At 71.3% G+C, this 217,917-nt stretch carries 220 protein-coding genes and 6 tRNA genes (2 of these 226 running past the window's edge); 116 read left to right on the forward strand and 110 right to left on the reverse strand.

What is annotated here, in order from left to right; translation table 11 throughout:
- From AC3ANR_RS03020 to AC3ANR_RS03030, 3 genes are all read right to left on the reverse strand, one after another.
- A protein-coding gene (locus AC3ANR_RS03020; RefSeq protein ID WP_488290401.1) for a DUF2855 family protein crosses the window boundary here: on the reverse strand, positions 1-986 show its 5' portion. Its footprint begins 103 nt before the window's first position; only the first 986 of its 1,089 coding nucleotides appear in the window; the start codon lies at positions 984-986; its stop codon lies beyond the left edge, outside the window.
- Positions 987-1,169: 183 nt separating this feature from the next.
- Complete coding sequence (locus AC3ANR_RS03025; RefSeq protein ID WP_488290402.1) at positions 1,170-1,586, reverse strand: organic hydroperoxide resistance protein; 417 nt, start codon at positions 1,584-1,586, stop codon at positions 1,170-1,172.
- 43 nt (positions 1,587-1,629) lie between these two features.
- Positions 1,630-2,082 (reverse strand): MarR family winged helix-turn-helix transcriptional regulator, encoded by a 453-nt coding sequence (locus tag AC3ANR_RS03030; protein WP_488290403.1) that lies wholly within the window; start codon positions 2,080-2,082, stop codon positions 1,630-1,632.
- 244 nt (positions 2,083-2,326) lie between these two features.
- Between AC3ANR_RS03030 and AC3ANR_RS03035 the strand changes: the two genes are divergently transcribed.
- Positions 2,327-3,058 (forward strand): hemerythrin domain-containing protein, encoded by a 732-nt coding sequence (locus AC3ANR_RS03035; protein WP_488290404.1) that lies wholly within the window; start codon positions 2,327-2,329, stop codon positions 3,056-3,058.
- On the opposite strand, the gene AC3ANR_RS03040 is transcribed toward AC3ANR_RS03035, so the two are convergent.
- From AC3ANR_RS03040 to AC3ANR_RS03055, 4 genes are read right to left on the reverse strand one after another with little or no spacing between them, the layout of a single operon-like run.
- On the reverse strand, positions 3,055-4,383 hold the full coding sequence (locus AC3ANR_RS03040; protein WP_488290405.1) for a GAF domain-containing protein: 1,329 nt from the start codon (positions 4,381-4,383) through the stop codon (positions 3,055-3,057). The two genes, AC3ANR_RS03035 and AC3ANR_RS03040, sit on opposite strands and share 4 nt — an antisense overlap.
- Entirely contained in the window at positions 4,380-4,868 is a 489-nt protein-coding gene (locus AC3ANR_RS03045) for a hypothetical protein (protein ID WP_488290406.1), read from the reverse strand. The genes AC3ANR_RS03040 and AC3ANR_RS03045 overlap by 4 nt, the downstream gene beginning before the upstream one ends.
- A gap of 4 nt (positions 4,869-4,872) precedes the next feature.
- On the reverse strand, positions 4,873-5,670 hold the full coding sequence (locus AC3ANR_RS03050) for an ABC transporter permease (protein ID WP_488290407.1): 798 nt from the start codon (positions 5,668-5,670) through the stop codon (positions 4,873-4,875).
- The gene (locus AC3ANR_RS03055) at positions 5,670-6,599 is read right to left on the reverse strand and encodes an ATP-binding cassette domain-containing protein (RefSeq protein ID WP_488290408.1); all 930 of its coding nucleotides are present in this window, start codon (positions 6,597-6,599) and stop codon (positions 5,670-5,672) included. Before AC3ANR_RS03055 ends, AC3ANR_RS03050 begins: the two co-directional genes overlap by 1 nt.
- Before the next feature lie 144 nt (positions 6,600-6,743).
- Between AC3ANR_RS03055 and asd the strand changes: the two genes are divergently transcribed.
- Entirely contained in the window at positions 6,744-7,544 is an 801-nt protein-coding gene (asd, locus tag AC3ANR_RS03060) for an archaetidylserine decarboxylase (RefSeq protein WP_488291742.1), read from the forward strand.
- On the opposite strand, the gene AC3ANR_RS03065 is transcribed toward asd, so the two are convergent.
- Entirely contained in the window at positions 7,545-9,047 is a 1,503-nt protein-coding gene (locus AC3ANR_RS03065) for an AMP nucleosidase (RefSeq protein ID WP_488290409.1), read from the reverse strand.
- Between the two features lie 165 nt (positions 9,048-9,212).
- Between AC3ANR_RS03065 and AC3ANR_RS03070 the strand changes: the two genes are divergently transcribed.
- Positions 9,213-9,476, forward strand: coding sequence for a hypothetical protein (locus tag AC3ANR_RS03070; protein WP_488290410.1), 264 nt, complete (start codon positions 9,213-9,215; stop codon positions 9,474-9,476).
- Between the two features lie 71 nt (positions 9,477-9,547).
- On the opposite strand, the gene gorA is transcribed toward AC3ANR_RS03070, so the two are convergent.
- Positions 9,548-10,915 (reverse strand): glutathione-disulfide reductase, encoded by a 1,368-nt coding sequence (gorA, locus tag AC3ANR_RS03075; protein WP_488290411.1) that lies wholly within the window; start codon positions 10,913-10,915, stop codon positions 9,548-9,550.
- 141 nt (positions 10,916-11,056) lie between these two features.
- Between gorA and AC3ANR_RS03080 the strand changes: the two genes are divergently transcribed.
- Genes AC3ANR_RS03080 through AC3ANR_RS03090 form a run of 3 tightly spaced genes read left to right on the forward strand, consistent with a single transcriptional unit; the run spans position 11,057 to position 13,472 of the window.
- Positions 11,057-11,860: an MlaE family ABC transporter permease gene (locus AC3ANR_RS03080; protein ID WP_488290412.1), complete on the forward strand. Its 804-nt coding sequence runs from the start codon at positions 11,057-11,059 to the stop codon at positions 11,858-11,860.
- Positions 11,860-12,837, forward strand: a complete 978-nt coding sequence (locus AC3ANR_RS03085; RefSeq protein WP_488290413.1) for an MlaD family protein — start codon at positions 11,860-11,862, stop codon at positions 12,835-12,837. The genes AC3ANR_RS03080 and AC3ANR_RS03085 overlap by 1 nt, the downstream gene beginning before the upstream one ends.
- Positions 12,834-13,472, forward strand: coding sequence for a hypothetical protein (locus AC3ANR_RS03090; RefSeq protein ID WP_488290414.1), 639 nt, complete (start codon positions 12,834-12,836; stop codon positions 13,470-13,472). Before AC3ANR_RS03085 ends, AC3ANR_RS03090 begins: the two co-directional genes overlap by 4 nt.
- 3 nt (positions 13,473-13,475) lie before the next feature.
- On the opposite strand, the gene AC3ANR_RS03095 is transcribed toward AC3ANR_RS03090, so the two are convergent.
- The 9 genes from AC3ANR_RS03095 to AC3ANR_RS03135 form a co-directional block, all read right to left on the reverse strand.
- On the reverse strand, positions 13,476-14,075 hold the full coding sequence (locus AC3ANR_RS03095; protein WP_488290415.1) for an alpha-ketoglutarate-dependent dioxygenase AlkB: 600 nt from the start codon (positions 14,073-14,075) through the stop codon (positions 13,476-13,478).
- Between the two features lie 140 nt (positions 14,076-14,215).
- Positions 14,216-14,710, reverse strand: coding sequence for a histone H1-like DNA-binding protein (locus AC3ANR_RS03100; protein ID WP_488291743.1), 495 nt, complete (start codon positions 14,708-14,710; stop codon positions 14,216-14,218).
- A 195-nt stretch (positions 14,711-14,905) separates the two neighbouring features.
- Positions 14,906-16,126, reverse strand: a complete 1,221-nt coding sequence (locus AC3ANR_RS03105; protein ID WP_488290416.1) for a ribonucleotide-diphosphate reductase subunit beta — start codon at positions 16,124-16,126, stop codon at positions 14,906-14,908.
- 130 nt (positions 16,127-16,256) lie between these two features.
- Positions 16,257-19,160 carry a ribonucleoside-diphosphate reductase subunit alpha gene (locus AC3ANR_RS03110; RefSeq protein ID WP_488290417.1) on the reverse strand — a complete coding sequence of 968 codons (2,904 nt, stop codon included), beginning with the start codon at positions 19,158-19,160 and terminating at the stop codon, positions 16,257-16,259.
- 402 nt (positions 19,161-19,562) lie between these two features.
- Complete coding sequence (gene ampD / locus AC3ANR_RS03115) at positions 19,563-20,141, reverse strand: 1,6-anhydro-N-acetylmuramyl-L-alanine amidase AmpD (protein WP_488290418.1); 579 nt, start codon at positions 20,139-20,141, stop codon at positions 19,563-19,565.
- The gene (locus tag AC3ANR_RS03120; protein WP_488290419.1) at positions 20,122-21,591 is read right to left on the reverse strand and encodes a sigma-54-dependent transcriptional regulator; all 1,470 of its coding nucleotides are present in this window, start codon (positions 21,589-21,591) and stop codon (positions 20,122-20,124) included. Before AC3ANR_RS03120 ends, ampD begins: the two co-directional genes overlap by 20 nt.
- Positions 21,588-23,219, reverse strand: coding sequence for a sensor histidine kinase (locus AC3ANR_RS03125; RefSeq protein ID WP_488290420.1), 1,632 nt, complete (start codon positions 23,217-23,219; stop codon positions 21,588-21,590). The genes AC3ANR_RS03120 and AC3ANR_RS03125 overlap by 4 nt, the downstream gene beginning before the upstream one ends.
- 65 nt (positions 23,220-23,284) lie before the next feature.
- On the reverse strand, positions 23,285-23,518 hold the full coding sequence (locus tag AC3ANR_RS03130) for a PP0621 family protein (RefSeq protein WP_488290421.1): 234 nt from the start codon (positions 23,516-23,518) through the stop codon (positions 23,285-23,287).
- The gene (locus AC3ANR_RS03135) at positions 23,518-24,309 is read right to left on the reverse strand and encodes a cytochrome C assembly family protein (RefSeq protein ID WP_488290422.1); all 792 of its coding nucleotides are present in this window, start codon (positions 24,307-24,309) and stop codon (positions 23,518-23,520) included. The genes AC3ANR_RS03130 and AC3ANR_RS03135 overlap by 1 nt, the downstream gene beginning before the upstream one ends.
- 78 nt (positions 24,310-24,387) lie before the next feature.
- On the opposite strand from AC3ANR_RS03135, the gene ffh reads away from it, so the two are divergent.
- The 3 genes from ffh to AC3ANR_RS03150 all read left to right on the forward strand — a co-directional run bounded on the left by ffh (position 24,388) and on the right by AC3ANR_RS03150 (position 28,069).
- Positions 24,388-25,755, forward strand: coding sequence for a signal recognition particle protein (ffh, locus tag AC3ANR_RS03140; protein WP_488290423.1), 1,368 nt, complete (start codon positions 24,388-24,390; stop codon positions 25,753-25,755).
- 143 nt (positions 25,756-25,898) lie between these two features.
- Positions 25,899-27,092 carry a M20 aminoacylase family protein gene (locus tag AC3ANR_RS03145; RefSeq protein WP_488290424.1) on the forward strand — a complete coding sequence of 398 codons (1,194 nt, stop codon included), beginning with the start codon at positions 25,899-25,901 and terminating at the stop codon, positions 27,090-27,092.
- 8 nt (positions 27,093-27,100) lie between these two features.
- Entirely contained in the window at positions 27,101-28,069 is a 969-nt protein-coding gene (locus AC3ANR_RS03150) for a tripartite tricarboxylate transporter substrate binding protein (RefSeq protein ID WP_488290425.1), read from the forward strand.
- Between the two features lie 9 nt (positions 28,070-28,078).
- Here the strand turns inward: AC3ANR_RS03150 and mdoH are convergent, their stop codons facing one another.
- From mdoH to AC3ANR_RS03185, 7 genes are all read right to left on the reverse strand, one after another.
- Positions 28,079-30,118, reverse strand: coding sequence for a glucans biosynthesis glucosyltransferase MdoH (gene mdoH, locus AC3ANR_RS03155; RefSeq protein WP_488290426.1), 2,040 nt, complete (start codon positions 30,116-30,118; stop codon positions 28,079-28,081).
- Positions 30,082-31,644: a glucan biosynthesis protein G gene (locus AC3ANR_RS03160; RefSeq protein WP_488290427.1), complete on the reverse strand. Its 1,563-nt coding sequence runs from the start codon at positions 31,642-31,644 to the stop codon at positions 30,082-30,084. Before AC3ANR_RS03160 ends, mdoH begins: the two co-directional genes overlap by 37 nt.
- A 149-nt stretch (positions 31,645-31,793) precedes the next feature.
- On the reverse strand, positions 31,794-33,206 hold the full coding sequence (locus AC3ANR_RS03165) for a sigma 54-interacting transcriptional regulator (protein ID WP_488290428.1): 1,413 nt from the start codon (positions 33,204-33,206) through the stop codon (positions 31,794-31,796).
- A gap of 7 nt (positions 33,207-33,213) precedes the next feature.
- On the reverse strand, positions 33,214-33,795 hold the full coding sequence (locus AC3ANR_RS03170) for a hypothetical protein (RefSeq protein ID WP_488290429.1): 582 nt from the start codon (positions 33,793-33,795) through the stop codon (positions 33,214-33,216).
- Positions 33,785-35,218, reverse strand: a complete 1,434-nt coding sequence (locus AC3ANR_RS03175; protein WP_488290430.1) for a sensor histidine kinase — start codon at positions 35,216-35,218, stop codon at positions 33,785-33,787. The genes AC3ANR_RS03170 and AC3ANR_RS03175 overlap by 11 nt, the downstream gene beginning before the upstream one ends.
- Positions 35,219-35,222: 4 nt before the next feature.
- Positions 35,223-36,554, reverse strand: a complete 1,332-nt coding sequence (miaB, locus tag AC3ANR_RS03180; protein ID WP_488290431.1) for a tRNA (N6-isopentenyl adenosine(37)-C2)-methylthiotransferase MiaB — start codon at positions 36,552-36,554, stop codon at positions 35,223-35,225.
- A 4-nt stretch (positions 36,555-36,558) separates the two neighbouring features.
- Positions 36,559-36,957: a hypothetical protein gene (locus tag AC3ANR_RS03185; protein ID WP_488290432.1), complete on the reverse strand. Its 399-nt coding sequence runs from the start codon at positions 36,955-36,957 to the stop codon at positions 36,559-36,561.
- 84 nt (positions 36,958-37,041) lie between these two features.
- Between AC3ANR_RS03185 and AC3ANR_RS03190 the strand changes: the two genes are divergently transcribed.
- Entirely contained in the window at positions 37,042-38,214 is a 1,173-nt protein-coding gene (locus AC3ANR_RS03190; RefSeq protein WP_488290433.1) for a tetratricopeptide repeat protein, read from the forward strand.
- A gap of 42 nt (positions 38,215-38,256) precedes the next feature.
- Here AC3ANR_RS03190 and AC3ANR_RS03195 read toward each other — a convergent pair.
- Positions 38,257-38,333, reverse strand: a tRNA-Met gene (locus AC3ANR_RS03195).
- Positions 38,334-38,361: 28 nt separating this feature from the next.
- Complete coding sequence (locus AC3ANR_RS03200) at positions 38,362-39,141, reverse strand: enoyl-CoA hydratase (RefSeq protein ID WP_488290434.1); 780 nt, start codon at positions 39,139-39,141, stop codon at positions 38,362-38,364.
- 97 nt (positions 39,142-39,238) lie between these two features.
- Between AC3ANR_RS03200 and AC3ANR_RS03205 the strand changes: the two genes are divergently transcribed.
- Genes AC3ANR_RS03205 through paaK form a run of 3 tightly spaced genes read left to right on the forward strand, consistent with a single transcriptional unit; the run spans position 39,239 to position 41,768 of the window.
- A complete protein-coding gene (locus AC3ANR_RS03205; protein ID WP_488290435.1) occupies positions 39,239-40,042 on the forward strand; it encodes an enoyl-CoA hydratase-related protein in 804 nt (267 codons plus the stop codon).
- On the forward strand, positions 40,042-40,473 hold the full coding sequence (gene paaI, locus AC3ANR_RS03210) for a hydroxyphenylacetyl-CoA thioesterase PaaI (RefSeq protein WP_488290436.1): 432 nt from the start codon (positions 40,042-40,044) through the stop codon (positions 40,471-40,473). The genes AC3ANR_RS03205 and paaI overlap by 1 nt, the downstream gene beginning before the upstream one ends.
- Complete coding sequence (gene paaK / locus AC3ANR_RS03215; RefSeq protein WP_488290437.1) at positions 40,470-41,768, forward strand: phenylacetate--CoA ligase PaaK; 1,299 nt, start codon at positions 40,470-40,472, stop codon at positions 41,766-41,768. The genes paaI and paaK overlap by 4 nt, the downstream gene beginning before the upstream one ends.
- 67 nt (positions 41,769-41,835) lie before the next feature.
- Here the strand turns inward: paaK and AC3ANR_RS03220 are convergent, their stop codons facing one another.
- The 4 genes from AC3ANR_RS03220 to AC3ANR_RS03235 are packed head-to-tail and all read right to left on the reverse strand — an operon-like array spanning position 41,836 to position 46,571.
- Positions 41,836-42,978: a DUF3108 domain-containing protein gene (locus tag AC3ANR_RS03220; RefSeq protein WP_488290438.1), complete on the reverse strand. Its 1,143-nt coding sequence runs from the start codon at positions 42,976-42,978 to the stop codon at positions 41,836-41,838.
- Positions 42,957-44,720, reverse strand: coding sequence for a M61 family metallopeptidase (locus AC3ANR_RS03225; protein ID WP_488290439.1), 1,764 nt, complete (start codon positions 44,718-44,720; stop codon positions 42,957-42,959). Before AC3ANR_RS03225 ends, AC3ANR_RS03220 begins: the two co-directional genes overlap by 22 nt.
- A complete protein-coding gene (locus AC3ANR_RS03230; RefSeq protein WP_488290440.1) occupies positions 44,717-45,457 on the reverse strand; it encodes a DsbC family protein in 741 nt (246 codons plus the stop codon). The genes AC3ANR_RS03225 and AC3ANR_RS03230 overlap by 4 nt, the downstream gene beginning before the upstream one ends.
- A gap of 10 nt (positions 45,458-45,467) precedes the next feature.
- Positions 45,468-46,571: an FAD-dependent monooxygenase gene (locus tag AC3ANR_RS03235; RefSeq protein WP_488290441.1), complete on the reverse strand. Its 1,104-nt coding sequence runs from the start codon at positions 46,569-46,571 to the stop codon at positions 45,468-45,470.
- Between the two features lie 74 nt (positions 46,572-46,645).
- On the opposite strand from AC3ANR_RS03235, the gene AC3ANR_RS03240 reads away from it, so the two are divergent.
- On the forward strand, positions 46,646-47,500 hold the full coding sequence (locus AC3ANR_RS03240) for an MOSC domain-containing protein (RefSeq protein ID WP_488290442.1): 855 nt from the start codon (positions 46,646-46,648) through the stop codon (positions 47,498-47,500).
- A 12-nt stretch (positions 47,501-47,512) separates the two neighbouring features.
- Here the strand turns inward: AC3ANR_RS03240 and AC3ANR_RS03245 are convergent, their stop codons facing one another.
- Entirely contained in the window at positions 47,513-49,273 is a 1,761-nt protein-coding gene (locus AC3ANR_RS03245) for a sensor domain-containing diguanylate cyclase (protein WP_488290443.1), read from the reverse strand.
- Between the two features lie 79 nt (positions 49,274-49,352).
- On the opposite strand from AC3ANR_RS03245, the gene ychF reads away from it, so the two are divergent.
- Entirely contained in the window at positions 49,353-50,447 is a 1,095-nt protein-coding gene (ychF, locus tag AC3ANR_RS03250) for a redox-regulated ATPase YchF (protein ID WP_488290444.1), read from the forward strand.
- Positions 50,448-50,450: 3 nt separating this feature from the next.
- Here the strand turns inward: ychF and AC3ANR_RS03255 are convergent, their stop codons facing one another.
- On the reverse strand, positions 50,451-50,942 hold the full coding sequence (locus AC3ANR_RS03255) for a YqaA family protein (RefSeq protein ID WP_488290445.1): 492 nt from the start codon (positions 50,940-50,942) through the stop codon (positions 50,451-50,453).
- A gap of 129 nt (positions 50,943-51,071) precedes the next feature.
- Between AC3ANR_RS03255 and dusB the strand changes: the two genes are divergently transcribed.
- From dusB to purH, 3 genes are all read left to right on the forward strand, one after another.
- Positions 51,072-52,112: a tRNA dihydrouridine synthase DusB gene (gene dusB / locus AC3ANR_RS03260; RefSeq protein ID WP_488290446.1), complete on the forward strand. Its 1,041-nt coding sequence runs from the start codon at positions 51,072-51,074 to the stop codon at positions 52,110-52,112.
- Positions 52,109-52,348, forward strand: coding sequence for a Fis family transcriptional regulator (locus AC3ANR_RS03265; protein ID WP_488290447.1), 240 nt, complete (start codon positions 52,109-52,111; stop codon positions 52,346-52,348). The genes dusB and AC3ANR_RS03265 overlap by 4 nt, the downstream gene beginning before the upstream one ends.
- Positions 52,349-52,416: 68 nt before the next feature.
- Positions 52,417-54,012: a bifunctional phosphoribosylaminoimidazolecarboxamide formyltransferase/IMP cyclohydrolase gene (purH, locus tag AC3ANR_RS03270; protein WP_488290448.1), complete on the forward strand. Its 1,596-nt coding sequence runs from the start codon at positions 52,417-52,419 to the stop codon at positions 54,010-54,012.
- A gap of 78 nt (positions 54,013-54,090) precedes the next feature.
- Here purH and hemL read toward each other — a convergent pair whose 3' ends face one another.
- Positions 54,091-55,389: a glutamate-1-semialdehyde 2,1-aminomutase gene (gene hemL / locus AC3ANR_RS03275; protein WP_488290449.1), complete on the reverse strand. Its 1,299-nt coding sequence runs from the start codon at positions 55,387-55,389 to the stop codon at positions 54,091-54,093.
- A gap of 107 nt (positions 55,390-55,496) precedes the next feature.
- Positions 55,497-56,432 carry a bifunctional hydroxymethylpyrimidine kinase/phosphomethylpyrimidine kinase gene (gene thiD, locus AC3ANR_RS03280; protein ID WP_488290450.1) on the reverse strand — a complete coding sequence of 312 codons (936 nt, stop codon included), beginning with the start codon at positions 56,430-56,432 and terminating at the stop codon, positions 55,497-55,499.
- Between the two features lie 92 nt (positions 56,433-56,524).
- Here thiD and AC3ANR_RS03285 point away from each other — a divergent pair, with 92 nt between their 5' ends.
- Genes AC3ANR_RS03285 through AC3ANR_RS03310 form a run of 6 tightly spaced genes read left to right on the forward strand, consistent with a single transcriptional unit; the run spans position 56,525 to position 66,565 of the window.
- The gene (locus tag AC3ANR_RS03285) at positions 56,525-56,698 is read left to right on the forward strand and encodes a rubredoxin (RefSeq protein WP_488290451.1); all 174 of its coding nucleotides are present in this window, start codon (positions 56,525-56,527) and stop codon (positions 56,696-56,698) included.
- A 24-nt stretch (positions 56,699-56,722) separates the two neighbouring features.
- Entirely contained in the window at positions 56,723-57,151 is a 429-nt protein-coding gene (locus tag AC3ANR_RS03290; protein WP_488290452.1) for a response regulator, read from the forward strand.
- Between the two features lie 22 nt (positions 57,152-57,173).
- Positions 57,174-57,539 (forward strand): response regulator transcription factor, encoded by a 366-nt coding sequence (locus AC3ANR_RS03295; protein WP_488290453.1) that lies wholly within the window; start codon positions 57,174-57,176, stop codon positions 57,537-57,539.
- A 19-nt stretch (positions 57,540-57,558) separates the two neighbouring features.
- Positions 57,559-58,089 (forward strand): chemotaxis protein CheW, encoded by a 531-nt coding sequence (locus AC3ANR_RS03300; RefSeq protein WP_488290454.1) that lies wholly within the window; start codon positions 57,559-57,561, stop codon positions 58,087-58,089.
- Positions 58,090-58,114: 25 nt separating this feature from the next.
- Positions 58,115-60,394, forward strand: a complete 2,280-nt coding sequence (locus tag AC3ANR_RS03305; RefSeq protein ID WP_488290455.1) for a methyl-accepting chemotaxis protein — start codon at positions 58,115-58,117, stop codon at positions 60,392-60,394.
- A gap of 54 nt (positions 60,395-60,448) precedes the next feature.
- Positions 60,449-66,565 carry a hybrid sensor histidine kinase/response regulator gene (locus AC3ANR_RS03310; protein WP_488290456.1) on the forward strand — a complete coding sequence of 2,039 codons (6,117 nt, stop codon included), beginning with the start codon at positions 60,449-60,451 and terminating at the stop codon, positions 66,563-66,565.
- 7 nt (positions 66,566-66,572) lie between these two features.
- On the opposite strand, the gene AC3ANR_RS03315 is transcribed toward AC3ANR_RS03310, so the two are convergent.
- Positions 66,573-68,078: a cryptochrome/photolyase family protein gene (locus AC3ANR_RS03315; protein ID WP_488290457.1), complete on the reverse strand. Its 1,506-nt coding sequence runs from the start codon at positions 68,076-68,078 to the stop codon at positions 66,573-66,575.
- A 21-nt stretch (positions 68,079-68,099) separates the two neighbouring features.
- Between AC3ANR_RS03315 and AC3ANR_RS03320 the strand changes: the two genes are divergently transcribed.
- Genes AC3ANR_RS03320 through AC3ANR_RS03345 form a run of 6 tightly spaced genes read left to right on the forward strand, consistent with a single transcriptional unit; the run spans position 68,100 to position 72,662 of the window.
- Positions 68,100-68,699: a YqgE/AlgH family protein gene (locus tag AC3ANR_RS03320; RefSeq protein ID WP_488290458.1), complete on the forward strand. Its 600-nt coding sequence runs from the start codon at positions 68,100-68,102 to the stop codon at positions 68,697-68,699.
- Positions 68,700-68,754: 55 nt separating this feature from the next.
- Positions 68,755-69,174 (forward strand): Holliday junction resolvase RuvX, encoded by a 420-nt coding sequence (ruvX, locus tag AC3ANR_RS03325; protein WP_488290459.1) that lies wholly within the window; start codon positions 68,755-68,757, stop codon positions 69,172-69,174.
- The gene (pyrR, locus tag AC3ANR_RS03330; RefSeq protein ID WP_488290460.1) at positions 69,171-69,662 is read left to right on the forward strand and encodes a bifunctional pyr operon transcriptional regulator/uracil phosphoribosyltransferase PyrR; all 492 of its coding nucleotides are present in this window, start codon (positions 69,171-69,173) and stop codon (positions 69,660-69,662) included. Before ruvX ends, pyrR begins: the two co-directional genes overlap by 4 nt.
- Positions 69,663-69,667: 5 nt before the next feature.
- Positions 69,668-70,630 carry an aspartate carbamoyltransferase catalytic subunit gene (locus AC3ANR_RS03335; RefSeq protein ID WP_488290461.1) on the forward strand — a complete coding sequence of 321 codons (963 nt, stop codon included), beginning with the start codon at positions 69,668-69,670 and terminating at the stop codon, positions 70,628-70,630.
- A complete protein-coding gene (locus tag AC3ANR_RS03340; protein ID WP_488290462.1) occupies positions 70,627-71,931 on the forward strand; it encodes a dihydroorotase in 1,305 nt (434 codons plus the stop codon). Before AC3ANR_RS03335 ends, AC3ANR_RS03340 begins: the two co-directional genes overlap by 4 nt.
- Positions 71,928-72,662 carry a lysophospholipid acyltransferase family protein gene (locus tag AC3ANR_RS03345; protein WP_488290463.1) on the forward strand — a complete coding sequence of 245 codons (735 nt, stop codon included), beginning with the start codon at positions 71,928-71,930 and terminating at the stop codon, positions 72,660-72,662. Before AC3ANR_RS03340 ends, AC3ANR_RS03345 begins: the two co-directional genes overlap by 4 nt.
- Positions 72,663-72,671: 9 nt before the next feature.
- Here the strand turns inward: AC3ANR_RS03345 and AC3ANR_RS03350 are convergent, their stop codons facing one another.
- Positions 72,672-73,778 (reverse strand): ABC transporter ATP-binding protein, encoded by a 1,107-nt coding sequence (locus AC3ANR_RS03350; protein WP_488290464.1) that lies wholly within the window; start codon positions 73,776-73,778, stop codon positions 72,672-72,674.
- Between the two features lie 106 nt (positions 73,779-73,884).
- Here AC3ANR_RS03350 and AC3ANR_RS03355 point away from each other — a divergent pair, with 106 nt between their 5' ends.
- Positions 73,885-75,498, forward strand: coding sequence for an ABC transporter permease (locus AC3ANR_RS03355; protein ID WP_488290465.1), 1,614 nt, complete (start codon positions 73,885-73,887; stop codon positions 75,496-75,498).
- Between the two features lie 10 nt (positions 75,499-75,508).
- Here AC3ANR_RS03355 and AC3ANR_RS03360 read toward each other — a convergent pair whose 3' ends face one another.
- Complete coding sequence (locus AC3ANR_RS03360; RefSeq protein WP_488290466.1) at positions 75,509-75,691, reverse strand: hypothetical protein; 183 nt, start codon at positions 75,689-75,691, stop codon at positions 75,509-75,511.
- A 524-nt stretch (positions 75,692-76,215) separates the two neighbouring features.
- On the opposite strand from AC3ANR_RS03360, the gene AC3ANR_RS03365 reads away from it, so the two are divergent.
- Both AC3ANR_RS03365 and AC3ANR_RS03370 read left to right on the forward strand, forming a co-directional pair.
- Complete coding sequence (locus AC3ANR_RS03365; protein ID WP_488290467.1) at positions 76,216-76,608, forward strand: DUF2844 domain-containing protein; 393 nt, start codon at positions 76,216-76,218, stop codon at positions 76,606-76,608.
- Positions 76,605-77,888: a DUF3443 family protein gene (locus AC3ANR_RS03370; protein ID WP_488290468.1), complete on the forward strand. Its 1,284-nt coding sequence runs from the start codon at positions 76,605-76,607 to the stop codon at positions 77,886-77,888. Before AC3ANR_RS03365 ends, AC3ANR_RS03370 begins: the two co-directional genes overlap by 4 nt.
- A gap of 6 nt (positions 77,889-77,894) precedes the next feature.
- Here the strand turns inward: AC3ANR_RS03370 and AC3ANR_RS03375 are convergent.
- From AC3ANR_RS03375 to AC3ANR_RS03400, 6 genes are all read right to left on the reverse strand, one after another.
- Positions 77,895-77,969, reverse strand: a tRNA-Arg gene (locus AC3ANR_RS03375).
- A gap of 108 nt (positions 77,970-78,077) precedes the next feature.
- Positions 78,078-79,268, reverse strand: coding sequence for a vWA domain-containing protein (locus AC3ANR_RS03380; protein ID WP_488290469.1), 1,191 nt, complete (start codon positions 79,266-79,268; stop codon positions 78,078-78,080).
- A complete protein-coding gene (locus AC3ANR_RS03385; protein WP_488290470.1) occupies positions 79,262-80,212 on the reverse strand; it encodes a CPBP family intramembrane glutamic endopeptidase in 951 nt (316 codons plus the stop codon). Before AC3ANR_RS03385 ends, AC3ANR_RS03380 begins: the two co-directional genes overlap by 7 nt.
- On the reverse strand, positions 80,209-80,802 hold the full coding sequence (locus AC3ANR_RS03390; protein ID WP_488290471.1) for a GNAT family N-acetyltransferase: 594 nt from the start codon (positions 80,800-80,802) through the stop codon (positions 80,209-80,211). The genes AC3ANR_RS03385 and AC3ANR_RS03390 overlap by 4 nt, the downstream gene beginning before the upstream one ends.
- A gap of 5 nt (positions 80,803-80,807) precedes the next feature.
- Entirely contained in the window at positions 80,808-81,023 is a 216-nt protein-coding gene (locus tag AC3ANR_RS03395; RefSeq protein ID WP_488290472.1) for a hypothetical protein, read from the reverse strand.
- Between the two features lie 22 nt (positions 81,024-81,045).
- The gene (locus AC3ANR_RS03400) at positions 81,046-81,888 is read right to left on the reverse strand and encodes an AAA family ATPase (RefSeq protein ID WP_488290473.1); all 843 of its coding nucleotides are present in this window, start codon (positions 81,886-81,888) and stop codon (positions 81,046-81,048) included.
- A gap of 90 nt (positions 81,889-81,978) precedes the next feature.
- Here AC3ANR_RS03400 and AC3ANR_RS03405 point away from each other — a divergent pair, with 90 nt between their 5' ends.
- Positions 81,979-82,713 carry a c-type cytochrome gene (locus tag AC3ANR_RS03405; RefSeq protein WP_488290474.1) on the forward strand — a complete coding sequence of 245 codons (735 nt, stop codon included), beginning with the start codon at positions 81,979-81,981 and terminating at the stop codon, positions 82,711-82,713.
- Between the two features lie 82 nt (positions 82,714-82,795).
- Here AC3ANR_RS03405 and AC3ANR_RS03410 read toward each other — a convergent pair whose 3' ends face one another.
- Together AC3ANR_RS03410 and AC3ANR_RS03415 are read right to left on the reverse strand one after the other, a co-directional pair.
- The gene (locus AC3ANR_RS03410) at positions 82,796-83,230 is read right to left on the reverse strand and encodes a DUF1841 family protein (RefSeq protein ID WP_488290475.1); all 435 of its coding nucleotides are present in this window, start codon (positions 83,228-83,230) and stop codon (positions 82,796-82,798) included.
- Between the two features lie 95 nt (positions 83,231-83,325).
- Complete coding sequence (locus tag AC3ANR_RS03415; protein ID WP_488290476.1) at positions 83,326-85,068, reverse strand: IlvD/Edd family dehydratase; 1,743 nt, start codon at positions 85,066-85,068, stop codon at positions 83,326-83,328.
- A 150-nt stretch (positions 85,069-85,218) separates the two neighbouring features.
- Between AC3ANR_RS03415 and AC3ANR_RS03420 the strand changes: the two genes are divergently transcribed.
- From AC3ANR_RS03420 to AC3ANR_RS03495, 16 genes are all read left to right on the forward strand, one after another.
- Positions 85,219-86,175 carry a TAXI family TRAP transporter solute-binding subunit gene (locus AC3ANR_RS03420; protein ID WP_488290477.1) on the forward strand — a complete coding sequence of 319 codons (957 nt, stop codon included), beginning with the start codon at positions 85,219-85,221 and terminating at the stop codon, positions 86,173-86,175.
- Positions 86,176-86,182: 7 nt separating this feature from the next.
- Positions 86,183-88,216 (forward strand): TRAP transporter permease, encoded by a 2,034-nt coding sequence (locus AC3ANR_RS03425; RefSeq protein WP_488290478.1) that lies wholly within the window; start codon positions 86,183-86,185, stop codon positions 88,214-88,216.
- Positions 88,217-88,231: 15 nt separating this feature from the next.
- Positions 88,232-89,164: a dihydrodipicolinate synthase family protein gene (locus AC3ANR_RS03430; protein ID WP_488290479.1), complete on the forward strand. Its 933-nt coding sequence runs from the start codon at positions 88,232-88,234 to the stop codon at positions 89,162-89,164.
- A 22-nt stretch (positions 89,165-89,186) separates the two neighbouring features.
- A complete protein-coding gene (locus tag AC3ANR_RS03435; protein ID WP_488290480.1) occupies positions 89,187-89,921 on the forward strand; it encodes a ribonuclease activity regulator RraA in 735 nt (244 codons plus the stop codon).
- A 70-nt stretch (positions 89,922-89,991) separates the two neighbouring features.
- Positions 89,992-90,378 carry an OsmC family protein gene (locus tag AC3ANR_RS03440; protein WP_488290481.1) on the forward strand — a complete coding sequence of 129 codons (387 nt, stop codon included), beginning with the start codon at positions 89,992-89,994 and terminating at the stop codon, positions 90,376-90,378.
- A 30-nt stretch (positions 90,379-90,408) separates the two neighbouring features.
- Complete coding sequence (locus AC3ANR_RS03445) at positions 90,409-91,110, forward strand: 3-oxoacid CoA-transferase subunit A (RefSeq protein WP_488290482.1); 702 nt, start codon at positions 90,409-90,411, stop codon at positions 91,108-91,110.
- 2 nt (positions 91,111-91,112) lie between these two features.
- Positions 91,113-91,757: a 3-oxoacid CoA-transferase subunit B gene (locus AC3ANR_RS03450; protein ID WP_488290483.1), complete on the forward strand. Its 645-nt coding sequence runs from the start codon at positions 91,113-91,115 to the stop codon at positions 91,755-91,757.
- Positions 91,758-91,774: 17 nt separating this feature from the next.
- A complete protein-coding gene (gene pcaF, locus AC3ANR_RS03455) occupies positions 91,775-92,980 on the forward strand; it encodes a 3-oxoadipyl-CoA thiolase (RefSeq protein ID WP_488290484.1) in 1,206 nt (401 codons plus the stop codon).
- An 84-nt stretch (positions 92,981-93,064) separates the two neighbouring features.
- Positions 93,065-94,081: an ABC transporter substrate-binding protein gene (locus AC3ANR_RS03460; protein WP_488290485.1), complete on the forward strand. Its 1,017-nt coding sequence runs from the start codon at positions 93,065-93,067 to the stop codon at positions 94,079-94,081.
- Between the two features lie 34 nt (positions 94,082-94,115).
- Positions 94,116-95,039 (forward strand): NAD(P)-dependent oxidoreductase, encoded by a 924-nt coding sequence (locus tag AC3ANR_RS03465; protein ID WP_488290486.1) that lies wholly within the window; start codon positions 94,116-94,118, stop codon positions 95,037-95,039.
- A gap of 4 nt (positions 95,040-95,043) precedes the next feature.
- Positions 95,044-96,390, forward strand: a complete 1,347-nt coding sequence (locus AC3ANR_RS03470; RefSeq protein ID WP_488290487.1) for an amidohydrolase family protein — start codon at positions 95,044-95,046, stop codon at positions 96,388-96,390.
- Between the two features lie 26 nt (positions 96,391-96,416).
- Positions 96,417-97,373: a tripartite tricarboxylate transporter substrate binding protein gene (locus tag AC3ANR_RS03475; RefSeq protein WP_488290488.1), complete on the forward strand. Its 957-nt coding sequence runs from the start codon at positions 96,417-96,419 to the stop codon at positions 97,371-97,373.
- A 7-nt stretch (positions 97,374-97,380) separates the two neighbouring features.
- Complete coding sequence (locus AC3ANR_RS03480) at positions 97,381-98,253, forward strand: NAD(P)-dependent oxidoreductase (protein WP_488290489.1); 873 nt, start codon at positions 97,381-97,383, stop codon at positions 98,251-98,253.
- Positions 98,250-99,314, forward strand: a complete 1,065-nt coding sequence (locus AC3ANR_RS03485; RefSeq protein ID WP_488290490.1) for a maleylacetate reductase — start codon at positions 98,250-98,252, stop codon at positions 99,312-99,314. The genes AC3ANR_RS03480 and AC3ANR_RS03485 overlap by 4 nt, the downstream gene beginning before the upstream one ends.
- A 186-nt stretch (positions 99,315-99,500) precedes the next feature.
- Positions 99,501-99,974 (forward strand): GNAT family N-acetyltransferase, encoded by a 474-nt coding sequence (locus AC3ANR_RS03490; RefSeq protein ID WP_488290491.1) that lies wholly within the window; start codon positions 99,501-99,503, stop codon positions 99,972-99,974.
- Positions 99,971-100,213, forward strand: coding sequence for a DUF1653 domain-containing protein (locus AC3ANR_RS03495; protein ID WP_488290492.1), 243 nt, complete (start codon positions 99,971-99,973; stop codon positions 100,211-100,213). Before AC3ANR_RS03490 ends, AC3ANR_RS03495 begins: the two co-directional genes overlap by 4 nt.
- An 11-nt stretch (positions 100,214-100,224) precedes the next feature.
- Here AC3ANR_RS03495 and AC3ANR_RS03500 read toward each other — a convergent pair whose 3' ends face one another.
- Complete coding sequence (locus AC3ANR_RS03500; RefSeq protein ID WP_488290493.1) at positions 100,225-101,154, reverse strand: LysR family transcriptional regulator; 930 nt, start codon at positions 101,152-101,154, stop codon at positions 100,225-100,227.
- Between the two features lie 136 nt (positions 101,155-101,290).
- Between AC3ANR_RS03500 and AC3ANR_RS03505 the strand changes: the two genes are divergently transcribed.
- From AC3ANR_RS03505 to AC3ANR_RS03535, 7 genes are all read left to right on the forward strand, one after another.
- Positions 101,291-102,121, forward strand: a complete 831-nt coding sequence (locus AC3ANR_RS03505; RefSeq protein WP_488290494.1) for an intradiol ring-cleavage dioxygenase — start codon at positions 101,291-101,293, stop codon at positions 102,119-102,121.
- A 52-nt stretch (positions 102,122-102,173) separates the two neighbouring features.
- Entirely contained in the window at positions 102,174-102,503 is a 330-nt protein-coding gene (locus AC3ANR_RS03510) for a Dabb family protein (protein ID WP_488290495.1), read from the forward strand.
- Complete coding sequence (locus tag AC3ANR_RS03515; RefSeq protein WP_488290496.1) at positions 102,500-103,117, forward strand: nuclear transport factor 2 family protein; 618 nt, start codon at positions 102,500-102,502, stop codon at positions 103,115-103,117. Before AC3ANR_RS03510 ends, AC3ANR_RS03515 begins: the two co-directional genes overlap by 4 nt.
- Positions 103,118-103,177: 60 nt before the next feature.
- Positions 103,178-103,723, forward strand: a complete 546-nt coding sequence (locus tag AC3ANR_RS03520) for an NADPH-dependent FMN reductase (protein WP_488290497.1) — start codon at positions 103,178-103,180, stop codon at positions 103,721-103,723.
- A 19-nt stretch (positions 103,724-103,742) separates the two neighbouring features.
- Entirely contained in the window at positions 103,743-104,504 is a 762-nt protein-coding gene (locus AC3ANR_RS03525; protein ID WP_488290498.1) for a sulfite exporter TauE/SafE family protein, read from the forward strand.
- Between the two features lie 118 nt (positions 104,505-104,622).
- Positions 104,623-104,790, forward strand: coding sequence for a hypothetical protein (locus AC3ANR_RS03530; protein WP_488290499.1), 168 nt, complete (start codon positions 104,623-104,625; stop codon positions 104,788-104,790).
- A gap of 10 nt (positions 104,791-104,800) precedes the next feature.
- Entirely contained in the window at positions 104,801-105,082 is a 282-nt protein-coding gene (locus tag AC3ANR_RS03535) for a hypothetical protein (RefSeq protein ID WP_488290500.1), read from the forward strand.
- Positions 105,083-105,087: 5 nt separating this feature from the next.
- Here the strand turns inward: AC3ANR_RS03535 and kefC are convergent, their stop codons facing one another.
- Both kefC and kefF read right to left on the reverse strand, forming a co-directional pair.
- Entirely contained in the window at positions 105,088-106,947 is a 1,860-nt protein-coding gene (gene kefC, locus AC3ANR_RS03540; protein ID WP_488290501.1) for a glutathione-regulated potassium-efflux system protein KefC, read from the reverse strand.
- Positions 106,947-107,585 (reverse strand): glutathione-regulated potassium-efflux system oxidoreductase KefF, encoded by a 639-nt coding sequence (kefF, locus tag AC3ANR_RS03545; protein ID WP_488290502.1) that lies wholly within the window; start codon positions 107,583-107,585, stop codon positions 106,947-106,949. The genes kefC and kefF overlap by 1 nt, the downstream gene beginning before the upstream one ends.
- 57 nt (positions 107,586-107,642) lie before the next feature.
- Between kefF and AC3ANR_RS03550 the strand changes: the two genes are divergently transcribed.
- Both AC3ANR_RS03550 and AC3ANR_RS03555 read left to right on the forward strand, forming a co-directional pair.
- The gene (locus tag AC3ANR_RS03550) at positions 107,643-108,260 is read left to right on the forward strand and encodes a ParA family protein (RefSeq protein WP_488290503.1); all 618 of its coding nucleotides are present in this window, start codon (positions 107,643-107,645) and stop codon (positions 108,258-108,260) included.
- 28 nt (positions 108,261-108,288) lie between these two features.
- On the forward strand, positions 108,289-108,744 hold the full coding sequence (locus tag AC3ANR_RS03555) for a MaoC family dehydratase (RefSeq protein ID WP_488290504.1): 456 nt from the start codon (positions 108,289-108,291) through the stop codon (positions 108,742-108,744).
- 149 nt (positions 108,745-108,893) lie between these two features.
- On the opposite strand, the gene trmL is transcribed toward AC3ANR_RS03555, so the two are convergent.
- Both trmL and AC3ANR_RS03565 read right to left on the reverse strand, forming a co-directional pair.
- On the reverse strand, positions 108,894-109,355 hold the full coding sequence (trmL, locus tag AC3ANR_RS03560) for a tRNA (uridine(34)/cytosine(34)/5-carboxymethylaminomethyluridine(34)-2'-O)-methyltransferase TrmL (RefSeq protein WP_488290505.1): 462 nt from the start codon (positions 109,353-109,355) through the stop codon (positions 108,894-108,896).
- Between the two features lie 5 nt (positions 109,356-109,360).
- Positions 109,361-110,062: a ComF family protein gene (locus AC3ANR_RS03565; RefSeq protein WP_488290506.1), complete on the reverse strand. Its 702-nt coding sequence runs from the start codon at positions 110,060-110,062 to the stop codon at positions 109,361-109,363.
- 24 nt (positions 110,063-110,086) lie between these two features.
- Between AC3ANR_RS03565 and AC3ANR_RS03570 the strand changes: the two genes are divergently transcribed.
- The 8 genes from AC3ANR_RS03570 to AC3ANR_RS03605 are packed head-to-tail and all read left to right on the forward strand — an operon-like array spanning position 110,087 to position 116,297.
- The gene (locus tag AC3ANR_RS03570; RefSeq protein ID WP_488290507.1) at positions 110,087-110,995 is read left to right on the forward strand and encodes a biotin synthase; all 909 of its coding nucleotides are present in this window, start codon (positions 110,087-110,089) and stop codon (positions 110,993-110,995) included.
- 51 nt (positions 110,996-111,046) lie between these two features.
- On the forward strand, positions 111,047-111,529 hold the full coding sequence (locus AC3ANR_RS03575; protein WP_488290508.1) for a DUF2244 domain-containing protein: 483 nt from the start codon (positions 111,047-111,049) through the stop codon (positions 111,527-111,529).
- 42 nt (positions 111,530-111,571) lie between these two features.
- Positions 111,572-112,732 (forward strand): cytochrome c oxidase subunit II, encoded by a 1,161-nt coding sequence (coxB, locus tag AC3ANR_RS03580; RefSeq protein WP_488290509.1) that lies wholly within the window; start codon positions 111,572-111,574, stop codon positions 112,730-112,732.
- A 32-nt stretch (positions 112,733-112,764) separates the two neighbouring features.
- Positions 112,765-114,465 (forward strand): cytochrome c oxidase subunit I, encoded by a 1,701-nt coding sequence (gene ctaD / locus AC3ANR_RS03585; protein ID WP_488290510.1) that lies wholly within the window; start codon positions 112,765-112,767, stop codon positions 114,463-114,465.
- 23 nt (positions 114,466-114,488) lie between these two features.
- Positions 114,489-114,602 carry a cytochrome oxidase small assembly protein gene (locus tag AC3ANR_RS03590; RefSeq protein WP_488290511.1) on the forward strand — a complete coding sequence of 38 codons (114 nt, stop codon included), beginning with the start codon at positions 114,489-114,491 and terminating at the stop codon, positions 114,600-114,602.
- Positions 114,603-114,633: 31 nt separating this feature from the next.
- Positions 114,634-115,197: a cytochrome c oxidase assembly protein gene (locus tag AC3ANR_RS03595; protein ID WP_488291744.1), complete on the forward strand. Its 564-nt coding sequence runs from the start codon at positions 114,634-114,636 to the stop codon at positions 115,195-115,197.
- Positions 115,194-115,370, forward strand: a complete 177-nt coding sequence (locus AC3ANR_RS03600) for a DUF2970 domain-containing protein (protein ID WP_488290512.1) — start codon at positions 115,194-115,196, stop codon at positions 115,368-115,370. The genes AC3ANR_RS03595 and AC3ANR_RS03600 overlap by 4 nt, the downstream gene beginning before the upstream one ends.
- 45 nt (positions 115,371-115,415) lie before the next feature.
- Positions 115,416-116,297, forward strand: coding sequence for a cytochrome c oxidase subunit 3 (locus tag AC3ANR_RS03605; RefSeq protein WP_488290513.1), 882 nt, complete (start codon positions 115,416-115,418; stop codon positions 116,295-116,297).
- A gap of 103 nt (positions 116,298-116,400) precedes the next feature.
- Here the strand turns inward: AC3ANR_RS03605 and AC3ANR_RS03610 are convergent, their stop codons facing one another.
- On the reverse strand, positions 116,401-116,622 hold the full coding sequence (locus tag AC3ANR_RS03610) for a twin transmembrane helix small protein (RefSeq protein ID WP_488290514.1): 222 nt from the start codon (positions 116,620-116,622) through the stop codon (positions 116,401-116,403).
- A gap of 24 nt (positions 116,623-116,646) precedes the next feature.
- Between AC3ANR_RS03610 and AC3ANR_RS03615 the strand changes: the two genes are divergently transcribed.
- The 6 genes from AC3ANR_RS03615 to AC3ANR_RS03640 are packed head-to-tail and all read left to right on the forward strand — an operon-like array spanning position 116,647 to position 121,474.
- The gene (locus tag AC3ANR_RS03615; protein ID WP_488290515.1) at positions 116,647-117,366 is read left to right on the forward strand and encodes an SURF1 family protein; all 720 of its coding nucleotides are present in this window, start codon (positions 116,647-116,649) and stop codon (positions 117,364-117,366) included.
- Positions 117,317-118,030: an SCO family protein gene (locus AC3ANR_RS03620; protein ID WP_488290516.1), complete on the forward strand. Its 714-nt coding sequence runs from the start codon at positions 117,317-117,319 to the stop codon at positions 118,028-118,030. The genes AC3ANR_RS03615 and AC3ANR_RS03620 overlap by 50 nt, the downstream gene beginning before the upstream one ends.
- Positions 118,027-119,172, forward strand: a complete 1,146-nt coding sequence (locus AC3ANR_RS03625; RefSeq protein ID WP_488290517.1) for a COX15/CtaA family protein — start codon at positions 118,027-118,029, stop codon at positions 119,170-119,172. The genes AC3ANR_RS03620 and AC3ANR_RS03625 overlap by 4 nt, the downstream gene beginning before the upstream one ends.
- Positions 119,169-120,038, forward strand: a complete 870-nt coding sequence (cyoE, locus tag AC3ANR_RS03630) for a heme o synthase (protein WP_488290518.1) — start codon at positions 119,169-119,171, stop codon at positions 120,036-120,038. Before AC3ANR_RS03625 ends, cyoE begins: the two co-directional genes overlap by 4 nt.
- Before the next feature lie 10 nt (positions 120,039-120,048).
- Positions 120,049-120,642 (forward strand): SCO family protein, encoded by a 594-nt coding sequence (locus AC3ANR_RS03635; RefSeq protein WP_488290519.1) that lies wholly within the window; start codon positions 120,049-120,051, stop codon positions 120,640-120,642.
- A gap of 7 nt (positions 120,643-120,649) precedes the next feature.
- Positions 120,650-121,474 carry a DNA alkylation repair protein gene (locus AC3ANR_RS03640; protein ID WP_488290520.1) on the forward strand — a complete coding sequence of 275 codons (825 nt, stop codon included), beginning with the start codon at positions 120,650-120,652 and terminating at the stop codon, positions 121,472-121,474.
- A gap of 18 nt (positions 121,475-121,492) precedes the next feature.
- Here AC3ANR_RS03640 and AC3ANR_RS03645 read toward each other — a convergent pair whose 3' ends face one another.
- The 4 genes from AC3ANR_RS03645 to AC3ANR_RS03660 all read right to left on the reverse strand — a co-directional run bounded on the left by AC3ANR_RS03645 (position 121,493) and on the right by AC3ANR_RS03660 (position 125,954).
- A complete protein-coding gene (locus AC3ANR_RS03645; RefSeq protein WP_488290521.1) occupies positions 121,493-122,506 on the reverse strand; it encodes a Bug family tripartite tricarboxylate transporter substrate binding protein in 1,014 nt (337 codons plus the stop codon).
- A gap of 53 nt (positions 122,507-122,559) precedes the next feature.
- On the reverse strand, positions 122,560-124,281 hold the full coding sequence (locus AC3ANR_RS03650; RefSeq protein WP_488290522.1) for a sensor domain-containing diguanylate cyclase: 1,722 nt from the start codon (positions 124,279-124,281) through the stop codon (positions 122,560-122,562).
- A 92-nt stretch (positions 124,282-124,373) separates the two neighbouring features.
- The gene (gene rpoH, locus AC3ANR_RS03655) at positions 124,374-125,306 is read right to left on the reverse strand and encodes an RNA polymerase sigma factor RpoH (protein ID WP_488290523.1); all 933 of its coding nucleotides are present in this window, start codon (positions 125,304-125,306) and stop codon (positions 124,374-124,376) included.
- A gap of 186 nt (positions 125,307-125,492) precedes the next feature.
- Positions 125,493-125,954, reverse strand: coding sequence for an Mpo1 family 2-hydroxy fatty acid dioxygenase (locus AC3ANR_RS03660; RefSeq protein ID WP_488290524.1), 462 nt, complete (start codon positions 125,952-125,954; stop codon positions 125,493-125,495).
- Positions 125,955-126,008: 54 nt separating this feature from the next.
- On the opposite strand from AC3ANR_RS03660, the gene cutA reads away from it, so the two are divergent.
- A complete protein-coding gene (gene cutA / locus AC3ANR_RS03665; RefSeq protein WP_488290525.1) occupies positions 126,009-126,338 on the forward strand; it encodes a divalent-cation tolerance protein CutA in 330 nt (109 codons plus the stop codon).
- Here the strand turns inward: cutA and selD are convergent.
- Together selD and senB are read right to left on the reverse strand one after the other, a co-directional pair.
- On the reverse strand, positions 126,335-127,405 hold the full coding sequence (gene selD, locus AC3ANR_RS03670; RefSeq protein WP_488290526.1) for a selenide, water dikinase SelD: 1,071 nt from the start codon (positions 127,403-127,405) through the stop codon (positions 126,335-126,337). The two genes, cutA and selD, sit on opposite strands and share 4 nt — an antisense overlap.
- Positions 127,402-128,382: a selenoneine biosynthesis selenosugar synthase SenB gene (gene senB / locus AC3ANR_RS03675; protein WP_488290527.1), complete on the reverse strand. Its 981-nt coding sequence runs from the start codon at positions 128,380-128,382 to the stop codon at positions 127,402-127,404. Before senB ends, selD begins: the two co-directional genes overlap by 4 nt.
- 2 nt (positions 128,383-128,384) lie before the next feature.
- Here senB and senA point away from each other — a divergent pair, with 2 nt between their 5' ends.
- From senA to phnE, 5 genes are read left to right on the forward strand one after another with little or no spacing between them, the layout of a single operon-like run.
- Positions 128,385-129,572, forward strand: coding sequence for a selenoneine synthase SenA (gene senA / locus AC3ANR_RS03680; protein WP_488290528.1), 1,188 nt, complete (start codon positions 128,385-128,387; stop codon positions 129,570-129,572).
- Positions 129,573-129,596: 24 nt separating this feature from the next.
- The gene (locus tag AC3ANR_RS03685; protein WP_488290529.1) at positions 129,597-130,481 is read left to right on the forward strand and encodes a putative selenate ABC transporter substrate-binding protein; all 885 of its coding nucleotides are present in this window, start codon (positions 129,597-129,599) and stop codon (positions 130,479-130,481) included.
- Positions 130,482-130,491: 10 nt separating this feature from the next.
- Positions 130,492-131,322 (forward strand): phosphonate ABC transporter ATP-binding protein, encoded by an 831-nt coding sequence (locus AC3ANR_RS03690; RefSeq protein ID WP_488290530.1) that lies wholly within the window; start codon positions 130,492-130,494, stop codon positions 131,320-131,322.
- 5 nt (positions 131,323-131,327) lie between these two features.
- Positions 131,328-132,161, forward strand: coding sequence for a PhnE/PtxC family ABC transporter permease (locus tag AC3ANR_RS03695; protein ID WP_488290531.1), 834 nt, complete (start codon positions 131,328-131,330; stop codon positions 132,159-132,161).
- Complete coding sequence (gene phnE, locus AC3ANR_RS03700) at positions 132,158-132,967, forward strand: phosphonate ABC transporter, permease protein PhnE (protein WP_488290532.1); 810 nt, start codon at positions 132,158-132,160, stop codon at positions 132,965-132,967. Before AC3ANR_RS03695 ends, phnE begins: the two co-directional genes overlap by 4 nt.
- A 9-nt stretch (positions 132,968-132,976) precedes the next feature.
- Here phnE and ftsY read toward each other — a convergent pair whose 3' ends face one another.
- Positions 132,977-134,176 (reverse strand): signal recognition particle-docking protein FtsY, encoded by a 1,200-nt coding sequence (gene ftsY / locus AC3ANR_RS03705; RefSeq protein WP_488290533.1) that lies wholly within the window; start codon positions 134,174-134,176, stop codon positions 132,977-132,979.
- Positions 134,177-134,206: 30 nt separating this feature from the next.
- Between ftsY and AC3ANR_RS03710 the strand changes: the two genes are divergently transcribed.
- From AC3ANR_RS03710 to coaD, 4 genes are all read left to right on the forward strand, one after another.
- Positions 134,207-135,646, forward strand: coding sequence for a M16 family metallopeptidase (locus AC3ANR_RS03710; RefSeq protein WP_488290534.1), 1,440 nt, complete (start codon positions 134,207-134,209; stop codon positions 135,644-135,646).
- A gap of 32 nt (positions 135,647-135,678) precedes the next feature.
- Complete coding sequence (locus AC3ANR_RS03715; RefSeq protein WP_488290535.1) at positions 135,679-137,019, forward strand: M16 family metallopeptidase; 1,341 nt, start codon at positions 135,679-135,681, stop codon at positions 137,017-137,019.
- 172 nt (positions 137,020-137,191) lie between these two features.
- Positions 137,192-137,803, forward strand: coding sequence for a 16S rRNA (guanine(966)-N(2))-methyltransferase RsmD (gene rsmD, locus AC3ANR_RS03720; protein WP_488290536.1), 612 nt, complete (start codon positions 137,192-137,194; stop codon positions 137,801-137,803).
- Positions 137,804-137,834: 31 nt separating this feature from the next.
- The gene (gene coaD, locus AC3ANR_RS03725) at positions 137,835-138,338 is read left to right on the forward strand and encodes a pantetheine-phosphate adenylyltransferase (RefSeq protein ID WP_488290537.1); all 504 of its coding nucleotides are present in this window, start codon (positions 137,835-137,837) and stop codon (positions 138,336-138,338) included.
- Here coaD and AC3ANR_RS03730 read toward each other — a convergent pair.
- The 8 genes from AC3ANR_RS03730 to AC3ANR_RS03765 all read right to left on the reverse strand — a co-directional run bounded on the left by AC3ANR_RS03730 (position 138,335) and on the right by AC3ANR_RS03765 (position 147,030).
- A complete protein-coding gene (locus AC3ANR_RS03730; protein WP_488290538.1) occupies positions 138,335-139,036 on the reverse strand; it encodes an alpha/beta fold hydrolase in 702 nt (233 codons plus the stop codon). The two genes, coaD and AC3ANR_RS03730, sit on opposite strands and share 4 nt — an antisense overlap.
- Positions 139,033-140,367 (reverse strand): tetratricopeptide repeat protein, encoded by a 1,335-nt coding sequence (locus AC3ANR_RS03735; protein ID WP_488290539.1) that lies wholly within the window; start codon positions 140,365-140,367, stop codon positions 139,033-139,035. Before AC3ANR_RS03735 ends, AC3ANR_RS03730 begins: the two co-directional genes overlap by 4 nt.
- On the reverse strand, positions 140,357-141,796 hold the full coding sequence (locus AC3ANR_RS03740; RefSeq protein WP_488290540.1) for an amidase: 1,440 nt from the start codon (positions 141,794-141,796) through the stop codon (positions 140,357-140,359). The genes AC3ANR_RS03735 and AC3ANR_RS03740 overlap by 11 nt, the downstream gene beginning before the upstream one ends.
- 13 nt (positions 141,797-141,809) lie before the next feature.
- Positions 141,810-143,303, reverse strand: a complete 1,494-nt coding sequence (locus AC3ANR_RS03745; RefSeq protein WP_488290541.1) for an ABC transporter substrate-binding protein — start codon at positions 143,301-143,303, stop codon at positions 141,810-141,812.
- 105 nt (positions 143,304-143,408) lie between these two features.
- Complete coding sequence (locus AC3ANR_RS03750; RefSeq protein ID WP_488290542.1) at positions 143,409-144,215, reverse strand: ATP-binding cassette domain-containing protein; 807 nt, start codon at positions 144,213-144,215, stop codon at positions 143,409-143,411.
- Complete coding sequence (locus AC3ANR_RS03755) at positions 144,212-145,204, reverse strand: ABC transporter ATP-binding protein (protein WP_488290543.1); 993 nt, start codon at positions 145,202-145,204, stop codon at positions 144,212-144,214. The genes AC3ANR_RS03750 and AC3ANR_RS03755 overlap by 4 nt, the downstream gene beginning before the upstream one ends.
- A 6-nt stretch (positions 145,205-145,210) precedes the next feature.
- Positions 145,211-146,083: an ABC transporter permease gene (locus AC3ANR_RS03760; protein ID WP_488290544.1), complete on the reverse strand. Its 873-nt coding sequence runs from the start codon at positions 146,081-146,083 to the stop codon at positions 145,211-145,213.
- Positions 146,080-147,030 carry an ABC transporter permease gene (locus tag AC3ANR_RS03765; RefSeq protein ID WP_488290545.1) on the reverse strand — a complete coding sequence of 317 codons (951 nt, stop codon included), beginning with the start codon at positions 147,028-147,030 and terminating at the stop codon, positions 146,080-146,082. Before AC3ANR_RS03765 ends, AC3ANR_RS03760 begins: the two co-directional genes overlap by 4 nt.
- A 56-nt stretch (positions 147,031-147,086) precedes the next feature.
- Here AC3ANR_RS03765 and AC3ANR_RS03770 point away from each other — a divergent pair, with 56 nt between their 5' ends.
- Positions 147,087-147,386, forward strand: a complete 300-nt coding sequence (locus AC3ANR_RS03770) for a YfhL family 4Fe-4S dicluster ferredoxin (RefSeq protein WP_488290546.1) — start codon at positions 147,087-147,089, stop codon at positions 147,384-147,386.
- Here the strand turns inward: AC3ANR_RS03770 and AC3ANR_RS03775 are convergent.
- From AC3ANR_RS03775 to AC3ANR_RS03810, 8 genes are all read right to left on the reverse strand, one after another.
- Positions 147,383-147,919, reverse strand: a complete 537-nt coding sequence (locus AC3ANR_RS03775) for a DUF4124 domain-containing protein (protein ID WP_488290547.1) — start codon at positions 147,917-147,919, stop codon at positions 147,383-147,385. The genes AC3ANR_RS03770 and AC3ANR_RS03775 overlap by 4 nt on opposite strands.
- A 30-nt stretch (positions 147,920-147,949) precedes the next feature.
- Positions 147,950-148,558, reverse strand: coding sequence for an aminoacyl-tRNA hydrolase (pth, locus tag AC3ANR_RS03780; protein WP_488290548.1), 609 nt, complete (start codon positions 148,556-148,558; stop codon positions 147,950-147,952).
- Positions 148,559-148,642: 84 nt separating this feature from the next.
- Positions 148,643-149,323, reverse strand: coding sequence for a 50S ribosomal protein L25/general stress protein Ctc (locus AC3ANR_RS03785; protein WP_488290549.1), 681 nt, complete (start codon positions 149,321-149,323; stop codon positions 148,643-148,645).
- An 84-nt stretch (positions 149,324-149,407) separates the two neighbouring features.
- A complete protein-coding gene (locus AC3ANR_RS03790) occupies positions 149,408-150,385 on the reverse strand; it encodes a ribose-phosphate pyrophosphokinase (protein ID WP_488290550.1) in 978 nt (325 codons plus the stop codon).
- A gap of 107 nt (positions 150,386-150,492) precedes the next feature.
- Positions 150,493-150,569 (reverse strand) — tRNA-Gln (locus tag AC3ANR_RS03795).
- A 20-nt stretch (positions 150,570-150,589) separates the two neighbouring features.
- Positions 150,590-151,459 (reverse strand): 4-(cytidine 5'-diphospho)-2-C-methyl-D-erythritol kinase, encoded by an 870-nt coding sequence (locus AC3ANR_RS03800; protein ID WP_488290551.1) that lies wholly within the window; start codon positions 151,457-151,459, stop codon positions 150,590-150,592.
- 4 nt (positions 151,460-151,463) lie between these two features.
- The gene (locus AC3ANR_RS03805) at positions 151,464-151,958 is read right to left on the reverse strand and encodes an outer membrane lipoprotein LolB (protein ID WP_488290552.1); all 495 of its coding nucleotides are present in this window, start codon (positions 151,956-151,958) and stop codon (positions 151,464-151,466) included.
- Positions 151,955-153,694, reverse strand: coding sequence for a tetratricopeptide repeat protein (locus AC3ANR_RS03810; protein ID WP_488290553.1), 1,740 nt, complete (start codon positions 153,692-153,694; stop codon positions 151,955-151,957). Before AC3ANR_RS03810 ends, AC3ANR_RS03805 begins: the two co-directional genes overlap by 4 nt.
- Positions 153,695-153,733: 39 nt before the next feature.
- Between AC3ANR_RS03810 and mutM the strand changes: the two genes are divergently transcribed.
- The 3 genes from mutM to mutY are packed head-to-tail and all read left to right on the forward strand — an operon-like array spanning position 153,734 to position 157,594.
- A complete protein-coding gene (gene mutM / locus AC3ANR_RS03815) occupies positions 153,734-154,549 on the forward strand; it encodes a bifunctional DNA-formamidopyrimidine glycosylase/DNA-(apurinic or apyrimidinic site) lyase (RefSeq protein ID WP_488290554.1) in 816 nt (271 codons plus the stop codon).
- 49 nt (positions 154,550-154,598) lie between these two features.
- Positions 154,599-156,560, forward strand: a complete 1,962-nt coding sequence (locus tag AC3ANR_RS03820) for a dynamin family protein (RefSeq protein ID WP_488290555.1) — start codon at positions 154,599-154,601, stop codon at positions 156,558-156,560.
- The gene (gene mutY, locus AC3ANR_RS03825; RefSeq protein WP_488290556.1) at positions 156,557-157,594 is read left to right on the forward strand and encodes an A/G-specific adenine glycosylase; all 1,038 of its coding nucleotides are present in this window, start codon (positions 156,557-156,559) and stop codon (positions 157,592-157,594) included. Before AC3ANR_RS03820 ends, mutY begins: the two co-directional genes overlap by 4 nt.
- Here mutY and rapZ read toward each other — a convergent pair.
- From rapZ to AC3ANR_RS03840, 3 genes are read right to left on the reverse strand one after another with little or no spacing between them, the layout of a single operon-like run.
- On the reverse strand, positions 157,591-158,475 hold the full coding sequence (gene rapZ / locus AC3ANR_RS03830) for an RNase adapter RapZ (RefSeq protein ID WP_488290557.1): 885 nt from the start codon (positions 158,473-158,475) through the stop codon (positions 157,591-157,593). The two genes, mutY and rapZ, sit on opposite strands and share 4 nt — an antisense overlap.
- Positions 158,472-160,124 carry a DNA repair protein RecN gene (gene recN / locus AC3ANR_RS03835; protein ID WP_488290558.1) on the reverse strand — a complete coding sequence of 551 codons (1,653 nt, stop codon included), beginning with the start codon at positions 160,122-160,124 and terminating at the stop codon, positions 158,472-158,474. The genes rapZ and recN overlap by 4 nt, the downstream gene beginning before the upstream one ends.
- The gene (locus AC3ANR_RS03840) at positions 160,121-161,014 is read right to left on the reverse strand and encodes an NAD kinase (protein ID WP_488290559.1); all 894 of its coding nucleotides are present in this window, start codon (positions 161,012-161,014) and stop codon (positions 160,121-160,123) included. Before AC3ANR_RS03840 ends, recN begins: the two co-directional genes overlap by 4 nt.
- A 44-nt stretch (positions 161,015-161,058) precedes the next feature.
- Here AC3ANR_RS03840 and hrcA point away from each other — a divergent pair, with 44 nt between their 5' ends.
- Positions 161,059-162,066, forward strand: coding sequence for a heat-inducible transcriptional repressor HrcA (gene hrcA, locus AC3ANR_RS03845; RefSeq protein ID WP_488290560.1), 1,008 nt, complete (start codon positions 161,059-161,061; stop codon positions 162,064-162,066).
- Positions 162,067-162,114: 48 nt separating this feature from the next.
- Positions 162,115-162,191 (forward strand) — tRNA-Ile (locus AC3ANR_RS03850).
- 151 nt (positions 162,192-162,342) lie between these two features.
- On the opposite strand, the gene AC3ANR_RS03855 is transcribed toward AC3ANR_RS03850, so the two are convergent.
- The 3 genes from AC3ANR_RS03855 to AC3ANR_RS03865 all read right to left on the reverse strand — a co-directional run bounded on the left by AC3ANR_RS03855 (position 162,343) and on the right by AC3ANR_RS03865 (position 165,263).
- Positions 162,343-163,491 carry a DUF1501 domain-containing protein gene (locus AC3ANR_RS03855; protein WP_488290561.1) on the reverse strand — a complete coding sequence of 383 codons (1,149 nt, stop codon included), beginning with the start codon at positions 163,489-163,491 and terminating at the stop codon, positions 162,343-162,345.
- 2 nt (positions 163,492-163,493) lie between these two features.
- Positions 163,494-164,834, reverse strand: a complete 1,341-nt coding sequence (locus AC3ANR_RS03860; RefSeq protein WP_488290562.1) for a DUF1800 domain-containing protein — start codon at positions 164,832-164,834, stop codon at positions 163,494-163,496.
- A 165-nt stretch (positions 164,835-164,999) separates the two neighbouring features.
- On the reverse strand, positions 165,000-165,263 hold the full coding sequence (locus AC3ANR_RS03865) for a hypothetical protein (protein ID WP_488290563.1): 264 nt from the start codon (positions 165,261-165,263) through the stop codon (positions 165,000-165,002).
- Between the two features lie 224 nt (positions 165,264-165,487).
- On the opposite strand from AC3ANR_RS03865, the gene AC3ANR_RS03870 reads away from it, so the two are divergent.
- Together AC3ANR_RS03870 and AC3ANR_RS03875 are read left to right on the forward strand one after the other, a co-directional pair.
- A tRNA-Arg gene (locus tag AC3ANR_RS03870) sits at positions 165,488-165,564 on the forward strand.
- A 218-nt stretch (positions 165,565-165,782) separates the two neighbouring features.
- Positions 165,783-167,672: a putative bifunctional diguanylate cyclase/phosphodiesterase gene (locus AC3ANR_RS03875; RefSeq protein WP_488290564.1), complete on the forward strand. Its 1,890-nt coding sequence runs from the start codon at positions 165,783-165,785 to the stop codon at positions 167,670-167,672.
- A gap of 13 nt (positions 167,673-167,685) precedes the next feature.
- Here the strand turns inward: AC3ANR_RS03875 and AC3ANR_RS03880 are convergent, their stop codons facing one another.
- A complete protein-coding gene (locus AC3ANR_RS03880) occupies positions 167,686-168,099 on the reverse strand; it encodes a response regulator (RefSeq protein WP_488291745.1) in 414 nt (137 codons plus the stop codon).
- Positions 168,100-168,260: 161 nt separating this feature from the next.
- Here AC3ANR_RS03880 and AC3ANR_RS03885 point away from each other — a divergent pair, with 161 nt between their 5' ends.
- Entirely contained in the window at positions 168,261-170,699 is a 2,439-nt protein-coding gene (locus tag AC3ANR_RS03885; protein WP_488290565.1) for a sensor domain-containing protein, read from the forward strand.
- Positions 170,700-170,714: 15 nt separating this feature from the next.
- Here AC3ANR_RS03885 and AC3ANR_RS03890 read toward each other — a convergent pair whose 3' ends face one another.
- Together AC3ANR_RS03890 and AC3ANR_RS03895 are read right to left on the reverse strand one after the other, a co-directional pair.
- Positions 170,715-171,452 carry a hypothetical protein gene (locus AC3ANR_RS03890; protein WP_488290566.1) on the reverse strand — a complete coding sequence of 246 codons (738 nt, stop codon included), beginning with the start codon at positions 171,450-171,452 and terminating at the stop codon, positions 170,715-170,717.
- Positions 171,453-171,504: 52 nt separating this feature from the next.
- Entirely contained in the window at positions 171,505-171,678 is a 174-nt protein-coding gene (locus AC3ANR_RS03895) for a hypothetical protein (protein WP_488290567.1), read from the reverse strand.
- Positions 171,679-171,799: 121 nt separating this feature from the next.
- Between AC3ANR_RS03895 and greB the strand changes: the two genes are divergently transcribed.
- The gene (gene greB, locus AC3ANR_RS03900; RefSeq protein WP_488290568.1) at positions 171,800-172,363 is read left to right on the forward strand and encodes a transcription elongation factor GreB; all 564 of its coding nucleotides are present in this window, start codon (positions 171,800-171,802) and stop codon (positions 172,361-172,363) included.
- On the opposite strand, the gene AC3ANR_RS03905 is transcribed toward greB, so the two are convergent.
- The 4 genes from AC3ANR_RS03905 to AC3ANR_RS03920 all read right to left on the reverse strand — a co-directional run bounded on the left by AC3ANR_RS03905 (position 172,352) and on the right by AC3ANR_RS03920 (position 176,488).
- Positions 172,352-174,622, reverse strand: a complete 2,271-nt coding sequence (locus AC3ANR_RS03905; protein WP_488290569.1) for a RelA/SpoT family protein — start codon at positions 174,620-174,622, stop codon at positions 172,352-172,354. The two genes, greB and AC3ANR_RS03905, sit on opposite strands and share 12 nt — an antisense overlap.
- Positions 174,623-174,720: 98 nt before the next feature.
- Positions 174,721-174,924 carry a DNA-directed RNA polymerase subunit omega gene (gene rpoZ / locus AC3ANR_RS03910; protein WP_061496933.1) on the reverse strand — a complete coding sequence of 68 codons (204 nt, stop codon included), beginning with the start codon at positions 174,922-174,924 and terminating at the stop codon, positions 174,721-174,723.
- 14 nt (positions 174,925-174,938) lie between these two features.
- A complete protein-coding gene (gmk, locus tag AC3ANR_RS03915) occupies positions 174,939-175,559 on the reverse strand; it encodes a guanylate kinase (RefSeq protein WP_488291746.1) in 621 nt (206 codons plus the stop codon).
- An 11-nt stretch (positions 175,560-175,570) separates the two neighbouring features.
- The gene (locus AC3ANR_RS03920; protein ID WP_488290570.1) at positions 175,571-176,488 is read right to left on the reverse strand and encodes a YicC/YloC family endoribonuclease; all 918 of its coding nucleotides are present in this window, start codon (positions 176,486-176,488) and stop codon (positions 175,571-175,573) included.
- 61 nt (positions 176,489-176,549) lie between these two features.
- Between AC3ANR_RS03920 and AC3ANR_RS03925 the strand changes: the two genes are divergently transcribed.
- The 6 genes from AC3ANR_RS03925 (at position 176,550) to AC3ANR_RS03950 (ending at position 181,456) form a co-directional block, all read left to right on the forward strand.
- Positions 176,550-177,545 carry a serine/threonine protein kinase gene (locus AC3ANR_RS03925; RefSeq protein WP_488290571.1) on the forward strand — a complete coding sequence of 332 codons (996 nt, stop codon included), beginning with the start codon at positions 176,550-176,552 and terminating at the stop codon, positions 177,543-177,545.
- Positions 177,546-177,624: 79 nt separating this feature from the next.
- Positions 177,625-178,527, forward strand: a complete 903-nt coding sequence (locus AC3ANR_RS03930; protein ID WP_488290572.1) for a PP2C family protein-serine/threonine phosphatase — start codon at positions 177,625-177,627, stop codon at positions 178,525-178,527.
- A 46-nt stretch (positions 178,528-178,573) separates the two neighbouring features.
- Positions 178,574-179,302 carry a ribonuclease PH gene (rph, locus tag AC3ANR_RS03935; RefSeq protein WP_488290573.1) on the forward strand — a complete coding sequence of 243 codons (729 nt, stop codon included), beginning with the start codon at positions 178,574-178,576 and terminating at the stop codon, positions 179,300-179,302.
- 56 nt (positions 179,303-179,358) lie between these two features.
- On the forward strand, positions 179,359-179,964 hold the full coding sequence (locus tag AC3ANR_RS03940) for a non-canonical purine NTP pyrophosphatase (RefSeq protein WP_488290574.1): 606 nt from the start codon (positions 179,359-179,361) through the stop codon (positions 179,962-179,964).
- Positions 179,965-179,993: 29 nt separating this feature from the next.
- Positions 179,994-181,157: a radical SAM family heme chaperone HemW gene (gene hemW, locus AC3ANR_RS03945; RefSeq protein ID WP_488291747.1), complete on the forward strand. Its 1,164-nt coding sequence runs from the start codon at positions 179,994-179,996 to the stop codon at positions 181,155-181,157.
- 107 nt (positions 181,158-181,264) lie between these two features.
- Complete coding sequence (locus tag AC3ANR_RS03950; RefSeq protein ID WP_488290575.1) at positions 181,265-181,456, forward strand: DUF3606 domain-containing protein; 192 nt, start codon at positions 181,265-181,267, stop codon at positions 181,454-181,456.
- 15 nt (positions 181,457-181,471) lie between these two features.
- On the opposite strand, the gene AC3ANR_RS03955 is transcribed toward AC3ANR_RS03950, so the two are convergent.
- Positions 181,472-181,807: a hypothetical protein gene (locus AC3ANR_RS03955; protein ID WP_488290576.1), complete on the reverse strand. Its 336-nt coding sequence runs from the start codon at positions 181,805-181,807 to the stop codon at positions 181,472-181,474.
- Between the two features lie 230 nt (positions 181,808-182,037).
- Positions 182,038-182,125 (reverse strand) — tRNA-Ser (locus tag AC3ANR_RS03960).
- A gap of 126 nt (positions 182,126-182,251) precedes the next feature.
- Here AC3ANR_RS03960 and AC3ANR_RS03965 point away from each other — a divergent pair.
- Positions 182,252-183,319 (forward strand): hypothetical protein, encoded by a 1,068-nt coding sequence (locus AC3ANR_RS03965; protein ID WP_488290577.1) that lies wholly within the window; start codon positions 182,252-182,254, stop codon positions 183,317-183,319.
- A 1-nt stretch (position 183,320) separates the two neighbouring features.
- On the forward strand, positions 183,321-185,282 hold the full coding sequence (locus AC3ANR_RS03970) for a galactose oxidase-like domain-containing protein (RefSeq protein WP_488290578.1): 1,962 nt from the start codon (positions 183,321-183,323) through the stop codon (positions 185,280-185,282).
- A gap of 24 nt (positions 185,283-185,306) precedes the next feature.
- Here AC3ANR_RS03970 and ureG read toward each other — a convergent pair whose 3' ends face one another.
- Genes ureG through AC3ANR_RS04005 form a run of 7 tightly spaced genes read right to left on the reverse strand, consistent with a single transcriptional unit; the run spans position 185,307 to position 189,733 of the window.
- Entirely contained in the window at positions 185,307-185,957 is a 651-nt protein-coding gene (gene ureG, locus AC3ANR_RS03975; protein ID WP_488290579.1) for an urease accessory protein UreG, read from the reverse strand.
- Positions 185,954-186,676: an urease accessory protein UreF gene (locus AC3ANR_RS03980; protein WP_488290580.1), complete on the reverse strand. Its 723-nt coding sequence runs from the start codon at positions 186,674-186,676 to the stop codon at positions 185,954-185,956. The genes ureG and AC3ANR_RS03980 overlap by 4 nt, the downstream gene beginning before the upstream one ends.
- Positions 186,603-187,172, reverse strand: a complete 570-nt coding sequence (ureE, locus tag AC3ANR_RS03985) for an urease accessory protein UreE (protein WP_488290581.1) — start codon at positions 187,170-187,172, stop codon at positions 186,603-186,605. The genes AC3ANR_RS03980 and ureE overlap by 74 nt, the downstream gene beginning before the upstream one ends.
- A 9-nt stretch (positions 187,173-187,181) precedes the next feature.
- Positions 187,182-188,927 carry an urease subunit alpha gene (ureC, locus tag AC3ANR_RS03990; protein ID WP_488290582.1) on the reverse strand — a complete coding sequence of 582 codons (1,746 nt, stop codon included), beginning with the start codon at positions 188,925-188,927 and terminating at the stop codon, positions 187,182-187,184.
- Complete coding sequence (locus tag AC3ANR_RS03995) at positions 188,928-189,233, reverse strand: urease subunit beta (protein ID WP_488291748.1); 306 nt, start codon at positions 189,231-189,233, stop codon at positions 188,928-188,930. It lies immediately after the preceding gene.
- A gap of 5 nt (positions 189,234-189,238) precedes the next feature.
- The gene (locus AC3ANR_RS04000; RefSeq protein WP_488290583.1) at positions 189,239-189,412 is read right to left on the reverse strand and encodes a hypothetical protein; all 174 of its coding nucleotides are present in this window, start codon (positions 189,410-189,412) and stop codon (positions 189,239-189,241) included.
- 18 nt (positions 189,413-189,430) lie between these two features.
- Positions 189,431-189,733, reverse strand: a complete 303-nt coding sequence (locus tag AC3ANR_RS04005; RefSeq protein ID WP_488290584.1) for an urease subunit gamma — start codon at positions 189,731-189,733, stop codon at positions 189,431-189,433.
- A gap of 180 nt (positions 189,734-189,913) precedes the next feature.
- On the opposite strand from AC3ANR_RS04005, the gene AC3ANR_RS04010 reads away from it, so the two are divergent.
- Both AC3ANR_RS04010 and AC3ANR_RS04015 read left to right on the forward strand, forming a co-directional pair.
- Positions 189,914-193,264 (forward strand): hybrid sensor histidine kinase/response regulator, encoded by a 3,351-nt coding sequence (locus tag AC3ANR_RS04010; protein WP_488291749.1) that lies wholly within the window; start codon positions 189,914-189,916, stop codon positions 193,262-193,264.
- Positions 193,261-194,220 carry a response regulator gene (locus AC3ANR_RS04015; RefSeq protein WP_488290585.1) on the forward strand — a complete coding sequence of 320 codons (960 nt, stop codon included), beginning with the start codon at positions 193,261-193,263 and terminating at the stop codon, positions 194,218-194,220. The genes AC3ANR_RS04010 and AC3ANR_RS04015 overlap by 4 nt, the downstream gene beginning before the upstream one ends.
- A gap of 6 nt (positions 194,221-194,226) precedes the next feature.
- Here AC3ANR_RS04015 and AC3ANR_RS04020 read toward each other — a convergent pair whose 3' ends face one another.
- On the reverse strand, positions 194,227-194,844 hold the full coding sequence (locus AC3ANR_RS04020) for a hemerythrin domain-containing protein (protein ID WP_488290586.1): 618 nt from the start codon (positions 194,842-194,844) through the stop codon (positions 194,227-194,229).
- A 293-nt stretch (positions 194,845-195,137) separates the two neighbouring features.
- On the opposite strand from AC3ANR_RS04020, the gene urtA reads away from it, so the two are divergent.
- The 5 genes from urtA (at position 195,138) to urtE (ending at position 200,865) form a co-directional block, all read left to right on the forward strand.
- Positions 195,138-196,415, forward strand: a complete 1,278-nt coding sequence (urtA, locus tag AC3ANR_RS04025) for an urea ABC transporter substrate-binding protein (RefSeq protein WP_488290587.1) — start codon at positions 195,138-195,140, stop codon at positions 196,413-196,415.
- 191 nt (positions 196,416-196,606) lie between these two features.
- The gene (gene urtB, locus AC3ANR_RS04030; RefSeq protein ID WP_488290588.1) at positions 196,607-198,175 is read left to right on the forward strand and encodes an urea ABC transporter permease subunit UrtB; all 1,569 of its coding nucleotides are present in this window, start codon (positions 196,607-196,609) and stop codon (positions 198,173-198,175) included.
- A complete protein-coding gene (gene urtC / locus AC3ANR_RS04035) occupies positions 198,175-199,305 on the forward strand; it encodes an urea ABC transporter permease subunit UrtC (RefSeq protein ID WP_488290589.1) in 1,131 nt (376 codons plus the stop codon). The genes urtB and urtC overlap by 1 nt, the downstream gene beginning before the upstream one ends.
- Positions 199,302-200,171: an urea ABC transporter ATP-binding protein UrtD gene (gene urtD / locus AC3ANR_RS04040; protein ID WP_488290590.1), complete on the forward strand. Its 870-nt coding sequence runs from the start codon at positions 199,302-199,304 to the stop codon at positions 200,169-200,171. The genes urtC and urtD overlap by 4 nt, the downstream gene beginning before the upstream one ends.
- A 1-nt stretch (position 200,172) precedes the next feature.
- On the forward strand, positions 200,173-200,865 hold the full coding sequence (gene urtE, locus AC3ANR_RS04045; protein ID WP_488290591.1) for an urea ABC transporter ATP-binding subunit UrtE: 693 nt from the start codon (positions 200,173-200,175) through the stop codon (positions 200,863-200,865).
- A gap of 188 nt (positions 200,866-201,053) precedes the next feature.
- Here the strand turns inward: urtE and AC3ANR_RS04050 are convergent, their stop codons facing one another.
- From AC3ANR_RS04050 to AC3ANR_RS04075, 6 genes are all read right to left on the reverse strand, one after another.
- The gene (locus tag AC3ANR_RS04050; RefSeq protein ID WP_488290592.1) at positions 201,054-201,284 is read right to left on the reverse strand and encodes a hypothetical protein; all 231 of its coding nucleotides are present in this window, start codon (positions 201,282-201,284) and stop codon (positions 201,054-201,056) included.
- Positions 201,285-201,398: 114 nt separating this feature from the next.
- Entirely contained in the window at positions 201,399-201,941 is a 543-nt protein-coding gene (locus AC3ANR_RS04055; protein WP_488290593.1) for a hypothetical protein, read from the reverse strand.
- Between the two features lie 133 nt (positions 201,942-202,074).
- Positions 202,075-202,905 (reverse strand): urease accessory protein UreD, encoded by an 831-nt coding sequence (locus AC3ANR_RS04060; RefSeq protein WP_488290594.1) that lies wholly within the window; start codon positions 202,903-202,905, stop codon positions 202,075-202,077.
- A gap of 19 nt (positions 202,906-202,924) precedes the next feature.
- Positions 202,925-203,692 carry an ABC transporter permease gene (locus AC3ANR_RS04065; protein ID WP_488290595.1) on the reverse strand — a complete coding sequence of 256 codons (768 nt, stop codon included), beginning with the start codon at positions 203,690-203,692 and terminating at the stop codon, positions 202,925-202,927.
- Entirely contained in the window at positions 203,689-204,525 is an 837-nt protein-coding gene (locus AC3ANR_RS04070) for an ABC transporter ATP-binding protein (protein ID WP_488290596.1), read from the reverse strand. The genes AC3ANR_RS04065 and AC3ANR_RS04070 overlap by 4 nt, the downstream gene beginning before the upstream one ends.
- A gap of 62 nt (positions 204,526-204,587) precedes the next feature.
- Positions 204,588-205,622 carry an ABC transporter substrate-binding protein gene (locus AC3ANR_RS04075; protein ID WP_488290597.1) on the reverse strand — a complete coding sequence of 345 codons (1,035 nt, stop codon included), beginning with the start codon at positions 205,620-205,622 and terminating at the stop codon, positions 204,588-204,590.
- Positions 205,623-205,954: 332 nt separating this feature from the next.
- Here AC3ANR_RS04075 and AC3ANR_RS04080 point away from each other — a divergent pair, with 332 nt between their 5' ends.
- On the forward strand, positions 205,955-206,221 hold the full coding sequence (locus tag AC3ANR_RS04080; protein WP_488290598.1) for a GlsB/YeaQ/YmgE family stress response membrane protein: 267 nt from the start codon (positions 205,955-205,957) through the stop codon (positions 206,219-206,221).
- Between the two features lie 70 nt (positions 206,222-206,291).
- Here AC3ANR_RS04080 and AC3ANR_RS04085 read toward each other — a convergent pair whose 3' ends face one another.
- The 4 genes from AC3ANR_RS04085 to AC3ANR_RS04100 are packed head-to-tail and all read right to left on the reverse strand — an operon-like array spanning position 206,292 to position 211,021.
- The gene (locus AC3ANR_RS04085; RefSeq protein WP_488290599.1) at positions 206,292-207,551 is read right to left on the reverse strand and encodes a M20 family metallopeptidase; all 1,260 of its coding nucleotides are present in this window, start codon (positions 207,549-207,551) and stop codon (positions 206,292-206,294) included.
- Positions 207,548-209,332, reverse strand: a complete 1,785-nt coding sequence (gene uraD / locus AC3ANR_RS04090; RefSeq protein WP_488290600.1) for a 2-oxo-4-hydroxy-4-carboxy-5-ureidoimidazoline decarboxylase — start codon at positions 209,330-209,332, stop codon at positions 207,548-207,550. The genes AC3ANR_RS04085 and uraD overlap by 4 nt, the downstream gene beginning before the upstream one ends.
- 4 nt (positions 209,333-209,336) lie before the next feature.
- Positions 209,337-210,314, reverse strand: a complete 978-nt coding sequence (gene puuE, locus AC3ANR_RS04095; protein ID WP_488290601.1) for an allantoinase PuuE — start codon at positions 210,312-210,314, stop codon at positions 209,337-209,339.
- A gap of 35 nt (positions 210,315-210,349) precedes the next feature.
- Positions 210,350-211,021, reverse strand: coding sequence for a GntR family transcriptional regulator (locus AC3ANR_RS04100; RefSeq protein WP_488290602.1), 672 nt, complete (start codon positions 211,019-211,021; stop codon positions 210,350-210,352).
- A 68-nt stretch (positions 211,022-211,089) separates the two neighbouring features.
- Between AC3ANR_RS04100 and uraH the strand changes: the two genes are divergently transcribed.
- Positions 211,090-211,443 (forward strand): hydroxyisourate hydrolase, encoded by a 354-nt coding sequence (gene uraH, locus AC3ANR_RS04105; RefSeq protein ID WP_488290603.1) that lies wholly within the window; start codon positions 211,090-211,092, stop codon positions 211,441-211,443.
- A 29-nt stretch (positions 211,444-211,472) separates the two neighbouring features.
- Here uraH and AC3ANR_RS04110 read toward each other — a convergent pair whose 3' ends face one another.
- Positions 211,473-211,985: a hypothetical protein gene (locus AC3ANR_RS04110; protein ID WP_488290604.1), complete on the reverse strand. Its 513-nt coding sequence runs from the start codon at positions 211,983-211,985 to the stop codon at positions 211,473-211,475.
- Positions 211,986-212,116: 131 nt separating this feature from the next.
- Here AC3ANR_RS04110 and xdhC point away from each other — a divergent pair, with 131 nt between their 5' ends.
- The 6 genes from xdhC to AC3ANR_RS04140 all read left to right on the forward strand — a co-directional run bounded on the left by xdhC (position 212,117) and on the right by AC3ANR_RS04140 (position 216,961).
- Entirely contained in the window at positions 212,117-212,920 is an 804-nt protein-coding gene (xdhC, locus tag AC3ANR_RS04115; RefSeq protein WP_488290605.1) for a xanthine dehydrogenase accessory protein XdhC, read from the forward strand.
- Between the two features lie 8 nt (positions 212,921-212,928).
- Positions 212,929-214,128 carry a urate hydroxylase PuuD gene (locus tag AC3ANR_RS04120; RefSeq protein WP_488290606.1) on the forward strand — a complete coding sequence of 400 codons (1,200 nt, stop codon included), beginning with the start codon at positions 212,929-212,931 and terminating at the stop codon, positions 214,126-214,128.
- Positions 214,129-214,216: 88 nt separating this feature from the next.
- Positions 214,217-214,387: a hypothetical protein gene (locus tag AC3ANR_RS04125; RefSeq protein ID WP_488290607.1), complete on the forward strand. Its 171-nt coding sequence runs from the start codon at positions 214,217-214,219 to the stop codon at positions 214,385-214,387.
- A gap of 236 nt (positions 214,388-214,623) precedes the next feature.
- The gene (locus tag AC3ANR_RS04130) at positions 214,624-215,040 is read left to right on the forward strand and encodes a secondary thiamine-phosphate synthase enzyme YjbQ (RefSeq protein WP_488290608.1); all 417 of its coding nucleotides are present in this window, start codon (positions 214,624-214,626) and stop codon (positions 215,038-215,040) included.
- A 17-nt stretch (positions 215,041-215,057) separates the two neighbouring features.
- Positions 215,058-216,389 (forward strand): glycerate kinase type-2 family protein, encoded by a 1,332-nt coding sequence (locus tag AC3ANR_RS04135; RefSeq protein WP_488290609.1) that lies wholly within the window; start codon positions 215,058-215,060, stop codon positions 216,387-216,389.
- Between the two features lie 185 nt (positions 216,390-216,574).
- Entirely contained in the window at positions 216,575-216,961 is a 387-nt protein-coding gene (locus AC3ANR_RS04140) for a response regulator (protein WP_488290610.1), read from the forward strand.
- Positions 216,962-216,965: 4 nt separating this feature from the next.
- Here AC3ANR_RS04140 and AC3ANR_RS04145 read toward each other — a convergent pair whose 3' ends face one another.
- Positions 216,966-217,917 carry the 3' portion of a dicarboxylate/amino acid:cation symporter gene (locus AC3ANR_RS04145; RefSeq protein WP_488290611.1) on the reverse strand. It continues 407 nt past the right edge of the window, so the window shows 952 of its 1,359 coding nt (coding positions 408-1,359); its start codon lies off the right edge, out of view; its stop codon occupies positions 216,966-216,968.

A 217,917-nucleotide genomic window follows, 5' to 3' on the forward strand; every position in this document is an offset into this window, starting at 1 on the left:
TCCAGCCAGGGCGGCGTGCCGCGCGTCGCGGCGGCGAGGAACGCCTGCCAGGCCTGCAGCAGCCGCTGCTGCAACACGTCCGCCCCCCAGTCCGACTGCCGCTTCTTCGCCTGGGCCGGCGCGAAGAAGAGTGTCGGCCGCGGGCCCGGCAGGCCGCCGGCGCCGCCCAGGTGCTCCACGTGCGTGCCGCCCACCGCGCTGCTATAGCGAAGCGCATCGCCCAGGCGCTCGTGCACGGCGCGCCGCACGCGCGCATCGCCCGCGAAGTCCACGTACACGCAGGGTTCGGACTCCGGCACCTGGCCGATGCCGTCGTAGGCCAGCACGCGCGAGTAGCAACCCAGGCTCTCACAGAAGGCGATGTTGCCCGGCGAGGTCAGGCCGACGACCTCGATGCCCGGGCGCTGGGCCAGGAGGTGGGCGGTGCCGTAGGCCGTCTTGCTCGACGCGCTGGACAGCAGGATGCGGCGCGCGCCGAAGCAGGCGTTGTCGGCCAGGAAGTCGTCGATCAGCCAGGACGTGGTGAACAGCGGCCGCAGGAGCGCCTGTTCGCCCTCAGTGGCGGCCGTGTAGAACGGATCCGCGCTGCAGCGCAGGTAGTGGTTGTAGACCGCGTGCAGCTGAGCGCGGTGCGGCGTGCCGTCGCGAAAGCCCGCGGCCGACAGGCGATCCGGCTGCAGCACCGCGCCGCCGGACAGCGGCCAGTAGCCGTACAGGCGCTCGCCCACCGCCACGCCGGGGTGCAGCGACTGCACCACGCGGCCGAAGCCCCACGCCGGAACGATGCCCCAGCCGTCCTCGCCCGAGGGGAAGAAGCGCCAGTAGTCCATCTGCTCGCCGAACGCGGCGTAGGTGATGTTGTTCGCGGTCAGCGCCAGCAGGTCCAGCGCGACCCGGACCTGGCCGGCGCCCAGCGGCGCATCGTCCGCCTGCCGCAGGCGTGCGTCGGCGAGCCGGTCCTTGCGAATGAGCAGCGTGGTGGTCATCCGCACACCGTAGTGCAAAGCGCGGCGGCTCGCAACAACGTGCGCGACGGCGCTGTCGCCGCACCGGGCCAGCACGCGCGCCGAGCCCGCTGTCCGATGGTGGACCGCCGCCCAGCCGACGCTGGGCCGGATGCGACAAAGGCCGGATCGCTCCGGCCCTCGTGCATCGCGTCCAAGGCGCGCTCAGACCAGGTTGACCTGGACCTCGATGTTGCCGCGCGTCGCGTTCGAGTACGGGCAGACCTGGTGCGCCGTGTCGACCAGCTGGCGGGCCTGGTCGCGGTCCATGCCGGGCAGGCTGATGTTCAGGCGCGCCGCGATGCCGTACGCCTGGCCGACGGGGCCGAGGTCCACCTCGGCGTCGATGGCCAGGTCGGCGGGCAAGGCGATCTTCTGCTTGGCGGCCACGGCCTTGATCGCGCCGATGAAGCACGCCGAGTAGCCGGCCGCGAACAGTTGCTCCGGATTGGTGCCGGTGCCGGCGCCGCCGGGGGGGCTGAGCTGGATGTCGAGCCGGCCGTCGTCGGTGCGGGACTGGCCGTCGCGGCCCCCGGTCGTGTGGGCGTGGGCGGTGTAGAGCACCTTGTCGAGCTTGTTCATGGATGGCCTTTCGGTGTTGGTGGAGGAGGGGGAAGGAAGCGGGTCAGGCGGCGAGCCGGTCCCGCAGCGACTGGAGCTGGCGCGTGAGCTGCACCAGCTCGGGAAGGGGGCACTGCGCGGCGTCGAGCACGCAGCCGGGGATCTTCTCGGCGCGCGCGCGCAGGCGCCGGCCGGCGGTCGTCAGGCGCACATGCACGCGCCGCTCGTCTTCGGTGCCGCGCAGGCGCGTGACCAGGCCGGCGGCCTCCAGCCGCTTGAGCAGCGGCGTGAGGGTGCCGGAATCCAGGCGCAGGCGCTCGCCGAGCTGCGAGACGGACAGGCCGTCCTGCTCCCAGAGCGCGAGCATCGCGATGTACTGCGGATAGGTCAGGCCCAGCTCGTCGAGCCAGGGCTTGTACAGCTTGGTCATCGCCAGGGACGCCGAGTACAGGGCAAAGCAAAGCTGGTGGTCCAGCGCGAGCGCCTGCTCCGGCGGGATGGCCTTGGTCCTGTGCATGGCGACAATGATAGAACACAATTGAATTGTGTGCAATTGAATGGCGGGCGTCACGCCGTGCCGGACGGGACAGGGGCGGGCGGTGCCGGACCGCGGCAGTTCGCGTGACGCAGTTCACGTCCGCCACCGGTTAAGGTTTCCTTAGGGATTGCTTAAGCGATTCTTCAGAACGCGCCCCGGCGCAAGTTCCTAGAGTTCCCGGCGTGGCAGGCGAGGTGCCGGCCAACCTCCGAAGGAACGCACCATGAAGATCGACACCCAGGAACTCCAGAGCATCGCGGCGGCGCAGCCGCGCTTCGACATGTACGGCGGCATCCACAAGGCGCTGCGCGCCTTCATGGCCGACACGCTGCTGTCGCTCGGCCGCGTGGACGTGGAGGACGAACAGGCCCTCGGCCAGGCCACCGGCAAGGTCATGGACCTGATGGACTTCTGCCGCTCCCACCTCGAGCACGAGAACGAGTACGTGCATCGCGCCATCGAGGAGCGCGCCGCGGGCGCCAGCGCGGCCGTCGCCGGCGACCACGTGCACCACCAGCAGGAGATCGGGGACCTGCGGGCCGCCGCGGCCGCGCTGCGCGAGCTGCCGCTGCCGGCGCGCGGCGCTGCGGCCCATGCGCTGTACCGCCACCTGGCCGTGTTCGTGGCCGACAACTTGCGCCACATGGAGGTGGAGGAGTCGGCCCACAACGCCGTGCTGTGGGCGCGCTACACCGACGCCGAACTGGTCGCGCTGCACGACGCGCTGGTCGGCTCGATTCCGCCGCAGGAGATGATGACGGTCGCGCGCTGGATGCTGCCGCACATGACGCCGGTGGATCGCCTGGCCGCCCTGTCGGGCATGCGGGCCAACGCGCCGGCCCCCGCGTTTGCGGCCGTGCTGGACGTCATCCGCCCGCACTTGTCGGAGGGCGAGTGGACCAAGCTGGCGCGCGGCCTGGGCCAGGACGCGGTGCCCGGCCTGGTGGTGGGCTAGGCGGGCGCCAGCTGGAGCGGGCGGCCGACGGCGAGCCGGAACCGCCCGCGGCCCGTTTTCTCGATGCGCAGGTGCGGTCCGTGCTCCTGCAGCCTGCGCTGCAGCAGCAGCAGCCGGGCCTCGAGGTTGTCGCTCACGTCGGGCAGGCCGAGCGAGGGATCCAGCCGCAGCTCGCGGTTGGTGAACTCGGTGCGGCCGTGCTGCTGGTGGTCGCGCACCAGCTTCCACAGGATCGCCCCGGCCACGCCCTTGATCAGGTAGCGGTCGTCGATGAAGACACTGTCGTTGGCGCCGAAGTGGCGCAGCAGCATGGGGGCGCCCGGCGCCACCGCCGCCGAGGCAGGCGCCGCCGGCTCCGGCTCGGTGTCCGCGCCGGCCTGCAGCAGCTCGATGGTGGCGCCCAGGTGCCCGGCCATCGTGACCAGCACGTCCTCTTCCTCGTAGCCGAACCGCAGGTCCCGCGAGCTCTCGACGAACAACACGCCCAGCAGCTTGCCGAGCGAGACGATCGGCACCGCCAGTTGGCTGTGCGGCTCGGCGAGCCCGGGATAGGGGATGTCCGTGACGGGCTCGCCCGGCTCGGTGAGGCTGCTGCGGATGGCCTGGCTGTAGGCCGCCGCGCTGGTCAGGTGCGGGATGCGCACGGGCGTGCGCTCGCGCGCGGCCACGCCGATCACGCCTTCGCCGATCCCGATCTCCGAGCCCACGCCCGAGGTGGCATAGCCCGAGCTCGCCACCGTGTACAGCCGCCGGGCCTTGGCATCGTGCATCAGGACCATGGCATGCCGGATGTCCAGGCCGTCGTTCAGGGTGGCCAGCACGCCGCTCAGCGCCTCGTCCAGGGTGGTGCTGCGCGCCAGCCGCTCCGCGCAGGCGCGCAAGGCGGTGAGCCGGCCCTCGGTGGCCGCCGGGGCGGGCAGCGGCTCGCCGCGCACCTGCTCCAGCAACTCGACCTCGTAGATGTCCGAGCCGAGCAGCTTGAACACGCCTTCCATCCGCGTGTGCGAAGCGATCCCGGCCAGCTGCGCCTTCATCCGCTCGAACAGCGGGCCGTCGGCCTCGGTGCGCAGGTAGCGGATGTGCAGCCGGTACAGGGCGGCCGTGCGCGGGTGGATCAGCAGGGCCGTCGCGCGCGGGTTGGCCAGGATGTTGCGCCGCGTCTTGTTGAAGAACTGGAACGACAACGCCACGTGCCGGTCGTCAACATAGAACACCTGCGACAGGTACGCGACGTTGGGCGTGCCGTCGGCGTCGCACGTCGCCAGCACGGCGGGGATCGCCCCTTCCAGGCAGGCGCGGATGTCGCACAGCCGCAGCGCGCTCACTGGCCGCCTCCGAACGAGTTGCCCGCCCGCGGCCCCGGCGTCTGGTCGAACGCCTGCTCGGGCTCGAAGGTCACGGCCACCAGGTCCTCGATGCGGTGCGCGAGCATCGCGCGCGTGAGCGCCGGCGGGAAGCCGACGCGGGCGATCTCGCGCTCCATCGAGGCGACGTAGCGCGCCAGCACCGGCTCGTCGTCGTGCCGGGCCGGCCGCAGTGTCGCGCGCGTCGCCTTGATCTGCACGCTGCGGTGCGTGGCCGGCTCGCTGAACACCGCCGCGAGCTGGCCGGTGCTGGCGATGTCCTGCAGCAGCTGGGCCGACTGGCTGCGGGCCAGGAACACGGTGATGCGGCTGCCGTCGGGCGCGACGTCGCTGCCGACGGCGCGCATCAGGCTGGGCCGCAGGTTGGCGTCGCGCGAGGCGACGTTGACCGAGACGCCGCGCACCATCATGGCGAGCAGGTCGGCGGGCAGCGGGGCGAGGGCCATGGTGTCAGGCCGCGAAACGGCGGCGGGTGAGGGCCAGGGCGACCCAGAAGGCGCCGACGGCGTAGGCCGCCAGCACGGCCAGGCCGCGCCAGGGATCCGCGGGCCACTGGTCCATGAACAGCGGCCGCACCAGTTCCACCGCGTTGGTCAGCGGCAGCCAGTCGGACAGCGCGCGCAGCGGCGCCGGCAGCTGGCCGCGCGGGAAGAACACGCCGGACAGGAACATCATGGGCGTGAGGAACAGGGTGAAGTAGTAGGTGAAGAAATCGTAGCCCTTGGCCAGCGCATTGAAGATCAGGGCGATGCAGGAGAAGGTGATGCCCGCGCCCAGCAGGATGAGCCACGCGAGGGCCAGCTTCGGGCTGTGGCTGATGCCCAGGCCGAGCATCACGGCGAGGATCGCCGTGACGGTGAAGATGGCCTTGAAGGCGGCCCACAACATCTCGGCCAGCACCACGTTGTCCAGCGTGACGGGCGCATTCATGATGCCGTCCCAGGTCTTTTGCACGTGCATGCGCGAGAACGCCGAATACAGGGCCTCGAACGAGGCGGCGTTCATCGCGCTCATGCAGATCGACCCGCTGGCCAGGAACAGGATGTAGGGCACCTGCTGCCCCTGCAGCTGCACCTGGCCGACCAGCGCGCCCATGCCGTAGCCGAACGCGAGCAGCCAGATCAGCGGCTCGGCGATGTTGCCGATCAGGCTGGGGATGGCGAGCTTGCGCCAGACCAGCAGGTTGCGCCGGAACACCGGCCACCAGCGCAGCGACAGGTCGGGCACGCGCCAGATGCTGGGTGCCATCAGCCGTCCTCCCGGATCTGGCGGCCGGTGAGCTTGAGGAAGAGGTCCTCCAGGTTGGCGGGCCGGTGCAGGGTGCGCAGGCCGGGCCGCGCGGCCAGCGCGTCCAGCAGCGGCCTGGCATCCTGGGTGTAGAAGAAGACGGTCTCGCCGCTCACCTCCACCCGGCCGGCCAGCGCGCGCAGGCCGCTGCCGGCCAACGCGAGCGCGCCATTGCCGTAGGCCTCCACGACGTCGGGCTCCAGGTGCTGGGCGATCAGCTCGCGCGGCGCGCCCTCGGCGATGCGGCGGCCGTGGTCCAGCACCAGCAGCCGCGAGCACAGGCGTTCGGCCTCGTCCATGAAGTGCGTGGTGAGCAGGATCGACTTGCCTTGCTGCAGCAGCAGCTGTAGCCGCTCCCACATCAGGTGGCGCGCTTGCGGATCGAGTCCGGTGGTCGGCTCGTCCAGCATCAGCAGGCGCGGCTCGTTGACCAGGGCGCGCGCCAGCGACAGCCGCCGGCGCATGCCGCCGGACAGCTCCGCCGGCTTGGCGTGCGCCTTGTGCGACAGCGCCGCGAATTCCAGCAGGCGCGGGATGCGCTCGCGGATCTGCGCCTCCTTCAGGCCGAAGTAGCGGCCGTACACCAGCAGGTTCTCGGCGCAGGTGAAGTCCGGGTCGAGCGAGTCGAACTGGCTGACCACGCCGACCTGCGCCTTGATCGCCAGCGCCTCCCGCGGCATCGGCAGGCCGAACGCGGTGATGTCGCCCTCGTCGGGGACGGTCAGCCCCAGGCACATGCGGATGGTGGTGGTCTTGCCCGCGCCGTTGGGGCCGATCACGCCCAGGCACTCGCCGGCGGCGATGCGGAACGACAGGTCGTCCACCACGGCCGTGCTGCCGTAGCGCTTGCGCAGGTGGCGGGCCTCGAGGAGCGGTGCGGCGGGGCTCACCGGGCTATTTTGTCAGCAGCGGTCCCGCGCCGCCCCCGGCGCCGCTTAGAATTTTTTTCTTCCCCTTCCGCGAAAGCCCGCTTGTTCCCACCGCTCGCCATCCAGCAGCAGTACCTGCTGCCCAAGAAGCTGCTCACCATCCTGATGGGCAAGCTCGCCAGCCTGCGTGGCGGCGCGTTCACCCACTGGATCATCCGCCGCTTCATTGCCCACTACGGTGTGAACATGGCCGAAGCGGCCGACCCGCGGATCGACAGCTACGCCAGCTTCAACGAGTTCTTCACCCGGCCGCTGCGCGAGGGCGCGCGCCCGCTGGCCGACGCCAGCCTGGTGTGCCCGGTCGATGCGGCGATCAGCCAGTTCGGCCCCATCGAGCACGACCAGATCTTCCAGGCCAAGGGCCACAGCTACTCGACGACGGCCCTGCTCGGTGGCGACGCGGCGCTGGCGCGCCGGTTCGACCACGGCCATTTCGCGACCCTGTACCTGGCGCCCAAGGACTACCACCGCATCCACATGCCCTGCGACGGCCGGCTCGTGCGCATGGTCTATGTGCCCGGCGACCTGTTCTCGGTCAATCCGCTCACGGCGCGCCACGTGCCGGGCCTGTTCGCCCGCAACGAGCGGGTCGTCTGCGTGTTCGACACCGACTTCGGTCCGTTCGTGAACGTGCTGGTCGGCGCGACCATCGTGGGCAGCGTCGCCACCGTGTGGCACGGGGTCGTGAACCCGCCGCGCACGCCCGACATCCGCAGCTGGGACTATGCGGGCCAGGACATCGTGCTGCGCAAGGGCCAGGAGATGGGCCGCTTCCTGCTCGGCTCCACGGTGGTGATGCTGTTCCCCAAGGACATCGTCACCTTCGCCGCCGACTGGGCGCCCACCCGCGCCGTGCGGCTGGGCGAGGCCATGGGCCAGGTCGCGGGCGCGACCAGCCCGCTGTAGTCACTGGAAGGCGACTTCGTCGAAGCTGCGCAGCTTGCGGCTGTGCAGGCGCTGGCTGCCGCCGGCGCGCAGGATCTCGATGGCGCGCATCCCGATGCGCAGGTGCTGGTCGACGCGCTCGCGGTAGAACTGGTTGGCCATGCCCGGCAACTTGATCTCGCCGTGCAGCGGCTTGTCGCTCACGCACAGCAGCGTGCCGTAGGGCACGCGGAAGCGAAAGCCGTTGGCCGCGATCGTGGCGCTCTCCATGTCCAGCGCCACCGCGCGGCTCTGGCTGAAGCGCCGCTGCGGCTCGTTGCCGGGCAGCAGTTCCCAGTTGCGGTTGTCGGTGCTGGCCACCGTGCCGGTGCGCATGATGCGCTTGAGGTCGGCGCCCTGGCACTGCGTGACGTCGGCCACCGCCTTTTCCAGCGCGAGCTGGATCTCCGCCAGCGCCGGGATCGGCACCCAGATGGGCAGCTCCTCGTCCAGCACGTGGTCCTCGCGCACGTAGGCGTGCGCGAGGACGTAGTCACCCAGCTGCTGGCTGCTGCGTAGGCCCGCGCAGTGCCCGAGCATCAGCCAGGCGTGCGGGCGCAGCACCGCGATGTGATCCGTGATGGTCTTGGCGTTGGCCGGCCCGACGCCGATGTTGACCATGGTGATGCCGGCGTGGTTGCCCCGCATCAGGTGGTAGGCCGGCATCTGCGGCAGCCGCGGCGGCGCCGCGCCGCCCGGCTGCGGCACGCCGGCCGCGTCGGCCGCCAGGCCCGCGCGGCGCGTGACCACGTTGCCCGGCTCGACGAACGCGGTGTAGTCGCTCTCCGGGTCGGCCATCGCCTCGTGGCCGAGCCGCACGAATTCGTCGATGTAGAACTGGTAGTTGGTGAACAGGACGAAGTTCTGGAACCAGTCCGGCGCGGTGCCCGTGTAGTGGCGCAGCCGCTGCAGCGAGTAGTCGACGCGCGAGGCCGTGAACAGTGCCAGCGGGTGAGGCTCGGCGGGGTGGGCGCGCCAGGTGCCGTTGGCGATGCCGTCGTCCATCGCGTGCAGGTCGGGCAGGTCGAACAGGTCGCGCAGCATGGCGCGCCGCGCGGGACTGAGCGTGCCTTCGATGTGGTCGTTCTCCGCGAACGAGAAATGCACCGGGATCGGCTCGGTGCTCGTGCCCACCTCGAGCTCCACGCCGTGGCTTTGCCGCAGCAGGCGGAACTGCTCGAGGTAGTAGTTCGCGTACAGGTCGGGCCGCGTGAGCGTGGTCTCGAAGCGGCCGGCGCCGGAGACGAAGCCGTAGCTCAGGCCCAGGTTCTCCAGCACGTCCTGCGGGATCGCGGTCTCGGTCTGGATGCGCACGAAGGGGTAGCACGCGCGCACGTGGCCCGGCAGCGTGTCGCCCGCCACGAAGCGCTGCATGGCGCGGCGAAGGTGCTCGATCTGCTGCGTGTAGATGGTGCGGACCTGGGCGAGCGCGCCCTCCGGATCGCTGTGGCGCGTGGGCGCGATGAACGGCGGCATGAAGGGCATGGATGGCATTGTGCAGCGCGCTCGAGCCATCGCCGCGACGGGCCTCGGGGCCGTACGGAAGCGTCCTACAAGGTGTAACGAACTCACCTGACGTTACAAAGCTGGCCCAGCGGCGACAGTCTGCCCACCGACGAACACACCCAGAATTTCGATAGGAGTGAGAGCATGACGACAGCAGCATTCGCAGCCAATCCGTTCGCCCTGATGATGGATGCGGCGGCCGTGCGGGAGATGATCGACAAGTCCGAGCAGCTCTCCAAACTGAGCCAGCGCCAATGCCATCCGCTGGATCGGGCCGTGATTCGCAGCGCCAGTGCCGAACTCGCCGCCTACGACTCCAAGATCGATCGCACCACGATCTACCTGCCGCCCGAGGAAGACGCCAAGTCGGCGCCGCTCACCCGGGCCTACGGTCGCCCGTACAACTGACGGCACGAATCAGGGAGTGCAAGGACGCCGGGGCCCGCAAGGGCCGCCGGCGTTTTTCTTTGGCGCGCGCTTCAGCGCACCGGCTCGCGCATGGTGACGAACTCCTCGGCCAGCGTCGGGTGGATGCCCAGGGTGCCGTCGAACACCGCCTTGGTCGCCCCCGCGCGCATCGCCACCGCGAAGCCCTGCACGATCTCGCCCGCGTCGGGTCCGACCATGTGCAGGCCGACCACGCGATCGCTCGCCGCATCGACCACCAGCTTCATCAGGCAGCGCTCGCTGCTGCCCGAGAGCGTGTGCCGCAGCGGCTTGAACTCGCTGCGGAAGATCCGCACCGCTGCGAACCGCTCGCGCGCCTGCTGCTCGGTGAGTCCGGCCGTGCCGACGTTGGGGTGCGTGAACACCGCGGTGGGAACGACCTCGTAATCCACGTCGCGGCGCCCGTCGCCATAGAGGTGGTCGACCACCGCCATCGCCTCGGCCAGGGCCACGGGCGTGAGCTGCACGCGGGCCGTGACGTCACCCACCGCGTAGATCGAGGGCACCGACGTGCGGTAGTGGCGGTCGACCTCGATGGCGCCGTCGGCGGATTGCCGCACCCCCGCCGCGTCCAGTCCCAGGCCGCTCACGTTCGGCACCCGGCCGGTGGCGAACAGCACGGCGTCGGCGTGCAGCCGGTGGCCGTCCTGCAGCAGCACGTCGATGCCGTGCGCGGTGCGGGTGAGCGACTCGGCCTCGGTGCGCAGCCGCAGGTCGATGCCGTCGCGCGCCATCCCGTCGGCCACGTGCCGGCGGATCTCGTCGTCGAAGCCGCGCAGGATCTGCTCGCCGCGGTACAGGAGGTGCACCTTCGCCCCCAGCCCATGGAAGATGGAGGCGAACTCGCAGGCGATGTAGCCGCCTCCGACCACCACCAGCCGGTGCGGGAAAGGCTCCAGGTCGAACATCGCGTCCGAGCTCACGCCCAGCTGCGCGCCGGCCACGGCGGGCACGGTGGGCGTGCCGCCGGTGGCCACGAGGATGTGCCGCGCGGTGAACGTCTGTGCGCCGTGCGCGTTGCGGACCTGGATGGTGTGGGCATCGAGCAGGCTGGCCCAGCCGCGCACCATGTGCACGGCGGCGTCGTGCAGCAGCTTGTCGTAGACGCGGTTCAGGCGCCCGATCTCCTGCGCCCGGTTGGCCCGCAGCCGGTGCCAGTCGAACCGCGGCGCCGGCACGTCCCAGCCGAAGCCCGCGGAATCGCGGAAGTCCTGGCTGTAATGCGCCGCGTAGCTGTAGAGCTTCTTGGGGATGCAGCCGACGTTCACGCACGTGCCGCCCAGCGCGGCCGCCTCCGCCAGCGCCACCCGCGCGCCGCGCTGGGCGGCCATGCGCGCCGCGCGCACGCCCCCGCTGCCGCCGCCGATCACGAACAGGTCATAGGCATGCTTGCCGCTCATCGCTGGGGTCCTTCCGGTCGACACGGGCCGCGGCCGCCCGCTGCTGAAACTGCCGGGGCGGTGCGGGGCCGCCACGATTGTGGCCCGCCCAGCGCACCGGTGGCTGGGCGTTTGCGGCACCGCACCGCTATCATCCGCCGCATGACCACGGCCCCGCTCCGCAAGCCGCAGACGCTCGGCGGCCTCACGCTGCTGCAGTGGCTGGGCAACGCCTGGAGCCGGCTGAAGTTCGGCGCCATGGTCGCGGTGCTGGCGATGTCGCCTTCGAGCTACCGCACGGCGACCATGCGCGCGGCGCTGGCCCGCCACACCTGGCTCGACACCGCGCCGATCCTGCCGGGGTTCTGCGTGCTCGCGGCGCTGCTCACGCTGGTGATCACGCGCATCGTCGTGGTCACGGCGCGCAGCTACGGGCTGTCGCAGTACGCCCTGGAGATGGTCGTGCGCGTGCTGGTGCTCGAACTCATTCCGCTGACCGCGGCGCTGTTCGTCGCGCTGCGCTGCACCATCCCGAACGGCGCCGCCCTGGCCGAGATGCGGCTGCGCGGGCGCTTCGACGCGCTGCGCCGCCGCGGCCGCGACCCGGTCGTCGAGGAGGTGCTGCCCCGCGTGCTGGCCGGGGCCTTCTGCACGGTCACGCTGGCGGCCCTGAGCTGCGTGGTGGCCACGGTGCTGGCCTACCTGGCCGTCTACGGTTCCACGCCCGCCGGGCTGGCCGCGTACACGCGCATGTTCGGCCACGTGTTCACGCCCTCGGTGGCGCTGATATTCGTGATCAAGACCGTCTTCTTCAGCGCCGCGGTGGCCTTCATCCCGATGGTCTCGGGCGCCGCGCAGACGGGCCGCCGCGAATCGCGGGAACACGCGGCGCTGCAGGGCCTGGTGCGGATGTTCGCCGTGCTGCTGCTGCTCGAGGCGTTGTCGCTGGTGGGCAACTACTACTGATGGACGACGACACGCCCCTGCAGGATTCCGAGCCGGCTTCGGCCGCGCCGGTGCCGCACCTGGCCCTCAAGGCGCGGCTGCTGCTGATCTTCACCGTCCTGCTGATCGCGGGCTCGGCGCTGTACCTGCTGTACGCCCGGGGCGTGTTCGAGTCGACGCAGCGCCTGGTGCTGATCACCGAGAACTCCGAAGGCGTGTTCGTGGGCATGGACATGACCTTCTCGGGGTTTCCGATCGGGCGCGTGCGCCGGGTCGAACTCGCCCCCGCCGGCGACGTGCGCCTGCTGGTCGACGTGGCCCGCAAGGATGCCCACTGGCTGCGCACCAGCAGCGTGTTCACGCTCGAGCGCGGCCTGGTCGGCAGCCCGGCGCTGCGCGCGTTCTCCGGCATCCTGACCGATCCCGTGCTGCCCGACGGCGCCGAGCGGCCGGTGCTGCGCGGCGACGCCACGGCCGAACTGCCGCGCGTGATCTCCTCGGCGCGCGAGGTGCTCGAGAACCTCAGCGCCATCACCGCGCAGGATGCGGCGCTTCGCAGCAGCATCGCCAACGTGCAGGCGGTGACCGAGAAGCTCAGGGGCCCGCAAGGCGCGCTCGGCGTGCTGCTGGGCAACGAGAACGATGCCCGCAAGCTGGTGGCGACCCTGGATCGCACCAATGCGCTGCTGGCGCGCATCGACGCCATGGCCGGCCGGGCGGACGCCCAGGTGTTCGGGCCGGAGGGCCTGGTGCGCGAGGCGCGTTCCACGGTGGTGCAGCTGAACGGACTGCTGGCGGACACGCGCAGCAGCCTGAAGAAGGTCGACGCCGTGCTGGTCGAGGCGCAGGGCGTGGGCGCGAACGTGCGTGGCGCCACGCAGGACCTGGGCGCGCTGCGCGGCGAGGTCGAGGCGAACCTGCGCAAGATCGACTCTCTCATCAACGAGATCAACCGCAAGTGGCCGTTCGCCCGCGACACGGAGATCCGGCTGCCATGAGGCTCGCGCTGCTCGTGGTGGGTGCGGCATTGCTGGCCGGCTGCGGCAGCCGGCCGCAGGCGCCCGACTGGCAGGTCGGCGCGCACGGCTCGCTCGAGCGCTACGAGCAGGCGTTCCTGGCCGGCGAGACGCGCGCGGCCGACGCCGAGTTCGCGCGCGCGCGCCACTCGCTGTCCTCCACCGGGCAGGCCTCGCTGGTCGCGCGGGCGGAACTCACGCGCTGCGCGCTGCAGGTCGCCAGCCTGGCGTTCGAGCCGTGCACGGGGTTCGAGCCGCTGCGCGCCGACAGCGGCGCGGCCGAGCGCGCCTATGCCGCCTACCTGGCGGGCGAGGCCGTGCAGGCCGACCTGCTGCCGGCGCGCTACCGGGGCGTCGCCGGCCAGGCGAATGCGGCCGCCCTCGCGGCGGTGGCCGACCCGCTGTCGCGGCTCGTCGCCGCGGGGGTCGCGGTGCGCGCCGGCCGTGCCGGACCGGACGTGCTGCAGCTGGCGGTCGACACGGCCTCGGCGCAAGGCTGGCGGCGTCCGCTGCTCGCCTGGCTGGGGGCGCAGTTGCGGCTCGCGGAGCAGCGCGGCGCGAACGACGAGGCCGAGCGGCTGCGCCGGCGCATCGCGCTCGCCGGCGGCCAGCACTGACCCTCAGCGCCGCTGCGACGGCGTGCGCAAGGTGATCGAGTAGCGAAGCGCTTGGGTCGGCGCCACGCTGTGCTGCCAGGCCCAGCGCGCGGGCCCGCGCAGCAGGTAGACCGATCGCGGCGCCAAGGTGAGCTTGAGCACGCCGGTGCGTCTGGGCTCGCGCGGCGGGTAGGGCCGAAATCGCAGCGTCGCTCCGGACCGCAGCGACACACCGACCACGTCCTCGAAGTCGGGCACGTCGCGGTGCCAGCCGAGCGGCGTGCCAGGCCGGTATTCGGCCACCAGGGCCTGCGTGAACCGCTGCGGGTCGATGCCCAACCAGCGGGCGGCCTTCTCGCGCAGGGGCTGCAGCCAGTCGGGCAGGGGCTCGGCCGCCTCGAGGCGCTGGGCGCTGAAGTCGTACCTGCCGCCGTAGCTGGCCACGCGGCGCAGCGCGGTGAAGCCCTGGTATTGCATCGGCTCGAGCGGCACGCGCTCCATGCACTGCAGCAGCGCGGCTTCCTCGGCGGGCGTGAGGAACTCGGGCTCGTAACGCAGGCCCTCGGGCAGGTGGGGGGCCGGCGCAGGCGTGCCGAAGAGGTCGGGCTGGAGGTCCTGCGGCATGCGGCGAGTGTGGCGCCGCGTCGCGCCGGCGGGTGCAGGACGGCTTCGCGCGCGGCCATGAAAAAAGCCAGGCGGAGCCTGGCTTGGGGGTGGCTGAACAAGCACCCGGGGAACGCGCAGCGCTCCCCGGGCGATGTCCCTCAGGGCTTGGAAGCCGTCGGGAAGGGCCAGGCGGCCTGCGGGTTCAGCGTCGTCTGCGCGGCCGGGGCCGCGGCAGCGGGCGCTGCAGCGGGCTTGGCAGCAGGGGCTTTGGCGGCCTTTTTCGCAGCCGGCTTCTTCGCAGCCTTCTTCGCGGCCTTTTTCGCAGGCGCTTTCTTCGCCGCCTTTTTCGCGGTGGTCTTCTTCGCGGCTTTCTTGGCGGTGGTCTTCTTCGCCGCCGCCTTCTTCGCGGGGGCCTTCTTGGCCGCGGTCTTCTTCGCGGTCGCCTTCTTCGCCGGGGCCTTCTTGGCTGCGACCTTCTTGGCCGCGACCTTGCGCGCCGGAGCCTTCTTGGCGGCGGCCTTCTTCGCCGGCGCCTTCTTGGCTGCGGCCTTCTTGGCCGGGGCCTTCTTCGCCGTCATCTTCTTGGCCGGTGCCTTCTTGGCGGCGGCTTTCTTGGCCGGGGCTTTCTTCGCGGCTTTCTTTGCAGTTGCCATTTCCATTCTCCTGTTCAAGTTGACATCAACATCAACGAAAGAAGCACTCGGCGCCTTGTTGGTGGCGCCAAGCGATCCATGCGGTTGGGCCTCGGCCCAGCCACATGAACACCGTGGCCCGCACGGCGCCGGCTCTTGTCGGCCGGTCGACGGTGCGGGCGAATCTCACGAACCCAAACTACGTCGCAGTCGCCTTCAATCCCAGGAAAGCGCGCCACCCGACTGGTACTCGATCACGCGGGTTTCAAAGAAGTTGCGCTCTTTCTTCAGGTCAATCATCTCGCTCATCCACGGGAAGGGGTTCTCCTCGTTGGGGAACAGCGCTTCCAGGCCGATCTGCGTGGCACGCCGGTTGGCGATGTAGCGCAGGTAGCCCTTGAACATGGAGGCATTGAGGCCCAGCACGCCACGCGGCATGGTGTCCTCGGCATAGCGGTATTCGAGCTCGACGGCCTTCTGGAACAGGCCGCGGATCTCGGCCTTGAAATCGGCCGTCCACAGGTGCGGGTTCTCCAGCTTCAGCTGGTTGATCAGGTCGATGCCGAAGTTGCAGTGCATCGACTCGTCCCGCAGGATGTACTGGTACTGCTCGGCAGCACCGGTCATCTTGTTCTGCCGGCCCAGCGCCAGGATCTGGGTGAAGCCGACGTAGAAGAACAGGCCTTCCATCAGGCAGGCGAAGACGATCAGGCTCTTGAGCAGCTTCTGGTCGTTCTCGGGCGTGCCGGTGTGGAAGTTCGGGTCCATGATCGCCTCGATGAAGGGGATCAGGAACTGGTCCTTGTCGCGGATCGACTGGACCTCGTTGTAGGCGTTGAAGATCTCGCTCTCGTCCAGGCCCAGCGACTCCACGATGTACTGGTACGCGTGGGTGTGGATCGCCTCCTCGAACGCCTGGCGCAGCAGGAACTGGCGGCATTCGGGCGCCGTGATGTGGCGGTAGGTGCCCAGCACGATGTTGTTGGCGGCCAGCGAGTCGGCGGTGACGAAGAAGCCGAGGTTGCGCTTGATGATGCGGCGCTCGTCCTCGGTCAGGCCGTTGGGGTCCTTCCACAACGCGATGTCGCGCGTCATGTTCACTTCCTGCGGCATCCAGTGGTTGGCACAGGTGGCCAGGTACTTCTCCCAGGCCCACTTGTACTTGAACGGCACCAGCTGGTTGACGTCGGTCTGGCCGTTGATGATGCGCTTGTCGGCCGCGTTCACGCGGCGCTGGGTCGGCGCCACCGCGGCACCCGCGGACCGGGCAGGCGGCTGCACCGGCAGGGCGGCGCCGTCGCTGAGCGTGCGGATCGGGGTGACGGGCTGGAGGGCTGCCTGCGCCAGGGGTGAATGGGTCACCTCGCGGTTCCAGTTCGAACCGCTGCTTGCGGGCGTCGGCGATGTGGGCTTGACTTCGTCGTCCCAGGTCAGCATGTGTTTTCCAGTGCTCGGATTATCAGAGCAGTGATGTGTATTGAAAAGTGTCCGTTCACATCACGGCGCGATTGTGTTGCTCGTTTGCATCGGCGTCCTGTCGGAGAACGCCGATACCTCCTTCATCGACTTATTGGCAAGCCTCGCACGTCGGGTCGTCGATCGCGCAGAACTTGATGTCGGTCGCCGGCGTGGCGTCCATCTGTGCCTGCGCGGCCGCGGCCGCCGCATCGAGCGCGGACATGCCGCCGTTGGCGCCGCCCGAGGCCACCGCATTGAGGCGGCCCGACTGCACGGTGGACTTCTCCGCGTGCGTGGCGCTGATGGTGCGCAGGTAGTAGGTGGTCTTCAGGCCGCGCAGCCAGGCGAGCTTGTAGGTGTCGTCCAGCTTCTTGCCCGAGGCGCCGGCCATGTAGATGTTCAGCGACTGGGCCTGGTCGATCCACTTCTGGCGGCGCGCGGCGGCTTCGACCAGCCACACCGGCTCGACCTCGAAGGCGGTGGCGTACAGGGCCTTGACCTCCTGCGGCACGCGGTCGATCGGGCGCAGCGAGCCGTCGAAGTGCTTCAGGTCCATGACCATCACGTCGTCCCACAGGCCCAGGCGCTTCAGGTCGCGCACTAGGTAGTGGTTGATCACCGTGAATTCGCCGGACAGGTTGGACTTGACCGACAGGTTGCCGAAGCACGGCTCGATCGAGGCGTCCACGCCGATGATGTTGGAGATCGTGGCGGTCGGGGCGATGGCGACGCAGTTGGAGTTGCGCATGCCGTCGGCGGCGATCTTGCGGCGCAGGGCGTCCCAGTCCAGGGAGGCCGAGCGGTCGACCTCGACGTAGCCGCCGCGGGCCTGGGCCAGCAGCTCCAGCGTGTCCAGCGGCAGGATGCCCTTGTCCCAGAGCGAGCCCTTGTAGCTGGAATAGCGGCCGCGCTCGCGGGCCAGCTCGGTCGAGGCCCAGTAGGCGTGGTAGCAGACCGCCTCCATGGAGCGGTCGGCGAAGTCGACGGCCTCCTGGGAGGCGTAGGGGATGCGCAGTTCGTACAGCGCATCCTGGAAGCCCATCACGCCCAGGCCGACCGGGCGGTGGCGCATGTTGGAGTCGCGCGCCTTCTTGACCGCGTAGTAGTTGATGTCGATCACGTTGTCGAGCATCCGCATCGCGGTGGAGATGGTCTTCTTCAGCTTGTCCTGGTCGACCTGGCCGTCCTTCAGGTGCTGCAGCAGGTTGACCGAGCCCAGGTTGCACACCGCGGTTTCGGTGTCGCTGGTGTTGAGCGTGATCTCCGTGCACAGGTTGGACGAGTGCACGACGCCGGCGTGCTGCTGCGGCGAGCGCACGTTGCAGGCATCCTTGAACGTGATCCAGGGATGGCCGGTCTCGAACAGCATCGAGAGCATCTTGCGCCACATGTCGGTGGCCGGCACCGTCTTGCTGGGCTTGATCTCGCCGCGCCGGGCCTTGTCCTCGTAGGCGACGTAGGCCTTCTCGAACTCGGCGCCGAACTTGTCGTGCAAATCGGGCACGGAGGAGGGCGAGAACAGCGTCCACTCGCCCTTTTCCATCACCCGGCGCATGAACAGGTCGGGAATCCAGTTCGCCGTGTTCATGTCATGGGTGCGGCGGCGGTCGTCGCCGGTGTTCTTGCGCAGCTCGAGGAATTCCTCGATGTCCAGGTGCCAGCTCTCCAGGTAGGTGCAGACGGCGCCCTTGCGCTTGCCGCCCTGGTTGACGGCCACGGCGGTGTCGTTGACCACCTTCAGGAACGGCACCACGCCCTGCGATTCGCCGTTGGTGCCCTTGATGTGCGAGCCCAGCGCCCGCACGCGGGTCCAGTCGTTGCCCAGGCCGCCGGCGAACTTGGACAGCAGCGCGTTCTCCTTGATCGACTCGTAGATGCCGTCCAGGTCGTCCGGCACCGTGGTGAGGTAGCAGGACGACAGCTGCGAGCGCAGCGTGCCGCTGTTGAACAGGGTCGGGGTGGACGACATGAAGTCGAAGCTGGACAGCACTTCGTAGAACTCGATCGCGCGGGTCTCGCGGTCGATCTCGTTCAGGGCCAGGCCCATGGCCACGCGCATGAAGAACGCCTGCGGCAGCTCGATGCGGGTCTTGCGCACGTGCAGGAAGTAGCGGTCGTACAGCGTCTGCAGGCCCAGGTAGTCGAACTTCAGGTCGCGCTCGGGCTTGAGCGCGGCGCCCAGCTTGCGCAGGTCGTACTGCAGCAGCTCGGGGTTGAGCAGCTCGGCGTCCACGCCCTTCTTGATGAAGCCGGGGAAGTAGTCGGCGTAGGCCTGCGCGGCCTCGCCCGGGGTGACGTCGCGGCCCAGCACCTCCTTGAAGATGGTGTGCAGCAGCAGCCGGGCGGTGGCGTAGGTGTAGTCGGGGTCCTTCTCGATCAGCGTGCGGGCGGCCAGGATAGAGGCCTTGTAGACCTCGTCGATCGGCACGCCGTCGTACAGGTTGCGCATCGTCTCGGCGACGATGGGGTCGGCCTTCACGTCGGCCGACAGGCCGGCGCAGGCGTCCTCGATCAGCGCCTGCAGCTGGCCCAGGTCCAGCGGGATGCGCTGGCCGCCGTCGGTGACGTGGATGACGGGCGCTTCGGCCACGGCCGGCGTGCCCTGCTTGGCGCGCTCCTGCGCGCGGCGGTCGCGGTACAGCACGTAGGCACGGGCGATGTCGTGGTGGCCGCCGCGCATCAGGCCCAGTTCGACCTGGTCCTGCACGTCCTCGATGTGGAACGTGCCGCCGCCCGGGCGCGAGCGCACCAGGGCGCGCACGACCTGCTGCGTCAGCGTGTCGACGGTCTCGCGCACGCTGGCCGACGCGGCGCCCTGCGTGCCGTGCACGGCCAGGAATGCCTTCATCATGGCGATGGCGATCTTGTTCGGCTCGAACGGGACCACCGCGCCGTTGCGGCGGATGATCTGGTAGTGGTTCAGCGGCGACGTGCCCTGCACGTGTCCTGCTTCCAGCGCCGTCGCGGTCAGCGGTTGGTTCGGCGTGCTGGCGATGCCTTGGGCAGTTTGCATGGAGGTCCTTCTTGCGGGTGGTTGTCTCTCGGGGAGGCGGGAGTGTAATCGCTTCAGTCGCGTTGGGGCACTATATGTAGGGTCCGATCGCGATGCAAGCGCTATAGGTAGTGGTCAACCGGTGGGTTGTCGGTGCACAAGGTGTGGACAGCCGGTGGGTGGAATGGAACGGGGCTGCCGCACGGGCGCGCGGAAGCGGCGTCGATTCAGGCCGGGATGCGGTTGAGCTGGAGGAGGGCGCGGGCCGGTCGGTCGGTTCCGCTGGGCCGCTGGATGCGGCGGGTCGCGCGTGCTGCCATGGCGATGTCCTTCCTTCCTCTGCGAGCCACTATATCTAGCGCTGCGCGCAAGCACAAGCCACTAGATGTAGTGGTCGCGCCGCGGCAACAGCGGTGCGCAAACCTAGGGAAAAACCGAGGTGTCCCAGCCCAGGCTGCGCTGCAGGCGGAGCCAGTCGAAGCCGGGTCCCGGGTCCTTCTTGCGGCCCGGGGCGATGTGCTCGTGGCCGGCCACGTGCAGCACCGGATAGCGCTGCGCGATCGCCGCGCACAGGCCTGCCAGCGCTTCGTACTGCGCGGGCTCGAAGGACTCGCCCTCGAGCCCCTCCAGCTCGATGCCGATGGAGTCGTCGTTGCAGTTGTCGCGGCCGCGCCAGCAGGACGCGCCGGCATGCCAGGCACGGTCGTCGCAGCTGACGAACTGCCACAGCTCGCCGCCGCGGCGGATGTAGAAGTGCGACGAGACCTGCATCCCCTCGATGCTGCGGAAGTACGGGTGGGCGCTCCAGTCCAGCGTGTTGGTGAACAGCGCCTGCACCTCGTCGCCGCCGTACCGGCCGGGCGGCAGGCTGATCGAATGCAGCACGATCAGGTCGACCACCGACTGCACCGGCCTCGGGCCGAAGTTGGGCGAGTCGAGCCGGCGCGCGAAGCGGTACCAGCCGCCCGCCCAGAGCGCGTCGTCAGGCGCCGGCGTTGTCATTCGGGTCCTCGCCGCCGGGCACCGTGATGGCCAGGCGCGCGATGCGGTAGCGGATCTGCCGCAGGCTCAGTCCGAGCCGCTGCGCGGCCGCCGTGCGGTTGAAGCCGGTTTCCTGCAGGGCGCGCACGAGGATCTCGCGCTCCTGCTGGTCGAGGTAGCCCTGCAGGTCCGACGGGACAGCGGCCGATGCGGCGCGTGGCGGCGCACCGGCCGCGGGCACGGCCGCCGCGGCCGCAGCCGGGGCGCCGCACAGGATCGCGTCGACCTGCAGCGCCGTGCCGTCCGACAGCGCCGCCGCGCGGTGCAGCAGGTTCTCGAGTTCGCGCACGTTGCCGGGCAGCGGGTGGGCCGCCAGCTGATCGAGCACGCCCGGCGACAGCGGCGGCACCGGCATGCCCGAGTCGTGCGCGATGCGCGCGAGCAGCGCCTCGCACAGCGCCGGCAGGTCCTCGCGCCGCTCGCGCAGCGGCGGCATGACCAGCTCGATCACGTTCAGCCGGTAGTACAGGTCCTGCCGGAACCGGCCCCCGGCCACGTCGGCCGAGAGATCGCGGTGGGTGGCGCTGACGATGCGAACGTCGACCGCATCTTCCTGGGTCGATCCCAGCGCCCGCACCTGCCGCTCCTGGATGGCGCGCAGCAGCTTCGACTGCATCGCCAGCGGCAGGTCACCGATCTCGTCGAGGAACAGCGTGCCGCCCTGCGCGGCCTGGAAGTAGCCCTCGCGGTCGGCGGTCGCGCCGGTGTACGAGCCCTTGCGGGCGCCGAAGAACTCGGCCTCCAGCAGCGCCTCGGGGATGGCGCTGCAGTTGACGGCCACGAACGGCCCCTCGCCCCGGTGGCTGCAGGCGTGCAGCGCGCGCGCCGCCAGTTCCTTGCCGGTGCCCGATTCGCCGCGCACGAGCACGGGCGCCATGCTGCGCGCCACCTTGGCGATGCGGTCCTTGACCTGCTGCATGGGCCGCGAGTCACCCACCAGCCGGTCCAGCGCCGACTGCCCGGCCGCGGGCGAAGCGCGCTCGGGCCGCGCGGCGCCGTTGCCGCGCGCCCTCGCGCCGGCGGGCTGGCGCTCCTGGATCGCCGAGGCGACGACGCTGCGGAACTGCCGCAGGTCGACCGGCTTGGTGAGGTAGTCGAAGGCGCCGGCCTTGAGCGCCTCCACCGCGTTCTCGGCCGAGCCGTAGGCGGTCATCACGATGCAGCGCTCGGGGCGCTGCTGCGACTGCATGCGCTGCAGCAGCTCCAGCCCCATGCCGTCGGGCAGCCGCATGTCGGTGATGACGACGTCGAAACGGCGCTCCTGCAGGTGCTGCCAGCCGTCCTCGAGCGTGCCCGCCGCATCGACGTGGTAGCCCTCGCGCAGCAGGGTCAGCTCATAGAGGGTGCGCAGGTCCGGCTCGTCGTCGACGACCAGGACCTGCGCGATCGGGGCGGTCGCCTGCTGGTTCACGCCGCTATTCTGGCAAACGGATGGGCTGCGGCAATCCGGTCGCGCGTGCGGAAAGCCACGAAAAACGCGTTGCCGTTGCGCCCGTCCCCCGACGGCGCCGGCCCGCGCCGGTAGCCGATGCTGGCGCCATGGCGCTCGCACAGCTGGCGGCAGATGTACAGGCCCAGCCCGCTGGAGCGGCTTTCGGAGGAAAAGAACGGCTCGAACAGGTGCTGTTCGACCGCGGTCTCGATGGCCGGGCCGTCGCTCCAGACGGTGAGCGTGGGGCACTCGCCGCCCTCGGTGGCGACCTGGATCGCGTCGAAGCGGCCCGACGCGTAGCGCAGTGCGTTGTCCAGCAGGTTGACCAGCACGCGGCGCAGGTGGTCGGGCTCGAACAGCACGGTGGCGCGGCCGCCTTCGAGCACCAGCCGCACGCGGTCGGCGCAGCGGTTCTGTGCCACCCAGTCGCCGCCGGTGGTGCGCACGGCGGCGTCCAGCTCCAGCGTCGGCGCGCCCAGGCCGGCGGGCTGGTGCTGGACGCGCGCGACGTCCAGGATGTCCTCGACGATCCGGGCGAGCCGCTGCGCGTTCTGGCGCACCAGCGCGCTCAGCTGGCGCTGGCCGGGCTCCCGCAGGTCTTCCTCCAGCAGCTCGTTGGCCTGCGTGATGGCGGCCAGCGGATTGCGGATCTCGTGCGCCACCGCGGTGGACATGCGGCCCATCGCGGCCAGCTTCTCGGTGCGCATGCGCGCCTCCAGCTCGCGCAGGTCCTGCAGGAACATCACGCACAGCGAATCGCCGTCGGCGCCGCTCAGCCGCGTGCGCGCGAACATGCGGCGCGTGGAGCCCTCCTCGAGGTCGACGGCGATGTCGGCCATCTGTGGGCCGTGCAGCTCGAAGGTGCGCCTGGCCAGGTCCAGCAGCGGCTTCCAGGCCGGCTCGGCGAGCAGCCAGGCCAGGCCGCCGACGGGCGCGGTGAGGCTGGGCCCGAGCAGGTCGCGCGCGGCGGGGTTGGCCGCGTGCACCTGGCCGCTCGCGTCGACCACCAGCACGCCGTCGCCGAGCGTGTCGATCACCAGCTGGTTCACCTGGGCCTGCATCAGGGCGGCCTTGCGGCCGGCGCGCGCCGCCTCTTCCTCGCGCGCGAGCCGAAGCGCCAGCTGGTGTGCGAGGAAGGCGAGGGCGAAGAACCCGGTGCCGGTCAGCCCCGCCTGCAGGAAGCGCTGCGCGAAGTCGCCGGGCGCCTGCAGCGTGAGGACCCAGGCCTCGGCCAGCAGCAGCAGCGCGACGCCGGCGGCGGTGCCCAGGGCGAGCAGGGTCGAGCCGAGCACCGAGGCCATCAGCACCGGCAGGGCGAACAGCGGCGCGAAGTAGATGCCGCCGGCCTGCAGGAACTGCAGCGCCGAGAACACGAGGATGTCGATGCCGATGCTGGAGACCCATTGCGGGTCGAAGGTCTGGCCGGGGCGCACCGGCCGCAGCAGCAGCCGGACCGCCAGCGCGGCGAGCACGTAGGTGCCGCACATGCCCAGCACCCAGGCGGAAATCGTGGGCGAGGCGTTCAGGTAGTGCAGGCCCACCAGCAGGCCGACGAGCACGAAGCCGACGACGACGCGCGCGGTGGCGAACCCGAACCACAGGCGCACGAAGGCCGAATCGTCCGCGTCCGCGGCAGGCGGTGCAGGCGGGACGGGGGCCAGTGCCGCCACGGTCAGTTGCCGCCGGCCAGGCGATGCTCGTGGGAGCAGTACAACCGGCCGCTCGCGCCGGCCTGCGCCTCGCTGCGCGGCAGGTGCACCGCGCAGACCGGGCAGCGCACCATGTCCTGCGGCAGCGCCGGCGGGGCGGGGGGGCGGCCGCGGCCGGCGTCGAGCTCGCGCGTGCGGGCGCCACGCCAGGCCATGTAGGCCACGAGCAGGACAAGGAAGAGGACCAGGTACTTCATCAGACGGCGCGCCGCAGCACCACTTCCAGCACGAAGCGCGAACCGACGTAGGCGAGCAGCAGCAGCACCGATCCCGTGTACAGGACCCGCACCGCCGTGCGGCCGCGCCAGCCGAAGCGGGCCCGCCCGAGCAGCAGCACGGCGAACGCCGCCCAGGCCAGCACCGAGAAGACGGTCTTGTGGTCCCAGCGCCATTCGCCGAGCGACTCGCGGAACACGACACCGGCCAGCAGCGTGGCCGACAGCACGACGAAGCCGGCGGCCGCGAAGCGGAAGGTGAGGCGCTCGAGCGTCAGCAGCGGGATGCCGGTGCGCGGATCGGCGCCCTGCCGCATCGAGCGCTCGGCGCGGCGCATGAGCCAGGCATGCACGGCGGCGGCGGCGAAGAGGCCGTAGGAGGCCACGCCCAGCGCCAGGTGCAGCGGCAGCCAGGGCGAGGCCGAGACGTGCAGCGGGGTGCCGGGAAAGGCCCAGGCGAGCAGCACGGCGGCGCCGCCCAGGCCCGCCAGGGCCCAGCGCGCGGGCAGCTGCGGAAACATCTCGCGCTCCACCGCATAGACGGTCAGCACCAGCCAGGCGGTGACCGACAGCGCCGGCGCGAAGCCGAACCGCGGCGTCTCGCCCAGCACCGTCCAGCCCAGCACCACGGCATGGAGGAACCAGGCCAGCAGCAGCACCCAGCGCGCGGCGCGCTGGTCGAGGCGGTGCGCCGCGGCCGCGAGCAGCGCATAGGCGCCGGACGCCGCGAGGGACAGGCCCCCACCCACGCTGATGCCACTGGCTAGAATCATGGTCCGCAGTGTAGTCCCTGCCCCGCCGGACTCTTCCATGTCCGGCGCTCACCAGCCCTTCCGGCAACCCCCACACACATGGCGTCCGCCCTCTCCGACAAACTGTCCCGCCTGGTCAAGGAAATGCGGGGCCAGGCCCGCATCACCGAAGCCAACGTGCAGGACATGCTGCGCGAAGTGCGCATGGCCCTGCTGGAAGCCGACGTGGCGCTGCCGGTGGTGCGCGACTTCGTCGCCCGGGTGCGCGAGAAGGCGCTGGGCCAGGAGGTGGTGGGCTCGCTCAACCCCGGCCAGGCGCTGGTGGGCATCGTGCACCGCGAGCTCGTCGCGACCATGGGCGAGGGCGTGGCCGACATCAACCTGGCGGCCCAGCCGCCGGCGGTGATCCTGATGGCGGGCCTGCAGGGCGCCGGCAAGACCACCACCACGGCCAAGCTGGCCAAGCACCTGATCGACAAGCGCAGGAAGAAGGTGCTGACCGTCTCGGGCGACGTCTACCGGCCCGCGGCCATCGAGCAGCTCAAGACCGTGACCCGGCAGGCCGGGGCCGAGTGGTTCCCGAGCTCGCCGGAGCAGAAGCCGCTGGACATCGCGCTGGCCGCGCTGGACCACGCGCGCAAGCAGTATTTCGACGTGCTGATCGTCGACACGGCCGGCCGCCTGGCCATCGACGAGGCGCTGATGCGCGAGATCCGCGAGTTGCACGCCGCGCTCAAGCCGGTGGAGACGCTGTACGTGGTCGACGCGATGCAGGGCCAGGACGCGGTCAACACCGCCAAGGCGTTCAAGGACGCGCTGCCGCTCACCGGCATCATCCTCACCAAGCTCGACGGCGACTCGCGCGGCGGCGCCGCCCTGTCGGTGCGCCAGATCACCGGCGCGCCGATCAAGTTCGCCGGCGTGTCCGAGAAGATCGACGGCCTGGAGGTGTTCGACGCGGAGCGCCACGCCGGCCGCATCCTGGGCATGGGCGACATCGTCGCGCTGGTCGAGCAGGTCACCGCCAACGTCGACGTCGCCGCGGCGCAGAAGCTGGCCGCCAAGGTCAAGAGCGGCGGCTTCGACCTGAACGACTTCCTGGCCCAGATCCAGCAGATGAAGCAGATGGGCGGCCTGTCGACGCTGATGGAGAAGATGCCCTCGCAGATCCAGGCCAAGGCCGGCCAGGTCGACATGGACAAGGCCGAGCGCGACATCCGGCGCAAGGAAGGCATCATCTGCTCGATGACCGCGGCCGAGCGGCGCAAGCCCGAGATCATCAAGGCCACCCGCAAGCGCCGCATCGCCGCCGGCGCCGGCGTGCAGGTACAGGAGGTCAACCGCCTGCTCAACGAGTTCGAGCAGATGCAGGGGATGATGAAGAAGATGAAGGGCGGCGGCCTCATGAAGCTGATGAAGAAGATGGGCGGTGGAAAAGGCGGCGGCATGCCGAAGCTGCCGTTCTGAGCCCGCGGGGCTCAGAACGGCTTCGCCGGCATCAGGAACCCCCTCACCCCAGCCCTCTCCCCCGAGGGGGAGAGGGGGCAGACCGCCGCGGTTTCAGGCACCTTGGGCGGGCTGACCGCCAATCTGCCGTATCCTGCGGCGCCATGAACATCGTCGACAGCTTCGCGGACATCTCGCGCTTCGTCGCGCTGCGCCGCGACATCCATGCCCACCCCGAGCTCGGGTTCGAGGAACACCGCACGTCCAGGATCGTGGCCGAGCTGCTGCAGGAGTGGGGCCTCGAGGTCCACACCGGCGTGGCCGGCACCGGCGTGGTGGGCGTGCTGCGCTGCGGCGCCGGCAAGCGCACCATCGGCCTGCGGGCCGACCTGGACGCGCTGCCGCTGCAGGAAGAAAACCGGTTCCCGCACCGCTCGCAGCACGACGGCCGCATGCACGCCTGCGGCCACGACGGCCACACCACGATGCTGCTGGCCGCCGCGTGGCACCTGTCCCGTTCCAGGGACTTCGACGGCACGGTGAACTTCATCTTCCAGCCGGCCGAGGAGATGGGCAAGGCCGGCGCGCTCAAGATGATCCAGGACGGCCTGTTCGAGCGTTTCCCGTGCGACGCGGTGTTCGCGCTGCACAACTTCGCGATCGAGGGCGTGGGCCACTTCGCCGTCAACCATGGCGCCCTGATGGCCTCCAGCAACACCTGGAAGGTGACGATCCACGGCCGGGGCACGCACGCGTCGATGCCGCACACCGGCATCGACCCGGTGGCCGCGGTGATCGACCTGGGCCAGCAATTGCAGACGCTGGTGCCCAAGGTGATCGACTCGCGCGAGCGGGCGCTGCTCGCGGTCACGCAGATCCAGGGCTCCGGCGCGCCCAACGTCATTCCGGACGAGGCGTGGGTGGGCGGGACCGTGCGGACGTTCTCGGAGGACGCCACCGACAAGATCGAGGCCGGCCTGCGGCGGATCGCGGAAGGCATCGCGGCCGCGCACGGCTGCCGTGCCGAGGTGATGTTCCGCCGCGCCTCGCCGCCGGTGGTGAACCACGAGCGCGAGGCGCGCTTTGCCGCCGAGGTGATGCGCGAGGTGGTCGGCGCCGGCCAGGTCGACGAGGACTTCCCGGCGGTGATGGGCGCCGAGGACTTCGCCCACATGCTGCGGGTCAAGCCCGGTTGCTATGCGTTCATCGGCAACGGCGACGGCGGGCACCGGCTGCCCGACCACGGGCCCGGTCCTTGCATCATCCACAACACCTCGTTCGACTTCAACGACGAGATCATCCCGATCGGTGCCAGCTACTTCGTGCGGCTGGCGCAGAAGTGGTTGGCCCAGCCCTGAGGAGCATCATGACCCATCGCCGCACTTTCGTTCGCGCCACCCTGGCGCTCGCCTTCTGCACCGCAGCCGCCGCGCCGGCGCACGCCGAGCGGGTGATCCGCATCGTCGTGCCGTTCGGTCCCGGCGCCGTGCAGGACACCGTGGCCCGCACCTTCAACAGCGAACTGGGCCAGGCGCTCGGCGCCGCCGTGGTGGTGGAGAACCGCCCCGGCGCGGGCGGCACCGTGGGGACCGCCCAGGTCGCCAAGTCGGCGCCGGACGGCAACACGCTGGTGCTGGCCGCGGCCAGCCACACCCTGGCCGGGCACCTGTACAGCAAGCTGCCGTACGACCCGGTGAAGGACTTCAGCGGCGTGGCCTACATCGGCAACTCCGGCTACGTGATCGCCGCCCCGGGCAACCTGGGCGTCAACTCGCTCGCCGACTACGTCAAGCTGGTCAAGAGCAAGCCGCGCCAGCTCAATTACGCCTCGGCGGGCAACGGCAGCGCCACGCACCTGGGCATGGCCTACTTCCTGGCCAAGGCCGGCGTGGAGATGCAGCACGTGCCGATGAAGTCCACCGGCGACGCGGTCAACGAGGTGCTGGCCGGCCGCGTGCAGGGCGTCACGTCAGCTGTCATCGGCATCACGCCGTTCAAGCAGGATTCGCGCATCAAGCTGCTGGCGTACACCGGCGAGAAGCGCTCGCGCTTCCTGCCCGAGCTGCCCACGGCGGCCGAGGCCGGCGTGCCGGGCTACAAGTTCGATTCGTGGATCGGCCTGCTCGCGCCGGCGGGCATGCCCAAGGCCGAACTCGATCGCCTCAACGCGGCGATGCAGAAGGTGCTGGCCGACCCGGCGGTGCAGGAGCGGCTCACCCGCCTGGGCGTGGAGACCGGGCCCGCGATGGGCGCCGAGGAGTTCCAGAAGCTGCTGCGGGCCGACTACGAGTCGGCCGGCGCGCTGGTCAAGGCGTCCGGCGCCCGCATCGAGTAAGGGCGGCGCTCAAGCCGCGCGCAGCAGGCGCGCCGCGCGGCCGGCGTGCAGGCGGGCCCGCCGCAACACGGCGGGCGACCAGGTTTCCTCCGGGATCAGCAGCAGCCCGCGCGCGCGTGCGGCCGTGCCGAGCTCCACGTGGCTGGTGAGGACGGCCACCGGCACCGACAGCAGCAGCGGCACGGCCACCGGCAGCAGCGCGGCGACCGCGTGCGGATCGAACCAGGCGATGCAAGCCGCCAGCGCCGCCACGGTTCCGGTCAGCGGCAGCAGCCGCGACGCCGCATCGGCCCAGCCGAGGCCGCTCGCCTCGCGCGGGGGCGAGGTCCAGTGCAGCTTGATGCCGGTGAGGGCGACCACCACGAACAGCGAGTGCGCCAGCATCCGCACCGGCGCCTGCAGCAGGGCTAGCCCGGTCTCGAACGCCGCCCCGCCGACCAGCCGCGACAGGCCGCCGAACTCGGCCTGCTCGCCGCGCAGCACGACGGCGGCGATGCCGAGCACGCGCGGCAGGAACAGCATGCACAGCGCCCACAGCCACAACGCCACCAGTTCGGTCGGCGACGCGCCGATGTCCCCCAGCAGCGGCCCGCCCGACATCCACAGCGCCGCGCCGGAGACCAGGAACGCCAGCCACAGCGGCGCGGACAGGTACGACATGGCGCCGATCGCGAACATCGCGCGGTGCACCCGGTGCATGCCGGGCTCGGCGATCAGGCGCGCGTTCTGCAGGTTGCCCTGGCACCAGCGGCGGTCGCGCTGCAGCTCGGACAGCAGGTCCGGGGGCTGCTGCTCGTAGCTGCCGGCCAGGTCCGGCACCAGCCACACGTGGTAGCCGGCGCGGCGCATCAGCGCCGCCTCGACGAAGTCGTGCGACATGATCCCGCCGGACAGGCCGCCGCGGCCGGGCAGCGGCGCGAGGCCGCAGTGGCGCATGAACGGCTCGACGCGCAGGATGGCGTTGTGGCCCCAGTAGTGCGACTCGCCCAGCTGCCAGAACTGCAGGCCGAGCGTGAACAGGCGGCCGGTCACGCGGGCGGCGAACTGCTGCGCCCGCGCATGCAGCGTGACGTGGCCGATCGGCTGGGTGGCCGTCTGGATGATGCCGGCGCGCGGGTGGGCCTCCATCAGCTTGGCCAGCGTCACCACGCAGTCGCCGCTCATCACGCTGTCGGCGTCGAGCACCACCATGTAGCGGTAGTCCTTGCCCCAGCGGCGGCAGAAGTCGGCGACGTTGCCCGCCTTGCGGTGCGTGCGGCGGGCGCGGTGGCGGTAGTAGACCTCCACCGGCGTGCCCGGCTGCGCGGCCAGCGCGGCGCGCAGTTCCTCCCAGGCGGCCCGCTCGGCCGCGACCGTCGCCGGCGCGCTGCTGTCGGACAGCACGAAGACGTCGAACTGTGCCGAGCGCCCGGTGGCGGCGAGCGACTCGCAGGTCGCGCGCAGGCCGGCGAAGACGGTTGCCACATGCTCCTCGCAGATCGGCATCACCAGTGCGGTGCGCACGTCGGGGGCGAGCGGGCGATCCTGCACCGAGCGCGCCGATAGGCCGTGGCGGTCGCCGCGCAGCGTGACCCAGAAGCCCATGAGCGCGGTGACGAAGCCGGTCACCACCCAGGCCGACAGCGCGGCGAACAGCGCCACCTGCGCGAACTTCAGCCCGGGCGAGGTGTCGTCCGGCCGCGCGTTGGCGAAGAGCACCGTGGCCGCGATGCTGCTGAGCACCGCGATGGCCAGGAACGCCGCGCGGCGGCGCGTCGCGGCGCGCTCCCACGGCTGCGGCGCCGGGCGCACGCCCCGCGCGCCGTGGCCGGCCGGGCCCCGGACCAGGCCCAGCAAGCCAGCGGCCAGGCCGGGCCAGAAGCCCTGCCACGGGTGCGTGGGCATCGAGCCGCGGTGGATCGGCGGCGCCGTCACCGAATTGGGGTGGCGCTCCTCGCGCGCCGGGCTGCGGCGCGGCAGGGGGCGGTGCGCGAGCGCCGCGCCGCCGCCGGCATCGGCCTCGCTGGCCCGCCTCAGCGGGCGGTGTCGGGTAGCACGATGTTGGTCCATGTTTCGCTCACGATGTCGTTGCCGTGTTGGAGGAAGGCGCGCAGTTCGACCGGCCGGGCGGGGTCCACGGGCCGGAAGCGGATCACTGCGCGCCAGGAGCGCGTGGCGGGGTTGAACCACGCGAGTTGCTGTTCGATGCGGCCGTTGGCGTCGGCGGTGGCCACCGGCCGCACGGGCGCATCCGGCGCCAGCGCGTCCAGCGCCGGCCCGGTGAAGTCGAGGACGTACTGCACGCTGCCGGCCAGGGCGGCCGCTTCGTCGGCGCGGTGGTAGCCGAGGCCTCGGCGGCTCTGCGTCACCCACGCGCCGGGCGGGCGCTGCTGCGCATCGCCCTGCCAGGCCAGCTCGTACGCGTAGTCGAACGGCTCGCCGGGGGCGGGCAGGCGCGCCGGCACCCAGTACGCCACCACGTTGTCGTGGGTCTCGTCGGGCGTGGCCAGCTGCACCAGCTCGACCCGGCCCGGGCCCCAGTCGCCGAGCGGGCGCACCCAGGCGCTCGGACGGCGGTCGTAGCGGGCCTCGGTGTCCTCGTAGCTGGCGAATGCGCGGTCGCGCTGCATCAGGCCGAAGCCGCGCAGGCCGTCGAAGGCGAAGCTGGTGACGAGCAGCTCGCGCGGGTTCTGCAGCGGGCGCCACAGCCACTCGCCGCCGGCGCTGGCGATCATCAGGCCGTCGGAGTCGTGCACCTCGGGCCGGAAGTCGCCGGCGCGCGGCTGGTTCTCGCCGAACAGGAACATGCTGGTGAGCGGCGCGATGCCCAGCGTGGCCACCGGCCGGTCGCTCGCGCGCAGGAACAGCCGGGCGCGCACCTCCATGGTGGTCTGCGTGCCGGGCGTGATGGTGAAGCGGTAGGCGCCGGCCGCGCGCGGCGAATCCAGCAGGGCATGGATCACGAGTTGCCTGGCGCCGGGGCCGGGCCGCTCGAGCCAGAAATCGGTGAAGCGCGGGAACTCCTCGGGGCCGGCGGCGCCAACCGTGTCGATGGCCAGCGCGCGCGCCGACAGGCCGTATTGCTGGCCGGCGCCGAGCGCGCGGAAGTAGCTCGCGCCGAGGAAGACGACCAGCTCGTCCTTGTAGGCCGGCGTGTTCAGCGGGTAGTGGACGCGAAAGCCCGCATGGCCCAGGTCGGGCCAGTCCTGGGTCGGCAGCCGGTTGGCGCCGTAGTCGTAGTCCGCGGCCCGCCAGGGGATGGTGCGCGCCGTGCCATCCGCGTCCACCTCGTGGATGCGCACCGGCTCCGGGTGGTAGCGGCCGCGGTGGAAGAACATGGCCTCGAACGGCGCCGCGCCGTCGTGCCACTGGGCGCGCTCGGGCCGGAAGCGGATGTCACGCAGGCCGTCGTAGTCGAGCGCCGCGAGCTCGGCGGGCAAGCTGGTGCTGGCGGGCTGGAACGGCACCGCGGCACGCGCACGGGCCAGCTCGGCCACCTGCTCGAAGCCCCAGGCGGCACGCGCAGAGGTGCTCAGCAGGCATCCCAGCGCGGCAAAGAACAGGACAGCAAGACGAGCCCTCGGACAACGGGTCATCCCCTCCTAGTGCAAACCCTGGGCCAGTCTGGAAAAGGCCAGTGGCGACAAGCACTTGGCGGGGTGTCGGGGCGCGGGCGGGCGCAATCGGCGACGCCGGCGGCCGAAAACCGCGCTTTCCGTCGCCATGCGGCGACAGCTGGCGAGCTCTAGGGCTCGTCGCCCTTGGGCGGCGTGGCCTCCCCGGTGTCGCCATCCGGCGACACGGCGCCGGCGTCGCCCTTGAACAGGCCCGGCGTGAGGTCGTTCTTCTGCAGCAGGCGGTAGAACTCGGTGCGATTGCGCCCCGCCAGCCGCGCCGCATCGCTGACGTTGCCGTCGGTCATCTTGAGCAGCCCGACGAGGTACTCGCGCTCGAAGCGGCGCTTGGCCTCGGCATAGGTCTGCACCTCGACCGAGGGCACCCGCAGCGCGCGCTGCACCAGCGCCAGCGGCACCAGCGCCGTGGTCGACAGCGCACAGACCTGCTCCACCACGTTGTACAGCTGGCGGACGTTGCCCGGCCATGGCGCGGCCGCCAGGGCCTTGAGCGCCTCGGGCGCGAAGCCCGACAGCCGACGGCCGTACTTGGCCGCCAGCTTGAGCAGGAAATGGTTGGCTAGCAGCGGGATGTCCTCGCGCCGCTCGCCCAGCGTGGGCAGGCTCAGCGTGACGACGTTCAGGCGGTAGTACAGGTCCTGGCGGAACTGTCCGGCCTGCATCGCCGCGTCCAGGTCGCGGTGCGTGGCCGAGATGATGCGCACGTCCACCGGGATCGACTGGCTCGAGCCCAGAGGGCGCACCACCCGCTCCTGCAGCACGCGCAAGAGCTTCACCTGCAGCGCCGGCGGCATGTCGCCGATTTCGTCGAGCAGCAGCGTGCCGCCGTCGGCGGCCTGGAACAGGCCCTTGTGGTTGGCGACGGCATCGGTGAACGCGCCGCGGACGTGGCCGAACAGTTCCGACTCGAGCAGCGCCTCGGGAATGGCGCCGCAGTTGACCGCCACGAACGGCTTGCGCGCCCGCGGGCTCGCCTTGTGGATGGCCTGCGCCAGCAGCTCCTTGCCGCTGCCGCTGTCGCCGCGCAGCAGCACCGACGCATCGGAGCGCGCGACCATGCGCGCCTCCGCCAGCAGCTCGGCCATCCGCGCCGAGCGGCTGACGATGTCCTCGCGCCAGGACTCGTCGGCCGCCACCTGCACCACGCCGTCGGCGCCCAGCGCGACCGCCTGCGCGATCTTGTCGAGCAGCTGGCGCGGCTCGTAGGGCTTGGTGAGGTAGCCGAACACGCCGCGGGCGGTGGCTTCCACCGCATCGGGAATGGTGCCGTGGGCGGTCAGCAGGATCACCGGCAGCGACGGATGGTGCTGGCGGATCTCGTCGAACAGGCTCAGGCCGTCGCGCCCGGGCAGGCGCACGTCGCTGAGCACGAGGTTCGGCCGCTCGACGGCCAGCTGCGCCAGCGCGGCCTCGGCCGACGCGACCGCGGTGACCTGGTAGCCCGCCGCCTGCAGCCGCATGGACAGCAGCCGCAGCATGTCGGCATCGTCGTCCACCACCAGGATGCGGGCGCCGCTGCTCATGATGTCCTCACTGCGGCCGCGGCCGCGCGCGTTCGATCGCGCGCAGCGCGTCCAGCCGTTCGTTCAGCTGCTCGGCCCGCCGCTGCGCGTCTCGCAGCTGCTGCGCGTGCCGCTCGAGCTGGTCCTCCAGGCGCTTTTGCTCCGCCAGCTGCGCCGCCAGCTGCCGGCACAGGGGATGCAGCGGCCGCGCGTCGGGGGTGTCCTGCGCCAGCACGCGCTGCAGCAGCTGGCCGGCGCGCACGGCGTCCAGCGCGGCGCGGCTTTGCATCAGGGTGAGCGCGAGCTGCACCTGGGCCAGGGGCGTCGCGGGCGCGGCCGACAGCCGCGCCACTTCCTGCGCCAGCTCGGGCGCCGGCAGTCCGCGCACGCGGTCCGCGTGCGACAGCGCCTGGGCGATGGGCGAAGGCGCCTCGGCGTCGGCGCGCCGCGGCGGCGGCGCGGCCGGCACGGGATCGGCGGCCGGGGCGGCCACCGGCGGCGGGGCGGGCGGCGGCGGCGGTGGGGCGCTGGCGCAGCCGGCCAGCGCCAGGGCGACGGCCAGGCCGAAGGCGGGGCGCGGCAGGGGAGGGCGCGGACTCTCAGGCGGCATGGGGCAGTTCGATTCGAAAGTGGGCGCCTGGCTGGTGCTCGTGGGCGAGCAGTTCGATGCGGCCCCCATGGGCGGCGATGTATTCCTTGACGATGGACAGGCCGATGCCGGTGCCGGGCGGCGCGTCCTGCGGCTGCCGCTCGCCGCGGTAGAACGGCTCGAAGATGCGCTCGCGGTCCGCCGGCGCCACGCCCGGCCCGTCGTCGCTGACGTCGATGCCGGCGCGGCCCGGCAGGTCCACCAGCGCGACGCGGATGGTACCGCCGGGCGGGCAGTGGCGGATCGCGTTGGACAGCAGGTTGGCGATGGCGGTCGCGAGCTTGTCGGGGTCGACCGGCACGAGCAGCGGCTGGCCGGTGACGACCACGTGCACGCCGCGCGCCTGCCACTGCAGCCGCTGCGCTTCGACCTGGTCCTGCAGCAGCGCCAGGAGGTCGATCGTCTCGCGCCGCAGCTGGCGCGCGTCGAAAGCGGCCGCGTTGAACCGCAGCAGCGCCTCGATCCGCTCCTGCAGCACGGTCGTGTTGTGCTGCAGGATGCGGGTGACTTCGCGCTGGCGGGTGTTGAGCTCGCCGGGCACGCCCTCCTCGAGCAGCGACACGCCCTCGCGCAGCGCCGCCAGCGGCGTCTTGAGCTCGTGCGACACGTGGCGCAGGAACCGCGCCTTGTCGGCATCCAGCTCGGTCAGGCGCAGCCGCAGCCACTCCAGCTGCTGGCTCACCCGGCGCACGTCGGCGGGGCCGTCGATGTCGATCGGCTCCTCGAGCCGGTTCTCGCCCAGCCCGACGATGGCCCGCTCCATGCGCATGAACGGGCGCGCGAGCCAGATGCCCAGCCCGATGGCCAGCAGGGCGGCCAGCGCGATGGCCACCAGCACCTGCTGCATCAGGCGCGATCGGCTCTGGTCCAGGCGCTGGGCCAGTTCCACGTTGCGCGACTGGATCAGGCGCTGCACTTCGCGCGCGATGGCGCTGTTGATGGCGTCGAAATCGCGAAACCGCAGCGCGACGATGCGCTCGCGCTCCAGCGCATCCTCGGGCGGCCCGCGCAGCATCTCGGCCACCCGGTCCAGCTGCGAGAGCCAGGCCTGGGCGAGCGGGGCGGCCAGGCCCTGGTCGGTCAGGCGCTGCAGCGCGGTGCGCGCATGGCCGGTCTGGTCCTCGAAGCGGCGCCGCAGGACCAGGTCGCCCAGGATCAGCGACTGGCGCGCGGCGCGTTCCATGTCCAGCGTGCGCTCGGTCAGCATCTGCGCATTGGCCGACAGCTGCAGCGCGGCGTCGGCGGCCTCGGTGCGCTGGGCCATCAGCCCGTCCAGGATGACGACCGCGCGCAGCGCGGTGCCGCCCAGCAGCGCGCCCACCAGGATGAACGCGAGCAGCAGCAGCGCGCGGAACGACAGCCGGCCGAGGCGCGGGGCGGCCAAGGCGTCAGGCCGGCTCGCGCACCAGCACCTCGCCGCGCAGCGAATGCGGCAGGGCCTCGGTGACCAGGACGTCCACCATCTGCCCGACCAGGCGCTGCGGGCCGGCGAAGTTGACGATGCGGTTGCACTCGGTGCGGCCCATCAGCTCGGTCTTGTCCTTGCGCGAGGGGCCCTCGACCAGGATGCGCTGCACGGTGCCGGCGCGGCTGGCGCTGATGCGCCGCACGTTGTCCTCCAGCACGGCCTGCAGGTGCTGCAGGCGGCGCAGCTTGACCTCGTGCGGCGTGTCGTCCTGCAGCGCGGCGGCGGGCGTGCCCGGGCGCGGGCTGAAGATGAAGCTGAAGCTGGCGTCGTAGCCGACGTCCTCGACCAGCTTCATCAGCCGGGCGAAGTCGTCCTCGGTCTCGCCGGGGAAGCCGACGATGAAGTCGCTCGACAGCGCCAGCTGCGGACGCACGGCGCGCAGCTTGCGGATCGTGCTCTTGTATTCCATGGCGGTGTAGCCGCGCTTCATCGCCATCAGGATGCGGTCGCTGCCGTGCTGCACCGGCAGGTGCAGGTGGCTCACCAGCTTGGGCACCTTGCCGTACGCCTCGACCAGCCGCTGGGTGAATTCGTTGGGGTGGCTGGTGGTGTAGCGGATGCGCTCGATGCCGGGGATCTCGGCCACGTATTCGAGCAGCAGCGCGAAGTCGGCGATCTCGGCGGTGTCGCCCATGCGGCCGCGCCAGGCGTTCACGTTCTGGCCGAGCAGGGTGACCTCGCGCACGCCCTGGTCGGCCAGCTCGGCCACTTCGGCCAGCACGTCGTCCAGCGGCCGCGAGACCTCCTCGCCGCGCGTGTACGGCACGACGCAGTAGCTGCAGTACTTGCTGCAGCCTTCCATGATCGAGACGAACGCCGTGGGGCCGTCCACGCGGGCGGGCGGCAGGTGGTCGAACTTCTCGATCTCGGGAAAGCGGATGTCCACCTGCGGGCGGCCCTGCCGCTCGCGCGCGGCCAGCAGGTCCGGCAGGCGGTGCAGCGTCTGCGGCCCGAACACCACGTCGACGTACGGCGCGCGCTCGACGATGGCCGCGCCCTCCTGGCTGGCGACGCAGCCGCCCACGCCGATCAGCACGCCCTTTTGCTTCAGGTGCTTGACGCGCCCGAGGTCGGAGAACACCTTCTCCTGCGCCTTCTCGCGCACCGAGCAGGTGTTGAACAGGATCAGGTCGGCCTGCTCCGGATCGTCGGTGGGCTCGTAGCCCTGCGCCGCCTGCATCACGTCCGCCATCTTGTCCGAGTCGTACTCGTTCATCTGGCAGCCGAAGGTCTTGATGAAGACTTTCTTCATGGCCTCACCTGCGCGTGCCGAAGATCGCGGCGATCAGGTTCAGGAAGCTCTCGACGCCGCCGGTCGTGCCCTCGGGGCCGGCCTCGACCTTGGCGAATTCCTCGGGCGTGAGGATCCAGGCCTCGTGCACCAGGCCCGCGCTGTCGCGGCGGTAGACGACCGGCAGCGTCTGGCCGGCCAGGCTGGCCGAGAGCACGAGCATGTTGCGGGTGTCGCGGATGCGCGCGCCGGGCGACAGGCGGTCGGCCTTGCCGTCGAGCGTGATGTCGGGCGGGGTGGCCACCGCCATGCGGGCGGGCCGGACGTCGGTCGGCACTTCGCGCACGACGGACTGGGCGGCGGCATGGGCGGCGAACGCCAACGCCAGGGCGGCCGCGGCGGCGGCCGGAAACCAGCGGTTCATGGTGTAGATCCAGAGGCTGAGGAAGCCGACATTCTAGGTGCCACCATTGACGGCGCCGCGTCCGCGCACTAGAACGGACGTGCCATGGTCGCCACTTCACTTCGCCGGTTGCCGGCGGTCCTCGCGCTGGCCGCTGCGGCCCTGCTGGCCGGCTGCGCCACGCCCGCGCCGCCGCCGGCCGAGCCGGTGCGCGCCGCGCTGGCCCGCGGCGATGCGGCGTTCGCGCTGCGCGAGCTGCCCGCGGTGGATCCGGCCGAGCTGTTCGCGTTGCCGGCCGACCTGCGCGAGCTGCTGCACCAGCCGCAGATGCGCGCCCTGACCAGCGGCCAGCGCCTGAACCAGCTGCTGGACGCCATCTTCGGCGCCGACCGCCGCCGGTTCGGCTACGGCGCCGAGCAGTCGACCACCGCGGCGCAGACCTGGGCCGCGCACCGCGGCGACTGCCTGTCGCTCACCATCCTCACCTTCGCCGCCGCGCGCGAGCTGGGGCTGGACGCCCAGATGCAGGAAGTGCGCGTGCCGGCCATCTACGAGCGCCGCGCCGGCGTGGACTTCGTCAACCGGCACGTGAACGTGGCGGTGCGGCTGCGCAACCGCAACCCGATCGAGGAGGTGCTGCAGATGCAGACCGCCGTGATCGACTTCGAGCCGCTGCTCACCGGCGGCGAGCGCGGCCGGGCGCTGGGCGAGCGCGCGGTGCTGGCGCGCTTCCACAACAACCTCGGCAGCCAGGCGCTGGCCGCCGGCGACGCTGCGCGCGCCTATGCGCACTACCGCGCCGCGATCGCGGCCGATCCGGGCTATGCGGCGGCGCACGGCAACATCGCGGTGCTGCTGCAGCAGCGCGGCCTGGACGCGCCGGCCGAGCAACTGCTGCGGCACGCGGTCGCCCTGGGCGACCAGCCCGAGGTGGCGCTGGCGGCCCTGCACCGGCTGCTGCTGGCGCAGCACCGCGACGAGGAGGCGGTCGCCGTGGCGCGGCAGCTGCAGGCGGCCCAGGAAGCCGATCCGTACCACTGGATCGCGCGCGGCGTGGACGACCTGAACGACGGCCGCAACCGCCAGGCCGTCGAGGCGCTCGAGCATGCGCAGGAACTGACCTCGGGCTTCACCGAGGTGCACGGCTGGCTGGCGCTGGCCTACTGGCGGCTGGGCGAGCAGGGCCGGGCGCGCGCCCAGCTGGCCCAGCTGGAGGCGCTGCAGTCGGGCTCGCCGCTGGCGGGCAAGCTGCGCCGCAAGATGACCGCCACGCCCTGAGAACGAGAAAGGCCCGTTGCACGGGGTGCAACGGGCCTGGTGTGGTGGCGCTTCACGGACTCGAACCGCGGACCTGTGGATTATGATTCCATCGCTCTAACCGACTGAGCTAAAGCGCCGAGAGCCCGAGATTATACCGGAAGCGGCTCACCGGTGGCGAAACGCCGGTGTGCGCTTGGCCAGGAAGGCATCCATGCCCTCCTTCTGGTCGGCGGTGGCGAACATCGAGTGGAAGAGCCTGCGCTCGAACATCACGCCATCGGACAGCGTCGCCTCGAACGCCCGGTTGACGGCTTCCTTGGCCGCCAGCGCCGCCAGGCGCGGCATCTGGCAGATCGTCAGCGCGGCCGCCAGCGCCTCGTCCATCAGCTTGTCCAGCGCCACCACCCGGCTGACGAGCCCGGCGCGCTCGGCTTCCTGGGCGTCCATCATGCGGGCGGTCAGCACCATGTCCATGGCCTTGGACTTGCCCACCGCGCGCGGCAGCCGCTGCGTGCCGCCGGCGCCGGGGATGATGCCGATCTTGATCTCGGGCTGGCCGAACTTCGCGTTCTCGGCCGCGATGATGAAGTCGCACATCATCGCCAGCTCGCAGCCGCCGCCGAGCGCGAACCCGCTCACCGCTGCGATCACCGGCTTGCGCACCGAGCGGATGGTTTCCCAGTTGCGGGTGATGAAGTCGCGCCCGTAGACGTCGGCGAATTCGTATCTGGCCATGGCCGAGATGTCGGCGCCGGCGGCGAAGGCTTTCTCGCTGCCGGTCACGACGATGCAGCCGATGGCGTCGTCGGCGTCGAACGCGCGCAGCGCGGCGCCGAGCTCGTCCATCAGCTGGTCGTTCAGCGCGTTCAGTTGTTTCGGACGGTTGAGCATCACGATGCCGACCTGGCCGGCTTCGGTGCGCACCTCGATGGTGTCGTACGCCATGGGTTCTCCTCTGGGGCGCGTGAACTATACCCAAGGGAAACCATGCTCCGGGCGGCGCCGCGCCACTGCTAGAGTCGCCGGCAGGAGAGACACCGCCATGAGCGAACCGAACGTCCTGTTCGACACCCGCGGCCCGGTGGCGCTGATCACGCTGAACCGGCCCAAGTCCCTGAACAGCTTCACCCGCGCGATGCACCATGACCTGTGGGCCGCGCTGGACCGCATCGAGGCCGACCGGTCGATCCGCGCCGCCGTCATCACCGGCGCGGGCCGGGGCTTTTGCGCCGGCGCCGACCTGTCGGAGTTCGACCTCGCCGAGGGCCCGAACCTGGTCGAGCGCGCCGACCCCGGCCCGATCATCGACAAGGCCTTCAATCCCACCGTGCGCCGGCTGATGGCGCTGCGCGTGCCCACCATCGCCGCGGTCAACGGCGTTGCGGCCGGCGCCGGCGCCTCGCTGGCGATGACCTGCGACCTGGCGATCGCGTCGGCCGAGGCCACGTTCATCCAGGCCTTCAGCCGCATCGGGCTGATCCCGGACGCGGGCGGCACCTGGTTCCTGGTCAAGAAGCTGGGCGTGGCGCGCGCCATGGGCTGCGCGATGCTGGGCGACAAGCTGGGCGCCGCGGACGCCAAGGCGTGGGGAATGATCTGGGACGTGGCGCCGCAGGGGCAGGATTGCGTCGAGGCGGCCCTGGCCGTCGCGCAGCGCCTGGCCACCCTGCCCACCAAGGCGCTGGTCGCGACCCGGCAGCTGGTGCGCGCGGCCGCCGCCAACGACCTGGACACCCAGCTGGACCTGGAGCGCGACACGCAGTCGGCCCTGGGCCGCACGCACGACTACCTCGAGGGCGTCACCGCCTTCCTGCAGAAGCGGCCCCCCGCGTTCAGGGGCGAATGATGGGCCCCCGGGAACTGGCCGCCCGCGTCGGCGAGGCGATGTTCGAGAACGACCGCGCCTCGCGCGAGACCATGGGCATGGAGCTGGTGAGCTGCGAGCCGGGCCGCGCCGTGATGCGCATGCGCATCGACGAGCGCCACCTCAACGGCCACCTGATCTGCCACGGCGGCTTCATCTTCACGCTGGCGGACTCCACCTTCGCGTTCGCCTGCAACAGCCACAACAAGGTGACGGTGGCCGCCGGCTGCAGCATCGAATTCCTCAAGCCCGGCCACCCCGGCGACCTGCTCACCTGCGAGGGCGTCGAGCAGGTCCTGCAGGGCCGCCACGGCGTGTACGACATGAAGGTGACCAACCAGCGCGGCGAGGTCGTGGCGATGTTCCGCGGCAAGAGCGCGCAGATCCAGGGCCACGTGATCGCGGAGTCGTGATGACCAGCTTCCCCCTCGAACCGATCGAAACGGCCAGCGTCGACGAACTGCGGGCGCTGCAGCTCAAGCGCCTGCGGGCGACGCTCGCGCATGCGTACGCGAACTCGCCGGTGTACCGCGCCAAGTTCGACGCCGCGGGCGTGCATCCGGACGACTGCCGCTCGCTGGCGGACCTGGCGAGGTTCCCGTTCACGACCAAGGCCGACCTGCGCGACAACTACCCGTACGGGATGTTCGCCGTGCCGCGCTCCGCGTGCGTGCGCATCCACGCTTCCAGCGGCACGACCGGCAAGCCCACCGTGGTGGGCTACACGCGCGGCGACATCGACACCTGGGCCCACGTCGTGGCGCGCAGCCTGCGCGCCAGCGGAGCGCGGCCCGGCGACATGGTGCACGTGAGCTACGGCTACGGCCTGTTCACCGGCGGGCTGGGCGCGCACTACGGCGCCGAGAAGCTGGGGCTGACGGTGGTGCCCTTCGGCGGCGGGCAGACCGAGCGGCAGGTGCAGCTGATCAACGACTTCCGGCCCGACATCATCATGGTCACGCCCAGCTACATGCTGGCCATCGCCGACGAATTCGAGCGCCAGGGGCTCGACCCGCGCGAGTGCAGCCTGCGGCTGGGCATCTTCGGCGCCGAGCCCTGGACCAACGACATGCGCCAGGCCATCGAGCGGCGCATGGGCATGGACGCGGTGGACATCTACGGCCTGTCGGAGGTGATGGGCCCCGGGGTGGCCAACGAGTGCGTGGAGACCAAGGACGGCCCGACGATCTGGGAGGACCACTTCTATCCCGAGATCATCGACCCGCAGACCGGCCAGGTGCTGCCCGATGGCGAGCAGGGCGAGCTGGTGTTCACCAGCCTCACCAAGGAGGCGCTGCCCATCATCCGCTACCGCACGCGCGACCTCACGCGGCTGCTGCCCGGCACGGCGCGCACGATGCGGCGGATGGAGAAGATCACCGGCCGCAGCGACGACATGATGATCGTGCGCGGCGTGAACGTGTTCCCGACCCAGATCGAGGAGCTGATCTGCAAGCGGCCCGGCCTGGCGCCGCACTACCAGTGCGTGCTCACCCGCGAGGGGCCGCTGGACTGCCTGACCGTGGTCGTGGAGACGCGGCCGGAGATCACGCCGGACAGCAAGGAGGCGCAGGCCGCGGCCGAGCGCCTCGCGCACGACATCAAGACCTACGTCGGCACGACGGCCAGGATCGAGCTGCGGCCCGCCGGCGGCGTCGAGCGCAGCCTGGGCAAGGCCAGGCGCGTGGTCGACCAGCGCAAGCCGTGAGCTGACGGGGCCGGCCCGCGGCGGCGGACGATCGCGCCGCCGCCCGGCCTCGGACTCCCCCGCGCCGTCAGCGCTGGTCCACGGCCTCGACGACGAGGTCCAGCTGCGCCTCCTCGCCCATGCGCACCTGGATGCGCACCGGCAGGTACTGCAGGCCCGGGGCGTACCACATCTCCACCGTGATGTTGCCGCGCGGCTTGGCGATCATGCGCGGCTTGAGGTGGAAGGCCTCGACGTCGCCCACCCCGGTGCGCAGCGTCTCGCGCCCGGCGATGTCGTAGACCCACTCGTCGACGCCGCCCGGGCGGGCCATCCACAGCGACACCGAGCGGCCGACTTCCAGCACGGCCCGGCCGGTGGAGAACCGGTGGCTCAGTTCCACGAACTGGCTGGCGGTGTCCTGCACCTCGTTCGGGCGCGGCACCGTGCGGCCGTCGGCGAACAGCACCTGGCTGTCGCTGATCCGCACGTTGCGCAGGCGCCCGTTGCTCGATTCCTCGTAGGCCTGCGGCAGCAGGGTGGCCGGGTCGATGCGGCCCTGGCTGGTCATCGTGAAGTGGGCGAACGGCGGCACGTCCACCTCGACCCGGGCCTGGTAGCGGGTGTCCAGGCTTTGCCACAGCACGCGCGCCGAGCCGTACAACGGGCCGCCGCGGAAGGTGCCGCCGAGCCGGTAGCGCAGGCGCGTGTCGGGCGGCCAGCTGTCGGCCGGCGAGGCCTCCGGCGCCGCTGGCGCGCTGGCGGCGCTCGAGGCCGCGGCCGCCGGCGCGGAGGCGGTCGTGGCGGGTTCGGAAGCCGTGGCGGCGGGCGCGGATGCCGCCGGTGTCGCCTCGATCGCCGGCGCGGTCTCCGGTGTCAGCGGCGGTGTCGGCTCTGGCGTCGCTTCGGCAACGGTCTCCTGCGCCGGTGGCGTGGCGGTTTCGGCTGGTGTCGCCGGTGCGCTCGCCGGCGCCTTGGGCGCGGCCGCCTGCAGGCGCTCCTTCGGCGCGCGCCGCTGCGGTGCCGGCTTCGGCGGCGGCGCAGGCGCGGGCGGCGCCGTCGGCGCGATCATGCGCGTGTACATGGGCGGGGCCATGGTGCGCAGCACGCTGCCCGCGGGCTGCAGGCCGGCGGCCCAGTGCAGGACGGCCCAGTGGCCGGCCAGCACGGCGGCCACCAGGGCCAGCAGGACGCGCCGCGTCCGGGCGGTCAGGCGCGCGGGGCCAACCATGGCTGGGCCAGCGCCGCCTCGCGCTGCACCAGCCGCCAGGTGGTCGCGGCCGCCGGGACGTGCAGCTCCAGGCGCAGGATGCGCCGGTCGCGCGCCACGATGGCGATCACGCGGCGGTGGTTGCCGGCGTACAGGGGCAGGTCATCGAGCTTGGACAGCCGCCAGGCCTCGCCCGCGACCTCCACCCCGAGCCACTCGTCGTTGGCGGCCATGCCGGCCTGTTCGGCCGCGCCGCCGCGCAGCACGGTCTTGAGCTTGACCGAGCCGGCGGTGTCCTCCGAGCGGATGCCCAGGCGCTGCTGCCACTGCGCGGGCTCGTCGAGGGCGAAGATGCCCTGCTTTTGCAGCAGGTCGGCCAGCGGCAGCTCGCGCGTGCCGTGCACCCAGGCCGCGATCTCGCGCGCGAAGCTGCGCCCGCCGAGTTCGCGCAGGACCGCCGCGAAATCGGCCTCGGCCATCGGGCCGCCCTTGCAGCGCTGCCACAGGGCGCGCATCACCTCGTCGAGGTTGGTGTGCCCCTCGGCGCGCAGCGTCAGGTCGAAGCACAGGGCCACCAGCGCGCCCTTGGTGTAGTAGCTCACCGTGGCATTGGGCGTGTTCTCGTCCTGCCGGTAGTACTTCACCCAGGCGTCGAAGCTCGCCTGCGCGACCGGCTGGACCTCGCGGCCCGGCGTCTGCAGCACCTGGTTGATCGTCTTGTTCAAGAGCCGCAGGTAGGTGGTGTCGTCGATCAGGCCGGCGCGGCGCAGCAGCAGGTCGTCGTAGTAGCTGGTGAAGCCCTCGAAGAACCAGAGCAGCTGGGTGTAGTTCTCGCGCGTGTAGTCGTAGCGCGTGAATTCCGCCGGGCGCAGCTGCTTGACGTTCCAGGTGTGGAAGTACTCGTGGCTGATCAGGCCCAGCAGCGTCAGGTAGCCGTCGCTGGTGCGCGCCTCGCCCAGGCGCGGCAGGTCGCGCCGCGACGCGATCAGTGCCGTCGAATTGCGGTGCTCCAGGCCGCCGTAGCCGTCGTCCACCACGTTGAGCAGGAACAGGTACGACTTGTGCGGCGGGCGCTTGCGGTCATGCCAGAAGCGGATCTCGGCCTCGCAGATCTTCTGCACGTCCGACACGAGGCGCGCGCCGTCCAGCGACGCCGCCGCCCCGGCCACCACCAGGCGGTGCGGCACGCCGCCCGCCTTGAAGTCGGCGCTCCAGAAGTTGCCCATCTCCACCGGGCAGTCGACCAGCTCGTCGTACGTCTCGGCGAGGTAGGTGCCGAAGCCGCGCTTGCCCACGCGCAGTGGCGCCAGGCCCGTGGCGGCCTCCCAGCCGGGGCGCGGCGACACCAGTTCGAGCGCATGCGGATGGCCCTCCTGGCCGTGCACGCGCAGGCACAGGCTGGTGCCGTTGAAGAAGCCGCGCGTCGGATCGAGCCAGGCGGTGCGCACCGAGTTGTCGAAGGCATAGACCTCGTACGCCAGCACCACCGGGCTGCTGGGCACGCAGTCCAGCTGCCAGGTGCACTTGTCCACCTGCTGCAGCGGGATGGCGCGGCCGTCCTGGCGCGCGGCCAGCCGCTGCAGGTTCTTGGAGAACTCGCGCACCAGGTAGCTGCCCGGGATCCAGACCGGCAGCGAGACACGCTGCGCCGCCTGCGGCTGCTCGATCGTCAGCGTGACGTGGAACAGGTGCGCGTGGAGGTCGGCCGCCTCGACGCGGTAGTGCAGGCGGGAGAGCGCGGTGGGGGTCGCTCGCGGGCTCACTTGGCGTCGGCCAGGAGCTTCTCGACCTCGGCGGGGCCGATGGCGCCCGGCACGCGCCGGCCGTCGACGAACACCAGCGTCGGCGTGCCGGTGATCTGGTGCTTGCGGCCCAGCTCCACGTTGCGCATCAGCGCCGTGATGTCGCAGCTGGCGCCCTGCGGCACCGCCTGGTCGCGCACCATCCAGTCCTGCCAGGTGCGGGCCTTGTCCTTGGCGCACCAGATGGCGCGCGACTTCTCGGCCGAGTCGGGGCCGAGGATGGGGTACAGGAAGACGTGGATGGTGACGTTGTCGACCTTCTGCAGGTCGCGCTCGAAGCGCTTGCAGTAGCCGCAGTTCGGGTCCTCGAACAGCGCGATGCGGCGCTTGCCGTTGCCGCGCACGATCGAGAACGAGTCGGCGAACGGCAGCTTGTCGAACTCCACCGCCGTCAGCTTGGTCAGGCGCTCCTCGGTGAGGTTGCGCCTGGCCTTGGCGTCGATCATCTGCCCGTGGATCAGGTAGCTGCCGTCGCTGTCGGTGTAGTACAGGTCGGTGCCGACGCGCACCTCGTACACCCCGGGCATGGGGGTCTTGGTGACCTCGTCGATCTTGCCCATCTGCGGCAGCCGCTCGCCCAGGTTCTTGCGGATCGCCGATTCCTGCGCGTTGGCGGCGGAGGCCGCGGCGAGGGCGGCAGCGGCGAGCAGGCCGCAGGCCAGGGCCTTCATCTTCATCATGGTGGTTCCAGTCTTCATCTCGGGGTGGTCACAGGCGTCCGGCCGCCTTGCGCACCACCCAGTCCTTCACGGGGCTGCTGGCCTCGAAGCCGCGCATGCCCCAGCTGCGCAGGGCGGCCCAGGTGGCGTGGTCCTGCGCGAACAGCTGCTGCAGGCCGTCGGTGACGACGCCCATGGCCAGCACGTCAGCCTTGCGCGAGCGCTCGTAGCGCCGCAGCAGCTTGATGTCGCCCACGGGGCGCCAGTATTCCCGCTCCCGCAAGACCTGCGCCAGCGACCGGGCATCGGCCAGCCCCAGGTTCAGGCCCTGGCCGGCCAGCGGGTGCACGCTGTGCGCGGCGTCGCCCGCGAGCGCCCAGCCCGGGCCGCACCAGCGGTCGGCCTGCGCGATCTGCAGCGGCCAGGCCGCGCGTTCGCCCTGCAGGCGCATGGCGCCCAGCGCGCCGTGGCAGGCCGCCTCGAGCTGGGCGGCGAATTCCTGCGGATCGCACTGCAGCAGCGCTTCGCTGCGCGCCTGCGAGACGGACCACACCAGCGCCACGGAGTTCCCGCCATCGGCCGGGGTCTGCCCGCCCAGGGGCAGCAAGGCGAGGATTTCGCCGCCCGCGAACCACTGGCGCGCCACGTGCCCGTGCGGTCGTTCACACGCCAGCCGGGCGGCCACCGCGTGCTGGCCGTAGGGCCGCACGTCGTACTCGACCCCGAACTCGCTGCGGGTGGCGCTGGCGCGGCCTTCGCAGACGACGGTGAGCGGCGCCCGGGCCGGCTCGTGCAGCAGGGTGACCAGCGGCTGGTAGCCCACGGCCTGCGCCAGCCGCTCCTCGAGCGCCGGCACGTCGACGATCCAGGCCAGCGCCGGGGCCGAGGTGCCGCCGAAGCGCACCGTGGCGCCCTCGTCGCCGTGCACTTCCATGCCCAGCACCGGGGTCGCATGGGCCTCGTCCGGCCAGGCGCGCACCGACTCCAGCAGTTGCCGCGAGGCGGCATTGAGCGCGTAGGCGCGCACGTCGCTCGCGCTGGCGGGCGCGGGGGCCTGCACGAGACCCACGCGCAGCCGCTCGCCCGCGAGCAGCAAGGCCAGCGTGCGGCCGACGATTCCCGCGCCGCGGATGCAGACGTCCAGCATGGCCATGCCGTGATTTTAGGCGGCGGGCCCGGCCGTCCGCCGGCAGGCACAATCCGGCCGTCGAGTTCCACCCGCCCGCCATGTCCGCCGAGTTCCAAGCCCGCATCGCGCGGCTGTTCGTCTATCCCGTCAAATCCTGCGCCGGCATCGAGCTGCAGGAAGCCGTGCTCACCGAGGCGGGGCTGGACCTGGACCGCGCCTGGATGGTGGTCGACGAGCACGGCCAGGGCGTCACGCAGCGCGAGCTGCCGCGGATGGCGCTGGTGCGCACGCAGCTCAGGCACCAGGAGGTGGTGCTGCGCGCCCCCGGCATGCTGGCCCTGCACCTGGCGATCGACGCCGTCGAAGAGCCGGTGCGCGTGCGCGTGTGGGACGACGAGGTCGCGGCCTACGACATGGGCGCGGTCGCCGCGCAGTGGTTCAGCGACTTCCTGGGCGCGCGGCTGCGCCTGGTGCGCTTCGACCCGGAGCAGCGCCGCCTGTCCAGCCTGCAATGGACCGGCGGGGTGGAGGCGCCCAACCAGTTCAGCGACGCCTATCCGCTGCTGGTGGCCAGCGAAGGCTCGCTCGCCGGCCTCAATGCCCGGCTCGCGGCGGGCGGCCATGCGGCGGTGGGCATCGAGCGCTTCCGCCCGAACCTGGTGCTCGCCGGCGTGGAGGCGCACGACGAGGACCGCGTCGGCACCCTGGCCATCGGCGAGCCCGCCCTCGCGCGCCTGAAGCTGGTCAAGCCGTGCGCGCGCTGCCCGATCCCCAACATCGACCCCGCCACGGCGCAGAGCAGCCCGGTGGTCGGCGACACCCTGCAGGCCTACCGGCAGGACCCGCGCCTGGACGGGCGCGTGACCTTCGGCATGAACGCCATCGTGCTGGAAGGCGACGGCCAGACGCTGCGCGTGGGCCAGCCCGTCACGGGCGAGTGGGTGTTCGGCTAGCGGCGCGGCGCCTCAGCGCGCCGGCGCGGGCTCCAGCGGCAGCTCGCTGTCGGCCATGAGGTCGGCCGGCTGCGTGTCCTCGGGCTGCGCGAAGCGGATCGGCCGCCGGGTGCGCGGCGACATCGACGCCAGCAGCTCCCCCAGCACGGCGGGCATCTCCCCGGCCTCGACGAGGCGCTCGCGCAGCACCACCCCGGCGACGTGGAACTGCAGCGTCACGTCGGGCTTGAGGCCCTGCAGCGGCATCAGGCCGGCGGCGATCAGGCGCGCGGCGCGATCGGTGACGGCGGTGCGCGAGGTCACGCCCTCGAGGATGAGGCCGAAGCGCGCCTCGCCGATGCGCCCCACGGTATCGACGTCCCGCACCACGCGGCGCAGCTTGATCACGCTGCGCAGCAGGCTCTGCTCGGCCACGGCCGAGCCGTGCACGGCCTTGATGCGCGCGTGGTTCACCAGGTCGATGAAGACCACGGCGGCGTCCTCGCGTTCGCGCTTGAAGCGCGCCACCACCTGGTGCAGGCGGTCGCGGAACAGGTGCGGCGCGAGCAGGCCGGTGAGCGCGTCCTGGCTCGACAGGGCCTGCTCCCGGATCTGCGCCCCGTGGCGGTCGCGCGAGCGGATCGACAGTGCCACCAGCAGCAGCGGCACCTCGGCGATCACCGCGACGACGGCGGCGTACTGGGTCGCGAAGGAGATCGGCAGCAGGCCGAGCATGCGCATCACGGCGCCGGCGATCGCCACCGTGATCGGCAGGTAGGCGATGAACACCCACAGGCCGACCACGTCGCGTCGGCGCCAGGAGAGCCAGGCGATGGCCATGTTCAGGCCGATCACCAGCAGCAGGTAGGCCGACATCGTGTAGACGCCGGCCAGGCGCGGCACGAGCAGGTACGACACCGCCAGCGGCAGCCCGGCCCAGCCGGTGAAGTACGCGGCGCGGTCGACCGCGCGGTGGCGCGCCGCGATGCCGGTGAGGCGGCGCACGAACAGCATGGCGGCGCCGCCGGCCAGGAAGGCGAGGACGCCAGGCGCGGCGTCCGGCCAGAAGCCGCCTTGCGGCCAGAGCAGGTGCGCGGCCACCCCGCTGTACGACATCAGGCACAGCGAGGTCACGCCGGTGTAGACGGCGTACCAGCCGTAGGCCTTGTCGCGGTAGGCCCAGCTCTGGGCGAAGCACGCCGCGATCAGCAGCACCAGGGCGCCGAAGGCGGCGCCCAGGCCCAGGTATTCGAGCTGCAGGCGCTGGGTGTGCGCCGCGTCGGTGGACAGCCGGATGGGCGCGCTGCTCGGGATCGTGCTGACCAGGCGGATGTAGACCTCGCGCGGCTGGCCCGCGGGCAGCTCGAGCCGGAACACCGGATAGCGGCCCCGCTCGGGCCAGTCGGCCACGGCGATGCCGTCGCCCGCGCTCTGGCGGCGCCAGCGGCCGCGATCGTCCACCTGCCAGACGTCGGCCTGGTCGACCAGCGGGTTGGAATAGGCGAGCAGCCACTGCTCGTGCGAGCCTTCGGCGCGCTGCAGCCGCAGGCGCATCCACAGAGCCTTGCCCTTGGCCAGCGGGAACACCGCGTCTTCGCGCGAGGGCGCGAGCCGCCCGGGGTGGCGCAGCACGTCCTCCAGCGTCGCGGTGCCCTGCTCGTCCAGCCAGGCGAAGGCCAGGCCGTCGGCGCGCAGCGCCTCCTGGCCGTCGGCCAGCACCGTGGTGGCCGCCGCCTGCGCGAACGCGGCCGGGGCCGCCGCCAGCACGAGCGCGCAGGCGAGCCAGGCGGCCAAGCGGGCCGGCCCCGGCCACGCGAACCGTCGCGCCCGGGGGCTTGGCATACACTTTCCCGCTTGTCTGTCTGGAATTGCCATGAGCTTGAAGTGCGGCATCGTGGGTCTGCCCAATGTGGGCAAGTCGACCCTGTTCAATGCCCTGACCAAGGCGGGAATCGCCGCCGAGAACTACCCTTTCTGCACCATCGAGCCGAACGTCGGCATCGTTGAACTGCCCGATCCGCGGCTGGCCCAGCTGGCCGGGATCGTGAAGCCGGAGCGCATCGTACCGGCCATTGTCGAGTTCGTCGACATCGCCGGCCTGGTCGCGGGCGCGAGCAAGGGCGAGGGCCTGGGCAACCAGTTCCTCGCGCACATCCGCGAGACCGACGCCATCGTCAACGTGGTGCGCTGCTTCGAGGACCCGAACGTGATCCACGTGGCGGGCAAGGTGGACCCGGTGTCCGACATCGAGGTGATCCAGACCGAGCTGTGCCTGGCCGACCTGGGCACGGTGGACAAGGGCCTGGCGCGCTACACCAAGGCGGCCAAGTCGGGCAACGACAAGGAAGCGGCCAAGCTGGTGGCGCTGCTCACCCGGCTGCAGGCGGCGCTGAACGAGGGCAAGCCGGTGCGCACGCTGTCGTTCACCGACGAGGAGCGCGCGCTCCTCAAGCCGCTGTTCCTGATCACGGCCAAGCCGGCGATGTTCGTCGCCAACGTCGACGAGTCCGGCTTCGAGAACAACCCGCTGCTCGATCGCCTGCGCCAGTACGCCGCCGCGCAGAACGCGCCGGTCGTGGCCATCTGCGCCAAGATGGAATCCGAGATGGCCGACATGAGCGACGAGGACAAGCAGCTGTTCCTCGCCGAGATCGGCCAGGAGGAGCCCGGGCTGAACCGCCTGATCCGCGCCGCCTTCACGCTGCTGGGGCTGCAGACATACTTCACCGCCGGCGAGAAGGAGGTGCGCGCCTGGACGGTGCGCATCGGCGCCACCGCGCCGCAGGCCGCGGGCGTGATCCACACCGACTTCGAACGCGGCTTCATCCGCGCGCAGACGATCGGCTTTGCCGACTACGTGCAGTACGGCGGCGAGCAGGGCGCCAAGGACGCGGGCAAGATGCGCAGCGAAGGCAAGGAGTACGTCGTCAAGGACGGCGACGTCATGAACTTCCTGTTCAACGTCTGAGCGTCAGAACGACAGCTTCGGGAAACCGCCGGGAAACGCGGTGAGCAGCGCGGTGGTCATGACCACGTAGCGCAGGAACTTGCCCACCAGCATGTAGGCGGCGCAGGGCCAGAACGGCAGGCGCAGCCAGCCCGCGACGGCGCACAGCGGATCGCCCACCACCGGCAGCCAGGACAGCAGGCAGGCCTTGGGGCCGAGCCGCTCGAGCCACTCGATGGCCTTGACGTGGGAGCGCGAGTGGCGCCACTTGTCGACCACCTGGTGGGCCTCGTAGCCGAGCCACCAGTCGAACATGCCGCCCAGCGTGTTGCCGGCGGTGGCGACCGCCACCGCGCTGAGCAGGAGGTCGGGGTTGAGCTTGACCAGCCCGAACAGCGCCGGCTCGGAACCGAGCGGCAGCAGCGTCGCCGAGACGAAGGACACCACGAACAGCGTCGACAGGCCGTACTGTGGCAGCGCCAGCGCCACGAGCATGGAGTCGAACCAGGCCTGCATGGGTGCCCATGTTACGCCCGTCAAGAGGTGTGAACCTGTAGGTCCATACGCAGTCGGCAGGAGCCGGGGCGGTGTCCCCGGCGCATACAATCGTGCCTCATTTTTCAGCAACCCGTCCCCGCCCCTTCCATGCACATCGGCCCGTACACCCTGGCGAACAACGTGTTCGTCGCGCCGATGGCCGGCGTGACGGACCGGCCGTTCCGCCAGCTGTGCCGGCGGCTGGGCGCCGGGTACGCGGTGAGCGAGATGGTCACCTCGCGCAAGGACCTGTGGAACAGCCTCAAGACCTCGCGCCGCGCCAACCATGACGGCGAGCCGGGCCCGGTGGCGGTGCAGATCGCCGGCACCGACGCGGCGATGATGGCCGAGGCGGCCGCCTACAACATCGATCGCGGCGCGCAGATCATCGACATCAACATGGGCTGCCCGGCCAAGAAGGTCTGCAACAAGTGGGCCGGCTCGGCGCTGATGCAGGACGAGCCGCTCGCCATCGCGATCGCGCAGGCGGTGGTCGCCGCCTGCGATCCGCGCGGCGTGCCGGTGACGCTGAAGATGCGCACCGGCTGGGACGCGGAGCACCGCAACGCGGAGCGCCTGGCGCGCGCGTTCGAGCAGGCCGGCATCCGGATGCTGACGGTGCACGGGCGCACGCGCGAGCAGGGTTACAAGGGAGCGGCCGAATACGCCACCATCGCGGCGGTCAAGTCCGCGGTGCGCATCCCGGTGGTCGCCAACGGCGACATCGATTCGCCGCGCAAGGCGCGCGAGGTGCTGGCGGCCACCGGCGCCGACGCGGTGATGGTCGGCCGGGCGGCGCAGGGGCGGCCGTGGATCTTCCGCGAGATCGTGCACGAGCTGGCCACCGGCGAGGCGCTCGCGCCGCCGCTGGTGGGCGAGGTGCGCCGCCTGCTGCTGGAGCACCTGCAGGACCACTACGGCCTGTACGGCGAATTCACCGGCGTGCGCAGCGCGCGCAAGCACATCGGCTGGTACGTGCGCGGGTTGCCGGGCGGCGAGGCGTTTCGCGCCGAGATGAACACGATCGAGGATGGGGCCGCGCAGCTGCGCGCGGTGGCGGCGTATTTCGACGCGCTGGCGAGCCTGCGGGACCGCCTGCCCGCCGGAGGGCGGCGCGAAGAGGAACAGACCGAAGAACAAGACGCATGAGCAAGAAACAGATCGAGGAGTGCGTGCGGAACAGCCTGGAGGGCTACTTCCGCGACCTGCGGGGGACCGAGCCGGACGGCATGTACGACATGCTGGTCAAGGTGGTGGAAAAACCCCTGCTCGAGGTGGTCATGGCCCGGGCCGACCACAACCAGTCCCGGGCCGCGGAGTGGCTGGGGCTGAACCGCAACACGCTGCGCAAGAAGCTGGTCGAACACAAGCTGCTCAAGGGCTGAGCGGCCGCTGCGCCGCGCCTGTCATCCCGCACCGAGGCGCCTCGCCCACCCCATTTTCCGAGACCCCCATGAACGCACTCCTTTCCGTTTCCGACAAGACCGGGATCGTCGACTTCGCGCGCGGCCTGCACGCGCTGGGCATCCGCCTCATCTCCACCGGCGGCACCGCCAGGCTGCTGGCCGACAGCGGCCTGCCGGTCACCGAGGTGGCCGAGGTGACGGGCTTTCCCGAGATGCTGGACGGCCGCGTGAAGACGCTGCACCCGAAGGTGCACGGCGGCCTGCTGGCGCGGCGCGACCACCCCGACCACATGGCCGCGCTGCACCGCAACGCGATCAGCACGATCGACATCCTGGTGGTGAACCTGTATCCGTTCGAGCAGACCGTGGCCAAGCCGGGCTGCACGCTGGAGGACGCGATCGAGAACATCGACATCGGCGGACCGGCCATGGTGCGCAGCGGCGCCAAGAACTGGAAGGACGTGGCGGTGCTGACCGATGCCACGCAGTTCGAGGGCGTGCTGGCCGAGCTGAAGGCGGGCGGCCAGGTGTCGCGCAAGACGAAGTTCGCGCTCGCGGTGGCCGCGTTCAACCGCATCAGCAACTACGACGGCGCGATCAGCGACTACCTGTCGGGACTGCAGGACGGCCCCGAAGCGAGCCCCGGCCAGGCGCCCGGCCGCTCGCTGTTCCCGGGGCAGGCCAACGGCCGCTTCGTCAAGTTGCAGGACCTGCGCTACGGCGAGAACCCGCACCAGCAGGCGGCGTTCTACCGCGACCTGTCCCCCGCGCCCGGCTCGCTGGTGACGGCCCGGCAGCTGCAGGGCAAGGAGCTGTCGTACAACAACATCGCCGATGCCGACGCCGCCTGGGAGTGCGTCAAGAGCTTCGACGCGCCGGCCTGCGTGATCGTCAAGCACGCCAATCCGTGCGGCGTGGCGCTGGGCCGCGACGCGAACGAGGCTTATGCCAAGGCGTTCCAGACCGACCCGACCTCGGCGTTCGGCGGCATCATCGCCTTCAACCGGCCGGTCGACGCCGCGGCGGCGCAGGCGGTGGCCAGGCAGTTCGTCGAGGTGCTGATGGCGCCCGCGTTCTCGCCCGAGGCGCTGGAGGTGTTCAAGGCCAAGGCCAACGTTCGGCTGCTGGAGATCGCGTTGCCGCCGGGCGGCGCGACCGACTGGGACAACGGCCGCAACGCGATGGACGTCAAGCGCGTCGGCTCGGGGCTGCTGATGCAGACGGCGGACAACCGCGAGATGACGGTGGGCGAGCTGAAGGTCGTGACGAAGAAGCAGCCGACGCCCCAGCAGCTGCAGGACCTGCTGTTCGCCTGGAAGGTGGCCAAGTACGTCAAGTCCAACGCCATCGTGTTCTGCAAGGGCGGCATGACCATCGGCGTCGGCGCGGGGCAGATGAGCCGGATCGACTCGGCGCGCATCGCCAGCATCAAGGCCGCCAACGCTGGCCTGTCGATGGCCGGCACCGTCGTGGCGAGCGACGCGTTCTTCCCGTTCCGCGACGGCCTGGACGTGGTGATCGACGCCGGCGCCACCTGCGTGGCGCAGCCGGGCGGCAGCATGCGCGACGCGGAGGTGATCGCAGCGGCCGACGAGCGTGGCATCGCCATGGTGTTCACCGGCGTGCGCCACTTCCGCCACTGAGCGGGCGCGGCGCGGGAATGAAAGAAGGGCGCCGCGGCGCCCTTGTCCATTCGTGTCGCGTGGAGGCCGGCGGGCGGCTCAGGCCTGCAACGCCGCGAACACTTCTTGCGCCGCCGCCACGGTGTCGGCGATGTCCTGTTCGCCGTGCGCGGCCGACACGAAGCCGGCCTCGTACAGCGCCGGCGCGATGTAGACGCCGCGGTCGAGCAGGCCATGGAACAGCTTGTTGAAGCGCGCGCCGTCGGTCTCCATCACCTGGCCGTAGTTGCGCGGCAGCTGCGGCAGCAGGAAGAAGCCGAACATGCCGCCTTCGCTGTCGGCGCAAAACGGCACGCCCGCGGCGCGCGCGGCGCCGGCCAGGCCCTCGACCAGCGAGCGGGTGCGCGCGGCCAGGTCGTCGTAGAAGCCGGGCCGGCGCACCTCGTTCAGCGTGGCCAGGCCGCAGGCGGTGGCCACCGGATTGCCCGACAGCGTGCCGGCCTGGTACACGGGCCCGAGCGGGGCCAGCTGCTCCATCGTGGCGCGCGGGCCGCCGAACGCGGCGAGCGGCATGCCGCCGCCGATCACCTTGCCCAGCACCGTGAGGTCGGGGCGGAAGCCCGGGATCTTCCGGGCGTAGTGCGCCTGGGCGCCGCCCAGGCCGACGCGAAAGCCCGTCATCACCTCGTCGAACACCAGCAGCGCGCCGTGCTGCGTGCACAGCTCGCGGCAGCGCCGCATGAAGTCGACGCCGGCGCGCACGAAGTTCATGTTGCCCGCGATCGGCTCGATCATCAGGCAGGCGATCTCGCGCCCGTGCCGCTCGAAGGCCTGCTCGAGCTGCTGCAGGTTGTTGTATTCGAGCACGATGGTGTGCTGCACCACCTCGGCCGGCACGCCGGCGCTGGTGGGGTTGCCGAACGTCGCCAGGCCCGAGCCGGCCTTGACCAGCAGAGCGTCGGCGTGGCCGTGGTAGCAGCCCTCGAACTTGATGATCTTGCTGCGGCCGGTGGCGCCGCGGGCAAGGCGGATGGTGCTCATGGCCGCCTCGGTGCCCGAGCTCACGAGCCGCACCATCTCCAGGCTGGGCATGACGGAGGCGATGGCCTCGGCCAGCTCGATCTCGCGCTCCGTGGGCGCGCCGAAGGAAAAGCCCTCCTGCACCGCCTTCTGCACCGCCTCGACCACCGCGGGGTGGCCGTGGCCCAGGATCATCGGCCCCCAGGAGCCGATGTAGTCAATGTGGCGGCGGCCGTTGGCGTCCCAGAAGTAGGGACCCTGGGCGCGCTGCACGAAGCGCGGCGTGCCGCCGACGGCGCGGAAGGCCCGCACGGGGGAGTTGACGCCGCCGGGAATGATGCGGCGCGCGCGTTCGAAGAGTGCTTCGTTTCGATCCATGGCGTGTGCTTCAGGCGACCACCGCGCAGCCGGCCTGGCCGGGCCGATGGTGATGCGCCTTCGAGGGGGAGGCGGCCGCGGGCCGCTTCGGGGATGGGGCTCGTGCCTCAGTGCTTGGTGTCATGGGCCGGCATGTCCATGACCTGCAGGGCCTGGACTTCTTCCTGGGTGAGTTCCTCGCCGTCGTCGGCCTGGGGTTGCGCCCAGAACAGGCGGTCGGGGACCACGTTGCCCATGCCGGGGCGAAAGCCCGCGTCCAGGCAGCGGTCCAGGTACGCCAGCGCCTCGGTGGTCGCCGCGGCCAGGTCGCTGCCGCTGGCCACGAGCGCGGCCAGCGCCGCCGACAGCGTGTCGCCGGCGCCGGAGAAGACGGCCTCGAACCGCTCGAACCGCTCGCTGCCCAGCACGGCCTGCGGCGTGGCCAGCACGTTGTCGAGGAACTGGTCGGGGCAGGGGATGCCGGTGACCAGCGTGTACGACACGCCCATCTCGGCCGCGGCCTTGGCGATGTCGCGCGCCGTGGGGCTGCGGTCGCTGGTCCAGTCGGGCAGCAGCCACCGCCACAGCGTGCTGTGGTTGCCCACCAACACGGTCGTCTGCGGCAGCATCAATTCGCGAAAGGCGTCCAGGTACAGGTCGATCTGCGATTCGTCCCACCAGGACAGGTTGGGCATGTAGGCGATCAGCGGAACGTCGGCGTAGTCGGCGGCGATCTCGGCGATCGTGCTCACGGCCTCGGGGCTGCCGACGAAGCCGACCTTGAACACCTGCGCGGGCGTGTCCTCCAGGATCGCGCGCGCCTGCTCGGCGATCGCTTCCTCGTCGAAGGGAAAGTGGTCCATGACCTCGGCGGTGTCGCGTGCGTACGCGCCGGTGACGACGGGCAATGCGTGCGCGCCGACCGAGGCGATGGCGGTGACGTCGGCCGCGAGGCCGCCCGCTCCGCTGGGGTCACTGGCGTTGAACACCATCACGCACGCAGGGCCGGCGTCGTCCTCGGAGTCGGGCTCCGGCACTGCGTTGGTGGAGGTGGGATTTGTCATAAGCCTGAATCATCCAGGCGTCGGCAGTGTGCGGTATCTCCGCAGGTGCCATCGATACAATCGTTGCATTCTATTCGAAGCCCCTTTAAGCTGTGACTGAAGCAAGAACCTGGATGTGTCTGATCTGCGGATGGATCTACGACGAGGCCGCGGGTGATCCCGAGCACGGCATCGCGCCCGGCACACCGTGGGAACAAGTGCCCATGAACTGGACCTGCCCCGAATGCGGAGCCCGCAAGGAGGACTTCGAGATGGTGCAGATTTGAGGGGGGTCGGGGCGGCATCCGAGGATGACGGCGCCGTCCCCGAAGTTACAAAAAAATGAGGAGCAGCGTCACGTGAGCACGACCGGGCTCAAGGTGCTGGTGATCGACGACAGCAACACGATCCGCCGCAGCGCCGAAATCTTTCTCAAGCAGGGCGGCCACGAAGTGATGCTGGCCGAGGACGGCTTCGATGCGCTGGCCAAGGTCAACGACTACCAGCCGAACCTGATCTTCTGCGACATCCTGATGCCGCGCCTGGACGGCTACCAGACCTGCGCGATCATCAAGCGCAACGCGAAGTTCGCCTCCGTGCCGGTCGTCATGCTCTCGTCCAAGGACGGCGTGTTCGACAAGGCCCGCGGCCGCATGGTCGGCTCGCAGGACTACCTCACCAAGCCATTCACGAAGGACCAGCTGCTGCAGACCGTGCAGCAGTTCGGCGCCGCACAGTAAAGAAAAGACAGGAGAGATCGAGATGCCGATCCAAAAGGTGCTCGTGGTCGACGATTCCAAGACCGAGCTGATGTTCATGACGGATCTGCTGCAAAAGAGCGGCTTCGCGGTGCGCACCGCCGAGAACGCCGAGGACGCGTTCCGCCGCCTCGGCGAGGAAAAGCCCGACCTGATCCTGATGGACGTGGTCATGCCCGGCCAGAACGGCTTCCAGCTCACGCGCGCCATCACCCGCGACCCGCTCTATGCCGACGTGCCGATCATCATGTGCACGAGCAAGAACCAGGAGACCGACCGCGTCTGGGGCATGCGCCAGGGCGCGCGAGACTACATCACCAAGCCCGTCGACGCCGACGAGCTGATGGCCAAGATCAAGGCCCTGGGCTGATCGCCGCCAGGCACCGCACATGGCCAACCGCGAAGCGCTGCGCGAACTCCAGACCCGGCTGGCGAACCGCCTGCAGGCGGCCCGCTCCGAAGGGGTGCAGGCCTCGTGGCTGGCCGTCGAGGCCGCCGGTGCGCGCTACCTGTTCCCGCTCGCCCAGTCGGGCGAGATCTTTCCTTTCACGAGCACGCAGCACGTGCCGTACACGCAGGCGTGGTTCCTCGGCGTCGCCAACCTGCGCGGCGGTCTGTATGGCGTGGTCGACCTCGCGGGCTTCGTGGCCGGCCGCGCGCCCGCGCATCGCACCGAAGCCGGCCGCGCCGAGTCGCGGCTGGTGGCGCTGGGCGCCACGCTGGAGGTCAACTGCGCGCTGCTGATCGACCGGCTCGCCGGCCTGCGCAACCTGGAGGCGTTCGCCTCCTCCAGCGAGCCGCCCCCGGACGCGCCTGCCTATTTCGGCAACGGCTACACCGACGCCAACGGTGCCTACTGGCAGGAGATCAACCTGCAGGCCCTCTCCCAGCAACCCCAGTTCCTGAGCATCAGCGCTTGAAGCATCCCCGGAAGGCTTTGCACCCATGTCCGTCGTCGATCAACTGAAGAACCTGTTTTCGAAAAAGGCCACCGATGGCGAGACCACCGGCGAGCTGAGCCTGGCGGCCCCCGACGCGTCCGTCGACCCGTCGGGCACCACCATCGACATCCTGCGCTCGGGCATGGCGCCGCTCGCGCCGGACAGCGTGGACGACCCGGAGTCGATCGACACGCCGCAGGCGGTCGACGAGGCGCAGCTGCTGTCGATCCCGCTGCTGGGCCGGCGCAGCGTCGTCACCCACCAGCGCGTGCTGTTCTCGATGCTGGCGGTGTCGCTGGCCGTGCTGGGCTCGGTGGCCGTGATCGCGGTGCGCCAGGCCGACCAGGTCGCCCAGCAGGTGAAGGCCACCGGCGACTCGCTGATGCAGTCGCAGCGCCTGGCCAAGTCGGTGTCGCAGGCTCTGGTGGGCAGCGCGCAGGCGTTCCCCGACGTGAAGGAAAGCGCCGCGGTGCTGGCGCGCTCGGTGCGCGGCCTCAAGGCCGGCGACGAGGAGCTGCGCCTGAAGCCCGTCGCCGGCGCCTACCAGCCCGGCGTCGACAAGGTCGTGCCGATGATGCAGCGTGCCGAGAAGAACGCCGCCACCGTCGTCGCGCAGCAGAAGATCCTGACCCAGGTCGGCGCCGCGCTGCGCACCATCAACCGCCAGTCGTCCGACCTGCTGGAGATCGCCGAGACCGTCTCCTCGCTCAAGCTGCAGCAGAACGCGGCGCCGGCCGAGATCTCCGCCTCCGGCCAGCTGGTGATGCTGACGCAGCGGATCGGCAAGTCGGCCAACGAGTTCATGACGCTGAACGAGGGCCTGAGCCCCGAGGCCGTGTTCCTGCTGGGCAAGGACCTGAACTCGTTCAAGGAAATCGCGCAGGGCCTGATGGAGGGCAGCCCCGAGCTGCGCCTGGCCGGCACCAAGGACCCGCAGATCCGCGAGCGCCTGGAAGCCCTGCTGAAGGTGTACGAGGAAACGCGCGCGCAGGCCGGCGCCATCCTGGGCAACCTGCAGGGCCTGGTGTCCGCGCGCGAGGCGCAGGCGGGCATCATCGCCGACAGCGAAGGCATGCGCCGCGCGCTGGAAGACCTGCAGCGCGACCTGTCGTCGCAGACCGGCCTGGGCTTGGGCGCGCTGATCGCGCTGGCGCTGGCCGCCCTGTTCGCCATCGCGTGTTCCGTCGGCCTGGCCTACGTGCAGCTGCAGGACAGCCGCCAGCGCCAGGAAGTGGCCGAGGCCCAGCGCCAGGAAGCCGAGCGCCAGGAGCAGGAAGCCAAGCGCGTCAACGACGCCAACCAGGCCGCCATTCTTCGCCTGATGAACGAACTGCAGACGGTGGCCGAAGGCGACCTGACGCAGGAAGCCACCGTGACCGAGGACATCACCGGCGCCATCGCCGACTCGGTGAACTACACGGTGGAAGAACTGCGCCAGCTGGTGGGCAACGTGCAGAACACGGCCACCAAGGTGGCGCAGACCACCGCCCAGGTGGAAAGCACGTCGACCGAGCTGCTGGCGGCCTCGACCGAGCAGCTGCGCGAGATCCGCGAAACCGGCCAGTCGGTGCTCGACATGGCCTCGCGAATCAACCAGGTGTCCGGGCAGGCGCAGGAATCGGCCCAGGTGGCGCGGCAGTCGCTGATGGCCGCCGAGTCGGGCCTGAAGGCCGTGCAGAACGCCATCGGCGGCATGAACTCCATCCGCGACCAGATCCAGGAAACCTCCAAGCGGATCAAGCGCCTGGGCGAGTCGTCGCAGGAGATCGGCGAAATCACCGAACTGATTTCGGACATCACCGAGCAGACCAACGTGCTGGCCCTGAACGCCGCCATCCAGGCCGCCTCCGCCGGTGAAGCCGGCCGCGGCTTCTCGGTGGTGGCCGAGGAAGTGCAGCGCCTGGCCGAACGCTCCGCCGACGCCACGCGCCAGATCTCGGCGCTGGTGAAGGCGATTCAGACCGACACGCAGGACGCGGTGGCCGCCATGGAGCGCTCCACCCAGGGCGTGGTCGAGGGCGCCAAGCTGTCCGACAACGCGGGTACCGCGCTGACCGAGATCGACCAGGTGTCGCGCCGCCTCGCCGAGCTGATCGAACAGATCTCCGTGACCGCCGCCAAGGAAGCCGACTCGGCCAACGTGGTGGCCGGCAACATCCAGCACATCTTCGCCGTGACGGAGCAGACCGGCGAGGGCACGCGCTCGACCGCGCAGCAGGTGCGCGAGCTGTCCCGCATGGCCGAGGAACTGCGCCAGTCGGTGGCCCGGTTCAAGATCGCCTAATCCGCGCGCCGGCGCGTTTTCGCGAGCCGTCCCGCCCCCAGCCAGAGTTTCCGCATGCAAGCCAACGACACCGATCTCGATCTGGCGACGAATGACCTCGGGCCGCTGGCCTGGGTGCTGGACGAGCTGCGCAAGTCGCTCGAATCCGCTTCGGCCGCGCTGCGCCGCTTCGTCCGCGACGCCGGCCTGGCGCGCGGCTCCGACATGGCGTCGGTCGACGCCGGCCAGCTGCGCATCGCCCGCCAGCAACTGCACCAGGCCGTCGGCGCGCTGGAGATGGTGGGCCTCGGCGCCCCGGCCCAGATGCTGCGCGCGATGGAGTCGGCGGTGCAGAAGTTCGTCGAGCGCCCCGAGCTGTGCAGCGAGCCCGCCGCGGCGAAGGTCGAACGCGCCGGCTTCGCGCTCACCGAATACCTCGAGGGCGTGCTGCTGGGCAAGCCGACGTCGGCGGTGGCGCTCTTCCCGCAGTACAAGGACGTGCAGGAGCTCGCCGGCGGCGAGCGCATCCATCCGGCCGACCTGTGGACCTACGACTGGAAGTGGGCCGAGCCCGAGACGCCCGCGGTCGCGCAGGCCCTTGCCTACGATGCCGCGCTGCGCTCGCGCATGGACCAGGCGGTGCTGCGCATCGTCAAGACCGGCGACGCCGCCGCCGCGCGCGACCTGGCGCAGTGCTGCCTCGGGCTGGCCGCCGCGCAGGCCGCGCGCCAGCCGAAGGTCTTCTGGAAGCTGTGCGCCGGCTTCTTCGAGGCGATGGCCATGGGCCTGCTGCCGCCGGACGTGTACGTCAAGCGCGCCGCCTCGCGCGTGCTGGTGCAGTACGCCACGCTCGCCAAGGGCGAGACGGGCGTGTCCGACCGCCTCGCGCAGGACCTGCTGTTCTTCTGTTCGCAGGCCGTCCCGGCCCGCCCGGTGGATGCGCCGGCGCTGGCCGGCGTGCGCGCGGCCTACGGGCTGGAGCGCTTCAAGCCGGTCGACTACGCCAAGCCGCAGTTCGGCCGCTTCGACCCGGTGCTGCTCACGCAGGCGCGCAAGCGCATCAACGCGGCCAAGGAAACCTGGTCGGCGCTGTCCGGCGGCGACGCCGCCAAGCTCAAGCCGGTCGCCGAGCCGTTCCACGGCATCAGCGACTCGCTGACCAGGCTGCATCCGCCCAGCGCGCCGCTGGCGCAGGCGCTCGGCGCCGCCGTCGACGCGGTCGTGCGCTCGGGCCAGCCGCCGCGCACCGAGGTCGCGATGGAAGTCGCCACCGCGGTGCTGTACCTCGAAGCCGCCTTCCAGGACCTCGATCCGGCCGACGCGCAACTCGCCTCGCGCACCGCGCGGCTGGCCGAACGCCTCGACCAGGTCCGCCAGGGCGGCCAGGCGCAGGCGCTGGAGCCGTGGATGGAGGAGCTGTACCGCCGCGTCAGCGACCGCCAGACCATGGGCAGCGTGGTGGGCGAGCTGCGCGGCACGCTCAGCGAGCTGGAGAAGGTGCTCGACGCCTTCTTCCGCGACCCGCAGGACAAGGGCCCGCTGAAGAACGCGCCCACGCACCTGCTGCAGATGCGCGGCGTGCTGTCCGTGCTCGGCCTCGACCAGGCCACCCAGGCCGTGGCGCGCATGCGCGAGACGGTCGAAGCCATCCTGCTGGCCGAGGGCAGCGACGAGCAGGCCCGCGTGGCCGCCACGTTCGACAAGCTGGGCAACAACCTGGGCGCGTTGGGCTTTCTCATCGACATGCTCAACTACCAGCCGACGCTGGCCAAGAAGCTGTTCGTCTACGACGACCAGACCGGCGAGCTGCGTCCGCTGATGGGCCGTGTCGGCGAGCCGGCCGCGCACAGCGAGCCGGCGCCCGCGCCGTCCGACGACGAGCCGACCATCGGCCTCGGCGCGCGTGCCCCGGCACCGGCCGCCGTGCCGGTGCCGCCCGCGCCGGTCGCCACCCCGGCGCCCGCGCCGGTGGTCGCCGCCGCGCCCGCCCCGGCCGCTCCGGCCGCTCCTGCGCCGGTCGCTTCGGCCCCGGCCGCGTCGGCGCCTGTAGCCGCCGCGCCGGCCGACGATCTCGACGCCGAGCTGCTGGACATCTTCCTGGAGGAAGCGCGCGAGGTGGTGGGCAACGGCCTGGCCGCCGTCCAGACGCTGGTCGCCTCGCCCGCCGATGTCGGCGAGCTCACCACGCTGCGCCGCGCCTTCCACACGCTCAAGGGCAGCTCGCGGATGGTCGGGCTGAACGAATTCGGCGAAGCCGGCTGGGCGATGGAGCAGGTGCTCAACACCTGGCTGGCCGACCAGAAGCCGGCCAACGAGGACCTGCGCACGCTCGCGGCCGACGCCCTGCGCGGCTTCGGCCGCTGGATCGAGGACATCGCGGGCCACACCGGCGTGGAGTGGAAGTCGTCGATGTTCCGCGGTCCCGCCGACGCCTTGCGCGTCGACAACCGCTTGGTGGCCCTGGCGCTGCCGGGCGCGGCCCCCATCGCCGTGCCCGAGCCGGCCGTGGCCGAGCCGGTGCTCGAACTGCAAGCTGCCTCCGATCCCGCTGCGGCGCCGCTCGCACTCCCCGAGGCCACCGAGCTGCACGCGGAGGCGGTCCTGGACATCGCTTTCGATGTCGAGCCGGCCCCGGCTGCCGAACCGATCGTCGTCGAGCCGCCGGCTCCCGCGCTCGACCTGCCCGTGGCCGACCAAGCGCTGCACGACATCGCCGTGGCCGACATCCCGCTGGCCGACTTCGACCTCGCGCCGCCGCCGCAGCCCGCCGCGCCGCAGGACGTGCCCGGCACCTTCGCGACGACGTCGTTCGACCTGCCCGCGCTCGATCCGGTGCCCGCCGCGGTGCCCGAGCCCGTGGCCGAACTGCCTGCCGATTTCGACTTCGACCTCGCGTTCGGCGCGCCCGCGCCCGCGGCCCCCGCCGCGCAGCCGGCCGTCGCGCCCGAGATCGAGGCCATCGATTTCGCCAGCCTGGCCGAAGTCGCACGACCTGCCAACGTGCCGGACTTCGCCGCCGAAGCCGCGCCCAGCGTGGACCTGCCGGACGTCGCGCCGGCAGCGCCCGCGCCCATCGCGGCCGTTGCGCCTGTCGCACTCGTCGCTTCCGCACCGGCGCTGGTCCTGGTCGCGGCCCCGGCCCCGGTCGAACCCGCCAGCCCCGCGGTGGACGAGCAAGTGAAGGTGATCGGCGGACTGCGCATCGGCATCCCGCTGTACAACGTCTACCTGAACGAGGCCGACGAGTGGTCGCGCCGGCTCGCCACCGAAGTGGCGGAATGGGCCCTGGAGCTCAATCGGCCGGTGCCCGACACCGCCGTCGGCCTGGCGCATGCGCTGGCCGGCAGTTCGGCGACCGTGGGCTTCCACGTGCTGTCCGACATCGCCCGCGCCCTCGAGAGCGCGCTGCAGCATGCGCAGACACTCGCCTACGGCACGCCGCAGCACGGCAAGGCCTTCGTGCAGGCGGCCGAGGAAATCCGCCGCCTGCTGCACCAGTTCGCCGCCGGTTTCCTGAAGGACCCCGACGCGTCGGTCACGCGCGAGCTGCAGGCGCTGCAGGCCCTGAAGCTGCCCAAGCGCCCGGACCTGCGCGACTCCGGCCCCGGCGAGCTTGACCTGGACAGCACGCTGGGCGGCGCCGCCGCCCCGGCGGCCGAAATGCCGCCGGCCGACCCAACGCCGGTGGTCGACGCCACGCCCGCCGCCAGTGCCGCGGCGCAGGCGGCCGCCAAGCCCGCGCTGACGCAGTTCGTCGCCTTCGACGCGCGCCCGGCGGCGCAACCGGCGAGCACCGTCACCGGGCACGACATCGATGCGCACGGGGATGACGACATCGACATCGCCGATGCCATCGACCCCGACCTGTTCCCGATCTTCGAGGAAGAGGCGGCCGAACTGCTGCCGCAACTCGGTGGCGCGCTGCGCGCCTGGGCCGGCCAGGGCGACCGCTCGGCCCGCGACCAGGTGCTGCGCGCACTGCACACGCTCAAGGGCAGCGCCCGCCTGGCCGGCGCGCTGCGCCTGGGCGAACTGGCGCACCGCATGGAATCGGTGGTCGAGGGCCTGCCGCCGGAGAGCACGGCGGCCCAGCTCGATCCGCTGGTGCAGCGATTCGACCACCTGCAGACCCGCTTCGACCAGCTCAGCGCCGGCGCCAACGCCCCGGAGCCCGAGCTGCCGGTGCCCGCTGCCAGCCCCGTGATGGCCGCGCCCGCCGCGCCGGCAGCGGTGCCGGTGTTGGTGGCCGGCGCCGAGCCGCCGCAGCGCACGGCGCTGGTCGTGCCGCCCACCGCGCTGCCGGTGGCGCCGCGTTCCAGCGGCCAGGCGGTGCGCGTGCGCTCGCAGCTGCTGGACCGCCTGATGAACCAGGCCGGCGAGGTGATGATCACGCGCTCGCGGCTGGAGAACGAGCTGCGCACGCTGCGCGGCTCGCTGCAGGACCTCACGGGCAACCTGGACCGCCTGCGCTCGCAGCTGCGCGACATCGAGCTGCAGGCCGAGTCGCAGATGCAGTCGCGGCTGGCCCAGGCCAAGGATTCCGCGGCGGGCTTCGATCCGCTCGAATTCGACCGCTTCACGCGGGTGCAGGAGCTCACGCGCATGATGGCCGAGTCGGTGAACGACGTGGCCACCGTGCAACGCAACCTGCAGCGCGCGGTGGAAGCCACCGAGGACGACCTGATCGCCCAGGCCCGCCAGACCCGCGAGCTGCAGCGCGACCTGCTGCGCACGCGGATGGTGGAATTCGAGGGCATCGCCGACCGCCTGTACCGCGTGGTGCGGCTGGCGTCCAAGGAGACCGGCAAGCAGGTCAAGCTGGACATCAGCGGCGGCTCCATCGAGATGGACCGCGGCGTGCTCGATCGCATGACCCCGGCGTTCGAGCACCTGCTGCGCAACTGCGTGGCCCACGGCGTCGAGCTGCCGTCGGTGCGCGCCGCCGCCGGCAAGGATCCCGCCGGCACCATCCTCATCCACCTGGCCCAGGAAGGCAACGACGTCTCGGTCGAATTCCGCGACGACGGCGCCGGCCTGGACCTGGCGCGCATCCGCGAGAAGGCGTTCCAGCAAGGGCTCGTTCCCGCCGGCCAGGCGATCAGCGATGCCGACGCGGCCAACCTGATCTTCATGCCCGGCTTCTCCACGGCGGCGCAGGTGACCGAGCTGTCCGGCCGCGGCATCGGCATGGACGTGGTGCGCTCCGAGGTCAACGCCCTCGGCGGCCGCATCGAGACCAGCACCCAGGCCGGCCGCGGCACCAGCTTCAAGCTGGTGCTGCCGCTGACCACCGCCGTCACGCAGGTGGTGATGGTGCGCAGCGGCAGCCTCGCGATCGGCGTGCCCGCCAACCTGATCGAGATCGTGCGCCGCGCGCCCGCCAAGGAAGTGCAGCAGGCCTACAACAGCGGCACCTTCGACTTCGGCGGCGAGCAGATCCCGTTCTTCTGGTCCGGCGCGCTGCTGCAGTCGTCGGCCCGCAGCACCGAGCCGCAGGGCAAGACGCTGCCGGTCGTGATCTTCCGCAGCGCCGCCCAGCGCGTGGCCGTGCACATCGACGAAGTGCTGGGCAACCAGGAAGTGGTCGTCAAGAACCTCGGCCCGCAACTGGCGCGCCTGCCGGGCCTGGCGGGCATGACCGTGCTCGCCTCCGGCGCCGTGGTGCTGATCTACAACCCGGTGGCGCTGTCCGCCGTGTACGGCGAGCAGGCCCGCCTGCTCAGCGCCGACAAGGCCCAGCCCGACGTGCTGGAGCAGGCCGGCGGCACCGCCGTCGCGGTGCCCGCGACCCCGGCCGTCCCGCAGGTGCCGCTGGTGCTGGTGGTCGACGACTCGATCACGGTGCGCCGCGTCACGCAGCGCCTGCTGCAGCGCGAAGGCTACCGCGTCTCGCTGGCGGCCGACGGCCTGCAGGCGCTGGAGCGGCTGGCCGAGGAGCGGCCCACCGTGGTGCTGTCGGACATCGAGATGCCGCGCATGGACGGCTTCGACCTGGCGCGCAACATCCGCGCCGATGCCCGCTGGGCCAGCCTGCCGATCGTGATGATCACCTCGCGCATCGCCGAGAAGCACCGCGAGCATGCGCGCGAACTGGGCGTCAACCACTACCTGGGCAAGCCGTACTCGGAAGAGGAGCTGCTCAGCCTGGTCAAGCACTACAGCGCCGCGGCGCAGCCGGCCGCAGCGGCCTGACGCCTGCTCAGCCGGCGGGCCGTGGCTCGCCGGCCTTCTTTTTCACCACCGCATAGCGCCGCAGCGTCTGCTCGCGCGCCTGCTCGTGGTCGACCACCGGCTGCGGATAGTCGCGCCCCAGCTCGAGGCCCGCCGCCTGCAGGTCCACCGGCCGGGCGGTCCAGGGTGCATGCAGCACGTCGGGCGGCAGCCCCGCCAGCTGCGGCAGGTAGCGCAGGATGAACCTGCCCTCGGGGTCGAATCGCCGGCTCTGGCTCACGGGGTTGAAGATGCGGAAGTACGGCTGCGCGTCGCAGCCCGACGAACTCGCCCACTGCCAGCCGCCGTTGTTGGCGGCCAGGTCGTAGTCATTGAGCTGGCGGGCGAAGTAGCGCTCGCCCCAGCGCCAGTCGACCCCCAGGTCCTTGCACAGGAAGCTGGCCGCCACCATGCGCAGCCGGTTGTGCATGTAGCCGGTCTGGTTCAGCTGGGCCATCGCGGCATCGACCAGCGGATAGCCGGTGCGCCCGGCGCACCACGCCTCGAACAGGTGCTTGCCGCGCGCGGTCTTGTCCCAGTGGATGGCGTCGTACTCGCGCCGGAAACTGTGTCCGTTGCCCGCCTCGTCGGCCACGTGCGGGAAGTTGGCCAGCACCTGGAAATAGAAGTCGCGCCAGACCAGCTCGGAAAGCCAGGTGGCCGCGCCGGCGTTGCCCTCCTGCGCCAGCGCGTGCGCGCGGCGGGCGAGCTCGCGGATCGACACCGTGCCGAACCGCAGGTGCACGCTGAGGTAGCTGGGTCCCTTGGCGGCCGGGAAATCGCGCGCCGCGGCGTAACGGTCGATGCGATGCGTGAACTCCTCGAACAATTGCGCGCCGCCCGCCGCGCCCACCGGCACGGGCAACGCCGCCAGGTTGGTCGGCTCGAAGCCCAGCGCCTGCAGCGTGGGCACAGGCTGGCGCAACGGCTCCGGCCGCGGGACCAGCACCGCCGCATGGCGCTCGATCGGGTAGGAGCGCAGGTAGAAACCGTCGACCTTGGCCAGCCAGGCGTTCTTGTAGGGAGTGAAGACCGCGTACGGCCGGCCCGCCTGCGTCAGCAGTTCGTCGCGCTCGAAGACCGCGTGGTCCTTGCTGTCGTGCAGCGCGATGCCCGCCTCGGCCAGCGCGCCCCGCACCTGCGCGTCGCGCGCCAAGGCCGCCGGCTCGTCGTCATGGTTGGTGAACACCGACTGCACGGCCAGCCGCCGGGCCAGCCGCGGCACCTCGTCCCGGGCCCGGCCGTGGACGACGATCAGCCCGGCGGCGGGCGACCCCGCCAGCCGCCGCAGCGCCTCGTCCAGCTGGACCAGCGATTCGCGGATGAACTCCACCCGGCGGTCCTGGCGCGGCAGCGGGTCGAGGATCTCGGTGTCGAAGGCGAAGACGGCATGCACCAGCCGGCAGCTGCGCAGCGCGTGGTAGAGGGCGGCGTGGTCGTGGGCGCGCAGGTCGCGGCGGAACCAGACCAGGCCTGCGGCATACGGCTTTTCCATGAGGTCCGGTAAAATTGGATCATGCCCGCCGATGCCTCAACCATCAACCTGACGCATCATTTCCTGATCGCGATGCCGGGGCTGGAAGACGCATCGTTCGCCCGCAGCGTGGTCTACCTGTGCGAGCACAGCGCGCGCGGCGCGCTCGGCATCGTGATCAACAAGCCGAGCGACATCAACCTGAAGAACCTGTTCGAGAAGGTCGACCTGCCGCTGGAGCGCCAGGACCTGGTCGCCACGCCCGTCTTCCAGGGCGGGCCGGTGCAGACCGAGCGTGGCTTCGTGCTGCACGAAGCGGTGCTGGCGGCCGAATCCAAGCCGGAAGAGACCGTCTACGCCTCCACCATGACCATCCCGGGCGGGCTGGAGATGACCACCTCCAAGGACGTGCTCGAGGCGCTGGCCACCGGCGCCGGCCCGCGCAAGGTGCTGGTGTCGCTGGGCTACTCCGCCTGGGGCGAAGGCCAGCTCGAATCGGAGCTGGCCGAGAACAGCTGGCTCACCGTGGGCGCCGATCCGAGCGTGATCTTCGACACGCCGGTGGAGGAGCGCTACGACCGCGCCCTGTCGCTGCTGGGCCTGCAGGCGTGGATGCTCTCGCCCGAGGCGGGGCACGCATGAGCCAACGCGCCGCTCCCGCAGCCAGGTCCCGCGCGCGCAGCGCGAAGGGCGACTGATGTCCGTGCCGGCCCGGCCCGACGTTCCTCGCCACTTCACCACCTTTCTTGCTTTCGATTTCGGTGCCAGGCGCACCGGCGTCGCCGTGGGCAACCGGCTGCTGCGCACGGCCACGCCGCAGCCGACCATCCGCGCCGAGGCCACGCAGGCGCGGTTGGACGCGGCCGCCGAGCGCGTGCGGCAGTGGCAGCCCGACGCGCTGGTGGTGGGCGTGCCGTTCCATCCCGATGGCGCGAGCCATGACAATACGGCCCGGGCGCGGCGCTTCGGCCGCCAGCTGGGCGCGCGCCTGAAGCTGCCGGTGTACGAGGTCGACGAGCGGTACAGCACCACCGAGGCGCTGTCCGCCGGCGCCGCCGACGCCGACGCGGGCGCGGCCTGCATCATCCTGGAGCAATTCTTGAGGAGCATCGAATGAGCGACTTGCGGCTGGACGCCGAGGCGCTGTACCGCGAGCTGCTGCGCGGCCTGCCCGCGCTGCGCGGCACCGACGGCCGCCTGGTGGGCATCACCTCCGGCGGCGCCTGGCTGGCCGAGCGGCTGCAGCGCGACCTGGGACTGGACGGTCAGGCGGGCGTGATCTCGTCGGCCATGCACCGCGACGACTTCGCGCAGCGCGGGCTGTCGGAGGCGGCGCAGACGGACCTGCCGTTCGACATCGACGGCGCGCACATCGTGCTGCTGGACGACGTGCTGTACACCGGCCGCACCATCCGCGCCGTGCTGAACGAGCTGTTCGACTACGGCCGCCCGGCGAGCGTCAAGCTCGCGGTGCTGGTCGACCGCGGCGGCCGCGAGCTGCCGGTGCAGGCGGACTTCGCCGCCGCCCGGGTGGCGCTGCCCGACACGCAATCCCTGCAACTCGCGCGCGGCGACGACGGGCGCTTCAGCTTCCAGGTGAATTGAGCCCCATGCTGCACAAGCGCAACCCCCAACTGAACAAGAACGGCGAGCTGGTCCACCTGCTGTCGGTGGAAGGCCTGCCGCGCGAGATCGTCACCCACATCCTGGACACCGCCAGCCGCTTCGTCGGCGTGAGCGACCGCGAGGTGAAGAAGGTGCCGCTGCTGCGCGGCAAGAGCGTGTTCAACCTGTTCTTCGAGAACAGCACGCGCACCCGCACCACCTTCGAGATCGCCGCCACGCGCCTGTCGGCCGACGTGATCAACCTGGACATCTCGCGCTCGTCGGCCAGCAAGGGCGAGTCGCTGCTGGACACCATCGCCAACCTGTCGGCGATGGCGGCCGACATGTTCGTCGTGCGCCACAGCGAGTCGGGCGCGCCGTACCTGATCGCCCAGCACGTGGCGCCGCACGTGCACGTGATCAACGCCGGCGACGGCCGCCACGCGCACCCCACGCAGGGGCTGCTCGACATGTACACGATCCGCCACTACAAGAAGGACTTCACCAACCTCACGGTGGCCATCGTCGGCGACGTGCTGCATTCGCGCGTGGCGCGCTCGGACATCCATGCGCTCACCACGCTGGGCTGCGCCGAGGTGCGCGTGGTCGGCCCCAAGACCCTGGTGCCCGGCGACATGTCGCAGATGGGCGTGCGCGTGTGCCACACGCTGGAGGAGGGCATCCGCGGCTGCGACGTGATCATCATGCTGCGGCTGCAGAACGAGCGCATGAGCGGCGCGCTGCTGCCCTCGTCGCAGGAGTTCTTCAAGAGCTTCGGCCTGACGCCCGAGAAGCTGCAGCTGGCCAAGCCCGACGCGATCGTGATGCACCCGGGCCCGATCAACCGCGGGGTCGAGATCGACTCCGCCGTGGTCGACGGCCGCCAGAGCGTGATCCTGCCGCAGGTCACCTTCGGCATCGCGGTGCGCATGGCCGTGATGAGCATCGTCGCGGGGAACGAAGCATGAAGATCCTCATCCAGAACGGCCGCGTGATCGATCCGGCCTCCAACCGCGACGAGATCGCCGACGTCGCCATCGCCGCCGGGCGCATCGTCTCCATCGGCCGCGTGCCCGCGGGCTTCGGCGCCAGCCGCGTCCTCGACGCGCGCGGCTGCGTCGTCGCGCCGGGCCTGGTGGACCTGGCCGCGCGCCTGCGCGAGCCCGGCCACGAGCACGAGGGCATGCTCGAATCCGAGATGGCCGCCGCAGTGGCCGGCGGCGTCACCAGCCTGGTCTGCCCGCCCGACACCGACCCGGTGCTGGACGAGCCCGGCCTGGTCGAGATGCTGAAGATGCGCGCCGAGAAGCTGCACCAGGCGCGTGTCTATCCGCTGGGCGCGCTCACGCGCGGGCTGGCCGGCGAGATCCTGACCGAGATGGCGGAGCTGACCGAGGCCGGCTGCGTCGGCTTCAGCCAGGCCGAGACCAGCCTGGGCAACACGCAGGTGCTGCAGCGCGCGCTGCAGTACGCCTCCACCTACGGCTACCCGGTGTGGCTGCGGCCGCAGGAGATCCACCTGGGCAAGGGCGTCGCCGCCAGCGGGCCGCTGGCCACGCGGCTGGGCCTGTCGGGCATTCCCGTGGCGGCCGAGACCATCGCCATCCACACCATCCTCGAGTTGATGAAGGCCACCGGCGCACGCGTGCACCTGTGTCGCCTGAGCAGCGCGGCCGGCGTCGAGCTGGTGCGCGCGGCCAAGGCGCTCGGGCTGCCGGTGACGTGCGACGTGAGCGTGAACTCGCTGCACCTGATCGACCAGGACATCGGCTATTTCGACAGCCGCCTGCGCCTGTCGCCGCCGCTGCGCCAGCAGCGCGACCGCGACGCGCTGCGCGAGGCGCTGGCCGACGGCACCATCGATGCGCTCGTGTCGGACCACACGCCGGTCGACGAGGACGCCAAGACGCTGCCCTTCGCCGAGGCCGAGCCCGGCGCAACCGGCCTGGAGCTGCTGCTCTCGCTGGCCCTGAAGTGGGGCCAGGAGACGGGCGTCGGGCTGCCGCGGGCGCTGGCGGTGCTCACGAGCGACCCGGCCCGGGTGCTCGGCGCCTCGCTCGGCACGCTGCAGGAAAGCTGCGGCCAGCTGCGCGACGGCGCGGCCGCCGACCTGTGCGTGTTCGATCCGCAGGCCCACTGGACCGTGGAGCCCCAGGCGCTGCGCAGCAAGGGCAAGCACACGCCGTTCTCGGGCTACGAGCTGCCGGGGCGGGTGCGCTGGACCGTCGTCGCCGGCCAGGTGGCCTGGGGCGAAACCGCCGCCGCATGAGCGGGCTGCGCGCCGGCTGGCGGCTGGCGCGGGCCCTGTGGGTGGCTTGCGCCGGCTGGCTGACGATCGTCCTGATCTTTCCCCGCCTGGAGCCCGAGCAGCGCCACGCGCGGGTGCAGGCCTGGGCGCGCAGGATGCTCGGGGTGCTGGGCGTGAGCCTGCAGCTGCGCGGCCAGCCGCCGCTGCACGGCCCGGTGCTGCTGGTGGCCAACCACATCTCCTGGCTCGACATCCTGGTGATGCACGCGGCGCGGCATTGCCGCTTCGTGGCCAAGTCGGAGGTCCGGCACTGGCCGCTGATCGGCACGCTGGCCACCGGCGGCGGCACGCTCTTCATCGAGCGCCAGTCGCGCCGCGACGCGATGCGGGTGGTGCACCAGATGGCCGCCAGCCTGCAGGACGGCGACGTGCTCGCGGTGTTTCCCGAGGGCACGACCAGCGACGGGGTCGACCTGCTGCCGTTCCACGCCAACCTGATCCAGCCGGCCCTGGTGGTCGACGCGCCGGTGCTGCCCGTCGCGCTGCAGTTCATCGAGACGCACACCGGGCGCATGAGCCTGTCGCCGTGCTACATCGGCGACGACACGCTGGTGGGCTCGCTCTGGCGCACGCTGAGCGGGCCGGCCATCACGGCGGTGGTCAGCTACGGCACCGAGCAGCGCGCGCACGGCCGCGACCGCCGCACCTGGGCCGCCGACCTGCGCCACGCGGTGCAGGAACTGCGCGAGTAGGCGCGCGCCTCAGCCCGCGGCCGACGGATCGATCGGCGCCGCGGTCGCTCCGCTGCCGCGCTCGAACGTGACCACGTGGTCGACCTGCGGCCGGATGCCGATCCATTCGCCGGGCTTGTGGTCGTGGTGGCTCGGCACGTGCGCGAGCACCGTCTCGCCCGTGGCCAGGCGCAGCGTGTAGAGGAATTCCGAGCCGCGGAACGCCTTGCGCACGATCTGTGCCTTCACCGGCGCGGCGTCGTCGTGCACGATGTCGTCGGCGCGCAGCAGCACGTCGCACTGGCCGCCGGCGAACGCCGAGGGCAGCGGGCATTCGGCCACGTCGGCCAGCGGCCCCAGCGGCGTGTCGACCACCAGCTGGCCGCCCGCCTGCCGCAGCGTCGCGGGCGCGAACACGCCATGGCCGATGAAGTCGGCCACGAACCGCGTCGCCGGCCGGTGGTACAGCGTGTACGCGTCGTCCCACTGGTGCAGCCGCCCCTGGTGCATCACGCCGATGACGTCGCCGATGGCGAATGCCTCGAGCTGGTCGTGGGTCACGAACAGGGCGGTGGCGCGCGCCGATTTCAGGATCGCCCGGATCTCGTGCGCCAGCCGCTCGCGCAGCTCGACGTCGAGGTTGGAGAACGGCTCGTCCAGCAGCAGCAGCTGGGGGCGTGGCGCCAGCGCGCGGGCGAGCGCCACGCGCTGCTGCTGGCCGCCCGAGAGCTCGTGCGGCATGCGGCGGTCCATGCCGGCCAGGCCGACCAGCGCCAGCACCTCGCCGATGCGCCGGGCGCGCTCGGCCCTGGCCAGCGCGCGCAACCCGAAGCCCACGTTGCCCGCCACGTCCAGGTGCGGGAACAGGGCGTAGTCCTGGAACACCATGCCGATGCGGCGCGCCTCCGGCGGGACGTGGATGCCGTCGCCGTCGACCACGTCGCCCGAGATCCGGATGGTGCCCGCCGCCGCGCGCTCCAGGCCCGCGACCGCGCGCAGCAGCGTCGTCTTGCCGCAGCCCGAGGGGCCGATCAGCACGCCGATGGCGCCGGCGGGCAGGCCGAACGAGACGTCGTCCACCGCGGCGCGGGCGGCGCCGGGGTACTGCACGCGCAGTCCGGTGAGTTCCACATGCATGATCACCGATTCTAGGTGCGTACAATTCTCATTTGCATCTGACGGCCGGCGAACCGCGCGCCGCGGCAACGCCGCACGCGGGCCAGTGCGCCGCCACGCTCCTACCTTGCCCCGATCCCTGCCCCGCTTCCAGGACGTGCTGCTGCTGGCCATCGGGCTGGTCGTCGCGCTGCCCGTGGTCGCCGTGGTGGGATCGTGGCTGCAATGGGATCCGCGCAGCGCGGCCATCCTGCGCGAGATGGCCGCGACGGTGCTGCCCTCGTATGCGGCGACCAGCCTGGCGCTGTGCCTGGCCGTCGGCGTCGGCGTGGCGGTGGTGGGCACGGCCGCCGCCGCCGCCGTGACGCTGTTCGAGTTTCCCGGCCGGCGCGTCTTCGAGTGGGCGCTGCTCCTGCCGCTGGCGGTGCCGGCCTATGTGGTCGCCTACGCCTACACCGACTTCCTGCAGTTCGGCGGCCCGCTGCAGACCTGGCTGCGCGCGGCGCTGGGCGCCGAAGGCCGCGTGTTTCCCGAGGTCCGCACGACCGCCGGCGCGGCGGTGGTGTTCATCTTCACGCTCTATCCGTACGTGTACCTGCTGGCGCGCGCCGCGCTCGCCGAGCGTGCCGGCGCGCTGATGGAGGCGGCCCGGCTGCTGGGGGCGCCGCTGCGCGAGCGCGTGTTGCGCGTGGCGGTGCCGCTCGCGCGCCCCGCCATCGCGGCGGGCGTGGCGCTGGCGCTGATGGAGACGCTGGCCGATTTTGGCGTGGCCAGCTACTTCGGCATCCAGACCTTCAGCACCGGCATCTACAAGGCCTGGCTGTCGATGGACGACCGCATTGCGGCGGCGCAGCTGGCCACCGTCCTGCTGGGGGTGGTGGTCGTGCTGCTGGCGCTGGAGCAGCGCGCGCAGCGGCGGCTGCGGTTCGCCGCGGCGCGCGGCGCCGGCGGCGCCCACGCCGGTCCGGTGCGCCTGTCGCGCGCGGGCTCGATGCTGGCCGTGGCCGGCTGTGCGCTGCCCGTGCTGCTCGGTTTCGTGCTGCCGGTGCTGTTCATGCTGCGGCCGTTGCTGCAAGACACCCAGGACGTTCCCTGGGGCCGCTTCGTCCAGTGGGCGCTGAACAGCCTGCGGCTGGGCCTGCTCAGCGCGGCGCTGGCGGTCGGCATCGCCTTGCTGCTCGGCGGCGCGCTGCGCCGCGGCGGCTCGGCCTGGACGCGGCTCGTGGCCCGCCTGGCCGGACTCGGCTATGCGATTCCCGGCGCCGTGATCGTCGTCGGCCTGCTGCTGCCGGTGGGTTGGCTGCAGCAGGCGGCGCCCACCTGGTCGATCGTGTCGGTGGTGACCGGCACCGTCGTCGGGGTGGTCTGGGCCTACCTCGTGCGCTTCATGAGCGTGGCCCTGCAGTCGGTGCAGAGCGGCTATGCGCGCATTCCCGCCAGCCTGGACGACAGCGCGCGGATGCTGGGCGCCGGGCGGCTGGAGTTGCTCGTGCGCCTGCACTGGCCGCTGCTGCGCCGCTCCACCGCCGCGGCCGCGCTGCTGGTGTTCGTCGACGTGATGAAGGAACTGCCCGCGACCTTGCTGCTGCGGCCCTTCGACACCGACACGCTGGCGGTCGTGGCGTACCAGCTGGCCCGCGACGAACGGCTGGGCGAAGCCGCCTTGCCGTCGCTGGCGCTGGTGCTGGTCGGGCTGCTGCCCGTGCTGGTGCTCAGCCGCGCGCTGCGCGAGTCCCGCTGAGCGAGGCGCCTCAGGCGTCGTCCCCCGATTCGAAGCGGCCCACGCTTCGCTTGCGAAAGACGATCTCGCCGGTGGGCACGTGCACCACGCGGATCTCCTGGCCCAGCGGGCAGGTCGTGCTCTTGGCCGCCACGGCGACGGCCAGGCCGCGGTCCCGGACCAGGTACTGCTGCGAGCCGGATTTCGGCAACAACTGGCTGGCGATGGGATGACTGCTCTCGATGCGGAAATCGCCGGATGTCATGGGGGGTCACCTCTCTCACTTGCTCTGTCTTGACGCCATGGTGGCGGCAGCTTTTTGCAGGCCGATGACTGGTGCATGAAGACCATCGCCGGCTGTGGCTGCTCGGGGCGTGGACACAGGTTAAGGCCACCTCCCTAGGCGTCTGTAGGACAGCGGCGCATGGCCCATCGACAGCCGCGGTTCTTGAGGCAACGCAAAGGCAGCGGGCGCATGCGCGCTGCGCCGTGCCTGCGCGAGAGGCGAGGCGGCGCCTCGCTTCGGCGCGAGACAGGACGTACATCGGTGCGGCGGCGCTGGCCGCAGCTGAGCCATTACAGATGGACATGCGAGCGTGTGAACGTTCACCGAACGCAACACACGGTGCCACCCGCGCCCTCGAAGAATTCCCCTAGCGCTGAGCCACGGGCCGCCGGCGCACGATTCAAGGGGGGCACATGCCAACCAGGCAATCGCTCTGCGCATCCCTTGCGCTCATGGCTGGATCGGCGCTGGCCGGGCTCGGCCAGGAGCGCATCGAAACGGCCGCGTCCGGCCGCGCCGTCCCCGACGTGCCCCCAGGGGTGCCCTTCACCCAGCAGCAGCGACGGCTGGAGTCCGGCACGACCGTCGTGGAGTACGCGGACCGCCGTGGCCGCGTCTTCGCGCTGGCCTGGTCCGGGCCGTTCCTGCCCGCCATGAGCGAACTGCTGGGCCCGCACTTCCCCCGCTACGTCGAGCAGCAGCGGCGCGGCAGCCTCCATTCGCCGGTGGTCGTGCGCAGCAGCGAGGTGGTGATCATCGCCGCCGGCCGGCCCGGCGCGTTCGAGGGGCGCGCCTGGCTGCCCCAGCAGTTGCCGGCCGGCTTCGATCCGCGGGTGCTGCCATGAGCGCCGTCCCGGATCGTTTGCAGGCCGGAGTCCGGCGCGGCGCCGTGCTGCTGTGCGTGATGGTGGCACTGCATGGATGCGGAGGCGGCGGCAGCGGCGGAAGTGGCGGCGCGAGCAGCAGCGCGCCGGTGTCCGATGCCCCGCAGGCGGCCAGCACGGCCCCGCTGGCCATCGCGCTGCCCACGACCAGCGGCGTCGGCGCCGTCCCGGCCGCCGCGGCGAACGTGCTGCCGGTGACGATGAACCGGGGTCCACGCGGCACGGCATTCAATGCCCCCTACGTGACCATCACCGTCTGCTCGCCGGGCGGCGCCGTGTGCAAGGACATCGACCAGGTGATGGTGGACACCGGCTCGTACGGGCTGCGGCTGGCCGCCTCGGCGGTGCCCGCGGAACTGGGCCTGCCGTCGGTGCCGACCAGCGACGGCACGCCGGCGGCGCAGTGCGTGCACTTCTCCAGCGGCTTCACCTGGGGGTCGGTGCGCGCCGCCGACGTGCGGCTGGGCGGGCAGTCCATCGCCGGCCTGTCGTTGCAGGTGATCGGCGACCCGGCCGCGCCGTTCGCGGTCCCGCCCGCGCAGTGCAGCACGGTGGGCAGCAACCTGGGCGCGCGCCTGGACGCCAACGGGGTGCTCGGGGTCGGCATGCTGCGCTACGACTGCGGCCCCAGCTGCGTGAGCAGCACGGCACCCGCGATCTACTTCGGCTGCGCGGCCGCCGGCTGCGCGCCCGCGACGGTGCCGCTGGCCGCGCAGGTGGTGAACCCGGTGGTCGCGCTGCGCGACCACAACAACGGCGTGTCGCTGGTGATGCAGCAGGTGCCCACCGGTGGCGCCTCGATCGTCAAGGGCGCCCTGGTGCTGGGCATCGGCACCGACGCGAACAACCAGCTGGGCAGCGCCCAGGTGTTCAACGTCGATGGCCGCTTCCAGCTGGCGGCCACGCTCAAGGGCAAGAGCTACCCGGCCGTGCTGGACAGCGGCGCGAACGGCCTGTATTTCCCCGACGCGGACCTGCCGCTGTGCGGCGACTTCTTCTGCCCGGCGCAGCCCACCACGATCGCGGTGAACCTGCGCTCGCCCGCCGGCGCGCAGCGCGACCTGACGCTGCCGCTGGAGGCGATCGGCGGGCTGGCGGGCGGAACCGTCGCCGCGAGCATCGCGGCCAGGGACACGGGCATGACCACCTGGGGGCTGCCGTTCTTCTTCGGCCGCACCGTGTTCGTGGCGATCAAGGATGCGGCGACTCCGGCGGGTCCGGGGCCGTACTGGGCGTTCTGAGGGTGCTGGCGCCCCCGGCAGGAATCGAACCTGCATCTAGCGCTTAGGAGGCGCTCGTTCTATCCATTGAACTACGGCGGCGGGAGCGCGCCATTGTATGGCGCTCGCGTCACGCGCCGAGCGCGGGGCGGCCGCTGCACGCCGCGCTGCGTGCCTGGAGGAAAGGGTGCTGGGGGAGAGGGCCCGTCGCTACTTCGACAGCAGCCGCATGGCCTCTTCGATGCCCTTGATCGTCAGCGGGTACATGCGCTGGTTCATCAGCTGCTGGATCACGCTGATGCTCTGACGGTACTGCCACACGCCCTGCGGCTCGGGGTTGATCCAGGCGAACTTGGGGAAGGCGTTGGTCAGGCGCTGCAGCCACTCGGCGCCGGCTTCCTCGTTGTTGTATTCGACGCTGCCGCCCGGCTGCAGGATCTCGTAGGGGCTCATGGTGGCGTCGCCCACGAACACCAGCTTGTAGTCCTTGTTGTACTTGCGGATGATGTCCCAGGTCGGGAACTTCTCCGAGAAGCGCCGGCGGTTGTTCTTCCACATGAAGTCGTAGACGCAGTTGTGGAAGTAATAGAACTCCAGGTGCTTGAACTCCGCCTTGGCGGCCGAGAACATCTCCTCGACGCGGTGGATGTGCTCGTCCATCGTGCCGCCCACGTCCATCAGCAGCAGCACCTTCACGTTGTTGTGGCGCTCGGGCACCATCTTGATGTCCAGCCAGCCCGCGTTGGCGGCCGTGGACTTGATGGTGTCGTCCAGGTCCAGCTCCTCCTGCGCGCCCTGGCGGGCGAACTTGCGCAGCCGGCGCAGCGCCACCTTGATGTTGCGCGTGCCCAGCTCCTGGCTGTCGTCGTAGTCCTTGTAGGCGCGCTGGTCCCAGACCTTCACCGCGCTCTTGTTGCGGCCCTTGTCCTGGCCGATGCGGATGCCCTGCGGGTTGAAGCCGTAGGCGCCGAACGGCGAGGTGCCGCCGGTGCCGATCATCTTGTTGCCGCCCTCGTGGCGCTCCCTCTGCTCCTCGAAGCGCTTCTTGAGCGTCTCCATCAGCTCGTCCCAGCCCATCTTCTCGATCCTGGCCTTCTCCTCGGGCGACAGTTCGAGTTCGAGGTTCTTGCGCAGCCACTCGAGCGGGATGTCCTTGGTGAAGTCGGCCAGCAGTTCCACGCCCTTGAAGTAGGCGGCGAAGGCGCGGTCGAACTTGTCGTAGTGCTTCTCGTCCTTGACCAGCGCGGTGCGCGAGAGGAAGTAGAAGTCGTCGATCGAGTAGGCGCCGTCGCTCAGCGGGCCCACCACGCCGGCCTGCACGGCCTCCAGCAGGGTCAGGTACTCCTTGACCGAGACCGGCAGCTTGGCGCTGCGCAGCGTGTAGAAGAAATCGATCAGCATGGCTGGTTGGCGGCCGGACCCTGCGGACCATGATACGGCGCCAGCCGCCGGCCGGGCCGCCACGGCACGAGGGTGCCCCGGCGCGCCGCGAGGACGATCAGCGCCATCGCGATCGCAAAGCCCAGCAGTGCGGCGACGACGGAGGCCTCGAAGCCGAACGCGCCCCCGGTCAGCCAGTCCGGGCCGCTCAGCTGCGGCACCAGCCACGAGTTGCGCGTGGGCAGGCCCGACACCGCCGAGCCGTAGACACTGCCTTGCGTGAAGTTCCACGCCGCATGCAGGCCCATGCACAGCGGCAGCGACCGGGTCACGTGGTAGGCCATGCCCAGCAGCAACCCGGCCTCGATGGCGATGGCCACCGAGCTCCACACCGTGGCGCCCGGGTTCTTGATGTGGACGAAGCCGAACAGCAGGGCCGAGGTCGCCAGCGCCGCCCAGGTGCCCAGGCCCTCCTCGATGATGCGGAACAGCACGCCGCGAAACAGGATCTCCTCGGACACGCCCGCGCCGATGCCCGCCAGCAGCAGGCTGCCCGCGACCTGGATGTCGGTGCGCAGGTCGACGACGGTGTAGGCGCCGGCCAGCCAGAGCATGCCCACGACCGCGCTGATGTAGCCCGCGCCGGCCAGCAGGCCCACGGCCAGCTCGCGCAGCCAGCGCCGGGGCGCCAGTTCGTCGGGCCGGCGCTTTTCCACCAGGCGCACCAGCAGCAGGTAGGCGGTGACGAAGGGCACCAGGTACAGCACCAGGCTGCCGGCGATGCGCTGCGGCCGGGGAACGCCCTCGCCGAACAGGCCGACGGAGCGCAGCAGCATCTGCAGCGGAACGCCGACCGCGGCGAGCAGCAGCGCGAAGACCAGGATGCGCGCGAGCGGCGACAGCAGCAGGCGCCGGCGCCACGCGGGCGCATCGGCCGGCGTGCGGAAGGCCAGCGCCGCGCTCATCGCGCGCGCTCCAGCTGGTAGGCCAGGTGCGCCTTCACCTCCGGCCACTCGCCGGCCGCGAGGCTGTACATCACGGTGTCGCGCACGGTGCCGTCGCGGCGCAGCGCGTGGTGGCGCAGCACGCCGTCCTTGCGGGCGCCCAGCCGCTCGATCGCCTTCTGGCTGGCGAAGTTGTAGTTGTCGGTGCGCCAGCCGACCAGCCGGGCGCCGAGCGTCTCGAAGGCGTGTGTCATCAGAAGCAGCTTGCAGGTGGTGTTGACGTCGGTGCGCTGCGCGCTGCCGGCGTACCAGGTGTAGCCGATCTCCAGCCGCTCCACGGCGGGCACGATGTCGTGGTAGCGCGTGGTGCCCAGCACCTGGCCCGTGCGCGAGTCCTGGACCACGAAGGGCAGCATGTGGCCGTCCGCCTGGCCCTTCAGCGCCGTGTCGACGTACGCGCCTTCCTCGCCGGGCGCGGGCACCGAGGTGACGCGCAGCGTCCACAGCTCGCCGTCGCGCGCGGCGGCCGCCAGCGCGGGTGCATGCTCGCGTGCCATGGGCACCAGCCGCACGCGGCCGCGCTCGAGGGTGACGGGGTCGGGGCGGCGCATGGGGGTCAGTCCTTTCGGGAGCGCGAGGCCCGCCAGCGGCGTGCCAGCTGCAGTCCCACGCCGCCACCCAGGCCGACCAGCACGATGCCCGCCAGGGCGGCGTTGCCGTAGCCGGGCGCCAGCGGGTCCAGGCCGACGGCCCGCACGAGCAGGAAGGAGAGCAGGGCGCCGGCGACGAAGCCGATCGCGTCGGTCAGGCCTTCGAGCAGCAGCGGGTGCATCGGGGGCGGTACGGGCGGGTGATCAGCGGTTGTTCCGCTGCATGAAGACCAGCTTCTCGAACAGCGTGACGTCCTGCTCGTTCTTCAGCAGCGCGCCCACCAGCGGCGGCACGGCGACCTTGTCGTCCTTGCTTTGCAGCGCCTCGAGCGGGATGTCCTCGGCCACCAGGAGCTTGAGCCAGTCGAGCAGCTCGGACGTGCTGGGCTTCTTCTTCAGCCCGGGCAGGTTGCGCACGTCGTAGAAGGTCTTCATCGCCGAGGCGAGCAGCTCCTGCTTCAGGCCCGGGAAGTGCACGTCGACGATCTGGCGCATCGTGTCCGCGTCGGGGAACTTGATGTAGTGGAAGAAGCAGCGGCGCAGGAACGCGTCGGGCAGCTCCTTCTCGTTGTTGGAGGTGATGAACACCAGCGGGCGGTGCCGGGCCTTCACCAGCTCGCGCGTCTCGTAGACATAGAACTCCATCCGATCGAGCTCGCGCAGCAGGTCGTTGGGGAATTCGATGTCGGCCTTGTCGATCTCGTCGATCAGCAGGGCCACCGGCTGCTCGGCGGCGAAGGCCTGCCACAGCACGCCCTTGACGATGTAGTTGTGGATGTCCCGCACGCGCTCGTCGCCCAGTTGCGAGTCGCGCAGCCGGCTCACCGCGTCGTACTCGTACAGGCCCTGCTGCGCCTTGGTGGTGGACTTGATGTGCCATTGCAACAGTGGCATGCCCAGCGCCTGGGACACTTCCTCGGCCAGCATGGTCTTGCCGGTGCCGGGTTCGCCCTTGACCAGCAGGGGGCGCTTGAGGGTGATGGCGGCATTGACCGCCAGCATCAGGTCGTGCGTGGCGACGTAGTTCTGGGAACCTTGGAATTTCATCGGAAGGAGGCCGGGTCGCGGCCCGCTGAGGTCCGACCCATATAATCGTTGGTTGATTCGGAAACGACGCTCGACGATTGTGCGCGCAAAATGAACAAGTTGCTGTCCACGCTCCTGGCCCTGGTTGTCGCTTCCGCGACGAGTTTTGCGCACGCGCAGGCCGCGCCTGCCGCCCCGGCTTCGGCGGCCAAGCCGCCGGCTGAGGCCCCCGCCAAGCAAGCCGCCCCGGCCGGCCCCGCCGCGCTGCAGGCCAAGATCGCCATGTGCCTGGGCTGCCACAACATCATCGGCTACCAGGCCAGCTTCCCCGAAGTGCACAAGGTGCCCAAGATCGCCGGCCAGAGCGCCGGCTACATCGAGGCCGCCCTCAATGCCTACAAGGGCGGCGAGCGCAAGCACCCCACCATGCGCGGCATCGCCGAGGCGCTGTCCGAGCAGGACATCAAGGACGTCGCCGCCTACTACGCCAAGCTCGGCCTCGAGGGCGGCTCCAAGGTCGCCGAGAAGCCGAACCACGAGCCGACCCCGCAGGTCGCCGCGCTGCTGCAGAAGGCCGCCTGCGTCTCCTGCCACGGCGCCAACTTCGCCAAGCCGATCGCCCCGAACTACCCCAAGATCTCGGGCCAGCACAGCGACTACCTGTTCGTTGCGCTCAAGGCGTACAAGACCGACAGCAACCCCGCCGTCGGCCGCGGCAACGCCATCATGGGCGGCATCGCCAAGCAGTTCAGCAACGCCGAACTCAAGGCCATCGCGCAGTACATCGGCTCCCTCGACGGCGACCTGAAGACGGTGCCCGAGAGCCGGTTCCACGGCCGGGAATGACCCGCGGCGCCGCAGGCGCCGACGCTTTGAACGACAAAGGCCCGCGGATGCGGGCCTTGTCGTTTCCGGCCGAGAAAGCCGATCAGTCCCTGGTCGCGCGGCGCTGCACGCAGGCCACGTAGGCATCGCCGTCCGGCGGCCGCCCGCCGCGCTGGCTCTCCCACAGCATCTGGCCCAGGCATTCCATGGCCTCGTGGTGCGCGTCGTGCAGCGAGCCGCGCCGGGCGGCCAGCAGCTCGACCGCCTGGCGGATGCCGCGCGGCTGGTCGATCGAGCACTGCTCGCTGATCGACAGGTGCATGGCCAGGTGCAGGAACGGGTTGGTGCGGCCGTCGGCGCCGTCGTAGACGCGCGCGACCGCCGCTTCGGCATCGGCCATGTCCGCGTCGTACTCGGCGTGCTCCTGCAGCCACTGGCTGGCCAGCGTCTCCAGCGCGTCCAGCGGCTGGCCGGCGCGGGCCTTGGCGTGCACGCCGGTGAAGAACCGGCGCACGTCTTCTTGCGAGGGGTTGAACATGGGACAAGCGTAGCACCCGACCCTGGCCATTGCGGGCTCGACGCGCCATCCAGGACGGCAGCGGCCCAGCGGGCGGCGTCCGCCGGGACCACCGGTCAGCGGGGCACGCTGCCGCGCCTGGTCGGTGCCGCCAGGAAATCGAAGTCGACCCCCTTGTCCGCCTGCGTCACCGTTTCCAGGAACAGCTTGCGGTAGCCGCGCTCGGCCGTCGGCGGCGTCACCGGCTCGGCGGCGCGGCGCGCGGCCAGTTCCGCCTCGGCCACCAGCAGCGACAGCTCGCGCCGCGCCAGGCTGATGCGGATGCGGTCGCCGCTGCGCACCCAGGCGAGCGGGCCGCCCACGGCCGCCTCCGGCGTCACGTGCAGCACGATCGAGCCGAACGCGGTGCCGCTCATGCGGCCGTCGCTGATGCGCAGCATGTCCTTGACGCCCTGGCGCGCCAGCTTCTTCGGGATCGGCAGGTAGCCCGCCTCGGGCATGCCGGGGGCGCCCTTGGGCCCGATGCGCTTGAGCACCAGCACGTCGTCGGCGGTCACGTCCAGGTCGGGGTCGTCGATGCGCGCGGCCAGGTCGGCCGCGTTCTCGAACACCACGGCCCGGCCCTCGTGCTCCATCAGGCGCGGATCGGCCGCCGACTGCTTGACGATGGCGCCGCCGGGGGCGAGGTTGCCCCACAGGACCGCGACGCTGCCCTGCGGGTGGATCGGCTGCGCGCGCGTGCGCACCACGTCCTGCGCGAAGCCGGGGCCGGCGGCCTCGATCTCCTCGCCCAGCGTGCGCCCGGTGACGGTCAGGGCGTCCAGGTGCAGCAGCGGCCTGAGCTCGCGCAGCAGCGTGGCCATGCCGCCGGCGCGGTGGAAGTCCTCCATGTAGTGCGCGCCGGTGGGCTTGAGGTCCAGCAGCACCGGCGTCTCGCGCCCGAGGCGGTCCAGGCCGCGCAGGTCCAGGTCCAGGCCCAGGCGGCCCGCGATGGCCGCCAGGTGCACGATGGCGTTGGTGGAGCCGCCGATGGCCAGCAGCACGCGCATCGCGTTCTCGAACGCCTGCGGGGTCAGGATGCGGTCGATGGTCAGCTTGTCGCGCGCCACCTGCACGGCCACGCGGCCGCTGGCCTCGGCCACCCGCATGCGGTCGGAGGTCACCGCCGGCGGGCTGGCGCCGCCCGGCACGGTCATGCCCAGCGCTTCGGCGATGCAGGCCATGGTGCTGGCCGTGCCCATCACCGAGCAGGTGCCCACGCTCGCGACGAGCTGGTCGTTCACGTCCTCGACCTCGGCCTCGTCGATCTCCTGGGCGCGGAACTTCGCCCAGTAGCGGCGGCAGTCGGTGCAGGCGCCCACGCGCTCGCCGCGGTGCGAGCCGGTCAGCATCGAGCCGGTGATCAGCTGCACGGCCGGCAGGCCCGCCGAGGCCGCGCCCATCAGCTGCGCGGGCACGGTCTTGTCGCAGCCGCCCACCAGCACCACGGCGTCCATCGGCTGCGCGCGCAGCATCTCCTCGGTGTCCATCGCCATCAGGTTGCGCAGGTACATGCTGGTCGGCGAGGCGAAGCTCTCGTGCAGCGAGATGGTCGGGAACTCCATCGGCAGCCCGCCGGCGAGCATCACGCCGCGCCGCACGGCCTCCAGCAGCTGCGGCATGTTGCCGTGGCAGGGGTTGTAGCCGCTCGCGGTGGCGGTGATGCCGATGACGGGGCGGTCCAGCGCGGACTTGGTGTAGCCGCCGCCCTTGATGAAGGCCGTGCGCAGGAACAGCGAGAAGCCCTCGTCGCCGTAGCTGGTCAGCCCCTTGCGCAGGCCGCTGGGTTCGGAGGATGGGGGATCGTTGGGCTTGGTCATGCTGCGAACGTTGTACTTCCCGCCATCATGCCCGCCCCGCCGGGCGCCGGCGTTCGGGTTGATCAGGAGGCATGCCAACACCCGGGTGGGGAAGAATGGGGTGCCTGCCCGCAGGGGTGCGGGCACCCACAACGACATCTGGAGACAAGCGTGAAGAAGATCCTGCGTTTCCTGCTGGTGGCCTTCTGCGCCATCGCATCGGGGGCCGTGCTGGCCCAGAACATCTCGATCGCCACCGGCGGCACCGGCGGTGTGTATTACCCGATGGGGGGCGGCCTGGCCGCGGTGCTGTCCAAGTACGTGCCCGGCATGCAGGCCACCGCCGAAGTGACCGGCGGCTCGGTCGACAACCTCAAGCTGATCAACAGCGGCAAGCCCTACGTCGGCTTCTCCATGAGCGACGCGGCGCAGGACGCCTACAAGGGCGAGGACAAGTTCAAGAACCAGAAGGTCCAGGTGCGCACGCTGATGGTGCTGTACCCGAACCGCATGCACGTGGTCACGCTGGATGGCAAGGGCATCGCGAAGATGGCCGACCTGAAGGGCAAGCGCGTGTCCACCGGCTCGCCCGGCAGCGCCACCGAGGTGATGGCGTTCCGCCTCATCGAGGCCGCGGGCCTGGACAAGGACAAGGACATGAAGCGCGAGCGCCTGAGCGCCGCCGAGTCCGTCAACGCCATCAAGGACGGCAAGATCGACGCCTTCTTCTGGGTCGGCGGCCTGCCCACGGCCGCGGTCTCGGACCTCGCCAGCACCCCGGGCACCAAGCTCAAGATGGTCGACCATGCCGAGCTGGTGCCGGTGATGAACAAGAAGTACGGCAACCTGTACGTGCAGGACGTGATCCCCAAGGCCACCTACAAGGGCATGGACACGGACAACCACCAGGCGACGGTGCAGAACATCCTGGTGGCCAACGAGACCATGGACGAGAAGACCGCCTACAACATCGTCAAGGCCATCTTCGACCACAAGGCCGACATCGTCGCGGTGCACAAGGAAGCCGAGAACTTCAAGCTGGAGAACCAGAAGAAGGAAGCCAGCCCGGTGCCGTGGCATCCCGGCGCGGTCAAGTACTTCGCCGAAAAGGGCATCAAGCTGAACTGAGAACGCCATGAGCCAGACCCAACCGACGGCCGAACGCGTGGCCGTCAGCGAGGCCGTCAGCGAGGCCGCCCTCCAGAAGGCCGAGGAGTACATCGAGCAGGAGGAGGGCGCCGCCAACAAGCTCAAGGGCTGGCTCGCGGTGTTCGTCACCCTGGGGGCCTTCGCGATGTCGGCCTTCCACCTGTACACGGCCTACGCCATCGTGCCGACGCAGACGCTGCGGCCGGTGCACGTGGCGTTCGTGCTGTTCCTGTGCTTCATGGTGTTCCCGATGGCGCCGCGCTGGCGCCATCGCATCATGTGGTGGGACTGGCTGGCCGCGCTGCTGGCGGTCGCCACGGTCACCTACCTGATCCTGGGCGGCGACGACATCACCGACCGCAACACCTCGCCGCTGCCCTGGGACATCGCCTTCGGCGTGGTGCTGATCGCGCTGGTGCTCGAGGCCATGCGCCGCACCGCCGGCTGGATCATGCCGGCCATCTGCTGCGCGTTCCTCGCCTATGCGCTGGCCGGGCCGCTGCTGCCGGCGCCGTGGACGCACAAGGGCTACGAGGTCGGCCGCCTGGTGGGCGTGATGTACATGACGCTGGAGGGCATCTTCGGCGCCGCCATCGACGTGTCCTCGTCGCTCATCATCCTGTTCACCATCTTCGGCGCCTTCCTGCAGTACTCGGGCGCCGGCAAGTTCTACATCGACTTCTCGTTCTCGGCGATGGGCGGCAAGCCCACCGGCGCGGGCCGCACGGTGGTGCTGGCGTCGTTCCTGCTGGGCGGGCCGTCGGGCTCGGGCGTGGCGACCACCGTGACGCTCGGGTCGGTGGCCTACCCGATGCTGGCCAAGGTGGGCTACGAGAAGAACGCCGCCGGCGGGCTGCTGGCCGCGGGCGGGCTGGGCGCGATCATCTCGCCGCCCGTGCTGGGCGCGGCGGCGTTCCTGATCGCCGAGTTCCTGAAGATCTCGTACCTGGACGTGCTGCTGATGGCCGTCATCCCGACGCTGCTGTTCTACTTCGCGCTGTTCCTGATGGTGGAGATCGACGCGCGCAAGTACGGCATGCGCGACACGACGTTCGAGAAGGTCGACACCGTCTGGAACCTGACCCGGCGCTACTGGTTCCACTTCCTGTCGCTGGTGTCGATCATCGTCTTCATGATGTGGGGCTTCTCGCCCGTGCTGTCGGTGTTCTGGGCGACGGTGGTGTCGTTCCTCACCAGCTTCCTGCGCGCCGATACGGCCCTCATCCCGCGCGACTTCCTGCGCGGGCCGGGGCTGGGCCGGCGGCTGCTGCAGACGCCGTTCTTCAAGGCCATGGAAGGCGGCTCGATCGGCGTGCTCAACGTCGCCGCCACCTGCGCCGGCGCCGGCCTGATCGTGGGGGTGGTGACGCTCACCGGGCTGGGCCTGAAGTTCAGCTCGATCGTGATCGACTACGCCGGCGGCTCGCTGCTGCTGACGGCCATCTTCACCTCGCTGGTGGTGTGGATCATCGGCCTGGCCGTGCCGGTCACCGCCTCGTACATCATCTGCGCGGTGATCGCCGCGCCGGCGCTGACCAAGCTGGGCGTGCCCGACTTCGCGGCGCACATGTTCATCTTCTACTACGCCGTGCTGTCCGAGGTCTCGCCGCCCACCGCGCTGTCGCCGTTCGCGGCCGCCGCCATCACCGGGGGCGATCCGTACAAGACGACGCTGCAGTGCTGGAAGTACACGGTGCCCGCGTTCCTGGTGCCGTTCGTGTTCGTGCTCGACCCGAGCGGGCAGGGCCTGCTGCTGATGGGATCGACCAAGGCGCTGGCCAATGCCAACTGGTGGTCCATCGCCGAGGTCACGCTCACCTGCGCGCTGGGGGTCGCCGCGCTGGCGGCCGGCTTCCAGGGCTGGGCGCTGCGCCGCACGAGCCGCCTGGAGCGCGCGCTGCTGATCGCGGCCGGCTTCCTGCTAGCCTATCCGGGCTGGATGGCCGACATCGCCGGGATCGCGCTGGTGGTGGTCGTGGCCGCCATGCAGGTGCTGCGGCCCTTGCCCCAGCCCGCCTGAACCGAGGACCTTGCCGTGAATCGATTCGACACGTCTGCCCGGGGCGTCTACCTGATCACCGTCACGCCGTTCACCGACGGCGGCGCGCTCGACCTGGCCAGCACCGACCGCATGGTCGATTTCTGCCTGGAGCGCGGCGTCACCGGCCTCACCATCCTGGGGATCATGGGCGAGGCGACCAAGCTCACCGCCGACGAGTCGCGCACCTTCACCCGCCAGGTGCTGTCGCGCGTGGCCGGCCGCGTGCCGGTCATCGTGGGCGTGTCCTCGCCCGGCTTCGCGGCGATGGGCGAGCTCACGCGCTCCGTGATGGAGCTGGGCGCCTCCGGCGTGATGGTGGCGCCGCCTTCGACGGTGCGCACCGACGACCAGATCGCCGGTTACTTCGACATGGTCAACGAGACGCTGGGGCCGGTGCCCTGGTGCCTGCAGGACCACCCGGTGGCCACCGGCGTGCAGATGTCCGCCCCGGTCGTCCTGCGCATCCTGAAGAACTCGCCGACCTGCGTGATGCTCAAGCACGAGGACTGGCCCGGCCTGGCCAAGCTGTCGGCCATCCGCGCGGCCAGCGACAAGGGCGAGGTGCGCCGCGTGTCCATCCTCACCGGCAACGGCGGCGGCCTCTTCCTGCCCGAGGAGCTGTCACGCGGCGCCGATGGCGCGATGACCGGCTTCGCCTGGCCCGAGATGATGGTCGACGTGGTGGGCGCCCATGCCCGCGGCGACATCGAGCGCGCGCACGACCTGTTCGACGCCTACCTGCCGCTCGCGCGCTACGAGCAGCAGGCCAATGTCGGCCTGGCCGTGCGCAAGCACCTGCTGCACCGGCGCGGCGCCATCGCCTCGCCCTTCATCCGCAAGCCCGGGCCGAAGCTGTCGGCCCAGGACATCGCCGACATCGACCGCCTCGTGCACCGGCAGGAGCAGCGCCTGCGCGAACTCGGTTAACGGAGTCATTTTTTCCATGCCCATGCCCCCATCCCCGGCCGCCCCGGCCATGGACCTCGATCCCCAGGTGATCGAGACCCTGTCGCAAGTGACCACCGCGACGATCACCACCGTGCTGCTCAAGAAGGGCCTGCGCAACGTCTGGCTGCGCGGCTCGCGCCCCATCCGCACCGGCCAGCCCCGGCTGGTCGGGCGCGCCTTCACGCTGCGCTTCGTGCCGGCGCGCGAGGACCTGGCCACGCCCGAATCGTGGGGCTCGCCGATTTCCACCCGCGCGGCGATCGAGGACATGCCGGCCGGCTGCATCACGGTCGTCGACGCCATGGGCGTGCAGGACGCCGGCATCTTCGGCGACATCCTGTGCGCGCGCATGGCCAAGCGCGGCATCACCGCGCTGGTCACCGACGGCGTCGTGCGCGACGTGCAGGGCGTGCTCGGCACCGGGCTGCCGGTGTGGTGCAGCGGTGCGGCGGCGCCCGCTTCCGTCGCCGGCCTGACCTTCGTCGCCTGGCAGCAGCCGATCGCCTGCGGCGGCGTCGCCGTGTTCCCGGGCGACGTGGTGGTGTGCGACGACGACGGCGCGGTGCTCATCCCCGCCGCCCTGCTCGACCACGTGCTGCAGGAGGCGCCCGAGCAGGAGCGTCTGGAGGGCTGGATCATGCAGGAGGTGAACAACGGCGCGGCGCTGCCGGGCCTGTATCCGCCCAACGCCGAGAACAAGGCGCGCTACCAGGCGGCGGTCGGCAAGCGCAGCTGAGCGGCAGGCCCGGGTCCGAACCGGACCGCGGGCAGCGCCGACAATGGGCGCTCCATACCGGGAGACGCCCATGGCCCCCGTCGTCGCGCACAGCCTGCAGGGAACCACCGCCGTCGAACTCGGCGCCGGCACGGCCCGCTGGCGCGCGGACCTCGACCCGGCCGCCGGCGGCGCGGGCGCCGATCCCACGCCGCACCAGCTGCTCGACTCGTCGCTGGCGGCGTGCACGCTGCTCACGCTGCAGCTGTACGCCAAGCGCAAGAGCTACCCGCTGCAGGCGCTGCGCGTGGAGATCGAGCACCAGGAGGGCGGCGGCGTGTACCGGATGACGCGCCAGGTCACGGTCCAGGGTGACCTCACCGAAGCCCAGCGCGCCGACCTGCTGCGGGTGGCCAACGCCTGCCCGATCCACAAGGCCCTGGGCAACCGGTTCGAAATCGCGACACATCTCGCATGACAATGCGGGCTCGCACGGCAAGGAGATGACATGATCGACAAGGTGGCCGACTCGATCGCCGACGCGCTGCAGGGCGTGCGCGACGGCGCGACGGTGATGATCGGCGGCTTCGGCACGGCCGGCATTCCCGGCGAACTGGTCGACGGGCTGATCGCGCAGGGCGCGCGCGACCTCACCATCGTGAACAACAACGCGGGCAATGGCGACGCCGGCCTGGCCGCGCTGCTCAAGGCAGGCCGCGTGCGCAAGATCATCTGCAGCTTCCCGCGCCAGGCCGACAGCTGGGTGTTCGACGGGCTGTACCGCACCGGCAGGATCGAGCTGGAGCTCGTCCCCCAGGGCAACCTGGCCGAGCGCATCCGCGCCGCCGGCGCCGGCATCGGCGGCTTCTTCACGGCCACCGGCTACGGCACCGAGCTGGCCAAGGGCAAGGAGACGCGCGAGATCGACGGCCGCATGCACGTGCTGGAGTCGCCGATCCACGGCGACCTGGCGCTGATCAAGGCCGAGCGCGGCGACCGCTGGGGCAACCTCACCTACCGCAAGGCGGCGCGCAATTTCGGCCCGGTGATGGCGATGGCCGCCAAGCGCACCGTGGCCAGCGTGCACGAGATCGTGGCGCTGGGCAGCCTGGATCCGGAGGCGATCGTCACCCCCGGCATCTTCGTCAGCCACATCGTGCGCATCGAGCGCACCGCCACCCGCGCGGGCGGATTCAAGCAGGCAGCCTGACCATGGCCCACACCCGACGCACCAAGGAGCAACTCGCCCAGCGTGTCGCGCGCGACATGCACGACGGCGCCTACGTCAACCTCGGCATCGGCATGCCGACCCTGGTGGCCAACCACCTGCCCGCGGGCATCGAGATCATCCTGCACAGCGAGAACGGCATCCTGGGCATGGGCCCGGCGCCGGCCGATGGGCAGGAGGACTTCGACCTGATCAACGCGGGCAAGCAGCCCGTCACGCTGCTGCCCGGCGGCGCCTACTTCCACCACGCCGACAGCTTCGCGATGATGCGCGGCGGCCACCTGGACATCTGCGTGCTCGGCGCCTTCCAGGTCTCGGCCACCGGCGACCTGGCCAACTGGCACACCGGCGAGAAGGACGCCATCCCCGCGGTCGGCGGCGCGATGGACCTGGCCACCGGCGCCAAGCAGACCTGGGTGATGATGGACCTGCTGACCAAGAAGGGCGAGAGCAAGCTCGTGGAGCGCTGCACCTACCCGCTCACCGGCATCGGCTGCGTCAAGCGCGTGTACACCGACCTCGCCACCTTCGCCTGCACCCCGCGCGGCGTGCAGCTCATCGACTCAGTCGACGGGCTGTCGCGCGCCGAACTGGAACAACTCGTGGGCCTGCCGATCCTGGCGCCCTGATCCCCCTGGAGAATGTCATGACCAAGCAAGCCTTCATCTGCGACGCCATCCGCACCCCGTTCGGGCGCTACGGCGGCGCGCTCTCGTCCGTGCGCACCGACGACCTCGCGGCCCTGCCGATCAAGGCGCTGATGGCGCGCAACACCAAGGTCGACTGGCAGGCGCTGGACGACGTGCTGTACGGCTGCGCCAACCAGGCCGGCGAGGACAACCGCAACGTCGCGCGCATGGCCTCGCTGCTGGCCGGCCTGCCGATCGAGGTGTCCGGCGCGACGATCAACCGCCTGTGCGGCTCGGGCCTGGACGCGGTGGGCACCGCGGCGCGCGCCATCAAGGCCGGCGAAGCGGGGCTGCTCATCGCCGGCGGCGTGGAGAGCATGAGCCGCGCGCCGTTCGTGATGCCCAAGGCCGAGAGCGCGTTCTCGCGCGCCAACGCCGTCTACGACACCACCATCGGCTGGCGCTTCGTCAACAAGCTGATGAAGGAGCAGTACGGCGTCGACTCGATGCCCGAGACGGCGGAGAACGTCGCGACCGACTACGGCATCGAGCGCGAGGCGCAGGACCGCATGGCGCTCGCCTCCCAGCTCAAGGCCGTGGCGGCGCAGAAGGCAGGCTTCTTCGACGCCGAGATCACGCCCGTGACCATCCCGCAGAAGAAGGGCGAGGCCGTGGTGGTGGCCAGGGACGAGCATCCGCGCGAGACCTCGCTGGAGGCGCTGGCCCGGCTCAAGGGCGTGGTCCGGCCCGACGGCACCGTCACCGCAGGCAATGCCAGCGGCGTCAACGACGGTTCCTGCGCGCTGCTGGTGGCCGACGAGACCACGGCCGGCCGCCAGGGCCTCACGCCGCGCGCGCGCGTGGTCGGCATGGCCACCGCGGGCGTGGCGCCCCGCATCATGGGCATCGGCCCGGCGCCGGCCACGCGCAAGGTGCTGGCGCTCACGGGCCTGACGCTGGAGCAGATGGACGTGATCGAGCTGAACGAGGCGTTCGCCGCCCAGGGCCTGGCCGTGCTGCGCGACCTGGGGCTGCGCGACGACGATCCCCGGGTCAACCCGAACGGCGGCGCCATCGCCCTGGGCCACCCGCTGGGCGCCTCCGGCGCCCGCCTGGCGACCACCGCGATCAACCAGCTGCACCGCACCGGCGGCCGCTACGCGCTGTGCACCATGTGCATCGGCGTCGGCCAGGGCATCGCGCTGGTGCTCGAGCGGGTCTGACGCCCGCGCTGTTGCGGTTGCCGAAAAACTGAATTCCGCCCGGCGCCTTGCCAGTGCGCCGCCGGGCTTCGACACTTCGCGGCCATGGAACCATGGTCGACGAGTCGCCGCCAGCTGCTGGCGGCCGCCTGCGGCGGCGCCGCCGCCGCGCTGGCCGGCTGCGCCACCGCGCGCCCGCTCCAGCCCCTGACGGTGATCAGCTTCGGCGGCGGCTTCAACCTGCCGCTGTGGGCGGCCCGGGAACAGGGCTTCTTCGCCCGCGAAGGCATCGCCCTGCAGCTGGTGATCACCGCCGACTCCAGGCAGGTGTTCACCGGCCTGATGGACGGGCGCTACCAGGTCGCGATGACCGCGTTCGACAACATCGTCGCCTACCAGGAAGGGCAGGGCGAGGTGAAGTTCGACCCGCCCAGCGACTTCTTTGCCTTCATGGGCTCGGACGACGGGTTCCTCAGCATCGTCGCCGTGCCCGAGGTGCGCACGATGGCCGACCTGCGCGGCCGCACCGTGTCGGTCGACGCGATGACCAACGGCTTCGCGTTCGCGCTGCGCGAGATGCTCGCGCGCAGCGGCGTGACCGAGTCCGACGTGAAGTGGGCGCGGGCCGGCGGCACCGACCGCCGCTACGCCGCGCTGATGGAACGCCGGCACGACGCCACCATGCTGCGCGCGCCGTTCGACCTGCAGGCCCGCAACCGCGGCTTCAACCAGCTGGCCACCGCGCGCGACGTGCTCGGGCCCTATCTCGGGCCGGTGGCGGCCGCCCGCCGCAGCTGGGCGCAGCAGCACCCCGAGCTGGTGGTCGGCTACATCCGTGCCTACCGCGACGCCGTGCGCTGGCTGCAGCAGCCGGCCAACCGCGCCGCCGCGCAGGACCTGCTGGCGACCAACGTGCCGGGCATGACCGCGCAGATCGCGCGCCAGTCGTGCGAGATGATGCTCGATCCGCGCACCGGCTTCTTCCCCGACGTGGCCATGGACGACCGCGCCGTGGCCGCGGTGCTGGCGCTGCGCAGCAAGCTCGGCGAGCCCCGGCGCGAGCTGGCCGACCCCGGCAAGTACATCGACCGGCGCTACTGGCAGCAGGCCACGGCGCGCTGACCGCGATCCCTTTTCTTCCAGGATTTTTCCCGACATGACGAACCGCATCGGATGGATCGGCCTCGGCCGCATGGGCGAGGCCATGGTCAAGCGCCTGCTCAAGGCCGGCCACGGCGTGAGCGTGTGGAACCGCACGGCGTCCAAGGCCGCGCCGCTGGCCGGGTACGGCGCCGCCATCGTCGAGCGCAAGCTGGACCTGGCCGCCTGCGAGGTGGTGTTCACGATGGTGTCCACCACCGACGACCTCAAGGAAGTGCTGTTCGGCGAGGGCGGCCTGGCCACCGGCGCGCAGCGCCCGCAGGTGGTGGTCGACAGCTCGTCGATCTCGCAGGAGGGGTCGGCCCAGATCCGCGAGCGGCTCGAGGGCCTGGGCATCGCCTACCTGTGCGCGCCGGTGTCGGGCAACGCGAAGGTGGCCAAGGCCGGCAAGCTGCTGATCGTCGCCTCCGGCCCGAAGGCGCTGTACGAGAAGGCGCAGCCGTACCTGCAGGCGATGGGGCGCAAGGCGATGTGGGTGGGCGAGGGCGAGCTGGCCCGCATCTGGAAGATCGCGCACAACACCATGTTCGGCGTGATCATCCAGAACCTGTGCGAGATCACGGTGCTGGCCGAGAAGGCCGGCATCCCGCGCCACGTGTTCCTGGAGAGCATCAACGACTCGGTGCTGGGCTCGATGTACACCAGGTACAAGACGCCGATGCTCACCAACCTCACCTTCGAGCAGGTGACCTTCACGCCCAAGCTGCTGCTCAAGGACATGGACCTGGGCATGGGCGCGGCCAGGGCGCACGGCGTGGCCATGCCGGCGGCCGCGGCCACGCGCGAATCGGTGGCGCGCCTGGTCGGGCGCGGGTACGACCAGATCGACTTCGCGGTGCTGCTGGTCGAGATGGCCCGCGACGCCGGGCTGGAGCTGCGGCCGGACAACGTCACCATGAGCGACGGCCTGGAGGGCTGAGCCCATGGCGCGCACCCTCCTTCGCGGCGCCACCGTCCTGACGATGGACGCGCAGGGCGACCTGCGCGAGGGTGACTTGCTGGTGGAGGGGGAGCGCATCGCCGCCATCGCGCCGCGCGTGCAGGCCGACGACTGCGAGGTGGTCGACGCGCGCGGCTGCATCGCCATCCCGGGCCTGATCAATGCCCACATGCACACCTGGCAGACCGCCCTGCGCGGCCTGGCCGCCAACTGGACGCTGCTGGAGTACTTCCGCAAGATGCACGCCGGGCTGGCGACCGTGTTCCGGCCCGAGGACCTGCACGTGGCCACGCTGGCCGGCGCGCTCAACCAGCTCAACTGCGGCACGACGACGCTGGCCGACTGGTGCCACAACAACCCCACCCCCGCGCACAACGACGCGGCCATCGACGCGCTGCTGGCCAGCGGCATCCGCGCCGCCTTCTTCCACGGCACGCCCAAGCCCGACCCCAAGCCCGGCGAGCGCCCGTTCTGGGAGGTGCCGCATCCGCGCGCCGAGGTGCAACGGCTGCTCGCGGCGCACCAGGGCCGCCCGCTGCTGTCGATCCACGCGGCGGTGCTGGGGCCGCATTACGCGACGATGGACGTCGCGCTGCACGACTTCCGCATGGCGCGCGAGCTGGGCCTGATCGCCTCGCTGCACCAGGGCGGCGGCCCGGCGCGCACGCCCGACGGCTGGGACCGGCTGGAAGCCGAGGGCCTGCTCGGCGACCACGTGAACATCGTGCACGGGCATGCCCTGTCGGACGCGCAGCTGCAGCGCTTCTGCGCCCTGGGCATGAGCTTTTCCGCGGCGGCGGAAAACGAGATGACGCAGGGCCACGGCCACCCGATCACCGGCCGCCTGCGCGCCTTCGGCCGCGCCCCCTCGCTCGGTGTCGATCTCGAGAGCGTGCTCGGTGGCGACATGCTGACCCAGGCGCGGGTGGCGCTGGGCATGCAGCGCAGCCTGGACAACCTCGCGTACCGGCAAGCGCACGGAACCATCCCGCCCACCTCCACCATCACCACTCGCGAGGCGCTGTCGTGGGTGACCGTCGAAGGCGCGCGGATGCTCAAGCAGCTGGACCGCATCGGCACGCTGGCGCCGGGCAAGCAGGCCGACCTGGTGCTGGTCCGCGCCGACGACCTGAACATGCAACCGGTGCACGACCCGGTGAGCACGGTCGTCATGCAGGCCTCGCTCGCCAACATCGACAGCGTCATGGTGGCGGGGCAATGGAAAAAGCGCGGCGGACGCCTGGTGGGCGTGGACCTCGCGCCCACGCTGGCCGCGCTGCGCGCCTCGGGCGAGCGCATCACGCGCGCGCTGGGCCTGGCGCCGGCCTGAGCACAGATCCAACCAAGGAGACAGCCATGCAACGACTCGCCGCATTCCTGGCCGCCGCGCTGCTCGCCGGCGCCGCCGCCGCGCAGACCTATCCGGCCAAGCCGATCCGCTTCGTCGTGCCGTTCACCGCCGGCAGCGGCACGGACATCATCGCCCGCACGGTCGGCGACGCGATGGGCAAGAGCATGGGCCAGCCGATCATCATCGACAACAAGCCCGGCGCCGGCGGCACCATCGGCGCGGCGCAGGTGGCCAAGAGCGAGCCGGACGGCTCCACCATCCTGATCCATTCGTCGGGCCATGCGCTCAATCCGGCGATCTACCCCAACCTGTCCTACGACACGGTGCGCGACCTCACCGGCGTGACGCCGCTGGCCGCGCTGCCCAACGTGATGGTCGTCTCGCCCCAGCGCGGCTGGAAGACCGTGGCCGACGTGGTGGCCGCCGCCAAGGCCCGGCCGGGCCAGCTGAACTACGCCTCGGCCGGCGTCGGCAGCGCGACCCACCTGAACGCCGAGAAGTTCAAGCTGCAGGCCGGCATCGACGCGCTGCACGTGCCGTTCAAGGGCACGCCGGAGGCGATCAGCGACGTCATCGGCGGGCGCAACGACTGGTTCTTCGCCCCGCTGTCGTCGGCGCTGCCGCTGATCCGCGACGGCAAGCTGCAGGCGCTGGCCGTGAGCACCGCGGCGCGCTCGCCTGCGCTGCCCGACGTGCCGACCACGGTCGAGGCCGGCGTGCCCGGCTCCGACTACACGTTCTGGGTCGGCATGATCGCGCCGGCGGCCACGCCGGCCCCGGTGCTCAAGCGCCTGCACGAGGAGGCGCTCAAGGCGCTGGCCAGCCCCGAGGTGAAGGACCGCCTGGCCAAGCTGGGCGCCGAGGCGTTCACGATGACGCCCGAGCAGTTCAACGCCTACATCCGCACGGAGATGGACACCGCGGCAAAGATCGCGCGGGCGGCGAGCCTGAAGGCCCAGTGAGCCGGCCATGCGCATCCACGTGATCGGCGCCGGCAGGATGGGCCTGCCGATGGCGGTCCACTGGCGCGGCGGCGGCCACGCGGTGACGGTGGACGACGCGCAGGCCGGGCGGCTCGCCCTCGCGCGCGCGGCGGGGCTGGAGGCCGCGCCCGGCGCCCGGGGCATCGCGGCCGCGGAGGTCATCGTCTCCTCGCTGCCGGACGATGCGGCGCTGCTGGCCGTCGGCGAGCAGGTCGCCCGCGATGCGCGGGCCGGCACCGCCTTCGTCGACACCAGCACCGTGTCGCAGGCGGCCTCGGCGCAGGTGGCGCAGGCGCTGGCGCGCGCCCGGGTCGAGTACCTGCGCACCACCGTCTCGGGCAACAACAAGATGGCCGAGGCGGCGCAGCTCACGGTGATGGCCTCGGGGCCGCGCGCGACCTACGAGCGCGTGCTGCCCCTGCTGCAGCTGCTCGGGCCGGCGCAGTTCTGGCTCGGCGAGGGCGAGCAGGCGCGCCTGATGAAGCTGGTGGTCAACCTCATGATCGCCCAGACCAGCGCGATGCTGGCCGAGGCGCTGGCGCTTGGGCGCAAGGGCGGGCTGCGCTGGGACGACCTGTGGGCCGTGATCGGCGCCAGCGCAGTCGCCTCGCCGATCGTGAAGGCCAAGGCGGCGCAGCTGTCCCGGCGCGACTTCACGCCCACGTTCACGGTCGAGCAGATGATCAAGGACCTCGGGCTGATCGTCGGCGCGGCGGCGGCCAGCCATGTGCCGGTGCCGCAGGCCGCGGCCACCCTGCAGCTGATGCACGCGGCGGTGGCGCAGGGCGACGGCGGCGACGACTACGCGGCCGTCATCAAGACGGTCGAACGCGCCGCCGGCCTGGAGGCGCCGCCATGATCCGGGCGTTCGTCCACGACAGCCAGCCCGGACGGGTGGTGTTCGGCGCCGGCGCGCTGGCGCACCTGGGGCGCGAGATCGAGGCCCTGGGGGCGCGGCGTGCGCTGGTGCTGTCCACCCCCGAGCAGCGCGCGGGCGCGGAGCGGGTGGCACAGATGCTGGGCGAGCGGGCCGCCGGCATCTTCGACCGCGCCGTGATGCACGTGCCGATCGAGTCGGCGCGCGAGGCCCGCGAGGTCGCGCGGCGCCTGGGCGCCGACTGCGCGGTCGCCATCGGCGGCGGCTCGACCACCGGGCTGGGCAAGGCGATCGCGCTCGATTCCGGCCTGCCGATCCTGGCCATCCCGACCACCTATGCCGGCAGCGAGATGACGCCGATCTACGGCATCACCGAGGGCGGCCTGAAGAAGACCGGCCGCGACCGCAAGGTGCTGCCGCGCACCGTGATCTACGACCCCGAGCTCACGCTCACGCTGCCGGTGGCGCTGAGCGTCACCAGCGGCATCAACGCCATCGCGCACGCGGCCGAGGGCCTCTACGCCGTCGACGGCAACCCGGTCATGGACCTGATGGCGGCCGAGGGCATCGCGGCGCTGGGGCGCGCGCTGCCGGCGATCCGCGCCAGGCCGCACGACCTGGACGCGCGCGGCGACGCGCTCTACGGCGCGTGGCTGTGCGGCACGGTGCTGGGCAACGTGGGCATGGCGCTGCACCACAAGCTGTGCCACACGCTCGGCGGCAGCTTCAACCTGCCGCACGCCGAGACGCACACCGTGGTGCTGCCGCACGCGCTGGCCTACAACGCCCCGGCCGCCCCGCAGGCGATGGAGAAGATCGCCCGCGCGCTGGGCGGCAGCAGCGCCGCGCAGGCGGTGTTCGACCTGGCCCGGGACAACGGCGCGCCGGTGGCGCTGCGCGACCTCGGCCTGCGCGCCGACGACCTGGACCGCGCCTGCGACCTCGCGCTGCAGAACCAGTACCCGAATCCGCGCCCGCTCGAGCGGCAGGCGATCCGCCAGCTGCTGCAGGACGCGTTCGAGGGCCGCCGGCCCGACCGCTAGCGCCCCCGGGTGGCGGGCTGCCGTGCCGGCACGTCGATGCCGTCTGCGCCGCCGGCGCCGATCCTTGCGGCCGCGCAGGGAGGTTCACCGAGGCCGGCCGACCCCGTGGTCCATCTGGTGTCCCCGCCCGTTAAGCTCCTGCCTCGCCGGGCCATGCAAGGGCCCGGTCGAACCTGCCACCCGAACATGCTCGCATTCCGATCCCTCACTCCGGCCGACCAGGACCGGCTCTGGCACTGGCTGCACGTGGCGCTGTGGGACCCGCCGCCGGCGGGCCCGCGCCCCATCGAGATCCTGCAGGCGCCGGGCGTGCGCATCTATGCCGAGGACTGGGGCCGCGCCACCGACGTCGGCGTGGTGGCGACGGTGGACGGCCAGGATGCCGGCGCCTGCTGGATGCGGCTGCTGCCGCCCGGGGTCGGCCTGGGGTCGGTCGACGCCCGCACGCCGCAGCTGGGCATCGCGCTGGAGCCGCCGTTCCAGCACCGGGGCTTCGGCCGGCCGCTGATGGAGGCGGCGCGCGAGGCCGGCTACGCGCAGGTGGCGCTGACGGTGCATCCCGAGAACCCGGCGCAGCGCCTGTACGAGCGCTGCGGGTTCCGCCGGGTCGAGGTGCGCAGCACCTACCTGCTGATGGTCGCCGCACTGGCCCCGCGATGAGCGACGACCTCGCGCCCCTGGCGCCCACGCCGCCGGGGCGCTACCGCCACTACAAGGGCGGCGAGTACGAAGTCATCGGCGTCGCGCGGCACAGCGAGACCCTGGAGCCGCTGGTGGTCTACCGGCCGCTGGGCCGCGACTTGGGCTGGTGGGTGCGTCCGCACGCGATGTTCTTCGGCCAGGTGGAAGTCGACGGCCGCTGGCAGCCGCGCTTCGCGCCGATCGCGACGCCGGGCTGAACGGGCGGGCTTCAGTAGCTGCCGAACCGCTGCGTCCACTTGCGCTCGTGGTCCAGGCGGGCGAAGTGTTCGGCGATGAAGTCGATGAAGGTGCGCACCTTGGCCGACAGGTGCTTGCGGCTCGGGTAGGCCAGGTTGATGGTCAGGCGGGGCAGGTCCCACTCGTCCAGCACCGGCACCAGCCGGCCGGCGACGATGTCGTCGTACAGGATGTAGGCGGGCTGGATGAGGATGCCCAGGCCGTCCAGCGCCGCCGCGCGCAGCACCTGGCCGTCGTTGGACTCCAGCAGGCCCTTGACCGGCAGCGTGGTGGTCTCGCCGTCGCGGCTGAACCGCAGCTCGTGCGGGTTGTTGGCGTACGTGTACAGCAGCAGCTGGTGGCGTGCCAGCTCGTCGAGCCCGCGCGGGCGGCCCATGCGGCCGAGGTAGCCGGGCGACGCCGCCAGGATCCGGCGCGTCTCGGCCAGGCGCCGGATCGTGATGTTGGAGTCGGGCTCGAACTCGCGCGTGCGGATCGCCACGTCGATGTTGTTGTCGATCAGGTCCATGTAGCGGTTGGCCGCCTCGACGTGGACCGTCACGTTCGGGTAGCGCCGCGTGTACTCGGGCAGCAGCGGCGCGATGTGCTGCACCGAGAACGACAGCGACGCGGTCACGCGCAGCATGCCGGTCGGATTGAGGGTGCTGGCGTTCACCGCCGATTCGGCGTCGGCCAGCTCGGCCAGGATCGACTTGCTGCGGCGCAGGAACTCCTGGCCCGGTTCGGTGACGTACAGGCGGCGCGTGTTGCGTTCCACCAGGCGCGCGCCCAGCCGCTCCTCGAGCGCCGAGAGGTGGCGGCTGGCCGCCGCGTTGGACAGCCCGAGCGCCTCGGCCGCGCGGCTCAGGCTGCCGGTCTCGGCCACCTGCACGAACAGCGCCATCTCGCTCCAGCGGTCCACCTCGGTGTCTCCTCGCGGGCCGGTGCCTCCGGCCTTTGTTCCGGGCAGCGGAAAACTCATTTGCCCGCGCGGCCCTTCACCGGATTATGGGTGCTGCCTACAGTTGCCGGCCACGGGGTGGCCCGAGGAGAGATGCATGCGCAACCTGACGCAGGACAACATCACGCAGGCGGTGATCGCCCGGTTCGCGGACACGCCCGACCCGCGCCTGAAGGAGATCATGACCAGCCTGGTGCAGCACCTGCACGCGTTCGCGCGCGAGGTGGAGCTGACCGAGGCCGAGTGGTTCCGCGGCATCGAGTTCCTCACGCGCGTGGGCCACATGACCGACGACAAGCGCCAGGAGTTCATCCTGTTGTCCGACACGCTCGGGCTGTCGATGCTGGTGGTGGCGATGAACAACGACAAGCCGGCCGGCGCGACCGAGTCGACCGTGTTCGGCCCGTTCTTCGTCGAGGGCGCGCCGGCGTTCGAGCACGGCCAGGACGTCGCCAACGGCGCGCCCGGCGTGCCCTGCACCGTGCGCGGCCGCGTGCTCGACCTGGAAGGCAGGCCGGTGCCCGGCGCGAAGATCGATGTCTGGCAGGCCGACGCCGAGGGCAAGTACGACGTGCAGCGGCCCGGCCTGCAGGCGCCCCAGGGGCGCGGCACGCTGGTGGCCGGCCGCGAGGGCGAGTACCACTTCCGCTCCATCCTGGCCGAGGCGTATCCGATTCCCGACGACGGCCCGGTGGGGGACATGCTGCGCGCCACCAGGCGCCACCCGTGGCGGCCGGCGCACCTGCACTTCATGATCCAGGCGCCCGGCTACGAGACGCTGATCACCCACGTCTTTCGCAACGGTGACCGCTACCTCGATTCCGACGCGGTGTTCGGCGTGCGCCAGTCGCTCATCGCCGACTGGGTGGAGCAGCCCGACGGCACCTGGCTCGTCGAGTACGACTTCGTGCTGAACAAGGCGCGGTGAGCCGCATGCCGCGCACCGCGCCATCCGGCACGCCGGCCCGAGGGCGGGCTCGATGATCAAGCACATCGTGATGTGGACGCTGCGCGGCGACACGCCGCAGGAGCGGGCGCGCCACGCGGCGCGGCTGGCCGAGAGTTTCCACAGCCTGCGCGGGCGCGTCCCCGGGCTGCTGCACCTGGAGGTGGGCATCGACACGAGCGGCGTCGACTACGCCTGCGACGTCGTGCTGTACAGCGAGTTCGCGTCACAGGCGGCGCTCGATGCCTATGCCACGCACCCGGAGCACCTGCGCGTCAAGCGGGAGCTCGGCGACATCCGCATCGCCCGCCACCAGGTCGATTACCCGGCCACGACGGCCGATCCGGCCGGGAAGGTTCCATGAACGACACCCTGCACGACAAGCTGCTGGTCCGCGAACTCGTCGAGCGCTGGGCCGTCTGGCGCGACGCCGGCGACTGGGAGCGGTTCGCCACCTGCTGGCATCCCGACGGCGTGATGATGGCCACCTGGTTCCAGGGGCCGTGGCAGGAGTTCATCCGCGTCACGCGCGAGGGCTGGGACAAGGGCGTGAGCATCCTGCACTTCCTGGGCGGCTCGGCGATCGAGGTGCGCGGCGACCGCGCCATCGCGCAGACCAAGATGACGATCTCGCAGCGCGGGATGGTCGAGGGCGTGGACGGGCCGGTGCTGTGCGACGTGGTGTGCACCGGCCGGTTCTTCGACTTCGTCGCCAGGCACGAGGGGGCCTGGAAGCTGCTGCACCGCCAGCCGATCTACGAGAAGGACCGGCTCGACCCGGTCGACCCGGGCGCGCAGCTGCGCCTGGACGAGGGCGCGCTGGCGCGCCTGCCCGAGGGCTACCGGCACCTGGCGTACATCCAGACGCGCATCGGCTACCGGGTCAAGATGGACATGCCCATGCTCAAGGGCGACGCGGTGCAGGCGCTCTACGCCCGGGGCGAGCGCTGGCTGGCCGGCGGCGCGCTGGAGCGCTGACGTGCCCGCCGCGGTGCGGCCACCACGCAGAATGACGACCATCCCAACCAAGGAGTCCCTTTGAAAGTTCTCGGCATCTCCGGCAGCCTGCGCGCCGGTTCGTACAACGCCATGGCGCTACGCGCCGCGCAGAAGCTGGCGCCGGCCGGCATGGAGGTCGAGATCGCCGGCATCGCCGACATTCCCCTGTACAACGACGACGTGCGCGCCCAGGCCGAGCCGGCGCCGGTGGCCGCCCTCAAGGCCAGGGTGCGGGCCGCCGACGCCGTGCTGCTGGTCAGCCCCGAGTACAACTTCTCCATCCCCGGGGTGCTGAAGAACACGCTGGACTGGATGTCGCGCCCGCCCGAGCCGCCGTTCGACGGCAAGGTGGTCGCCATCATGGGCGCCAGCCCCGGCCCGGTGGGCACCGCGCGGGTGCAGTACCACCTGCGGCAGGTGCTGGTGTTCATGAACGCCTTCACCGTCAACAAGCCGGAGGTGTTCATCGCCCACTGCGCCTCCAAGTTCGACGCCCAGGGCAACCTCACGGACGAGGCCACCGCCAAGTTCATCGGCGACCTGCTGGTGTCGCTCCAGGCGCTGCACGCCCGCGTGGCCCGCTAGCGCGGCGACAATCGCGGGCTTGGATTTCCCGCTCATCTCCGACCCCGGCTTCTACGCCGTCGCCGTCCCCGCCGTCCTGCTCCTGGGCATCAGCAAGAGCGGTTTCGGCGCCGGGTTCGGGTCGCTGGCCGTGCCGCTGATGGCGCTGTCGGTCACCGTGCCGCAGGCCGCCGCCATCCTGATGCCGCTGCTGTTCGTGATGGACGTGCTGGGCCTGCACGCCTGGCGGTCGCATTTCGACTGGAAGCTGATCCGCTTCCTGTTGCCGTTCGGGCTGCTGGGCACGCTGGTGGGCACCTTGCTGTTCAAGGTGCTGGACACGCACCTGGTGGCGGGCATCGTCGGCGCGTTCACGCTGCTGTTCCTGGCCCAGCGCCTGGTGTTCCCGCCCCGGCCGGACTCGCCGGCGCCCCCGCGCTGGCTGGGCGCGCTGCTCACCACGACCTCCGGCTTCACCAGCTTCGTCGCGCATGCGGGCGGCCCGCCGATCAACGCCTACGTGGTGCCGATGCGCCTGCCGCCCGCGGTGTTCACCGCCAGCATGGCGGTGTTCTTCTTCACGCTGAACATGAGCAAGTGGATCCCCTATGCCTGGCTCGGCCTGCTGGACCTGCGCAACATGGCCACCTCGGTGGTCTTGCTGCCGCTGGCGCCGGTCGGCGTGCTGGCCGGCGTGCGCCTGGCGCGCCGCATCTCGCCCGCCTGGTTCTACCGGTTCGTCTACGGCGGCATGCTGCTCACCGGGCTGAAGCTGGTCTGGGACGGTTTTCTCGCGCACTGACACCCGGCGTTGCGCGCGGCTGACGGACCACGTAGGATCAGCTGCAAGTCAGGCATGCCGTGTGAATCTGCCGCCAGCAAGGGCGGCGAACGCGCCGCCCAGCGGCCAAGGAGGCAACATGCTCCCTTTCATGCTGTTGTGTCTCGTCTGGCCCAACCCGGCGCAGGTCCGGCGCGGGGCGGCCCGGCCCGGTCTGCTGGCCAGCCCCTATTTCTGGGCCGGTGGCCTCATCTCCGGCGAGTGCTGGGTGCTGCTCGTGCTGTGGCTGGCCGAATTGCTGCTCTGAGCCGCACGCCTTGACCCTGCGCGTCGACGCCGAAGCCATCGTGGGCCCGCTGCATGGCTACCACGTGAGCTGCTACGCGGTGCCCTGCGCGCAGGGGCACCTGGCTTATGCGCGGGTGCACGTGCAGGCGCCCGGCTCGGTCTGGGATGCGGGGCCGGCGCTGGAAAAATACGTGGCCGGCCCGTGCGCGACGGCGCAGGAGGCCGTGCAGGCGGCCATCGCGCGCTGCCACGAGGAGATCCCGCGCTCGGCGAGGCTGCAGTTCCTGGCCCTGCACCGCGGGCCTCGGTAGCGCGCTCAGGGGCGGCCAGGCCCGTCCTCGTCCCAGCCCGGCGTGCGCTCGGCGCCGGTGCGCCGCCGCGCCGCCGCCTCCTCGCGTTCGCGGGCCATCTGCTCCTCCAGCTGGCGCCGTCCCTGCTTGACCACGGCGATCAGCTTGGAGCGGTCCTTGTGGAACGGGTGCATCCGCTCGAACAGCTCGATGTTGTGGCGGCGAAAGCGCATCGCCAGCCGGCGCGCCTCGTGCGGCGGCTCGCCCAGCAGTTCGAGCACGGTGCGGCCGCTGCGCAGGCTGGCCTCGAACAGCTCGCGCTCGACGTTCACCACGCCGCGGTCGCGCAACTCGTTCCAGTGCGTCACGTCGCGCGCGCGCACCACCAGCTGCAGGTGGCCGAAATGCTCGCGGGCGAGATCCACGATCGCCAGCGACTGCTGCGGGTCGTCCACCGCGACCACCAGCACCCTGGCGCTGTCGGCGCCGGCCATGCGCAGCAGGTCCAGCCGCGTGGCGTCGCCGTAGAACACCTTGTAGCCGAACGCGCGCGCGGCCTCGATCATGTCGGCGTCGTGGTCCAGCACGGTGGCGCCCACGCCCTGCGCGGCCATCAGCCGGCCGATGATCTGGCCGTAGCGGCCGAAGCCCGCGATGATCACCGGCGCGTGCTGCGGCACGCTCAGCTCCTCCAGCCGGCGCGCCGCGCCGCGCGTGAAGCGCGCCAGCACGAAGCGGTCGATCGCCACCAGCAGCAGCGGCGACAGCAGCATCGACACCGCCACCGCGCCGATCAGCAGCGAGGCGGTGGCGGGCGGGAAGATCGACGCGCCGGCGGCGGCCTGGAACACCACGAAGGCGAACTCGCCGCCCTGCGCCAGCAGTAGCGTGAGCACCGGGCGGTCCTGGCGCTCGAGCCCGATGGCGCGCGCGAGCGCGTAGATCACGACCGCCTTGATGGCCAGGAAGCCCACCACCAGCGCGGCCATGACGGCCGGTTGCGCGAGCAGCGCGCCGAAGTCGATGCTCATGCCCACGGCGATGAAGAACAGGCCCAGCAGCAGGCCCTTGAACGGCTCGATGTCGGTTTCCAGCTCGCGCCGGTACTCGCTCTCGGCCAGCAGCACGCCGGCCAGGAAGGCGCCCAGGGCCATCGACAGGCCCACGATCTGCATCAGCGCGGCGATCGCGACCACCAAGAGCAGGGCGGCGGCGGTGAAGATCTCCGGCGTGCGGCTGCGCGCGATCCAGCGCAGCAGCGGCCGCAGCGCCAGCCGGCCGCCGAGCACGATGGCGGCGATCACGCCGACGATCCGGCCGGCCTGCAGCAGCGCGCCGCCGCCGTCGACCGCCGCCTGCGGCTCGCCGCCGCCCAGCAGCGGCAGCAGGGCCAGGATCGGGATGGCGGCGACGTCCTGGAACAGCAGGATCGCGAAGCCGGCCTGGCCGCTGCTGGTGCGCAGCAGGTTGCGCTCGCCCAGCACCTGCAGCGCGATGGCGGTGGACGACAGCGCCAGGCCCAGCGCGGCGACCAGGCTGACGCGCCAGTCGACGCCGGCCAGCAGCCCGGCCGCGAACAGCGCGCCGGCGCAGGCGGCCACCTGCGCGCCGCCCCAGCCGAAGATCGGCCGGCGCAGGTTCCACAGCCGCCGCGGCTCCAGCTCCAGGCCGACCAGGAACAGCATCAGCACGACCCCGAATTCGGCGAAGTGCAGGATGTCCTCCACCTGCCGCACCAGGCCGATGCCCCAGGGCCCGATCACGATGCCGGCGGCGAGGTAGCCGATGATGGCGCCCAGCCCCAGGGCACGCGAGACGGGCACCGCGATCACCGCGGCGCCCAGGTAGATCAGGCTGTTGGACAGCCAGGCCGGCACGTGCTCCATCAGCCGCCCGCCTCGCGGCCGCCGGGCCGGTCGGTCGCGGGCACGTCGCAGGCCGGGCAGGACGCCAGGTCCTCCAGCTCCGGCCAGTCCGGATAGGTGCGCAGGCGGTCCGCGAACACCGCCACATGGGCCTCGATCTCGGCGCCGCTGACGCGATGCGCGCCGTGCAGCACCAGTGGCGGCAGAAAGCGCATGCCGCACAGCGCCGCCGTCTGCTCGTACGGCGGCAGGAAGGCGTCGAAGAAGTAGCGGTTGTAGCCCGTCGGGTGATAGGACGCCTCGGGCCCGCCGGTGGTGGCGACCAGCCACAGGTCCTTGCCCTGCAGCGCCGTGCCATGCCGCCCGTAGGCCCAGCCATGCGTGAGCACGTCGTCGAGCCACAGCTTCAGCAGCGCCGGCATCGAGTACCACTGGATCGGGTGCAGCAGCACCAGCAGCGGGCTGGCGCCGACGCGGCGCTGCTCGGCGGCGACGTCGATGTCGTAATCGGGATAGCTGGCGTACAGGTCCTGCACCCGCACGCCGGGGACGGCGCGTGCGGCGTCGAACAGCCGGCGGTTGACGCGCGACTCCCGCCAGTTGGGGTGCGCGGCCAGCAGGTAGGCGCCCGGGGCCGGCTCGGCGGTTTGCTCAACCATGTCGCTAACATAGCGTAAAACGGCCGCCCGGCGGCCGTGCGCTGCCAGGAGGTGCTCATGCCTGTCGTGGTCGTTGCCAATCCCAAGGGAGGCGTCGGGAAGTCCACCCTCGCCACCAACGTCGCCGGCTACTTCGCCAGCCGCGGCCACGCCGTGATGCTCGGCGACGCCGACCGGCAGCAGTCCAGCCGCCTGTGGCTCGGCTTGCGCCCACCGGGCGCGCGGCCGGTCGCCAGCTGGGACATCGGCGACGGGCAGGTCGCCCGGCCGCCCCGGGGCACCACCCATGTCGTGCTGGACACGCCTGCGGGCCTGCACGGCAAGCAGCTGCGCGAGCTGCTGCGCTCGGCCAACAAGGTCCTGGTGCCGCTCGCGCCGAGCGTGTTCGACATCTTCGCCACCCGCGCCTTCCTGGACGAGCTGGCCGAGCACCGCCGGGCTGCCGGCCTGCACGTGGGCATCGTGGGCACGCGCGTGGACAGCCGCACCATCGCCGCCGACCAGCTGCAGGCCTTCGTCAAGGGGCTGGGCCTGCCGGTGCTGGCCGAGCTGCGCCCGACGCAGAACTACGTGTACCTGGCCGCGCGCGGCCTCACGCTGTTCGACGTCGCGCCGGGGCGGGTCGAGCGCGACCTGGCGCAGTGGGCCGGCCTTTGTCGCTGGCTCGACAGCTGAAGCGCGCCGCCGCCCGTACAGTGCCGGCATGAGAACCATCGCTTCGCTCGCCGAACTGCCCGCGCTGGTGGGCCAGGAAGTCGCCGTCAGCGACTGGATCACCGTCACCCAGGAGCAGGTCAACCAGTTCGCCGAGGCGACCGGCGACCACCAGTGGATCCACGTCGACGTGGAGAAGGCCAAGGCCGGGCCGTTCGGGGCGCCGATCGCGCACGGCTTCCTCACGTTGTCGCTGCTGCCCAGGTTCTTCGAGAACGCGCTCGCGATCCAAGGCACGCGCATGGGCGTGAACTACGGACTGAACAAGGTGCGCTTCACCGCCCCGGTGCCGGTGGGCAGCCGCCTGCGCGCGCGCATGGCCCTGCTGGCCTGCGAGGCGATCGAGAACGGCGGCATGCAGATGACCTGGAAGGTGACGATCGAGCGCGAGGGTTCGGACAAGCCCGTGTGCATCGCCGAATCGCTGGGCCGGCGCTACCCGTGAAAAAAAGCGGCCCGTGCGCGAAGCGCGGGCCGCCCAAGGGAGTGTGCACAGGCCCGTGAACGGGCTGCTCCCTGCACATTGCGCCACGGTGGGCGCGGGTCAAGCACGGCGCTGGGCAACCGGGCGTTGCAATCGTGAGCGCGTGGCGCTCAGGCAAACCCGTTCTGCCGCCAGGCCTCGAACACGGTCACCGCGACGGCGTTGGACAGGTTCAGGCTGCGCTGGCCCGGCCGCATCGGCAGCCGCAGCCGCTGGGCCGGGGCGAACGATTCCCGCAGGTCGGGGGCGAGCCCGCGCGACTCGGCGCCGAACACGAGCCAGTCGCCGGGGCGGAACGCCACGTCATGCACGTTGCGCGTGCCATGGGTGGTCATGGCGAACAGGCGCTGCGCCTCCGGGCGCTCGCCGGCGAGGAAGGCTTCCCAGCTCGCGTGGCGGCGCACCTGCGCGTACTCGTGGTAGTCCAGCCCGGCCCGCCGCATGTGGCGGTCGTCCATCGAGAAGCCCAGCGGCTCGATCAGGTGCAGGGCGCAGCCGGTGTTGGCGGCCAGGCGGATGACGTTGCCCGTGTTGGGCGGGATCTCTGGCTCGACCAGGACGATGCGGAACATGGATGTCAGGTTTCCTCGGTGCGCGCGAGCGCGACGGCGCCGACCCACGCGGCGCCCGCTTCACGCATGACGTGGGCCAGCGCGAACAGCGACGCGCCGGTGGTCATCACGTCGTCGACCAGCAGCACGCGGCGCCCGCGCAGGCGATGGGCGCGGGCCGGCTCGAGCGCGAACGCCTGCCGCACGTTGGCCTGGCGGGCGTCGAACGCCAGCTGCGCCTGCGGCGGCGTGTCGCGCAGGCGCAGCGCCAGGGCGGGGTCGGCCTTGGCGGGGGCGAGCCGGCGCGCCAGCTCATGGGCCTGGTTGTAGCCGCGCGACGCCAGCCGCTCGCGCGACAGCGGCATCGGCAGCAGGCAGTCGGCGGCGGCGATCGCGGCGTCGATGCCGGGGTGCTGGCGCATCAGCCCGGCGAATGTGCCGGCCCAGCCGGGTTCGGCGGCGAACTTGAACCGGGCCACCAGCCCGGCCCAGGGATAGGCATAGCTCACCGCGGCGAAGCAGGCGTCGAGCGGCGGCGGGCTGCGCACGCAGCGCCCGCACTGCTCGATCCCCTCGGGGACGGCCAGCGCGCAGGTGCGGCAACGGTGGCCGGGGGACGCGAAGCGCGACGCGCAGCGTCCGCACACCGGCCGCGCCGGCCACGCATGGCAGACCTCGCACCTCGCGGGCGCCGCCCTTGCCGCCCATGCCACCAGCTGCGCCCACATCGGCTCAATATACTGCCCGGCTCCGTGTCCTTGCGTCCTCCCACCCTCGATCCCGTCGCCGCCGCCCGCTGGCACCGCGTGGCGCCGGCGCGCTCGCCGTGGCTGCACGACGAGGTGGCGCGGCGCATGGCCGAGCGGCTGGAATGGATCCGGCTCGCCCCGACGACCTGGGCGCACTGGGAGCCGGTGCGCGGCGGCCTGGCCGCGCAGCCGCTGCTCGAGCAGCGCTATCCGCAGGCCGCCTGCACGGTGGTCGAAGCCGGCGAGCGCCTGGCCGCCGCCCGGCAGGCGATGGCCGGTCCCTGGTGGAAGCGCTGGGGCGGCCCCAGGCGCGAATTCGCCACCGGCCTGGCCGACGGCAGCGTGCAGATGCTGTGGTCCAACATGGCCCTGCACGAGGCCGTGGAGCCGCCGCAGCTGCTCGCGCGCTGGCACCGCGCGCTGGCGGTGGACGGCTTCCTGATGTTCTCCTGCCTGGGGCCCGACACGCTGCGCGAGCTGCATGGCCTGTACGCCGCGCTGGGCTGGGGGCCGCCCGGGCCGCAGTTCACCGACATGCACGACTGGGGCGACATGCTGGTGGCCGGCGGCTTCGCCGAGCCGGTGATGGACATGGAGCGCATCACGCTGACCTGGGCCGATGCGGGGCGCCTGCTGGCCGAATTGCGCGAGCTCGGCGCCAACCTGCACCCGGGACGCTTCACCGGGCTGCGCGGGCGGGCGTGGCGCCGCCGCCTCGAAGACGAGCTGGCCGCCCGGCTGGCCGGCCCCGACGGCCGGCTGGCGCTGACGTTCGAGATCGTCTACGGCCACGCGCTCAAGCCCGCGCCGCGCCTGCGGGTCGGGCCGGAGGCCAGCCTGTCGCTGGAGGACATGCGGCGGGCGCTACACGCCGGCGGCCGGCCAGTCAAACCGGGGGACATCCGGAATTGAGGTAGGTCAACGCCGCTACAATGAGGGGTTGTTTTGTGAGCGTTACCGTCGATGCCGGTTTTTCGTTTCGCGACTGTTCAGGGCCAGAACATCGTCTGGTTCCTGAAGCGCAACTGCTCGGTCACGCCGGCCCAACTGGGCTGGTTCTATGCCTCGCTGTGCGTCGTGTCGTTGGCGATCGCCGCGTTCTTCTGGCTTCACGGTGCGACCCTGATCCTTCCCTTCGCCTGGCTCGAGCTGGGCGCCGTCGGGCTGGCCTTCCTGCTCTACGCGCGCCACGCGGCCGACGGTGAGCGCATCTCGCTGCAGGGGCGGCGGCTGGTCGTCGAGCTGGAGAGCGGCGGCCACCTGCAGCGCACGGAGTTCGATCCGCACTGGGTGCGGGTGGAGCCGCGCGCCGACGGCCGTTCGCTGATCGAGGTGTCCGCGCGCGGGCGCTCGGTCAGCGTGGGGCGCTACCTGCGCCCCGAGCTGCGGCCGCTGCTGGCGCAGGAGATCAGGAGCGCGCTGCGCGAGTGGGGTGGGGCGCGGTAGGGCGCCAGGATGTGTGATCGAGTCAAACGGAACCAAGAAACGATGAAGAGCCTTTCGACCCTGGCCCGACTGGCGGCCCTCGCGGCCACGGGCGCCGCCGGCGCCGCGCACGCCGTCAACGACCTGCCCGGCGGACCCGCGGTGCGCCAGCTGAACCTGCACACCGCCGCCACGCGCATCGCCGTCGAGCAGTCGTGGCTGCACTGGTTCATGCTGATCACCTGCATCGTGATCTTCATCGCCGTGTTCTCAGTGATGTTCTATTCGATCTGGAAGCACCGCAAGTCGGTGGGCCACAAGCCGGCCAACTTCCACGAGTCGGTGACCGTCGAAGTGGTCTGGACGCTGGTGCCCTTCATCATCGTGATCCTGATGGCGCTGCCGGCCACCAAGGTGCTGGTCGCCTCCAAGGACACCAGCAACGCCGACCTGACCATCAAGGCCACCGGCTACCAGTGGAAGTGGGGCTACGACTACCTGAACGGCGAAGGCGCCGGCCTGTCGTTCCTGTCCACGCTGGACGCCACGCACCGCGAGATGTCCAACGAGGGCGCCAAGGACGCGCCGGACAACTACCTGCTCAAGGTCGACAACCCGCTGGTGGTGCCGGTCAACAAGAAGGTGCGCATCATCACCACGGCCAACGACGTGATCCACGCCTGGGGCGTGCCGGCGTTCGGCGTCAAGCAGGACGCCATCCCCGGCTTCGTGCGCGACACCTGGTTCCGCAGCGAGAAGACCGGCGACTTCTACGGCCAGTGCTACGAGCTGTGTGGCAAGGAGCACGCCTACATGCCGATCCACGTGAAGGTGCTCAGCGCGCAGGACTACTCGGCCTGGGTGGGCGAGCAGCAGAAGAAGCTGGCCGCCAAGCAGGACGACCCGAACAAGGTGTGGCAGCTGGCCGACATCACCGCCCGCGGCGAGAAGGTCTACGGCGCCAACTGCGCCGCCTGCCACCAGGCCAACGGCAAGGGCGCCGGCCCGATCAAGGCGCTCGACGGCTCGCCGATCGTGCAGGACGCCGACAAGGCCAAGCAGATCGAGGTGGTGCTCAATGGCCGCAACGCCATGCCCGCCTGGAAGGGCACGCTGTCCGACACCGACATCGCCGCGGTGATCAGCTACACGAAGAACAGCTGGTCCAACAAGACCGGCCAGGTCGTCCAGCCGTCCGAAGTGCTGGCCCAGCGCGGCAAGTGACGCGCAACAGGATTCAAGGAAAAAGGTAGCCCATGAGCGCAGTTCTCGATCCCCACGGCCACGCGGCGGGCGGTCACGCCCACGACGACCACCACGACCACGCGCCCACCGGCTGGCGCCGCTGGGTCTACGCGACCAACCACAAGGACATCGGCACCCTGTACCTGCTGTTCTCGTTCACCATGCTGATGGTGGGCGGCCTGCTGGCCCTGGGCATCCGCGCCGAGCTGTTCCAGCCCGGCCTGCAGCTGGTCAACCCCGAGCTGTTCAACCAGCTGACCACCATGCACGGCCTGATCATGGTGTTCGGCGCCATCATGCCGGCGTTCGTGGGCTTCGCGAACTGGATGATCCCGCTGCAGATCGGGGCGGCCGACATGGCCTTCGCGCGGATGAACAACTTCAGCTTCTGGCTGATGGTGCCCGCCGGCCTGATGCTGGTCGGCTCGTTCTTCATGCCCGGCGGCGCGCCCGCGGCCGGCTGGACGCTGTACGCGCCGCTGACGCTGCAGATGGGCCCGTCGATGGACGCCGGCATCTTCGCGATGCACATCCTGGGCGCCAGCTCGATCATGGGCTCGATCAACATCATCGTGACCATCCTCAACATGCGCGCCCCCGGGATGACGCTGATGAAGATGCCGATGTTCGCCTGGACCTGGCTGATCACCGCCTACCTGCTGATCGCCGTGATGCCCGTGCTGGCCGGCGCGATCACCATGACGCTGACCGACCGCCACCTGGGCACGACGTTCTTCAACCCCGCCGGCGGCGGCGACCCGGTGATGTACCAGCACATCTTCTGGTTCTTCGGCCACCCCGAGGTCTACATCATGATCCTGCCGGCCTTCGGCATCATCAGCCAGGTCGTGCCCGCCTTCTCGCGCAAGCGCCTGTTCGGCTACGCCTCGATGGTGTACGCCACCAGCTCGATCGCGATCCTGTCGTTCATCGTGTGGGCGCACCACATGTTCACCACCGGCATGCCGGTGACCGGCCAGCTGTTCTTCATGTACGCGACCATGCTGATCGCGGTGCCCACGGCCGTGAAGATCTTCAACTGGATCGCCACCATGTGGCAGGGCTCGATGACCTTCGAGACCCCGATGCTGTTCGCGGTGGGCTTCATCTTCGTGTTCACCATCGGCGGCTTCACCGGCCTGATCCTGGCCATGGCCCCGATCGACCTGCTGCTGCAGGACACCTACTACGTGGTGGCGCACTTCCACTACGTGCTGGTGGCCGGCTCGCTGTTCGCGCTGTTCGCCGGCTTCTACTACTGGTCGCCCAAGTGGGCGGGCGTGATGTACAACGAGACGCGCGGCAAGATCCATTTCTGGAGCTCGCTGATCTCCTTCAACGTCACCTTCTTCCCGATGCACTTCCTCGGGCTGGCCGGCATGCCCCGCCGCTACGCCGACTACCCGATGCAGTTCGCCGACTTCAACATGGTGGCCTCCATCGGCGCCTTCTGGTTCGGCCTGTCGCAGGTGTACTTCTTCTTCTTCGTCGTGCTGCCGGTGATGCGCGGCCAGGGCAAGCCTGCCGCCCAGCGCCCCTGGAACGACGCCGACGGCAAGGGCGCCGAAGGCCTGGAGTGGGAAGTGCCCTCGCCGGCGCCCTTCCACACCTTCGAAGTGCCGCCGCGGCTGGACCCCAGCGCCACCCGCGTGCTCGACGCACTGCCGTCCAGCATCAACCCGAACGCCGCCCCGGGCGCCGTCCCGCACTGACCGCCGGAAAGCAGCGCCGCCCCATGGCCACCGAAGAACAGAAGAAAGCCAACCGACGCCTGGCGCTGATCCTGGCGTCGATCGTGGCCGTCTTCTTCGTCGGCTTCATCGCCAAGATGACGCTGCTGGGAGGCTGAGGCCGTGGGGATGCGCGACGCGAACCGCAAGATGGTCGGCAAGCTGTGCGTCGTCGCGGCCGGCATGTTCGCGTTCGGCTACGGCCTCATCCCCCTGTACAAGCACATCTGCGAGCTGACCGGCATCAACGTGCTGGCCCTGGGCGAGAAGCAGGTGCCCGGCGCGGCCCGCACGGCGGCCAACAGCCAGGTCGACCGCTCGCGCACCATCACCGTCGAATTCGACGCCAACGCGCGCGGCCCCTGGTCGTTCAAGCCCGCCCAGCGCACGGTCCAGGTCCATCCCGGCGAGCTGGCCACCGTGATGTACGAGTTCCAGAACGTGCAGGACCGCCGCATGTCGGCGCAGGCCATCCCCAGCTACGCGCCGCGCCAGGCGGCGGCCCATTTCAACAAGGTCGAGTGTTTCTGCTTCCAGCAGTACACGCTGGAGCCCGGCGAGAAGAAGCAGTGGCCGGTGGCCTTCGTCATCGATCCCAAGCTGTCCAGGGACGTCACCACGATCACGCTGTCGTACACGTTCTTCGAGGTGGGATCGGGCACGCCGCCCGCACCGACCGCCGCCGCGCCCGCGCGCACCGGGGCTGCCGGATGAGCGTCCTGAAGACCGCGCGCGCCGTGGCCTGGTCCTTCCTGGGCATCCGCAAGGGCAGCGGCCTGCAGCAGGACATGCAGCAGCTCAACCCGCTGCACGTCGTGGTGGTCGCGCTCGCCGCGGTCGCCCTGCTGGTCGGCGGCCTGATCGCCCTGGTCCACTGGATCGCCTGAACACGCACCAAACCGAATCGAGAGAGAAGCAGGAGTCGAACAACCATGAGTACCACCGCCAGCGGCACCACGCCCTACTACTTCGTGCCGCAACCGTCGCGGCATCCCGCCTTCGCGGCCTTCGGCCTGTTCTTCGTGATCCTGGGCGCCGCCAACTGGATCAACGGCAACGGCTGGGGCGCCTGGTCGCTGCTGTTCGGCCTGCTGTGGCTGTTCGGCGTGCTGTTCCAGTGGTTCCGCGACTCCATCCGCGAGAGCGAGGGCGGCCAGTACGGCCGCAAGATCGACCTCTCGTACCGCTGGAGCATGAGCTGGTTCATCTTCTCCGAGGTGATGTTCTTCGGCGCCTTCTTCACCGCGCTGTGGTGGATGCGCTCGCACTCGGTGCCGGCGCTGGGCAGCCTGGACAACGCGCTGCTGTGGCCCGACTTCAAGGCCGTCTGGCCCAGCGTCGCGCCGGGCGCCACCGCCTCGCCGGCCGGCATCATCGAGCCGTTCCAGACCATGACCCCGTTCTGGCTGCCGACGATCAACACCGCGCTGCTGCTGTCCTCGGGCGTCACGCTCACCATCGCCCACCACGCGCTGCGCGCCGGCCACCGGGCCCAGACGCTGCTGTTCATGGTGATCACGGTCGCCCTGGGCTTCACGTTCCTGTGCGTGCAGGGCTACGAGTACTTCCACGCCTACCACGAGCTGAACCTGAAGCTCACCTCGGGCGCCTACGGTTCGACCTTCTTCATGCTGACTGGCTTCCACGGCTTCCACGTGCTGGTGGGCATGCTGATGCTGCTGTTCATCACGCTGCGGCTGGGCGCCGGCCACTTCACGCCCGAGCGCCACTTCGGCTTCGAGGGCGCGGCCTGGTACTGGCACTTCGTGGACGTGGTGTGGCTGGGCCTGTACGTGCTGGTGTACTGGATGTAAGCCTGCCGGCCACGCAAGACCAACAAGGCGCCCCGAGGGGCGCCTTGTCCTTTGGATGGCCGCCGGCCGGAAGGGCCCGCTACGCGCCGGCCGGAAGGGCGCGCTACGCGCCGGCCGGGATGCCGGTGGGCTGGATGTAGCCGAGCTTCCAGGCGATCAGGATGCAGACGAACAGCAGGATCGAGAAGCCGACGCGGAACGCCAGCGCCCGGGCCATGTTGTTGGTCTTGGCCTTGCCGTCCTGGCCGTCGCGCATCATGAAGTACAGCGCCGAGCCCAGGCTGCCGAGGATGGCGGCGAAGGCCAGCAGCACGAGGAATTTCATGCCGACGATTATCGGGGGAGCCCGGTGAAGGGGCTGCGCTCGTGGGTCATCACCGCGGCCGCTTTGTGCGCCGCGGCGGCGACCCTGGCGCTGGGCTTCTGGCAGCTCGGCCGCGCGCACCAGAAGGAGGCGCTGGCGGCCGCGATCGAGGCGCAGCGCCAGCGCCCGCCGCTGGCCAACGACGGCCTGCTGGCGGGTGATCCCGCTGCCCTGGTGCACCGGCCCGTGCGGCTGCGGGGCACCTGGGATGCGCCGCACACAGTGTTCCTCGACAACCGCCAGATCCGCAACCGGGTGGGGTTCTTCGTGGTCACGCCGTTGCGCCTGGCGGGCTCGGACCGCGCGGTGCTCGTGCAACGCGGCTTCGCCCCGCGCAATTTCGAGCACCGCGAGCAGCTGCCGCCGGTGCAGACGCCCCCCGGCGAGGTCGAGATCGAGGGGCGGATTGCCCCGCCCCCGTCGAGGCTGTACCAGCCCGGCCCGGAACAGGGCGGCCCCATCCGGCAGAATCTCGACCTGGCCGCGTTCTCGGCCGAAACCCGCCTGAAGCTGCTGCCGGTGTCGGTGCAGCAGACCGGGCCCGCTTCCGAAGGACTGCTGCGCGAGTGGCCGGACACCGGCGGGCGCGGCCCCGAGACGAATTACGGTTACGCCTTCCAGTGGTGGGCGTTGTCCGGCCTCATCGCCTGCCTCTATGTCTGGTTCCAGTTCATCCAACCCCGCCGCGCGTCCCGACCGTCCTGACGAGCCGCTGGACCTGACCATCCATTCGCTGCCCGGCCCGCGCGAAGTGGAGCAGGCCCAGCGCACGGCCAGCGGCCGCTTCAAGATGCTGATGGTGATGCTGATCTGCGCCGCGCCGGTCATCGCCTCGTACTTCACCTACTACGTCGTGCGGCCCGAGGGCCGGCGCAACTTCGGCGAGCTGGTCGAGCCGCAGCGCGAGATGCCGGCCTTCACCGGCACCACGCTCGACGGCCGCCCGCGCGCGCTGCGCGACCTGCAGGGCCAGTGGCTGCTGGTGAGCGTGGCCGGCGGCGCCTGCCCGGCCGCGTGCGAGAACCACCTGTACTTCCAGCGGCAGCTGCGCGAGAGCCTGGGCAAGGACAAGGACCGGATGGACTGGGTCTGGCTGGTGGACGACAGCGCGCCCGTGCGCGACGCCCTGGCGCCCGCGCTGGCGCAGGCCACGGTGCTGCGGGTGCCCGCGGGGCAGCTGGCGCAGTGGCTGCAACCGGCCCCCGGCCACGCGCTGCAGGACCACCTGTACGTCGTCGATCCGATGGGGCACTGGATGATGCGGTTTCCCGCCGGCATCGATCGCGCGGGCGCGGCCCGGGCCAAGCGTGACCTGGAACGCCTGATGCGCGCCTCGGCGGGCTGGGACCAACCGGGGCGGCAGCGATGAGCAGCCTGGTGGACCTGGCGCCCGCGGCGCGCGTGATGCTGATGGGGGCCGTCGTCGCCTGCGGCCCCGTCGCCTGGCTGTGGCTGCGCAGCCGCGGCGCGGCGCCGGCGCAGCGGCTGTCGCGCCTGACGCTCCTGACCCTGTTCCTCACCTTCGACCTGGTGCTGTTCGGCGCCTTCACCCGGCTGACCGACTCCGGGCTGGGCTGCCCCGACTGGCCGGGTTGCTATGCCAGCGCCTCGCCCGTGGGCGCCCATGCCCACATCAGCGCCGCCCAGGCGGACATGCCCAGCGGCCCGGTCACGCACACCAAGGCCTGGATCGAGATGGTCCACCGCTACCTCGCCACCGGGGTGGGCGTGCTGATCGTCACGCTGACGGCGGGCACCTGGCTGCTGCGGCGCCGCCTGCAGTTGCCGGTCAGCCCGTGGTGGCCGACGGCCACGCTGGTGTGGGTGTGCCTGCAAGGCGCCTTCGGCGCGCTCACCGTGACCATGAAGCTGCTGCCGGCCATCGTCACGGCGCACCTCCTGGGCGGCCTGGTGCTGCTGGCGCTGCTGGTGCGCCAGTGCGTCGGCTACCGGCATGCGGAGGCGGCCGCCTCGCGTGCGCTGCTCGAGCGCCCGACGTGGCTGCTGCTGGCGGCGGCGACGGCCGCGCTGTGGGTGCAGGTCGCGCTCGGCGGCTGGGTCAGCACGAACTACGCGGTGCTCGCCTGCCAGCAGTTCCCGACCTGCCAGGGCGGCTGGTGGCCCGAGATGGACTTCCGCCAGGCGTTCGAGCTGTGGCGGCCGCTGGGCATGACCGGCGCGGGTGAGCCGATCTCCTTCTCCGCCCTGACCGCCATCCACTACACGCACCGGCTCGCGGCGTACGTCGTGCTCGCGCTGCTGGCGGCGCTGGCGTGGCGGTTGCGCGCCGCGATGCCCAGGCAGGCCCGCCTGGTGGGCGCGCTGGCGGCCTGGCAACTGGCCAGCGGCCTGTCGAACGTGGTGCTCGGCTGGCCCCTGGTCGCCGCGCTCGCCCACACCGGCGGCGCGGCAGCGCTGGTCGTCGTGCTGACGTGGACCCTGTGCGAGAGCCGCGCCGAGCCCGCGCGGTCCGCCATCGCGCCCCGCGTGCGCGAGGGAGCACGCCCATGAGCCGCGTGGCCCAGTTCTACGCCCTGACCAAGCCGCGCGTGGTGCAGCTGATCGTCTTCTGCGCGGTCATCGGCATGGTGCTGGCCGTGCCGGGGATTCCCACGCTGGAGGACCTGCGCATCGCCGCCTTCGCCGCCTTCGGCATCTGGCTGGTGGCGGGCGCCGCCGCGGCGTTCAACTGCCTGGTCGAGAAGGGCATCGACGCCAAGATGAAGCGCACGGCCTGGCGCCCGACCGCCAAGGGCGAGCTGTCCGACGCGCAGACGCTGGTGTTCTCCATCGTGCTGTGCGCCATCGGATCCGTCCTGCTCTACGCCACCGTCAATGCGCTGACGATGTGGCTGACCTTCGCCACCTTCGTCGGCTACGCGGTGATCTACACCGTGGTGCTCAAGCCGAGGACGCCGCAGAACATCGTGATCGGCGGCGCTTCCGGCGCGATGCCGCCCGTGCTCGGCTGGGCCGCCATGCGCGGGGACGTCGGTGCCGAGGCGCTGGTGCTGTTCCTGATCATCTTCCTCTGGACGCCGCCGCACTTCTGGGCGCTGGCGCTGTACCGGGTGGAGGACTACCGCAAGTCCGGCCTGCCGATGCTGCCGGTCACCCACGGCAGCGAGTTCACGCGGCTGCAGATCCTGCTGTACACGCTGGTGCTGTTCGCCGCCTGCCTGCTGCCGTTCGCCATCGGCATGAGCTCGTGGCTGTACCTGGTGGCGGCCTCGGTGCTCAGCGCCGGCTTCACCTGGTACGGATTCCGGCTCTGGCGCGACTATTCCGACGCGCTCGCGCGCAAGACCTTCCGCTACTCCCTGATCCACCTGAGCGTGCTGTTCGCCGCGCTCCTGCTGGACCACTACCTGCTCTGAGGTGAGTGCCATGGACCGCCGCCGTGCCCTGCAACTGGTCGCCGCCTGCGCGGCGCCCGCCCTCGTCGCCGCCTGCGGCGAGCGCAAGCCGCAATTCGCGGCCGTCGACCTCACCGGCGCCGACTACGCCAAGGACTTCCAGCTGCCCGACACCGAGGGCCGGGTGCGCAGCCTGAAGGACTTCCGCGGCCAGGCCGTCGTGGTGTTCTTCGGCTACACGCAATGCCCCGACGTGTGCCCCACGACGATGGCGGAGATCGCGCAGGCCAGGAAGCTGCTCGGTGCCGACGGCGACAAGGTGCAGGGCGTGTTCATCACCATCGACCCCGAGCGCGACACGCCGCAGCTGCTCAAGGCCTACATGGCCAACTTCGGCCCCGGCTTCGTCGCGCTGCGCGGCACGCCCGAGCAGACCGCGGCCGTCGCCAAGGACTTCAAGGTGTTCTACAAGAAGGTCGAAGGCAAGGCGCCCGGCACCTACACGATGGACCACTCGGCCGCGAGCTTCGTCTACGACCCGCAGGGCCGGCTGCGCCTGTACACGCGCTACGGCAGCGGCGCGCAGGCACTGGCCGGCGACCTGAAGCTGTTGCTCGCCTCCTGAGGCGCGCGTGGTCCGGCACCTGCTGCAGCGCCGTGGTGCAGCGCGCATCGCGCTGATCCCGCCGGAGGTGCTGGACGCGTTGAACGAGGGCCTGGTGCCCACGGTCCACCTGAACGAGTTCCTCGCGCTGGACCTGGCCCGGCTCGCCCGCAACGTCGCGCGGCAGGTCGGGCTCGACCCGCGGGCCGAACGGCTGGAGGACACGCTGGCCATGCTCGGCGCGTTCCCGCCGCTCAAGCGCCACGGCCACATCGCCCGCGCGCTCTACGACCTCACGGCCCCGCGCGCGGACCGGGATGCCGTGGCGCAAGCGCTCGCCACCCATGCCAGCGACGTGGCGCGCTCGTGGGCGGCGCAGTGGGTGGCCGACTGCGGCCTCGACCTGGCCGACAAGCTGGCCGCGGTGCGGCGGTTCGCGGCCGATCCGCACTTCGGCGTGCGCGAGGCGGCGTGGATGGCGGTGCGCGAGGAAGTCGCCCGCGACGTCGACGCGGCCGTGCGGCTGCTGCAGCCCTGGGTCGCGGACGCCGACCCGGCGATCCGCCGTTTCGCCAGCGAGCTGACGCGCCCGCACGGCGTCTGGTGCGCGCCGCTGCGCGCGCTCAAGGCCGAGCCGTGGCGCGCGCTGGCGCTGCTGGAGCCGCTGAAGTCCGACCCGAGCCCCTACGTGCGCAACTCGGTGGCCAACTGGCTGAATGACGCCAGCCGCACGCAGCCGGACTGGGTCGAGCAGTTGTGCGCGCGCTGGGCGCGCGAGTCGCGCACGCCGGCAACGGCCCACATCACCCGGCGCGCCCAGCGCACCCTGCGCAAGCGCCCGCCGGACGCCTGACACGCCCGGCGCGCGGGATCACTCGGCCTTGATGCCCCGCATCTGGATCACGCCGCCGAGCAGCGCGGTGTCGCCCTTGATGCGGTTGGCCAGCCCTTCGGCCGACGTGCCCGCGACCTGCCAGCCCTGCTGGAACAGCTTGGCGCGCACCTCGGGCGAGCGTGCGATCTCGGCGATCAGCGCGGACAGCCGCGCGACGATCGGCTTGGGCATCGATTGCGGGGCCGCCGCGGCGGTCCAGATTTCGAGCTGGAAGCCGCGCGTGACGCCGCCTTCGTCCAGGCTCGGGTATTCCGGCGCCAGCGGGCTGCGGGCGGTGGAGGTCACGCCGATGGCCTTGAGCTTGCCGGCGCGCACCTGGGCCGCCGCCAGCCCCGGGGGCAGCAGGGCGAGCTGGATCTGGCCGCTGATCATGGCGTTGATGACCTGCGGGTTGCCCGGGTAGGGGACGTGCACCGGGTCGATGTTGGTCTTGGTCTTGAGCAGCTCCATGCCGATGTGGCCGACGGTGCCCACGCCAGGCGAGCCGTAGCTCCACTTGTTGCCCGCGTTGCGCGCGGCGGCGAAGAATTCCTGCGCGTTGTGGCCGGGCGCACTGGCCGGCGCCGTGAGCAGCAGCGGCGCGGTGCCGATCAGGCTGATGGGTGCCAGGTCCTTCACCGGGTCGTACGGCGTGGCCGGATTCAGCAGCTTGGCGATCGTCATGTTGCCGTTGATCAGCACGCCGATGGTGTGGTTGTCGGTGGCCTTCGCCACCTGGTCGGCGGCGATGTTGCCCGCCGCGCCCGGCTTGTTGTCGACGATCACCGGCTGGCCGAGGGCCTTGGACAGCGGCTCGGCGATGGTGCGGGCGACCAGGTCCGGGGTGGAGCCGCCGGGAAAGCCGACCAGGATGCGCAGCGGCTTGGTCGGCCAGGCGGGGGCCGCGGCCTTGCCGGCCTTTTGCGCGAACACGGGCGTGGCGGCGCCGGCCATCGCCAGGGCGAGGGCGGTGCGGCGGCGGATGGGGGAAGTGATGTCGTTGTCGTTCATGGCTTGGTTCCAGCGGGGCAACTGGCAATGCTAACGCCCCGGCATGGCACGGATCAGGTGTTGAGCGAGCGGATCTGCTTGCGCGAGTCGGCGCGGATCGCGGCCAGCGCCTCCAGCATCCATTGCAGCGTGGCTTCCGCATCGGGTTGCTGGTCGGGCAGCATCGCGGTCACCACCTGCATGCGCAGCGTGAGGTCTGCGGGCAGGGCGCGGCTGCTGCGCAGGCCGCTGGCGACGAGTTGCTGCGCGCGCGAGGCGGCCTGCTCGGGCGTCGTCGGCGCCTCGATCAGCAGCGCGAACTCGCGCTCGCCCACACGGGCGGCCAGGTCCACGTCGGTGGTCGCGCGGCGCAGGTGCGACGCCGCGACCACCAGGGCGCGGTCCAGCGTGTCGCGGCCGTGCTCGCTGGCGATGGCGTCGGCGTTGGCGACCTTGGCGACCAGCAGGGCGCAGGGCTGCTTCTGGCTGCGCGCGCGGGCCATGGTGGCTTCCAGGCGCTGCAGCAGGCTGCGCCGGTCGGCCAGGCCGGTGAGGGCGTCGGTGCGCGGCAGGGCCGACGCGCGCAGCTGGCCTTCGCGGCGGCGGCTGCCCCGGCGGCTGAGCGCGTAGAACAGGATCGGCATCTCCATCGCCGCGCCGATCGCCAGGCCGTAGCGGGTGAAGACACTGTTGGGGATCAGGTTGGCGCCGCGCGCGATCGGGAACAGCGCCATCACCAGCACGGGCACGAAGCCCAGGGCGATGATGCGGATGTCCGGATCGTCGCCCTTGATCCAGACCAGCCCGATCAGGGTCGCCACCAGCAGCAGCCCCGCCGCCGTGAGCACCATGCGCAGCGTCATCGACGTGCGCGAGGGCAGCACCAGGTCCAGCAGCGCCATCGCCAGCAGCACCAGGATCAGCACGGTCACCAGCAGGTTCAGCCGGCGCGAGAAGCGGGCCGGCTCCGTCACGCGCTGCACGAACCACAGCGCCGCCGGCGCCGACAGCGCCGGCAGCAGGAAGGTCGACACCGCGTTCCAGGCCAGCCAGTGGTCCCACAGGTGCTGGGCGCCGATGCCGATGTAGGCCGCCTGCCCGAGCGTGAACGAGATGAGGTAGATCGCGTAGGCCGCGAAGATGCGGTCGCGGTAGCTGACGGCGTTGAAGACCGCCACCACCGCCAGCAGCAGCGAGATGCCGAAATAGGCGCCCACCAGGAACTGCTCGCGCTCGCGCACGGCCAGCAACTGGCCCTGGCTGTAGAAGACCACCGGCGAGGCGAAGTCGACCCGCGCATGCTCGATGCGCAACCAGTAGCGCTGCGGCTGCCCCGTCCCCGGCGCGAGCTCGAAGGTCGGCACGCGCCCGGGCAGCGGCCACTGCGACACCGCCCGGGTGTCGCCGGCCTCCTCGGCCCGCCAGCGCCCGTCGTCGCCGCGGTGGAACAGCTGCACCCGGTCGAGTCCCGAGGAGGCAACGGTCACGTACCAGCGCCCGGGATCCCGCATGTCGACGTCGAAGCGGATCCACAGCGCCTTGCCGTCGAGCCGGTACTGCAGGGCCGGCTCGCGGGGTGTCCACGGCAGCGTGTCGCCGGCCGCGGCCACCTCCTCGATCGTGCGGGCGCGGCCCGGTTCGACCCAGACCTGCGCCCGGCCGTCCAGGTCCACGCTGCCTTGGGCCGGGCCCAGCACGACGGGGGCCGGCCCGGCGGGAGCCGCCTGCGCGGGCGCTTGCGTTGCCAGGGCGAACAGCAGCGCGAGGCAGAGCCTGAGGATGAGCTGACCGGCCACGGGCGGATTCTCACATCGCCCGCCAAAGCCCAACAATGGGGTGGGCAAAAAAAAGCCCGGCAGGGCCGGGCTTGGGGCACGGGGGCGCCGGGTCAGGCGTAAGCCGCCAGCGCCTTGCGCATCTTCTTCATCGCCGCCGATTCGATCTGGCGGATGCGCTCGGCCGACACGCCGTACTCGGCCGCCAGCTCGTGCAGCGTCATGCCGCCCGAGCCGTCGTCGTTCACCTTGAGCCAGCGCTCCTCGACGATGCGGCGGCTGCGCGGATCGAGCCCTTCCAGCGCGGCGGCGATGCCGTCGGTGGCCATCGCGTCGCGCTGCTGTGATTCCAGAACCGCCGTCGGCTCCAGGCTGGCGTCGGACAGGTAGGCGATCGGGCCGAAGGACTCCTCGCCGTCGTCGCCGGGCGCCGGGTCGAGCAGCACGTCGCCGCCCGACATGCGCGTTTCCATCTCCATGACTTCCTCGCGCTTGACGTTCAGCTCGCGGGCCATGACGTCGATCTGGGCATCCGTCAGCGTCTCGCGGTGGGTCTGCGCGTCCTCTTCGTCCTTGAAGCCCTGCTTCATCGAGCGCAGGTTGAAGAACAGCTTGCGCTGGGCCTTGGTCGTGGCGACCTTGACCATGCGCCAGTTCTTCAGGATGTACTCGTGGATCTCGGCCCGGATCCAGTGCAGGGCGTAGCTCACCAGGCGCACGCCCTGGTCGGGGTCGAAGCGCTTGACGGCCTTCATCAGGCCGATGTTGCCTTCCTGGATCAGGTCGCCGTGCGGCAGGCCATAGCCCAGGTACTTCCGCGAGACGGACACGACCAGCCGCAGGTGCGACAGCACCAGCTTGCCGGCGGCGTCGATGTCGTTGTGTTCCTTGAACTTGCTGGCGTACTCGTGCTCCTCTTCCGCCGTGAGCATCGGCAGGCGGTTGACCGCCGAGATGTACGCGTCGAGGTTGCCCAGCGACGGAACCACGGCCCACGGGCTGGCCACCGCGAGGGCGCCGGCGGGGGCTGCGATCGAAGCTGTCATACCGGGTGCTCCTTTCATACTGGTCTGCATATTAGCACTCGATTAGAGAGAGTGCTAAAGGGCAAGTTCAATGGCCTGCCGTCGAAAAAAGAGAACCCCGGTGGAGTCCGCCGGCGGGCGGACGTTTCCGGCCGAGCCGCCGGAATGTAGAAACAAGTTGTAGCCCGGCGGGCGCTGGCGCCCCGGCTACCAGGCCATGCCGAGCTTGCGAAACAGCAGCGAGAGCGCGAACAGCGGACCGATCCAGAGGTACTGCAGGTCCTCGAGGAAGGAGGGCTTGCGGCCCTCCAGCCTGTGGCCCACGAACTGGGCGATCCAGGCCAGCACGAAGATGGCCGCCGAGATCGGCAGGACCTGGGCCCCCATGGCGTGCACCAGCGCCAGCGCCAGCAGCGACAGCACGGCCATGGCCACGAGGAACACGACCGACAGCCGGGCGTAGTAGACCAGGCTGGCGGCGACGAAGGCGTACGCCACCCACGGATGCAGGGCGGCCAGCAGCCCCAGCAGGCTCAGCATGATGAGCGGGATGGCCACGCAGTGGATCGCCTCGTTGCGCGGGTCGCGGTGGCTCTGGCCGTAATGGGCGAGCAGGGCGTCCACCCGGCGCGGCGCGGTGGCTCCAGGGGCTTGGCTGGCGGTCTGCATGGCGGGTCTCCTTCGGTGCGTTCCGGGGAACAATCGCATCCCGGAGTTTGCACGATGGCCGCCCCCGAAGACACCGTCCTGAGCCTGGCCACCACGGTGGCCACCGAGGAGGATGCGCGCCGGCTGGCGCGCGCGCTGGTCGAGCGGCGGCTGGCCGCCTGCGTGCAGGTCGAGCGGCTGGAATCCCATTACCGGTGGGAGGGCGCGTTGTGCGCCGAGCCGGAGTTCCGCCTCACCGTGAAATCGGTGCCGGACCGGCTGGCGGCCCTGCAGCAGTTCTTCGCGCGGGAGCACCCCTACGCCTTGCCGCAACTGCTGTGGCAGGAGTGGTCGGCCAGCCCCGGCTACGCCGCCTGGGTGCGCGACGAAGTGGGCGCGGGCTAACTGACGGTCAGGGTGCCGGCCGGGCCGCTGCCGCCCACTTCGCCGACCACCGCCGCCTGGGCGAATCCGTGCGAGCGGAACACCTCCAGCACCTGGTCGACCGCATCGGGCGAGCAGGACACGAGCAGGCCGCCGCTGGTCTGCGGATCGGTCAGCAGCGCCTGCTGCACCTCGCCGAAGCCGGCCGCCAGCCGGATGTCGGCGCCATAGCCGGCCCAGTTCCGCCCGGACGCGCCGGTGACGAAGCCGCGCGCGGCCAGGTCGGCCACGCCGGCCAGCAGCGGCACGCGGCTCCAGTCGAGGGAGACGGGCAGCCGGGCGCCGCGGGCCAGCTCGAGGGCATGGCCGGCCAGGCCGAAGCCGGTGACGTCGGTGAGGGCGTGCACGCCCTCGAGGGCGGCCAGTTCCGGACCCGGCGTGTTCAGTCGGGTTGTGGTCTCGATCATCCGGGCGTAGCCGGCGGCATCGAGCGCCTCCTTCTTCAGCGCCGCGGACAGCACACCGACGCCGAGCGGCTTGCCCAGCACCAGCACGTCGCCGGCACGGGCGTCGGCATTGCGCTTGACGCGGGCCGGATGCACCAGGCCCAGCGCCACCAGCCCGTAGATCGGCTCGACCGAATCGATGGTGTGGCCGCCTGCGATCGGGATGCCGGCTGCCCGGCAGACCGAGTCGCCGCCCTCCAGGATGCGGCCGATGGTGCCCGTGCTCAGCACGTTGATCGGCATGCCCACCAGCGCCAGGGCCATGATCGGACGCCCGCCCATGGCGTAGACGTCGGAGATCGCGTTGGTGGCCGCGATGCGCCCGAAGTCGAAGGGATCGTCGACGATGGGCATGAAGAAGTCGGTCGTGGCGATCAGCGCCTGCTCGTCGTTGAGCTTGTAGACCGCCGCGTCGTCGGCCGTCTCGATGCCCACCAGCAGCTCGGGCGGCATCGGCATGCGGGCCGTGCCCTTGAGGATGTCGGCGAGCACGCCCGGGGCGATCTTGCAGCCGCAGCCGCCGCCGTGCGAGAGCGAAGTCAGGCGCGGCTCGGCCGCGGCGTTGGGAAGGGGAGCGTTCATCGGGGATCCTGCAGGTCGTGCACCAGCCCGCGCACGGCGCGGCACTCGGCCGCGCCGTCGAACAGCGGGGCGCGCAGCGCCGATTGTGCGCGCAAGCGCCCCAGCAGGCCGCGGCCGGGGGCATCGTCGCCGGCCAGCTGGTCGCGCCGGCACTGCGCGAGCAACCCGGCCAACTCGTCGGCGTCCCCTGGCTGGAAGTAGCCCGCGTAGTCCGCGCCCAGCATGCCGACATTTCCCGGCACCCGCGACGCCAGCACCGGCGTGCCGCTGCGCACCGCTTCCATGATCACGTGCGCGCCGCCCTCGGCCAGGCTCGGGTGCACCAGCAGGTGCGAGCGCTGGATCAGCCGCCGCGCCTGCACGTGCGGCAGCGGGCCGAGCCAGCGGTAGGCCGGGCAGGCTGCCTGCGTGTCGCGGGCGAGTCCGTCCCAGGGGGCCTCGGCCGCGCCGGCATGGCGCAGCTGGATGTCGGGCTGGCCGATGAGCCGGCGCGCGGCGGCGAAGACGGCGCCGGGGCTCTTGACCTCGCGCAGGTGCCCCACCACGGCCGCGCGCAGCCAGCGCTGCGTCTTGGGCAGCGTCGCCCAGGCCGGCGTGGACTGGTAGATGACGCGCGCCTTGGCGCGCACGTCCGCGGGCAGCGCCTGCGGCGCCTGGTCCTGCAGCACGACGAGCAGGCGCGCGAGCGCCAGCGACCGGTGCGTGCGCGGATCGTCGGCGAACTCGCCGTAGAGGTCGGTGCCGGTCAGCACGACGGCGATGCGGTCCGCCCCGCGCGCGTCGGCCCAGCGCGCGACGGATTCGGCCGAGCGGGCGGCATGCAGCGCAACCAACACCTCGTCGCCGGCGGCCTGCGCATCGGGCCAGCGGTCGGTGATGCGGACCCGGTGCGCCCCGCGCAGCCAGCCGGCCCAGCGGCGCGCGGTCTGCCAGTTGCCGTTGTTGGCCGCCGCGAGGGCTGGGCTTACGATGACCACCGATGAAGAGGGATGCACCGCCCGGTTATAGCGCGGCCACCTGCCTGCGCAGCGGCACCCGCGCCGACGTGGCCGCGGCGCTGCGGGCCGTGCGCGCGCGGACGCTCGCCATCGCGGACCTGTATGTCCAAGCCCTGGGTCCCCAGATGGCGGTGCCGTACGACCCCGGACTGAACCCGCCGCGCTGGGAGCTGGGGCACCTGGCCTGGTTCCAGGAGTGGTGGGTCGCCCGCAACCGCCAGCGCGAACGGGCCGTGCGCTGCGAGCCGGACCACGAGCGGCCGCCCCCCAGCCTGCCGGAGGCCGACGAGTGGTTCGATTCGAGCCGCGTCGCCCATCGCACGCGCTGGGGCCTGCCGCTGCCCTCCGTCGGCGAGGTGCGGCACTGGCTGGCCGCGACCCTGGAGACGACGCTCGACCTGCTGGCGGCCTTGCCGGCCGATGCCTCGCACGACGACCTCTACTTCTTCCGGCTCGCCTGCCTGCACGAGGCCATGCATGCCGAGGCGGCCTGCTACATGGCCCGCACGCTGGGGTTCAGCGTGCCCGGGCTGGTGGCCCCGGCGGCCGGGAGCGGCGGCGAACTGGCCGTCCCGGCGCAGGCATTCGAGCTCGGCAGCAGCGGCGCGGGCTTCGCGTTCGACAACGAGTTGCCGGCCCGGCGCATCGAGTTGCCGGCCTTCCGGATCGACGCCGCCCCCGTCAGCTGGAACCGCTTTGCCGGCTTCGTCGACGCCGGCGGCTATGCCGATCCGGCCTGGTGGTCCGAGACGGGTTGGCTGTGGGCGCAGCGCGAGCGGGGCTCGCCGCCGCACCTGCCGCGCGGGGAAGACGCGGCGCTGCACCTGAGCGTGTACGAGGCGGAGGCCTGGTGCCGCTGGGCCGGGCGCCGGCTGCCCAGCGAGGCGGAATGGGAGTGCGCGGCGCTGACCCAGCCGGGCTTTCGCTGGGGGCAGGCCTGGGAGTGGACGGCGTCGGTCTTCGAGCCGTATCCGGGGTTCGTTCCGCATCCCTACCGCGACTATTCGCAGCCCTGGTTCGGCACCCGCCGGGTGCTGCGCGGCGCCGGCCCCGCGACCTCGCCGCTCATCGCGCATCCGCGCTACCGCAATTTCTTCGAGCCGCACCGCAACGACGTCCATGCGGGTTTCCGCAGCTGTGCAGCAGACGGGCCTGCAGTTGCGGTGTAATCGCGCGCTCCGAGGAGGGTTTCCATGACGTCCACTGCATCCAGACTCAACCGCCGGGCCGTGCTCGCGCTCGGCGCCGCCCTGGCCGCGACCGGCAGCACCGGCAGCCGCGCCCAGGGCACGCAGCGCGTGTTCCGCATCACGGCGATCCCCGACGAGTCGCCCACCGAACTCGCGCGCAAGGCGGCGCCGCTGGTCAAGTACCTCGAGCAGCGGCTGGGCGTGAAGGCGGAGTACACGCCGGTGACCGACTACGCGGCCGCCGTCGAGGCGCTGGCGAACCAGCAGGTCGACCTGGCCTGGTTCGGCGGCTTCACCTTCGTGCAGGCGCAGCAGCGCTCGGGCGGCAAGGTGATCCCGCTCGTGCAGCGCGAGGAGGACGAGAAGTTCAAGTCGGTGTTCATCACGACCGAAGCCGGCATCAGGTCGCTGCAGGACCTCAAGGGCAAGACATTCACCTTCGGCTCGCAGTCCAGCACCTCCGGCCACCTGATGCCGCGCAGCTTCCTGCTGGCGGCGGGCGTCGATCCGGACCGCGACATGCGGCGCGTGGCCTACTCGGGCGCGCACGACGCGACGGTGGCGGCCGTGGCCTCGGGCAAGGTCGATGCCGGGGCGCTGAACATCTCCGTGTGGGACAAGCTCGTGGCCGACAAGAAGGTCGACCCGGCCAAGGTGCGCGTGTTCTTCACGACGCCGCCCTACTACGACTACAACTGGACGGTGCACGCCGACATGCCAGCCGCGCAGCGCGAGCGACTGCTCAAGGCCTTCCTCGACCTGAACAAGTCGACGCCCGAAGGCCGCGAGATCCTCGAGCTGCAGCGCGCGACGCGGTTCATTCCCGCCAGGGCGGAGAACTACAAGGGCATCGAGGCCGCCGCGCGCAACGCGGGCCTGCTCAAGTGAAGCGGGCGGCGTGAACGTCCTGCTCGACGCCGTGGCCGTGCGGCATCCCGCCGCGGCACGCGCGGCGGACGCCGCGCTCGGTCCCCTGTCGCTGGCCATCGGCGCCGGCGAGCAGGTGGCGGTGATCGGGCCGTCGGGCGCGGGCAAGACCACGCTGCTGCACACCGCGGCCTGCGCGCTGCGTCCGGCTTCCGGGCGCCTGCAACTGGATGGCCAGGACCCGTGGTCGCTCGGTGCCGGCGGCCTCAAGCGCCGGCGCGGCGAGCTGTTCCTCGCGCCGCAGGTGCCGCCGCTGCCGCCGCGGCAACGCGTGGTCACCGCGGTGCTGGCCGGCCGCCTGCCCCGGATGGGGCTGTGGACCAGCCTGCGCCAGCTCCTCCTGCCGGACGACCTCGCCGCGGCGCAGGCCGCGCTGCAGCGGTTCGACCTGGCCGACAAGCTGTTTGACCGGGTCGACCGGCTCTCGGGCGGCGAGCGCCAGCGGGTCGGCCTGGCGCGCGCGCTGGTCGCCGATGCCCGCCTGCTGCTGGTGGACGAACCGCTGTCCGCCCTCGATCCCGCGCGCGCCGGGCAGGCGGTGCAGGCGCTCACGCAGGCGGCGCGCGATCGCGGCGCCACGCTCGTGTGCACGTTGCACGACGTCGCGATGGCACTGCGCCACTTTCCCCGCATCGTCGGCCTGCGCGGCGGCGTGCTGCAGTTCGACCTGCCGGCGCACGAGGTCGGCCCGGACCGCCTGCAGGCGCTGTACCACGGCCACCTCGAGGAGCTGCAGGCCCGCGCGCCGGTGGCGCCCCAGCCGGCCGAGCCGGCGCCGCCGGTGGTCGTCTACTGCCGCTGAAGGCCATGGCCGCCGCCGACGTCGCCGCCGACCTGCGCGATCCCGCCTGGCGCGGCCGCCTGCTGTGGACCGGCGTGGCCCTGCTGGTGCTGTGGCCGATGTTCGTGGTCGCGGAGTTCAAGCCCTGGCAGCTGCTGTCGCCGGACAGCCTGCGGCCGACGCTGCGCTTCCTGGCCGACTTCGTGCCGCCGCGCACGGATGCCGAGTTCCTGGCGATGGTGGCGCGCGAGACCTGGCGCACCATCGCCATCGCCACCGCGGGCATGACGCTCGGCCTGGTGCTGGGCGTGCCGCTGGCACTGCTGGCCGTGCGCGCCTTGTCCGTGTCGGCGTTGACCGGGCGCATGGCCGCGGCGCCGGGTGCGCTGCGGGTGGCGGTGCGCGCCGTGCTCGTGGTGCTGCGCAGCGTGCCCGAGCTGATCTGGGCGCTGGTCTTCGTGCGCGTCGTCGGGCTGGGCCCGACGGCGGGCGTGCTGGCCATCGGGCTGACCTATGGCGGCATGTTGGGCAAGGTGTACGGCGAAATCCTCGACAGCGGCGACACCGACGCCGCGCGCACCCTGCTGCGCAACGGGTCGGGCAGGCTACAGGCGTTCTTCTATGGCCTGCTGCCGCAGAACGCCTCGGAGCTGACCAGCTACACGGTCTACCGCTGGGAGTGCGCGATCCGCTCGTCGGCCGTGCTCGGCTTCGTCGGGGCCGGCGGGCTCGGCCAGCAGATGGACACGTCGATGAAGATGTTCAACGGCGGCGAGGTCGCCACGCTGCTGCTGGTGTTCATCGGGCTGGTGGCCCTGACCGATCGCGCCAGCACGCTGCTGCGCAGGATGCTGGGATGACGGCCGCGATCGTCCGGCCGGCATCGTGGCGCCGCGGCCGCCGCAGCGCGGCGCTGGTGGCCGGGGCGGTGCTCGCCCTGGTGGCCGCGAGTTTCTGGTCGCTGGACCTGCAATGGGGCCGCTTCCTCGGCCCGCAGGCGCTGGCGCGCATGGGCCGGTTCGCGGGCGAGCTGCTCACGCCGAACGTGGAGCCGCGCTTTCTGGCCAGGCTGTGGCCCGCGGTGCAGGAGACGGTGGCCATGTCGGTCGTGGGCACGGTGCTGGCGGCGGTGCTCGGGCTGCTGCTCGCGGTGCCCGCCAGCCGCATGCACGAGGGCGACCGCGCGCGCTGGCGGACGTCGACCCGGCTCGCGCTGAACGCGCTGCGCAGCGTGCCCGAACTGATGTGGGCCGCCCTGCTGCTGATCGCCGCCGGCCTGGGGCCCTTCGCGGGCACCATGGCGCTGGCCCTGCACACCACCGGGGTGCTGGGCCGCCTGTTCGCCGAGGCGATCGAGAACGTGCCGCCCGGCCCCGGCTTCGCGCTGCGGGTGCGCGGCGCCGGCAAGGGGCAGGTGCTCGCGTATGCGGTGGTGCCGCAACTGCTGCCGCAGTTGCTCAGCTACACGCTCTATCGCTGGGAGAACAACATCCGCGCGGCCGCCGTGCTGGGCGTGGTCGGCGCCGGCGGCCTGGGCCAGCTGCTCGCCTTCCACCTGGGGCTGTTCCAGATGGCCGAGACCGGCTCGATCCTGGCGGCCATGCTGGTGCTGGTGCTCGGCGTCGATGCCGCGAGCCACGCGCTGCGGCGCGTGCTCACGCGCTGAGAAAAGCCGTCAGCCGAGCAGCGCCTGCGCGAACTCGCGCGCGTTGAAGGTCTCCAGGTCCTCGAGCTTCTCGCCCACGCCGATGAAGTAGACGGGCACCGGCTGCTCCTGCGCGATGGCGGCCAGCACGCCGCCTTTGGCGGTGCCATCGAGCTTGGTGACGATCAGTCCCGTCAGGCCCAGCGCCGCGTCGAACGCCTTGACCTGCGCCAGCGCGTTCTGGCCCGTGTTGCCGTCGATGACCAGCAGCACCTCGTGCGGGGCATCGGCCTGCGCCTTCTGCACCACGCGCTTGATCTTCCTGAGCTCCTCCATCAGGTGCAACTGCGTCGGCAGCCGGCCGGCCGTGTCGACGATCACCACGTCCTTGCCGCGCGCGCGGCCGGCGCTGACGGCGTCGAAGCTCACCGCCGCCGGATCGCCGCCTTCCTGCGACACGATCTCCACCGTGTTGCGGTCGGCCCAGATGGCGAGCTGCTCGCGCGCCGCGGCACGGAACGTGTCCGCCGCGGCCAGCAGCACGGAGGCGCCCTCGTTGGCCAGGTGCTTGGTCAGCTTGCCGATGGACGTCGTCTTGCCGGCCCCGTTGACGCCCGCGACCATGATCACGGTGGGCTGCTGGGCGCCGATCACCAGCGCCTTCTCCAGCGGCTTGAGCATCTGGGCGAGCGCCTCGTTCAGGATGTTCTTCACCTGCACGGGCCGCGTCGCGCCCGTGGCGGCGACCTTGCGCTTGACCTCGTCGAGCAGGTGCTGGGTGGCCTTGACGCCGGTGTCGGCCAGCAGCAGCGCCGACTCGAGCTCCTCGTACAGCTGGTCGTCGATCTGGCCGCCGGTGAAGACCTGCGCCAGGTTGGAGCCGGTCTTGCGCAGCCCGACGCTGAGGCGATCCATCCAGCGCTGCCGTTCGGGCGGCGCCGTCGGGGCCGGTGCCGGAATGTCCATCGGCCGCACCAGGGCGCTGCCGATGAGGCTGCCGACCACCGGCGCCGGGGCGAGCGCTGGCGAGGGAGCAGGGGCAGGGGCGGGCGATGGCGGCATCGGGGCCGGCGCGGCCACCGGCGCAGCGCCGGGCTGGGCTGGCGCGACGGTCGCGGGCGCAGGCACCTGCGCTGGCGCGGGAGGAACGATCTCGGGAAGGGCCGCGGGCGCGGCCGTCGGTGCGGGGGCGGGCGTGGCGGCCGGTTTTCGGCGGAAGAAACTGAACATTGAAACCGTTTCTAGAATGCAGGCCATTCTATGAAACACCCCCTCCGACGCGCGCTCGCGGCCGCCAGTGCCGCGCTGCTCCTTGCAGGTCCCCTGGCGCTGGCCCAGCCGGCGCCCGGACCGGCCCCCTCCGCCAGTGCCGCCAAGGCCGCCGCCCAGCCGGTCCAGTTCACGCTGGCCAACGGCATGACGCTGATCGTCAAGCCCGACCATCGCGCGCCCACCGCCGTGCACATGGTGTGGCTGCGGGTCGGCGCCATGGACGAGGTCAGCGGGCAGAGCGGCATCGCGCACGCGCTCGAGCACCTGATGTTCAAGGGCACCGACAAGCTCGGCCCGGGCGAGTTCTCGCGGCGCGTGGCGGCCATGGGCGGGCGCGAGAACGCCTTCACCGGCCGCGACTACACCGGCTACTACCAGCAGATCCCCGCCAGCCGGCTGGAGGACGTGATGCAGCTGGAGGCCGACCGCTTCAACCACAACAAGTGGGCCGACGCCGAGTTCAAGCGCGAGATCGAGGTCGTCAAGGAGGAGCGCCGCTGGCGCATCGAGGACGACCCGCGCGCGATGCTCGACGAGATCCTCAGCGGCACGGCGTTCATCGCCTCGCCGTACCGGCGCCCGATCGTGGGCTGGATGAGCGACCTCGATTCCATGTCGCCGCAGGACGCGCGCGACTTCTACCAGCGCTGGTACGTGCCGGCCAATGCCGCCGTGGTGGTCGCCGGCGACGTCGATCCGCAGCAGGTGCTGCGGCTGGCGCAGAAGTACTACGGCAGCATCCCGGCCCGGCCGGTGCCGCCGCGCAAGGCGCAGGTCGAGCCCGTGCAGGCCGGCATCCGGCGCGTCGAGCACAAGGCGCCGGCGGAGCAGTCGTACATCGCCGCGGTGTTCAAGGTGCCGCAGCTGCGCACGTTCGCCGCCGACCCGCAGGCCGACGACGCGCTGGCGCTGACCGTGCTGGCCGCCGTGCTCGATGGCTACAGCGGCGCACGCCTGGAGCGTGCGCTCACCCAGGGTCCCGATCGCGTGGCCGACAGCGCCGGCGCGGGCAACGGGCTGTGGGGCCGCGGGCCGCAGCTGTTCACGCTGGACGGCGTGCCGGCGCCGGGCAAGACGCCAGAGCAGGTCGAGGCGGCCCTGCGCGCGGAAGTGGCCCGCGTCGCCCGCGACGGCGTCAACGAGGCCGAGTTGCAGCGGGTCAAGACGCGCTGGATCGCCGGCCAGGTCTACAAGCTCGATTCGGTCTTCAACCAGGCGCGCGAGCTGGGCAGCTTCTGGGTCCAGGGCCTGCCGCTGGATGCCGGCGACCGGCTGATCGAGCGGCTCAAGGGCGTCACGGCCGCGCAGGTGCAGGCCGTGGCGGCCAAGTACTTCGGCGACGACCAGCTGACGGTCGGCATCCTGCGGCCGCTGCCGCGCGACCCCAACGCCAAACCCCGCCCGCGTCCCGCCGGCGTTCGCGACTGAGGCCGGCCGCCATGACCCAGAACCATTCCAACATGCTCCGTTCCGTCCTCGCGGCGACCATCCTCTCGTGCTGCGCCGTCACCTCGGCGCTCGCGGCGCTGCCGATCCAGCACTGGCGCCAGCCCAGCGGCGCCCAGGTGTACCTGGTCGAGAGCCATTCCATTCCCATGGTCGACGTGCAGGTGGACTTCGACGGCGGCAGCCGGCGCGACCCGGCCGGCAAGTCGGGCCTGGCGAGCGTGACCGCCTCGATGACCGGCAAGGGCGTGCTGGCCACCGGCGGCGAGCCGGCGCTGGACGAGAACCAGCTCGGCGAATCCTGGGCCGACCTGGGCGCCGGGTTCGGCGGCGATGCCAGCAGCGATCGCATGAGCTTCAGCCTGCGCTCGCTCACCGATCCCAAGCTGCTCGAGCAGGCCGTGCACTTGGCCGCGCGCCAGTTCGGCGAGCCCGCGTTCCCGGCCACCGTGTGGACGCGCGAGCGCCAGCGCATCGGCGCGGCGATCCGCGAAGCCGACACCCGTCCGGGCACCGTCGTGTCCAAGGCGTTCCAGAAGGCCGTGTTCGGCACCCATCCCTACGGCGCCGAGCCGACCGAGGCGTCGCTCGCGGCGATCGAGGTCGCCGACATGCAGGCGTTCTACCGCACGCATGTCCTGCCCTGCCGCGCCAAGGTGAGCATCGTCGGCAACGTCACCCGCGCCGAGGCCGACGCGCTGGCCGCCAAGTTGCTTGGCCGCCTGCCGCAGGGGGGCGACTGCCCGGCGTTGCCCAGCGTGCCGGAAGTCGCCCCGCTGGCCGCACCCGCGGTGCAGGCGATCCCGTTCCAGTCGGCGCAGGCGCACGTGATGATCGGCCAGCCCGGCTTCAAGCGCGCCGACCCGGACTACTTCCCGCTGCTGGTGGGCAACTACATCCTGGGCGGCAGCGGGCTGGTCTCGCGCCTGTCGGACGAAGTGCGCGAGAAGCGCGGCCTGGCGTACAGCGCCTACAGCTACTTCGCGCCCGGCCTGCATGCGGGCGCGTTCACGGTCGGCCTGCAGACGCGGCCCGACCAGGCGGCGCAGGCGATCTCGCTGGCGCAGGACGTGGTCGCGCGGTTCGTGGCCGACGGGCCGACGGCCGCCGAACTGAAGGCGGCCAAGGACAACCTGATCGGCGGCTTCGCCCTGCGCATCGACAGCAACCGCAAGCTGCTGGACAACGTGGCGTCGATCGCCTGGAACAACCTGCCGCTGGGCTACCTGGACACCTGGACGGCGCAGGTGGCCAAGGTCAGCATGAAGGACGTGCGCGAGGCGATGGCGCGCAAGCTGCAGCCCAACCGGCTGGTGACCGTGTCCGTCGGCGCCGCGCCGGCCGCCAAGCCGTGATGCGCCTGTCAATCCTGACAGGGCGCACGGTTGCGTTGCGCGCCGTTTGCTCAAGAATGCGCGCACCTGCTGTCACACAGGCTTTTCTTTCCCAGAGCAACAACAAGGCAAGTCCTTCAACAGACTCCGGCGCGGCGCCTCACGGCCCGCGCCTTTTTCTTGGCTGCCGCGGATGAAGGCGCCGCGCCGTGCCGCCGCGCCCCGGCCTGCTCGCACCGCCGCGCACGAGGTGCGCATCATCGGCGGCACCTGGAAGCGCACCCGGCTGCCGGTGGCCGACAAGCCCGGCCTGCGGCCGACGCCCGACCGCGTGCGCGAGACGCTGTTCAACTGGCTGGGACAGGACCTGGCGGGCTGGCGCTGCGTGGACGTGTTCGCCGGCAGCGGGGCGCTGGGCTTCGAGGCCGCGTCGCGCGGGGCCGCGCACGTGCTGCTGGTGGAGCAGGACCCCGACCTGGTCGCCACGCTGCGCGCCATGAAGGCGAAGCTGCAGGCCGGGACGATCGAGGTGCGGCGGGCCAACGGGCTGAGCGTCCTGAAGGAGCTGGCGGGCAGCGGCCAGGACCTCGTGTTCCTCGACCCGCCGTTCGAGGCGGACCTTTTCGACAAGTCGGTCGCCGCGGCCGTGCCGGCTTTGCGCGACGGTGGACTGCTGTACCTGGAGGCGCCGCACGCCTGGACCGAGGCGGCGCTGCAGGCGCAGGGGCTGGCGCTGGTGCGCCACCTCAAGGCCGGCGCGGTGCACGCGCACCTGATCCGGCGCGCCGAGGCGGCGGGTCCATAATCCGCCGACCCCCGTCCCGCAAGCAGAGGCCATGGCCCACCCTCCCGTGATCGCCGTCTATCCCGGCACCTTCGACCCCATGACCCTCGGCCACGAGGACGTGGTGCGCCGGGCCACCCAGCTGTTCGAGAAGGTGATCGTCGCCGTGGCGGCGGGCCACCACAAGAAGGCGATGTTCACGCTGGCCGAGCGCATGGACATGTGCCGCGAGATCGTCAAGGGCTACCCGGACGTGGAAGTCGAGAGCTTCTCGGGCCTGCTGCGCGACTTCGTGGTCGCGCGCGGCGGCAAGGCGATGGTGCGGGGCCTGCGCGCCGTCACCGACTTCGACTACGAGTTCCAGCTCGCGGGCATGAACCGCAGCCTCATGCCGGACGTGGAGACCGTGTTCCTCACGCCGAGCGACAAGTACCAGTTCATCAGCAGCACCTTCGTGCGCGAGATCGCCGTGCTCGGCGGCGAGGTCGACAAGTTCGTCTCGCCCACCGTGCAGCGGCGCCTGGCCGAGAAGGTGCGCAGCCTCGGCGGCTCCTAGGGCGCCACGCGCTGCAGCCAGCGGCGCAGGTGCGCGTTCACCGCCTGCGGCTGCTCCATCGTCAGCATGTGCCCGCAGTGGGGCACCGCAACGAACTCGGCGCCGGGAACCAGCGACGCGATCTCGCGCGACAGCGCGATCGGCGTGAGCTGGTCGTCCTCGCCGCACATCACCAGCGTCGGGCAGCGCACGCTGCGCAGGTGCGCGCGCGCGTCGGGCCGGGCGAGGATGGCCCGGTTCTGCCGCACCAGCTGCTCGGCGCCCGCGCGCAGCACGAAGTCGACGTAGCGCCGCACCAGCTGCTGGTCCTGCGCATGGCGCGGGTGGAAGGCCATCGCCGCATTCGGCTCGATCACCTCGGCGACGCGGCCCTGCGCGAACAGGGCGATCGCCTTCTCGCGCACCAGCCGCATCTCGTCGCCCTCGGGCTGCGCGGTGGTGCCGAGCAGGGCCAGCCCGCGCACCCGCCCCGGTGCCTGGCGCGCCGCCTCCATCGCCAGGATGCCGCCCATCGACGCGCCGCACAGCGCCAGCGGGCCGGCATGGCGTGCCAGCAGGGCGGCAGCCATCTCCACGACCGAGCCATGGCGCATGTGGACGTCGCTCACCTGCGGCGCCCAGGGCGCCAGGCCGGCGAGCTGGTCGCGCCACATCTCCGCATCGCCGGCCAGCCCCGGCAGCAGCACCAGCGTGGTCACAGGAACTGCTCCGCGACGTCGCCCAGGCCGAGCGCGGCATACAGGGGCGCCGCCTGCCGGCGCAGGCGACGCGACTGCGGCTGTGCGCGCAGTTGCGGCTGCATCAGGTTCTGCGCGCCCACGAACTGGCCGCTGCGCACCAGGGCGTCCAGGTGGACCTGGTGGAACAGGTCGCGCTGCGCGTGGCTGCCGCCGATCTCCTGCATGCGCGGCAGCGCCTGGCCCAGGTGCCGGACGGCCTGCGCGTGCTCGCCCCGCGACCACGCCAGCAGCCCGTGCGCGGCGGGCACCGCCACCTCGCGCAAGGCGCGCTCGCCCGGCGGTTCGGCGGCCGCGCGCGCGACGATCCGCTCCAGCAGCGCGTCGGCTTGCGCGCGTCCGGCGCGCGCCAGCCCCAGCAGGTACTGCAGGTCGAGGAACGGCAGCACCTGGTCGGCGGTGCGCTGCGCCAGGTGGTCCGCCACGTCCTGCCAGCGATCGCCCACGTCGATACCGGCCAGCTCCAGGCGCGCGAGCAGCGACACGGCGTTGACCTGGTCCTGGCTGTAGTCCTTGGCCACGCCCCAGACCTGCCGGTCGTACAGGCGCAGCACCTCGTCGGGCCGGTCGAGCTCGAGCGCGAACAGTGCCTGGTGCCACCAGTTGTGGGTGGCCATGAACGAGTTCAGGCCGGTCCAGGTGGCCGACACCTCGTCCAGGAACGCGTGCCCTTCGTGCAGGCGCCCCTGCGTGAGCATGACGTGGGCCAGCGCGTGGTGCGCCCACGGTTCCTTGCGGCGCATCCGCATCGCCGTGCGCGCGGCCGCCTCGGCCTGCTCGAGCGCGTGGCACTGTTCCCAGCCGAACGCCAGCATGCCGTGCAGGTAGGGCACGTCCGCGGCCGCGTCCTGCGCGGCGAGCGCCAGCCGCAGCATGCCGGGCGCGTCGCCGCGGTTGAACAGGTGGTATTGCCCGAGTTTGAGGGACGCGAGGTCGCGCGGGTGCTCGCGCGCCTGCTGCTCGTGCAGCGCGATGGCACCGCGGACGTCGCCCTCGACCCAGGCGGCCACGGCGGCGATGAAGCGGCGCTCGCGCGGCGTCACCTTCGCCGATCCCGCTTGCGCCCGCTCGATGAAGGGCCGGGCATTGCGCGCCGCGTCGCCGGACTCGGCGAACATGTGCACGGCGGCGATGGCCGCCTGCACGATGGGGCTGGGGTCGTCGGCGGCCGACAGGATGTCCGCCGCCCGTGCCTCGCTGGCGATGAACCCCTCGACGAAGTCGTTCAGCGCACCTAGCGAGTGGCCGCCGCCCTCGAGCGTGACCGGATTGCCCAGGACGTCAGTCCACATGCTCCAGCGCTTCCGAGGGCGGCTGCGGCCAAGGCCGCTGCGGGCCGCGCAGCAGTTCGTAGGCGCGGGCGACCTGCAGCACGCCCAGGTCGTCGAACCGCTGCCCGGCGATCTGCAGGCCGATCGGCAGCCCGGCGGACGTGAAGCCGCAGTGGATGGACGCGGCGGGCTGCTCCGACATGTTGAACGGCACCGTGAAGGCGATGTGCTCCAGCGGCCGCAGCGGGTCGTTGGTGGGCGAGGGCAGCCCGGCCGCGAACGCCGGCACCGGCGAGACCGGCGACAGGACGAAGTCGAACGCGCTGCACGCGTGCACGGTGGCGACGCGGGTCGCATGGAACTGGCTCGCAGCGCGGAACATCGCCTCGCCGCTCATGCCGGCGGCGCTGTCGGCCCACTCGCGGATGTAGGGCAGCACGGCCAGCCGCCGCTCGTGCGACAGGCCCCGCAGGTCCAGGTGCGAGCGCATGCGCCAGAAGCGGTCCATGCCGTCGAGCATCGCGCGCGTGAGGAATGGCCGCATCGGCTGCACCTGCGCCCCGGCCTGTTCGAAGACCCGCGCTGCCGCCTCGACGGCCGCGCGCACCTCGGGGTGCACCGCCAGGCCGCAGCCGGCGTCCAGCAACAGGCCGATGCGCAGGCCGCGCAGGCGATCCGCGCCGCGATCGAAGTCGGCCCAGGCGATGTCCTGCCAGGGCAGGCTCATGCTGTCGCGCGCGTCGGGCCGCGCCAGCACCTGCATGAACAGCGCGGCATCGGCGACGCAGCGCGTCATCGGTCCGGCCGCACGCCCCGTGTACGGCGGATCGATCGGGATGCGACCGAGGCTGGGCTTGAGGGTGAAGATGCCGCACCAGCCCGCGGGCAGGCGCAGCGAGCCGCCGATGTCGGTGCCCACGTGCAGCGGGCCATAGCCGGCCGCCGCCGCCGCCGCCGCGCCGGAACTGGAGCCGCCGGGAGTCTTGGTCAGGTCCCACGGATTGCGGGCCAGCGCATGGAAGCTGGACACGCCCGAGGACAGCATGCCGTAGTCGGGCATGGTGGTCTTGGCCACCAGCACGCCGCCCGATTCGCGCACGCGCGCGGCCGGCGGTGCGTCGGCGGGGGCGGGCGCGAGCTCGACGGCGGACGTGCCCAGCGGCGTGGGGTCGCCCTCGGTGGCGATGTTGTCCTTCAGGGTGAGCGGCACGCCATCGATGGGGCCCAGCGGTTGGCCGCGCAGCCAGCGCGCTTCGCTGGCGCGCGCCTGCTCGAGCGCGCGCTCGGGGCGCAGCAGGTATAGCGCCTGCAGGTGCCGCTCCCAGCGCTCGATGTGGCCGAGGACGGCGCGCGTGGCGTCGACCGGCGAGAACTCGCGCCGGCGGTACCCGGCGATCAACTCGCCGGCGGAAAGCTCATGCAGCGCATGGCCCGTGGACTGCCCTGTCATGCGCGCAACCCGGTCAGGCCCAGGACATGGCCGAGAGATCGTTGCAGAAGATGGGCATGTCCTTCCACAGTCCCTTGACGTTGCGGTTGGCCACGGTGATCCACTGTGGCTGGTACAGGAACGCGTGCACGCTGTCCTCGGCGATGAGCCGCTGCGCGTCGGCCAGCAGCTTGGCCCGGTCGGCGGGACGCTGCGCGGTCTTGATGCGGGCGTAGATCTCGTTGAACTTGGGGTTCTGGTAGTTCCAGTAGTAGTCCGGCTTGGCGAAGTTGCCCAGGTCGAACGGCTCGACGTGGGAGATGATCGTCATGTCGTAGTTCTTGTTGCCGTACACGCCCGAGAGCCACTGCGCCCATTCGACGTTCTGCAGCTTGGCCGTGATGCCCACCTTGGACAGCTGCGAGGCGATGACCTCGCCACCCTGGCGCGCGTACGGCGGCGGCGGCAGCGTGATCGTCAGCTCCAGCGGGGTGGTGACGCCGGCTTCCTTGAGCAGCGCACGCGCCTTGTCCGGGTTGTAGGGATTCACCCCCGTGGTGTCGACGTAGCCGAAGGCGCCGGGCACGTAGTGGCTGCCGATCGGCACGCCGTAGCCGTCGCCGGCGCCCTGGATGACCGCCTTGCGGTCGATCGCCGCCGCGATGGCGCGGCGCACGCGCACGTCGTCCAGGGGCTTCTTCTTGTTGTTCATCGCCAGGATGGTCTTGGCGCGCGAGCCGCCCACCAGCACCTGGAACCTCGGGTTGTCCTTGAACTGCGGCACGCTGCGCGGCGTGACGCGCGCGAAGACGTCCACGTCGCCGGCCAGCAGCGCCGCGACCTGCGCCGCCGGATCCGGGATGAAGCGGAACGTCGCGCGCTTGAGCTTGATGGCCGCGGCGTTGCGGTAGCCGTCCCACTTGCCCAGCGTGACCGACGAGCCCTTGACCCAGTTTTCCAGCTTGTAGGGGCCGGTTCCCACCGGCTTGGTGGCGTTGGTGTCGGCGCTCTTGGGCTCGACGATGATGGCCGTGGCCTGCCCGAGCAGGAACGGGAAATCGGGATCGATCTCCTTGGTCAGCACGACCACGGTGTGGTCGTCGACCACGCGCGTGGTGAGCGCGGCGAAGGTGCGCTTGTCCTTGTTGGTGCTCTTGTCGCCACCGGCGCGGTCGAACGAGAACTTGACCGCCTGGGCGTTGAACGGCTCGCCGTTGTGGAACCTGACGCCCTTGCGCAGCCGGAACGTGTAGGTCGTGAGGTCCGGCGAGACTTCCCAGCCCTCGGCCAGCAGCGGGGTGACGCTGCCGTCGGCATTGATCTTGGTGAGCGTCTCGTAGATGTTGTAGAGGGTCACCTCGCCGATCGAGGAGGCCGCGCCGCCCGTGGGATCCAGGCCGGGGCTGGGCTCGAGCGCCATCGCGAGCACCACCGCGTCCTTGCGGCCCTGCGCCCATGCGAGCTCGGGCAGGGCCAGCGGAAGGCCGGCGAGGGCGGCGGAAGACAGGACGGTCCGTCGGTTCAGCATGTCGAGGCTCCAGGGAGGTTCAAACGAAAGGGTCGGGCGGGCGCAGCGGCCCGCGGGTGCGATGCATCATCCCCGACTTGGCCGAGGCAAGGCAAGAGGGATTGCTCACGGCGTCGCCGGTGGCTCGGCCCGCGGCACCGCGGCCAGCAGCGCCTGCGTGTAGGGGTGTTGGGCGGCCTGGAACAGCCGCGCGGGTGGGCCCTGCTCCACGATGCGTCCCTGCCAGAGCACCGCGACGTCGTCGCACAGGTGGTTGACCACCGCGAGGTCGTGGCTGATCAGCATGTAGGTGACGCCGAACGCCTGCTGCAGGTCCTGCATGAGGTTCAGGACCTGGGCCTGCACGGACACGTCCAGGGCGCTCACGGGTTCGTCCGCCACGATCAGGCGCGGGCGCGTGACCAGGGCGCGGGCGATCGCGATGCGCTGCCTCTGGCCGCCCGAGAACTCGTGCGGGTACTTGGCCAGGTCGTTGCGGCGCAGCCCCACCGAGTCGAGCACGTCCGCCGCGAGCCGCTGGCGCTCGGCCGCCGTCGTGCCGCCCTGGGCCGAGAGCGGTTCGGTGACGATGCGCTCGACCGTCTGTCGCGGGTCGAGCGAGCCGTACGGGTCCTGGAAGACCATCTGGAAGTCGCGCCGCGCGCGGCGCAGTTCGTCCGTGGGCAGGGCGTGCAGGTCGCGCCCGTCCATCCGCACGCGCCCCGAGGTCGGCTTGTCCAGCGCCATCACCAGGCGCGCGAGCGTCGACTTGCCCGATCCGGATTCGCCCACGATGCCCAGGCTGCGGCCGGCGTGGATGGTGAAGCTCACGCCCTGCAGCGCCTGCACGGTGGGCGGCGGCGCGAACAGCGACTCGCGCGGCAGCGTGTAGTGCCGCGTGAGGTCTTCCACCTGGAGCAGCGGCGCGGTCATGCGGTGGCGCGCTCCTGCGCCGCCGCGACGGCATCGAGCCGGATGCAGCGGGCGAGGTGGCCCGGGCCCACCTCGAGCGGGGGCGGCACGGTGGTGTGGCACGCGTCGACCGTGAAGCGGCAGCGGCCCGCGAACGGGCAGCCGGGCGGCAGGTCCACCAGGTCGGGCACGGTGCCGGCAATGGTGGCCAGTCGTGCGGCGCGCACGGCCGCCAGCTGCGGGCGGGCGCCGAACAGGCCCAGCGTGTAAGGATGGGCACGGTGCGCGAACACCTGCGCGGTCGGTCCGCTCTCGACGACGGAGCCGCCGTACATGACCAGCGTGCGTTGCACGTTCTGCGCCACCACCCCGAGGTCGTGCGAGATCAGGATGAGGGCCATCCCCCGTTCGGCCACGAGTTCGCGGATGAGGGCCAGGATCTGCTGCTGGATCGTCACGTCCAGGGCCGTGGTGGGTTCGTCGGCGATCAACAGGTCAGGGCCGCAGGCCAGCGCCATGGCGATCGTGATGCGCTGGCGCTGGCCGCCGGAGAACTGGTGCGGATGGGCGTCGAAGCGGCGGGCCGCGTCGGGGATGCCGACCCGGTCCAGCAGCGCGATGGCCTCCTTGCGCGCCGCCGCGGCGGACAGGCCGCGGTGCAGCCGCAGCGGCTCGGCCACTTGGTGGCCGATCGTGTGCACCGGGTTGAGCGCCGTCATCGGCTCCTGGAACACCATGCCGATGCGGTCGCCGCGCAGCTCGCACAGGCGCGGCTCCGGCAGGCCCACCAGCTCCTGGCCGTCGAAGCGGATGCTGCCGGTGACGCGGGCGCTGTCGGGCAGCAGGCCCAGCAGCGACATCGCCGTGATCGACTTGCCGCAGCCGGATTCGCCGACCAGCCCGAGCGTCTGGCCCCGCTCCAGCGTGAAGCTGACGTCGCGCACGGCCCGCGCCGGACCGCGCTGCGTCTGCAGCACGATGGCGAGGTCGCGGACTTCGAGCAGCGGCATCCGGATTCAGCGCTTTCGGGCCAGGCGCGGATCGAGCAGGTCGCGCAAGCCGTCGCCCAGCAGGTTCAGGCCGAGCACGGCGACGGCGATCGCCACGCCGGGGAAGACCGCCAGCAGCGGTGCCTGGAACATCAGCGTCTGCGCCTCGCTCAGCATGCGTCCCCACGAGGGCTGCGGCGGCTGCGTGCCCAGGCCGAGGTACGACAGCGCCGCCTCCGCGAGGATGGCGATCGCGAAGCGGATGGTCGCCTGCACGATGAGCACCGAGGCGATGTTGGGCAGCACGTGTTCGATCGTGATGCTGGCGGGACCCTTGCCGCAGGCGCGGGCGGCAAGCACGAACTCGCGCCCCCACACCGCGTTGGCCGACGCGCGCGTGATGCGCGCGAAGGTCGGGATGTTGTAGATGCCGATGGCGATGATCGCGTTGACCATGCCGGGCCCGAACACCGCGGTCAGCATGATGGCCGACAGGATGGCGGGAAAGGCGAAGCCGAAGTCGGCCACGCGCATGATCACCTCCTCGACCCAGCCGCGGCGCGCGGAGGCGAGCAGGCCGAGCGCCGTGCCGGCCAGCAGGCCGATGCCCACGGCGACCACGCCCACCAGGATGGAGGCGCGCGCGCCCACCAGCAGCAGCGACACCTCGTCGCGCCCGAATGCGTCGGTGCCGAGCCAGTGCGCCGCGCCCGGGGGCAGCAGCCTGGCGCCCATGTCCACGTCGTACGGCGAGTGCGGCGTCCACGCCAGCGACAGCGCCGCGGCGGCCACCACGAGCAGGGTAAGGACGGCGCCGACCATGAAGCTGCGGTGGCGCAGGGCGCGGCGCCAGAAGCCCGGCACGGGCGGGGCGGCCGGCGTGGGCAGCACCGCGCTCATATGTCGCTCGCCTTCACGCGCGGGTCGATGCCGGCGTACAGCAGGTCGACCACGAAGTTGACGACGACCACCATGGCGGCCAGCAGCATCACGCAGTTGCGCACCACGATCAGGTCGCGGTTGGAGATGGACTGGAAGATGAGCCGGCCCAGGCCCGGCAGGTAGAACACGCTTTCCACCACGATGGTGCCGGCCAGGAGTTCGGCGAACTGCAGGCCCATCACGGTGACGACCGGGATCATCGCGTTGCGCAGCACGTGGCCCCACAGCGTCGCGCGCTCGGACAGGCCCTTGGCGCGCGCGGTGCGCACGAAGTCCTCGCGCAGCACGTCCAGCACGGCCGAGCGGGTGATGCGCGCCAGGATCGCGGACTGCACCACGGCCAGCGACAGCGCGGGCAGCAGCAGCGCGCGCAGGCCAGGCAGCAGGCCTTCTGACCAGCCCGGGAAGCCGCCGGCCGAGAACCACTTCAGGTGCACCGAGAACAGCAGGATCAGCAGGATGGCGAACCAGAAGTTCGGGATGGCGATGCCGATCTGCGACAGCCCCATCACGCCGACGTCCCCCAGCTTGTCGTGGCGGGCGGCGGCATAGATGCCGGCGGCCAGGGCGATGGCGGCGGTGATGGCCATCGCCATGAAGGCCAGCGGCACGGTGAGGGCCAGGCGCTCGGCCACGAGTTCGGCGACCGGGGTGCTGTAGGCGTAGCTGTTGCCCAGGTCGCCGGTGAGCAGGCCGCCGATCCAGTGCACGTAGCGCTCCAGCGGTGGGTGGTCGATGCCGAGCTGGACGGCGAGCGCCTGCACCGCCTCGGGCGAGGCATCCGGGCCCATCAGGATCTGGGCCGCGTTGCCGGGCAGGATCTCCAGCACCAGGAACACCACGATGGAGGCGCCTACCAGCGTCGCAATCAGGGTGATCAGGCGCTTGACCAGGAAGACGCTCATGCAGCCGGGGATAATGCCAGAACAGCACACACGGGCGAACGGGCAAGGACTTCCACATGGCATTGATGATCACCGACGAGTGCATCAACTGCGACGTGTGCGAGCCCGAGTGCCCCAACGAGGCCATCTCGCTGGGCCCCGAGATCTACCAGATCGATCCGGACAAGTGCACCGAATGCGTCGGCCACTTCGACCAGCCCCAGTGCGTGCAGGTCTGCCCGGTCGCCTGCATCCCGGTCGACCCGCGCCGGGTCGAGGACCGCGAAACGCTGTGGCAGAAGTACCGCCGGCTGACGGGCCAGGCGGCGCCGGCCGCGGCCGGCCCTGAAACGCCACCGTCGCCCGCGGCGGGCTAACGCCGCGCCGCGGCGGCCTTGACGGGGGCGGGCTGCACCTGGCGCGGCGTGCCGGGCGCGGACGCGGTTGGTTCCTTCGCCTTCTCGTTTTTCTTGGCGGCCTTGCTGGCCGATGCCTTCCCGGGCTTGGCGGTCGCCTTGTCCTTCTTGCCCTTCTCGCGGCTGCCCGGCACGGAGGCGGTGAACACGTCGAGCTTGCGGGTGCCGGCCTTCTCGGGCCATTGGTGCTCGGACAGGGCGGTGTCCGGCGCCACCCCTGGCGCGGGCGCATCCAGCGACGGCCGGACCTGTGCCTGCGCTTCGCGCTGCAGGCGCTGTTTTTCCAGCGCATCGGCCAGGCGCGCGTCGCGCGCGGTCGCGGCCGTGGCCTGCGAGCGGTCGGCGGGCGAGGGCGCGGGCGGCGGCGTGGCGACGGCCGTGCCGCCGGGGCAGGGCTGCTGCGAGTAGCTGTCGCCGCAGCGGTAGATGGCCTGGGCCTGCGCGGCCGTGGCGGCGCAGAAGGCGAGCAGGATGGTCGCTCGTGCGGGGTGCATGGTGGTCCTCCCTCCCGCCATCGTTGGTGGTCAGTCCTCGCTCGGCCGTGGCGGCTTCGGTCGCGGGGGCTTGCTGGTGTGCACGATCAGCGTGGCCTTGTCCATCTCGCCGGCCAGCAGGGCCGGGACGGCCTTGAGCGTGCGGTCGACGCAGCCTTCGATCGCCTCGCGCTGCTCGGGCGAGGGCTTCTTGAGCACCCAGTTGACCACCTCGGACTTCACGCCGGGGTGGCCGATGCCGAGGCGCAGGCGCCAGTAGTCGCCCGTGCCCAGCTGGGCATGGATGTCGCGCAGGCCGTTGTGGCCGGCGTGGCTGCCGCCGAACTTGAGCTTGGCCTGCCCGGGCACGACGTCGAGTTCGTCGTGGACGACCAGGATCTCCTGCGGGGCGATCTTGAAGAACCGGGCCAGCGCCGCCACGGACTTGCCCGAGAGGTTCATGAAGGTCTGCGGCTCGAGCAGCCAGACGGCCTGGCCATGCACGGTGCCGCGCGCGACCAGCCCGTGGTAGGAGCGGTCCGCGGCCAGGTGCAGCTTGAGCTCGCGTGCCAGCGCGTCGATCCACCAGAAGCCGGCGTTGTGGCGGGTGGCCTCGTACTCGGGGCCCGGATTGCCCAGGCCGACGAAGAGCTTGATCATCGGGCGATGGTAAGTCGAAAGAAGAGGGCGCCGGAATGCAAAAGGGCCCGCCGAAGCGGGCCCTCGTCCTTCAGCTGAAGGGACTTACTTCTTCTTGGCGTCCTTGGCGGCCGGGGCGGCAGCCTTGGCGTCCTTGGCGGGCGCGGCCTTCGCATCGGCGGCCGGGGCGGCCGCAGCAGCGTCGGTGGCGGCAGCCTCGTCGCCGCCGCCGGTGGCGACCACCGAGACCAGCACCGGGTCCTTCTTGCCGTGGGTGACGGCCGTCACGCCCTTGGGCAGCTTGATGTCGGACAGGTGCAGCGACATGCCCTTCTTCAGCTCCGACAGGTCCACCTCGATGAACTCGGGCAGGTCGCCCGGCAGGCAGGAGATGTCCAGCTCGGAGATCACGTGGTTGACCACGCAGTGCTCGAACTTGACGGCCTGCGATTCCTCGGCCTTCACGTAGTGCACCGGCACCTTCATGTGCAGCTTGGTCTTGGCGTCCACGCGCTGGAAGTCGATGTGCAGCACCAGCTGGCGGAACGGGTGCATCTGCACGTCGCGCAGCAGGACCTTGCTGGTCTTGCCGCCCAGTTCCATCTCGAGGATGGTGGAGTGGAACGCTTCCTTCTTCAGGGCGTGCCACAGCGCGTTGTGGTCCAGCTCGATCAGCTGGGGCTCGCCGGCCCCGCCGTAGATGATGCCGGGCGTCTTGCCCGTGTTGCGCAGACGGCGGCTCGCACCCGTTCCCTGCTTGGCTCGCTCGAAGGCGACGAATTTCATGATTGGCTCCGTGAAGAGTCCACCGCGACCAGTGTGACTCCGGTTCAAACAAGGGCGCGGCGGTTGCCGCGCCCGCTCATTGCCTCAGAACAGGTTCTCCTGGTCCGAGAACAAACTCATCACCGACTCGCCCTTGGCGATGCGCTGGATCGTCTCGGCGATCAGCGGCGCCACGGTGAGCTGGCGGATCTTGCTGCAGCCGCGAGCGGCGTCCGACAGCGGGATGGTGTTGGTGACCACGACCTCGTCGAGCGCGCTGCCCTTGGCGATGCGCTCGATGGCCGGGCCCGAGAAGATCGGGTGCGTGCAGTAGGCATACACCTTCTTGGCCCCGCGCTCCTTGAGCACCTCGGCCGCCTTCACCAGCGTGCCGGCGGTGTCGATCATGTCGTCCATGATCACGCAGTTGCGGCCGTCGATCTCGCCGATGACGTGCATCACCTCGCTCACGTTGGCCTTGGGCCGGCGCTTGTCGATGATCGCCAGGTCGGTGCCCAGCTGCTTGGCCAGCGCCCGGGCGCGCACCACCCCGCCGACGTCGGGCGACACCACGATCAGGTTCTCGTAGTTCTTCGAGCGCACGTCGTGCAGCAGCACCGGCGAGGCGTAGATGTTGTCCACCGGGATGTCGAAGAAGCCCTGGATCTGGTCGGCGTGCAGGTCCATCGTCAGCACGCGCGAGACGCCCACCGTCTGCAGCAGGTTGGCCACCACCTTGGCCGAGATCGGCACGCGCGAGGAGCGCGGGCGGCGGTCCTGGCGGGCATAGCCGAAATACGGGATCACGGCGCTGATCCGCTCGGCCGAGGCGCGCTTGAGCGCGTCGACCATGATCAGCAGCTCCATCAGGTTCTCGTTGGTCGGCGCGCAGGTGGACTGCACCACGAACACGTCGCGGGCGCGCACGTTCGTGTTGATCTCGACCGTGACTTCGCCGTCGGAGAACCGGCCGACGCTCGCGGCGCCCAGCGAGATGCCCAGGTGGCCCGCGATCTCCGCCGCCAGCGCCGGATTGGCGTTGCCGGTGAAGACCATGAAGTCGGGGTGCGGGAGAGCCTGCATGAAAGGACCCAGCGATCAGTGAGGGTGGAGGGGGTCGAACACTGTTTCGTCAACCATGGCGCACCTCGCGGTGCATCGCCACGGATCGGGTGGTGACCCGAAAACCTTGGCAGGGGAGGAAGGACTCGAACCCTCGCATGCCGGAATCAAAATCCGGTGCCTTAACCAACTTGGCGACTCCCCTACACGGGTGCTCCGTTGCGATCAACGGCCCACCGATGAATCGTCGCTGGAAGCCCATCCCACCAGGGGGTGGACTTCCATGCTGCTGCATTCCCGCACGATCCAGTGCTCCCATCCGGGCGGCTTGCCCGCGGGCACCTGCCCCGCGGGAAGCGGCGCGAACACCGCACTGCCGGATCCGCTCATGCGGCCGTTCAGCCCCTGCGCCGCCAGCCAGGCCAGCGCCTGGCCCACTTGCGGGCAGAGCTGCTCGGCCACCGGCTGCAGGTCATTGCGGCCAAATTGCAGCGGGTCTGCAGCAAAGCCCGAGAGTATAGCAGGCTCGCTGTCACGTCGCAGGTCCGGGTGTCGAAAGATCGCCGCCGTCTCCAGTCCCTGCGGCGGCTTGACCAGCAGGAAGCGGCTCGGCGGCACGTGCACGGGCGTGATCTCCTCGCCGATGCCCTCGACCCAGCCGGCGCGGCCGCGCAGGAAGAACGGCACGTCCGCCCCGAGCTGCAGGCCGATGCGCTCCAGCTGCGCCAGCGATAGGCCCGTGTGCCACAGCCGGTTCAGCGCCAGCAGGCAGGTGGCGGCGTCCGATGAGCCTCCGCCCAGGCCGGCCTGCGCCGGCAGGCGCTTGTCCAGGGTGAGGTGCGCGCCGGCGGTGGTGCCGGTGGCCGCCTGCAGCGCCCGGGCGGCGCGCAGCACCAGGTCGTCCGCCGGCACCGGGGTGCCAATGTCCTGGCGGCTGAGCGCGCCGTGCGGCCGCAGCTCGGCATGCAGCGTGTCGTGCCAGTCCAGCAGCACGAAGACCGACTGCAGCAGGTGGTAGCCGTCGTCGCGCCGCCCGGTGATGTGCAGGAACAGGTTGATCTTGGCCGGCGCCGGCAGGTCGTACAGCGCGCGCATCGCGTCAGCGGGCGTCCAGCACGACGCGCAGGTCGGCCGCCGGCGGCGGCTGCACCCGGCGGGCGCGGACGCGGCCGTCCGCCAGCGCGGACAGGTCCGGCTCCCAGCCCGGTACGGGCGTGGCGCGGCCCTCGAGCCAGTCGAACAGCGCCGCCACCGGGATCACCGCCCCGGTGACCTGCTGGACCATCGCATCCAGCGACGGGAACTGCTGCTGCTCGCGGCCCTGCGATTCCAGCGTGGCGTGGCCCGGCTGCCAGCGCAGCAGCGCGATGGTGCCTCCCAGCGGGTTGAACAGCGACAGCTCGCCCGCCTCGGGCCGGCCGCGCAGCTCGAAGCCGGCGGAGAACGACTGCCCCGGCTGCTCCTGCAGCGACAGCGCGAGGCGGCCGGTGCGCAGCAGCTCGCCCGGCGCGGCCAGCTTCGGTGGCACTGCACAGCCGCCGAGCGCCGCGGCCAGGCCGGCCGCCAGCGCCAGCGAGGCGATGCGCCGCCTCATGGCTTGACGCGCAGGCGCTTGAGCGTGTCCTGCAGGCTTTCGTTGTCGGGGGCCAGCAGCAGGCCTTCGCGCCAGATGCCCTGGGCCTTCTCGCGCTGGCCCAGGCTCCACAGGACCTCGCCCAGGTGGGCGGCGATCTCCGGATCCGGCCGCTCCTTGTACGCGGCCTCAAGGATGCGCAGCGCCTCGGCCTTGTTCCCCATGCGGAACTCCACCCAGCCGAGGCTGTCGCTGATGAACGGATCGCCGGGGGCGAACTCCAGCGCCTTCTGCACCAGCTGCCGCGCCTCGGGCAGCCGCACGCCACGCTCGGCAAGCGAGTAGCCCAGCGCGTTGTACGCGTGGTGGTAGTCGGGCTTGATGGCGATGACCTGCCGCAGCAGCTTCTCCATGCCGGGCACGTCGTTGAGCTTCTCGGCCAGCATGGCCTGGTCGTACAGCAGGTCGACGTCGCGCGGCTCCTTGGCGACGGCGCGGCCCAGCAGGTCGTACGCGGCACGGTACTGCTTGGCGTCGCGCAGCAGCTGGACCTCGGCGTTGAGCTTCATGCGCGCATCGTTCGGGCTGCGCTCGGGCAGGCCGCGGATCAGCTTGCGCGCCTCGTCCATGCGCCCTTGCGCCGCGAGGATCGAGGCCCGCCGGCTCTGCGCCGTGACCAGGTCCTGCGCGTTGTCGATCTTGTCCAGCCAGGCGGTGGCCGCGGCGTAGTCGCGCCGCTTCTCGGCGATCTGCGCCAGCACCAGGTAGGCCTGCGCGAGGCCGCGGCTGCGCTCCTCGGCGCTGCGCTGCGCCTGCGCGAGTTCCACATAGCGCTTGAGCGAGGCTTCCGCCTGCGCCAGCTGGCTGTCCTGCATCTGCAGCGTGCCCAGGACCAGCCAGGCCTCGGGGAGGTCGGGCGCCTCGCTGGTCACCAGCTGCAGCTGGTGGCGCGATTCGGCGTAGCGCTGCGCGTCCAGCAGGGCGCGGGCGTAGCCCATGCGCAGCTGCGGCAGCGGCTTGCCCTCCATGTACCTGCGCACCAGCCCCTCGGCCTGCGGCTGCTTGGGGTCCATCAGTTCGAGCGCCAGCAGCGCCGGGCTCTCCGAGCGCGGGTCCGCGGCCTGGCCGCGCCGGGCGGCGTCGAGGGCGCCGGCCGTGTCGCCGGCGGCCAGCCGCACGCGGCCCACCGCGGTCCATGCCGGCGCCGCCGTGGCCGGCTGCGCCAGCGCGTCGGCCAGGGCCTGTTCGACCACGTTCGCGGCCAGCTTCTTGTCGCTCACCCGGGCATAGAGCCGGGGGATGGCGCCCAGGGTCGCGGCGCGGTCCTTGGGCTGCGTGAGCGCCAGCTCCGCGCGCAGCGGCTCGGCGCTTTCCGTCACCCGGTTGAGGGCCAGCAGGATCTGCAGCACGTAGCGGTTGGCCTCGCGCGAATCGGGCCAGGCCTGGGCCCAGGCGCGCGCGGCCTGCAGGGCGGCATCGCCCGAGCGGTTCTGGAACGCGATCTCGACCGCGCGCTGGTACAGCGCCGGGTCGTTGGTCTTGCGCGCCGCGTCCAGCACCAGCGCAAACCCCGCGGAGGGCTCGTTGCCCTGCGCGGTCAGCTCGCCGAGCAGCAGCTCGTAGAACAACTCGGCGTCCAGGGCGCTGGGCGTGGGGGGCGGTTCCGTGGTGTCGCTGGTGGCTGTCTGCGCATGCGGTGCCTGCGCGAGCGCGAGCAGCAACATCGCGCCCGAGAGCAGGCGGAGTCTGGGCTTCATCGGACCATCATAATTGGCGGCAGGAGCCCGGTGGCGACGATGCCTGAATTGCCCGAAGTCGAGGTCACGCGCCTCAGTTTTGCCGACCGCATCGCGGGCGCCACCATCCGCCAGGTGCGCATGGGCAAGCCCCTGCGCTGGCCGCTGGGCTGCCGGCCCGAGCAGCTGGAAGGGCGCACCGTGCGGGCCGTGCGCCGGCGCGGCAAGTACCTGCTGCTGGATCTGGACGACGGCGTCCTGCTGCTGCACCTGGGCATGTCCGGCAGCCTGGCCTTCGCCGACCGGCTGCCTGACCCCGGCGCCCACGACCACTTCGACCTGGCGACCACGCGCGGCGTGCTGCGCCTGAACGATCCGCGGCGCTTCGGCGCCGTGGTCTACGCGCCGCACGAGTCGGCGGCCGAGGCGGCCAAGCTGCTTGGGGGGCTTGGCGTGGAGCCGCTGGGGGACGGCTTCGACGAGATCGCCTTCCACGCCGCCCTGCGCAAGCGGCGCGCGCCGATCAAGCAGGTGCTCCTGGCCGGCGACGTGGTGGTCGGCGTCGGCAACATCTATGCGTCGGAGGCGCTGTTCCTGGCCGGCATCCGGCCCACGCTGGCGGCCTCGCGCATTAGCCGACCCCGGGCGCGCCGGCTGCACGCGGCCATCCGGGACGTGCTGGCGCGCGCGGTCCAGCGTGGCGGCAGCACCCTGCGCGACTTCTCCAACGCGCACGGCGAATCGGGCTACTTCCAGCTCGAGGCCATGGTCTACGGACGGGAGGGCGAACCATGCCGCGTCTGCGCGACGCCGATTCGTGCCATCCGGCAGGGACAACGCGCAACGTTCTACTGCCCGCACTGCCAGAAAAGCTGAGGCCGCCGGCGGTCCCGGTGCTATATTTCCCTTGAGAGACGGGGACTTAGTGGGCACTTCCTTCAACGAACAGTTCGACCAGCACGGCGCCTGGAGGCGCGAATTCGCGCTGCGCCTGAAGCTGCTGTCGGAGTGGCTGAAGGACCACGACCTGCTGGACGCCGCGATCGAGGAGCGCCTGAAGCGCCTGGAGTCGCAGGTGCGTTCCGACAAGGTGATGGTCGCCTTCGTCGCCGAGTTCTCGCGCGGCAAGTCGGAGTTGATCAATGCGATCTTCTTTGCCGGCTACAAGCGCCGCATCATGCCGGCCAGCGCCGGGCGCACGACGATGTGCCCCACCGAGCTGGGCTACGACGCCGAAGTGCCCCCGTGCCTGCGCCTGCTGCCGATCGAGACGCGCCTGCAGCCGCAGCCGCTGATGGAGTGGCGCCTGGCCCCCGAGAAGTGGACGCGCGTCGACCTGGACGTCAACGACCCCGCGCAGCTCGCGCAGGCGTTCGAGAAGGTCTCCGAGGTCCGCCATGTCAGCCGGGACGAGGCCAGGGCGCTGGGCTTCTGGCACGACGACACCCCCGAGGACAACCCGATGGTGGGTGCCGACGGCATGGTGGAGATCCCCCGCTGGCGGCACGCGCTGATCAACATCGCGCACCCGCTGCTCAAGCAGGGCCTGGTCATCCTCGACACCCCGGGCCTGAACGCCATCGGCGCCGAACCGGAGCTGACGGTCAACCTGATTCCGCAGGCGCATGCGGTGGTGTTCATCCTGGGCGCCGACACCGGCGTGACCAAGTCCGACCTGGCGATCTGGCGCGAGCACCTGATCGCCGACCGCGAGGACAGCGGCTCGCACCTCGTGGTGCTGAACAAGATCGACACGATGTGGGACTCGCTCAGCACGAGCGCCCAGGTCCAGGCCCAGATCGACCGCCAGCGCGCCACCTCCGCCGAGATCCTCGGCCTGCCGCCCGAGCAGGTGATCCCCGTGTCGGCCCAGAAGGGCCTGGTCGCCAAGGTCAAGAACGACGCGGCGCTGCTGTCCGCCAGCCAGCTGCCGGTGCTGGAGCGGGCCCTGAGCGAAGGCGTCATGGGCCAGCGGCAGAAGATCCTGCGCGGCGCTGTCACCGCCAACATGCAGGAGCTGCGCACCGAAGCCGGCCGCGCCCTGAACATTCGCCGCCGCGACCTGGCCGAGCAGATGATCGAGCTCAAGGGCCTGCGCGGCAAGAACGTCTCGGTGATCCGGCACATGCGCGCGCGCATCGAGCAGGAGCAGCGCGATTTCGACGTCAGTGGCGCCAAGATCCATGCGGTGCGCTCGGTGCACCTGAAGCTGCTGCGCGAGGTGTTCGCCCTGCTGGGCACGGCCACGCTCAAGACCGAGATGGCCGGCCTCACGAAGGAGCTGCGCCAGCCCGGCATCAAGCTCGGCGTCAGGCGCGCCTATTCGCTCACGTTCGACCGCCTGCGCGAAGGACTGCGCAAGGCGCAGGGCCTCAGCAACGAGATCCAGTCCATGCTGACCGGCACTTTCCGGCAGCTCAACGCCGAATACGGCTTCTCGCTGCAGCCGCCCAAGGAGCCGGACCTCGCGCGCTACGAGCGCGACCTGGAGCTCGTCGAGCGCAGCCACCAGCAGTACCTGGGCATGGGCAACGCGCTGCGCCTGGCGCAGCCGGAATTCGCCGATCGCCTCGTGCGCGCCCTGGCCACCCGCCTGCGCGTGGTGTACGAGTCGGCCCTGGGCGAAGTGGAGCTGTGGAACAAGGCCTCGGCCGCGCAGCTCGACGCGCAGCTGCGCGAGCGCCGGCGCAATTTCGCCCGCCGGATGGAAGCCATCGAGCGCATCCAGCAGGCCGCCTCCGGCCTGGACGACCGCATCGCCGAGATCGCCGCGCAGGAAGCCGCCATCAACGAGCTCGATGCCAAGCTGACCGAACTGACCGGGCACCTGGTCGCCACCCCCGCCGCCGCGGTCGAGGGCGAGCAGCCCGAACTCCAGCGCGCATGACCGCCGCCGCGTCCGGCGACTTCGCCGGGCACGTGGTGCGCTGGCAGCGCTCCCACGGCCGGCACGCGCTGCCCTGGCAGGGCAGCCGCGACCCGTACCGCGTCTGGCTGTCCGAGATCATGCTGCAGCAGACGCAGGTGTCGGTCGTGCTGGGCTACTTCGAGCGGTTCCTGCAGCGCTTCCCGGACGTGGCCGCCCTGGCGGCGGCGCCGCTGGACGACGTGCTCGGGTTGTGGAGCGGGCTGGGCTACTACAGCCGCGCGCGCAACCTGCACCGCTGCGCGCAGGACGTGGTGGCGCGGCACGGCGGCGAATTTCCCCGCACCAGCGCCGAACTGCAGCAACTGCCCGGCATCGGCCGCTCCACCGCCGCCGCCATCGCGGCGTTCTGCTTCGGCGAGCGGGCCGCCATCCTCGACGGCAACGTCAAGCGCGTGCTGGCCCGCGCGCTGGCCTTCGGCGACGACCTGGCCGGCACGGCCGCCGAGCGGGCGCTGTGGAGCCGCGCGACGGACCTGCTGCCTGCCGATGCGGCCGACATGCCGGCCTACACGCAAGGCCTGATGGACCTGGGCGCCACCGTCTGCCTGGCCCGCAACCCCAGCTGCCTGCTGTGCCCCCTGCGCGACCTGTGCCGCGCGCGCGCGGAAGGCAACCCCGAGCGCTACCCGGTGCGCACGCGCAAGCTCAAGCGCACGGCGCAGTCGCTCTGGCTGCTGCGTGCCGAGGCCAGCGACGGCGCCGTCTGGCTGGAAAAGCGCCCCGTGCCGGGCGTGTGGGCGGGGCTGTACTGCCTGCCGCTGTTCGAGTCGCGCGAGGCGCTGGCCCGGGCCCTGTCGGCGCGCGAGCGCGCCGCCGCCAGCGACGAGCCCGCATTCACGCACGTGCTGACCCACAAGGACCTGCACCTGCACCCGGTGCGCGCGGCGGTCCACGGCGACTGCCTGCCGGACCGGGAGGGCGCGTGGTTCAAGCCGGACCAGTGGCGCTCGCTCGGCCTGCCCACGCCGGTGCGGCGCCTGCTGGACGCCTAGCTGCGTTCGAGTTCGCGGTGGCGCCGCAGGGTGGTCCAGCGGCCGCCGAAGGCGCGTGCCAGCCGCTCCACCAGGTACACCGACCGGTGCTGGCCGCCGGTGCAGCCGATGGCCACCGTGACGTAGCTGCGGTGGTCCTGGGCCAGCGGCTCCAGCCACTGCTGCAGGAAGCGTTCGATGTCGGCGGACATGCGCTCCACGCCGGGCTGGGCGGCCAGGAAGTCGGCCACGGGGCGGTCCAGACCGGTGAGGTCGCGCAGCGCGGGTTCGTAATGCGGGTTGGGCAGCATCCGCACGTCGAACACGTAGTCGGCATCGACCGGGATGCCGCGCTTGAAGGCGAACGACTCGAACACCAGCGTGATCTGGCTGGCCGGGGCCGACAGCAGCGCTTTCACCTGCGCCTGCAGCTGCGCGGGACGGATGGTGCTGCTGTCGATGACGTGGGCCTGCTCGCGCAGGTCGGCCAGCAGTTCGCGTTCGAGCTCGATCGCGTCCACCAGTGCGTGCTGGCGCAGCAGCGGATCGCTCTCGTGCTCGGCGGCGTCCTGCCGCGACAGCGGGTGGCGCCGGCGCGTCTCCGAGAAGCGGCGCACCAGCGTGTCGGTGGTGGCGTCCAGGAACAGCGAGCGGATGCTGACGCCCCGTGCGCGCAGCTCGCGCAACTGGGCGGGCACGCGCGGCAGCGACGTCGCGCTGCGCACGTCCATGGCGATGGCGACGTGCTTGCCCTCGTTGGCCTGCTCCAGTTCGACGAACGCCTGCAGCAGCTCCGGCGGCAGGTTGTCGACGCAGTAGTAGCCCGCGTCCTCGAGCGCGCGCAGCGCGACCGACTTGCCCGAGCCGGACATGCCGGTGATCAGGACGAGGTCGAGGCTCATGCGGCCCCGCTGCCCAGCATTTCCTTGGCGTGCGCCAGGGTGGTGCCCGAGAGGCGTTCGCCGCCGAGCATGCGCGCCACTTCAGCCACTCGCTGCTCGCCTTCGACCGGCTGGACCGAACTGCTCGTTCCCGATCGGCTGCTCTGCTTGGCCACCACCAGGTGGTGGTCGGCGCAGGCGGCCACCTGCGGCAGGTGGGTGACCGCGAGGACCTGCCGGTCGCGGCCCAGCTGCTTCATCAGCCGGCCCACGGTCTCGGCCACGGCGCCGCCCACGCCCGCGTCCACCTCGTCGAAGATGAGGGTCTGCGCCGCGCCCAGCTGGCTGGTGGTGACGGCGATGGCCAGTGCGATGCGCGAGAGCTCGCCGCCGGAGGCGACCTTGCCCACCGGCCGCGGCGTCGCACCGGGGTGGCCGGCCACCAGGAAGGCGATGTCGTCCACGCCGGCCGCGCCGGGCTGGGGCAGCGCCTCGATCGACACCTCGAAGCGGCCGCCCTGCATGCCCAGGCCCTGCATGGCCTGGGTGATGGCCTTGGCCAGCTGCGGCGCGGCCTTGGCGCGCGCCTTCGACAGCGCCGTGGCGGCGGCCAGGTACGCATGCGACTGCTTCTTCTCGGCGGCCTCCAGGGCGGCGAGGTCGGCCGCGGCGTCCAGGCGCGCCAGTTCCTCCCTCCAGCCCGCCAGCAGGGCCGGCAGTTCGGCCGGGGTGCGCTTGTAGCGCCGGGCGAGCGAGAGCCACAGGGCCATGCGCTCGTCCAGCTCGGCCAGCCGGTGCGGATCGGGGTCGGTCTTGCGCAGGTAGGCGTGCAGCGAGTGGGCCGCGTCTTCCGCCTGTGCCAGGCTGGAGCCCAGCACCTCCAGGGCCGAGCGGAAGTCCGGCTCCAGGTGCTCCTGCGCCTGCAGTGCGTCGTGGGCGCGCGTGAGCAGCGAGGTCGCGCCGCTGTCCTCGCCCTCGAGCGACTCGAGGGCGGCGCGGGCGGCATCGAGCAGCGCCTGCGCATGCGACAGGCGCGTGTGGCTCGCGTTCAGCTCGTCCCATTCGTCCGGGCCGGGCGCCAGCTTGTCCACCTCGCCGATCTGCCAGGTGAGGCGCTCGCGCTCGCGCTGCAGGGTGTCCTGCGCGGCGCGCGCGTCGGCCAGCTGCTTCTGGGCCGCCCGCCAGGACTGCCAGTGCTGCTGCAGCGGCCCGGTGGAGACGCCGGCGTAGGCGTCCAGCAGGTCGCGCACCGCGTCCGGCCGGGTGAGGCTTTGCCAGGCATGCTGGCCGTGGATGTCCACCAGCCGCTCGCCCAGCTCCCGCAGCTGCGTGGCGGTGGCCGGGCTGCCGTTGATCCAGGCGCGGCTCTTGCCCTGCGGGTCGATGCTGCGCCGCAGGAGCAGCGTGTCGCCGGCCTCGAAGCCGGCCTCGTCCAGCCAGCCGGCCAGCTGCGGCACGGCGTCGAACTCGGCCCCGATGTCCGCCCGCGCGGCGCCTTCGCGCACGACGCTGGCGTCGGCGCGGGCGCCCAGCGCCAGCTGCAGGGCGTCGACCAGGATCGACTTGCCGGCGCCGGTTTCACCGGTCAGGACGGTGAAGCCGTCGGCCAGGTCGAGTTCCAGTTCGCGGACGATGACGAAATCACGCAGGGTGATGCGCTTGAGGCTCATGTTCCCCCCTCGTACCAGTGCAACTTCTTGCGCAGCGTGTCGTAGTAGCTCCAGCCCTTGGGGTGCAGGAACCGCGCCTGGTGTTCCGAGCGGCGCACCAGGATGCGGTCGCCATGCAGCAGCGAGGCGAGCGATTGCATGTCGAAGTTGGCGCTGGCATCGCGGCCGGCGACCAGCTCGATCGCGATCTCGCCGCTGTCGGGCAGCACGATCGGCCGGTTGGACAGCGTGTGCGGCGCGATCGGCACGAGCACCACGGCGGGATTGGCCGGGTGGAGCAGGGGGCCGCCGGCGGACAGCGCGTACGCGGTCGACCCCGTGGGCGTGGCGACGATCAGGCCGTCGGCGCGCTGGTTGGCGACGAAATGGCCGTCGACCTCGACCCGCAGTTCGACCATGCCGGAGGTGGCGCCGCGGTTGACGACGACGTCGTTCATGGCCAGGGCCTTGAAGACGCAGTCGGCGTCGCGCATGACGCAGGCCTGCATCAAGGTGCGGCGGTCTTCCTCGTATTCGCCGCGCAGCATGGGCGCCAGAACCTGCCGGTAGCTGTCCAGGGGAATGTCGGTGATGAAGCCGAGCCGGCCCTGGTTGATGCCCACCAGCGGCACCCCGAAGCTGGCGAGCTGGCGCCCGATGCCCAGCATGGTGCCGTCGCCGCCGACCACCAGCCCGAGGTCGCACTGGGCGCCGATGCCGGCCACGTCGAGCACGGGGTAACCCGTGATGCCCGAGGTGGCGGCCGTGTCATGCTCGATGACCACGTCGCAGCCCTCGGCCGTCAGGAAGCGGGCGATGTCCTCCAGCGCCGCGCGGCTGCTGGCCGCCGCGGCCCCGCCGGCCACGTGGTATTTGCCGATCAGCGCAACCTGGCGGAACAGGATCTTCATTGACACAAATTACATCATTAAAATGACTGCAAAGCCTGCGCCCTATGCTCGATGACCGTGCCAAGTTGTTGTTGAAAGCGCTGGTCGAGCGCTACATCGCCGAGGGACAGCCGGTCGGGTCCCGCACCCTCTCGCGCGCGTCGGGTCTCGAGCTGTCCCCCGCCACCATCCGCAACGTGATGTCGGACCTGGAAGACCTGGGTCTGATCGCCAGCCCCCACACGTCCGCCGGACGCATTCCCACGGCCCGCGGCTACCGCCTGTTCGTGGACACCATGCTCACGGTGCAGCGCGAGCAGTTCACCGCGCCGAGCCTGCCGCCCGACCAGCCGCAGCGCGTGATCGCCAACGCGGCGCAGCTGCTGTCGAACCTGTCGCAGTTCGTCGGCGTGGTGATGGCGCCGCGGCGCACGTCGGTCTTTCGCCACATCGAGTTCCTGCGGCTGTCCGAGCGCCGCTTCCTGGTCATCATCGTCTCGCCCGACGGGGACGTGCAGAACCGGGTGGTGTTCACCGCGGCCGACTACACCCAATCGCAGCTGGTCGAGGCGGCCAACTACCTCAACGCCCACTACGCCGGTCTGGCCATCGAGCAGGTGCGCGAGCGGCTCAAGGGCGAGGTCGAGCAGCTGCGCGGCGAGATCGCGCAGCTGATGCAGACCGCCGTGGACGCCAGCTCGGAGGCGATGGACCAGGCGCAGGGCGAGGTCGTGATCTCCGGCGAGCGCAACCTGCTGGCCGTCTCCGACTTCTCCAGCGACATGACGCACCTGCGCAAGGCGTTCGAGCTGTTCGAGCAGAAGACCCAGCTGATGCGCCTGCTCGACATCTCCAGCCAGGCCGAGGGCGTGCGCATTTTCATCGGCGGCGAGAGCCAGGTGGTGCCGTTCGAGGAGCTGTCGGTCGTGAGCGCGCCCTACGAGGTCGACGGGCAGGTGGTCGGCACGCTGGGCGTGATCGGCCCCACCCGCATGCCCTACGACCGGATGATCCAGATCGTGGACATCACCTCCCGCCTGGTTACCAACGCGCTGAGCCACCAGAAGCCCTGAGGCCCGCGCCGGAGCGGACACGGCGCTCTCTACAATCGCCCACTGGCCGGGGCGTTAGCTCAGTTGGTCAGAGCAGGGGACTCATAATCCCTTGGTCGCTGGTTCAAGTCCAGCACGCCCTACCAGTTTCAAGACGGGCCTTTGCAGGGCTTCGCGTGCGGTCCGCCGGTGACGTCGGTGTTCAACTCACCCGGACACTTCACTGGCCACTTCTTCCATGCCCCGACGCAGCCGCCCCAACAACAGTGCGTCGCATTGCGGGCGGGTGCTCGTCATCTAGGTGCGCAGCAGCGGCTGCACGCCCTGGCCTCGGCCCGCATCGGGGAACAGCACACGCGCCGTGCGCTCCGGGTCCAGCCTGAACGTTTCGGCGCACACCGAAGCGATCAACGTGTCCAGCGCCATGGTGGGCCGGAGGTCGCGCCCCTCGAACAGGTTGCCGGGCGCGAGGCCGGGCCAGTCCGTGAGGATGCGGCCGCCGTGCACCGGCCCGCCGATCACCATGGCAGCTGAGGCGGTGCCGTGGTCGGTGCCGCCCGTGCCGTTGATCGCCACGGTGCGTCCGAACTCGGTCGCCACAAGCACCACGGTCTGCGACCAAGCGGCGCCCATTCCGTCCCGCAGCGCGCCGAGGAGATTGTCGAGTCTGCGCAGCTGCGCGGCGAGACGCGCGTTCTGCCCGCTGTGCGTATCCCAGCCACCGGTTTCGATCATCGCTATGCGCGGGCCGTCGGCGCGCGCGAGGAAGCGGGCGGCGAGCCGGCCCAGCGCAGCGGCATCCTGCCGGTTCGTGCCGCCGCCCATCCTTTCGCCGGCCATGCCACGGGCTTCGAGCGCCGAAGCCCACAGCGCATGCAGTTGGCCATCGCGGGCATAGAGCTGCTCCACGCGCATCAGCAGGTCTTCGCTGGCTTCCGGCAATGTGGACGGTGCATAGGTCGTCACCTCAACCGCGCCAAGCAGCGCCAGCGGCACCGCAGGCGAGAACGCAATTGCTTCCTTGCCGCTGCGCGGCAGCAGTCCCAGCAGGCGGTTCATCCAGCCGTCCTTCAACTGGTACGGCGACTTGCCGCCTGTTTCGAGCACGTTCTGCCCATCGAAGTGCGAGCGATCTCGATACGGCGAGGCGACGGCGTGCAGGAAGCCGGCTTCCCCGGCCGCGTAGAGCTCTCGAAGCCTCGGCAGCGCGGGATGCAGCGCGAAGGTGCCGTCCAGCTTCATCGCCGCCGTCGGGTCGATGGCCAGGGCGCCACGCAGGCGCGCATAGGCAGGCTCCGCGTAGGGAATCACCGTGTTCAAGCCGTCGGCGGCGCCGCGTTGGATGATGAAGACGAAGCGCCGCTCCGTTGCGGCTTGCGCGAAGAGCACCTGCGGTGCGGCCACCAGCGTGGCGGCGCCCAGGAAGCTGCGTCGATCCAGGCTCATTCTCATCTCCTCAGGAATTCCGGGGAAACGAGCAGCAGCGCGAGCGCAGTGCCGCCACTTTCTGCACGCCCGATGGCGCCTGCCGTGGCGTCACTCAACGAACCGGGCAGCACGCGCGGCGCAAGGCGACGTGCATCCAGAGCGTCGCCCGCCTCTTGCGCGAGCCGCTGCGCGACCTCCACGCGCCGCATGAGCGCATCGGGCGCAGCCCAGGCCGTGGCCCTGTCGCTGTAGCCGGCCGGTGAGCCGGGCCGCCACACCGGTTGGCCCAGTTGGGTCATCAAACTCGCAGCTTGCCCCGGCTCCATCGCCTGTCGACCCATAGCGCGCAGGCTGGAGATCGCCCACTCCCAGGGAGACTTGAACTTCGCGCCGGGCGCCTTCCACGCCTCCGGCGCCGCGACCAATTCGCGGTAGACGCTTGGCAGGTCGCCGCCGGTCCGTGCGAAGGTATCGGCGAGGCGCTGCACGAGCGCTTCCGGCGGATCGTCCGCCACGAAGTGGCGCGCGAGCTTGCGCGCGACGTGAAGCGCCGTGGACGACGCGGTCACGAGGTCGTGGATAACGGCGCGCGCCTGCTCTTCGCCCCCGTCTGGATACGTTTTTCCGAGGATGGTGCGCGTGCCGGGCTCGTGCAGCGCAGCCACGAAACGGAAGGTGGCGCCGCCGCTGGTTCCCGCATCGCCGGGCAGTGTCCAGCCGGTCAGCGCTCGCGCGAATTCCGTCACGTCCTCCTGCGTGTAGCCGCTGCGCACGCCGAGCGTGTGGAGTTCCAGAATCTCGCGCGCGAGGTTCTCGTTCAGGCCCCGGCCGCGCGAGCCCATCTTGCTTCCCGGGCCGGTCGATTGCGCCTGGTCGAGGTAGAGCAGCATCGCCGGGTGCCGCACCACGGCGAGCAGCAGGTCCTCAAAACGGCCCAGCACGTTGGGCCGGATGGCGTCCGCCTCGAAGCTGCCCGCCAGGCCGACGATGAGCAGCTTGTCAACGGACACCGCGAAGTGGTTGGACCAGAAGTGCACCAGCCGCTCGACGAAGGGCGTGCGAGTCTGCATCGCGCTGGTGGTTCGCGCGCCGACTGCCGCCCGGTACTCCCTGCTGCCTTCGCGCAGGTACGCCTCACGGATGCCGCTTCGCTGGCCTTCGGGCGCTTGCCGCACCGAGCGCTGCATGTGGTTCCAGATGTCCACGAGCGCGGCGGTCCGCGGCAGCGGCTTCCAAGCCGCGGGCAGCGGCTCGTAGGCATCCAGCTGCGCAAGCAGCCAGTGCTGCGGGTCGGCCGGTGGCGCATCGTTCGGCCGGGCGCCGAGGCCGAAGCGGTTCAGGGCAAGGGCGGAGGGCGTCATGGGCGGAATTGTTCCGTGCGAACCGCACGCCGCTCTTGTCCGCAGCGTTAACGGCTTGTGAAGGCGTCGGGGTTCGCTTGACCGGCGAATGGCGGATGCGGCTGGCACCCGCATGCGAGGCGACGTCGATCCCAGCCTGTCCGTGCGCTACCAGCGCGCGCGCGTTCAGCGCCGAAGCAGCTTCACCACCAGCCAGCAGGCGACCAGCGTCAGGCCCGCCTTGGCCGCCGCCGCGGCGGCACCGCGTGGGTCCTCCCATTCCTGCGCCCGCAGCACGCCGCCGTGCCGGACGGCCGCACGGCCGGGCTGGTGGCGCTCGCGCGCCAGGGCGGCCAGGCCCGAGGTGCCTTCCTCCAGGTCCAGGTCCGATTCCGCGTCCGGCAGGTGGGTGTCGCCGGTGAGCTTCAGGTGCCCTTTGGCAGTCGTCATGGTGATTTCTCCTGGTTCCGGACCACTCTAGGAATACACCGGCGGGCACGGGTGTCCGATCGTTGCGGGTGCGGCGAGCCCGTTTGACGCCTGCGATTCGGGGCGCCGGGCCAGGGCGGAATGGGGTTTCCTGCCGGTTTCGGCCGATCGGCTGCGGAAAATGGGGGTCCGGGAGGTCGGGCTGGCGGGAAACCCGTCCGGGTGCTGCTATACTCGCAGGCTTCGCGGCTGTAGCTCAGTTGGATAGAGTACTTGGCTACGAACCAAGGGGTCGTGGGTTCGAATCCTGCCAGCCGCACCAAACGACAAAAGGCCAGTGCTCTCCGCACTGGCCTTTTTTCATGGTCGCGCTGTCAATGGCGTCCTACAACGGGACCGCTGAACGGATGACAGCCAACGGCTGAGCCGCCTACTTACATTGGCCTCGCCGATGAAAAGTTTCCTTACGTTTGCCGTGCGCGCCTGCTTGTGGGCGACCCCGCCTCGCGCGCCGGCCGGACGGTGGAACAGGAGGCAGCCATGATGGATCTCGCGCCGTTGCTGCGCCGGGCACTCGAACGCCCGGCCCGTTCCGTGCCGCGCATTCCGGCCCGCACCTTGTATGCGCCACCGCCGGGGCAACTGGCGCTGGTGCAGTCGACGGCCCCCGTGCCCGCCGACGAGGCGGACCGGCTGGGCGCGCTGCGCGAGTTCAACCTGCTGGACGCCGCCGCCGACCACGAGTGCCAGGCCCTGGTCGAACTGGCGGCCCGGGTCTGCGAGGCGCCGATGGCGGCCGTGAGCTTCGTCGACGCCGCCCGGCAGGTCTACAAGGCCCGGGTGGGCATCCCCGTCGGTGCGGTGGATCGCGACCAGGGGCTGTGCGCGCGGGCCATCCTGACGGACGAGGCGGTGCTGGAGGTCGAGGACACGGCCCTGCTGCCCTGGTTCGACCCGACCTTGCACGGCGCCGGCGCCGAGCCGGTGGCCTTCTATGCCGGCGTGCCGCTGCGCACGCGTTCGGGGGCCGCCGTCGGCACGCTGTGCATCATGGATTCGCGCCCGCGCAGCCTGTCGGCGTCCCAGCGGGCGATGCTGGAGACCCTGGCGCGCACCGTGTGCTCCCAGCTGAGCCTGCGGCGCGAACTGCGCATCGCCACCCAGACCGACCGGCTCACGGGGCTGCCGAACTGGCTGCACTTCGAAGGCCAGTTCGAGGCCGCCAAGCCCAGCCGCGGCGTGGTCTGCTTCGTGCGCCTGAAGGCGCTCAGCCACATCAATTCCGCGCATGGCTTCCGCATCGCCGACGCCATGATCACGCAGACGGCCGCGCGCCTGCGCGAACTGGCCGACGGCGAGGCCTTCATCGGCCGCATCAAGCGGGGCCTCTTCATCCTGTTCTTTCCCGACGTGGACGCCGACGCGTTCGCGCGCACGCAGGCGCCGCGCCTGTCCGCGCAACTGCAGGCGCCGTATGCGGTGAACGGGCTGACGCTGGTGTGCCCCGTCCATCTGGGCTTCGCGTCGTTCCCCCAGCACGGCCGCACCCTCGACGAGGTGGTCAACGCCGCCGACGCGGCGCTGCAGCTGGCCATCGAGCGCGACGAGCCGGCGGCGTTCTTCGACAAGTCGGTCGATGCCGCTGCGAGCGCGCACTACCGCCTGGAGCCGCAGCTGCGCGCCGCGCTCGAGCGCAACGAGTTCGTCAACTACTACCAGCCCAAGGTCGACGTGGCCACCGGCCGGATCCAGGGCGTGGAAGCGCTCATCCGCTGGATGCACCCGGAGCGCGGCATCGTGCCGCCGTCCGAATTCGTGCCCGCGCTGGAATCGACCGGCCTCATCCGCGAGGTGGGCCGCCACATCATGCTGCGCGCCGCGGCGGACTGGAAGCGCTGGAACTCGGCCGGGCTCGCGGCGCCGCGCATCGCCGTGAACGTGGCGGCCGCGCAGCTTCGCCACGGCCAGCTGGTTCGTCACCTCGGGGAGGCGCTGTCCGCCATCGGCGGTCACGCCGGTGCCCTGGGCATCGAAGTCACCGAGAGCGTGCTGATCGGCAACATGGAGCAGGCGATCGACGTGCTGACGCAGGTGCGCGCACTTGGCATTCCGGTGGCGATCGACGACTTCGGCACGGGCTATTCGTCGCTGGCCTACATCGTCACGCTGCCGGTGGACGAGGTGAAGATCGACCGCTCGTTCATCAAGAAGATCGCCACCGACCCGGCCTACCGCGGCATCGTCGGTACCTGCATCAACCTGGCGCGCAACCTGAGCCTGAAGGTGGTCGCCGAGGGCGTCGAGACGCGCGAGCAGGCCTGGGAACTGCAGGCCCTGCGCTGCGATCTGGCGCAAGGCTTTCTCTACAGCGAGCCGGTGCCGGCCGAGCAGCTCGCGCTGATGCTGCGCCGTGGTGGTTCGCTCGGCTGAGCGCCGCGCCGGCTCAGGCCCTGGCGGGCTGGCTGGCCGCGACCTGCGCGCAGCGCCGCGCGCAATAGTCCACCAGCGCGTCGATTTCCGTCGACTTGTCGAACACGGCGTCCACGCCCATCTGGGCGCAGCGCTTGCGCACGCTGGCATTGACGTAATTGCTGAAGACGACGATGCGCTGGTTCGGGCTGCGCCGCGGGATGTGCTGCAGCAGGCTCAGGCCGCTGCCGCGCTTGAGAAACAGGTCCACGATCACCAGGTCCCAGGTGTTCCTGGCGTCCGACAGCCACTGCTGCGCGTCGTCCTCGGCGGCGCAGTCGCCCACGACCTTCACGCACGTGAGTTCCTCCAGCGTCCCCACCAGGTTCTCCCGGATGGTCGCGTTGTCCTCGACGACGAAGGCGCGCAGGCAGGGTGGCACGGGCAGGGCGTAAACACGGGTTTCAGGCGTTAAGACTCTATGCGCGGCCCTGCTGTGTCCCGTCGGGAAGGGTGCCCGAACTGCGGTAGGACGCTGCCTACCCGGGCGCATGCGCATCCGCCTTACCATCAGCTGCGCGCCTGCGCGCACATCGCTTCCGTTCACTGATGCATTCCACCGACACGGCGCAGGACGCCAGTCTCGTCTCCATGCTCGAGCAGGCCGCTTCGCTCGGCGTGTGGCGATTCGACGTCGCCAGCGGGCAGGCGCGGTGGTCCGACCGCCTCGCCGCCATCCACGGCGCGCCGGCCGGCTACTCGCCCAAGGCCGACCCCTTCCAGCACCTGGCGCCCGAGGACCGGGACAAGCTGGCCGGGCTCGTCCATGCCTGCGCCAGCCGGGGCGAGCCCTTCGACCAGGAAGTGCAGATCCTGCGCCTCGACGGCCGCCGGGCCTGGGTCCGGGCACTGGGCCAGGCCGTGCGCGACGAGGGCGGCGCGATCGTGGTCGTCCAGGGCGCGATGCAGGAGATCGCGCCGCGCGGGCGGCCCGGCACGCTGCTGCGCATGGGCGCCGCACTGGGCAGCGAGGACGCCTTCGCCACCGTCGACAGCAACGGCCAGTACACCTACCTCAACGAGCAGGCCGAGCGGCTGCTCGGCGGCGACAGCACGCAACTGCTGGGGCGCCGGCTGTGGAACTCGTTCCAGAAGATCGTTCGCCTGCGCCTGGAGGAGCAGTTCCGAGCCGCCTGCGCCGCCGGCAAGCGGCTGGAGTTCGAGGAACTCGACGCCCGGCTGGCCCGCTGGTTCGAGGCGCGCGCCGTGCCCTTCGCCGGCGGCATGGCCGTGCACTTCTGCGACGTCACGGCCCGCCGCCGTTCGCAGGAGCAGCTGCGCCTGCTGGAAGGCAGCATTTCGCGCCTGAACGACATCGTCATCATCACCGAGGCCGGACCCTTCAGCGATCCCGGCCCGCGCATCGTGTTCGTCAACGAGGCCTTCGAGCGCCGCACCGGCTACAGCCGCGACGAGGTGCTGGGGCGCAGCCCGCGCTTCCTGCAGGGCCCCAACACCCAGCGCCGGGCGCTCGACCAGATCCGCGCGGCGCTGGAGGAGTGGCGGCCGGCGCGCGTGGACCTGATCAACTACAAGAAGAACGGCGAGCCGTACTGGGTGGACCTGGACGTCTCGCCGGTGTGGGACAAGGAGCGCAAGCTGACCCACTGGGTCGCCGTCGGCCGCGACGTCACCGAACGCAAGCTGGCCGAGGAGAAGATCCAGCACCTGGCCTTCTACGACGCGCTGACCAAGCTGCCCAACCGCCAGCTGCTGATGGACCGGCTGCATGCGGCCCTGGCCGACCCGGCCCGCCCGCGCGAGGGCGCGCTGATGTTCATCGACCTCGACAACTTCAAGGTGCTCAACGACACCCTCGGGCACCAGAAGGGCGACATGCTGCTGCAGCTGGTGGCCGAACGGCTGCGCTCCTGCGTGGCCAAGGGCGACACGGTCGCGCGGCTCGGGGGCGACGAGTTCGTGATCCTGCTCGAAAACCGCGGCGACAAGCCGCTCGACCCGGCCAAGGGCGCCCGCGCCGTGGCCGAGCGCATCCTGGCGGCGCTGGGCGAGCCGTACGTGCTGCCGGGCTACCTGCACCACAGCACGTGCAGCATCGGCGTCACGCTGTTCGGCCCGAGCGACCGCGACCGCACCGTCAGCGAACTGCTCAAGCAGGCGGACCTGGCCATGTACCAGGCCAAGCGCGCCGGCCGCAACACCGTGTGCTTCTTCGACCCCGAGATGCAGGCGGTCGTGAGCGCGAACGCGGCCCTGTCGTCCGACCTGCGCCAGGCCTGGCGCGAGAACCAGTTCCGCGTCGACTACCAGCCGCAGGTCGGCCCCGACGGTCGCATGACCGGCGTCGAGGCGCTGCTGCGCTGGGTGCATCCGCAGCGTGGGCTGGTGCCGCCGGACCAGTTCATCCCGGCGGCCGAAGAGACGTCGCTCATCATCCCGATCGGCCGGTGGGTGCTCGACGCCGCCTGCGCGCAGCTGGCCGAGTGGGAGCGCCGGCCCGACCGGCGCCACCTGAGCATCGCGGTCAACGTCAGCGTCCGCCAGTTCCGGCATCCGGAGTTCGTCGACGAGGTGATGCAGGCGATCGAGCAGTGGGGCATCCAGCCGCACAAGCTCAAGCTCGAGCTCACCGAGAGCCTGCTGGCCGACGGCATCGACGTGACGATCGCCAAGATGGGCAGCCTGAAGGACATGGGCGTCTCGCTCTCGCTGGACGACTTCGGCATCGGCTACTCGTCGCTGTCCTACCTCAAGCGGCTGCCGCTGGACCAGCTCAAGATCGACCGCGAGTTCGTCAAGGACATCCTGACCGACGCCAACGACGCGGCGATCGCGCGCACGGTGATCGGCCTGGCACAGAGCCTGCACCTGGACGTGATCGCCGAGGGCGTGGAGACCGAGGAGCAGCGCGCCTTCCTGGCGCGCCAGGGCTGCCACTCGTACCAGGGCTACCTGTTCTGCCGCCCGCTGCCCATCGACGAGCTGGAGGCCTTCATGGACCGCCAGCCCGAGGTGGCGGAGGCGTAGCGCAGGGCGCGCCGCTCAGAGCGGCGCGATCTGCAGCGGCGAGTTGGCGACCATGCGCGGGATGCGCATGACGATCTGGTCCTGCGTGCGGAACAGCTCGATGCCCTCGGCCAGCGCCAGGGCCTGCACGTCGTTCCAGTCCACCGCGCGGTAGCTGGACTGGAGCGCATCGACCCCCAGCGCTTCCTCCGCGCTGCGAGGGGTGCAGCGCACGGTGAGGACGGCGAAGCCGGGCGAGATCTCCGCGGTGATGACCAGATCGCACGGTCCCGCCGCGGCGTCGGCCAGCGACAGCAGCGAGGCCGCGACCAAGTGGCGCGCCGCGACGCGCGAGACCTCGAACTCGGATTCCGGCACCTCGTTGGCCAGCGTGCAGCCCCGGAAATTGAAGCTGCTGCGAAGCAGGGAGACGCACTCGTCCACGCCGTCGCGCAGGCGCACCGTCTCGTCCTCGGACGGCGAGATCCAGGCCGCCACCTTCAGGCAGGCCGCCACGCCGTCGCGGGCCAGGCGGTTCATCTTGGAGATGCTGCGCTCGAGCTCGGCGGGCGAGGGCATGCCCTTTTCCATCCGGGCGTTCAGCACTTCGGCCATCATGGCCACGGCCTGCAGGTTCACGACCATGTCGTGCTTCAGGGCCGGCCCGAGGCGGCGCAGCACGCTGTAGCGGGCGGCCTCGGCGTTCGTGCGCGGACGGCGTCCCGCGCCCTGCTGGGCCGCGGCGGCACCCGTGGTCTGCGTGGCAACGCTCATGGAAACGCGCTCCCGCGCGCCCGGCGCGCTGTCGATACTGCTTGGTTCATCATCACCGCTGATTGTTGGGAACGATGCCGTGGCCCATCGTCAGGCGATCACAGCGGCCCCTGTAGGAGACGACTTGCATCGGGGGGAGGCACTCCTGGCCGATCGGGTTTCGGTGCACGCGCTCCGAGTGGGGGCTGCGGCGCCGGTGGCGGCCTTCGAGCGTGGCGTTGATCATGCGGGCCTCCGTGAGACCGCATGATCCGTGCGCCGCTGCCGAGCCAGCGGGGGCCGATGCCGCATGCCGCTGTAGGACGGCGCAGCGAACACCGGCATGGTGCGGCCGTTATCCTTGCGCCATGAGCAAGGCGTTCACCCGCGAGACGGACACCGACGACGAGGACGAGGTCCTGCCGGCGTTGCCCGCCGGCGGCCGCAACTACATCACGCCGCAGGGCTACGCCCGGCTGCGCGGCGAGCTGCTGCAGCTGATCGACGAGGAGCGGCCCAAGGTGGTCGAGGTGGTGCACTGGGCGGCCAGCAACGGCGATCGCTCGGAAAACGGCGACTACCTCTATGGCAAGAAGCGCCTGCGCGAGATCGACCGCCGCATCCGCTTCCTCACCAAGCGGCTGGAGATCGCCGAGGTCACGGATCCGTCGCTGCACCACGGGCACACGCAGGTCTTCTTCGGCGCCACGGTCACCTATGCCGAGGCGTCGGGCGCCGAGCGCACCATCACCATCGTCGGCATCGACGAGGCCGACAGCCTGCACGGGCAGGTGAGCTGGATCTCCCCGATCGCGCGCTCGCTGCTCAAGGCCCAGGAGGGCGACGCGGTGAAGCTGGTCACGCCCGCGGGCGTGCAGGAGATCGAGGTGCTGGAAGTGCGCTACCCGGCGCCGGCGGCGTCAACCGCCTGAGCGGCCGGCGCGCAGGCGCTGCGCGCGCATCACGGACGGCGTGCGCTTGAGCGTGCGCATCACCGCGTCCAGGTGCGCCCGGTCGCGCACCGCGACCAGGAAGCGCAGGTCGGTGGCGTCCTGGGCGCGCTCGTCGTCCATGTCGACGTGGGTGATGTCGGCCTCCACGCTGGCCAGCGCCGAGGCGACGCGGGCCAGCACCCCCTTTGAGTTTTGCACCGTCACCATCACGCTGGTCTCGAACGGCCGCACCGGCTCGTCGGACCACTCCACGCCGATGAACCGCTCGCTGTCCTTGTGCTGCAGCCGGCGGGCGACCGCGCAGTCCTCCAGGTGCACGACCAGGCCCTCCCCGCGGCCGAGGTAGCCCACGATCGGGTCGCCCGGCACCGGGCGGCAGCAGGCGGCGAACTGCACCGAGGCGTTCTCGCTGCCATCGAGCACCACGCTGCCCTGCGAGACGTTCTCGTGCGCCGTGTAGCGCTCGCGCGTGATCAGCAGCGCGTCGGGCTTCTCGCCGCGCTCGGTCATCAGCGTCATCAGCCGCTTGGCCACGATGCCGGCGATGCGCTTGCCCAGGCCCAGGTCGGTGAGCAGCTCGGCCCGCGTGCGGTTGCCGGTGAAGCGAAGCAGCTTCTCCCACAGGGCGTGGTGCTCCTCGTTGTCCTGCGGCAGCTTCTGCAGGCCCTCCGCGCGCAGGGCCTGCGTCAGCAGCTTCTCGCCCAGCTCCTGCGACTCGGCCTGCGCCAGGGTCTTCAGGTGGTGGCGGATCTTGGAGCGGGCGCGGCCGGTGCGCACGAACCCGAGCCAGGCGGGATTGGGCGTCGACACCGCGGCGGTGACCACCTCGACGACGTCGCCGTTCTTCAGTTCCGTGCGCAGGGGCACCTGCACGCTGTTGATCTTGGCGGCCACGGTGCGGTCGCCGATGTTGCTGTGGATCGCATAGGCGAAGTCCACCACCGTGGCCCCGCGCGGCAGGGCCATGATCTGGCTCTTGGGCGTGAACACGTACACGGCATCCGGGAACAGGTCGATCTTGACGTGGTCCCAGAACTCGGCCGCGTCGCGCGTCTCGTGCTGGATGTCCAGCAGCGACTGCAGCCACTTGGTGCCCAGCCGCTCGGCGTTGTCGCTGTCCGGCTGGCTGGCCTTGTACAGCCAGTGCGCCGCCACGCCGGATTCGGCCACCACGTGCATCGCCTCGGTGCGGATCTGGAATTCGACGTTCACCCCGGACGGGCCGACCAGCGTGGTGTGCAGCGACTGGTAGCCGTTGACCTTGGGAATCGCGATGTGGTCCTTGAAGCGGCCCGGCACCGGCTTGTACATCTGGTGCAGGACGCCCAGCGCCGTGTAGCAGTCGGTGATCGAGGGCACGATCACGCGAAAGCCGTAGATGTCGGTCACCTGCGCGAACGACAGGTGCTTCTCGTCCATCTTCCGGTAGATGGAGTAGAGGGTCTTCTCGCGCCCGGCGATGCGCACCTTCATGCCCGAGGCCTCGAACGCCTGTTCGAGCTCGCGCTGCACCTTCTGGATCAGGTCGCGGCGGCGGCTGCGCGCGCGCGCCACGGCCTTGTCCAGGATCTTGTGGCGCCACGGCTGCAGGTGCCGGAAGGCCAGCTCCTGCAGTTCGCGGTAGGTCTGGTTCAGGCCCAGGCGGTGCGCGATGGGCGCGTAGATGTCCAGCGTCTCGCTCGACGTGCGCGCCCATTTCTCGCGCGGCACGTCGTCCAGCGTGCGCATGTTGTGCGTGCGGTCCGCCAGCTTGATCAGGATGACGCGCACGTCGCGCGCCATCGCCAGCAGCATCTTGCGGAACGACTCGGCCTGGCTTTCCTCGCGCGTGTTGAACTGCAGCTTGTCAAGCTTGGTCAGCCCGTCGACCAGTTCGGCCACCGGCGCGCCGAAGCGTTCGATGAGCTGGGGCTTGGTGACGCCGCAGTCCTCGATCGCGTCGTGCAGCAGGGCGGCCATCAGGGCCTGGGCATCGAGCTTCCACTCCGCGCATTGCGCGGCCACGGCGATCGGGTGCGTGATGTACGGCTCGCCGCTGGCGCGGATCTGCCCGAGATGGGCCTCGTCGGCGAAGCGGTAGGCCTGGCGCACCTGCTCGATGTCGGCCGGCTCCAGGTAGTCCAGGCGCGCCGTGAGCGCGGCAAAGCTGGCCGCCGCGGCATTGACCGCTGCGGGACTCGGCAGGGCGGGGGTGGGGCGCTGGCCAGGACCCGTCGCGGTGGGAAGCACGGCACTCACGCCCTAACTGTAGCCGCAGCGGCGGGCCCGGGACGAGGGCCAAAGAAAAAGCACCGCGATGCGGTGCCTTTTCGCAGGGAATCGGGGCCGGGCAGGCGTCAGCCGGGCACCTTCTTCAGCATTTCGAGGCCGACCTTGCCGTCGGCGATCTCGCGCAGGGCGGTGACGCCCGGCTTGTTCTTGCTCTCGATCTTGGGCGCGTGGCCCTGGCTCAGCATGCGGGCGCGGTAGGTCGCGGCCAGAACCAGCTGGAAGCGGTTCGGGATCTTCTCGAGGCAGTCTTCAACGGTGATGCGGGCCATGGCTTTCTCGCTGTTCAGGGGATGTTCAGGGCCTTGAAGGTGTCGGCCCGGGCCCGGCGCTGGGCGGAATACTTCAGCCGCTGGGCGTGAACGATGGCTTTGAGGTCGAAAAGCGCTCGTTCGAAAAGCTCGTTGATTATAACGAAGTCGAACTGCGGCGCCTTGGCCATCTCCTCGGCGGCATTGGCCAGCCGCAGGTCGATGACGGCGGGCGCGTCCTCGCCGCGACGCTCCAGGCGCGAGCGCAGCTCTTCCCAGCTGGGCGGCAGGATGAACACCAGGACGGCGTTGTTGAAGATGCGCTTGATCTGCAGCGCGCCCTGGAAGTCGATCTCCAGGATCACGTCGGCGCCCTGGGCGATGCGCTCCTCGATCGCCCGCTTGGAGGTGCCATAGCGCTGGCCGTGCACGTGCGCCCACTCGACGAAGGCGTCGCCCAGCACCATCCGGTCGAATTCCTCGGTGGAGACGAAGAAGTACTCGCGGCCGTGCTTTTCCTGCCCGCGCGGCGGGCGGGTGGTGTGCGAGACGGAGGGCTGGACCTGCGAGTCCAGCTCCAGCAGGGCCTTGACCAGGCTGGACTTGCCGGCGCCGCTGGGGGCGGCGACGACGAACAGGTTGCCGGGGTAGTCCATCGTGTCCATGGTCATTCGACGTTCTGGACCTGCTCGCGCATCTGCTCGACCAGGACCTTCATGTCCACCGAGATGCGGGTCAGTTCCAGGGCGGCCGACTTGGAGCCGAGCGTGTTGGCCTCGCGGTGCAGCTCCTGGATCAGGAAGTCCAGCCGCTTGCCGATCTCGCCGCCCTTGCGGATCAGGCGATCGATCTCCTCGATGTGGGCGGCCAGCCGGGTCAGCTCCTCGGCCACGTCGATGCGGATGGCGAACGCCGTCGCTTCGGTCAGGGCGCGGTCCTGCGCGGCCTCGGGCGAGGCCGTGCCTTCGGCCAGGCCCATCGCCTCGTTCCAGCGCTCCAGGAAGCGGGCCCGCTGCTGCTCCACCAGCTGCGGCACCAGCGGCGCGGCCTGCTGGGCGAGTTCGCGCAGCTGCTGCAGGTGCCCCAGCAGCATCTTGGCCAGCCGGGCTCCTTCGCGCTCGCGGGCGGCCAGCAGGTCGTCCAGGGTGCGGGCGGCCAGCGCCTGCAGCGGTTCGCCCAGGTCGGCGGAGGTGGCTTCCTCGGTGGTGCCCAGGCGCAGCACGTCGGCCACGCCCAGGGCGCGGGCGTCCGGCAGCCAGGTGCGCACGTGGTCCTGCACGGCGGCCAGGCGCTGCAGCACGCGGGCCGAGGGCTCGCGCACCGCGTCGGCCGTCGTGGACTCGACGCCGGCCCGGATTTCGACCTTGCCGCGCTTGAGGCGGCCCTGCAGCAGCTCGCGCAGGGCGGGCTCGTGCTGGCGCAATTCCTCCGACAGGCGGAACGACAGGTCGAGGAAACGGCTGTTGACGGAGCGGATCTCCAGGCCGAGCCGGCCATGCGCGGCGGGCCGCAGATCGTGACCGGGCGCGGCCTGCGCCATGCTGTGCTGGCCGCTGGCGTAGCCGGTCATGCTGTAAACTGGCATCGACTCTTGGGGATGTTGCGGGATCAAGGATAGGGCACAGTCGGGCCCTGCTTCTCAAATTATGTCAAAGGTCAAGCCAGCGCCCCTGCCACCGGACACCGTCATCGGCGGTTACCGCGTGGTCCGCAAGCTGTCGGCCGGCGGTTTCGGCGTCGTCTACCTGGCCGTCGACAACGAGGGGCAGCAGGTCGCCATCAAGGAATACCTGCCCGCGTCCCTGGCCAGCCGGGCCCCCGGCGAGCTGCTGCCGCAGGTGCAGCCCGAGAAGCTCTCCCTCTACCGCCTGGGCCTGAAGTCCTTCTTCGAGGAAGGCCGCTCGCTCGCCCAGATCTCGCACGCCTCGGTCGTGAGCGTGCTGAACTTCTTCCGCGAGAACGAGACCGTCTACATGGTGATGAACTACCTGGAGGGGGGCACCCTGCAGGACTTCATCATCACCGCCCGCGAACTGAAGAAGCAGAAGGTGTTCCGCGAGTCGACCATCCGGTCGCTGTTCGACGAGATCCTGCGCGGCCTGCGCATCGTGCACCAGCACAAGATGCTGCACCTGGACATCAAGCCGGCCAACATCTTCATCACCGACGACAACAAGGCGGTGATGATCGATTTCGGCGCCGCCCGCGAGGTGCTGTCCAAGGAAGGCAACTTCATCCGGCCGATGTACACGCCGGGCTTCGCCGCGCCGGAGATGTACCGGCGCGATTCGTCGATGGGGCCCTGGACCGACATCTATGCCATCGGCGCCTGCATCTACGCCTGCATGCAGGGCTACCCACCCAACGACGCGCCGCAGCGCCTCGAGAAGGACCGCCTGGCGCTGGCCCTGTCGCGCCTGCGGGGGGTCTACTCGGACAACCTGATCGAGGTGGTCGAGTGGTGCATGTCGCTCGATCCGCTGTCGCGCCCGCAGTCGGTGTTCGCGCTGCAAAAGGAGCTCAGCCGTGAAGGCGAGCGCCGCTACACCAAGCTGAGCGTGGGCGAGAAGATGCGGCTGCAGTTCGACAACATGGTGGCCGACGGCCGGCGCAAGACGGCCCCGGGCGTGAAGAGCAAGTGAGCATGCGCCTTCCCACCCATCGCCTGCCGGCCCGCCGCCTCCGGTGCGCGCGGGCGGCTGCGCCAGCCGGGAGGGCACGATGAAATTCTCCGTCTTCCAGATCAGCCGGCGCGGCGGCCGCGAGAAGAACGAGGACCGCATGGGCTACTGCTACACGCGGGAGTCGGGCCTGTTCGTGCTGGCCGACGGCATGGGCGGCCATCCGGAGGGCGAAGTGGCCGCCCAGCTGGCGCTGCAGACCGTCTCGGCCCTGTACCAGAAGGAAGCGCGCCCGCTGGTGCGCGACCCGATCGAGTTCCTGTCGGTGGCGCTGATGGCGGCGCACCACCAGATCATCCGCTACGCGGGCGAGAAGGGCATGCTCGACACGCCCCGCACCACGCTGGTGGCGGCCATCCTGCAGGGCAACTCGGCCACCTGGGTGCATTGCGGCGACTCGCGCCTGTACGTGGTGCGCGGCGGCGAGCTGCTCACCCGCACGCGCGACCACTCGTACCTGGAGCAACACAGCTCGGGCGTGGTGCGCATGCAGCAGATCAACCGCAACATCCTGTTCACCTGCCTCGGCTCGCCCAGCAAGCCGGTGTTCGACGTCACCGGACCGGTCACGCTGCAGGAGGGCGACAAGCTGCTGCTCTGCTCCGACGGCCTGTGGAGCTCGGTCACCGACGCGGACATCGTGCGCGAGCTCAGCGCGAAGGTGGTCTCCGACGCCGTGCCCGACCTGGTGGAGTCGGCGCTGCGCACCGGCGGGCCCACCGGCGACAACGTCACCGTCATCGCGCTGGAGTGGGAGACGCCCGACGTCTTCGAGTCCACCCACGGCGTGTCCACCGACAGCATCTCCGACGGCGTGTTCGCCTCCACCATCCAGGCCGGCGTGCTCGACACCCTGATCGACGACCTGGACGACGCCGCCATCGAGCGCTCCATCGCCGAGATCAACGAGGCGATCCGCCGCTCCGCCGCCCGCAAGGGCTGACGCCTTTGGCGGGGCGGGGCGCGCGCGCCCCTAAGATCCCGTCCCTATGACCACATTCATCCGCACCGGCGGCCGCGCGGCCGACCAGCTCCGGCCCGTGCGCATCACGCGCGGCTACACCATCCATGCCGAGGGTTCGGTCCTGATCGAGTTCGGCCAGACGCGCGTGCTGTGCACCGCCTCGGTCGAGGACAAGGTGCCCCCGCACAAGCGCGGCAGCGGCGAGGGCTGGGTGACGGCCGAGTACGGCATGCTGCCGCGCGCCACGCACACCCGCGGCGACCGCGAGGCGGCACGCGGCAAGCAAAGCGGCCGCACGCAGGAGATCCAGCGCCTGATCGGCCGCTCGCTGCGGGCGGTGTTCGACCTCAGGAAGCTCGGCGAGCGCACCATCCAGCTCGACTGCGACGTGCTGCAGGCCGACGGCGGCACGCGCACGGCCGCGATCACCGGCGCCTACGTGGCCGCGCAGGATGCCGTCACCAAGCTGATGGCGCAGGGCAAGCTGGTGGCCTCGCCCATCACGGGCCCGGTGGCGGCCATCTCGGTGGGCATCGTCGAAGGCACGCCGCTGCTGGACCTCGAGTACGTCGAGGACGTCACCTGCGACACCGACATGAACGTGGTGATGACCGGCGCCGGCCATTTCGTCGAGGTGCAGGGCACGGCCGAGGGCGTGCCGTTCACCCGCGCCGAGATGGACCAGCTGCTGCGCCTGGCCGACAAGGGCATCGGCGAGCTGGTCGCGCTGCAGCAAAAGGCCCTGGCCGGCTGAGGCCGGCGCGCGGCGGCGCGGCCGGCTTCGCCGCGCGCGGCGACAATGCCGGTCCCATGGTTTCGCGCATCGTCCTCGCCTCCAACAACCGCGGCAAGCTCGCCGAGCTGCAGGCGATGTTCGCGCCGCTGGGCGTCGAGCTCGTCCGCCAGGGCGACCTCGGCATCCCCGAGGCGGACGAGCCGTTCCGCACCTTCCTCGAGAACGCCCTCGCCAAGGCCCGGCACGCGTCGCGGCACAGCGGGCTGCCGGCGCTGGCCGACGATGCCGGCCTGTGCGTGGACGCCTTCGGCGGCCTGCCGGGCGTGGACACCGCCTATTACGCGACGCAGTTCGGCTATCCGAAGGGCGACGACAACAACGTCCGCGCGCTGCTGGAGCAGATGCGCGGCGTCGACAACCGGCGCGCGGCGCTGGTCAGCACGCTGGTGGCGGTGCGCTCGCCGGACGACCCCGAGCCGCTGGTGGCCGTCGGCCGGGCCGCCGGCGAGATCGCGCAGGCGCCGCTCGGCGAGCATGGGTTCGGTTTCGATCCGGTGATGTTCATCCCGGCGTTCGGCAAGACCTTCGCGCAACTGCCGCCCGAGGTGAAGAACGCCAACAGCCACCGCGGCCAGGCGGCGCGCCAGATGATGGCGCTGATCCAGGAGCGCTGGCTGTGAGCGCGCCGGCACCCGACATCGCGCACTACATGCGGCCCGGCCTGCTGCAGCTGCCGGCGCTGCCGCCGCTGTCGCTGTACGTCCACCTGCCCTGGTGCCTGCGCAAGTGCCCGTACTGCGACTTCAACTCGCACGAGGCGCGTGGCGAGGTGCCGCAGCAGCGCTACCTCGACGCCGTCCTCGCGGACCTGGAGGCGGCGCTGCCGCTCGTGTGGGGCCGCACGGTGCACAGCATCTTCATCGGCGGCGGCACACCCAGCCTGTTCACGCCCGAGGCGATCGCGCGCCTCGTGGGCGACCTGCGGGCGCGGCTGCGGCTGGAGCCGCAGTGCGAGATCACGCTGGAGGCCAACCCCGGCACGTTCGAGAAGGACCGTTTCCGCGGCTACCGGGACGCCGGCATCACGCGCCTGTCCATCGGCGTGCAGAGCTTCGACGACGAGCGCCTGCGCGCGCTCGGCCGGGTGCACGACAGCGCGCAGGCGATCGCGGCCGCCGAGGAGGCGGCGCTCGCCTTCGACACCTTCAACCTCGACCTGATGTACGCCCTGCCGGGCCAGACACTGGACCTGCTCGAGCGGGACCTGTCGCAGGCGCTGTCGCTGATGCCGCCGCACCTGTCCGTGTACCACCTGACCGTGGAGCCGAACACGCTGTTCGCCAAGTTCCCGCCGGTGCTGCCCGAGGACGACCTCGCGTACGCGATGCTGGACCGCATCACCGAGATGACGACCGCCGCGGGGCTGGAGCGCTACGAGGTGTCGGCCTATGCGAAGCCGGGCCACCAGTGCCGCCACAACCTGAACTACTGGCAGTTCGGCGACTACCTGGGCATCGGCGCCGGCGCGCACGGCAAGCTCAGCTTCGCGCACCGCGTCGTGCGCCAGGTGCGCTACCGCGACCCGGCCCTGTACATGCAGAACGCGCTGGCCGGCCGCGCGGTGGCGCAGGAAGACGAGGTCCCCCGCGCCCAGCTGCCGTTCGAGTTCATGCTCAACGCGCTGCGGCTGCGTGACGGTTTCGCGCTGCAGTCCTTCTTCGAGCGCACCGGCCTGCCGCTGTCCGCCATCGAGCAGCCGCTGGCCGAAGCGCAGCGCCGCGGCTTCCTGGAGCGCGAGGCCGGCTGGGTGCGCCCGACCGAGCACGGCTTCGACTTCCTGAGCGACCTGCAGGCGCTGTTCCTGCCGGGGTGAGGCCGCCTTGCTGCCGGGCAGCGCGCACCCGCGCTGTCTGCCGCGTCCTACGCGGGCCGCACGGCACGCGGCGCACGATGGCTCATCGACTGGAAAGGAGCAGCACCATGTCGGACGACAAGACCAAGAGCGGCGGCCAGGATCGCCAGCGAATCAACGTGCACGAGGACTACGAACTGCGCGACTGGGCCAGGAGCCTGGACACCACGCCCGAGCGGATCAAGGAAGCCGTGCAGGCGGTGGGCGATCGCGCGGAGAAGGTGCGCGAGTACATCGGCAAGGCCTCGCACGGGCGCTGAGCCCGGGCGCGCGGGTCAGCGCGAGGGGCCGTCGCCCGACGTGTGGCTCTGGGCCTGGCGCACCAGATGCGGCAGCACACTGGCCGCGCCGTGACCCGAGCGGCCATGCTGGCCGATCGCGCCGTGCCACTCGCGCGCCGTGGCGGCCGGCTGGGCGCCGGAGCGCGGGCCATGCCAGGCGCGCGATTGCGCCACGGCCTGCCGCGCCTGCTCCACCGGCATGCCGGTCGCCTGGTGCACGGTCGCCGCGGCCTCGGCGGGCGAGGCACCGCTGGCGCGCAGGCACTCCAGCGCCTGGGGCAGGGACGCGCCGCGATCGAGGGCGGCGCGCAGCACGTCGTGGTAGCTCACGCGCGGCATTGTGCCCGAGCAGGCCCCCGAGCCAAGCTCATCCGCAAGCCGATCGGTCGAAGTGCCGACAAGAGCGAGAAGTCCGTCCGCGATGTCGTTGCGCGGCGCGCGGGACGCGATCGCACGTGGGTTTTCTGATCTCGGTCCGCGGACCGGGTCGCGTCGCGGATCGATGCGAGGGTGCGAGGCGGGCGGCGCCGAAGCGGGGTGCCGGCCAGGGCCTGCCGTGCTGGCGGAAGCGGTGAGATTCGAACTCACGAACGGTTGCCCGTTGCCGGTTTTCAAGACCGGTGCAATCGACCACTCTGCCACGCTTCCCGGACGCGGGATTCTAGTTCCCTAGGACCTTCCGGCCAGGGGGGCCGGGACCATCGCACCATTGCCGGTGGTCAGTCGCGCGCCTACGGTGAACTCGTTCTCCCGATTCACCAGAGGAGGTGCAGCATGGAAAGACGAACTGCGCGTCGCCGCGCAGCGCTGCGCGTCGCGGCGCTCGCGGCCGGGGCGGCGCTGGCCGGGCAGGTGTTCGCCGCCGGCTTCAACGCGGTCGACCTCGCCACGCTGGCCCAGGGCACCTCGGTCGTGGTGCGCGGTCCCAACCTGGCCGGCACGGCCGTCGGGGGCGGGCGCATCAGCCAGCCCGGCTCGGCCCGCCAGGGCCTGGTGTTCGACCGCGGGACGGTGCTGAACGTGCCGGGGCTGCCCGGCAGCGACTATTCCAACGTGCTCGGCGCCAACGATCTCGGGGCCCTGGTCGGCGCCGCCAACACGGCGGCCGCGACCCGCGCCTTCGCCACCACGCGCACCGGCGGCGGCCGCGAACTGGCGCCGCTGCCGGGCGACACGGCCAGCGCGGCCTTTGCCGTGAACAATGCCGGCACGGCCGTCGGCTACTCGAGCGGGCCCGATGGCGAGCGCGCCGTCACCTGGACGGCGGCCGGCCAGCCCGCCGCGCTGGCCGGCGCCGCGGGCACGGCCAACCGCGCCTACAGCATCAACGAGCGCGGCGACATCGTTGGCGTGGTGGGCTCGGCCGCCGAGCGCCGGGCCACGCTGTGGCCCGCGGTCGGCCAGGTGACGACGCTGGGCGCCCTGCCGGGCTTCCAGGCCAGCGAGGCCGCGTGGGTCAACGCGCGCGGCGACGTGGTGGGCTACTCGGCCACGCCGGCCGAAGTGCGCCGGGCGACCCTGTGGCCCGCCGGCGGATCGCCGCTCGACCTGGGCGTGCTGCCCGGCGGCGCGTTCAGCCAGGCGTTCGGCGCCAACGACGCAGGCACCGTGGTCGGCTCGTCGGACAGCGCCGCGGGAATGCGCGCGGTGATCTGGACCGCCGCCGGCGGCCTGCAGGACCTCAGCGCGCTGGCCGCGGTGCCGAACGTCGTCCTCACCAAGGCGGTCGGCATCAACAACCAGGGCGTGATCATCGCGCTCGGCCACGAGCCGGGCGAGGACGGGCAGCACGACCACGAGTTGCCGATCCGTGTCGTGATGCTCGTTCCCACCGGAGGCTGACATGGCTGCCCTCTCACCCCTGCATCGCCTGCTGCGCGGCGCCGTCCTGGCGGCCTGCGCGGCCCTGGGCGGCCTGGCCGCCCATGCCAACAGCCAGGTGGGGGCCTGGGAAACCTGGGCGGCGCTGCCGTTCTTTCCCGTGCACAGCCACCTGCTGCCCACGGGCAAGGTCATGATCTGGCCCGGCGACGCCAGCAACGGCGGCGTCAGCGGCGACGACGCGCGCATCCTGGACCCGGCGACCCAGAACCTGTCGCTGGTGCCCAAGGCCGGCTACGACCTGTTCTGCGCCGGCCACGCCTTCCTGCCCGACGGCAAGCTGTTCGTGGCCGGGGGGCACATCGCCAACAACGTCGGGCTGCCCAGCGCGAGCCTGTACGACCCGACGGCCAACGCCTGGTCCCGGGCGCCGGACATGAACGCCGGCCGCTGGTACCCCAACGTGACCACGCTGGGCAACGGCGACGCGCTCGTCGTCTCCGGCGACATCGACACCACCGTCGGCGTGAACCCGCTGCCGCAGGTGTACCAGCGCGCCACCAACAACTGGCGCAGCCTCACCAACGCGCAGCTGCAGCAATACCTCTACCCGATGATGTTCCTCGCGCCCGACGGCCGCGTGGTGGACGTCGCGCCGACCCAGACCACGCGGTCGCTCGACACCTCGGGTACCGGGCAGTGGTCCGTCATCGCCAACCGCGCCTTCGGTGAGCGCACGTACGGCTCGGCGGTCATGCTCGATGGCAAGGTGGTCGTGATCGGCGGCGGCGACCCGCCCACCAACACCGCCGAAGTGATTGACCTGAACCAGGCCAGTCCGAGCTGGCGCACGGTGGCACCCATGGCCGTCGCGCGCCGGCAGCACAACGCCACGGCGCTGCCGGACGGCACGGTGCTGGTGACCGGGGGCACCTACGGCGCGGGCTTCAACAACGGCGCCACGCCGGTCTACCAGGCGGAGATCTGGAACCCCGCGACCGAGACCTTCACCCCGATGGCCAGCGCCACCATCACGCGCATCTACCACTCGTCGGCAACACTTCTGCCGGAAGGGCGCGTGCTCGTCACCGGCGGCAACGGCCAGCTGGTGCCGGAGGTGTACGCGCCGCCCTACCTGTTCAAGGGCCCGCGGCCCAGCCTCACGGGCGCGCCGACGGCGATCGGCTACGGGCAGCAGTTCACGGTGCAGACGGACCAGTCGGCCAGCATCGCCAAGGTGACGCTGATCCGCATTGCGTCGGTGACGCATGCCTTCGACGAGAACCAGCGCTTGAACACGTTGCAGTTCACCCCCGGCTCCGGCACGGTGAGCATCACCGCGCCCGGCAATGCCAACGCCGCGCCGCCCGGCCACTACCTGCTGTTCGTGGTCAATTCGACCGGCGTGCCCTCCATCGGCACCTTCGTGCAGCTGGGCGCCGCGCCCGCCGTCCCGGCCGCCAGCCTGTCGTCGATGACGCCCAACACCGCGGTCGCGGGCAGCCCGGGCTTCAACCTGGCGCTGACCGGCAGCGGGTTCCTCTCGGGCGCGACGGTCAACTGGAACGGCGCCGCCCGGCCCACCACGTTCGGCAGCAGCACCCAGCTGAGCGCGCAGATCGCCGCCGGGGACGTCGCGGCCGCGGGAACGGCCAACGTGACGGTGGTCAACACCGGCGCCCCGGCATCGAACGCGCTGCCGTTCACCATCACGCCGGTCGCGGTCACGCGCTACACGCTCACGGTGACCAGGGCGGGCGCCGGCGCGGGCAACGGCTCGGTCACCAGCAGCCCGGCGGGGATCAGCTGCGGCAGCACCTGCACGGCCTCGTTCAACGCCGGGACCAACGTGACGCTGACCGCCCGCGCGGTCGGACGCGCGGTCTTCGCCGGCTGGAGCGGCGCGTGCACGGGGACGAGCACGACCTGCGTCGTGCCGATGGACGGCAACAAGGCGGTGACCGCGAACTTCAACCGCCGCTGACGCGGTGACCTGGGGCGGGGCCGCTCAGGCGGCCAGCAGGCCCTTGCGCTCGATGAACGCCACGACCTCGCCGACCCCGGCGAGCGTCTTCAGGTTGGTCATCACGTAGGGCTTGTCGCGGCGCATGCGCCGGGTGTCCGCCTCCATGACCGCCAGGTCGGCCCCCACGTGCGGCGCGAGATCGGTCTTGTTGATCACGAACAGGTCGCTCTTGGTGATGCCGGGGCCGCCCTTGCGCGGGATCTTCTCGCCCGCGGCGACGTCGATCACGTAGATCGTCAGGTCGCTCAGCTCGGGGCTGAAGGTCGCCGCGAGGTTGTCGCCGCCGCTTTCCACGAACACGATGTCGGCGTCCGGGAACTGCTCGAGCATGCGGTCGATCGCCTCCAGGTTGATCGACGCGTCCTCGCGGATGGCGGTGTGCGGGCAGCCGCCCGTCTCGACGCCCAGGATGCGTTCGGCCGGCAAGGCCCCGCTGACGGTGAGCAGCCGCTGGTCTTCCTTGGTGTAGATGTCGTTGGTGATCGCCACCAGGTCCCACCGGTCGCGCATCGCCTTGCACAGCATCTCGAGCAGCGTCGTCTTGCCCGAGCCGACCGGCCCGCCGATGCCCACGCGCAGCGGCGGCAGCTTCCGGGTGCGGCGGGGGATGTGGTGCAGGGCGGTGGCGGTCATGAGCGGAAGAGGCGGGAGTACTGGGTTTCGTGGCGAGCCGACAGGATGGCGAGCAGGGGCGTGAATGCCTGGCGGTCCTCGTCGCGCAGCGCCAGCGCGTGGTCGGCCGCGGCCGGGATGGCGCCGGCCAGGCGCTGCAGGATGCGCTGCCCGGCGCCCTGGCCCAGCGGCACGGCCTTCACCGCGGCCTGCACCATGTTCTCGGCCCAGCCGAAGGCGAACGCCAGCACGATGTCGCGCACCGGCGCCTCGATCGCGGCGGCGACGCGGGCGAACGCCACGGGATAGGTCTGCGCGGCGGCGGGCGCGGCAGGATCGAGCGAGCGCGCCCAGTCGCCCAGCGAGCGGCCCATCTGCTCGGTCTGCAGGCGCGCTTCGCTGGTCTCGCGCGTGCGCCGCACCCACCGGTCCAGGTCGTCGACGCGCGCGGTGTTGCCGCTGCGGAAGGCCGCAACGGCCTGGGCCACCACGGCCAGGTCGGACTCGGCGAGGGCCAGGTGCAGCTGGTCGACGAGCCAGTCCCCCGCGCTGGCCTCGTCGCGCACCCGGTCCGCTTCGACGGCGGCCTCCAGCCCCTCGGAGTACGAGAACCCGCCGACCGGCAGCGCCGGCGAGGCCAGCCAGACCAGCCGCAGCAGCGCGGCGTCACTGCGCGTGCCCGGGACCGTCATGGTGGTCATGGCCGTGGCCGCCGTGATCGTGATCGTGATCGTGGCCATGGGCGTGGTGGTGGCCGTGCGCCGCAGCACCGTGCGAGGGCCCGGCGCCGTACGCGCCGCCCTCCGGCTCGAACGCCTCCGTCACCTCCTGCACGATCAGGTGCATGCCGCGCAGCATGTCGGCCAGCACGTGGTCGGGTTCGATCTTCAGGTGGCCCGGCTGCAGCTCGATCGGCACGTGCCGGTTGCCCAGGTGGTAGGCGGCGCGCAGCAGGTCGAAGGGCGTGCCGTGCTGCGCGCAGTGCGTGATCTTGAGCACCGGCTGCGCCGCGGCCAGCACGCGCACCAGCGAGCCGTCCTCGGCCACCAGCACGTCGCCGCCACGCACCAGGGTGCCGCGCGGCAGGAACACGCCGAGCGCGCGCCCCTGCGAATCCGCCGCCTCGAAACGGCTCTTCTGCCGCACGTCCCAGTCGAGCTCGACGGTCGCGGCGCGCCTGAGCAGCACGGGGGCGAGCCCGTGGCCGCCCGGCAGGCACTTGGAGATGGTCAGCATGGGCGAAGCCTAGAACAGGAAGTAGCGCTGCGCCATCGGCAGCACCCGGGCCGGCTCGCAGGTGAGCAGCTGGCCGTCGGCCCGCACGGCATAGGTCTGCGGGTCGATCTCCATCGTCGGCACATAGTCGTTGTGCACCAGGTGCTGCTTGCGCACCTGGCGGATGCTGCGCACCGGCGACAGCAGCTTGCCCAGCCCGTAGCGGCGGCCGACGTCGGCATCCAGCGCGGCCTGCGACACGAAGGTGATCGATCCCCTGGCCAGCGCGCCGCCGAAGGCGCCGAACATCGGCCGGTAGTGCACCGGCTGCGGCGTCGGGATCGACGCGTTGGGGTCGCCCATCGCGGCCATCGCGATGCTGCCGCCCTTGAGGATGAGCGCGGGCTTGATGCCGAAGAACGCCGGCTTCCACACCACCAGGTCGGCCCACTTGCCCGGCTCGATGCTGCCGACCTCGTGGCTGATGCCGTGCGCGATGGCCGGGTTGATCGTGTACTTGGCCACGTAGCGCCTGGCGCGGAAGTTGTCATTGCGCTCGCCGTCGCCGGGCAGCTTGCCGCGCTGCCCCTTCATCTTGTGCGCCGTCTGCCAGGTGCGCAGGATGACCTCGCCGACGCGGCCCATGGCCTGCGAGTCGCTGGACATCATGCTGATGGCGCCCAGGTCGTGCAGGATGTCCTCGGCCGCGATGGTCTCCTTGCGGATGCGGCTCTCGGCGAACGCCAGGTCCTCGGCGATCGCCGGGTCCAGGTGGTGGCACACCATCAGCATGTCGACGTGCTCGTCCAGCGTGTTGACGGTGTAGGGCATCGTCGGGTTGGTCGACGAGGGCAGGAAGTTGGCCTCGCCCACCACGCGCAGGATGTCCGGCGCATGGCCGCCGCCGGCGCCCTCGGTGTGGAAGGCACAGATCGAGCGGCCGCGCGTGGCCGCGATGGTGTTCTCCACGAACCCCGACTCGTTGAGCGTGTCGCTGTGGATCGCCACCTGCGTGTCGGTGGCGTCGGCCACGTCCAGGCAGGTGTCGATGGCCGAGGGCGTGGTGCCCCAGTCCTCGTGCAGCTTCAGGCCGATGGCGCCGGCGTCGATCTGCTCGCGCAGCGGCGCGTGCCGGCTGGCGTTGCCCTTGCCCATGAAGCCCAGGTTCATCGGGAACGCATCGGCCGCCTGCAGCATGCGCTGGATGTTCCACGGCCCCGGCGTGCAGGTGGTGGCGAAGGTGCCCGTGGCCGGGCCGGTGCCGCCGCCGAACATGGTGGTGATGCCTGAGGCCAGCGCCTCCTCGACCTGCTGCGGGCAGATGAAGTGGATGTGGCTGTCGATGCCGCCCGCGGTGACGATGCACCCTTCGGCGCTGACGATCTCGGTGCCCGCGCCGATGACGATGTCCACGCCGCTCTGCGTGTCGGGGTTGCCCGCCTTGCCGATGGCGGCGATGCGCCCGTCCTTCAGACCGATGTCGGCCTTGACGATGCCCCAGTGGTCCAGGACCAGCGCATTGGTCAGCACGCAGTCCACGGCGCCCGCGGTGCCGTCTCGCGGGTCCCCGTCGCCGCCCCGCGTGCGCTGCGACTGCGCCATGCCGTCGCGGATGGTCTTGCCGCCGCCGAACTTCACCTCCTCGCCGTAGCCGCCCGCGCGCAGGGTGTAGTCGTCCTCGACCTCGATCACCAGGTCGGTGTCGGCCAGGCGAACCCGGTCGCCCGTGGTGGGCCCGAACATCTCCGCATAGGCGCGGCGGCCGATCGTCGCCATCTACAGCTTCCCCTGCACCTGGGCGCGAAAGCCGTGCACCGCGCGCTCGCCCGCGTAGTCGACCAGTTCCACCGTGCGCTGCTGGCCCGGCTCGAACCGCACCGCCGTGCCCGAGGCGATGTTCAGCCGCATGCCGCGGCCGGCGGCGCGGTCGAAGTCCAGCGCCGCGTTGGTCTCGGCGAAGTGGTAGTGCGAGCCGACCTGGATCGGCCGGTCCGCCGTGTTGCGAACCACCAGCGTCACCGTGCGGCGGCCGGGGTTGAGCGCGTGCTCGCCCTCGTCGACGAGCAGTTCGCCGGGGATCACCGCCATCACTTGCCGCCGCGGGTGAACCAGACGGCCAGCAGGGCGACGGCCGCGAACAGCACCAGCCCGAACGTGTCGGTGGCGTGCCAGTGCCTGCCGGCGAGGCCGTGGCCGTCGTGGGCCTGCGCCGTTGCGGCGGCGCAGGCCAGGACGGCGGAGGTGGTGAAGAGCCTGGACATGGGTTGCCTCCTGGGGATTCAGACGATCGGCTGGTGGACGGTGACCAGCTTGGTGCCGTCGGGAAAGGTCGCCTCGACCTGGATGTCGGGAATCATCTCCGGCACGCCGTCCATCACGTCGGCGCGCGTGAGGACCGCGCGGCCCTCGCTCATGAGCTGCGCCACGGTCCGGCCGTCGCGCGCGCCTTCCATCACCGCGGCCGAGATCAGCGCCACGGCCTCCGGGTAATTGAGCTTGAGCCCGCGCGCCTTGCGCCGCTCGGCCAGCAGGGCGGCGGTGAAGAGCAGCAGCTTGTCTTTCTCGCGCGGCGTGAGTTCCATGGCGGTGCCGGGGGTGGTCGATTCATCTTAGTGCAAGGGTCGTGCCGGGCCGCCTGCCGCTGGGCACGGAACCTGCACATTGCCGCCGTGACCCAGGCGATCCCCATCGTGCCGGCCGAGCCGCCCCAGCGGGTGGCCAAGGTGCGCCGCGACTACAACAGCTGGGTCGCCCGGGAGACCATGGAGGACTACGCGCTGCGCTACGCGCCGCTGCGCTTTCGCCGGTGGTCCACCTTCCGGGTCGCCAACACCGCGTTCGGGGCCGCCTCGTTCCTGGTCCTGGAGGCGGTGGGCGCCACGCTGCTGGTGCAGTACGGCTTCGCCAACGCGCTCTGGGCGATCCTGGCCACCGGGCTGATCATCTTCGGCGCCGGCCTGCCGGTGAGCATCTATGCCGCGCGCCACGGCGTGGACATGGACCTGCTCACGCGCGGGGCGGGGTTCGGCTACATCGGCTCCACGATCACCTCGCTGATCTACGCCTCCTTCACCTTCATCTTCTTCGCGCTCGAGGCGGCCGTGATGGCCTACGCGCTCGAACTCGCGCTCGGCATCCCGCCGGCCTGGGGCTACCTGGCCTGCGCGCTGGCCGTGATCCCGCTGGTCACGCACGGCGTGTCGGCCATCAGCCGGCTGCAGGTGTGGACGCAACCCGTGTGGCTGGTGATGCTGGTGGTGCCCTTCGCCTACGTGCTCGCGCGCGATCCTGGGGCGTTCTCCGGCGTCGTGCACTACGCCGGGGAGAAAAGCGGGGCGGCGGGCTTCGACCTGCACGGCTTCGGTGCGGCGCTCACCGTGGGCATCGCGCTGATCACGCAGATGGGCGAGCAGGCCGACTACCTGCGCTTCATGCCGCAGCGCACGGCGGCCAACCGGTGGGGCTGGTGGCTGGGCGTGCTGGCGGGCGGGCCGGGCTGGGTGCTGCTGGGCGTGCTGAAGATGCTCGCCGGCGCGCTGCTCGCCTGGCTGGCCATCAGCCACATGGTGCCGGCCGACCGGGCGGTCGATCCGAACCAGATGTACCTGGCGGCGTACGAATACGTGTTCCCCCACGACGGCTGGGCCGTGGCGGCGACCGCGGTCTTCGTCGTCGTCTCGCAGCTGAAGATCAATGTCACCAACGCCTATGCGGGGTCGCTGGCCTGGTCCAACTTCTTCTCGCGCCTCACGCACAGCCACCCGGGGCGCGTCGTCTGGGTGGTGTTCAACACGCTCATCGCGTTCATGCTGATGGAGATGGACGTGTTCCAGGCGCTGGGCGACGTGCTGGGGCTGTACTCCAACGTGGCCATCGCCTGGATCATGGCCGTGGTGGCCGACCTGGTGGTGAACAAGCCCTTGGGGCTGTCGCCGCGCGGCATCGAGTTCAAGCGCGCCTACCTGTACGACATCAACCCGGTCGGGGTCGGCGCGATGGCGCTGGCCTCGGCGCTGTCGGTCGCCGCCTGGCTGGGCGCGTTCGGCGCGGCGGCGCAGGCGTTCTCCGCCCTGATCGCGATGGGCGTGGCGTTCGTCACCGCGCCCGCGATCGCCTGGTGGACGGGCGGGCGCTACTACCTGGCCCGCCCGCTGGCGCCAGCGGTCACGGGCGTGCACCGCTGCGTGGTCTGCGAGCGCGAGTACGAGGCCCCCGACATGGCGCATTGCCCGGCCTACCAGGGCTGCATCTGCTCGCTGTGCTGCACGCTCGACGCGCGCTGCGGCGACACCTGCAAGCCGCAGGCGCGGCTGGCCTGGCAATGGTCGTCCGCGCTGCGCTCGCTGCTGCCGCGCGCGGCCTGGCCCTGGATCGACACGGGCCTTGCGCACTTCCTGCTGCTGATGCTGGTGGTGGTGCCGCTGCTGGCGTCCGTGTTCGCGCTGCTGTACCACCAGGAGCTGCGGGTGCTGGAGGCGATGGCGCCGGAGGCTGCGCGCGTGGCGCGGCAGGCGCTGCGCGCCGGCTTCAGCAAGTCGTTCTTCGCGCTGCTGGTCATCGCCGGCATCGTCGCCTGGTGGCTGGTGCTCGCGCACAAGAGCCGGCAGGTCGCGCAGGAGGAGTCGAACCGCCAGACGCACCGGCTGATGCAGGAGATCGACTCGCACCGCCAGACCGACGAGGCCCTGCAGGAGGCCAAGCGCGTGGCCGACGAGGCGCGGCGCGCGGCGGAACTGGCCAACCAGGCCAAGACCCGCTACATCGGCGCCATCAGCCACGAGCTGCGCACGCCGCTCAACAGCATCCTCGGCTACGCCCAGCTCATGGCGGAGGACGCGCAGCTGCCGCCCCAGCGCAGGCAGGCGGTCCACGTCATCCGCCGCGGCGGCGAACACCTGCTGTCGCTGATCGAGGGCACGCTGGACATCGCCCGCATCGAGGCCGGCAAGCTCAAGCTGGACCTCCAGCCGATGCGCTTTGCCGACTGCGTGCACGAGGTCGCCGGCCTGTTCGAGCTGCAGGCCGCGGGCAAGGGGCTGGGCTTCCGGTTCGAGGTGGAAGGCGCGATCCCCGAGGTCGTGCGCGCCGACGAGAAGCGCGTGCGCCAGATCCTGATCAACCTGCTGGGCAACGCGGTCAAGTTCACGGCCGAGGGCCACGTGGCCCTGCGCGTGCGCCACGCGCGCGAGATGGCCGACATCGAGGTGGCCGACACCGGGCCGGGGATGGCGGCGCGGGAGATCGCCCAGGTGTTCGAGCCGTTCGCGCGCGGCGAGGGCAGCGGCCGGCTCGCGCCCGGCGCCGGGCTGGGCCTGACCATCGCCAAGATGCTGACCGACCTCATGGGCGGCGAGCTGTCGGTGCAGAGCGAGCCGGGCCGCGGCTCGGTGTTCCGCGTGCGCCTGTTCCTGCCGCACGTGCACGCGCAGCGCGACGCCGCCGCCGCCGTGCTGAAGCCGGGCGGGTACGCCGGGCCGCGCCGCCGCCTGCTGGTCGTCGACAACGAGGAGGCCGACCGCGAGCTGCTGGCGCAGTTGCTCGAGCCGCTCGGCTTCGAGCTGCGCACGGCGGCCAGCGGCCACGACGCGCTGGACCTGCTGGCCGCCGGCCTCGACCCCGATGCCATCCTGCTCGACCTGGCCATGCCCGGCATCGACGGCTGGGAGACGCTGCGCCGCGCGAGGCGCCTGCGGCCCCTGCGGGCGCAGGTGGCGATCGTGTCCGCCAACGCCTTCGACAAGGGCCTGGACAACGACGCGGGCATCCGGCCCGAGGACTTCCTGGTCAAGCCGGTGCGGCACACCGACCTGCTCGCCTGGCTGCAGCGCGCGCTGGCGCTGCAGTGGCTGCCGGCCGCCAGCACCCCGGCACCGCTGGCGCGCCCTCCGGCCGGCGACGCGCCGCTGCCCGACGCGGCCGCGCTGCAATCGCTGGCGCGGCTCGTGCAGCTGGGCTACCCGCGCGGCGTGCTGAACGAACTCGATGCGATCGAGGCCGCCCAGCCGCACGCGGCGGCGTTCTGCCGCTCGCTGCGCGAGCTGGCGCGCAATTTCCAGTTCGACGCGCTGGCACGCCGCCTCGACGGCGTCGCGCCGCAGGGGGCGGCGCCATGAACGGCCTGCCCGACCGCGCCAGTGCCGAAGTGGTCCTGGTCGTCGACGACGTGCCGGACAACCTGGCCGTGCTGCACGACGCGCTGGACGAATCGGGCTACACCGTGCTGGTCGCCACCAGCGGCGCCGCGGCGCTCGCGCGCGCGGAGCAGGCCGTGCCCGACATCGTGCTGCTGGACGCGATGATGCCGGGGATGGACGGTTTCGAGGTGGCGCGGCGCCTGAAGGCCGGGGCCCGCACCGCGCACATCCCGATCATCTTCATGACCGGCCTGACGGAGACCGAGCACCTGGTCGCCGCGCTGGACGCCGGCGGGGTCGACTACGTCACCAAGCCGATCAAGCCCAAGGAAGTGCTCGCGCGCATGAACGTGCACATGCAGGGCGCGCGGCAGGCGCGGCAGACGCGCAATGCGCTCGACGCGTTCGGCTACGCCAGCCTGGCCATCCGCGCCAGCGACGGCCGCCTGCTGTGGCAGACACCGTTGGCGCGGCAGCTGCTGCACACCTATTACGGGCCGTGCGGGCCGCAGGCGCCGGCGCCCGTGCTGGCGTGGCTGCGCCGCCACCTGGACGACGCCATGCGGCTGGTCGAGCCGCCCCGGCTGGCGATCGAGCAGGGGCCGCGGCGGCTCACCTTCCGGCTGCACCAGCAGATCGGCCTGGACGAGGAGGGCGGCCACTGGCTGATCGTCATGCGCGAGACCTCGGATGCCGCCGCGCTCGAGGCGATGAGCCTGGCGTTCAAGCTCACCGCGCGCGAGGCCGAGGTGCTCTACTGGGCCGCCAAGGGCAAGATCAACCGCGACATCGCCGACATCGTCGGCGCCAGCCCGGCGACGGTGAAGAAGCACCTGGAGCGCGTGTTCGCCAAGCTCGGCGTCGAGACGCGCACGGCCGCCGCCGCGATGGCGATGAACCGCCTGCGGCAGCTGCAGCCCGGCCTGGGCGACTAGCGAAGCTCAGTGGCCCCAGCGCGCCGGGTTCAGCCAGTCGGCGCGCGGCGACGTCGAGGTCCGGCGGGCCAGCAGGATGCCGCCCGCGGCGGCCAGCGCGCCGGCGGCGGCCAGCATCGTGCCGGTGCTCATCGACCGCGCCATGCTGCCCGCCAGTTCGCCGCTGCGCGGGCCGATCAGCTGCAGGCGGCGCTTGGTCATGCGGGCCCCCAGGTCCGACAGCTGCCCGGCCAGCAGCCGTTCGGCCTTGGGCAGCAGCACCGTCTCCTCGTCCGCCACGTGGTGCATCACCACGCGCATCAGGTCGTACATCGTCGTGTCGAAGGCCGGATCGCCGGCCTGCAGGGCCCGCAGGCGCGCCACCAGGGCGCGCATCTCGTCGTGTTCGGGCTTGCTGCGATCGAGCACCTCGTCGGGCGCGATCTCGCGCAGGGCGGGGTAGAAGATCTCCTCCTCGAGTTGCGCATGCACCTCGAGCGCGAGGCAGATGTTGTCCGCCAGGCCCTTCTTCACGCGCGCCGGCGTGTCCACCTGGAACTGGTGGAACGCGGACATCACGTGCGTGTGGTCCATGCGGATCATGCTGGTGATCGACGGCGACATCTTGCCGAGCATCGTGTTCATGGGTTCTCCTTGGTTGGGGCCGGGCGCCGGGCCGCTGCGCGCGCCCGTGCGGGCGTACGCGCCGGCGGACCGGGCGGGGGTGCGCCCCATGATGACGAGACACCGCTGGCGCCGCTGTAGGAACAGGGCGGTTTTGCCGCGCGGCCGCACGCGGGCTGGCGCGGCTGTACGCCATGCGGCGTATCGCCCGCAACGCGACCGCTGCCTAGGATGAACTCCGTCCTCCCCGGCCGAGCCGCAGCCGGCCCGGGGCGGCCGGTCCCCTCTCTTCTTCCTCTCCTGGAGCGCAGCTGATGCAAAGACGATTCACCCTCAAGGCCCTGGCGGCCGCCGCGGCCATCGCCGGCACCGCCACCCTGCCCGCGTTCGCGCAGTCGGGCGGCACCATCAAGGTCGGCGTGCTGCACAGCCTGTCCGGCACCATGGCCATCTCCGAGACCGTCCTGAAGGACACCGTGCTGATGGCGATCGACGAGATCAACGCCCAGGGCGGCGTGCTGGGCAGGAAGCTCGAGCCGGTGGTGGTGGACCCGGCATCCAACTGGCCGCTGTTCGCCGAGAAGACCAAGCAGCTGCTGACCCAGGACAAGGTGGCCGTGATCTTCGGCTGCTGGACCAGCGTGAGCCGCAAGTCGGTGCTGCCGGTGGTCGAGGAGCTGAACGGCCTGCTGTTCTACCCCGTCCAGTACGAGGGCGAGGAGCTATCCAAGAACGTGTTCTACACGGGCGCCGCGCCCAACCAGCAGGCGATTCCCGCCGTCGAGTACCTCATGAGCAAGGATGGCGGCGGCGCCAAGCGCTTCGTGCTGCTGGGCACCGACTACGTCTATCCGCGCACCACCAACAAGATCCTGCGCGCCTTCCTCAAGAGCAAGGGCGTGAAGGACAGCGACATCGACGAGAAGTACACGCCGTTCGGCCACAGCGACTACCAGACCATCGTCGCCGACATCAAGAAGTTCTCCGCCGGCGGCAAGACCGCGGTGATCTCCACCATCAACGGCGACTCCAACGTGCCGTTCTACAAGGAGCTGGGCAACGCGGGCCTGAAGGCCAAGGACGTGCCGGTGGTGGCGTTCTCGGTCGGCGAGGAGGAGCTGCGCGGCGTGGACACCAAGCCGCTGGTGGGCCACCTGGCCGCGTGGAACTACTTCATGTCGATCAAGAACCCGACCAACGACGAGTTCATCAGGAAGTGGAGCGCGTACGCCAAGGCCAAGAGCATCCCGGGCCACAAGGACAAGCCGCTCACCAACGACCCGATGGAGGCCACGTGGATCGGCATCCACATGTGGAAGCAGGCGGTGGAGAAGGCCAGGAGCACCGACGTGGACAAGGTGGTCGCCGCCATGGCCGGCCAGACCTTCAAGGCGCCCTCGGGGATCGTGTCCAGGATGGACGAGAAGAACCACCACCTGCACAAGTCGGTGTTCATCGGCGAGGTCAAGGCCGACGGCCAGTTCAACGTGGTGTGGAAGACGCCGGGCCCGGTCAAGGCCAGGCCCTGGTCGCCCTACATCGAGGGCAACGACAAGAAGAAGGACGAGCCGGACGGCAAGAGCAAGGGCTGAGTTTCACCTTGAAATCGCTGCGCGATTTCAAGGTGCCCGATCAGAGCGAGGAGGCCCGGCGGAGCCGGTTCCTCCTCGCACAGGCGACCGCTGCGCGTTGCTCCGCGCGGTCCGACAGGCCGACTCCGTCGGCCGTCGTGGTCCGGACCTTGCGCGATGGTCGGCGTGCCGCCCATCGCACAGGCTCCCGCATGAAACGACTCCTTCTCCTGCTCACCCTGGCCTGGACCGCGCAGGTCCACGCCCTCACCGACGCCGAGGCGCGTGCCATGGCCATCGGCGACAGCGATGCCCGCATCGAAGCGCTGAACCAGGCCATCCCGACCGCGGACGAGCGCACCGCGGCCTACCTGCAGGCCCTGGCCGACGACGCCGTGCGGACGGCAGGCGGCCGCATCGTCATCGTGCGCGACGGCCAGGGCACCGACCCGGTCACGGGCGCCGCGGTGGCGGTGCCGGCCGATGCCGAGGACGTGGTCAGCAACAACCGCCTGCGCGGCGAGATCGACGCGGCGCTGGCGGCGCTCAAGCTGGTCTCGCCCGACCCGCAACTGCGCGCGCAGGCGGTGCAGGCGCTGCAGAAGGAGCCGGACGAATCCAGGCTGCCGCTGATCGAGAAGGCCTTCGCGGCCGAGCAGGACGCCGGCATCAAGGCGCAGCTGGCGCTGTTGCGGGCCGCCGTGCTCCTGGGCAGCAGCGACAAGGCGCGGCGGCTCGAGGCGGCCACGGCGCTCGCCGCGAGCCGCAGCCCGGCGACCAAGACGCTGCTGCTGGACCGCCTGCGCGAGGAGCCGGAGGCGGACGTGAAGGCGGCGCTGGCATCGGCGCTGCGCGAGGTGGAGGCGGCGCTGGCCTGGGGCGACCGGCTCGGCGCGCTGTTCTCCGGCGTGAGCCTGGGCTCCATCCTGCTGCTGGTGGCGCTCGGGCTGGCGATCACCTACGGCCTCATGGGCGTCATCAACATGGCGCACGGCGAGCTGATGATGGTCGGCGCCTACGCCACCTACGTGGTGCAGGGCCTGTTCCGCCAGTGGCTGCCCGGCGCCTTCGACTGGTACCTGGTGGCCGCGGTGCCGGTCGCCTTCCTCGCCTCGGCGCTGGTGGGCGCCGTGCTCGAGCGCGGCGTCATCCGCTTCCTGTACGGGCGGCCGCTGGAGACGCTGCTGGCCACCTGGGGCATCAGCCTGGCGCTGATGCAGCTGGTGCGCACGGTCTTCGGGGCCCAGAACGTGGGCGTGGAGAACCCGCGCTGGATGAGCGGCGGCGTGGTGCTCCTGGGCAACCTGCAGCTGCCCTGGAACCGCATCGTCATCGTCGGCTTCGCCTTCGCGGTCCTGGCCGGCATGGCCTTCCTCATCGCCCGCACCCGCCTGGGCCTGTTCGTGCGCGGCGTCACGCAGAACCGGCCGATCGCCTCGTGCATGGGCGTGAACACCGCCCGCGTCGACACCTACGCCTTCGCGCTCGGGTCCGGCATCGCGGGCCTGGCGGGCTGCGCGCTCAGCCAGGTCGGCAACGTCGGCCCCGACCTCGGGCAGGCCTACATCGTCGACGCCTTCATGGTCGTCGTGCTCGGCGGCGTGGGGCAGCTCGCGGGCACCGTGTACGCGGCGCTGGGCCTGGGGATCCTGAACAAGTTCATCGAGGGCTGGGCGGGCGCGGTGCTGGCCAAGATCGCCGTGCTGGTGATCATCGTGGTGTTCATCCAGAAGCGGCCGCAGGGCCTGTTCGCGGTGCGCGGCCGCTCGGCGGAGGCCTGATGGACCGCGCCCCCGCCGCCGTCACCGTGCCGCCGGCGCCCCTGCTGGCGCCGGCCCGTCCGCTGCTCACCCGCGCCGGCTGGACCGCGTTCCTCGCCGCGCTGGTGCTGGTGGGCGCCATCGCCCCGGCCCTGAACCTGGCGGTTCCGGCCGACAGCCCCTGGCACCTGGGCGACTACGCCGTGGCGCTGCTCGCGCGGATCATGTGCTACGCCATCTGTGCCCTCGCGATGGACCTGATCTGGGGCTACACCGGCATCCTCTCGCTCGGCCACGGGCTGTTCTTCGCGCTGGGCGGCTACGTCATGGGCATGTACCTGATGCGGCAGATCGGCCGCGACGGCAACTACCACAGCGACCTGCCGGACTTCATGGTGTTCCTGGACTGGAAGGCGCTGCCCTGGCACTGGGCGCTGTCGGACAGCTTCCTGGCCACCTGCGTGCTGGTGGTCGCCGTGCCGGCGCTGGTGGCGTTCGTGTTCGGCTACTTCGCCTTCCGCTCGCGCATCAAGGGCGTGTACTTCTCGATCATCACGCAGGCGCTCACCTACGCCGCCATGCTGCTGTTCTTCCGCAACGAGACCGGCTTCGGGGGCAACAACGGCTTCACCGACTTCAAGCGCATCCTGGGCCTGCCGATGCAGACGGCGGCCATGCGGATGGCGCTGTTCGTGCTCACCGGGCTGGCGCTGCTGGCCTGCTTCCTGCTGGCCCGCTGGCTGGTCAACGCCAGGTTCGGCCGCGTGCTGCAGGCCGTGCGCGATGCCGAGTCGCGCGTGATGTTCTGCGGCTACGACCCGGTGCGCTACAAGCTCGCCGTCTGGACGCTGTCGGCCGCGATGTGCGGCGTGGCCGGCGCGCTGTACGTGCCGCAGGTGGGGATCATCAACCCGGGCGAGATGAGCCCGGCCAACTCGATCGAGATCGCGATCTGGGCCGCGGTCGGCGGCCGCGGCACGCTGGTGGGCCCGATCGCCGGCGCCTTCCTGGTCAACGGCGCCAAGAGCTGGCTGACGGTGAGCGCGCCGGAGTTCTGGCTCTACGTGCTCGGGGCGCTGTTCATCGGCGTCACGCTCTTCCTGCCCGACGGCCTGGCCGGGCTGGCGCGCCGGCTGCGGAGGCCCGCATGACGCCGGACCTGATGGAGCAGGGCGCGCAGCGCGCCGCGGCCCACGCCGCCGCCCCCGGCAGGACCGAGTCCGGCGGGCGCGCCGCCGGGTTCGCCCGTCCGGTGACGCCGGGCCAGGTGGACGTGAGCCACGGGCGCATCCTGTACCTCGAGGACGTGAGCGTGAGCTTCGACGGCTTTCGCGCGATCGACGGGTTGTCGCTGGACATCGCGCCGGGCGAGCTGCGCTGCATCATCGGCCCCAACGGCGCCGGCAAGACGACGATGATGGACATCATCACCGGCAAGACGCGGCCCGACGCGGGCAGCGTGTTCTTCGGCAGCACCATCGACCTGCTGCGCTACCGCGAGGCGGACATCGCGCAGCTGGGCATCGGGCGCAAGTTCCAGAAGCCGACGGTGTTCGAGCAGCTGACCGTGTTCGAGAACCTCGAGCTGGCGCTGCGGACCACCCGCAGCGTGCGCGCCTCGGTGCGTTTTCGCCTCGATTCCGAGCAGCAGGGGCGGCTGGCCCACGTGCTGCGCACCATCCACCTCGCGGCCGCCGTCCACCGCCCGGCCGGCACCCTGAGCCACGGGCAGAAGCAGTGGCTGGAGATCGGCATGCTGCTGATGCAGGACCCCAAGCTGCTGCTGCTGGACGAGCCGGTGGCCGGCATGACCGACGAGGAGACCGAGCGCACCGCGCAGCTGTTCCTGTCGCTCAAGGGGCAGCACTCGCTGCTGGTGGTGGAGCACGACATGGGCTTCGTCAGGACGATCTCGGAGAAGGTGACCGTGCTGCACGAGGGCGCGGTGCTGGCCGAGGGGACGCTCGAGCAGGTGCAGGCCGACGAGCGCGTGATCGAGGTCTACCTGGGACGCTGACATGCTCTCTGTGCGCAACATCCAGCAGTCATACGGCGGCTCGCACATCCTGCGGGACGTGAGCATGGAGGCCCGCGCGGGCCAGGTCACGGTGCTCCTCGGGCGCAACGGCGTCGGCAAGACCACGCTGCTCAAGTCGATCATGGGGCTGGTGCCGATCCGCTCGGGCGCGATCGAATTCGACGGCCGGCCGATCCAGTCGCGCACGCCCTACGAGCGGGCCCGCGCGGGCATCGGCTTCGTGCCGCAGGGGCGCGAGATCTTTGCCCGGCTCACCGTGGAGGAGAACCTGCGCATGGGCCTGGCCTGCAGGCCCGCCGGCACCCCGATCCCGCCGCACCTGTTCGAGCTGTTCCCGGTGCTGCGCCAGATGCTCGGGCGCCGCGGCGGCGACCTGTCCGGCGGCCAGCAGCAACAGCTGGCGATCGCGCGGGCGCTGGCGGCGTCGCCGCGGCTGCTGGTGCTGGACGAGCCCACCGAGGGCATCCAGCCCAGCATCATCAAGGACATCGGCCGGGTGATCCGGATGCTGGCCGGGCGCGGCGACATGGCGATCCTGCTGGTGGAGCAGTACTACGACTTCGCGCAGTCCCTGGCCGACCGCTATCTGGTCATGGAACGCGGCGAGGTGATCGCCCACGGCGAGGGCGCGGAGATGGAAGCGCGCGGGGTGCGGCGGCTCGTGGCGATCTGACGACAGGCCGATGGGACGGCTGCCTACCGCCTTTGCGGTGGCCGCCCGGCAGTGCGCGGCCGGCCCGGGGCGTACCTTGCGGGCATTCCAACACCGCAAGGAGTTCTCACATGCCCATCATCCTCTGGCTTCTCGGCGTTCCCCTGGTCGTGGTCGTGCTGCTGATGCTGTTCCACGTGATCTGACGCTCACGGCTTCGACTTCACGCGCTCGAGCTGGTCCTGGTTGACGCCGGACCGCTCGGCGCGGTTGCCCTCGGCGGTCGCCTCCCCGGCGCCCGGGCCGGGCGTCTCGCGGCGCCCCTGGTTGCCATACGGCTGCCGTCCGGAGCCGCCCTCCCAATTCACCTCGTTGCGGTAGCCATGCCGGGCGTGCGCGGGATCGTCCTGTGCAACGCGCGCCGGGTCGTTGTCGCTCATCGGTCTGCTCTCCTGTGGGTTGCCGCGTGCGCGTGGTGCGCACGCACGAAGGCAACGCACAGGCTACCCCGTGCGCTGCGCGCGTGTGTCGGAGAGGGTCGACGGAACGGGCTGTTACCTTGCCGCCGGCGGCGTGTCCGCGGTGCCCGCGCCGGTCGCGGGCGGCAGCGGCTGCGGCGCGGCCTGCGAGGGCACCAGGACGACCGGGTCGGACGTCTTGGGCTCGATGGTCACGTCGCCCTGGCCCGGCGGGATGACCACGGTCTCGACCTGGCGCAGCACGCCACCGCCGGCGACACTTCCGCTGGTCTCGCCGTAGCCCATCACCCGGGCTTCGCAGGCAGCCTTCTCCTCGCCGCTGAGCGGCTGGCAGCGGGCCATCGCATTGGCGCCGTAGTCGGTGCCGTTGCGCATCTGCCCGCGCTGCTTGTCGGCGCGCGCGTTGCGTGCCTCGCGCAGGCAGGTCTCGCGGTCCTGCTGGGTGCGGCCGCTGGCGCAGGCCTGCACCTCCTGCTGGTAGTTGCCGGATGCGTCGATGCCGGTGTCGGCCGTCGGGGCGCCGGCCACCTGCGCGGTGGCCGCGGTCATGGCGAGCAGCGAGGCCACGCCGAACGACAGCAGGTTCTTGCGCGACCGCAGAGCATGTTTGTGTTGCACGAGGTCTCCTTCCGCTTCAGCAATTCTGGATGGAGCCAGTCTAGGAACGCGGGCGCCGCGCCAGTGCCGGAAGAGCGGCAGCGATGCCGGCGGCGCAGGGCGTGGGGCGCGGTAGGACGCCGCTTGCAGGCGGTCACAGGGCCCACAGGCGCGGCTGCGTCGCCGGCAGCTGCCACAGCTGCTCGCGCCAGGCGTTGCGCACGCGGCGCAGCAGGTCCATGGCCGGCTCGACGAGCGGGGCGAGGACCCGCACCACCACGACGCGTGGGTGCGGGCTGGTCGCGCCTGCCGTGCCGGCCAGGGCGTGCGCCTCGATCACGGCGCGCGCCGCGTCCAGCGCCCGCCCGCGCCGGGGCCGATCGAGCTCGGCACCGCAGGCCAGGAAGAGGCTGGCCAGGCAGCGGTGCCCCGCCAGGCCCAGCGGTCCGTCCAGCAGGCGCCGGTTGGCCGCCGCGATGGTGCCGCGCTCGAGCCACGCGTCGTCGAGCGCGAAGTGCTGCAGCACGCGGCCCTGCTCGAACGGCTGGCCCGCGGCCGGCAGGCCGAGCGCGCACAGGTCCCAGCCCAGCAGCTCGGCGCCGCCTTGCAGCTGCATGTCCAGCCGGTTCTCGGCGATGCAGCCGCTGTAGCAGATCGCCTCCAGCGGCAGCCATTCGAAGCGCGCGCCGTCCTCCAGCGTGAGTCGCGTGTGCTGCACCGCGGGCAGCCCGGCCGAGCGGTAGAAGCGCGACGCGCCCGGCGTGGTGACCAGGCCGTGCGCGCCGGCGCCCACGTGCACGTCGACGTCGAGGCGGTCGCCGCCCACCAGCCCGCTGGGCGGGTGCACCAGCACGTTGTGGCAGATCGCGTCGCCCTCCGGGTACAGCGTCTGCAGGATGCGCAGCGGCCCCTCGTGCTCGAAGCGCGCGACGCTGCGCCCGTCCTCCCGGCCAAGCCGCAGCCGCAAGCGGGCGTGCCAGGTCATGCCGCGCCCGCCGCGTGCCTCACTGCCCTTGCGAGCCGCGGTGGGCCCAGGCCGTGGTGTGCCGCTCGACGTAGCTGAACAGCTCGTACATCACCATCGCCATCGCGCCCACCACCACCAGCCCGGCAAAGGCCAGGCCCATCTGCATCGCCGAGCCGGCGGAGATGAGCAGGTAGCCGATGCCTTCGTTGGCCGCCGTCATCTCCGACACCGTGGTGCCGACGAAGGCCAGCGTGATCGCCACCTTCAGCGAGCCGTAGAAGTAGGGCATCGAGCGCGGCAGGCCGACCTTGACCAGCACGTCCCAGCGGCGCGCGCCCAGCACCCGCAGCACGTCCTCCAGCTCCGGCTCCAGCGTCGCCAGGCCGGTGGCGATGTTCACCATGATCGGGAAGAACGAGATCAGGAACGCCGTGAGGATGGCCGGCCCGATGCCGATGCCGAACCAGACCACCAGGATCGGCACGAAGGCGGCCTTGGGCAGCGCGTTGAAGGCCGTCATCAGCGGATACACCGCCGCATAGGCCAGCCGCGAGCTGCCGATCAGGAAGCCGAGCAGCACGCCGACCACGATGGCCAGGCCGAAGCCCGCCATCGTGACCCAGTAGGTGCGCCACGCATGCGCGGCGATGGTGCCGCGGAACTCGATGAACTGGGACCAGATGCGCGCGGGGCTGGGGAAGATGAACTCCGACACGTTGAAGACCGAGCACACCACCTGCCACAGCGCGACCACCAGCACCAGCAGCAGCCAGGGCGACCAGGCCTCCATCTGCCGCCGGGTCATGGCGCCGCCTCCGCGGCAGGCCCGCGGATGGCCCCGATGTGGCCGCGCAGTTCGAGGACGATGTCGGTGAACTCCTTGGTGTAGGTCAGCTCCAGCTCGCGCGGGCGCGGCAGGCCGATCTCGCGCCGCACCACGAACCGCCCGGGGCTCTTGCTCATGACGTACACGGTGTCGGCGAGGAACACCGACTCGCGCAGATCATGCGTGACCAGGATCACGTTGAAGCGCTGCTCGGTCCACAGGTCGCGCAGGATGCACCACAGCTCCTCGCGGGTGAAGGCATCGAGGGCGCCGAAGGGCTCGTCCAGCAGCAGCATCTTGGGTTCGTGCACCAGCGCGCGGCAGATGCTGGCGCGCTGCTGCATGCCGCCCGACAGCTGCCAGGGAAACTTGTCCTCGTAGCCGGCCAGGCCCACCTTGCGCAGCAGGGCGCGGGCGCGCTCCTCGTACTCGGGGCGCCGCTGCTTGAACCGGCTGCGGTGCGGCTCGACGATCTCCAGCGGCAGCAGCACGTTGTCCACCGTCGTGCGCCAGGGCAGCAGCGAGGGCGCCTGGAACGCCATGCCGGAGATCTTCAGCGGCCCGGTCACGGGCTGGCCGTCGATGCGGATGTGGCCGCGGCTGGGGCGCTTGAGGCCCGTGGCCAGCTTCATGAAGGTGGACTTGCCGCACCCCGAGGGCCCGACGATGGCGATGAACTCGCCCTGGCGCACCTGCAGGTCGATGGCCTCGACCGCGAAGTGGTTCTGGGCGAGCAGGTCGTCGTTGTAGGCGAGCCAGACGTCCCGGAAGTCGACGAAATCGGGGGCCGCGGGCGCGCCCGCCGGCGGCATGCCGCCCCCCGCGGGAGGCCACGCGTGCGTGCTCGGCCCGGCGACGCTCGATGTCGGTGCCGTCACTTCCGGGGCGCGGGCAGCACGTTCAGTTCGGCCTTGGCGGGCAGGAACGAGCCGTTCCACACCGCGTCGGGGTTCACGCGCGTCTTGGTGCCGAACGCGTCGGACACCTGCGACGCCATCAGCGACAGGCGGCCCGGGTTGATCTGGCCGAAGCCCTCGGCGCGCGCGTCGGCGCTGTTGATCACGGTGTCGATGGCCAGCTTCAGGCGCCGCGTCTCGAGTTCGGTGTTGATGATGCCGTCGCGCGCCTTGACGTCGTTGACCGCCGCCGCCGGATTGGCCACCACGTCCCTGACGCCCTTGGCGAACGCCGACAGGAAGGCCTTGATCGCCGCCGGGTTCTCGCGAATCAGCTTGGGCGAGACGATCACCACGTTGCCATAGAGCTTCACGCCATGGTCCGGATACGGCAGCACGACCACGTCGTCCGCCTTGACGCCGCGCGCCTCCAGGTTGAGCAGCGAGGTGAAGGTGAAGCCGGTGATGGCGTCGACGTCGCCGCGGGCCAGCATGGTCTCGCGCAGCGGCGGATCCATCGCGGTCCAGGTGACGCCCGAGATGCCGTTGGCCTTGGCGAAGATCGGGAAGGCGCGGCGACCGGCGTCGAACACCGGGGCCCCGAGCTTCTTGCCCGAGAGGTCGGCGGGCTTGCGGATGCCCGACTTCTTCAGCGCCATCACGGACGCCGGCGTGTTGTTGTAGACCACCATCACGGCGACGGGCTTGTTGGGCGCATCGGGGTTGTTGGCGTGGAACTCCATCAACGCCGCCAGGTCGGCGAAGCCGATGTCGTAGGTGCCCGACGCCACGCGGGTGACGGCGCCACCGGAGCCGTTGCCGGCGTCGATGGTCACATCGAGCTTCGCATCCTTGAAGTAGCCCTTGGCCGCCGGCGTGAGGAAGAGCGCGGCGGGCCCTTCGAAGCGCCAATCCAGCTGGAACTTGATCGGCGTGGTCTGCGCGCCGGCGGTGCCGGTGGCGAGCGCCACGGCCAGCGCGGCGGCGGCGCGCAGGAACAGTCTTTTCGTCATGGGGATCCTCTGGGTGCGTGGATGTGGTGCAGTGAGCCCAACCAAAAGCAAGAAGGGTGCCGGTCGATATCGTGCCGCCACCGGCCGCGCTTTTCCCTCCGGAAATACCCCCTGCGGTCGCGCTGCGGGAAGGGCCGGGCGGGGGTAGGGGTTGTCTGACGTGCCCACTGGAACGCCCCGCACGGTGAGGCTGTGTGGGCGACTACGCCCGCGCTTGGGCGGCGCAACCATATTGCGTTCACCGGCTGCCGGTTTTGGGGTGGCAGGGGGACGGGGCCCACCGGGTTCCGGCCGCTATCAACAACACGCCGTTCGCGGCATAGGAGTGCATCATGGGCTTTCTGATTTGGTTGATCGTGGGTGGTGTCGTGGGCTGGCTGGCCAGCCTGATCATGCGCACCGACGGGCAGCAGGGCATCCTGCTGAACGTCATCGTCGGTATCGTCGGCGCCTTCATCGGCGGCTGGGTGATCTCGCCGATGGTCGGGGTGGCCACCATCAACGAAGGCATCAGCATCGGTTCGATCCTGGTGTCGCTGGTCGGCGCCGTGATCCTGCTGGCCATCGTCAACCTGTTCCGCCGCGGCCGCGTGCGCTAAGGCGATCGTCCCGGAGCCACTCCGGGCGGTTCGACGACCAGTTGAAAAAGCCGGGCCCAGCCCGGCTTTTTCATGCCTGCGGCGTGGCGGGCCGCAGCAGGTCGAGCAGCGTCCGGGCGACCACCTTGGTCGCCTTGCGCAAATCCTCGAGGTCCAGGCGCTCATCTGCGCGCTTGGCGTTCGATTCCAGCACCGTGCGCGGCCCGGCGCCGTAGATCACGCCGGGAATGCCGGCCTCGGTGTAGAGGCGCACATCGGTGTAGAGCGGCGTGCCCACCGCCGGGATCGGTTCGCCGAACACGGCCTGGCCGTGCGCCTGCAGGGCTCGCACCAGCGGCTCGTTGCCGGGCAGCGGCACCATCGAGCGGGCGAGCAGCAGCCGGCGCACCTCGACGCGGATGTCGCGGCCGCCGCGCGGCGGCTCGAACGAGCGAACGGCCGCGTCGATGGTGGCGCGAATCGACGCCTCGACCTCGGCCGGATCCTCTTCCGGGATCATGCGTCGATCCAGCTTGAGCACCACCTTGCCCGGAATCACGTTGGTGTTGGTGCCGCCGGCGATGAGGCCGACGTTCAGGTAGGGGTGGGTGATGCCTTCCACGCGCGAGGTCACCCGCAGGTACTCGCGGTTGAGCGCATACAGGGCCTGCAGGATGTGCGTGGCGCCCTGCAGCGCGTCGGTGCCGCTGTCCGGGATCGCGGCGTGGCTCATCTGGCCATGCACGGTCACCTCCATCTGCAGGCAGCCGTTGTGCGCCACCACCACCTGGTAGCTGAAGCCGGCCGCGATCATCAGGTCGGGGCGGGTGATGCGGTTCTTCAGCAGCCAGCCCGGGCCGAGCTCGCCGCCGAACTCCTCGTCGTACGTGAAGTGCAGCTCCACGGCGCCGCGCAGCGGCGCGCCGAGCGACTCGAGCGCCCGCACGGCGAAGCTGAAGGTGGCGAAGTCGCTCTTGCTCACCGCGGCCGCGCGGCCGTAGAGGAAGCCCTGGTCGATCTGGCCGCCGTAGGGGTCGTGGGTCCAGCCGTCGCCCGGCGGCACGACGTCGCCGTGGGCGTTGAGCGCCACCACGGGGCCGTCGCCATAGCGGCGCCGCACGACCAGGTTGGTAATCGACTGCAGTCCCTGCGCGTGCACGGCCTCGGCCGGCACCGGGTGCTTCTCGGCCTCGAAGCCGAAGCCGCGCAGCAGCTCGGCCGTGCGGTCGGCATGCGGGGCGTTGTTGCCCGGCGGCGTGTCGGTGGGCACGCGGACGAGCTCCTGCAGGAAGCGCGCTTCCTCGTCGAAGTGGGCGTCGACCCAGGCGTCGAGGCGGTCGTGGTCGGTCATGCGGTCGCTCCGGTGGCCAGTTGGTCGAGCAGGTGGCGAAAGGCCTGCACCGCCAGCTCGATGTCGTCGGCGGTGGTGCTCTCCAGCGGGTTGTGGCTGATGCCGGCGTTCTGCCCGCGCACGAACAGCATGGCCTGGGGCATCACCTGGTGCAGCTTCATCGCGTCGTGGCCGGCGCCGCTGGGCATGCGGTGCAGCGGCACGCCCAGCGCGTCGACGGCGCGCTCCCAGCGCGCCTGCCAGGCGGGGTGGCTGGGCGCGGCGGCCGCGCGCATGGTCAGCTCGGTGGTGAAGCCGACGCCGCGGCGGCTGCAGATCGCCTGCAGCTCGGCGAGCACGTCCTGCACCAGGGCGTCGCGCTGGGCGTCGTTGGGCGCGCGCAGGTCGAGCGTGAACTGGCACCGGCCGGGCACGACGTTGGTCGAGCCGCCGGGCACCTGCAGGATGCCGATGGTGCCCACCGAGTCGCCGTCGCGCGCCGCGCGCCGCTCGACGAACAGCGCCAGCTCGGCGACGGCCACCGCCGCGTCGCGCCGGCGGTCCATCGGCGTCGTGCCGGCGTGGCTGGCCATGCCGACGACCTCGCAGGTGTAGCGCACCCCGCCGTTGATCGAGGTGACGATGCCCAGCGGCAGGTCGAGTTCGTTGAGCACCGGGCCCTGCTCGATGTGCACCTCGACGAAGCCGAGGTAGGCGCCGGGGTCGCGCCGCAGCGCCTGGATCGCGTCCAGCGTGGCCGGCAGGCCGGCGTGGGCCATGGCCTCGCGCATCGTGGTGCCGTCCGCGTCCTTCTGGTCCAGCCAGGCCGGGTCGAAGGCGCCGATCAGCGCGCCGGAGCCGAGGAAGGTGGCCTTGTAGCGCTGGCCTTCCTCTTCGGCGAAAGCGACGACCTCGAGGCCGAACGGCAGCCGCCGGCCCTGCGCCGCCAGCGCGCGCACGCACGCGATCGGCACATGGATGCCCAGCCGGCCGTCGTACTTGCCGCCGTTGCGCACGGTGTCGTAGTGCGAGCCGGTCAGCAGCGTCCGGGCGCCGGGCGCGCCGGCGCGGTAGCGGCCCACGACGTTGCCGACCGCGTCGATGTCGACGTCGTCGAAGCCGGCCTCGCGCATGTCCTGCGCGATGCGCGCGGCCGCGGCGCGGTGCGCGTCGGTGAGGTAGGTGACGGTGAGCTGGCCCTTGTCCTTGAAGCCGGGATCGCTGAACTGCGCCAGCCGCTCGAGCTGGTCCCAGACCTGCTCGCCCTCGGCGGGCGCCGCGCCGAACTTGTCGTTCAGCCGGATCTCGGCGATGCGGTGCACGTTGCGCAGGCACTCCGCGCGCTCGAAGTCGGCCGGGTTGGCCAGGCGGCGCTCGAAGGTGGCGATGATCTCGCCGCGCGACAGGCCGGTGCCGCGCGGGCCGCGCACGGCCAGGATGAAGGGAAAGCCGAATTTGGCGTTGTAGTCGGCGTTGAGCTGCTGGATCGTTGCGAACTCCTGCGGCGTGCAGTCGGTCAGGCCGGCGCTGCCCTGCTCGTTCTTCGATTCCGCCGTGAGCGTGCGGCTCACCATCGCCTTGCCGGCCAGTTCCGGATGCGCGCGCAGCAGCGCCAGCTGCTGCTCCGGGCCGGCCTGGCGGACGACGCTGGCCATCGCGTGCTTGAGATGGGCGAGCGAGCGGAACGGCCGCTGCGCCAGCGCGGCGCGGGCGATCCAGGGCGAGTGCTCGTACAGGCCGTCGAGCAGCGTGGCCGCTTCGTCGGCGCTGGCCGCATTGAGTTGGTCGAGGGTGAGGGGCATGGGGTCAGCCGGCGAAGGGATGGATCAGTTTCCAGTGGCGCGCCAGGTCGATGCGGCGGCACACCCAGACGTGGTCGTGCTTCTCGATGTGGTCGAGGAACTTCTGCAGCGCCACGATGCGCCCGGGGCGCCCGAGCAGGCGGCAGTGCATGCCCACGCTCATCATCTTGGGCCGGTCCAGGCCGGCCGGGTCGCCTTCGGCGTACAGGGCGTCGAAGGTGTCGCGCAGGTAGACGAAGAAGTCCTGCGCCTGCGAGAAGCCCTGCGGCAGCGAGAAGCGCATGTCGTTGGTGTCCAGCGTGTACGGCACCACCAGGTGCGCCGCCGGCGCGCCGTCGCTGCGCCGCACCTTCATCCAGAACGGCAGGTCGTCGCCGTAGTAGTCGCTGTCGTACTCGAAGCCACCGTCGTCCACGACGAGGCGGCGGGTGTTGGGGCTGTCGCGGCCGGTGTACCAGCCCGCGCCGTGGATGGCGCCCGGGCTGCCGTGGCGCTGGCCGGTGAGCTGCTCGATGGCGCGGATCGCCAGCCGCATGTGCTCGCGCTCGGTGTTGCGGTCCACGTCCTGGTAGTGGATCCAGCGCCACCCGTGGCTGGCGATCTCGTGCCCGAGCTCGACGAAGGCGGCCGTGACCTCGGGGTGGCGCTGCAGCGCCATGCCGACGCCGAACACGGTCAGCGGCAGCTCGCGCCGCTCGAACTCGCGCAGGATGCGCCACACGCCGGCGCGCGAGCCGTATTCATAGATGCCCTCCATGCTCAGGTGCCGCGCCGGGTAGCTGGCCGGGTTGAACATCTCGGAGAGGAACTGCTCGGAACCGGGGTCGCCGTGCAGCACCGCGTTCTCGCCGCCTTCCTCGTAATTGAGCACGAACTGCACGGCGATGCGCGCATTGCCGGGCCACTTCGCGTGCGGCGGGTTGCGGCCGTAGCCGGCCAGGTCGCGCGGGTAGGCCGCGGTGCTGTCGTAGGTGGTGCTCACGGGGTCCTCCTGCGCGGTTCGCTGTGGGTCTGCGCTCATGCCGCGGCCAGCGCCTGGGTGATGTCGTGGGTGGGTCGCGGCCGGTCGAAGGCCAGGCTGGCCTCGACGTGCCGCAGGTGCTCGTCCATCAACTGCACGGCCCGCTCGGAGTCGCGCGCCGCCAGCGCCCGCACGATCTGCACGTGCTCCTGCTGCGAGTGGCGGGCGGCGCCGGCGCGCTGGTACATCAGGGTGATGAGCGAGCTGCGGGCGATCAGGTCCCGCAGGATCTGGGCCAGCACCTCGTTGCCCATCAGCTCGGCCATCCGCACGTGGAAGTCGCCCAGCAGCTCGATGCTCCCGGCCGTGTCGTGGCCGTCCAGCGCCGCCTGTTCCCGCGCGACGTGCTCGCGCAGCCCGCGGATGCTGGCCGGCGGCGCTTCCCGTGCGAAGACGCGCGTCATCTCCGACTCCAGCATGCGGCGCACGGCGAACACCTGGCGCGCCTCCTCCACCGTCGGCGCGGCCACGAACGCGCCGCGCGCGGGCTCCAGCGTCACCAGCCGGTTCTGCGCCAGCTGGTGCAGGGCCTGCCGCACCAGCGTGCGCGACACGCCGAAGTGGTCCGCGAGCTTCTGTTCGGCCAGCTTGGTGCCCGGCTGCAGCCGATGGCCCGCGATGGCCTGGGTCAGCTCGCGGGCGATGACGGCGGTGGTGGACGGCTCCATGGCGGGGCGATGATAGCTGGCGCCCGCAAAAGTGTATACACTTCTGTCGACCATTGAGGAGTTGCTGCATGGGCCTGAGCACCCACGTCCTGGACACGATGCACGGAACGCCCGCCGCCGGGATGTCGGTGGCGCTGTACACCGTGCAGGGCGGCCAGCCCACGCTGGTGCGCCGTTTCACGCTGAATGCGGACGGGCGCAATCCCGAGGGGCCCCTGTACAAGGACAGCGAGCTGCGCCAGGGCACGTACCGCCTGGTGTTCGACGTGGCCGCGTATTTCCGCGCCCGCGGGGTGGCGTTGCCGGACCCGCCGTTCCTCGACCAGGTGGGGCTGGACTTCGGCATCGCCCACCCCACCGAGCACTACCACGTGCCGCTGCTGGTCAGCCCGTGGAGCTACTCGACCTACCGCGGCTCGTGAGCCGGGCGGCCGTCATGGCGCGCGCGCGCTCAGTCCTGTCCCTCGGTCAGCGTGTCGAGCTGGAAGCGGCCGCTCTTGTGCCACAGCCAGGTGTCGGTGTAGACCACCCGGCCCATGCGCGCGGGCACCGGGTACGGGGCCGCGGCGCGCACGGTGCGCTCGATCTCGGCAATCACTTCGGGCGCATGGCGCGGAGCGCGCATCCAGCTGATGTTCTGCACCTGCCCCTGGCGGCCCACTTCGACCTGCAGCACGCCGACCGCGTACAGCAGGGGCGGCAGGCGTCCGTGCCAGATGCGGCCCTGGTTCAGGCCGTACAGGTGCGCGGCCGCGTCCTTGCGGTACGCGCGCGGCGTGACGGCTTCGGACACGCGGCTGTTGGCCACGACCGCTTCGACCGGCGGCGCCACCGGCGCGGGGGGCGCGACGGCGACGGGCGGTTCGGGGGCCGGGGGCGGCGTGCTGCTGCACGCGGCCAGCAGGCTGGCGACGGCGGCCAGGGGGGCGAGCAGCGCGCGCTGGCGCTTGAACTTCGGGTGCATGGAATCTCCTCCTCGGTGCACGGATGGTCCCCGTGCCTGCGGGCAACGGCCAGCGTGAAACTCCGGATGACCTTGCTTACGGCTGAGTTCGCTTGTTGCCGCGTGTCACAGACGCGGCCGTGGCGGTTGTGATGGACGCGATCGGCCTGCTCGAGCGCGATGGCGGCGCGGTGCTGGTCACCGTGCAGGCCGTGCAGGGCTCGGGGCCGCGCGAGCCGGGGGCCTGGATGCTGGTGGCGCCTTCGGGCATCGCCGGCACGATCGGCGGCGGCCAGCTCGAGTTCGACGCCATCGCCAGCGCGCGCGCCTGGCAGGCGGAAGGCGCCGAGGGCGAGACGCTGCGCCGCTATGCCCTGGGCCCCAGCCTGGGCCAGTGCTGCGGCGGCGTGGTGCACCTTCGCTTCGAGCGCGTCGCGGCGGCCGATGCGCCGGCGCTGCGGACGCGGCTGGCGCCGGTCCTGCAGCCGGTGGCGCTGTTCGGCGGCGGCCACGTGGGGCGCGCGATCGTGCGGGCCTGCGCCGAGCTGCCCTTCGCGCTCACCTGGATCGACAGCCGCGACCAGATCTTCCCGGCCGAGGTGCCGGCCAATGTGCAGTGCGAGCATTCCGATCCGGTGCAGGCGGCCGTGCGCGGGCTGGCACCGGGCAGCCTGGTGCTGGTCATGAGCTTCAGCCATGCCGAGGACCTGGACATCGTCGCCGCCTGCCTGCAGCGCCGGCGCGAGCGCGCCGACCTGCCCTTCCTCGGGCTGATCGGCAGCCACACCAAGTGGGCGACCTTCCGCCACCGGCTGGAGGCGCGCGGCTTCGCGGCCGCCGAGCTCGATGCCGTGCACTGCCCGATCGGCCTGCCCGGCATCGCGGGCAAGCAACCCGCCGTCATCGCCGCCAGCGTGGCGGCCCAACTCCTGCAGGCCCGCGCCGCAACGACCTGAACACCGCCATGGAAAGCTACTTTCTCGACTGGGCCAACTTCCTGCTGCGCTGGCTGCACGTGATCACCGCGATCGCCTGGGTCGGCTCCTCGTTCTATTTCGTCTTCCTCGACGCCAGCCTCACCCCGCCGGTGGACGAGGACCTCAAGCGCCAGGGCGTCAGCGGCGAGCTGTGGGCCGTGCACGGCGGCGGCTTCTACCACCCGGTGAAGTTCGCCGTCTCGCCGCCGAAGCTGCCCGAGCACCTGCACTGGTTCTACTGGGAGAGCTACACGACCTGGATGTCGGGCTTCGCGCTGCTCATGGTCTCGTACCTGTGGAACGCCAGCGCCTACCTGGTCGATCGCACGCTGGTGGACTGGTCGCCCGCGGCGGCGGTCGCCGCGGCGCTCGCGTTCCTGGTGGTGTTCTGGTTCGCGTACGACGCCGTGTGCCGCGTCTTCGGCGAGCGCGACAAGGGCGACGCCGTGGTCGGCGTGCTGGTGGCGGCGCTGGTGGGCGTCGCCGCCTGGCTGGCGTGCCACCTCTTCCCCGGCCGCGCCGCCTTCCTGCTGGTGGGGGCGATGATCGCCACCTCGATGAGCGCCAACGTGCTGTTCTGGATCATCCCGGGGCAGCGCAAGGTGGTGGCCGCCATCCGCGCCGGCCAGCCGGTCGACCCGATCCACGGCAAGCGCGGCAAGCAGCGCAGCGTGCACAACACGTACTTCACGCTGCCGGTGCTGGTGGCCATGCTGTCCAACCACTACAGCTTCCTCTGGAGCCATCCGCGCAACTGGCTGGTGCTGGTGCTGCTGATGTTCGCCGGCGCGGCGATCCGCCAGTTCTTCGTCCTGCGCCACGGCTGGAAGCTGGGCCGCAACCGGCACCCGCTGCCGTATGCGCTGGCCGGCGTGGCGGCGCTCGCGGCCACCGTGGCCTGGCTCGCGCCGGCGCCCCAGGCGGCGGCGTCGGCGCCGCCGGCGGACGTCGGCTACGCGCAGCTGCGGCCCATCCTGGAGCAGCGCTGCTACCTGTGCCATGGCGCGCAGGTGCAGATGAAGAACGTGCGGCTGGACAGTCCCGAGGCGGTGAAGCAGCACGCCGCGGCGGTGTACCAGCAGGCCGTCGTCGCCAGGCTGATGCCGATGAACAATGCCACCGGCATCACGGATGCCGAGCGCGCCGTGATCGGCCAGTGGTTCCGGCAGGGCGCCCGCATCGACTGAACCCCGGGGCGCCGCTCGCGCGGCTGTCCTACAGCCGGCGCGGCGGGCGCGGTGCCATGCTCGTCCGACGCATCGCCAGGAGACCGCCATGTCCACCACCGGAACGCCCGACCGTTCGCCGCAGGCCGAGGAGTCCATCGCCGGCCAGGTGCCGCCGATCCCCGACGAGCCGGGGCCGCACGACGTGCCCGATGACAAGGTGATCGAGAAGACCCTGCCCACCGGCACCGTGCGCCCGCCGCGCGACGAGCGCTCCTGACCGGCGCGGCCGGCCCGCCCGCAGCCCATGGGCGGTGCCGTGTTGCGCGCCGGCCCGGGGCCCGGGGCCCCGGCTCATCCATGGTGGTGGGCTAAGTTGCACGCATGAGTCAGACGGCGTCGAACCCCGTACCGCCCGACGCTGGGGCTGAAGCACCCCAGGTGCACGAGCTGGAGGAAGCGCTGGCCGCGGTGCCGGGCTGAAGTCCGCGCCCGGCGGGCGACAATGGCGGCCCGATGCACCACCAGTCGACGCTCGACTTCAGCACCAGCGGCCGCGGCAGCCGCGACATCACGGACGCCGTCGCGCGGGCGGTCGCGCAGTCCGGCGTGCGCACCGGCATCGCGCACGTGTTCGTGCAGCACACGAGCTGCTCGCTGGTGATCACCGAGAACGCCGACCCCGACGTGCGGCGCGACCTGGAGACCGTGCTGTCCCGCGCCGCCCCCGATGGCGACCCCGCCTGGCGGCACGACACGGAAGGCCCGGACGACATGGCGGCCCACGCGCGCACCGTGCTCACCGGCGAATCGCTCACGGTGCCGGTCGGGCAGGGCCGCCTGCTGCTGGGCACCTGGCAGGGGCTGTTCCTGTGGGAGCATCGCACCGGCCCGCAGCGCCGCACCGTGGTCGTGACCGTGCTGGGCGAATGAAGACCAAGGCAAGAACGATGAACCTTCCCGGCAACGACGTTCCCGATCCGCGGCGCGATCCACGCGCCTTCCTGCAGCACCTGTATGCGGCCGCCGTGCAGCGGGCCCTGCCGCTGCGCACGCTGGGCGCCTTCCTGCCGCCGCCGCCGCGCGGGCGCACGCTGGTCCTGGGCGCCGGCAAGGCCGGGGCCTCGATGGCGCAGGCGGTGGAGGCGCTGTGGCCCGCCGACGCGCCGCTGTCGGGCCTGGTGATCACGCGCTACGGCCACATCCCGCCACGCCCGGCGGGGCTGCCCGCGCGCATCGAGGTCGTCGAGGCGGCGCACCCGGTGCCCGACGCCGCCGGCCTGGCCGCCACCCAGCGCATCCTGTCGCTCGCGCACGGCCTGTCGGCGGACGACCTGGTGCTGTGCCTGATCTCCGGCGGCGGCTCGGCGCTGCTCACCGCGCCGGCCGAGGGGCTCACGCTGGACGACAAGCAGCGCATCAACCGCGAGCTGCTGCACTGCGGCGCATCGATCGGCGAGATGAACTGCGTGCGCAAGCACCTCTCGCGCGTCAAGGGCGGCCGCCTGGCCGCCGCGTGCCACCCGGCGCGGGTGGTGACGCTGACGATCAGCGACGTGCCCGGCGACGACCCGTCGGTCATCGCCAGCGGCCCCACGGTGCCCGATGCGACGACCTGCGCGGACGCGGTCGCGATCCTGCTGCGCTACGGCATCGAGGTGCCGGGCGCCACCATGAGCCTGCTGGAGCAGGGCGCGCTGGAGACGCCCAAGCCGGGCGACGCGGTCTTTGCCGGCCACGCGGTGCACCTGATCGCCACGCCCCAGCAGTCGCTGGAGGCGGCCGCCGCGCAGGCGCGGGCGGCGGGCATCGCCGCCCACATCCTGAGCGACGAGATCGAAGGCGAGTCGCGCGAGGTGGGCAAGGTCCATGCGGCGCTGGCCCGCGCCGTGGCCCGGCGCGGCGAGCCGTTCGCGCGGCCGTGCGTGATCCTGTCCGGCGGCGAGACCACCGTCACCGTGCGCAGGCAGCCCGAGGGAACGCCGCGCGGGCGCGGCGGCCGCGCCGGCGAGTTCTGCCTCGGACTCGCGGTGGCCCTGCAGGGCCAGCCCGGCGTCTGGGCGCTGGGGGCCGACACCGACGGCATCGACGGGGTGGAGGACAACGCGGGCGCGTTCGTCGCCCCGGACACGCTGCACCGCGCCGCGGGCGCGGGCGTGCGCGCCGACGCGCACCTGCAGCGCAACGACGCCTACGGCTTCTTCGCCGCCCTGGACGACCTGGTGGTCACCGGGCCCACGCACACCAACGTCAACGACTTCCGGGCCGTGCTGGTGATCTGACCTTCGGCTGACAGGCTGTAGGCCTCGACCTACAGCCAACCGGGGGCAATTTGATGACAATCGCCCGTCGCTTCGCGGACTGAGCCGGGCAAAAGCCGACCACGCTCCGCGACCGGCGTCGCTCCACCGAGTTCCGGCACCCGCCGGGCGGGGTGGATCCGCAGTCGCAGTTGCAGGAGAAGTCGTTGGGAATCCGCGTGTTGCTGGTCGAGGACGTGAAGGCCTCGCATGAACTGATCAACGAAACCCTGCACTTCGTCGGCGGCTACGACCTCGTGGGCAGCTGCGCCACCGAGTCGTCGGCGCACCAGTGGCTGCACGACAACCGCGGCGGCTGCGACCTGGTGATCCTGGACCTGATGCTGCGCGAGGGCTCCGGCTTCTCGGTGCTCAATGGCTTGCGGCGCGACGCGCCCGGCCCCGGCGTGGTGGTCTTCAGCGACTTCGCCTCGCCGGCCGTGGTGCAGAAGTGCCGCGCGCTCGGCGCCACCGACGCGATCTCCAAGTCCGACTACCGCCAGCTGCGCGTCTTCCTCGAGAAGTACCGCGGCGAGCTCGCCGAGGCCGCCTGAGGCCTCAGGGCCGCGGCTCGGCGCCGAGCGCCGGCTGCTCGGTGTGGGCGTTGAACACCGATTCCGGATCGTCGGTCGCGTCGCCCGGCGCATCCAGCTGCGAGCGCAGCCGCTCCAGGTCCAGGTCCCCCGTCCACCGCGCCACCACCAGCGTGGCGACCGCATTGCCGATCAGGTTGGTGAGCGCGCGCGCCTCGGACATGAAGCGGTCGATGCCCAGGATCAGCGCCAGGCCCGCCACCGGCACGTGGCCCACCGCCGACAGCGTCGCCGCCAGCACGATGAAGCCGCTGCCCGTGACGCCGGCCGCGCCCTTGGACGTCAGCACCAGCACGCCCAGCAGCGTCAGCTCCTGCATCAGCGTCATCGGCGTGTTGGTCGCCTGCGCGATGAACACCGCGGCCATCGTCAGGTAGATGCTGGTGCCGTCCAGGTTGAACGAGTAGCCGGTGGGGATCACCAGGCCCACCGTCGTGCGGCGCGCGCCCAGGTTCTCCATCTTCTCCATCATCCGCGGCAGCACCGACTCGGACGAGGACGTTCCCAGCACGACCAGCAGTTCCTCCTTGATGTACTTCACCAGCTTCCACACCGAGAAGCCATGCAGCGCCCCGATGGTGCCGAGCACGACGAAGATGAATACGAGGCAGGTGGCGTAGAACGTGCCCATCAGCTTGCCGAGCGAGAACAGCGAACCCAGGCCGTACTTGCCGACGGTGAAGGCCATCGCCCCGAACGCGCCGATCGGCGCCAGCCGCATGATGAAGCCGACCATCGTGAACAGCACGTGCGAGGTCTTCTCGATCCAGTCGAACACCAGCGTGCCGCGCCCGCCGTACCGGTGCAGCGCGAATCCGAACAGGACGGCGATCAGCAGCACCTGCAGGATCTCGCCCTTGGCGAAGGCGTCGACGAGCGTGTTCGGGATGAGGTTGAGGAGGAACTCGGTGGTCGTC

The sequence above is a fragment of the Ramlibacter sp. JJN2-2R genome, assembly GCF_057747835.1.

Excerpts from the sequence above, each read along its gene's own strand:
- AC3ANR_RS03025 (WP_488290402.1), bottom strand. The coding sequence starts at position 1,586 with ATGAACAAGCTCGACAAGGTGCTCTACACCGCCCACGCCCACACGACC.
- AC3ANR_RS03030 (WP_488290403.1), bottom strand. The coding sequence starts at position 2,082 with ATGCACAGGACCAAGGCCATCCCGCCGGAGCAGGCGCTCGCGCTGGAC.
- AC3ANR_RS03035 (WP_488290404.1), top strand. The coding sequence starts at position 2,327 with ATGAAGATCGACACCCAGGAACTCCAGAGCATCGCGGCGGCGCAGCCG.
- AC3ANR_RS03045 (WP_488290406.1), bottom strand. The coding sequence starts at position 4,868 with ATGGCCCTCGCCCCGCTGCCCGCCGACCTGCTCGCCATGATGGTGCGC.
- AC3ANR_RS03050 (WP_488290407.1), bottom strand. The coding sequence starts at position 5,670 with ATGGCACCCAGCATCTGGCGCGTGCCCGACCTGTCGCTGCGCTGGTGG.
- asd (WP_488291742.1), top strand. The coding sequence starts at position 6,744 with ATGGGCAAGCTCGCCAGCCTGCGTGGCGGCGCGTTCACCCACTGGATC.
- AC3ANR_RS03065 (WP_488290409.1), bottom strand. The coding sequence starts at position 9,047 with ATGCCCTTCATGCCGCCGTTCATCGCGCCCACGCGCCACAGCGATCCG.
- AC3ANR_RS03070 (WP_488290410.1), top strand. The coding sequence starts at position 9,213 with ATGACGACAGCAGCATTCGCAGCCAATCCGTTCGCCCTGATGATGGAT.
- gorA (WP_488290411.1), bottom strand. The coding sequence starts at position 10,915 with ATGAGCGGCAAGCATGCCTATGACCTGTTCGTGATCGGCGGCGGCAGC.
- AC3ANR_RS03080 (WP_488290412.1), top strand. The coding sequence starts at position 11,057 with ATGACCACGGCCCCGCTCCGCAAGCCGCAGACGCTCGGCGGCCTCACG.
- AC3ANR_RS03085 (WP_488290413.1), top strand. The coding sequence starts at position 11,860 with ATGGACGACGACACGCCCCTGCAGGATTCCGAGCCGGCTTCGGCCGCG.
- AC3ANR_RS03090 (WP_488290414.1), top strand. The coding sequence starts at position 12,834 with ATGAGGCTCGCGCTGCTCGTGGTGGGTGCGGCATTGCTGGCCGGCTGC.
- AC3ANR_RS03095 (WP_488290415.1), bottom strand. The coding sequence starts at position 14,075 with ATGCCGCAGGACCTCCAGCCCGACCTCTTCGGCACGCCTGCGCCGGCC.
- AC3ANR_RS03100 (WP_488291743.1), bottom strand. The coding sequence starts at position 14,710 with ATGGCAACTGCAAAGAAAGCCGCGAAGAAAGCCCCGGCCAAGAAAGCC.
- AC3ANR_RS03105 (WP_488290416.1), bottom strand. The coding sequence starts at position 16,126 with ATGCTGACCTGGGACGACGAAGTCAAGCCCACATCGCCGACGCCCGCA.
- AC3ANR_RS03110 (WP_488290417.1), bottom strand. The coding sequence starts at position 19,160 with ATGCAAACTGCCCAAGGCATCGCCAGCACGCCGAACCAACCGCTGACC.
- ampD (WP_488290418.1), bottom strand. The coding sequence starts at position 20,141 with ATGACAACGCCGGCGCCTGACGACGCGCTCTGGGCGGGCGGCTGGTAC.
- AC3ANR_RS03130 (WP_488290421.1), bottom strand. The coding sequence starts at position 23,518 with ATGAAGTACCTGGTCCTCTTCCTTGTCCTGCTCGTGGCCTACATGGCC.
- AC3ANR_RS03135 (WP_488290422.1), bottom strand. The coding sequence starts at position 24,309 with ATGATTCTAGCCAGTGGCATCAGCGTGGGTGGGGGCCTGTCCCTCGCG.
- ffh (WP_488290423.1), top strand. The coding sequence starts at position 24,388 with ATGGCGTCCGCCCTCTCCGACAAACTGTCCCGCCTGGTCAAGGAAATG.
- AC3ANR_RS03145 (WP_488290424.1), top strand. The coding sequence starts at position 25,899 with ATGAACATCGTCGACAGCTTCGCGGACATCTCGCGCTTCGTCGCGCTG.
- AC3ANR_RS03150 (WP_488290425.1), top strand. The coding sequence starts at position 27,101 with ATGACCCATCGCCGCACTTTCGTTCGCGCCACCCTGGCGCTCGCCTTC.
- mdoH (WP_488290426.1), bottom strand. The coding sequence starts at position 30,118 with ATGGACCAACATCGTGCTACCCGACACCGCCCGCTGAGGCGGGCCAGC.
- AC3ANR_RS03160 (WP_488290427.1), bottom strand. The coding sequence starts at position 31,644 with ATGACCCGTTGTCCGAGGGCTCGTCTTGCTGTCCTGTTCTTTGCCGCG.
- AC3ANR_RS03165 (WP_488290428.1), bottom strand. The coding sequence starts at position 33,206 with ATGAGCAGCGGCGCCCGCATCCTGGTGGTGGACGACGATGCCGACATG.
- AC3ANR_RS03170 (WP_488290429.1), bottom strand. The coding sequence starts at position 33,795 with ATGCCGCCTGAGAGTCCGCGCCCTCCCCTGCCGCGCCCCGCCTTCGGC.
- miaB (WP_488290431.1), bottom strand. The coding sequence starts at position 36,554 with ATGAAGAAAGTCTTCATCAAGACCTTCGGCTGCCAGATGAACGAGTAC.
- AC3ANR_RS03185 (WP_488290432.1), bottom strand. The coding sequence starts at position 36,957 with ATGAACCGCTGGTTTCCGGCCGCCGCCGCGGCCGCCCTGGCGTTGGCG.
- AC3ANR_RS03190 (WP_488290433.1), top strand. The coding sequence starts at position 37,042 with ATGGTCGCCACTTCACTTCGCCGGTTGCCGGCGGTCCTCGCGCTGGCC.
- AC3ANR_RS03200 (WP_488290434.1), bottom strand. The coding sequence starts at position 39,141 with ATGGCGTACGACACCATCGAGGTGCGCACCGAAGCCGGCCAGGTCGGC.
- AC3ANR_RS03205 (WP_488290435.1), top strand. The coding sequence starts at position 39,239 with ATGAGCGAACCGAACGTCCTGTTCGACACCCGCGGCCCGGTGGCGCTG.
- paaI (WP_488290436.1), top strand. The coding sequence starts at position 40,042 with ATGGGCCCCCGGGAACTGGCCGCCCGCGTCGGCGAGGCGATGTTCGAG.
- AC3ANR_RS03220 (WP_488290438.1), bottom strand. The coding sequence starts at position 42,978 with ATGGTTGGCCCCGCGCGCCTGACCGCCCGGACGCGGCGCGTCCTGCTG.
- AC3ANR_RS03230 (WP_488290440.1), bottom strand. The coding sequence starts at position 45,457 with ATGAAGACTGGAACCACCATGATGAAGATGAAGGCCCTGGCCTGCGGC.
- AC3ANR_RS03235 (WP_488290441.1), bottom strand. The coding sequence starts at position 46,571 with ATGGCCATGCTGGACGTCTGCATCCGCGGCGCGGGAATCGTCGGCCGC.
- AC3ANR_RS03240 (WP_488290442.1), top strand. The coding sequence starts at position 46,646 with ATGTCCGCCGAGTTCCAAGCCCGCATCGCGCGGCTGTTCGTCTATCCC.
- ychF (WP_488290444.1), top strand. The coding sequence starts at position 49,353 with ATGAGCTTGAAGTGCGGCATCGTGGGTCTGCCCAATGTGGGCAAGTCG.
- AC3ANR_RS03255 (WP_488290445.1), bottom strand. The coding sequence starts at position 50,942 with ATGCAGGCCTGGTTCGACTCCATGCTCGTGGCGCTGGCGCTGCCACAG.
- dusB (WP_488290446.1), top strand. The coding sequence starts at position 51,072 with ATGCACATCGGCCCGTACACCCTGGCGAACAACGTGTTCGTCGCGCCG.
- AC3ANR_RS03265 (WP_488290447.1), top strand. The coding sequence starts at position 52,109 with ATGAGCAAGAAACAGATCGAGGAGTGCGTGCGGAACAGCCTGGAGGGC.
- purH (WP_488290448.1), top strand. The coding sequence starts at position 52,417 with ATGAACGCACTCCTTTCCGTTTCCGACAAGACCGGGATCGTCGACTTC.
- hemL (WP_488290449.1), bottom strand. The coding sequence starts at position 55,389 with ATGGATCGAAACGAAGCACTCTTCGAACGCGCGCGCCGCATCATTCCC.
- thiD (WP_488290450.1), bottom strand. The coding sequence starts at position 56,432 with ATGACAAATCCCACCTCCACCAACGCAGTGCCGGAGCCCGACTCCGAG.
- AC3ANR_RS03290 (WP_488290452.1), top strand. The coding sequence starts at position 56,723 with ATGACGGCGCCGTCCCCGAAGTTACAAAAAAATGAGGAGCAGCGTCAC.
- AC3ANR_RS03295 (WP_488290453.1), top strand. The coding sequence starts at position 57,174 with ATGCCGATCCAAAAGGTGCTCGTGGTCGACGATTCCAAGACCGAGCTG.
- AC3ANR_RS03300 (WP_488290454.1), top strand. The coding sequence starts at position 57,559 with ATGGCCAACCGCGAAGCGCTGCGCGAACTCCAGACCCGGCTGGCGAAC.
- AC3ANR_RS03305 (WP_488290455.1), top strand. The coding sequence starts at position 58,115 with ATGTCCGTCGTCGATCAACTGAAGAACCTGTTTTCGAAAAAGGCCACC.
- AC3ANR_RS03310 (WP_488290456.1), top strand. The coding sequence starts at position 60,449 with ATGCAAGCCAACGACACCGATCTCGATCTGGCGACGAATGACCTCGGG.
- AC3ANR_RS03315 (WP_488290457.1), bottom strand. The coding sequence starts at position 68,078 with ATGGAAAAGCCGTATGCCGCAGGCCTGGTCTGGTTCCGCCGCGACCTG.
- AC3ANR_RS03320 (WP_488290458.1), top strand. The coding sequence starts at position 68,100 with ATGCCCGCCGATGCCTCAACCATCAACCTGACGCATCATTTCCTGATC.
- ruvX (WP_488290459.1), top strand. The coding sequence starts at position 68,755 with ATGTCCGTGCCGGCCCGGCCCGACGTTCCTCGCCACTTCACCACCTTT.
- pyrR (WP_488290460.1), top strand. The coding sequence starts at position 69,171 with ATGAGCGACTTGCGGCTGGACGCCGAGGCGCTGTACCGCGAGCTGCTG.
- AC3ANR_RS03335 (WP_488290461.1), top strand. The coding sequence starts at position 69,668 with ATGCTGCACAAGCGCAACCCCCAACTGAACAAGAACGGCGAGCTGGTC.
- AC3ANR_RS03340 (WP_488290462.1), top strand. The coding sequence starts at position 70,627 with ATGAAGATCCTCATCCAGAACGGCCGCGTGATCGATCCGGCCTCCAAC.
- AC3ANR_RS03345 (WP_488290463.1), top strand. The coding sequence starts at position 71,928 with ATGAGCGGGCTGCGCGCCGGCTGGCGGCTGGCGCGGGCCCTGTGGGTG.
- AC3ANR_RS03350 (WP_488290464.1), bottom strand. The coding sequence starts at position 73,778 with ATGCATGTGGAACTCACCGGACTGCGCGTGCAGTACCCCGGCGCCGCC.
- AC3ANR_RS03365 (WP_488290467.1), top strand. The coding sequence starts at position 76,216 with ATGGCTGGATCGGCGCTGGCCGGGCTCGGCCAGGAGCGCATCGAAACG.
- AC3ANR_RS03370 (WP_488290468.1), top strand. The coding sequence starts at position 76,605 with ATGAGCGCCGTCCCGGATCGTTTGCAGGCCGGAGTCCGGCGCGGCGCC.
- AC3ANR_RS03380 (WP_488290469.1), bottom strand. The coding sequence starts at position 79,268 with ATGCTGATCGATTTCTTCTACACGCTGCGCAGCGCCAAGCTGCCGGTC.
- AC3ANR_RS03385 (WP_488290470.1), bottom strand. The coding sequence starts at position 80,212 with ATGAGCGCGGCGCTGGCCTTCCGCACGCCGGCCGATGCGCCCGCGTGG.
- AC3ANR_RS03390 (WP_488290471.1), bottom strand. The coding sequence starts at position 80,802 with ATGCGCCGCCCCGACCCCGTCACCCTCGAGCGCGGCCGCGTGCGGCTG.
- AC3ANR_RS03395 (WP_488290472.1), bottom strand. The coding sequence starts at position 81,023 with ATGCACCCGCTGCTGCTCGAAGGCCTGACCGACGCGATCGGCTTCGTC.
- AC3ANR_RS03400 (WP_488290473.1), bottom strand. The coding sequence starts at position 81,888 with ATGAAATTCCAAGGTTCCCAGAACTACGTCGCCACGCACGACCTGATG.
- AC3ANR_RS03405 (WP_488290474.1), top strand. The coding sequence starts at position 81,979 with ATGAACAAGTTGCTGTCCACGCTCCTGGCCCTGGTTGTCGCTTCCGCG.
- AC3ANR_RS03410 (WP_488290475.1), bottom strand. The coding sequence starts at position 83,230 with ATGTTCAACCCCTCGCAAGAAGACGTGCGCCGGTTCTTCACCGGCGTG.
- AC3ANR_RS03415 (WP_488290476.1), bottom strand. The coding sequence starts at position 85,068 with ATGACCAAGCCCAACGATCCCCCATCCTCCGAACCCAGCGGCCTGCGC.
- AC3ANR_RS03425 (WP_488290478.1), top strand. The coding sequence starts at position 86,183 with ATGAGCCAGACCCAACCGACGGCCGAACGCGTGGCCGTCAGCGAGGCC.
- AC3ANR_RS03435 (WP_488290480.1), top strand. The coding sequence starts at position 89,187 with ATGCCCCCATCCCCGGCCGCCCCGGCCATGGACCTCGATCCCCAGGTG.
- AC3ANR_RS03440 (WP_488290481.1), top strand. The coding sequence starts at position 89,992 with ATGGCCCCCGTCGTCGCGCACAGCCTGCAGGGAACCACCGCCGTCGAA.
- AC3ANR_RS03445 (WP_488290482.1), top strand. The coding sequence starts at position 90,409 with ATGATCGACAAGGTGGCCGACTCGATCGCCGACGCGCTGCAGGGCGTG.
- AC3ANR_RS03450 (WP_488290483.1), top strand. The coding sequence starts at position 91,113 with ATGGCCCACACCCGACGCACCAAGGAGCAACTCGCCCAGCGTGTCGCG.
- pcaF (WP_488290484.1), top strand. The coding sequence starts at position 91,775 with ATGACCAAGCAAGCCTTCATCTGCGACGCCATCCGCACCCCGTTCGGG.
- AC3ANR_RS03460 (WP_488290485.1), top strand. The coding sequence starts at position 93,065 with ATGGAACCATGGTCGACGAGTCGCCGCCAGCTGCTGGCGGCCGCCTGC.
- AC3ANR_RS03465 (WP_488290486.1), top strand. The coding sequence starts at position 94,116 with ATGACGAACCGCATCGGATGGATCGGCCTCGGCCGCATGGGCGAGGCC.
- AC3ANR_RS03470 (WP_488290487.1), top strand. The coding sequence starts at position 95,044 with ATGGCGCGCACCCTCCTTCGCGGCGCCACCGTCCTGACGATGGACGCG.
- AC3ANR_RS03475 (WP_488290488.1), top strand. The coding sequence starts at position 96,417 with ATGCAACGACTCGCCGCATTCCTGGCCGCCGCGCTGCTCGCCGGCGCC.
- AC3ANR_RS03480 (WP_488290489.1), top strand. The coding sequence starts at position 97,381 with ATGCGCATCCACGTGATCGGCGCCGGCAGGATGGGCCTGCCGATGGCG.
- AC3ANR_RS03485 (WP_488290490.1), top strand. The coding sequence starts at position 98,250 with ATGATCCGGGCGTTCGTCCACGACAGCCAGCCCGGACGGGTGGTGTTC.
- AC3ANR_RS03490 (WP_488290491.1), top strand. The coding sequence starts at position 99,501 with ATGCTCGCATTCCGATCCCTCACTCCGGCCGACCAGGACCGGCTCTGG.
- AC3ANR_RS03495 (WP_488290492.1), top strand. The coding sequence starts at position 99,971 with ATGAGCGACGACCTCGCGCCCCTGGCGCCCACGCCGCCGGGGCGCTAC.
- AC3ANR_RS03505 (WP_488290494.1), top strand. The coding sequence starts at position 101,291 with ATGCGCAACCTGACGCAGGACAACATCACGCAGGCGGTGATCGCCCGG.
- AC3ANR_RS03510 (WP_488290495.1), top strand. The coding sequence starts at position 102,174 with ATGATCAAGCACATCGTGATGTGGACGCTGCGCGGCGACACGCCGCAG.
- AC3ANR_RS03515 (WP_488290496.1), top strand. The coding sequence starts at position 102,500 with ATGAACGACACCCTGCACGACAAGCTGCTGGTCCGCGAACTCGTCGAG.
- AC3ANR_RS03530 (WP_488290499.1), top strand. The coding sequence starts at position 104,623 with ATGCTCCCTTTCATGCTGTTGTGTCTCGTCTGGCCCAACCCGGCGCAG.
- kefC (WP_488290501.1), bottom strand. The coding sequence starts at position 106,947 with ATGGAGCACGTGCCGGCCTGGCTGTCCAACAGCCTGATCTACCTGGGC.
- kefF (WP_488290502.1), bottom strand. The coding sequence starts at position 107,585 with ATGGTTGAGCAAACCGCCGAGCCGGCCCCGGGCGCCTACCTGCTGGCC.
- AC3ANR_RS03550 (WP_488290503.1), top strand. The coding sequence starts at position 107,643 with ATGCCTGTCGTGGTCGTTGCCAATCCCAAGGGAGGCGTCGGGAAGTCC.
- AC3ANR_RS03555 (WP_488290504.1), top strand. The coding sequence starts at position 108,289 with ATGAGAACCATCGCTTCGCTCGCCGAACTGCCCGCGCTGGTGGGCCAG.
- trmL (WP_488290505.1), bottom strand. The coding sequence starts at position 109,355 with ATGTTCCGCATCGTCCTGGTCGAGCCAGAGATCCCGCCCAACACGGGC.
- AC3ANR_RS03565 (WP_488290506.1), bottom strand. The coding sequence starts at position 110,062 with ATGTGGGCGCAGCTGGTGGCATGGGCGGCAAGGGCGGCGCCCGCGAGG.
- AC3ANR_RS03575 (WP_488290508.1), top strand. The coding sequence starts at position 111,047 with ATGCCGGTTTTTCGTTTCGCGACTGTTCAGGGCCAGAACATCGTCTGG.
- coxB (WP_488290509.1), top strand. The coding sequence starts at position 111,572 with ATGAAGAGCCTTTCGACCCTGGCCCGACTGGCGGCCCTCGCGGCCACG.
- ctaD (WP_488290510.1), top strand. The coding sequence starts at position 112,765 with ATGAGCGCAGTTCTCGATCCCCACGGCCACGCGGCGGGCGGTCACGCC.
- AC3ANR_RS03590 (WP_488290511.1), top strand. The coding sequence starts at position 114,489 with ATGGCCACCGAAGAACAGAAGAAAGCCAACCGACGCCTGGCGCTGATC.
- AC3ANR_RS03595 (WP_488291744.1), top strand. The coding sequence starts at position 114,634 with ATGGTCGGCAAGCTGTGCGTCGTCGCGGCCGGCATGTTCGCGTTCGGC.
- AC3ANR_RS03600 (WP_488290512.1), top strand. The coding sequence starts at position 115,194 with ATGAGCGTCCTGAAGACCGCGCGCGCCGTGGCCTGGTCCTTCCTGGGC.
- AC3ANR_RS03605 (WP_488290513.1), top strand. The coding sequence starts at position 115,416 with ATGAGTACCACCGCCAGCGGCACCACGCCCTACTACTTCGTGCCGCAA.
- AC3ANR_RS03610 (WP_488290514.1), bottom strand. The coding sequence starts at position 116,622 with ATGAAATTCCTCGTGCTGCTGGCCTTCGCCGCCATCCTCGGCAGCCTG.
- AC3ANR_RS03620 (WP_488290516.1), top strand. The coding sequence starts at position 117,317 with ATGTCTGGTTCCAGTTCATCCAACCCCGCCGCGCGTCCCGACCGTCCT.
- AC3ANR_RS03625 (WP_488290517.1), top strand. The coding sequence starts at position 118,027 with ATGAGCAGCCTGGTGGACCTGGCGCCCGCGGCGCGCGTGATGCTGATG.
- cyoE (WP_488290518.1), top strand. The coding sequence starts at position 119,169 with ATGAGCCGCGTGGCCCAGTTCTACGCCCTGACCAAGCCGCGCGTGGTG.
- AC3ANR_RS03635 (WP_488290519.1), top strand. The coding sequence starts at position 120,049 with ATGGACCGCCGCCGTGCCCTGCAACTGGTCGCCGCCTGCGCGGCGCCC.
- AC3ANR_RS03645 (WP_488290521.1), bottom strand. The coding sequence starts at position 122,506 with ATGAACGACAACGACATCACTTCCCCCATCCGCCGCCGCACCGCCCTC.
- rpoH (WP_488290523.1), bottom strand. The coding sequence starts at position 125,306 with ATGACAGCTTCGATCGCAGCCCCCGCCGGCGCCCTCGCGGTGGCCAGC.
- AC3ANR_RS03660 (WP_488290524.1), bottom strand. The coding sequence starts at position 125,954 with ATGCAGACCGCCAGCCAAGCCCCTGGAGCCACCGCGCCGCGCCGGGTG.
- cutA (WP_488290525.1), top strand. The coding sequence starts at position 126,009 with ATGGCCGCCCCCGAAGACACCGTCCTGAGCCTGGCCACCACGGTGGCC.
- selD (WP_488290526.1), bottom strand. The coding sequence starts at position 127,405 with ATGAACGCTCCCCTTCCCAACGCCGCGGCCGAGCCGCGCCTGACTTCG.
- senA (WP_488290528.1), top strand. The coding sequence starts at position 128,385 with ATGAAGAGGGATGCACCGCCCGGTTATAGCGCGGCCACCTGCCTGCGC.
- AC3ANR_RS03685 (WP_488290529.1), top strand. The coding sequence starts at position 129,597 with ATGACGTCCACTGCATCCAGACTCAACCGCCGGGCCGTGCTCGCGCTC.
- AC3ANR_RS03695 (WP_488290531.1), top strand. The coding sequence starts at position 131,328 with ATGGCCGCCGCCGACGTCGCCGCCGACCTGCGCGATCCCGCCTGGCGC.
- phnE (WP_488290532.1), top strand. The coding sequence starts at position 132,158 with ATGACGGCCGCGATCGTCCGGCCGGCATCGTGGCGCCGCGGCCGCCGC.
- ftsY (WP_488290533.1), bottom strand. The coding sequence starts at position 134,176 with ATGTTCAGTTTCTTCCGCCGAAAACCGGCCGCCACGCCCGCCCCCGCA.
- AC3ANR_RS03710 (WP_488290534.1), top strand. The coding sequence starts at position 134,207 with ATGAAACACCCCCTCCGACGCGCGCTCGCGGCCGCCAGTGCCGCGCTG.
- AC3ANR_RS03715 (WP_488290535.1), top strand. The coding sequence starts at position 135,679 with ATGCTCCGTTCCGTCCTCGCGGCGACCATCCTCTCGTGCTGCGCCGTC.
- rsmD (WP_488290536.1), top strand. The coding sequence starts at position 137,192 with ATGAAGGCGCCGCGCCGTGCCGCCGCGCCCCGGCCTGCTCGCACCGCC.
- coaD (WP_488290537.1), top strand. The coding sequence starts at position 137,835 with ATGGCCCACCCTCCCGTGATCGCCGTCTATCCCGGCACCTTCGACCCC.
- AC3ANR_RS03735 (WP_488290539.1), bottom strand. The coding sequence starts at position 140,367 with ATGTGGACTGACGTCCTGGGCAATCCGGTCACGCTCGAGGGCGGCGGC.
- AC3ANR_RS03740 (WP_488290540.1), bottom strand. The coding sequence starts at position 141,796 with ATGACAGGGCAGTCCACGGGCCATGCGCTGCATGAGCTTTCCGCCGGC.
- AC3ANR_RS03745 (WP_488290541.1), bottom strand. The coding sequence starts at position 143,303 with ATGCTGAACCGACGGACCGTCCTGTCTTCCGCCGCCCTCGCCGGCCTT.
- AC3ANR_RS03750 (WP_488290542.1), bottom strand. The coding sequence starts at position 144,215 with ATGACCGCGCCGCTGCTCCAGGTGGAAGACCTCACGCGGCACTACACG.
- AC3ANR_RS03755 (WP_488290543.1), bottom strand. The coding sequence starts at position 145,204 with ATGCCGCTGCTCGAAGTCCGCGACCTCGCCATCGTGCTGCAGACGCAG.
- AC3ANR_RS03760 (WP_488290544.1), bottom strand. The coding sequence starts at position 146,083 with ATGAGCGCGGTGCTGCCCACGCCGGCCGCCCCGCCCGTGCCGGGCTTC.
- AC3ANR_RS03765 (WP_488290545.1), bottom strand. The coding sequence starts at position 147,030 with ATGAGCGTCTTCCTGGTCAAGCGCCTGATCACCCTGATTGCGACGCTG.
- AC3ANR_RS03770 (WP_488290546.1), top strand. The coding sequence starts at position 147,087 with ATGGCATTGATGATCACCGACGAGTGCATCAACTGCGACGTGTGCGAG.
- AC3ANR_RS03775 (WP_488290547.1), bottom strand. The coding sequence starts at position 147,919 with ATGCACCCCGCACGAGCGACCATCCTGCTCGCCTTCTGCGCCGCCACG.
- pth (WP_488290548.1), bottom strand. The coding sequence starts at position 148,558 with ATGATCAAGCTCTTCGTCGGCCTGGGCAATCCGGGCCCCGAGTACGAG.
- AC3ANR_RS03785 (WP_488290549.1), bottom strand. The coding sequence starts at position 149,323 with ATGAAATTCGTCGCCTTCGAGCGAGCCAAGCAGGGAACGGGTGCGAGC.
- AC3ANR_RS03790 (WP_488290550.1), bottom strand. The coding sequence starts at position 150,385 with ATGCAGGCTCTCCCGCACCCCGACTTCATGGTCTTCACCGGCAACGCC.
- AC3ANR_RS03800 (WP_488290551.1), bottom strand. The coding sequence starts at position 151,459 with ATGCGCGCGCTGTACGACCTGCCGGCGCCGGCCAAGATCAACCTGTTC.
- AC3ANR_RS03805 (WP_488290552.1), bottom strand. The coding sequence starts at position 151,958 with ATGAGGCGGCGCATCGCCTCGCTGGCGCTGGCGGCCGGCCTGGCCGCG.
- AC3ANR_RS03810 (WP_488290553.1), bottom strand. The coding sequence starts at position 153,694 with ATGAAGCCCAGACTCCGCCTGCTCTCGGGCGCGATGTTGCTGCTCGCG.
- mutM (WP_488290554.1), top strand. The coding sequence starts at position 153,734 with ATGCCTGAATTGCCCGAAGTCGAGGTCACGCGCCTCAGTTTTGCCGAC.
- mutY (WP_488290556.1), top strand. The coding sequence starts at position 156,557 with ATGACCGCCGCCGCGTCCGGCGACTTCGCCGGGCACGTGGTGCGCTGG.
- rapZ (WP_488290557.1), bottom strand. The coding sequence starts at position 158,475 with ATGAGCCTCGACCTCGTCCTGATCACCGGCATGTCCGGCTCGGGCAAG.
- recN (WP_488290558.1), bottom strand. The coding sequence starts at position 160,124 with ATGAGCCTCAAGCGCATCACCCTGCGTGATTTCGTCATCGTCCGCGAA.
- AC3ANR_RS03840 (WP_488290559.1), bottom strand. The coding sequence starts at position 161,014 with ATGAAGATCCTGTTCCGCCAGGTTGCGCTGATCGGCAAATACCACGTG.
- hrcA (WP_488290560.1), top strand. The coding sequence starts at position 161,059 with ATGCTCGATGACCGTGCCAAGTTGTTGTTGAAAGCGCTGGTCGAGCGC.
- AC3ANR_RS03855 (WP_488290561.1), bottom strand. The coding sequence starts at position 163,491 with ATGAGCCTGGATCGACGCAGCTTCCTGGGCGCCGCCACGCTGGTGGCC.
- AC3ANR_RS03860 (WP_488290562.1), bottom strand. The coding sequence starts at position 164,834 with ATGACGCCCTCCGCCCTTGCCCTGAACCGCTTCGGCCTCGGCGCCCGG.
- AC3ANR_RS03865 (WP_488290563.1), bottom strand. The coding sequence starts at position 165,263 with ATGACGACTGCCAAAGGGCACCTGAAGCTCACCGGCGACACCCACCTG.
- AC3ANR_RS03875 (WP_488290564.1), top strand. The coding sequence starts at position 165,783 with ATGATGGATCTCGCGCCGTTGCTGCGCCGGGCACTCGAACGCCCGGCC.
- AC3ANR_RS03885 (WP_488290565.1), top strand. The coding sequence starts at position 168,261 with ATGCATTCCACCGACACGGCGCAGGACGCCAGTCTCGTCTCCATGCTC.
- AC3ANR_RS03890 (WP_488290566.1), bottom strand. The coding sequence starts at position 171,452 with ATGAGCGTTGCCACGCAGACCACGGGTGCCGCCGCGGCCCAGCAGGGC.
- AC3ANR_RS03895 (WP_488290567.1), bottom strand. The coding sequence starts at position 171,678 with ATGATCAACGCCACGCTCGAAGGCCGCCACCGGCGCCGCAGCCCCCAC.
- greB (WP_488290568.1), top strand. The coding sequence starts at position 171,800 with ATGAGCAAGGCGTTCACCCGCGAGACGGACACCGACGACGAGGACGAG.
- rpoZ (WP_061496933.1), bottom strand. The coding sequence starts at position 174,924 with ATGGCCCGCATCACCGTTGAAGACTGCCTCGAGAAGATCCCGAACCGC.
- gmk (WP_488291746.1), bottom strand. The coding sequence starts at position 175,559 with ATGGACTACCCCGGCAACCTGTTCGTCGTCGCCGCCCCCAGCGGCGCC.
- AC3ANR_RS03920 (WP_488290570.1), bottom strand. The coding sequence starts at position 176,488 with ATGCCAGTTTACAGCATGACCGGCTACGCCAGCGGCCAGCACAGCATG.
- AC3ANR_RS03925 (WP_488290571.1), top strand. The coding sequence starts at position 176,550 with ATGTCAAAGGTCAAGCCAGCGCCCCTGCCACCGGACACCGTCATCGGC.
- AC3ANR_RS03930 (WP_488290572.1), top strand. The coding sequence starts at position 177,625 with ATGAAATTCTCCGTCTTCCAGATCAGCCGGCGCGGCGGCCGCGAGAAG.
- rph (WP_488290573.1), top strand. The coding sequence starts at position 178,574 with ATGACCACATTCATCCGCACCGGCGGCCGCGCGGCCGACCAGCTCCGG.
- AC3ANR_RS03940 (WP_488290574.1), top strand. The coding sequence starts at position 179,359 with ATGGTTTCGCGCATCGTCCTCGCCTCCAACAACCGCGGCAAGCTCGCC.
- hemW (WP_488291747.1), top strand. The coding sequence starts at position 179,994 with ATGCGGCCCGGCCTGCTGCAGCTGCCGGCGCTGCCGCCGCTGTCGCTG.
- AC3ANR_RS03950 (WP_488290575.1), top strand. The coding sequence starts at position 181,265 with ATGTCGGACGACAAGACCAAGAGCGGCGGCCAGGATCGCCAGCGAATC.
- AC3ANR_RS03965 (WP_488290577.1), top strand. The coding sequence starts at position 182,252 with ATGGAAAGACGAACTGCGCGTCGCCGCGCAGCGCTGCGCGTCGCGGCG.
- AC3ANR_RS03970 (WP_488290578.1), top strand. The coding sequence starts at position 183,321 with ATGGCTGCCCTCTCACCCCTGCATCGCCTGCTGCGCGGCGCCGTCCTG.
- ureG (WP_488290579.1), bottom strand. The coding sequence starts at position 185,957 with ATGACCGCCACCGCCCTGCACCACATCCCCCGCCGCACCCGGAAGCTG.
- AC3ANR_RS03980 (WP_488290580.1), bottom strand. The coding sequence starts at position 186,676 with ATGGCCACGATCACGATCACGATCACGGCGGCCACGGCCATGACCACC.
- ureE (WP_488290581.1), bottom strand. The coding sequence starts at position 187,172 with ATGCTGACCATCTCCAAGTGCCTGCCGGGCGGCCACGGGCTCGCCCCC.
- ureC (WP_488290582.1), bottom strand. The coding sequence starts at position 188,927 with ATGGCGACGATCGGCCGCCGCGCCTATGCGGAGATGTTCGGGCCCACC.
- AC3ANR_RS04000 (WP_488290583.1), bottom strand. The coding sequence starts at position 189,412 with ATGTCCAGGCTCTTCACCACCTCCGCCGTCCTGGCCTGCGCCGCCGCA.
- AC3ANR_RS04005 (WP_488290584.1), bottom strand. The coding sequence starts at position 189,733 with ATGGAACTCACGCCGCGCGAGAAAGACAAGCTGCTGCTCTTCACCGCC.
- AC3ANR_RS04010 (WP_488291749.1), top strand. The coding sequence starts at position 189,914 with ATGGAGGACTACGCGCTGCGCTACGCGCCGCTGCGCTTTCGCCGGTGG.
- AC3ANR_RS04015 (WP_488290585.1), top strand. The coding sequence starts at position 193,261 with ATGAACGGCCTGCCCGACCGCGCCAGTGCCGAAGTGGTCCTGGTCGTC.
- AC3ANR_RS04020 (WP_488290586.1), bottom strand. The coding sequence starts at position 194,844 with ATGAACACGATGCTCGGCAAGATGTCGCCGTCGATCACCAGCATGATC.
- urtA (WP_488290587.1), top strand. The coding sequence starts at position 195,138 with ATGCAAAGACGATTCACCCTCAAGGCCCTGGCGGCCGCCGCGGCCATC.
- urtB (WP_488290588.1), top strand. The coding sequence starts at position 196,607 with ATGAAACGACTCCTTCTCCTGCTCACCCTGGCCTGGACCGCGCAGGTC.
- urtC (WP_488290589.1), top strand. The coding sequence starts at position 198,175 with ATGGACCGCGCCCCCGCCGCCGTCACCGTGCCGCCGGCGCCCCTGCTG.
- urtD (WP_488290590.1), top strand. The coding sequence starts at position 199,302 with ATGACGCCGGACCTGATGGAGCAGGGCGCGCAGCGCGCCGCGGCCCAC.
- urtE (WP_488290591.1), top strand. The coding sequence starts at position 200,173 with ATGCTCTCTGTGCGCAACATCCAGCAGTCATACGGCGGCTCGCACATC.
- AC3ANR_RS04050 (WP_488290592.1), bottom strand. The coding sequence starts at position 201,284 with ATGAGCGACAACGACCCGGCGCGCGTTGCACAGGACGATCCCGCGCAC.
- AC3ANR_RS04060 (WP_488290594.1), bottom strand. The coding sequence starts at position 202,905 with ATGACCTGGCACGCCCGCTTGCGGCTGCGGCTTGGCCGGGAGGACGGG.
- AC3ANR_RS04065 (WP_488290595.1), bottom strand. The coding sequence starts at position 203,692 with ATGACCCGGCGGCAGATGGAGGCCTGGTCGCCCTGGCTGCTGCTGGTG.
- AC3ANR_RS04070 (WP_488290596.1), bottom strand. The coding sequence starts at position 204,525 with ATGCCGCCGGCGGGCGCGCCCGCGGCCCCCGATTTCGTCGACTTCCGG.
- AC3ANR_RS04075 (WP_488290597.1), bottom strand. The coding sequence starts at position 205,622 with ATGACGAAAAGACTGTTCCTGCGCGCCGCCGCCGCGCTGGCCGTGGCG.
- AC3ANR_RS04080 (WP_488290598.1), top strand. The coding sequence starts at position 205,955 with ATGGGCTTTCTGATTTGGTTGATCGTGGGTGGTGTCGTGGGCTGGCTG.
- AC3ANR_RS04085 (WP_488290599.1), bottom strand. The coding sequence starts at position 207,551 with ATGACCGACCACGACCGCCTCGACGCCTGGGTCGACGCCCACTTCGAC.
- uraD (WP_488290600.1), bottom strand. The coding sequence starts at position 209,332 with ATGCCCCTCACCCTCGACCAACTCAATGCGGCCAGCGCCGACGAAGCG.
- AC3ANR_RS04100 (WP_488290602.1), bottom strand. The coding sequence starts at position 211,021 with ATGGAGCCGTCCACCACCGCCGTCATCGCCCGCGAGCTGACCCAGGCC.
- uraH (WP_488290603.1), top strand. The coding sequence starts at position 211,090 with ATGGGCCTGAGCACCCACGTCCTGGACACGATGCACGGAACGCCCGCC.
- AC3ANR_RS04110 (WP_488290604.1), bottom strand. The coding sequence starts at position 211,985 with ATGCACCCGAAGTTCAAGCGCCAGCGCGCGCTGCTCGCCCCCCTGGCC.
- xdhC (WP_488290605.1), top strand. The coding sequence starts at position 212,117 with ATGGACGCGATCGGCCTGCTCGAGCGCGATGGCGGCGCGGTGCTGGTC.
- AC3ANR_RS04120 (WP_488290606.1), top strand. The coding sequence starts at position 212,929 with ATGGAAAGCTACTTTCTCGACTGGGCCAACTTCCTGCTGCGCTGGCTG.
- AC3ANR_RS04125 (WP_488290607.1), top strand. The coding sequence starts at position 214,217 with ATGTCCACCACCGGAACGCCCGACCGTTCGCCGCAGGCCGAGGAGTCC.
- AC3ANR_RS04130 (WP_488290608.1), top strand. The coding sequence starts at position 214,624 with ATGCACCACCAGTCGACGCTCGACTTCAGCACCAGCGGCCGCGGCAGC.
- AC3ANR_RS04135 (WP_488290609.1), top strand. The coding sequence starts at position 215,058 with ATGAACCTTCCCGGCAACGACGTTCCCGATCCGCGGCGCGATCCACGC.